The sequence below is a fragment of the Gryllotalpicola reticulitermitis genome, from assembly GCF_042651345.1.
GTDB lineage: Bacteria > Actinomycetota > Actinomycetes > Actinomycetales > Microbacteriaceae > Gryllotalpicola > Gryllotalpicola reticulitermitis.
Window position 1 is genome coordinate 1 of the sequence record NZ_JBHSCN010000003.1, and the last position, 221,266, is coordinate 221,266.

Here is a 221,266-nt window from a genome sequence, read left to right on the forward strand (position 1 = left end):
ATCGTGCGCGATCGGGCCGTTCCTGCGGCTGTTCGACGAGCGGTTCACGCTCGAGGCGCTGCGAGCGGTCGAGGTGGAGCTGACGATCACCGGCGACGACGGCTTTGAACTACACGAGGTGAGCGCGGTCGCTCAGATGAGTCGCACTTTCGAGGAGTTGGTCGAGCACGCGATCGGCGCGCATCACCGGTACCCCGACGGGTTCGTGCTGTTCACCGGCACGATGTTCGCACCGACGCAGGATCGGGACGAGCCTGGCGGCGGCTTCACGCATCATCGAGGGGACCGGGTGACCATTGCGACGCCGAAGCTCGGGTCGCTCGTCAACGAGGTCACCACCGCGGAGGACGCGGAGGACTGGGATTTCGGCATCCGTGCCCTGATGTCNCCTTGCGACGGCACCGGACGGTCACCCAACGTTTTCTTGACTCGATCAAGATTGGCGGCCAGACTGACAACGTGGCAACTGCGGTAGACATCGAGCGGATGCTTCGCGATGCGGGCCTGCGCGTCACGCGCCCGCGTCTCGCCGTCTTCGGCGCCGTGTGCCGGAATCCGCATTCCGACACCGACACCCTCATCAGTGCAGCTCGCGCAGAACTGCCCGAGGTCTCACATCAGGCCGTCTACGACACGCTGCACGCCCTGACGCAGGCGCGTCTCGTCCGGAAGATCCAGCCGCAGGGCTCGCTCGCCCGCTACGAGGCGCGCGTCGGTGACAACCACCATCACGCCGTCTGCCGCTCCTGCGGCGCCGTCGAAGACGTCGACTGCGCAGTCGGCGAGGCGCCCTGTCTCGCGCCGTCCGACTCGCACGGCTTCCAGATCGAGACCGCCGAGGTCGTGTACTGGGGCCTGTGCCCTGCGTGCGCCGCCGCTGAACCGGCCGCCTGACCCTGTCCGTATTTCTCCGCCCATCCATCCCGGAAGGAACCTCATGTCCGACCCTGAACAGCACGGCGTATTCACCACCGACGACGCCGTCCAGCCGACCGGCCCGGCAGCCGAGCGCGAGCAGGCTGCGGCCGAATGCCCGGTGCCGCACGGCCAGCGCGCCCCGCACCCGACCAGCGGCGCGGCCAACCACGGCTGGTGGCCCGACCGGCTCAACCTCAAGATCCTGGCGAAGAACCAGCCGGTCCTGAACCCCTACGGCACCGAGTTCGACTACCGCGAGGCGTTCAAGACGATCGACCTCACCGCCGTCAAGCAGGACATCGCCGAGGCGCTCACCACCTCGCAGCCGTGGTGGCCGGCCGACTTCGGCAACTACGCCCCCCTGATCATCCGCATGGCATGGCACAGCGCCGGCACCTACCGCGTGCAGGACGGCCGCGGTGGCGGCGGCACGGGCCAGCAGCGCTTCGCGCCGCTCAACTCCTGGCCCGACAACGTGAGTCTCGACAAGGCCCGTCGCCTGCTCTGGCCGGTGAAGAAGAAGTACGGCAAGAACATCTCGTGGGGCGACCTGATGATCCTGTCGGGGAACGTCGCGCTCGAGATCATGGGCTTTAAGACCTTCGGCTTCGCCGGCGGCCGGATCGACGCGTGGGAGCCCGACGACGACATCTACTGGGGCCCCGAGACCACCTGGCTCGGTGACGAGCGGCACAACGGTCCGGACCGTGCACTCGACGACCCGCTCGCCGCGGTCGTGATGGGCCTGATCTACGTCGACCCGGAGGGCCCGCACGGCAGCGCGGACCCGCTCGCCTCCGCTCACGACATCCGTGAGACCTTCGGGCGGATGGCGATGAACGACGAAGAGACCGTCGCGCTGATCGCGGGCGGTCACACCTTCGGCAAGACCCACGGCAACGCGCCGGCCGACGCGCCGGGCCCGAACCCCGAGGCCGCGCCGTTCGAGCAGCAGGGTCTCGGCTGGAAGAGCGACTACAAGTCGGGCGTCGGCATCGACGCGATCACCTCGGGCCTCGAGGTCACGTGGACCTACCACCCCATCCGGTGGGACAACGAGTTCCTGCACATCCTGTTCGCGTACGAGTGGGAGCTGTTCGAGTCGCCCGCGGGCGCGAAGCAGTGGCGCCCCAAGGACAACGGCGGCGCCGACATGGTCCCCGAGTCGTTCGGCGACGGCCGGCGCGAGCCGCGCATGCTGACGAGCGACCTCGCGCTGCGTGCTGACCCTGCGTACGAGGCGATCGCGCGGCGCTTCAAGGACGACTTCGACGCCTTCGCGGATGCGTTCGCCCGTGCGTGGTTCAAGCTGACCCACCGCGACATGGGCCCGATCTCGCGCTACCTCGGCCCCGAGGTGCCGAGCGAGGAGCTCATCTGGCAGGACCCGGTCCCCGCGGCGCCCGGCACGCTGAGCGACGCGGACATCGCCTCTCTCAAGAGTGCGATCGAGGCATCCGGCCTCACGATCTCGCAGCTCGTCTCGACGGCGTGGGCCTCCGCGTCCAGCTTCCGAGGCAGCGACAAGCGCGGCGGCGCCAACGGCGCGCGCATCGCGCTCGAGCCGCAGCGCTCATGGGCGGTCAACAACCCCGAGCAGCTGTCGATCGTGCTGGCGAAGCTGCGGGAGATCACGAACGCGTCCAGCGCTCCGGTGTCGCTCGCCGACCTGATCGTGCTGGCCGGAAACGTCGGTGTCGAGCAGGCGGCCAAGGCGGCCGGTGTCGAGATCGAGGTCGGATTCAGCCAGGGCCGTGGCGACGCGACGCAGGAGCAGACGGACGTCGAGTCGTTCGGCTACCTCGAGCCCAAGCAGGACGGATTCCGGAACTACTACGGTGTCCAGTCGGTCCTGCCCGAAGAGCACGTCTTCATCGACCGCGCCAACCTGCTCACCCTCTCGGCGCCCGAGGCGACCGTGCTGGTCGGCGGCCTGCGCGCGCTCGGTGCCAACTGGGACGGCTCGAACCTCGGCGTGTTCGGCGAGGGCACGGGAGCGCTGACGAACGAGTTCTTCGTCACGCTGCTCGACCTCGGCACCACGTGGACACCGCTCGACGAAGGCGGCCACGCCTACCGAGGCACGACCGCCGAGGGCAAGACGATCATCGGCTCGCGCGTCGACCTGCTGTTCGGCGCCAACTCCGAGCTCCGCGCCGTCGCTGAGGTGTACGCGCAGGACGACGCGAAGGAGAAGTTCGTCGCGGACTTCGCCGCCGCGTGGCAGAAGGTCATGGAGCTCGACCGCTTCGACATCCGGTAGTCACGCAGTGAACACAGAAGAGGCCGCCCTACGGGGCGGCCTCTTCTGCTGTAGTGGAAGGCGACTCACACGTACGGGTCGCCGGGACGATCGGTGGTGCTGCGGCGCACGCGCTCGCCGCTCGCCGGGTCGACGTAGTCGTGCTGCACGACGGTCTGCCGACGACGCGTGGTGATCAGGACGATGCCGAGGATGATGCCGACGGCTCCCGCGACCATCAGGATGTAGCCGACGACGGTCAGGCTGACCCATGCGACCTGCACGTGAACAGCGAATGCGAGGATCGCGCCGATCACGAAGAGGACGATTCCGGTACCGAGACTCATGACTATTCCTTTCCTTGACCGCCCGAACGTACCGATCAGAGCACGTGACGGTCAGGGGGTTGACACGAGTCCCGCATGGGGGCGGATGCGGGCGGGCGGCCTACCTACGCGTCGATGCCGACCGGCGCGCTGCCGTCGTACCGGCAGATCGCGTCGACCTTCGCCGCCGACCGCGAGCTCGAGTCGAAGACGTAGCCGAGCCATTCCGTGGCGAGGCGGCGGGCGAGCTCGACGCCGATGACGCGTTGGCCCATGCAGAGCACCTGAGCGTCGTTCGACAGCACCGAACGCTCGACCGAATACGAGTCGTGCGCGGTGGCCGCGCGGATGCCGGGCACCTTGTTCGCCGAGATCGCCATGCCGAGCCCCGTGCCGCAGATGAGGATCGCGCGATCGGCTTCGCCGGCGGCGACCTTGCGGGCGGCGTCGACGGCGATGTGCGGATAGTCGGTGTGGCCATCGGCGTCGACCCCGACATCCACGACACTCGCGACCCGGGGGTCGGCTTCGAGGTCCCTCTTGATGATCTCTTTGTATTCGTAGCCTGCGTCGTCGGACCCGACGACCAGGCGCCAGCTGAGTTCGGTCATGCGTTCGTCCCTTCTGTGGTGGCCGCGATGGATGCTTGATGCGCGGTCAGAGTGTCAGCGATGGTCGTGAGGATCATGCCCATGGATGTCGCGCCGGCGTCGGGAGTGCCCACGCTCTTCTCGGCGAGCGGCCGTGCCCGGCCGACCTTGGGCCGCAGCTCGGCGGTCGCCCGGGCTTCGCGCTCCGCGACCTGCGCTGCGGCGCCCCACGCGACGGCCAGGTCGTCGCCCGCGTCGACACGCTCTCGCAGTGCGTCGACGAAGGGCAGCAGAGCGTCCAGCAGCGTCTTGTCGCCGCGGGCGGCGCCGCCGAGGTGCTGAATCGACTCGGCGAAGGCCGCCGCCGCGTCCACGACGACCTGAGGGCTCACCTGCTCGGCGTCGTCGCCGATGGAGCGGCCGAAGGCCTCGAGTCCGGCGCCCCACAGCACGCCTGAGGTGCCGCCGGCGTACTCGGCCCACGCGGAGCCCGCCCGCCCGAGCAGGAAGGCGATCCCTGCGGCCTCGTCGGCGCGCCCGGCGGCCTTCGCCGCGGCGCCGACGCCCTTGACCATGCCGCGGCCGTGGTCGCCGTCGCCGGCGACCGCGTCGATGCGCCCGAGGGTGTCCTCTTCGCGGCGCAGCAGCTCGTCCATGGCCCGCAGCGCCGCGCGCACCGTGAGCGCGGCGCGCTGTGACGCGGGGGTCGCCGGCGGGGTGGCATCGTCGCGCTCGGCCGCGTCGGCGACGGATGCCGCGGGGACCAGCGCGCTGACCGGGGCGGCCATCTTGCGGTAGCCCGGGGTATAGGCATCCGCTCGCCACAGCCGTTCGAGCTCGTCGTCGAGCCACTGCAGCGTCAGCGAGCAGCCACCCATGTCGAGACTCGTGACGATCTCGCCGACCTCCGGTTCGACGAGGGTCAGCCCGCGCGCCTCCAGGAGCGGCGCGATGCGCCCCCAGAGCAGGAACAGCTCCTCGTACTTCGTGTCGCCGAGCCCGTTGAGCATGGGTGCGACGCGTTCGCCGGCCACGGGGGAGCGGTCGGCGAACAGCTTGTCGACGAGCAGATGGGCCAGCTCGGTGGCGCGCAGCATCGGCACGTCCTCGATGCCCGGCTCGCCGTGGATTCCGAGACCGAGACCGAGGTGGCCGGCGGGAACCGTGAACAGCGGTTCCTGGGCGCCGGGCATCGTGCAGCCGCTGAAGGCGACGCCGATCGTGCGGGTTGCGAGGTTCGAGGCGTTGCCGATGCGTTCGACCTCGTCCAGGTCGGACCCTTCCGCGGCCGCTGCGCCCATCGCCTTGAACACCGAGAAATCCCCGGCTATGCCGCGCCGGTCGGCGACGGCGGTGGCTGAGGCGATGTCGTCGGTGGCGACCACGATGCGCGTGTCGATGCCCTCGGCGCGCAGACGCTCGGCAGCAAGGCCGAAGTTCATGTTGTCGCCCGCGTAGTTGCCGAAGCTCAGCACGACCCCGCGGCCCTGATCGGCGGCCTTGGCGACGGAGTAGACCTGCGCCGCGGAGGGCGACGTGAAGATGTTCCCGACGACGGCCCCGGTCGCGAGGCCCGGGCCGACCGTGCCGCAGAACGCCGGGTAGTGGCCCGACCCGCCGCCGATCACGACGGCGACCTGCGGCGCCGCGCCGGCGGTCGGGAGCGCCACGACCCCGCCGTGCACCCCGCGCACACGGTCGGCGTAGAGGGCGAGCCAACCGGCCAGCTGGTCGTCGGCGAAGTCCTGCGGGTCGTCATAGATCGTGGTCACTCTGCGGACTCCTCGGTGTTCGCCCACGACGGGATGATCGAGACCTTGATGGAAGCGCCGGACGAGTCGCCGACGAGATCGAGAGCCTCCTGGAACTTCTCGAGCGGGAACTGGTGGGTGCAGATCTCCGCCATCGGCAGGGTCTCGGCTTCGAGCAGCTTGATCGCCGCCGGCCAGGTGTGGGGCCCGAGGTGGGCGCCGCGAACGTCGAGCTCCTTGTCGTCGGAGATGATCGACCAGTCGACCGACACCGGGTCCTTGAACACGGAGTATTCGACGAACGTGCCGAGCTTGCGGAGCAGGTTGAGCCCCTGCGGCACGGCCGACGGGTGGCCGGTCGCCTCGATGTAGACGTCGGCGCCGTAGCCGCCCGTGAGCTCCTTGACCCGCGCGACCGCGTCATCGTGGGCGATGTTGATGGCGATGTCGGCGCCGACGCGGCGGGCGAGTTCGAGCTTCGCGTCGACGACGTCGAGCGAGATGATGCGCAGCGGATTCTTCTGCCGGGTGCCCGCGATCGCGGACAGTCCGATCGGCCCGGCGCCCGCGATGACCACGGTGTCGCCGAATTTGATCTCTGCACGCTCCACGGCGTGGAACGCGCACGACAGCGGCTCCGCGAATGCGGCGACCTGGGGTTCGAGGGCGCGGCTCACGGGGTGCACCAGAGCCTGTGTCGGCACGAGCACGTACTCGGCCATCGCGCCGTCGTAGCCCTTGAAGCCGAACATGTCATGGACCTCGCACATCCAGTACGCGCCCTCGAGGCAGTACTTGCACTCCCAGCACGGCACGATCTGCTCGCAGGCGACGCGGTCGCCGAGGCCGATCCCGCGTTTGGCGAGCGCCGCGTCGTCGCCTGCGACGACGGTGCCGACGAACTCGTGGCCGGGAATCCGATCCCGCTCGGCCCAGGCCGGGCGGTTCTCGTCGCCCCAGAACTTCGCGGCGCCGTGGTAGCACTTGAGGTCGCTGGCGCAGATGCCGACGGCGTCGGTGCGCAGCAGCAGCTCGCCGGGCCCGGGCTGCGGCACCGGGCGCGTCTCGAGCCGGTAGTCGCCGGGGCCGTGCACGACTACAGCGCGCATGGTGGGTGGGATCTGGCGCGTAGCGGGCTCGGTGGTGGTGGTCGGCGATGACATGGCTGTCCTCCGTTGGCTCAGCGATTGGGCTACCGTTCGCAACCCTACACGACGGTGAACAGATGTCCAGCACATTATTTCTGCTACTCTCAGCCCATAGAATCAGCCACCACACCGCCGTGGAAGGAACACACATGACCGAGTCGGACTTCACCGATCGTTTGCGCCCCGGTCCGGAGCGCGTCGACCTCAGCCTGTCGCTCGAGGGGCGCATCGCGATCGTGACGGGCGGCGCATCCGGCATCGGCAACGCCATCGCCGTGGCCTTCGCCGAGCGCGGCGCGCGGGTCGTGATCGCCGACCTCCGTGCCGACGCCGTCGAGGCCGCAGCGGCTGCTCTTCCGGGCGGCGGCGAACGGCACCTCGGCGTCGTGTGCGACGTCACGGACGAAGCATCCGTCGAGTCCGCTGTCGCGCGCGTCGAGGCCTCGCTCGGCACGCCGCAGATCCTCGTCAACTGTGCGGGCATCGCTCTGCTCGCGCCCGCCGAGGAACTCTCGAGCCGCGACTGGTCGCGCACGCTCGACGTCAACCTGACCGGCACGTTCCGGGTCGCGCAGGCGGTCGGGCGACGGATGCTCGAGGCCGGCTACGGCCGCATCGTCAACATCGCGTCGCAAGCGGCCCACGTCGGGCTCGCCCAGCACGCCGCGTACTCCGCGTCGAAGGCCGCCGTCACGGGGCTCACCCGCGTGCTTGCGCTCGAGTGGGGCCCGCGCGGCGTGACGACGAACACCGTGTCGCCGACGGTCGTGCTCACGGACCTCGGCCGGGCCGCGTGGGCCAACGAAGCCGGCGTCGCGCACCAGGCGGAGATCCCGACGGGTCGCTTCGCGACGCCGGCCGAGATCGCGGCGGCCGTGCTCTATCTCGCGAGCGACGCCGCGGCGATGGTCAACGGCACCGACCTCAGGGTCGACGGCGGATTCACGATCCGCTGAGCGACGAGACGCTAGCATGGCCGCGGCCGGTGGCGGTGCACGGTCGCGGGGGAGGGACCGGACGATGACGGAGCCACGGGTGCAACCCCAAGCGGCGCCTGCCCACGACCGCAATCCGCTCGAGCTCGTCTACCAGGCTGCGCGCATGTACTACCTCGAGGACGCGACGCAGGCCGAGATCGCGGTCCGGCTCGGTGTCTCGCGCCCGACGGTGAGCAGGCTCGTCGCCGAGGCGCGTCGCGCCGGGCTCGTGCACATCGAGGTGACCGACCCGTTCGAGGAAGAGACCTCGGCGCTCGCGGCCCGGCTCGCCGCCGCGCTCGGTGTCCGCGCCGTGTATCTCGCGGCGGTGACGCATGCCGCAACCCTCGGCTCCGATCTCGCCGCGCCGCTCGCCGCGGCGGTCGAGGCGATGGCCCTCGCGCCCGGCGACGCCCTGCTGATCTCCTCGGGCCGCACGCTGTACGAGATCGCCCGGAACGGCATGCCGCCGCTCGCCGGCGTGCAGCTCGCGCCGACCGTCGGCGGCCAGGCCGACCCGCTGCCGTGGTTTCAGACGAACGAGATCACGCGCACGGCCGCCGAGCGCTCCGGCGCCTTCCCGGCGTTCCTCTTCGCCCAGGCGCTCCCGAGTGCCGCGATGCGCGCGTCGCTCGACGAAGACCCGGCGTTCCAGCACGTGATCGGGCTGTGGGGCCGTGCGAAGGGCGCCATCGTCGGCGTCGGCGCCCCCATCGCCACGCGCGACGCACTGACCAGGGGCATCCCGGTCGAGTCCGACGTGTTCGACACGGCGGCCGGCGACGTCTGTCTCAACTTCTTCGGGCCGACGGGCGACCCGATCGAGTTCCCCGGCAGTGACCGGATGGTGCGCACCCCGCGCGCACTGCTCGCCGCACTGCCGCACGCGGTCGGCGTCGCGGTCGGCGGCGCAAAGGTGCCGAGCATCGTGGGCGCCGCTCGCGGCCGGCTCATCAACGAGCTCGTGACGGATGCTGCGACGGCGCGCGCCCTGCTCGACGCCCTCGCGTGACTCGCCCGGGCTTGCTGAGGCTCCGGTAAGCAACTGGTTACGGCGGGTGCCGGATTGACACCCCCGGGGTTAGCCTGCAGAAATGACGGACTCCAGCGCGGATGCACCGACCACCACCCCCACCATCGCCACTCTCGGCGAACTGCGCGCGAGCGGCCATCAGCAGAAGCCGCTGCGGGCCGAACTGCGCGACAACCTGATCGCCAAGCTGCGCGCGAAGCAGAATCCGTGGCCCGGCTTGCACGGGTTCGAGTCGACGGTCATCCCGCAGCTCGAGCGCGCTCTCATCGCCGGCCACGACGTCGTGCTGCTGGGAGAGCGCGGTCAGGGCAAGACCCGCCTCCTGCGCACCATCGGCGGCCTGCTCGACGAGTGGACGCCGGTGATCGCCGGCAGCGAGCTCGCCGAGCATCCGTACGAGCCGATCACTCACGAGTCGCGCCGCCGCGCCGCGCAACTGGGCGACGAGCTGCCGGTCGAGTGGCGACACCGCTCCGAGCGCTACGTCGAGAAACTGGCCACGCCCGATACGAGCGTGGCCGACCTGATCGGCGACGTCGACCCGATGAAGGTCGCCGAAGGGCGCTCGCTCGGCGATCCGGAGACCATTCACTTCGGTCTGATCCCGCGCAGTCACCGCGGCATCGTGGCGATCAACGAGCTGCCGGACCTCGCCGAGCGCATCCAGGTGTCGATGCTCAACGTGATGGAGGAGCGCGACATCCAGATCCGCGGCTATGTGCTACGGCTGCCGCTCGACGTGCTCGTCGTCGCCTCGGCGAACCCCGAGGACTACACGAACCGCGGCCGCATCATCACGCCGCTGAAGGACCGCTTCGGGGCCGAGATCCGCACGCACTACCCGCGGCGGCTCGAGGCAGAGATGGCCGTCATCCGCCAGGAGGCCGAGTTGGTCGCCGACGTGCCCGACCACCTCATCGAGGTGCTCGCGCGCTTCACGCGGGCGCTGCGCGAGTCGCCGTCGATCGACCAGCGCAGCGGCGTCAGCGCGCGGTTCGCGATCGCCGGCGCCGAGACGATCGCGGCTTCGGCGCTGCATCGCGCCGCCGCGAACGGCGAGGCGGATGCCGTGGCCCGGGTCGTCGACCTGCAGACGGCGGTCGACGTGCTCGGCGGCAAACTCGAGTTCGAAACCGGTGAGGAGGGCCGCGAGGCCGAGGTCCTCACCCACCTGCTGCGCACCGCCACCGCCGACACCGTGCGCGAGCACTTCCGTGGGCTCGACTTCGGCGCACTCGTCGAGGCGATCGAGAACGGTGCGATGGTCGTCACCGGCGAGGACGTCGCCGCGCAGGAGTTCCTCGCGGGGCTCCCGGTGCTCGGGGAATCCGAACTCTACGACGAGACGGCCGCGCGACTCGGCGCCCGGACGGACGGCGAGCGCGCCGCCGCCATCGAGCTCGCCCTCGAGGGCCTCTACCTCGCGCGCAAGGTCGGCAAGGACACCGACGGGAGTGAGACGGTCTATGGCTGAGCGCGAACCCGGCGAGAGCGCGGCGGCGCGGCGCCTGGCGCAGGCGCACGCCGCGCGCTTCCGCCGCTACACCGGTGGCGACCCCCTCGCACCGCCCGTCGACCTCGCCGAGGCGCTCGACAAGATCGGCGAGCAGGTGATGGCCGGTTACTCGGCCGAGCGCGCGATGCGCGAGTACCTGCGCCGGGGCAGCGAGGGGCGGCGGGGTCTCGACGACCTCGGTCGGCGGGTGTCCGAGCGGCGGCGCGAGCTGCTCTCGCGGCACAAGCTCGACGGCACGCTGGAAGAGATCAAGCAGCTGCTCGAGCGGGCCGTGCTCGAGGAGCGCAAGCAGCTCGCTCGCGACGTCGACCTCGACGACATGGAGCGCTCGTTCGCCGAGACCCGGCTCGAGAACCTGCCCGCCTCGACCTCGGCAGCGGTCAACGAGCTGTCGGACTACCAGTGGCGGTCGAGTGAGGCGAAGGCCGACTACGACAAGATCAAAGACCTGCTCGGCCGTGAGCTGCTCGATCAGCGCTTCGGAGGCATGAAGCAGGCGCTCGAGAACGTGACGGATGCCGATCGGCAGGCCGTCAGCGAGATGCTCGCCGACCTCAACGAACTGCTCGAGAAGCACGCCGCCGGGCAGGACACCCCGGAGGACTTCGACGACTTCATGTCGAAGCACGGCGGATTCTTCCCCGAGAACCCGCAGAACGTCGACGAGCTCATCGACGCACTCGCGAAGCGTTCGGCGGCAGCCCAGCGCATGCTCAACTCGATGACGGCGGAACAGCGCGAAGAGCTGTTCAACCTGTCGGCGCAGGCGTTCGGCTCGCCGGAACTCATGCAGCAGCTCGCTCGGCTCGACCAGAGCCTGCAGGCGCTCAGACCGGGTGAGGACTGGGCCGGGTCGGAGCGCTTCGACGGCGACCAGCCCCTCGGCCTCGGTGAGGGTGCCGGCGTGCTTCAGGACCTCGCCGACCTCGATGAGCTCGCCGAGCAGCTGTCGCAGTCTTACGAGGGCGCGCGCATGGACGACGTCGACCTCGACAAGCTCGCGCGCCAGCTGGGGAACGAGGCCGCCGTCGACGCGCGCACTCTGCGCGAGCTCGAGCGCGCGCTGCGTCGCGACGGTACCCTGCGTCGCGACTCGGCGGGGCGGCTGCAGCTGTCGCCGAAGGCGATGCGGCAGCTGGGGAAGACCCTGCTGAAGGACATCGCCCAGCGGATGTCCCAGCGCCAGGGCGAGCGCGAGCTGCGGCAGGCAGGCGCCGCCGGCGACCTGTCCGGCTCGTCTCGGCAGTGGGCTTTCGGTGACACCGAGCCGTGGGATATCCCTCGGACCGTGCTCAACGGCATCCGTCGCCGTTCGGGCGATCCGGCCGGCAGGCTCATCGAGATCGACGACGTCGAGGTGGCCGAGACCGAGTCCCGCACGCAGGCCGCGGTCGCGCTCCTCGCCGACACCTCGTTCTCGATGGAGATCGACGGGCGCTGGGTGCCGATGAAGCGCACGGCCCTCGCCCTGCACACACTGATCTCGAGCCGCTTCCGCGGAGACGACCTGCAGCTGATCGGCTTCGGGCGGCACGCCGAGGTGATGCAGATCGAGGAACTGACGTCGCTCGAGGCCAGCTGGGCGAAGGGCACGAACCTGCACCACGCGCTGCTGCTCGCGAACCGGCATTTCCGCAAGCATCCGAACGCGCAGCCGGTACTGCTCATCGTGACCGACGGCGAGCCGACCTCGCACCTCGAGCCGGACGGCGACGTGCGGTTCTCCTACCCGCCGCACCCCGTGACGATCGCGTTCACGCTGCGCGAGCTCGAGAACTCCATGCGGCTCGGCGCGCAGATCACCTTCTTCCGGCTGGGCGACGACCCGAGCCTGGCGCGTTTCGTCGACAACATGGCGAAGCGGGTCGACGGCAAGGTCGTCGCGCCGGAACTCGACGACCTCGGGGCCGCCGTGGTCGGGTCCTACCTGGGCTCGCGCTCCTGGTCGTCGGACGGCGGCGCCGCGGGCGGCTTCAACGACTGGGGTGGCTGGGGCGGCCGCGGCTACTGGGCGAACGGCTGAGCGAGCCGCTGAGCGGTCGCCGAATACGCAGTAGATGCGCGCCGACGCAGATCGGCACGACAATGAGTGCGGATTCGGCGCGATAGCGTCGGACGCGTGACTCCGCTGCGCACCGCTCTCATCGGGGCGGTGCTGCTCGTGGCCGGCGGCATCGCGTTGGCGACCGGGGCGCTCCCCGTCGGCGACGCCGAAGCGCTGGGCATCCGTGTCTGGCCCGTCCTGCTGTTCGTCGTCGCGATCACGATCGTCGCCGAGCTTGCGACCGCGGCCGGGCTGTTCGATGTGATCGCGGGCCTCGCCGCCCGGTGGGGTCGCAACCGCGCGTGGCTGCTCTGGCTGCTGATCGCGCTCGTCGCGGTCGTGAGCACCGTGTTCCTGTCCCTCGACACGACGGCGGTGCTGCTCACGCCGATCGTCGTCATGCTCGCGCGCCGAATCGGCCTCAATCCGCTGCCGTTCGCACTCACCACGGTCTGGATCGCCAACACGGCGTCGCTCCTGCTACCTGTGTCCAACCTGACGAATCTGCTGGCCGAGCAGCACCTCGGCGGCATCGGTCCCGCCGCATTCGCCGCCGCCTCGTGGCCGGCGCAGCTCGTTGGCGTACTCGCGCCGCTCGCCCTTGTCGCGCTGATCTATCGACGTGAGCTCGCCAAGGGGTATGACGCCCCGGAGATCGAGCCGGTCGCCGACCGACGGCTGACCGTGGTCGCGGCCATCGTCATGCTCGCGCTCGTGATCGCGCTGGTCTCGGGCGCCCCCGTGTGGATCCCCGCCGTGGTCGCGGCCGCCGTGCTCGTCGTGGCCTTCGGGCTGCGGCGTCCGAGTGAGCTCCGCGTCGGGCTGCTGCCGTGGCCGACGATCGTGCTGTGCTGCGGCCTGTTCCTGGCCGTCGCGGCACTCGATGCGATCGGACTGAGACGGATGCTCGAGGCCGTCGTCCCGACCGGCGACAGCATGCTCGCGCTTCTCGGCGTCGCAGCGACCGGCGGGGTCGCGGCCAACCTCGTCAACAACCTGCCGGCGTATCTCGCGATCGAGCCGGCCGTGCGGGGCCTGCTGCCGGGGCTCGCGCTGCTCGTCGGCGTCAACGCGGGGCCCCTCATCACACCGTGGGCGTCCCTCGCGACGTTGCTCTGGCACGAGCGGCTGCAGCGCCTCGGCGTCAGCATCCGGTGGTCGCGCTACATGCTGCTGGGTGCGATTCTGGCGCCCGTGACCGTGGTGCTGGCGACGCTCGCGTTGCGTGTGTCGTCGTCGTGATCGTCCGCGCTACACCTACGGGACGGCGCGACAGCCGCGACAGTCGCGCCCTCCCGCACCTGTAGCGCGACCCGCGTGAGCCGGGAGCCCGGGGACCGGGAGCCAAGGGACCGGGAACCGATTGGCCCGGAGTCAGGGAGAGAGGGGCTACCAGGAACCGCGGTGCTCCGGCACGAGAAGCACGGTCGGCGTCACTGCGATGAGCGTGCCGGCGAGCACCAGGAAGGAGATGCCGAGTGACAGACCCGGATCGCTCGCCCTGGCGATCACGGCGGTGACGACCGAGACGGCCATGATCGAGCCGGCTTGGCGGAACATGCCTCGCAATCCGGAGACCCCCGCGATCTGGCCCTTCGCGAACTGCAGCGTGGCGTTGTTGGCCGCGGGCACCGACAGCCCCATGCCCAGACCGGTGATGGCGGCGGCGATCGACAGCCACAAGTAGGGACTCGCGCCCGGCGGTGTGAAGAACATCATGACGAGGCCGCCGGAGACGAGCAGGAAACCGACCACCATCGGCATGCGGTAGCCGGTGCGCCGCAGAGCGAACACCGCGAGGCCCGCGATGCAGATCATGCCGACGGCGCGGGCGGTGAGAAGCGTTCCGGATTCGAGCGGAGGAATGCCGAAGCGTTCCTGCGCGTACAGCGGTACGAGCGCGCTGAAGCCGATGGCCGCCGCGCCGTAGAGGAAGTTGATCAGGTTCATGATGCCGAAGCCCTTGCCGACGAGCAGCTGCATCGAGATGAACGGATGCGGGGCGCGCCGGGTGTGGCGCACGAAGAGCCACCCGAACGCGATCGCGACGAGCTCGGGCACGAGCACGCCGGGCGAGTACCACTTGGCCCCGTCGCCGAGGGTCGCGATGCCGAGCATCGCCGCGAGGATGGTCGCCGCCATGGTGAGGCTGCCGACGATGTCGAGGCGGCCGCCGCGGCGGCCTTCGGTGGTGGGGAAGAAGATCGAGCCGAGGATGATCAGCGCGACGCCGATCGGCACATTGACGAGGAAGATGCCGCGCCACGACCAGTAGGTGACGAAGATGCCGCCCAGGATCGGTCCGACCACGCCGCCGATGGGGAAGATGCTTGTGAACATGCCGAGGGCGCGGTCCCGGTTTCGTCCGAAGTGGTCGGAGACGATGCCGCTCGCCGCGGGCATGATCGAACCGCCGCCCAGGGCCTGGATCGCACGCAGCACGACGAGCATGTAGATGTTCTGCGACAGCCCGCACAGCAGCGACGTCACGGTGAACAGCACGATCGCCAGCACGAACACTCGCTTGCGGCCATAGATGTCGCTGATCTTGCCAGCGAGCGGCATGACCAGAACCTGGCCGAGCGAATAGATCGTGATCGTCCACGCGCCCCATTGCACGCCCGCGTGCAATTCTCGCTGGATCGAGGTCAGCGCCGTCGCGACGACCGTCTGGTCGACGGAGGCCATGAACAGGCCCATCGACACGATGACGAAGACGAGCTTGCGCCGGGGCAGCGGCTCATCGTCGGCGCGAGCTGCAACAGGAGTGTCGGCCTTCGCAGTCTGTGTCACGAGGCCAGAATACCTTTAGTTGTCGCGTGCTAACTAGTTTCGGCCGACGGCGTGCCTTCGAGGCGACGTCATGACGCGGCGACCGGGTCAGGATGCTACGGACACGCTGACGCTGTCCCAGCCGCTTGCACCGTTGGGGACAGGCTGCGCGTAGGTCGACGTCTGCAGCTCGCCGGTGGCACTCGTCGCGCGCACCGTGAGGTGATGGTTTCCGGCCGACGCTTCCCAGGGCCACCGCCACTGCACCCACGTGTCGGCCGCGAGTTCGCGCGCGAGCTCGGCCTCGTGCCACGGACCGTTGTCGACTTGCACCTCGACCTTCGAGATGCCGACGTGCTGGTCCCACGCGACGCCGGCGACCCAGACCCGGCCCGGCTTCACCCGGCGCCCGGCCCGCGGCACGTCGATGCGCGACTCGATCTTGACGGGGCCCTTCTCTGCCCAGCCCTGTTTCGTCCAGTACGAGGTGCGGTCCGCGAAGCGAGTGACCTCGAGGTCGGTGACCCATTTCGTCGCCGAGACGTAGCCGTACAGCCCCGGAACGACGAGGCGCGCCGGAAAACCGTGCACGAACGGCAGCGGCTCGCCGTTCATGCCGATCGCGAGCAGGGCCGCGCGGCCCGGGTCGTTGAGCGCCGACAGGGGAGTGGCCGCGGTCCACCCGTCGAAGCTCGACGAGAACACCATGTCGGCGTCGCCGGTGACGCCCGCGCGCTCGAGGAGCAGCCGAACGGGGTAGCCGAGCCACTTCGCCGTGCTGATCAGGTCGCCCCCGACCTCGTTCGACACGCAGGCGAGCGTGACGTAGTGCTCCTCCATCGGCAGCGCGGTGAGCTCGCTCCAGTCGAGGGTGAAGGGCCTCTCGACCATGCCGTGCACCTTGAGCGACCACTTCGCGGGGTCGAGCTGCGGGATCGTGAGCTCGGTGTCGGTGCGGTAGAAGTCGCCGTTGGCCGTGATGAGGGGCGTGATGCCGGGCACGTCGAGCGAGGCGGCGGCCGGCGGGGGCGCGATGGCTGTGCGGGGCCGGGGCAGCCGGAACGCCGCGCGCGCGTTCGCCGCTGCGGCCGCGGTGCGCGTGAGCAGCTCGCCGCCGAGCGTTGCGACAACGCCGATCGCGGCCGTGGCCGCGGCCCAGGTGAGAAAGCTGCGTCGCGTCGGCGCGATACCGACGCGCGGGTCGCGCTCGGGGGGCATACGCCGCACGAGGAACGCGAGCACCCACGCGCCCACGATGCCGGTGACGACGGAGGGCACGATCGCGAGGCTCGTCGCGTCGCCCCGCGTGATCGCTGCGGCCACCCCGATTGCGCCGCCGACGAGGATGATCGTGCGCCCGAGCCACGGCCGTCGTAGTTCGAGAACCCCCGCGAGCGCCGCGAGCACGACGACGAGCACGGTGATCAGCGTGAGCAGGAACGTCTTGTCATGCTCGCCGAACACGTGGATGACGGCCTCTTTGAGGCCGCCGGGAGTCAAGTCGATGATTGCCGCACCGACGACCGTCAGGGGGCTGAAGGCCCGCGCCAGAATCCCCGCGACGACGCCACCGGCGCCGAGGCCGAGAAGCACTGCCGCGATGCCGGCGGCTGCTGCGAGCCAGCTCCGAGTCATCCTCACGCGGCTGATCGTACGTCGCTCAGCTACTTGTGGTCTGTGGCTGCTCCTCGCCCGCGAGCTGCCGGTAGACGACGCGCTCGTGGTACGCGTAGCGCATCATGAACCCGGCGACGAGCAGGATGCCTTGGACCAGCACCGTGTGGTGGTGCAGGTGCAGGAAGTGCACGATGAGGAAGAGCACGAAGGTGCGCACCGCGGTCTCGAGCGCGTTGAAGCCGGCGGAGTGCGCGAACCGCCACCAGAGCCGCCGTGCTCCCGCCCGCAGGTCGTGATACAGCGTGAGTTCCTGCGCGGTGAAGTTGCCGAGGATCGTGACGGCGCCTGCGATGACGGCCGCCGACAGATAGTCCATTCCGCCGTGCTGCAGGCCGCCCATGATGAGCAGGTTTGCGATGGCGCCGCAGAATCCGATCAGCGCGAAGCCCGGCAGTCGCCCGATCCGCAGCTCGACGATCTGCGCCGTGAGCCGCCAGACCTGCTTCACGTCGGCCTTCGACTCGCCGCCGCCGCGCGGCGCGAGAGTCGCGGGTATTTCGGTCACCCTCATCTGCTTCCGGCAGAGGATCTCAAGCAGGATCTTGAACCCGCGCGGCTTCAGCAGCGAGAGGTCGAGCGCGTCGAGCCGTACGGCGAAGAAGCCGGACATGGGGTCGGATGCGCCGCGCAGCTTGCGCGGGAAGAGCAGCTTCGTGAGGCGCGTCGAGAAGCCGGTGAGAAACCGGCGCAGACCGTTGGAGAGGCCCTCCGCCGAGCCGCCCTTCAGGAATCGCGAGCCGGCGACCACCTCGGCGTCGCCGCCGAGGGCCTTGTCGATCAGCCCGGGGAGCATCTCGGGCGGGTGCTGGAGGTCGCCGTCCATCACGACGGCCCAGCGGGCGTCCGCCGCGCGGAAGCCTTCCATGACCGCGCCGCCGAGGCCGTCGGCCGGCACGTCGCGGTGGATCAGACGCACCGGAATGGAGTGCCGCGCCGCGGTCCGACGGATCACCGCAGGGGTATCGTCCGTCGAGTCGTCGACGAAGACGATCTCGACCGAACGGCCACCCACCGCCTTCTCGGTGCGGGTGACGAGTTCCTCGACGTTCAACGATTCGTTGAACGTGGGAACGATGACGGTGACATCCATTAGAAGACGACGTTATCCCGACTGCCGCTGAGAATGTGCCAAGGACGAGAATGGGCGTGATGACCACCAACGGAGCGCCGCTCGGCGCGCGCATCGGAACCCCAGGAACCCCTTCAGGCACCACCGCTCTGCTGCTCGGCAGCGGCGAGCTCGGTAAAGAGGTCGTGATCGAACTGCAGCGCCTCGGCATCGAGGTGGTGGCCGTCGATCGCTACCCGGCGGCGCCTGCGATGCAGGTCGCGCACCGTTCGCGCGTGATCGACATGCGCGACGCGGACGCACTGCGCGAGCTGCTGCTCGAGGAGCGCCCGGATGTCGTGATCCCCGAGATCGAGGCCATCGCCACGCAGGTGCTGGCTGAACTCGAGGCGAATGCGTCGCTGCGTGTCGCCCCGAGTGCGCACGCCACGGTCCTCACGATGAACCGCGAGGGCATCCGCCGACTGGCGGCGGAGCAGCTCGGGCTGCCGACGAGCCGGTACCGCTTCGTCGAGTCGCTCGCGGACTTCGAGTCCGCCGCCGCCGAGCTGGGCTGGCCCGCGGTCATCAAGCCCGTGATGTCCTCGTCGGGAAAGGGCCAGTCGGTGGTCCGCGACGCGTCCGAGCTCGAGGCCGCCTGGAAGTATGCGCAGACCGGCGGTCGCGGCAGCGCTGAGTCCTCTGGGGCGGTGCGCTGCATCGTCGAGGGCTTCATCGACTTCGATACCGAGATCACCCAGCTGACCGTGCAGCATGCCGGCGGCACGCTGTTCCTCGATCCGGTCTTCCACCGGCAGGTGGCCGGCGACTATGTCGAGAGCTGGCAGGAGCCGGAGGGCGCCCCGACGTTGCCCGCGGGAGTGCGGGACGAGGCGCAGGCCGTGGCGGGGCGGGTCACCGAGGCACTCGGAGGCTACGGAATCTTCGGCGTGGAGCTGTTCGTGCGCGGCTCGGAGGTCGTCTTCTCCGAGGTGTCACCGCGCCCGCACGACACAGGACTCGTGACCCTCGCGAGCCAGGACATCAGCGAGTTCCAGCTCCACGCGCGCGCCGTGCTGGGGCTCCCCGCTCCCGCCGTGACGCGTTTTCCGGGAGCGGCGGCGAGCGTGCCGATCAAGGTCGAAGGGTCCGGCGTGCCGGTGTTCAGCGGCGTGGGCGACGCGCTCGCGAGCGATTCGAGCGTGCAGGTGCGCCTGTTCGGCAAACCGCGCGTCGACGGCGAGCGGCGGGTCGCCGTCGTGCTCGCGCGGAGCGCGACGACGGAGTCTGCGCGGGCAGTTGCGCAGCGCGCGGCGGCCCTGATCCGGGTCGAGCTGGAGGAGTAGAGCGATGACGGATGCCGGGGCCACGCTGACGTTGCCCGATGGCCGCGAGGCGCACTGGTTCGACACCGGCGCCGTGCAAGCGCCCGTCGTCGTGTGGCACCACGGCACTCCGAGCGACGGGCGCATCTACGGCGTTCTGCGCGAGGCGGCCGTGGCGCGGGGCATCCGCGTCATCTCCGTCGCCCGGCCGGGCTACCCGGGCTCGACGCGCCGCATCGGCCGCACCGTCGCGGACAGTGCGCGCGACGTGCTCGCCGTCCTTGATGCAGCGGGGGTCGAACGCTTCGCGGCGGTCGGCTCGTCAGGGGGCGGCCCGCACGCACTCGCACTCGCGGCGGTCGCCGGCGAGCGGGCCACCGGTGTCGCGACGTTCGCGTCCCTCGCGCCCTACGACGATGATCCTGAGTGGTTCGAGGGCATGGCCGACCCGAGCGCGCTGGAGGCGGCAGTCCGCGGCCTCGAGGCGCGCACCCGCCACGACGACGAGGCCGAGTTCGACCCGGCGGTCTTCAGCGCGGCCGACTGGGCGGCTCTGCAGGGCGACTGGGCTGAGATGGGCGCCGACGCGCAGGCGACCGGGGAGGCCGGGAACGAAGGCGCCGTCGATGACGATCGTGCGTTCGTGACGGACTGGGGAGTCGATGTGCGGCAGATCACCGCATCCGTTCTCATCGTCCACGGCGACGAGGACCGCATGGTGCCCGCCGGGCATGCCACACGGCTGCTGTGCCTGCTGCCGGACGCGACGTCGTGGTGGTTCGCCGACGACGGCCACGTCTCCGGGCTCAGGGCGCTCGGAAGCGCTCTCGACTGGCTGCTCGAGCACGATCTGTCAAGCCCCTCCCGTGGCCCCGTAGCCGGCCCGTAACGTCCTCTGGATGTCCCACCACAGCAGCGCAGACGAAGAAGAGGTACTTTCGGCCGACGAATGCCCGGTGTGTCACGGCGTGTTGACCGAGAAGGACGGCGTTCCCTACTGCCCCTCCTGCGACCTCAAGTTCACGCCGTGAACTGACCGTCTGTGTCATGCTGACAACGTGGGGTATCTGATCTACGGTGCGGGCGCCGAGTACGAATTCGACGACCGGGTACTTGCGCACCTCAAAATCGCGATCGTCGCGAAACTGCGGCTGCAGGAGTCGTTCCTCATCAACTGGACGGTTCCGAGCGGCAGCGGCTCAGGTCGCATCAGCCTGTGGATCTCGGCCGGAATTCCGCTGCAGTTCCGCTTCGCCGGCAGCAAGCCGCCGGAGCTCAACCGCGTGTGGCTCGACGCGCTGGCGCGCTCGTCGCACGGAATCCGCGGCATGGTCGTCATGGGCGAGGAAGAAGCCGTCGAGTACCTGAAGGCCGCCGGGGCGCCGTCGGCTCTCTAGCGCTCGTCCCGCCGACCGCGATCAGTTCGCGGTCTTCAGCACGTCGCCCGTGAAATTGCGCACGCGCTGAAGCAACGCGGCGCCGCGTCGAGCGATCTGCTCGGGAGGGTTGAGGTGCGGCGGCTGACGGCGGATGAGCAGCGAGCACGCGAGGTCCTCGCAGATGTAGGTGCCGATCGTGTTGCCATTGCGGCCCGCCTCACCAGCCCGCGGGGTCGAGAACATGCGCACCTGCGTGGCCGGCTGCGGTGAGTGGCAGAACGAGCACATCGCGGCGATGCCGGCACGCAACGAGCCGCCGGCGGCCCGGACCACGATGCCGACCGGAGTGCTCTCGGCATCGTCCCAGTGCACGAGGTAGCCGAGATGAGAGGCCTGCGCGTCGCGCCAGCCGAGGAACTCGCGCTCGTCCCAGATCGTCTCGTGGAGGCCGGGGAGCGGAAGTCGCTCGAGCTGTTCCGGTGTGGCGTTGACGAATGCGGCGCGAATGTCGTCCTCGGTCAGGGCCCTCATGATGAGCCAGCTTAACCCCGGGGCGTCCGCGTATTCCGGGGCGCATTGAGCCACGGCTTGAGCCAGCCGGTCACGAGCGGCAGCACGAACGGCACCATGATCGGGCAGAGCACGGCCGTCGAGATGAGGCTGCGCAGCCACAGCGGCAGCAGCCCGTAATCGGGCCACAGCCACGCGATCGCGTAGTTGAACGCGGCGTTGACGGGGAAGAAGCCGCACCAGATGGCGATGGTCTGCTTCCACGGCGGCGGGGCGACGGGCGCGGTTTCCGTCGCACTGCGGCCGTCGTCCTGCGGAGCGTCGAACCAGCCCTCGATGCCGGTGCGGCGCTCGGTGCGCTGGTGGGTGACGAGCTCGCGTCCGCGGTCGAGCCAGGCGGCACGTTCGTCGGAGTTCTCCCACGCATCCAGCCGCTCGCGGTCGGCGAAGCGGTAGAGCATGTGCCATTCCTCGCCGTCGGCGGTGCCGCGGACCCAGCCGGAGCCCAAGAATCCGTCGTAGCGGTTCGCGAGGTTCACACCGGCCTGCACCCAGCGCGTCGCCTCGGGGATCTTCTCGGGCTTGACGAGTCGGGTGATGCTGACGGTGATCGGCACGGTGCTTGTCGCGGTGTGCGTGATGGTGTGCGTAGTGGTGTCGCTGAAGCGCTCTTGTGGAGGCATGCCACGAGAGTAGGCGGCGCAGATTTCGAGCATGCAACACCGCCCTAGGCTCGAGACGTGGACTTCCGCATTTTCATCGAGCCCCAGCAGGGCGCCACCTATCAGACCCAGCTCACCGTCGCACAGAAAGCAGAGGCCCTCGGCTTCGACGCGTTCTTCCGCAGCGACCACTTCCTCGCGATGAGCGGGGACGGACTGCCCGGCCCGACCGACTCCTGGGTCACGCTCGGTGCGATCGGGCGAGAGACCTCATCCATCCGCCTCGGCACGCTCGTGACCTCGGCGACGTTCCGCCACCCGGCGCTGACCGCGATCCAGGTCGCCCAGGTCGACGAGATGTCGGGCGGTCGCGTCGAGCTCGGCCTCGGCGCAGGCTGGTTCCAGCGCGAGCACGAGGCCTACGGCATTCCGTTCCCCGCGCGCCGGTTCGGGCCGTTCGAAGAGCAGCTCGCGGTCATCACCGGCCTGTGGAGCACGCCCGCGGGGGAGACCTTCTCCTTCTCGGGCGAGCACTACACCGTCGTCGAGTCGCCGGCGCTGCCGAAGCCTGTGCAGACTCCGGTGCCGCTGATCATCGGCGGCAGCGGCGCGAAGCGCACGCCCGAGCTCGCCGTGAAATACGCCGCCGAGTACAACACCAACTTCACCGGCGACGCCGCTCTCAAGACGAATGTCGACCGGGTGCGGTCCACTGCCGAGGCCGCGGGGCGCGACCCACAGTCGCTCGTGTACTCCGTGGCGCGCACCATCGCACTCGGCGCGACCGAGGCCGAGGCGACCCGACGCGCGGCGACGATCGAGCGCGACCCGCACCAGCTCACCGCCGACGGCTTCTACGGCACCCCGCAGCAGGTCGTCGACCGGATCGGCGCGCTCACCGAGTTCGGCATCAGCCGGGTGTACTTCCAGGTGCTCGACTTGAGCGACCTCGACCACCTCGAGCTCATCGCGCGGGAGGTCATGCCGCACTTCGCGTGAGGCAGCCGGCGTCAGTCGGGGTCGCTCGGGTCGATCGGCGCGTGGTGGTCGAGGCCGGCCGCCCCGTACCGCCAGTACCCGCTCGCCTGCACCTGCTCAGGCGGCAGTTCGAGTTCGCGGCGCAGGTAGCGTCGCAGCGGCGCGAGGGTCGTCGCCTCGCCTGCGAGGAAGAAGAACGTCTGGTCATCGAACGGCGCGAGCGCGCGCAGCGCCGTCATCAGCTCGCTCGGCGCATACGGGGTGACCGCGGCACGCTCGGGCACTCGGGTGCCGAAGTATTCCTCAGGGGCGGAGTCGAGGGGCCACGCGAGCACGTCGACGGGCAGTTGGTCGCCGGCGGCCTCGAGCCAGCGGGCGGCTGCCGGGAACGCCGTCTCGTCGACGACGATGACGAGGCGGTTGACCCCCTGCGGCGCGAGCTGCGAACCGCGGGGTCCGGCGACGACGAGCTCGTCGCCGGGCTGCGCGCCGGTCGCCCACACCGTCGCCGGGCCCTCGTCGCCGTGCAGGACGAAGTCGAGGTCGAGCTCGTCGGGGTGCTCGTCGTTCGCCGGGTGGAACGCAGCCGGGGTGTAATCGCGGGAGTCGCCGTTCGGGAAGAACAGCTTGACGTGATCCGCGGGCCCGGGGGCTGTGAAGCCGTCGAGTTCGGGGCCGGTCAGCGTGATGCGGGTGATCCTTGCGGTGAGCGGTGTCGTTCGCACGACGGTCAGGGTGCGGCGGGTGAGGTCGTGGCGGATGCGTTCGCGCGTGAAGGCCATGACACCACGCTATGCCGACGGGCCGCTTCAGCGGGCCGCGGGGGAGACATCCGTCTGCAGCTCATCGCTGGACGCCGCATCTCGCTGGCCGCGCAGTTCCTCGACCAGCTCGGGACGCGCGCGCATGTAGTTCGTGCCCGACTGCGTGCCCCAGATGTAGAGCCCGGCGGCGAGGACGGCGAGGACGACCGAATCCCACGGGCTCGGAATGAGGCCGAGGCCGCCGAAGCCGCCGATCGCCGACATGCCGTAGACGACCGCGAGGTAGACGACGAGCCAGATCCCGCCGACGACCTCACCGACGCCGTGGTGCTGGATCACGTAGGTGACCGCGTACCAGATCAGACCGACGGCGATGATCGGGATGGTGAGCACCAGCTCTGACCATGGCACCCAATAGATCACCAGGGCGCTCACGATGAAGGCGAACGGCGCGATGAGCGTCATTCCGGGCAGGCGATCGGCGGGGTCGGAGAGGTTCGCGCGGCGGAAGGCGACGAGCGAGACCGAGCCGATCGAGAACGTGAACGCGATCAACGTGCCGGTGACGCCGATGATCGCGTGCCAGCTCGGCAGGGGCAGCAGAAAGAGGATGCCGACGATGAAGTTCGTGAGCAGGGCGCGACGCGGCACGCCCGAGCGCGGGTTCACGCGGGCGAGCCAGGCGGGGAAGAACCGGTTCTTCGCGAGGCCGAACATGTTGCGCGCGTTCGACGCCGTGAACACGATGCCCGAGCCGGAGGGCGAGATCATCGAGTCGGCGATGAGGATCCAGTACAGCCACGTGAAGCCGAGCAGCATCGCGAGCTGGGCGAAGGGCGAGTCGAAGTTGATGCCGCTCCAGCCGTGGCCGAGCAGATGCTGGGGCACGCCGAAGATGAACGCGGTCTGAAGCAGCAGGTACAGCACGATCGCGAGCAGGATCGTCGTCACGAGCGAGGCCGGGATGTTGCGGCGGGGATTGCGCACCTCACCCGACAGCTCGACGATGTTGCGGAAGCCGGTGTAGGCGAACACCATGCCCGCCGTCGCGATAGTGCCGAGCGCCGCGCCCATGCCGTAGGGCGCGAAGCCCCCGCCGGCGCTGAAGTTGCTCGGACCGCCGGCGTGGCCCGTGTGCGTGAAGCCGCTGAGCAGCAGCATGACGATCGTGAGGGTCGGGATGCAGATCTTCACCGCGGTCACGATGTTGTTGCTGCGTGCGAAGAACTGCACGCCGAAGTAGTTCACGACGACGAATACCGCCATCAGCGCGACGGCGATGACGATGCCGAAGCCGGTCAGCTGGCTGTGGCTGAAGAGCCCCGGGATGTACGAGCTCGCGTACTGCACCACGCCCGAGGCCTCGGTGGGCGGGTTGGCGACGTAGGTCACCCACATGCTCCAGCCGACGATGCTCGCCGCGAAGCGCCCGTTCGAGTACAGCGGGTAGCGCACGAGACCGCCCGATTCGGGGTGGACCATGCCGAGCTCGGCGAAGACGAGCGCAACGGCGAGCATCACGGCGCCGCCGATCACCCACGCGACGAGCGAAGCGGGTCCCGCGGTCTGCGCCGCGTACATGGCGGAGAACAGCCAGCCCGAGCCGATCACGCTGCCGATGCCGGTGGCCACGAGCGACCAGTAGCCGAGTCGCTGCTTGAGGTGGCTGTCCTCGCTCGCGGGTGTGGAGGCTCCAGAGGTGCTGTCCATAGTTCTTTCGTACCCCAAATGGGGCACATGAATCTACGGAGCCTGGTCAGCGCTCAATTCTGCTGAGGAGCTCGTCGTGGAGCACCCCGTTGCTCGCAAGCGCGCTGCCGTGCCACGGGCCGGTCTCGCCCGTGGCCGCCGTGAACCGGCCGCCGGCCTCCTCGACGAGGAGTGCGAGCGGAGCGACGTCGTACGCCTTCACGTCGAACTCGCCGACCGCGTCGATGAGGCCTTCGGCGAGCAGCGTGTACGCCCACAGGTCGCCGTAGGCGCGATCGCGCCACACGTCGTCGACCAGCGCGAGCAGCTTGTCGAGGTAGCCGGCGTCACGCCACTGATGGATCGACTGAAAACTGACGGATGCCTCGTCGAGGCGTGCCGTGCTCGACACGTGCAGCCGCTCGGGCTCAGCGCCCGGGGCGCTGCGCTTCCACGCCCCTGCGCCTTTCGCCGCCCACCAGCGCTGACCGCCGAGTGCGGGCATGCTCGCGACGCCTGCGACGACCTCGCCGTCGACGGCGAGAGCGATCAGCGTGCCCCACAGCGGGACCCCGCGAAGATAGTTGGCCGTGCCGTCGATCGGGTCGATGATCCACTGTCGGTTCGAGTCACCCTCGACCCCGAACTCCTCGCCGAAGATCGCGTCACCCGGGTGCTCGGCAGCGATCAGCTCGCGGATCGTGCGCTCGACGGCCTGGTCGGCGTCGGTCACATGTGTGCGGTCGGCCTTCGTTGCAACACGCAAATCGTTGGCACGGAATCGGTCGGTTGAGATGAGGTCGGCCGCATCGGCCAAGTGGTGTGCGAAATCGAGGTCGGCGGTCACCTGGCCAGCGTATCGGCCAGCGCGATCGCGTCGTGCGGGGCTCGGCCGTCGGCGTCATTGTCGAAGTAGATATATGCGTCGCGAGCCGTCTTGCGCTCGCCGCGGGTCGCGAGATCACGAATGACGGATGCCCACTGCCGCAGCTCCTTCGGCGTGTACCCGCCGCGGTAGAGCTCGTGGGCGCCATGGAGGCGCACGTAGACGATGTCGGACGGAGCATCCGCTTTCTCGGCACTGCTCCCGCCGACGAAGACCGGCCACTCGCCAGCGCCGTCCGACGCGACGAGCGCGATGTTGTGCTTGTGCAACAGCCGGGTCGCGAGCGGGTCGGCGAAGCTCTCGTGTCTCGGCTCGATCGCGTGATGCAGACGATGGCCGTCGTGCGTGCGGGGGAGCGCGGCGCAGAACCTCTCGAACAGCTCCGCGTCGAAGGCGCGCGTCTTGGGGAACTGCCACAGCAGAGGGCCGAGGCGGTCTTCGAGCCGGAAGACGCCGGAGTCGAAGAAGCGGTCGACGGCGCTCTGCAGTCGATCGGAACCGATCAGCTGCGTGATGAGTCGGCTGCCCTTGACCGCGAAGCGGAAGCCCGGCGGGGTGGCGTCGCGCCAGCGCTCGTACGATTCGGGGCGCTGCAGCGAGTAGAAGGACCCGTTGAGCTCGACCGAGTTCATGCTGCTCGCGAGGTACTCGAGTTCGCGCCGCTGCACCAGGCCCCTCGGGTAGAAGTCGCCGCGCCAACGGGTGTAGCGCCAGCCGGAGGTGCCGATGAAGAGCCGGCCGCCGGTCTCTCGGTCGCGCAGTGGACCCTCGATTTTGGCGCTCCTTTCGGGTTTGCTAAAGTGTTCTCTTGTGCGGTTCCCGGTTCGGGCTCCCCGCACTACGCGCCTCTAGCTCAATCGGCAGAGCAACTGACTCTTAATCAGTGGGTTCAGGGTTCAAGTCCCTGGGGGCGCACTTCATTTCGACCTCGCGTTGGCGCTGAGGAATCCCCGGCACATCGTTGCGGCGTTCGTTGAGCGCCTACCGGCTGTGCGTGGTGCGCATGGTGAGGAAGCTCCAGCTCGCCCCATCGGCGCGGCCGGTGAAGTCAGAGGCTGGTCGTCGCCACGAGCACAAGGATGAATGCGGCGAGAATGAGGCCCACGCGCACGTGGTTGACGCGGTTCCAGCGCTGCGACTGCTCGCGCCAGTCGGCGGGGTGCTCGGCGGCGGTCCAGCGCATCGCGCGCCGATTGATCGGCACCAGCACGGCGAGCGACATCACGAGGTTGATCAGAAACAGGATCACCGCGATGACGGATGCCTGCGCAGCGGTCGTCCCCCACGTGACGGTCGCGAGCGCCACCGTCAGCACGAGCGACACGATGTACCACGGTGGCATCGCGCGCCCGAGGACGCGCGCCCCGTCGGCCTGCGCCTCGAGGGAAGGGCCGGCCGGCAGGCGCAGGACGATCGGATTGAGGAAGAACGAGACGCAGGACTCGACGCCGACCATCGTTCCGATGATCGCGGCCGTGACGATGGCGAGAGCAGTCTCCATTGCAGGATTCCCTTGAACTTAGCAACGCTAGTATTTCTAGCGGTGCTAACGTAGGCCGCACAGCCGAAATGCGCAACAGGAGGAGCCATGGCGGATTCCACCGCGAGACAGCAGCGTGCCGACGAGCGTCGGCGGCGCATCCTCGACGAGGCACGCGCCCGCGCTGACGCCGATGGCTGGTCGGCGGTCACGACCCGGCACCTCGCGGACGCGATCGGCTACACCCAGCCTGTGCTGTACGGGCACTTCCCCGGCGGCAAGACCGAGATCATGCGCACGGTGGCGCTCGAGGGCTTCGCTGAGCTCACGCAGCTCTTTCACGATGCCATCGGCCGCAAGACCGGGCGGCGCGCCGTCGAGGCGGTTGCTGTCGCGTATCTCGAGTTCGCGGCGGCGCATCCCTCGCTCTACGAGGCGATGTTTCAGCTCCCGATCGACGCCACGTTTGCGAGCGAGGACAGCGAGACCGAACTGCGCGCGGGCTTCGATGCCATTGCCGCGGTCCTCCAGGACGAGCGCGGCGCCACGACCGAGACCTTCTGGGGCGCCTTGCACGGCATCAGCTTGCTGGAGCGCGCGGGCCGCATGCGACCGGAGCACCGCGCTGCTCGGATCGCCGAGATCACCGCGCGCTTCGCGACGCAGCCCAGCAATCCCACGATCCAGCAATAGCGCAGTGCAACGCGGAGCCCACTCATCGCGAGGAGCATGACCGCACACGGAGCGGTGGTGCGATGATCGCTGTCATGACGCCCGACGAGGAGCGTGAGCTGGACCGGTTGCGCGAGCGCGCGTACGGCCCCGGTGGCGACATCCGGCGTGACGTGGTGGCGCTCGGCAGGTTGCGAGAGCTGGAAGACCGCCGTTCTGGGGCGGAACACGAGACTCTGAGCCGACGTGCAACGGGTGAGACCCTGGCACGCCCCGGGAACGCGATAACGACTACCGCGGCGTCGCTCGAGCCGCCCCGGACACCGGGGACGGCAGAAGGCAGGTTTCGGGCCTTGTCTGGCCGACGCCGCGTCCTGTTCGCACTCACGATTCTGGTCGCAATTGCCCTCGGTATCGCTGGGGGTATCGCGCTCGGGTCGCGCCATGGACGCAGCAGCCCGGGCGCCCCTGCCTCCCAAGAGGTCGCGCAGCTCAGCGTAGACGCGAGCTACAAGATTCCAGCCGCATTTCGCGGAGGTGCGGCCGGAAGCGCAACCCGAACCCCCAGCGCTGAGGGCTTTGCCGAGTTCCATGGGCTGCGCGTCGTTCTTATCCCGGCTAACGGATTCTCGCCAGACGGTGGCGACTGCCTGCTCGTCTACCCGAGCGAGTACCTCACGAGCACGAGCGCGACGAAGTACACCGGCCCCCAGTGGAACGGGTGCGCCGCCGGGCCCTTTCCCGCGACGGCTCAGCTCGTCGTGACCGACGCTCTGTCCGCCGAGACGAGATCGGCATTCCCCGGGGAGTCCCTGCGATTCGTGTATGACAAACCCGGCCACAAGGTCGACGTCTTCGCCGCGAAATGAAGCGCACCGATCGCGGCTACCCGCGGTTCCGCGTGGGGCGCAGCGCACCCCACTGACCGTCAGTTCGGCGTGGCGGCGAGGATCGCGTCGATCTCGGCGAGGGCGCTGTGCGGCAGCGGGCCCCGCTCGAGCACCCCTGCATTCTCCTCCGCCTGTGCGACGGTGCGGATGCCGGGAATCGGAACGAACGCGTCGCTGCGCGCGAGCAGCCAGCCGAGCGCACCCTGGGCGAGCGAGCGACCGTCGGCTGTGAGTATCGAGCGGATGTCTGCGAGCCGGTCGAGCTGCTCACCCTGCCGGCCGCTAAAGTCCCAGCCGGAGCGCACGTCCGTCTCGGCGAAGCTCGTCTGCTTCGACATCTTGCCGGTGAGCAGGCCCATGCCGAGCGGGCTGCGCACGATCGACGCGAGGCCGCTGCGCTCTGCGACCTCGAGCGTCGCAACGTCGCCATCGAACAGGTTGAACCGCTGCTGCACCGACGCGCAGTTCGGGCTTTCGGCGAAGAAGGCGGCGCGCTCGGCGTCGTCGGTGCTCCACCCGAAGGCGCGGATCTTGCCCTCGGCGACGAGGGCGTCCAGGGTGTCGCGAACCTCGCCCGCGCGATCGAGCGGGTACTGGTTCAGGTGGAACTGGTACAGGTCGATGACATCCGTCTCGAGCCGCCTGAGGCTCGCCTCGCATGCTTGCCGGATGTACGCGGGCGACGCGTCGGAGCCGGGCGACTCCTTCGTCTGCTCGTCGTAGGTGAAACCGAACTTCGTGGAGACGACGACCCCGTCTCGGTGACCCCGCAGAGCGCGCGCGATCACCCTCTCACTGTGACCGCAGCCGTAGACATCCGCCGTGTCGATATAGGTGATGCCCGCGCCCAGCGCGGCATGGATCGCGCGGACCGACTCGTCGTCGTCGACCTCGCCCCAGCCGATCGGCTTGCCGTCACGGCTGTGCGGGCCGCCGATCGCCCAGGCACCGAGACCGATGGCACTGACAGCGGGGCCGTTTCGGCCGAGAGTTCGAGTGAGTGCAGGCATGTCTGCCACTCTGCCAGTGCGGGCGGTGCGATGGCCAGCGCTGGCGCGCGCCGAGCTGCCTTAGCCTTCTACGGCCAGTCGATCTTGAAGGGCCCGGATCGCTGAACCTAGGACGCCGCGTGCTAACAACCCGCCGGCTGCGAGGGGTCCCGCGGAGTCTTCTCCGAGGACCGGGAGCAGGCGACGGGCATCGCGAACCACGGCAGCGGACGCGGTCGAGGCAGCGGCTCGGCCGGCGATAAAGCGCCGCCGAATCTCGCCCGCAGTATCCAGCTCGCCGCGAGCATAGGCGCGCGCCCTGGCGATAGCGTCTCGCGGGCGATCGTCGTCGGGGGCCTCCGCCTCGAACAGCGGCAATACGCGTTCGGCGCAATCGGCGGCCCCCGCTGAGACGAGGCGACGCTCGCGTTCGCTGAGCGATTGAGGCGAGGCCATAAGTGATGCTTTCATGTGCGTCGTGCCCGACGCGATTTTCGATGATCCGCGTCTCGCCCGAATCTACGACGTGTTCGACGGGCCGCGCGATGATCTCGACGCCTACCTGAGCGCAGTGCGCGAGTGTGGCGCGCGGTCGGTGCTCGATGTGGGGTGCGGGACCGGATCGTTCGCGCTCAGGGCTGCTGCGCTCGGCATCCGCGTGACCGCGGTGGACCCGGCGCAGGCATCCCTCGATGTGGCTCGCGCCAAGCCGGGGAGCACGAAGGTGACCTGGGTGCACGGCGACGCGACGAACCTGCCGGAATTGCGCGTAGACGCGGCCGTGATGACCGGAAACGTGGCCCAGGTATTCCTCACCGATGACTCGTGGAGCGCGACGCTGGACGGTATTCGCGGTGCGCTGAAGCCAGGCGGTTACCTCTTCTTCGAATCGCGGAATCCTGCCGCACGGGTGTGGGAGGAGTGGGCCTCCGACCCAGCCGCGGCGAGCATGCAGGTTCCGTCCATCGGTGTCGTGAACCAGCGGAGAGAACTTCGGGCCGTGGAGACCCCATATGTGTCGTTCCGATGGATTTACAGCTTCCCCGACGGCACCGCGATTCATTCGGATTCCACCTTGCGATTCCGCACGCCAGGCGAAATCGAAGCGACTCTCACCGTCGCGGAGCTGACCCTGCTTGAGATCCGTGACGCGCCCGATCGCCCGGGCCGAGAACACGTCTACATCGCCCAGCGCTCGTGACGTCGGGCTGTTGGGAACTAATTGCCTCGGCATTGTCGCCGACCGCGGCGCCTCGTGGCGAGAGTGCGATACTTGTATCGCGGGGGTGATGGTCATGGCTATCTCGATCAGGTTGTCGCCTGAGGACGAGTCCAGGCTCGAAGAGCTGGCGAGTCGAACAGGGCGGTCGAAGACGTTCTACGTGCGCGAAGCGCTGCATGAGCACCTCGACGACCTGGAGGAGCGCTACTGGGCGAATGAGGTCGTGCGTGAGTGGGAGTCCACCGGCAAGGAGAGCCGTCCGGCATCCGAGCTGTGGGATGAGTTGGGCGTTTGAGTCGCTGGCGCCTTGAGACCGCACAGCAGTTCGAGAAGACAGCTCGGCGCCTAGACAAGGCGGTGCTTCGGCGCATCAAGACGTACCTCGACGAGGTATGCGAGCTCGACGATCCGCGGCAGCGGGGCAAGGCTTTGACCGCCGATCTTGCGGGCTACTGGCGCTATCGCGTTGGCGACTGGCGAGTCATCGTCGAGATTCGCGATTTCGCTCTGGTGATCGTGGCCATCGGGCTGGGCCATCGTTCGGACGTTTATCGGGGGCGTTGACTAAGTCCACACGGTGTGGTCGTGTCGAGAATCGTGGGCACGCGTTCGGCTTACGGCGCCCGTCCCGTTTGCGTCGTCGTCGTGTGCGGTGCAACTCGAGCGGATTCAGGAGTAAAGCTGAGGGCTGCGGCCAGGGGGATTCACCGGCCACAGCCCTCAGGGCTTATCGAGCGTGAGCGTTACTGGGCCTTGCCGTAGGCGCCCAGGTCTTGCCAGGCGCTTCCGGCAGTGCCGGGCGTCTGGTTCCGGCTGTACCACTGGGCCTTGTACAGGTGGCCGTTGTAGGCAACCGTCTCGCCGCCGTTGTAGATCCACGACGCGGTCCAGGCGGCGAAGGTGCCCTGGTCGGTGGCCACGGGGGCTCCGATCTGCTCCCACGCCCCGTCGGGGTCGCCCGGCTTGCTGTCGCGCGTGTACCAGGCCGCTTTGTAGAGCGCCCCGTTGTATGCCACGGTCTCGCCGCCGTTGTAGATCCACGAGGCCGTCCACGCGGCGGCGTTGCCCTGCGTCGTCAGGGTGAGCTCACCCTGCTGCTCCCAGGCGCCGTTGACGTTCGACCCTGGGGTCTCACCCTTGGTGCTCCACGCCGCCTGGTACACGGCGCCCTTGTAGGTGACGGTGGCGCCGGCCTGGTAGGTGGTGCCGGCAGCCCACGGGTTCGGGTTGTCGACGGTGATCTTCTCGGTCACCGTGGTCTTCCCGCCGAGACTGTCCGTCGCGGTTGCCAGGAGGGTGTGGGTGCCGTTGCTCAGCGTGGTCGTGTCCAGCTGGAACGACTGCGCGCCCGATGTGACGGGGTTGGCGTAGGCCAGGCCGCTCGAGTCGACGCGCAGGTTGTACGCGGCGAGGTCCTGGCCGGTCACCTGTACGACCACGGGGATCGTGCCGGACACCCTGGCTCCGTCCGCGGGCGTCGTGAACGTCACCGCCGGCGGGTTGTCGACGGTGATCTTCTCAGTGATCGTCGTCTTGTCGCCGGCGGAGTCCGTCGCCGTTGCGAGCAGCGTATGGATGCCGTTGCTCAGGGTCGTGGTGTCGAGCTGGAAGCTCTGGGCACCGGCCGTGGGCTGGTAGGCGTACTGCAGGCCGCTCGAGTCGATGCGCAGGTTGTACGCCTCGAGCTCGGCTCCGGTGAGGGACACGGTGACGGGCACGGTGCCCGACACCGTTGCGTTGGCAGCCGGTGTCGTGAAGGCGAGCACCGGCGCGTTGAGTGTCCAGTTGGCGGCGAAGCTCAGGTCCCCGGTGGTGCCGGTGGGGATCGTCACCGCCGTGGCGGGGTCCGAGTAGCCGGGCCCGGTCCAGCCGGCGAAGGTGTAGCCGTCGCGGGTCGGGTTGGTCAGCGTGATCGGAGCGGACTCGATGGTGTACGTGCTCGGGTTGCTGCTGCTCCCCGTGCCGCCGTTCAACTGGTAGCTGATCGTGTACGTGATCGGCTTCCACTGTGCGTACAGGGTCACGTTGCCGCCGGCATCCGCTGTCAGGTTCGACACCGTCGCCCCGTCCGCGTAACTCGTACCGCTGCCGTCCTGCGCGGTGTTCCAACCGGCGAAGGTGTAGCCGGTGCGGGTGAAGCCATTGGCCGTGAGCGTGGCGTCCTTGTCGTACGTCGCCGGCGAGTCAGCCGTCGTGCCGGTGCCACCGCCGGCGTCGTAGTGGATCGTGTACGTGTTGGGCGCGAACTGTGCGTACAGCGTTGTGTCGGCGGTCACGCGGTCGTTGTCGAAGTCCCACTGCGTGCCACCGGTGGCCGCGCTGTACCAGCCCTGGAAGGTGTAGCCGGTACGGGTCGGCGGGGCGGGCTCGATGAGCTTGACGCCGTCGAAGACGGTCTGCGGCGCGGGCGCCGGGTCAGAGGTGCCTCCGTTCAGGTCGAACGTCGTCGTGTGCGTCGCCGGCCGGCTCTCGAAGTTGTTCATCAGCGACTGGATCTGCGACTGCGAGTACACGGTGCCCTGAAGCACGAGGTCCTGCGCATCGAAGTCGATCTGCTCACGCGCGTCGGTTCCGGAACCGTTGTAGCCGCCCTCGAAGGTGTAGCTCCACGGGCTCGAACCGAGGAACGTCGAGTTGTTGCCCGTGCCGTCACCGCCGCTGACGCCGATGCCGCCCGACAGGTCGTCGGTCTGCTGGCCGACCTGGTTGCCGTTGACGTACTCGGTCACCAGGTTGTTGGCGGTGTCGAAGGTCGCGGCGACATGCATCCAGTTCGTCGTGCCTGCCGGCGCGTCGAGCCAGTACGCAGACGGGAATGCCTGCGGGTAGGTCGGGTCCGCGACCTGAGTCCAACTGCTGTTGGTGATCGGGGCGAGGTCGACCTGCTTCTCTGTTCCGTTCGGTGGCGTGAAGTCGAACTCCAGCCAGACGGTCCCGTCGCTGTGCTTGTTGGTCCGGAACGCGTATCCGGGCTGGCTGTAGTCGTCTGCGGTCTGATCGGAGAGGATGCCGGGCTGGCCGTCACCGCGCACCGCGGTCACGTTCATCCAGAAGGCCACGGAGAAGCTCTGCGTGTAGTCGATGTTGTCGTTCTGGTCGATCTCGACAAAGTGGTTGTCGTCGAACGCCATCGCCTGGCCCTGGCCGTCCTTGCCGGTCACGTACTGCTGCTGCCCGGTGTCCTGCGGCGCGTTGGTACGGGTGTACATGACGGGGTCGGGCGAGCCGCCCTCGTTGGTGAGGCTCCCGTTGAGCGGCACCGCGTAGTCCATCAGCTTGTGCGGGTTGACCTCTTTCGGCGTCGTCGTGAACGTCGTCGAGATGGTCGACGTGCCGGTGAGGCCGTAGTGGTCCTCGCCCGCGACGGTGATCGTGTACTCGGTCGACTTCGTCAGGCCGCTCAGATCCTCGTCGATGGTCGATGGCATCGGGTTGATCCAGTAGTCCGACCAGTCTCGGAATTGCTGAACGACTTTCCCGGTCGCATCATCGGTCAGCGTGAACAGGTAGTCGTGGATGCCGTCCTGCGCGACGCTGTCGACTGCCGCCTGTGGCTCGGTGGCCTGGTCGAAGTTGATGTGAGCCGTGGTGGCGTCGAGGTCGGATGCCCGAACCTGCTGCCCGCTGTCGAAGACCGGCGCCTGCGCCTGCGGCGTGCGGTTGGCCGAGGTGTACGGCAGCGTCTGGTTGACGTTGAACTTCCAGTCCTGAACCCAGGTGTCCGAAATGAGGTCGCGCGTCTTGATCTCGACGTTGCCGGATGCGTCTGCCGAGACCTCGATGCCCTGCGAACCGTCCTGCGTCGAGGCGGGCTCGCCGCCGGAGCGCGTCAGGCCGTCCTCGAGGTCGAACGAACAGGTCGCCGCGTCGTTGACCTCGGTGTAGCCGCCGTCCTGCCAGATGCTCGTCGGGTCGTTGTTCGGGGAGTGGATGTGGCCGGAGATGTCGACGACGCGGGGGTGTCCGGTGAACCACCCTGACATGTCGGGGACGCCCTGCTGGTCGGAGACATAGACCGTGTTGGAGATCGGGTGGTGCTGGAAGACGAAGATCGGCTTGTCCGGGGACGCGGCTTCCGCGATCGCCACCTGTTGCATGACCCAGTCGTGGAGATAGCTGTACCCGGCGTTGTTCGTGGCGGACGGCACTCCGTTCGCGCCGAGCGTGCCGGCGCCGGGGCTCAGCATGATGAAGTAGTAGCCGTCGATGACCTGCACGTAGTTGGGCTCGTCGCCGGTGGCTCGGGTGAAGTCGGCGTAGTCGCTGTACTCGTGGTTTCCGAGGTTCGCCAGCAGGGGGATGTGCAGGTTGGCGGCCAGTGATGTGCGCACGGCGTCGAACTCGCTCCAGGTGGCGTCGCTCGTCAGGTCGCCGTCCAGGACGAGGGCGTCGTTGTTGAGCGACGGGTCGCTGAAGTAGGAGAACGCCTTGTTCGCGCGGGCGATGTTCTCCGGGCTCGCCTCGTGGACGTCGGAGATCGAGGCGAAGTTGATGTCCCCGTCGGTGCGGGCCGAGTCGACCGTGACGGTCGCGGAGTCGGTGGCCGAGGAGTTGTAATCGGATGCCGCTGTCACGGTGAGCGTCGAGCCGACCGCCTGCGCCGGGTCGACGCTGAGGACGCCGGCCGAGTTGATCGCGGTGCTGCCGGTGCCGCCGGTGACCGACCAGGTGACGTCCTGCTTCGGGGTGCCGGTGCCGGTCGCCTCCGCGGTGAACGGCTGCGTCTCGCCCTGCTCGATTCGCAGGGTCTTCGGGGAGACGTTGAGCGCGGTCACCGTGAACGGGGCCTGGTCGTGGACGTTGTCGTACGAGGTCTTGACGTCGCCGGCGGAGAGCAGCGAGGGCGTCATGACGAAGTCGTCGAGGGAGAGGTTGTTGTCGTTGGTGGCCGAGTTGTACGTGGCCGAGCCGTCATTGGCGTTGTACGCGTTGCCGAGCAGGAAGGGCCCTGCACCGGCGAGGTCGCTCAGCGAGCGGGCGAGGCTGACCGCGTTGCCGCTGGTGTCGGTGGTTACGGGCTGACCGTCGAAGTACAGGTTGATGGTGCCGGAGCTGAAGTCGAACGTCGCCGCGATCTGGTCCCACTGGCCGGTTGTGATCTTGGCGATCGACACATCCGCGCGGCTCGACGACGGGTCCTTGGCGTGGAAGTTGTAGTTGCCGCCAGACGTGTGGAACACGATGCCGGGGTTGTTGCCGCTGCCCCAGTTCTCGTTTCCGAGGAGAGCCGCGTCACTCGTGCCGGTCTTGGAGTTCATCTTCACCCAGAACCACATCGAGAAGCTGTTCTGATAGTCGAACGGCGCCGCGGTGCTGTCGACCTGCACGTAGTCATTGCGGTCCAGCGTGATGGCCTGGCCGTCCGCTCCCGTGGTGTAGCTCGCGGTTCCCGCCCCCATGGTGACCGCAGGCGGGTTGCCCGTCGTGTTGGTCAAGCTCCCGTCGAACGGCAGATTGAAGTCCGGGGAGGCGGCGGCTGCGGCGGGCACGGCCGAGGCGGCCGCAAGTCCGCTGACCGCACCTGTCGCGATCAGTGTCGCGGCGACGGCGGTGGATGCGATCCACCGTCGTACGCGACCACCCGTGCGTGATGTCGGGATCATGGGGGTGTGCTCCTGTTGTCCTGTGTGTCGGTGGTGGGTGCGCACGGGTCGATTCCGGCCGTAAGGGGTACCCAGGTTCGACGATGGCCGGGCCAGGTCAAACATCACGATCGGCTCCGGTGAACGGTTGGCGACGGGAATGAAGCGCGGACCGATCTGGCGGCGTTCCGTTCACACGACGCGATCGAACGATCGCAAACGATCAGTCAGCTCGCGCACCAGTCGGGCTTGTCGCCCGCGAGCGTGCTGACTCTCGCGCCGGTGCGCGCGTCGATGACGACGGTGGTCGGCGCCGCGTTCGCGCGCGTGCCGAGGAGCACGAAAGCGACGTCGTGTCCGTTCGGTGAGGCGCACGCCGTGGTCAGCTGAGTCCCGGCGCCCGGTTTCAGGAGCGTGCGTACGGATGTCCCGTCGATCAGCTCGGCGCGTGGCGCGGTCGTCGTGTGTCCGTCCACGCTGGTGCTCGCATAGACGACCTGCACGCGCTCGCTCGGCCCGAGGATCGTGAGCGGGCCGAGCGCCTCGCCTGGGGTGAGCGCCAGTCGGTTCGACTCGGCGACCGTGGTCTTCGCCCCAGTGCCGAGATCCGTGAGGATGAGCTTGAGGGTGGTCGTGCTCGGACTCAAAGCCGGCTGACTCACCAGGATCGCCCGGCCGGGCACGGCGCCGATGAGCTGCCCCAGCTGGCCGTACGGCATCGGCGCAGTCTTCGCCGCCGGATCGATGATGTAGGTGATGCCGCTGGAATCCATCGCGGCGATCTTGTCGGTGCCGCTGAGGAACGTCCACAGGCTCCAGAGGATCGGCGTGCCGCTGCGCATCCCGACCTGCACGGGCTTCAGGTTCGACGCGCTGGCGAGATACAGCACGTATCGGTCCGAGCTGTCGCCCTGCGCCGGCCGGGTCATGGCGAGGTAGCCGAAGCGCTTGCCGTCGGGGGAGACGCGCAGGTCGCCGTATCCGGCGTTCGCCGGGCCGGGAAGGGCGACGCTCTTCCCGGCCGCGTCGACGACGCGCAACCGGACCCCGTCGCCCTGGTCGGAGATGACGAGCAGACGGTTGCCGAGCCGCGCGAACTCGCCGATCCACTTCGCGCTGTAGACCGTCTTGGCCGGACGATTCGAACCGAGCTGAGTGCGCACGATGCGATCCGGTCGCGCCGGTGTCTTCGTCGACCCTGAGACGAGCGTCAGCAGCGCTCCCGACGATGCGTTCGCCTGCCTCACGTTGGTTACGGCGAAGGCGATCGTGGCCGCGAGCAGAACGGCGAGAACGGATGCCAGCACGATCGTGAACCGGCGACGTCCGCGTGCGCGGCCCGGCGGAGTCGCGTCGTGTTCGACCGGGGCGCCTGCCGGGCTCACCCGGGCCGGGGCCTCAGTGGACATACGGATCCTTCGGCTGGGCGATCTTCTTGACCGACGTCGGGTCGACGACCCAGGCGGCCGTAGACGACGAATCCGTGTTGTGGGCGAACGTGCCGCTCACCTGGACCCACTGCCCGGACTTGAGCTTGGCGCCCCAGTTCGTCATCTGCACTGTCAGGCCGACGGGCTGAGCGTCCACCGCGCAGCACGTGATCACGTAGCGCGTGACCGCGAACGCGTCGGGGCCCTGTGAGACCACGAATCCGTCGACCGATGGCCGGGCATCCTCGATGTATTTGTCCGGCATGCCTCCGGAGATGATGATCGCCCAGTCACGCACGGTGAACGATGCCGGGTCGCCGCCCGGCTGGCCCGAGCCGTCCTGCGAGAGCGCCGCGGCCCCGTTCAGGCTCTGGCCGCCCGCGAGCGATGCCGACAGGGCTTTCGGCGGCAGCGCCAGCAGGGCGATCGCGGCGACGACGATCAGGGTGGCGGCGCCGATGGCAGCGAGCGTCTCGCGGCGTCGCCACCACGGGCGGGAGACTCCTACGGCAACGGAGTGAAGCTCGACTCCATGGTCATCGTGCTCGTGCTCGTGCTCGTGCTCGTCGTGGTCGTGGTCGTGGTCGTGGTCGTGATCGTCGTGCGCGTGGTCATGCTGCCTCGGCAGCACGAGCGCCGAGGCGACGAAGACGGCGGCCACCCCGGCCATGATGGCGGCGAAGACGAAGTACCGCGGGTGAATGTACAGGCCCAGCTGGCCGGTCGCCGCGAGCCAGGCGGTGGTGGCGATGCCGACGGCGGCGAGCACCACGCCGCTCCAATAGTGGGTGAACGCCTCGCGCAGCCGTTCACCCAAGGAAGTTCACCGCGAATCCGAGAAGCAGTACCGCGACGGCCGCGAGTGCGACGATCTGCACGATCGTCATGGCGCGGTAGGTCGTGCGCATGAGCGAGACCATCTTCACGTCGACCATCGCGCCGAACGTGAGAAAGGCTGCGATGGCCCCCGGCAGGAATGTGGAGCCGAACGCGAGCATGAAGAACGCATCCACGTTCGAGCACATCGACAGCACGAATGCGAGCGCCATCAGAGCCAGAACCGACCACAGGGGGTCGGACCCGAGCGCCGCGAGAAGTTCCCGGGGCACGCCGACCTGGATGCCGCCGGCGATCGCACTGCCGACGATGAGCGCGGGCATGAGCGTGCTCATCTCCTGCGCGAATCGGCCGACGGACCGCCCCCACCGGTGTCCGTTCTCGCCGGCGTGCACTGCGCAGCTCGCTGCGAACGCGGGCGTGAGCAGGGCATCCTGCTCCGGATGCATCGAGAACACGGTTCCGATCAGGTTGGCGATGACGAAGCCGCCGACGATCCTGGCCAGCAGAATGCCCTCGTGCCAGCCGAACGCCTGATACGTGGTGATGATCGTCACCGGATTGAGGATCGGCGCGGCGAGCAGGAACGTGATCGAGTCGGAGGGTGTGAGGCCGCGCTCGACCAGCCCGCGTGCCAGCGGCACGTTGCCGCACTGGCACACCGGAAGGAAGACGCCGAGCACGGAGAGCGCCAGGCGGCGAGCCCACGGGATGCGCGGCAGCGCCCGCTCGATCCAGTGCTCGGGCATCCAGATCTGCACCGCGATCGACAGCAGCACACCGAGGACGACGAACGGGAACGACTCCAGGAAGACGCTGATGGCGAGGGTGATGCCGTCCTGCAGAGCGTGCGGCATGGCGGGTGCGCCCTGCACCGCCAGCCTCGCCAGCGCAGCGCAGACGAGCACAGCGACCGTCAGGACCGCCCACGGCCTGCGCCGCGGGCGGCGCCGGAAGCCCGACGCGGTGGGCGTCGGGGCGGTCAGGACAGCGATGGACTCAGGCATCCGCTCCTCGCGTTGAAACGTGGCGGCCGCCACATGCGGCTGAGCGCGAGTTCAGCAACACCGGATGCCGTCATGGTGGTCACGAGATGACGGGCTGGTGACTCCCGGGTGACGGACGCCCCGATTGCGGTCGAGTGCGATCGCTTCGATCACGCTGACGATCGAAGCGATCGCTCCGCGGCCGCTATCGGACCGGTTCGCCAACTATTCACTGACGGCCGATATGAAAGGGACTATGCCCGCACCCCTCAGGTCCTCACGGCCGTGGCCGCCGACCACTCGCCGCGCCCCGCATCGCGCGGAGCGCGTGGCGCTCCTCTTGGAGTTGCTCAACGGGCAGCCGACCGCCTCGCTCGAAGAGATGCAGACCGTGACAGGTGCGAGCCCGGTGACGATTCGCCGGGATCTCACCGAGCTGGAATCCCAGGGGCTCATTCAGCGCACGCACGGCGGGGCCAGCCTGCGCGCGACGGCAAGTCCGATCGACGAGACCTTCGCCTTGCGCCGACGCCGGAACGCGAACGCGAAGAGCGCGATCGCGAGCGCCGCCGCCGATCTGGTGCGTGACCACACCGTGGTGCTGCTCGGCGACGGGACGACGCCCTACGCGCTCGCCGAAGAGCTCTGCAGGCGTGCCCAGCCGCTGATGATCGCCACGCCCGCGATCAATATTGCGGCGCTGCTTGCAGAGGTCAGCCGGTTTGAGGTGATCGTGCTCGGCGGCCAATTGCGCGGCGCATCATTCGGCACCGTCGGCCCGCTGACCTCCGTCGCGCTCAATACCGTCCGGGCCGACATCGCCTTCATCTCACCCGACCGGATCGACGTGCACGGGCCGGTCTTCAACTCCTTCGCCGATGCCGAGGTGGCCCGCGCGATGGCCGATCGTGCTGCCCGTCTCGTCACGCTCGCCGACTCGAGCAAGTTCTCCTCAGGCGGCTCGGCGATGATGGTCGGCTGGGATCGCGTCGACAACCTCATCACCGACGCCGTGGACCCGGTTCTTCTCGAGTACCTTCACGCGGCGGAGGTGCGCGTCGGGGTCGCGGCTCCTCGTCTGTAAGGGCCGCCACAGACCGTCCTTCCCGCTTGTTTCCTGTCGCCGCGAGCGGGTGACGCCCGGGTGATCCGCCGGGTGAAATCGGGCCCCGCGCGATGTCTCGCCCGCCATGCTGAGGCCACACCGGGAGGGCAGCATGACGAGTCCATTCGCCTTGACGCACGCAACAGTCGTGACCGGGGACCGCGACGGTACCGTGCTCCACGATCAGACCGTGACAGTCGGTCGCGATGGTCTGATCGAGGCCGTCGCACCGACTGAGCAGAGCCGTCCGCCCGCCGCGTATCGTGAGCGCGACCTGACGGGCCGCTTCGTCGTCCCCGGTCTGATCAATGCGCACGCCCACCTCTTCTCCGACGGGAAGCCGCTGCCGAGCGTCCTCACCTCGAAGTCCCTCGAGAGCCCGGTGACGCTGTTCTTCCACAGCCCCGCCGGGAAGGCGCTGTTGCGGCGCCGGGCGCGGACCAACGCGCTGACGCAGTTGTACAGCGGCGTCACGACCCTGCGCACCGTCGGCGACGTCCGCTACGAGGTCGTGGCCCTGCGCGACCAGATCGAGGCCGGCCGGCTCATCGGGCCGCGCATCCAGGCATCCGGCCCTCTGCTTGCCGTGAGCGGCGGTCACGGTGCACCGCTGATCGCACTCGTCGGCGACGACCCGTGGACCGCGCGCCGCAACGTGCGGATCAACGTGCGCAAGGGCGTCAACTCCATCAAGATCTCTGCGACGGGCGGAGTGACGGATGCCCGCGCCGTCGGCGAGGCCGGCCGTCCGCAGATGACCTGGGAGGAGCTCGTCGCGATCTGCGAGGAGGCGCACAGCGCCGGCATCGTCGTCGCCGCCCACGCGCAGAGCCGGGAAGGCGTCATGCGCGCGCTGTCGGCGGGTGTCGACACGATCGAGCACGGCTCGGACCTCGACGACGCCATCATCGCCCTGTTCAAGGACAACCCGCGTTCGCTCCGCGGGTGGTCGGCGCTGATTCCGACGTTCCAGGCGGCGATACCTCTTGCCAATCTGAGCCAGGGCGTCACCGGCGTGAACGATATCGTGCGGGCCAACGCGAAGATGGTCGTCGATCGCATGGTGCGCGGGGCGAAGGAAGCGATCGACAACGGCGTCGCGGTCGGTATGGGCTCCGACTCGGCCCTCACCTTCGCCACGCACTACAACGCATGGCGCGAACTCGACTTCGCCGTGCGCCACGCCGGGCTGACACCCGCGCAGGCTCTCCACGCCGCGACCCAGGCGAACGCCGAGATTCTCGGGCTGGCCGACCAGACCGGGTCGATCGCTGCGGGCAAGGCCGCGGACCTGGTGGTGTTGTCGGCCAATCCTCTCGACGGCTTCCGCGCGTTCATGGGCGTCGAACTGGTCGTCGCTCGAGGCGACGTCATCGAGAGGCCCGAGATCAGCCGGTTCCCGGAGATCGAGCAGCATCTCGATCGGCTCTAGTCACTCACCCGACGGCTGCGCGACCGCGTCGCAGCACGACGAACAAGAAAGGAACGCACATGTCCACGACGGCAGCACGTGATCTCTCACGAGGCAATCCCATTCGAGTCGGCTTCGCCATCAGCGGGGCCGTGTCCGCCATCATCGGCATTCTCATTCTCGTGTGGCCCGGTCACACGGCCGTGGTCGTCACCGCTGTGATCGCGGCCTGGGCGATCATCGGCGGCCTCGTCTACATCGCCCTCGGCATCTTCGCGCACCTCGGCGGCTGGAGCCGAATCGGGCACATCATCCTCGGCGCGTTCTTCGTCATCGGCGGCATTCTCGCGTTCACGCGACTCGGAGCGACCACCGCCGCCCTGTTCCTGTTCGTCGGAATCCTCGTCGGCATCCTCTGGATCGTCGAGGGCGTCGCTGCGCTCGGCACCCTCGGGGGCGCCCGGTTCAAGGTGCCGACGCTGATCTTCGCCCTGCTCAGCATCATCGCCGGCATCGTGCTGCTGTTCTCGCCGCTGTATTCGGTCGTGCTCTGGCTGTGGCTCGGCGTCGCGCTGCTGGTGCTCGGCATCGTCCAGCTCTTCCGGGCGATCACCTGGGGCCGCGGCGCTGCCCGGGGCACGGATGCCTGATCCCACCGCACCTCGTGGGTGAGTGACATGCTCGACACGCACACCGCCGCCGTCGAGCAGCGTGTCTCGACCGGCTCGCTTCCCGGCTGGCAGGACGTCGACGCGCTCGTGCGCGATGCCTACGAACGTGAGCGCGACGATCGTGCCGGCGATGTGGCGAGGTACATTCCCTCGCTCGCCACGGCCGTGCCGGACCAGTTCGGCGTCGCGGTCGTCGACGTGATGGGCGGCGCGCACGACGTAGGGGATGCCTGGACGCTGTTCTCCATCCAGTCGATCTCGAAGGCGTTCGTCTACGCCCTGGTAGCGGACGAGGTCGGCCATGACGCGATCGGCGAACGGATCGGGGTGAACAACACCGGGCTCGGATTCAACTCCGTGATGGCGATCGAGCTGAACGAGGGACATCCGATGAACCCGATGGTGAATGCGGGTGCGATCGCGACGACCGCGCTGATCCCCGGCGCCACCGCCGAGGAGAAGTGGAGCCGGCTGGCCGCCGCGCTCTCCGCCTTCGCCGGGCGCCATCTCGCGATCGACGAAGCGGTATATGCGTCGGAGTCGCAGAGCAACGACCGGAATCGGGCCATCGCGCGGCTGCTGCTCAGCTATGGCCGACTCGACGACGACCCCGCTGAGGCTGTCGACCTGTACACCCGGCAGTGCTCACTCCTGGTCAGCGCGCACGACCTGGCGGTCATGGGCGCGACTCTCGCCGACGGCGGGGTGAACCCGGTGAGCGGCGAGCAGGTCGTCTCGGGCCAGGTGAGCCGCGACACCCTCGCGGTGCTCGCGGCCTCCGGCCTTTATGAGCACAGCGGCGAGTGGCTGTTCGAGATCGGCGTTCCGGGCAAGTCCGGCGTCTCGGGCGGCCTGGTGGCGATCGCCCCGGGCAAAGGCGCGATCGGCACCTTCTCACCGCGTCTCGACGCGGCGGGCAACAGCGTGCGCGGCCAGCGCACCGCGGCTCACCTGTCGCGAGTTCTCGGCCTCAACATCTTCGCGTCCCGCAGCGCGGGCGACGCAGCGGTCGAGGATGTCTGACGTCGCGGTGCCGGCAGCCCGGTGGCGAAGCGCGCTGAGCGTGGTGCTGCTCGTGGTCGTCGTCGTGCTGGTGCCCCTCTCGCTCACGGCGCGCTGGGCCCACGCCACCGTTACCAACACCGCCGGGTACCTCGCCGCGGTTCAGCCCGTGGCCTCCGATCCTGAAGTGCAGGCCGCGATCTCCGATCGGATCACCGACACGATCGTCGGCAGGCTCGACGTGCCGGGAGTGCGCGCCCTCGTCCAGGGTCCGGTGGAGCGCTTCGTTCGGAGCGACGCGTTCGCATCGCTCTGGACCGCAGCCAATCGTGAAGCCCACCACCAGTTCGTCGGCGTCGTGACCGGCGAGGGGACGAGCGCGCTCTCGGTTCGCGATGACACCGTCAGCGTCGACGTCGGCGGCGTCGTCGCCAGCATCCGTCAATCGCTCGTCGACCAAGGCGTCACGATCGCTGAGCGCATACCCGACATCGAGATCCAGTTCCCGATCTTCGAGTCCGATCACCTCGTGACGGCGCAGCGGATCTTCGGTGCCCTCGACCGCGGACGCTGGTTGTTCCCGGCAGCGGCGATCGTCTGCGTTGCCGGCGCGATCACCGTGGCTCGCGTGCGGCTGTGCGCCGGCGCGGTCGCGGCCCTCTGCGTCGCCCTTGGCACAGGCCTCCTCGCCCTCGTCATCGTCATCGGACGTGCCCTCTATCTGCGAGCCCTGCCGGCCGCCGTGCCCGCCACCGCGGCGCGTGTGGTGTTCGACTCGCTCGTCGCACCGCTCTGGCACGCGATCGGCGACGTCGTAGCCGTTGCCGTTGCGGTCGCCATCGTCCTCGGATTGACTCGCCTGATCGCGGGCCGTGCCAGATCAGTAGTCGGGCAAGCTGCCCGCTCGCCTAAGTTATGAACTGGTTCACATGAGCAGCACTGGGCGGGCAGGAGGACTCGTGGCTGCACAGAACGGGACGGGCGCCGACGCAGCGCTCGCCGAGGCCGTAGCGTGCAGGGCGCCCGAGCGCGTCGCCGAGATCCTGATGCACAACATGTGGCACTTCTACAACGGGGATTTCGCCGCGGCTCAGGCGGCGATCGCGTCGCTGCCCGGCCCGCTGCTGGACCGCTTTCCCGTGCTGCGGCTCGCGCATCCGATCGGGGTCGTCGAGGCACGCACCGATCGCCCCTTCGCCTCAGCGGACTTCGATGATCTGCTGGCCGCCTCCGACCCGGCGGCCGCGGGGCTGCTCATCATGGCCCAGGTCACGGCGACTCGGGTCAGCGGCGACGTGGCGGGTGCGCTCAGCGCGGCACGGCGGCTCCGCGCGTGGATTCAGCAGAACGATTTCGCCGCGATGTCGCGCGACGACGGGCCGCTCTGGCTGTTCCATCACCAGATCGCTTCGACGTTCCTCCTTGCCGGTGACACGGTGGAAGCTCTGCGCCAGTTCGGGATCGCGCGCCAGATCGGGATCGCGTCGGGGTCCCAGAACGCGGCGCGCAGCGCGACCGGTCGCATCGCGATCGTCCAGGCGATCCGCGGAGCACTGACGGAGGCCGAGTTGGCCCTGCACGAGGCGGCGGCACAGCCCGCACCGAGCGGAGCATATGCCAGCTCCTCGTACGGCAGCGAACGCGCCGCCGCCGCGCTGATCAGTGTGGAGCGACTCGCGGACGACGTGGATGAGCGGATAGCCGGCCTCGCCACCTTCGACAACTCCGAGACGGTGTGGCCGCTTGAGGTGCTCGCCAAAGCGAGACTGGCCATCGCCCGGCACGAACCCGCCGAGGCGATCGAGCAATCGAGCATCGCGGCAGCGACGCATCCGATACAGGCGGGAGCGTTCTCGGCGGACGTCATCGACTCGACAACGATCACCGCGCTTCTCGCGCTCGGCGACCTCGCTGCCGCTGACCGCGCGATCCAATCCGCGCGGTCCCGCGGCCCCATGACGCGGCTCGCTGCGGTCGAGGCGGCCATTCATCACGGCGACTACATGCAGGCTCGAGAAGACCTGCGCTACATCAGCACGCGCGCGGCCCTCCCGCTGATCCAGCGCGCCGAAGTGGACATGCTCACGGCACGGGTCGAAGCTCTCAAGACCGGCCAGATCCCGTCCCGACTCGCTGAGCAGATCGCCGACGCCGTCGCCCGTCGGGGCTATCGCCGTCTGGCCACCACGCTGCCGGCGCCTCTCATCCCGTTGATCCGCGGCCATCTGGCTCCGGCATCGGCGCACGACTTCGACAGCGCGACAGCCGGTCTGCGGTTCGCAAGCTCCGGCAACGGACTTTCGCGGGCGCTCACCGACGGGGAGCGTCGGGTGCTCGACGCCCTGACAGCGCATGAGACGGTCGCCGACATCGCGCGCGCTCTGCACGTCTCGCCGAACACGATCAAGACCCAGCTCAGATCGCTGTACCGCAAGATGGGCGTGAGCAGCCGCGCCGACGCGATCGCGGCCAGCGGCCGGGTGAAACCGACGGATGCCGCGGCGCGCGCGCCCGGTCGCCTCGGCGACTGGTAGCCGGCCCGGTGCCGCGCGTCTCGGGGCGATTCAGCCGTCGCTGGGCTCGGACACTGCCTGTGCCGTCGTGCTCGGTTACTGTCGTGTGGTGAGTGCGACGCTGGATGATGGTCCGTTCTTCCATGGCAGCATTGCGGACCTTCGAGTCGGTGAGCTCCTGACCGCGGGGCGGCGGTCGAACTACCGCCCCGAGGTCGTCATGAACCACATCTACTTCACGGCATTGCCCGACGGGGCGGGGCTGGCCGCCGAGATCGCCGCAGAGCTCGCTGGGGGAGATGCGACGCCGCGGGTGTATCTCGTCGAACCGGTCGGCGAGTTCGAAGACGACCCGAACGTGACCGACAAGAAGTTTCCCGGCAACCCCACCCGGTCGTACCGCAGCCGCGACCCCCTCCGCGTCCTCGGCGAGGTCACCGAGTGGACCCGTCAGACGCCGGAGTCGCTTCGCGCCTGGAAGGAGCGGATCACAGCACTTCGCTCCGATGAGCGGGGACAGATCATCAACTGACCACGCGTCACCGCGGCAGGGCTGGCACGTCCCCGAGGCGGCCGGCGCGCTCTCGGATCGCCTTGAAAGCTGTCGTCGCGTAGCGCGAGAATGGCGCGCCGTCGGCCGCCGCGTCGACCCATTCGCGCAGTCCGACGCTGAATGCCATGATCAGCATCTCGGCCGCGAGACGGGCGGTGAGGTCCTCGATTCCGCGCTCGGTGAGCGCTTCGGTCACGGCCGCGTTTGTCCGGGCTATTTTCAGCAGCCCGCGCTCACGTACCTCGGGGTTCTCGTCGGCGATTCTGCGCCGCAGCACCACCATGGGGCGCTCCGTCGTCGTGAGCCTCTGGTCCGCAGCCTCCAACGCTGTCGTCACGCAGGCCGGAACGTCGGCATCCGGTGCCGCAGCTCGGATCGCCTGCGAGAACAGCGGGGCGAGCTCGTCCTCTCGGCCGAAGAGGATCTCGCGTTTGTCGGCGAAGTGCCGGAAGAAGGTCGCCCGGTTCAGCCCGGCGTGCTCCGCGATCTGCGCCACCGTCGTCGCCTCGTATCCCTGCGTGGAGAACAGCTCGCGCGCGGCATCCTCAAGTCGCCCCCGCGCGTCCGGCGCCCATCTGCTCATCGTCACACGATAAACGACGCGACTCCGTCGCACTCGCTTGACGCGACTGTGTCGCATCACTTACGTTTGATGCAACGCAGTCGCATCATCGTGGGGAGCATCACATGCGTATTTTCGTCACCGGCGCGTCCGGGTGGATCGGGTCCTCCGTCGTTCCAGAACTCATCACCGCGGGCCATGACGTGGTCGGGCTCGCCCGGTCGGACACCGCGGCCGCTGCCATCGAGAGCGCGGGCGCCGAGGCGAGGCGCGGCAGCCTCGAGGACCTCGATGTGCTGCGGCGCGCCGCGCACGAGAGCGATGGCGTCATCCACCTCGCCTACGCCCACGAGCTCGGCCAGATCGGCGGCGCACCGGCGGACGCCGCCGCAATCGATGTCTTCACCAGCGCGCTGGAGGGCACGGACAAGCCGCTGCTCGTCACCGGCGCGACGATCACTGTGCCGGGGCGCCCGGCCACCGAGCGGGACGAACTCGTGGCGGAAGGCCCTATCGCGGCGCGGATCCGGAACATGCAGACGGTCCTTGCGGCTGCCGATCGCGGAGTTCGAGCGGCCCTCGTCATGATCCCGCGATCCGTGCACGGGGAAGGTGAGCATCACGGGTTCATCCCACAGCTCATCTCGCGCGCGAGGGCGAGCGGCGTGTCGGCCTATGTCGGCGACGGCATGAATCGTTGGCCGGCTGTGCACGTGAAGGACGCGGCGAGCCTGTACCGGATCGCTGTCGAGCGGGCTCCCGGCGGCTCGGTGCTGCACGCGGTGGGGGACGAGGGCGTTGCGTTCCGTGACATCGCCGAAGTGATCGGACGCGGTGTCGGAGTGCCCGTGCAGTCACGCTCAGCCGACGAGTTCGGGATGCCTCTTGGAGCCCTTCTCGCCACTGACATGCCCGCCTCGAGCACGCTGACCCAGGAACTCCTCGGGTGGGCGCCGACGCACGTCAGCCTCCTCGACGACATCGAAGCGGGCCACTACTTCGTCTGAGCCGCGGAGTCGGTCGAGCTCGACAGCTCGTGCCATTGCGCGGCGCTGTCCTGCAGTTGGGCCGCGCGCCCCTGGAAGGATGCGAGCGCGTCGCTGCCCGCTGCCCAGCGGACGGGCGGCTGCTCGAGGGATGCGAGTGTCAGGATCGCGGCGGCGAACTTCTGCGGGTCGCCCGGCTGGTCGTGATTTCGGCCGCTGACGAAATCGCGACGCTCAGCATCAAGTGAACGGTAGTCATCGATGCGCAAGTCCGTCATTCCGAGCGAGCTCGGGTCGAGGAAGTCGGTGCTGAACTGGCCGGGGTGCACTGAGGTTACGCGGATGCCGAAGGAGCCCAGTTCCTTGCTGAGCGCTTCGGACCAGCCGGCGACGGCGAACTTGGTCGCGCAGTACACCGACCACCAATCGGTTCCGACGACTCCGAGCAGCGACGAGATGTTGAGGATGTGGCCGGATCGTTGGGCGCGCATCGCGGGAAGCACCGCGCGTGTCACGTTGAACGTGCCGAATACGTTCGTCTGGAACTGCCGGTCGATGAGCTGCGGCGTGAGCTCCTCGAATGCACCGGCCTGACCGTAGCCGGCATTGTTCACGAGCACATCGATCCGACCGAAGCGCTCGAGTCCGGCCTGAGCGGCGTCTGCGGCGGAGACGCTGTCGGTGACATCCAATCGCACGGCAAGCAGGTGATCCTCGTGCCCCGGCAGTGCCGCCTCGATCTGCTCCGGGTTTCGGGCTGTCGCGATCACCTGATCGCCGGCCTCGAGGGCCGCCCGCGCGATCTCGTGGCCGAAGCCCCGTCCCGCACCCGTGATAAGCCACGTCTTCGCTGTCATCTTGTCCTCTTCTCGCAACGCACCCCTTCGCGGGTGCGTTATCAACAGTGCGGGGAAGGCAGCGGAAGTCTGTGGGACAGTTTGTCCTACCCAGACGTCACCGGGGCGCCACGGCCGGCCGGGCGCCGCGCGCCACGCCCCACCCGACGAGCAGGGCCGACAGCACGGTCAACGCGAGGCCGGCATAGGTGACACCGTTACGGAACTCGATCGTCTGGTGCGCCGTCCAGTCGCCGGCAGTGATGGTCCCGCTGAACATCAGCGCGAGGATCGTGCCGGCGATGGCGACGCCGACGCCGGTCGTGACTTCGCTGGCGGTGTCGACGAGGGCGGCTCCGACGGTCGTGCGGTCGGCGGGCAGCCCGCGCATCACGTTGGTCCCTGCGGCCACGCCGACGACGCGCATTCCGGCCGCGACGAGGGCGAGTGCGAGTGCGATCCAGACGTAACCGAACTCGCTGAGGGCCGTGTAGACGGCGAGGCCGCTGACGACGGCAATGGCGCTGAGCCATGCGGCGGTGGTGAGTCCGAGCCTCGTGATGAGCGGACTCACGAGCGACCCTCCCGCGAGCAGGACGACGACCTGAGGCAGCATGCCGAGTGCCGCTTCCACGGGAGTCCACCCGAGATCGAACTGCAGGTGCAGGGTGACGAGATAGCTGAGTCCGGCCGTCGCCAGGCCCGTGGCGGCCTTCAGTGCCAGACCGCTCGATACGAGTGGCCGGGCGATGAGCGGCAGGTCGAGCAGCGGATGCCTGGCGCTCCGCTCTCGCAGGACGAAGCCCGCACCCGCCGCAACCGCCGCCGCGGCGGCGATCCATGGCAGTGCAGCAGGCGCATCGGCATCGACGAAGAGGGTCGGGGAGAGCAGCGCGAGCACGATGGCGGCGGTGCCGAGGAAGGCGCCCGCGAGGTCGATCGGGTCGCGGTGCAGCCCGGCGCGATCGTCGGCCGGCACACCCATGCGGATGCCGATGAACGCCAGTGCGGCGATCGGCACGTTGATGAGCAGCAGCGTCTGCCACGGAGCGAACGAGAGCACGAATCCGCCGACGGTCGGGCCGATCGCGAGCCCCACGACCCCGACCGTGGAAATGAGCGTCATCGCGCGCACGCGCAGCTGATCGCCGGGAAAGAGCCGGAACGCGAGCGCGTTGGAGCCCGGCGTGGTCATCGCGGCGGCAGTGCCCATGAGCGCGCGCACCGCGATCAGTTCCCACACGTTCTGGACGAGCAGCGTCGCGAGGCTCGCGATGCCGAGGAACACGAGCCCCACGAGCATGACTCTGCGCCGCCCCACCCGGTCGGCCAGCGCCGCGAAAGCGAGCATGAGGCCGCCGAACAGCACCGAGTACGCACCGCTGACCCACTGCAGCGAGATCGTGGAGGCGGAGAGATCGCGGCCGATCGTCGGCAGCGCGACGTTCAGTATCGAGTTGTCGAGCATCTCGAACAGGAACACGGCCGACAGCCCGGCGAGCGCAGGCCACGCCTCGCTCAGGGTCTGGGGCGAATCGGATGCTCCGAGCAGGGCGCGTGAGCCCGGGCGCGGGCGAATACGGGATTGCATGGCCACTCCTTCGACGTGAAGAAGTGGCGGATCACTTGATGCCGCGTGTACTCGCGCCTACGACCCGGACCGGGCCGCCGAGGGCGTTTCTACTCCGATGCAGCAATTCTACCTCTGCCCCGATTTCAACCTCCGGCGCGAACATCAGATGGTGGGTTTTCGCGACCTTGGGCTGGCAGCTGCCGATCAGCGCACGGGGAATCTGACTACACGGCCGTTTCGGTGTCCTGCGACAGGTCTACCCAGCCGGCGGCGCCGGTCAGCGACTCGAGCTCGGTGATGTCGACGCCGATCGCAGAGCTGCGGCTGCCGGCCGCCGGGTACACGCGAGCGAAACGACGCAACGATTCGTCGAGCCAGACCGCGGTGCCCTCGGGCACCCCGAACGGGCATACTCCGCCCACGGGGTGGCTGGTCAGTGGTTCGACATCATCGGCCGCCAGGAAGCGCGGCTTGTGCCCGAATCGGCGCTTGAACTTTCCGCTCGAGAGCTTCGCGTCGCCTGCGACGACGATCAGGACCGCGGAGCCGCCGTCGGCCGAGTAGACCGACAGGGTCTTCGCGATCTCCTCCGGCGGAACGCCGATCGCCGCGGCGGCCTCGTCGACGGTCGCGCTCGAGGTCGCGAATTCGAGGATGTCGCCGTCTCGGCCGAACGCTTTCAAGTGCTGTCTGACGCTCTCAAGAGACATGTGTTCAACGCTACGAGACGCGCCCGGCGGTCGTGCGCAATTCGAGCACTGGAACGGCGATCGCGCGCCTCACGCATGCGGATGCCGGCACCGATCAGGTCACAGGCGCAGGCGCACGGTCCCGTCGGCGTCGAGGCCGACGCTGATCGCGCTGAAGTCGCGAACCCGGTCGAGCGGGCGGGTGGCTTCGGAATGCACATCGCCGACGACGATCGTCTGCGCGCCTGAGGCGAGTGCGGCACGGATGCCTGCGTCCGCGTCCTCGAAGACGATGCACCGGTCGGCGGTCACCCCGAGGGCCGAGGCGGCGAGCAGATAACCCGCCGGGTCCGGCTTGCCCGCTGTGACGTCTTCGGCGCAGACGAGCACGTCGGGCACGTCGATGCCGGCTGCCCGCAGTCGGAGCACCGCGAGATCTCGGGGCGCCGAGGTCACGACCGCGACGCGGGCACCTCGGAGCGCACGCACGAGTGCCGCGGCCCCGTGCACTTCGATGATTCCCTCGGTGTGCACGAGTTCCCACTCGTGCAGGTCGGCCGCGGCTTCATCGGGATCGGCGCCCTCGGGGGCGAACGCGCACGCGGTATCCAGGGTCTGGCGGCCATGCGAATAGGCGAGGATCGTTTCGACATTCAGGCCGAACCGGTCAGCGAAGCGGCCCCAGGCGGCCTCGACGATCGCGGTGGAGTCGACGAGCGTGCCATCCATGTCGAAGAGCACGGCGTCTGCCACGTATTCGCCGCGGCCGCCGGCGACGCGTCCGGGCGCCTCGCCGCGCGGGACCGCCTCCGTCAACTCCGCCCGCCGCGCGGCGCGACACGGAAGACGGGGAAGCTTGAGGCGACCGCCGCGATCTCGGCGTCGCTCGACTTCACGCTGAGGCCTTCAAAGAAGGCCCCGACCTCCCACGCCCACGCCTTCAGGTAGGCGCGGATGATCGGGATCTTGTGCTCGTCGGGCACCTCGACCACGTCGATCGCTTGCCGTCCGCCCCTCGTGATCAACGCGGCCTGCCCCGAGACGCGGACGTTGCGGACCCACTCCGTCACACCGCGCGGCGAAAGCAAGTACTGCTCTCCGTTCAGAGGCAGCGGATTGACGGGCGTGGTTCGGGGCTCGCCGGACTTGCGGCCGGTCACTTCGAGGATCACGGCGCCCTTGAGCGGGAGGCCGCGCCGCACCAGCCAGCCCATGAAGGGGTTGAACACGCGATTCGTGAACGCGCCGGGGCGGACGTAACGCGTCGACTGCTCAGCCACGGTGAGCCCCGAACCAGACGATCATGCTCCCGTAGTACCACGGCCCGGTGTGCCGCCGGGAGAGGCAACGCGACGATCCGGCGTGCCGCCGGGAGTGCCGGGCGCCGTCAGTCAGGCCTGGTCGCCCGAATCGTCGGGCGCGCCGCCCGAGGCCGTGTCGGCTTCCTCGGAGTTCGCCTCACCGCTCGGCACGCCCTGAGTGTTCTGCTTCGTCTCGTCGTTGCTCGAGGTGTTGTCGTCGTGCTGCTTGTCGGTCATGATCGTGCGGTACCCGCGATCAGGCATCCGCTCACGCCCGACCCCACCGCATGACTCGCGCCGCCGCCGCAGCCGCCGCTCAGCTGTGACGCGGCGCGCGCGCCTTGCGCCCGCGATCGGGCTTCAGCTCGATCAGCTGGCCGCTGATGCGCGTGCCCCCGAGCCGGTTGAGCGTGTCGCTGCCGAGCTCAGCCGGCAACTCGACGATCGAGAAGTCGGGGAAGATCTTGATGGCACCGAAGTCGTCGCGGCTCAGGCCGCCTTCGTTGGCGAGCGCGCCGACGATCTGGCGCGGCTCGACGTGCTGGCGGCGGCCGACCTCGATGCGGTAGGGCGCCAGGGGGCCGCTGCGGGAGCGCTCGCCGCGCGCACTGCGGCCGCCGGCACCGCCCCGGTCACGCTCGCCTGCGCCGCCGCGCTCCCGCCGGTCGCCCGCCCCGCCGCGGTCGCCGCGACGGTCCTCGCGCTCGCGCGGCAACGCCAGCACGTCGTCAGCGGAGAGCAGGAGCGGCTCGTCGCCCTGAGCGACGAGGGCCAGGGCGGCCGCGACGTCGACCTCGGGCACGTCGTGATGCTCGACGTAGTGCGCGACGATGTCGCGGAAGTCGGAGAGGCGGTCCTGCTGCTCGAGCGCCGCCGTGATGGCGTCGTCGAAGCGGGTGAGGCGCGTCGAGTTGATGTCTTCGACGGTGGGCAGCTGCATCTGCGTGACGGGCTGGCGCGTCGCCTTCTCGATGGCGGAGAGCATCCGTCGCTCGCGCGGGGTGACGAAGCTGATCGCCGCGCCGCTGCGGCCGGCGCGGCCCGTGCGGCCGATGCGGTGCACGTACGACTCGGTGTCGATCGGCAGGTCGTAGTTGACCACGTGGCTGATGCGCTCGACGTCGAGGCCGCGGGCAGCGACATCGGTCGCCACCAGGATGTCGAGCTTCCCCGACTTGAGCTGCTCGACAGTGCGCTCGCGCTGGGCCTGCTGCACGTCGCCGTTGATCGCCGCCGCCGTGTAGCCGCGAGCGCGCAGCTTCTCGGCAAGGGTCTCGGTCTCGTTCTTCGTGCGGACGAACACGATCATGCCCTCGAAGTTCTCGACCTCGAGAATGCGAGTGAGCGCGTCGACCTTCTGCGGGTAGGACACGACGAGGTACCGCTGCGTGGTGTTGGCCGAGGTCGTGGTCTTGGTCTTGACCGTGATCTCTTGCGGGTCGCGCAGGTACTGCTTCGAGATGCGGCGGATGCTTGCCGGCATGGTCGCCGAGAACAGGGCGACCTGCTTCTCGTCGGGCGTCTCGGCGAGGATCGTCTCGACATCTTCGGCGAAGCCCATCTTGAGCATCTCGTCGGCCTCGTCGAGCACGAGGTACTTGAGCTCGGACAGGTCGAGGGTGCCCTTGTCGAGGTGGTCCATGATGCGACCGGGGGTGCCGACGACGACGTGCACGCCCCGGCGCAGCGCCGACAGCTGCACGCCGTAGCCCTGGCCGCCGTAGACGGGCAGCACGTGGACGCCGCGCAGATGCGACGCGTAGCTCTCGAATGCCTCGCAGACCTGCAGGGCGAGCTCGCGTGTGGGGGAGAGCACGAGGGCCTGGGGATTCTTCTGCGAGACGTCGAGGCGGGAGAGCACCGGCAGTGCGAACGCGGCCGTCTTGCCCGTGCCGGTCTGCGCGAGGCCGACGACATCGCGCCCTTCCAGCAGCAGCGGGATCGTCGCCGCCTGAATCGCCGACGGGGTCTCGTAGCCGACGTCTTTCAGCCCCTTGAGCACGGCGTCGCTGAGCCCGAGGTCGCCGAACGTCAGTGTCGCTTCCCGGGTCTCGTGGGCCTCGGTCTGCGGTTCTTCCTCACCAGTCACCCCCTAAAGGTAGCTTTCCCTGAGCGAAAGCGTCTCCGCGGGCGGCGGGCGCGGGCGAGAACCGGCACGGGTTCGTCCTGCAGCGTCCAGAATTCGGCGGCGGCGAAGGCGGCTGCAAGAGCCGCCTGGGTGACGGCGGGGCGACGCAGCCGCTTCGAGGTGAGCGCCACGCCGAGCATGGAGACGGCGTGGAGCCCGTCGACGAGGAATCCGACCACGCGCAGTTCGGGCGCGGCGAGAGTGACCGCTGCCTGCACGACATGGCGCGCGCCGGCGATGCGCAGGCCGCGGCGGGCGATCGGCCGTCGTTCCGGCTGGAAGAGGTTGACGAGGCCCGTCATGGTGCGGGCGAGTTCGAGGGATGTGGGCTCGATGCGAACGCGGCTCATGGGAACTCCTTGCGGTGGGGACTGACTTAGGTGGTTTCCGTCGTCGCCGAAGTTCATTCGGCAACCAGAAGAGGAGAACGAGTTGGCTGCTGCATACGGTTCGAAGGGTGTCGCCGTCGTGACGGGCGGCTCGGCGGGTCTCGGCCGCGCCATTGTGGTCGAACTCGCGAGGCGCGGGTGGGACGTCGCGGTTCTGGCGCGCGGCGAGGACGGCCTGGCGGGTGCGGTGGCCGAGGTGACGGCACTCGGCAGACGAGGGATGTCTGTTCCCACCGACGTGAGCGACCATCGGGCCGTGGAAGCCGCGGCCGACCGCGTCGAGGAGGAGCTCGGCCCGATCGAGCTGTGGGTGAACGACGCGATGACCGGTGTCTTCGGCGAGTTCCTCACTACCGATCCCGACGATTTCGAGCGTGCCACGCGGGTTGACTACCTGGGCTTCGTCAACGGCACCCGCGCGGCGCTGCGCCGCATGGTCCCGCGGGATCGCGGGCACGTGATCCAGGTCGGCTCGGCGCTCGCCCACCGGGGCATCCCGCTGCAGGCCGCGTATTGTGCCTCCAAACACGCGATCAAGGGCTTCACCGAGTCGGTCCTGACGGAGCTCCTTCACAACCACAGCCGGGTTCTGCTCTCCGAGGTCGACATGCCCGCCCTCAACACCATCCAGTTCAACTGGGTCAAGAGCGCGCTGCAGCATCACCCGCAGCCGGTACCGCCCATCTACCAGCCCGAGGTCGGCGCGCGCGCCGTGGCGCACGTCGCCGAGCATCCGCGCCGCCGCACCTGGGTCGGCGAGATGACCGTTGTGACGATCGTCGGGAACCGGCTGTCGACGCGCGTCGCGGACTGGTACCTGGCGAAGACCGGCTATTCGGGTCAGCAGGCCGCCGACAAGCACGAACGGATGCTTCCCGCAAACCTCTACGAGCCCGTCCCTGGCGACCACGGGGCGCACGGCATCTTCGACGACAGGGCGCACGGGACATCGCCTCAGACGTGGGCGATCACGCACCGTGCCACGGCCGCCGCGATCGGGCTGGGACTCGGCGCCGCGGCGATCACCCTGCTCGGCGCGGGAGCCGGAGCGGTGCGCGGGCGGCGATGAGACCGGTCGTCGCGTCGTGTCCCGTCCGGCCGTGGCTGGCCGGGGCGCCCGGCGGCCCGCATGCCGGACTTTCCGACGCCGAATCAAGGGGGTGTCGGCCCTCGTTCCGACAGGGAATGCTGAAGAGGGTTCACGGGGTACTGCGAAACGCGCGGGAAGAACGTGGACAGACCAACGAAGGGAAAGCAGATGGCTACCGCTACGTCGTCGAAGAGCACGGAGTCGAAGGCAAGCAGCACGCGAGCCGCGTCGAGCGTAGGCCCGCACAGTGTGCGTGAGGAGAACGCCGAGAAGGGCTTTCAGGCGTCCGCCCAGCTGATCGGTGACCTGCAGCGCGTTCTGATCGACCTGATCGAGTTGCACCTGCAGGGCAAGCAGGCGCACTGGAACGTGGTGGGGAAGAACTTCCGCGACCTGCACCTGCAGCTCGATGAGATCATCGACGCCGCCCGTGAGTTCAGCGACGATGTCGCCGAGCGCCTGCGGGCCCTGCATGCCTCGCCGGACGGCCGCACTGCGACCGTCGTCAAGGAGACGTCGCTGCCGCCGTACCCGAACGGCGAGATCGACACGGCCGAGACCGTCGACCTCATCACCGCCCGCCTCGACGCCGCCGTCGCCACGGTCCGCGAGGTGCACGACGAAGTCGATGATGAGGACCCGACCAGCGCCGACCTGCTGCACGCGATCATCGCGGGGCTCGAGAAGTTCTCGTGGATGGTCAGCGCCGAGAACCGGACCCCGTCGGCGTGAGCGCTGGCGTTCTCGAGTCCGGCGAGGGCCTGTCGCGCGATGCGCAGCAGGCCCTCGCCCGGCTCTCGGCGGTGCGCGGCGCAGTACGGCCTGCGCTTGAGTGGGCGACGGATGTCGGGCGCTGGGCCCCTGCGCCGGGAACCGGCAGCTCGCTGCAGCTGTGGGAGTTCTTCGTGGAGGCGGCGGCGATCGACGTCGCCGCGGCGCGCGTGATGGAGCCTCATCTCGACGCGCTCGCGATCCTGAGTCAGCTGCCCGCGCCGCTCGACCTCGGTGCGATCGGCGCAGACGCCGACAGCACGTGGGGGGTCTTCGCCGCAGAGGGGAAGGGCTTCGCCCTCGACGCGACCGAGGACGCCGCAGAGAACTGGTGGCTGAACGGAACCAAGCCATGGTGCTCGCTCGCGGGTGAGCTCACCCACGCTCTTGTCACGGCATCCGTGCCCGGCGGCGACCGGCGCCTCTTCGCCGTCGCCCTGCGGGATCCGGGCGTGACCGCCGAGGCGGGCCCCTGGGCGCCGCGCGGCCTCACCCAGGTGGTCAGCGCGCCCGTGCGGTTCGAGGGGGTGCGCGCCGTTCCGGTCGGCGGTGCCGGCTGGTACCTCGCGCGGCCCGGGTTCTTCTGGGGCGGCATCGGAGTGGCCGCGTGCTGGCTCGGGGGCGCCATCGGTGTCGCGCGCGCCTTGATCCGCGCTGCCCGCACCCGTGAGCCCGACCAGCTCGGGCTTGCGCACCTCGGGGCGGTCGACGGCGCGCTGTCCTCGGCGCGGGCGGCGCTCACGACCGCCGCAGAGCTGATCGACCGTCGCGGCCAGGGCACCGAGCCCGACTGGGCGGTGCTGATGCTGCGCACCCGGAACACCGTGGCGTCCGCCGTCGAGCTGGTGCTCGAGCGGGTCGGGCACGCACTCGGCCCCGCGCCCCTCGCGCTCGACGCGGATCATGCGGCCCGCGTGGCCGACCTTCAGCTCTACGTTCGCCAGCATCACGCCGAGCGGGACGAGGCGGCGCTCGGCCGCGCCATCCTCGAGTCAGGGGCTCAGCCGTGGTGACCTTCACCCATCTCGACGACAGCACCTCGGAAGAGGCGTGGCTCGCCGCGCCCGGCTGGGCGGCACTGCCCGAGCTGGAACTCCCCGGCGCGGGGCGCTTGCTTGTTGTCGCAGCGCACCCCGACGACGAGAGTCTCGGTGCCGGGGCGCTGATTGCGCTCGCCGGGCGGCGCGGGTGGTCGATCGACGTCGTGATCGCGACCGACGGCGAGGGCTCGCACCCGCAGTCGCCGACGCACACTCCCGAGCAGCTGCGCGCCCGGCGCCGGGTCGAGGTGCGCGACGCGGTTGCGGCGCTGGCGCCGACGGCACGTTTGCACACGCTGGGGCTCCCCGATGCAGGTCTGGCCGGGGCACGACGCGAGCTGCGAGCACGCCTCGAGGAGATCATCGCCGGCGGCGTGCCCCCGATCCTGGTCACTCCGTGGTGCGCCGACGGCCATGGCGACCACGACGCGGCCGGGGCACTCGGTCACGAGCTCGCCCGCGAGCACGGCCTGCGCCTCATCGAATACCCGATCTGGCTGTGGCACTGGGCGACGCCAGAGTCGCCCGAGGTTCCGTGGTCGCGGTTCAGCGCCCTGCACGCTGACGACGCCCTGCTCGCCCAGAAGCAGGCGGCGATGGACGCGTACCCGAGCCAGACGCAGCCGCTCTCGGAGGCGCCGGGAGACGAAGTGATGCTCGGCCCGGCGATTCAGCAGCACTTCCAACGCAGAGAAGAGGTCTACGTGGAGCACAGCGGCCCGATGTCGGCGGAGTTCTTCGAGGACTTCTACGACGGCAACACGGACCCTTGGGGGTTCGAGACCCGCTGGTACGAAGAGCGCAAGCGCGCGATCACTCTTGCCGCGTTGCCGCGTCTCGCGTTCCGCAGCACGCTCGAGGTCGGGTGCGCGACAGGCATCCTCACCGCCGCGCTCGCGGCCCGCACCGACAGCCTGCTCGCCATCGACATCGCCGAGACGCCGCTCGAGCGGGCCCGCCAGCGCGTGACCGAGCCGAACGTCACGTTCGGCCGGTACGCGACGCCGCGCGCGTGGCCGCCCGGTGAATTCGACCTGATCGTGCTGTCGGAGGTCGGCTACTACTGGGGGGACGAGCTGAATGCGGGCATCGAGCGGATGCTTTCCGCACTCGCTCCCGACGGGGCGCTGCTCGCCTGCCACTGGCGTCATGCGGTCGCCGAGTACCCGCTCTCGGGCGACGAGGTGCACGAGGCGTTGCGGGCACGATCCGAGCTGGTGCGCACTGTGCTGCATGACGAGAAGGACTTCCTGCTGGAGGTGTTCACGCGCACGGGCACCTCCGTCGCCGAGGACACGGGTCTGGCGTGATGCGGAGCTCCCGCTCCGCGGTCATCGAGGCGGTCGCCGTCGTCGTTCCGGTGCGCGATGAGGAGGATCGCCTCGATCGCAGTCTCGCCGCGATCGTCCGCGCGTTGGGCGCGCTGCCGGGCACCATCGAGTCCCACGTCGTCATCGCGTTGGACGGGTGCACGGACGGTTCGGCGCGGATCGCGGCGCGCTGGCCCGTCGGGGTCCTGACGCTGGACTCCGTCGGGGTCGGGCGGGCGCGGGCAAGCGGCGTTGATGCGGCACTGGGGGTGCTCGGCCGCGCGCGGAGCGAGCGTGTGTGGCTTGCGAACACGGACGGCGACTCCGAGGTGCCCGAGAACTGGCTCACCGCGCAGCTGGAGTTCGCGGACGACGGCTGGGACGTCGTGCTCGGAACCGTCGCGCCCGATGAGAGAGACCTTCCCGCGCAGCTGCGGGGCACGCCGCTCGCACACGCAGCGACGAGCGGCGCACCCGTGTACGGCGCGAACATCGGTGTGCGAGCCAGCCGCTACCTGGCCGTCGGCGGCTTCCCGGCGGTGCGGGAGCACGAGGACGCGCGTCTCGTCGAGGCGTTGCGCAGCGACGGTGCGCGGGTGACGAGCGCCTACGACATCCCGGTGCTGACCTCAGGGCGACCGATCGGACGGTCGCCGGGCGGGTACGCCGGATTCCTGCGGGATGCTGCCCAGCGGGCGTCTTTGCCAATTCTTAGCTGAAACTCATAGCGGAGTGGCGCACCATTGTTGATATGCCGCACAAGCCGTCGAAGCTCATGCAGCTGGTTGGCGACGCCGTGCGCTTCGGCATGGTCGGCGGCGTCTGCTACGTGCTCGACGTTGCACTGTTCAACGTGCTGCGGGTCTCGCCCGCCGGATTCTTCAGCGAGCCGCTCGTCGCCAAGACGCTCGGCGTGGCACTCGCGACGGTCGCCGCGTGGCTCGGCACGCGGTACTGGACGTTCCGGCGCAACCTCCGTGCCGACGCCGGCCGTGAGTTCGTCGAGTTCGTGCTGGTCGCGGGCGCCGGGTATGCGGCGAACCTGATCATCCTGTTCGTCTCCCACTACGTGCTCGGCTTCCGCTCACTGCTCGCCGACAACATCTCGGGCAACCTCATCGGCGCTGCGGTAGGCGCCGTGGTGCGCTTCCTGCTGTACCGCGCCTGGGTCTACCACCCGGATCGAGCGCGCGCTGTCGGCGAGGGGACTGCCGCTGAAGGCGCTGGCGGGGAGACATCCGATAGCGCAGACGCTGCCGGCGACCGAACCGCCAACGACGGCGCTAGTTCGTATCCCGAGTCAGATGCCACACGAGGAACTTCGCCCCGGGGTGCTCAACGGTGATCTCGTGGTCGAGGTCGCGGTAGTCGAAGTCGTCGTTGTGGCTCGCCATCTCGACCGAGATGTGGCCGTTCGTCGTCGTGATGCGGTCGATCACCTGCACGTGGTCAGGCCCTGAGTCGTAGCTGCCGTCGGCGTTCTTCCACCAGAACATCACCACATCGCCGACGGCGTACTTCGTGCGGTCGTCCATGCCGAGCTGCTGGAGCCCGAGAGCCGCCTGGTTCGCCTGGAAGTAGTCGAGCATCGCCGGCACGTACGCCCACGCCGGGCTCATCGCGCCCTGTCCGTGGTTGTACCAGGTCGCATTCATCTTCCAGCCGCGCTGGATCAGCGTCTGGCTCACGAAGTTCGCGCAGTCGCCGCCGTTCGGGTTGTCGTTGCCGTAGACCGAGGAGTTGTAGTTCTTCCAGTACGTGAGGGCGTATGTCACCTGGCGCTGCTGGGCTGCCGAGACCGGCGCCGAGGTTGTGGTCGGGGTCGGTGTCGGCGTCGCGGTTGGCGGGGTGGTTGACGGGTTGGGCGACGTCGGAGCGGAAGTCGACGCAGCGGCGGATGCCACAGGTGCCGCGTGTGCCAGCGGCTTCGCCGAACCGGAGCACCCCGCGAGCACGGCCACGCCGAGCGGCACGAGCAGGGCGGCGGCAGCGCGGGCGCCGCGGGATCGGGACCTGGTCACGCAGGGAACTTTACGTGCCCCGCCGGGGGAAAACACTGGGACGCGCGCGAGACGGCCGCCCGGGCGGCCTAGGCTGACCGCGTGTCTGAACGACCTTCTTCGAACCGCCGGGGCCTGCGCGGCGACAGCGTCGATCTGAATCCGCTCTTCGCACGGCCGGGGGAGTCCGCCGAGGTGCCGCTGTTCAGCCTTCCTGACGACGAGATGCTGCCGGAGACGGCGTATCAGATCGTCCACGACGAGGCGATGCTCGACGGCAACGCGCGCCTCAATCTCGCGACGTTCGTCGGCACCTGGATGGAGCCCGAGGCGAACCGGCTGTACGCCGAGACCGTCGACAAGAACATGATCGACAAGGACGAGTACCCGCAGACCGCCGCGATCGAAGAGCGGTGCTGGCGGATGCTCGCCGAGCTGTGGCACGAACCTGACCCGGCACACGCGATCGGCACCTCGACCATCGGGTCGTCGGAGGCGTGCATGCTCGCCGGCCTCGCCTTCAAGCGGCGCTGGCAGCAGGCGCGACGCGCGGCGGGGAAGTCGACCGAGAAGCCGAACCTCGTGATGAGCTCCGCCGTGCAGGTGTGCTGGGAGAAGTTCTGCAATTACTTCGAGGTCGAGGCGCGCTACGTGCCGGTCACGAACGAGCACCGCGTTCTCGACGGGCACCGGCTCGAGGACTACGTCGATGAGAACACGATCGGCGTGGTCGCCATCATGGGAGTGACCTACACCGGCGCCTACGAGCCGGTCGCGCAGATCGCGGCCGCGCTTGACGCGATCGAGGCGAGCACCGGGCTCGACGTGCGGATCCACGTCGACGGCGCATCCGGCGGCATGATCGCCCCGTTCCTGCAGCCCGAGCTGGAGTGGGATTTCCGGCTGCCTCGCGTCTCGTCGATCAACACGTCGGCTCACAAGTACGGGCTCGTGTACCCGGGGCTCGGCTGGGTGCTGTGGCGCACCGCGGCCGAATTGCCCGAGGAACTGGTGTTCCGGGTCAGCTACCTCGGCGGTGACATGCCGACCTTCGCGTTGAACTTCTCGCGGCCCGGCGCCCAAGTGCTGTTGCAGTACTACACGTTCCTCAGGCTCGGGCGCGCCGGCTACACCGCCGTGCAGTCCGCGACGCGCGACGTGGCGATGTACCTTTCCGGCGAGATCGCCAAGATGGGCCCGTTCGAGCTGTGGAGCGACGGCAGCGACATTCCCGTCTTCGCCTGGGCGCTGCGCCCCGATCCGGAGCGCAAGTGGGACCTCGATGACCTTTCCGACCGCTTGCGCGCGCACGGATGGCTCGTGCCGGCCTACCCGATGCCCGCCGATCTCGACACCGTGACGGTCCAGCGCATCGTCGTGCGCAACGGGCTCGGGCGCAACCTCGCGAGGGATCTGCTCGCAGACATCCGCAAGGCGGTCGACTATCTCGACAGTCTCGATGCGCCGCCGCCCGCGCCCGTCGCCAAGGCGGGGTTCCACCACTAAGTGGCGGAGCTTCCACCGCTATGCGGCCGAGCTTCCACCACTAAGTGGCGGAAGGGCCCGGGCTAGCGGGAGAACGCGAGCATGGCGACGAGCCCCAGAATGTACAGCGTCACGAGCCCCGCACCCGCCCAGAGGACGATGCGCAGCTGACGCCGCTTCTGATCCGTGCGCTTCTCGCCCCAGAGCTCGGCGCTCAGGTGCACCCGCCTGGCCTCGTCGACGAGCTCTTGCGTTCCGGGCAGGCTCATGTCGAGGGTGCCCCGGGCGAGCTGCTGCTCGATCTGCAGCGCCTCGTCGAGGGTCATCGGCGTGCGGCGCACGCGCCTGTGCTCGGAATTGCTCTTCATGACGTGGCTTACGCTACGTGCCCGCAAGACCTGTCGCACGGACGGCTCCCGCTGACATGATTCTGGTGTGACGGACCCGGTGCTCGCGCAGCTTGCCGCCGCCTACGGCGTGGCGACCGAATACACGAACTGGCAGGGCAAGCACGTCGACGTGCCCGACGCGACGCTGAGCGCGATCCTCAGCGCGATGGGGGCGGATGCATCGGACCCGGCCGCTGCGATCGAAGACCGCCGACTCGCCCCGTGGCGTCGCATGCTGCCGCCGGTGCGCGTGGTCATCGCGGGGCACAGTGCCCGCATCGACGTTCACGTGCCCGACGGCGCGCCCCTCGAGGCGTGGGTGGAGCTGGAGACCGGCGGCCCCGCGCGCCGGCTCACACAGGTCGACAACTGGAATCCTGCGCAGGAGATCGACGGAGAGCTCGTCGGCGAGGCATCCGTCGAGATCCCCGCCGATCTGCCCCTCGGCTATCACCTCGTGCGCGCCAGCTCGGGTGACCGCGACGCCGACATGCGGCTCGTCGTCACGCCCGCGCAGCTCGAACTGCCCGGCCATCTGCGCGAGACGCCGGGGTGGGGCTTCGCGGTGCAGCTCTACTCGGTGCAGTCGGAAGGGTCGTGGGCGGTCGGTGACCTGAGCGATCTCGCCGATCTCGCCGTCTGGTCCGCCACGGAGCACGGCGCGGACTTCGTGCTCGCGAACCCCATGCACGCCGTCGCGCCGACCGAGCCGATGACACCCTCGCCGTATCTGCCGACCACCCGGCGGTTCACGAATCCGATGTACCTGCGGCCCGAGCGCGTGCCGGAGTTCATCCGCCTCAAGCGCCGCGTGCGCAAGGAGATCGACCAGTGGCACGAGGAGCTCGCCGACGAGGTCGCGGCCGTCGACTCGGTCGAGCGCGACGCGGGGTGGCGCGCCAAGCGCGCCGCGCTCGAGAAGATCTACGCCGTACCGCGGACGCCGGCGCGCAAGGCGTCGTACCGGTGGTTCCAGCGTACCAACGGGCGCAGCCTCGACGATTTCGCGCGCTGGTGCGCGCTCGCCGAGGTGCACGGGCCCGACTGGCGTGAGTGGCCTGCGGAGCTGCGAGACCCGCGCTCGCTCGAGGTCGCCCATTTCGCGCGGGCGAACCGGCGTCGAGTCGACTTCCATCGCTGGCTGCAGTGGCTCGCGAGCGAGCAGCTTGACGAGGCGCAGGCAGCGGCGCGGCGGCATGGCATGGCGCTGGGGGTGCTGAACGACCTCGCGGTGGGTGTGGATCCGGGCGGCGTCGACGCCTGGCGCCTGCAGAGCGTGTACGCGCGCGGCGTCACGGTCGGTGCGCCGCCGGACGCCTACAGCCAGACCGGGCAGAACTGGTCCCAGCCGCCGTGGAACCCCGACGCGCTCGCCGACGCCGCCTACGAGCCGTTCCGCGAGATCGTCGCCGGCGTGCTCGCGCACTCGGGCGGCGTGCGGATCGATCACGTGGCCGGCCTGTTCCGGCTGTGGTGGGTGCCGGCGGGCGGGTCAGCTGCCGACGGCACGTACGTGCGCTACGACCATGAGGCGCTCGTCGGCATCCTGTGCCTCGAGGCCGTGCGAGCGGGTGCGGTGATCGTCGGTGAGGACGTCGGCGTGGTGCAGCAGTCGACGCGGGACTATCTGGCGAGCAGGGGAGTGCTCGGCACCTCGATCCTGTGGTTCGAGCGTGATTACAGCGGCGACGGCGCCCCGCTCCCGGCCGAGGCGTGGCGCACGGGGTGCCTCGGCTCGGTGACGACGCATGACCTGCCGCCGACCCTGAGCTACCTCGCGGGCGATCACGTGGAGCTGCGCGAGCGCCTCGGACTGCTCACCCGCCCCGTCTCCGAAGAACTCGCGGCCGCGCGCGCTGAGCGACAGTCGTGGCTCGACGTGCTCCGTTCCCGCGGCATGCTGGGCGCCGTCGCGTCGGACGACGACATCGTCGACGCGCTGCACCGCTTCCTCGCGCAGACCCCGGCGCGGCTGCGCTGCGTGTCGCTGCCCGATGCCACGGGCGACCGGCGCACCCAGAATCAGCCGGGTTCGGTCGACGAGTATCCCAACTGGCGGGTGCCGCTGACGGATGCGTCGGGCGCCCGCGTCTCGCTCGAGGACGTGTTCTCGTCCGACCACGTCGCCCGAGTCATCGAGGCCGCTCGCGGCGCGTGAGTCTCGTCGTCGAGCAGGTGTGCGATCTGCTCGCGGCTGCGTCGACCGACAGCGGATGTCGAAAGCCACGCCAGGAAGAAGATGACGGCCATCAGGCCGAGCATCGCCCACCACATCCGGTGCGTGTGCTGCGTGAACGCGGAGGTCACCTCCGACTTCGCGCCGATGCCCGTGAGGGTGCCCGCCAGTGCGACGCCGAGGGAGGTTCCGACCTGGCGGGCGGTCGACGTGATGCCTGCCGCCGACCCCGATTGGGAACGCGGCATGCCCGACACCGCGGTCGTCGTGATCGGTGCGTTGAGCAGACCCTGGCCGACGCCGTAGATGAGGAAGACGGCGAGGACGACGAGGACGGGGGTCACGGGTGACAGGCCGGTGAGGATCAGGGCGGCGCCGCCGAGCGCGGTGGAGCTCAGCATCAATGGCAGGCGGGTGCCGCGAGACCCCACCAGGCGGCCCGAGACGTTCGACATGATCACCTGCGCGACGGCCATCGGCAGGGTGTGCAGGCCCGCCTGGAACGCGCTCAGGCCCCGCACGTCCTGCAGGTAGAGCGTGATGAGGAACAGGAACGCGCCGTTGGACGCGTAGCCCGCGAGAGCCGTGAGCACAGCCGACGAGAAGGGAATGCTGCGGAAGAACCGCAGGTCGATCAACGGTTCCGTGCGGCGGGTCTCCCACACGATGAAGCCGACGAGTGAGGCCACGAACAGCGCGAACAGCCCGATGGTGATCGGGTTCGTCCAACCGAGCCCCGGTCCCTCGATGAGAGCGGCGACGAGACCCGCGAGGATCCCGACGATGAGGAACTGGCCGAGCGGGTCGAAGCGGCGCCTGCGCCCCGAGCGCGACTCGGGCACAAACAGGAACGTGAGGACGATCGCGGCGATGCCGATGGGGATGTTGATCCAGAAGATGCCTCGCCACCCGACCGAGTCGGTCAGCGCCCCGCCGACGAGCGGCCCGATCGCCATCGAGACGCCGACGACCGCCGACCACACGCCGACCGCACGGGCGCGCTCGCGAGGGTCGCCGAACGTGGACGTGATGATCGACATCGCGACCGGGTTCAACATGGAGCCGCCGAGCGCCTGCAGAATGCGGAATGCCACCAGCCAGCCCACCCCGGGTGCCACACTGCAGAGCAGTGAGCCGAGGGTGAAGATCGCGAGGCCGAGCTGGAAGGTGCTGCGCCGCCCGATGCGGTCGGCCGTCGAGCCGGACAGGATCAGGAAGCTCGCGAGAACCAGGGTGTACGCGTCGATGGTCCACTGCAGCCCGGACACGGAAGACCCGAAGTCCCGGCGAATCGAAGGCAGCGCCACGTTGACGGCCATCGAGTCCATCGAGACGACGAGCAGGCTCATGCAGCAGATGCCGAGAATCAGGTAGCGGTGGGTATAGCGCGGGTGGAGCGCGCCGACTGATGTGGAAGTCATCTCGCTGTCGATTCTGGGCGTCAATGGGTAAGGAACAGCTCCTGGTAGCGGCGCACGGCCGCGATCGTCGCAGCACGCTCGTCGGCGGTCGGGTTCGCCGGGTCGGCGGCGATCGGCAGCGAGCCGAGCTTCATGAGGCTCGCCATCAGCAGCAGTCGCGCCTTGATCGACGTGAGGTTGGAGCCGGCGATCGTGAACGGCGTCGGGTCGGCGAAACCCTCCGGCGCGCCGCGGCCCACACGGGCGACGGGGATGCCGCTGAACACGGCGCGCTGCAGCAGGGCCTCCGACGCCTTGGAGGGGAGCCGGCCATAGGGTACGAGGCCCTCGATGACGATGCCCGCGAGGCGGCCGAGCCCGAGCTTCTGCTCGATGGTCGCGGTGAGGATCGGCAGGTCGTCGGGCCCGACCCCGTAGTCCTCGTCGAAGTAACCGCCCTCTTTGACGATCGACACCGAGGGGATCGCGTCCTCGGTGATCTTCCCGTCGAAGTCCTTGATCGCCACCTCGACCAGTTCGATGCCGTTCGGGGTGCGCGTCGCGGCTGACACGGCCGCCGGCAGCTTCGACGTGTTGACCTCGGACAGGTAGGTGTGCTTGTAGGCGGGCAGGTACGTCAGCGAGACGGCGCCGGCATGGCTGGTCTGGCCGATGATGCCGCCGTGGCCGCCCGTGGCGCGGTAGTTGCCGGGGCGCGCATCGCTCTTGTAGACCTCGCGCGCCGCGAAGTACTGCTGCTCTTCGATGACGACGACGCCGCAGCGGTTGCGGCCGTCCGCGTCCTCCCACTTCCGCGACTGGATGAACGCGATCGAGTCGACGATGTTCTTGGGCCCGTCGTTGCTGATCATGCCCTGCGGGCGCTGTGCAGCATTGCCGCAGATCGGGTGCGTCGTGTCGATCAGCAGGCTGAACCAATACGCGGTCTCCTCGACCTGGGGGCTGCCCTGAGTCCAGATGAAGCCGTCGTAGTCGCCGCTGTCGGCGATCGCCTGCACGTCGTTCGTGATCTTCGCGAGCGCCGGGCGTGCCGGCACGGTCGACAGGTGCACCGGCTTGTAGCCGTTGAAGTGCACACCGCGCGCCTCGGGCGCGATGTCGCCCTCGCCGACGTCGGTGCGCTCCTGGGCTGAGAGCCCCTTGGTGTACCCGGCCGGCGGTGCGACGCGGTAGAAGTCGACGTCGGCACGCGAGGAGATCGGGCTGGCGGTGCCGCCCTCCTCGATTCCGAGCCGGTCGATCTCCTCGAAGCTGCGCGAGCCGTCGGGGAAGAACCCCTGGCGGGCGGCGCTGGCCGGCCCGAGTGCGACCGCCATCTCCTCCTCCCACGCCGATCCGTCGGCCTGTACCGCCATGTACGGCAGCGGGTACAGGCCGTCTTCCGGTGCGAGCTCGATGGCATAGACCGGCTTGTCGGCCTCAGACGCCGGTGCCGCGCGAAATACGCCATCGGCGCCGACATAGCCGTCGGGCTCCCCGTACAGCTCCGCCGCGTCCTTCTCGAGCGGGTGAGCCGAGAACTGCTCGACGTACACCGTGGCCGGAGCCGCGAGGCGCTGTGCGCGAAGCGCGTCGAACTTCAGCGGGGCGCCCGCGTCGTCGGTGAGCGCGGGCAGGCCGTGCTTCTCGCGCGCCTTGTTCGACGTGACGAGCGGCGGAGTGTTCTGGATGGTCGCCGTGGGGCCGCTCAGATGGGCGATTCGGACGCGCTTCGACTCGGACACGCTGTGCTCCTTCTGCTGGGAGGGGGGTGAGCACCACGGTGGTCGCAGGGGGTTTCACCGGAATCTCGGCAGGGTTGCCCCCGCGTAACTTGTGTCAGCGGCTTAGACAGTTACAGAGCGGATGCCTGGCGCGAGGCATCCGCTCACCTCGACTGCGCGATCGCCTGCCGCAGCCGATACGCGCGCACCTTGTCCCGGTTCTGGCAGCGCGGGGTGCAGAACCGCCGGGTGCCGCTGCGGGTGTCGTCGAAGAAGACACGGTCGCACCGCTCGGCCTGGCACCGCGAGATGTATTGGGTCGCACCGGATGAGATCCACGAGGCGAGGGCGGCGCAGCATCCGATCTGCCAGCCCTCGACGGCGGTCACCGCGTGGTCTTGGTAGTGCAGGGACCACGGCGGCTCGCTGGAGAGGTGCAGGCGGGCCGGGTACTCGGAGAGCAGCTCGTTGATCTTCGGCACGGCGGTGGGCAGGTCGCGACGTGCGAGGTCGAGGAAGACGCCATGCAGGCGGGTCGCGAGAACCGCGAGCCGCTCGACCTCGGTCGGAACGAACTGGACCTGTTTCTGGTAGAAGCGGTCGCACAGCTCGTTGGCGATCGCCACGGCCTCGTCGGGGTCGTCGGGCGGCGCGTACCGCACGCCGTTCGAGAACCCGGGGGCGAGCTGGTTGCTCAGAGCGATCGCCGCCATCACGAGATGATCGCGATGCGACCCGCTCGGCCTCGTCATCATGCCCTTCAGCACCATGGGCACACCTTAGCCGTGATGTAACTGTCTAAGGCCCATGAACAAGTTACCGGTGGGCAATCGAGCCGAGATTCGGGTGAAACGGCTCACCGCGACGGTAGTACCTATCGTCCCGCGCACCATCGGAGGCTCCAATGACCATCGCCCCGCAAGCCCCAGCCCGCACCGGACGCGCCGAACTGACTATCGACGGCGTTTCACGCGAGTTCCCGTCGACCTCAGGCGCTGCCACGGTCGCGCTCGACCGCGCGTCGTTCACGGTGCAGCCGGGGGAGTTCCTGTCGATCATCGGTCCGAGCGGCTGCGGCAAGAGCACCCTGTTCAACATCATCGCCGGCCTCGACCTGCCGAGCTCCGGCTCGGTCAGGATCAACGGCGAGAACATCGTCGGCCAGCAAGGCCACGTCGGCTACCTGCTCCAGAAAGACCTGCTGCTGCCGTGGCGCAGCATCCTGAACAACGTCATCATCGGCATGGAGATCTCCGGTGTGCCGAAGAAGAAGGCGCGCGAGATCGCGATGCCGTTCCTCGAGGCATACGGGCTCAAGGACTTCGCGGGCCACCGCCCCGATCAGCTGTCCGGCGGCATGCGTCAGCGCGCGGCGCTCCTGCGCACGGTGCTGTTCAACCGCGACCTGATCCTGCTCGACGAGCCGTTCGGAAAGCTCGACGCCCAGACCAGGGCGACGATGCAGGAGTGGCTGCTCGATCTCTGGGACGACTTCCAGAAGACCGTCGTCTTCGTCACGCACGACATCGACGAGGCCGTGTACCTGTCCGATCGCGTCATCGTCATGTCGGCCCGGCCGGGCCGGATCATCGCCGACATCCCGATCACGCTCAGCCGGCCGCGCAAGTCGGCCGTCGTCACCAGCGACGAGTTCGTCGCATACAAGACCCGCATCCTGTCGTTGCTGCATGGCGACGGCGGGGCCGAGACCTCCAAGGGCGCTCTCTCATGACCACGATTCCCGGTACCCCTGTCGTCACCTCCACGCCGCGCTCGAAGGCGCTGGACTCGCTCGTCGGACTGCCGCGGCGCACCGCACGCCGGCGCCGCGGTGCCCTCTTCCCGAGCGAGCCGGCGAACTGGAAGATCGCCGTGACGGTCGTCGCGATCGTCGTGGGCATCGTGATCGCCTGGGAGCTGCTCGCCGACGCGGGCATCGTCAAGGTGTTCTTCTGGTCGAAGCCCAGCATGATCTGGCGGTCGTTCGTGACCAACATCACGAAGGGCACGATGATCGCCGACATCCGCTTCACCTTCACATCGACGATCCTCGGGTTCGTGATCGGTGTGGCGGGCGGCGCCGCCATCGGCCTGTCGTTCTGGTGGTCGCGCTTCTACGCGAAGGTCGCCGAGCCGCTGCTCATCGCCCTCGAGGCGATGCCGAAGCTGGCGCTCGCGCCGATGATCGTGCTGGCGCTCGGCATCGGCCTCTCGTCGAAGGTCGCGATGGCGACGGCGATCGTCATCATCATCCAGATCCTCAACGCCCACAGCGCCGTACGGCGCGTCGACCGCGACGAGCAGACGCTGCTGTACTCGCTCGGCGCGAGCCGGTGGCAGGTGTTCGCGAAGGTCGTCGTCCCGGCGACGCTTCCCGCGATCATCGCGAGCTTCTGCGTCTCGATCGGACTCGCCCTGACCGGCGCGATCGTCGGCGAGTACATCGGGTCGCAGAGCGGCCTCGGCCGGATGATCCAGCTCGCCGCCTCCACCTTCGACATGTCGCTCATCTGGGTCGGCGTCTTCACCCTCGCGGTCATGGCCTTGCTGCTCTACGTGGTGGTCGGCATCGTCGAGCGGGTGCTCATCCGCCTGATTCAGGGCTGAGCGCACCGCATCCCTATCCGCACCGCACAAACACCCCTGCACCGCACCAAAACCCCTGCACCGCACTCTTAAGGAGAACCCTGTGAAAAAACAGCTTGTCGCGACCGCCGCACTGCTCGCGGCGGCGGCCGTCGCCCTCTCCGGATGCTCCGGCTCGGCATCCGCATCGTCCTCCGGCGGCACCAAGAAGATCGTCATCGCCGAGCCGGTGCACGGCATCGGGTACCTGCCGCTCTACGCCGCCATCGACGAGGGCTACTTCAAGAAGCAGGGTCTCGACGTGCAGACCACAACGCTGACCGGCGGGGCACACGTGAACGCTGTGCTCAGCGGCAACGCGTGGGGCTTCATCGGCGGCATCGAGTCCGCCGCGATCGCCAACGCCAAGGGCGCGCAGCTCGAGGCCATCGGCGGTGTCGTCGATCGCGCCAATGTGTACTGGGTCGCCCGCAAGGGCGTGAAGATCGACCCGAACAACCTTGCAGCCTCCCTCAAGGGCTTGCGCATCGCGGCGAGCCGGCACGGCGGGTCAGTCGAGATCGACACCCTCTACGAGCTGCAGAAGCTCGGCATGGACCCGAGCAAAGACGTCAAGATCATCAACAACGACGTCAGCGGCTCGGAGCTCTCGCTGCTCAAGTCCGACCAGGCCGACATCGCCGCGACGAGCGACCCGGTGCTGAGCGAGGGCATCTCAGAGGGCATCTGGGGCCAGCCGATCATGAGCCTGCCGGCCACGCTTGGCAAGTTCGCCTACTCCGACATCGTCACCTCCAAGGCGAACGTCAAGAAGGACCCGGCGACGGTCAAGAAGTTCGACGCGGCCCTCGCACAGGGCATGAGCTACGTGCTCGACAACCATGCGGGTGCTCAGAAGATCGCGGAGAAGGAGTTCCCGACCATGTCGCCATCGCTGATCCAGTCGACGCTCACCCGCACTTACGCCGACAAGGACTGGGACGGCATCGGCATCACCGATGCCGCGCTCAAGGTCGACCTGACGGTCGCGCGCCAGTCCGGCCTGCTGCAGGACTCGTCGAACCCGGCCACCGCGGCGAACATCCTCGATCTGTCCTACCTGCCGAAGAACTCGAACTGACCTCCCACCCAACGAAGCATTGAAAGCGAGGAACTTGCGATGACTGACCTTCCCTTCCGCTACGACCCGGCTCACGCGGCCCTGATCGTGGTCGACGTGCAGAACGACTTCTGCAGCCCCGACGGCTCGCTCGGCAAGATCGGCAACGACGTCAGCGCTGCGGTGACCATGGTTCCCCGGCTGCAGGGCCTCATCGACGCGGCGCACGGCGCCGGCCTGCCGGTGATCTTCATCCAAACGCTGCACGACGAGACCAACGACAGCCCGCAGTGGCTCAACCGCCACGGCGAGCCCGGCAAGAACCGCTCGAGCATCACCTGCCGGACCGGCACGTGGGGCGCCGACTTCTATGAGGTCGGCCCGGTCGCCGGCGACCTCGTGGTCAACAAGTACCGCTATTCGGCCTTCGTGGGCACGAACCTCCAGATCGTGCTCACGACGCTCGGCGTCGAGTCGCTCCTGTTCACCGGCGTCGCCACCGAAGTGTGCGTCGAGTCCAGCCTGCGCGACGGCCTCTTCGCCGAGTACTACGTGACGCTGGTCGACGACTGCGCCGCCAGCTACGACCAGGCGGCACACGACGCCTCGGTGCGCGGGGTCGCGAAGAACTTCGGCACCGTGGTCTCGAGCGGCTACCTCGAAGGGCTCTGGGCAGAGGCACCCGCCGAGGCGGCGGAGCAGGTTCTCGCGGCGGCCGTCGCCTAGCGGCGACCGGCACGGAGGCGGCTTACCCGCGCACCGCGAACTCGAGGATGCGGGCCCAGTACGTCACGATCGACAGTGGTCCGGCCTCGATGACCGTCTCCACTTCTGCTCGATCGAGCCGGCGCCGGAACCACCTGGCGTCGGCTGGCCCGATTCGCGGGTCGCGTTCGCCGTGCACCACCAAGGTGCGCGCGCGAACGCGACCCGCGATGTCGTTCCAGTCGCCGCGTCGCTGCGCGCGACGGTCGAACGCGACGCCGGTGAGGCCGCCGCGAGCCGCGTCGGAAAGCATCCGCCCGAGCCGCTCGGGAACACCGGGTTGGCGTAGATCAGGGTCCGCTCGACGCACGCCAAGGACCGACAGCGCCTCGATGTGCGTGCCCCCGTGCAGCGCGGCGAGCGCCATAGTCGGGTCGTTGTGCTGCAGCATCCACGCGCGCGAGCGGCGCGCGACCAGCCCGTTCAGCTTGCTGCGCGGGCGCGGCGCCTGCACGACGGCCACCCGCCGCACGTGCTCGGGGCGCGCCGCGGCGACCCGCAGCGCGATAAGGCCGCCGAAGCCCCAGCCCACCACCCCCGCGATATGGGCGCCGGCCTGCACCGCCTCGTCGAGCGCCGCGAGCTCGGCTGCCTCGGGCACGCCCGCCTCGGCGATCGCCGCGCTCGTCGAGCCGTACCCCGGCCGGTCCGCGCCGACGAGCCGCACATCGCCGGCCCCGGTGACGACGGGGTCAGGGTCGAAGTCAGATGCGCCTGGCGTCGGATGGCACAGCAGCACGACACGTCGTGCGGCGGGGTCTCCGTGTGCGGTGACCCCGACCACCCCGCGTTCCAACTCGATCAACCGCGCAGTCATCGGTTGGTTCGTACCCGGTTCGGGCGATGCTCAGTGCCGCATCGCCTTGCGCGACAGGTAGTTGCCGAAGAACTGTCCCAGCTGCACGAGCACGATGATGACCGCCACGGTGATGTAGATCGCCGGGTAGTTGTACCGCTGCACACCGTACGTCAGCGCGAAGTTGCCGAGGCCGCCGCCGCCGATCGCACCGGCCTGCGCAGACATGTCGACGAGCCCCACGAACACGAAGGTGTAGCCGAGGATGAGCGGGCCGAGGCCTTCGGGGATCAGCACGGTGAAGATGATCCGCATCGGCCCCGCGCCCATTGCGCGCGCCGCCTCGATCACGCCTGGATCGACGCCGACGAGGTTCTGCTCGACGATGCGCGCGACGGCAAAGGCGGCGCCGAGCGAGATCGCGAAGACGGCTCCTCTGACGCCGATGAATGTGCCCATGACCCTGATGGTCAGCGGCACGATGGCCGACACGAAGATGATGAACGGCACCGGGCGCACGATGTTGACGACGACATTGGTGATCGCGTACGCGACGCGGTTCTCGATCAGGTTTCCCGGCCGCGTGCCGTAGAGCACGATGCCGATCAGCAGACCGAGGACGCCCGAGAAGATGAGCGACACGAAGACGATGACGAGCGTCTGCCAGATCGATTGATAGAACGTCGGCAGGTCGCTGATGAACTCGTTCATGCGTTGTCCTCCACTCGCTCTTCGGCGTAGTCGATGCCTTGCGCGGTGAGGGCGGCGAGGGCGCCGTCGACGGATGCCTGAGGCCCCGTGAGCTCATAGGTGAGGGCGCCGATGGACCGCTCCTGGAGTTCGCTGATACCGCCGTACACGATCTGGTTCTCGACGTGGTGCTCGGCGAAGACGCGCGAGAGCAGGCCGGTGAAGCCCTTCTGGTCGAGCACCTTCACCGTGACGAGCCGCCCGGGGTGAGCCGCGCGCAGCCGGCTCAGGGTTTCGGGCGACGGCCGGTCGTGCAGCACGGTCGCGACGAAGCGGGCCACCGTCGGCGTCGAGGGAGCCGAGAACACGTCGTAGACGGAACCGAGCTCGACGATGCGGCCGTTGTCCATGACCGCGACCCGGTCGGCGATCGTACGGATCACGTCCATCTCGTGCGTGATGACGACGATCGTGATGCCGAGTTCCCGGTTGACCCGTTTGAGAAGGGCGAGCACGTCGGCTGTCGTCTCCGGGTCGAGGGCACTGGTCGCCTCGTCCGCGAGCAGCAGCTTCGGATCGGTCGCGAGCGCACGGGCGATGCCGACCCGCTGCTTCTGACCGCCCGAGAGCTGGTCGGGGAAGCTGTGCGCCTTCTCGAGCAGTCCGACGAAGTCGAGCAGCCTGGCGACGCGCTGGTCGCGCTCGGGCTGCCCGACCCCGGCGAGCTTCAGCGGGTACGCGACGTTACCGGCGACGGTGCGGGAGTTGAACAGGTTGAACTGCTGGAAGATCATGCCGATCTCGCGCCTCACCGCCCGAACGCGCCGCTCCGGCAGTGCGGTGAGCTCGTCGTTGCCGACGTGCACCGTGCCATCCGTCGGCTTCTCCAGCGCGTTGATCAAGCGCACCAGAGTGCTCTTGCCGGCACCCGAGTAGCCGATGACGCCGAGGATCTCCCCCTGTTCGACGTCGAGGTCGACGGCGTCGACCGCGGTCACCGTGCCGTTCGGGGTGCGGTATTGCTTCGTGACGTTCTGCAGCCGGACGAGGGCGGCCACTACTTGCCGATTCCCGCCGCTCGAGCATCCGCCTCGGTCTTCTTCAGCTGCGCCTGCAGCTGCGCCGGCGTCAGCTTGCTGAACACCGCGGTGCCGCCGGACTCCTTGAGCGCCGCGGCCTCGACGGCCGGGTTGTGGTACAGCGCGGCGAGCTCCAGGTAGAGCTTGTTGTGGATGTCGGCCTTGCGGGCGGCGAAGAAGTTGACGTAGTTCTGAGCGGCCTCGCTGCTCGGGTCGTCCTTGGCGATCACGTCGCTCGTCGGCAGCTTGGCGAGCACCGCGTAGTTGTTGTTGATGATCGACGCGTCGACCGCGCCGTTCTTCAGCGCGGGGGCCGTCTGTGCGGCGTCGAGGGTCTCGATCGTGACTTTCTTCGAGGTGATGTCGTTCACGGTCGAGAAGGCGGTGCCGCCGTTCTTCAGGGTGACGAGTCCGGCCGACTGCAGCACGAGCAAGCCGCGGGCCTGGTTCACCTGGTCGTTCGGAATCGCGACCTTGGCGCCCGCGGGCAGGTCGGCGACGCTCTTGTACTTGAGTGAGTAGAGCGGCAGCGGCACGGTGACGGTCGCGCCGATGGGCTGGATGTCCTGGTGGTTCGTCACGTTGTAGACGGCGAGGAACTCGATGTGCTGGAACTCGTTCAGGTCGATCTGGTTCTGCGCGAGCGCCGGGTTCGGCTGGCTGTAGTCGCTGAAGTTCACCAGCTTGATGTCGACGTTGTACTTCTCTTTGGCGAGCTTCTTGTAGATCGTCCAGGTCGGGTCGGAGGCGTCGCTCGTGCCGATCGACACCGTCTTGGCACCGCTTGCGCCCGCACCCTTCGACCCGTTCGCGACGACGAGCACCACGACGACGACGATCACGACGATCGCCGCGATGATGCCCCAGATCAGCCCGGTGCGGCGGCGCCTGCGGGCGGGAAGCTGGGGAGGAAGTTGAGGGGCGGCGGTTTCAGACATCGCGAGGCTCCTTGGGTTGGAAACGTGATTGGGGCAGAACCTCACTCTGGGGGCTGCGCGACGCTGACGAAAACGGTGTGTCGCAACGTTGAGAAGTGTGTCGTCACATTCCGGCCGGGCTTGCGGCGCGGGATTCCCCTGTGCTCCAGAAGCCGGCGAGCCCAGTGCTGTTGAGCAGGGCATCGCCCAGAGCGCGGGCTTTGTAGCGGGCCGGGTTGTGCGAGGCGATCGTGCGGGCGTTGCGCCAGTGCCGGTCGAGGCCGCGGGCGGTGTCGGTGGCGGAGGCGCCGCCCACCTCGAACAGCAGAGTCGCGGCGCGCAGCACCGCGGGGAAGACCACGAGCTGGGCGGCGGTCGTCGCCTCGTTCGCGGCTTCGGAGAGCGCCGCAGACGGATGCCCGGCCGCACCGGCCTCGCTCGCGGCCGCGATCGCACCGGCCGCGGTCCGCACCGCCGCCGCAGCCTGATACGACAGGCCCGACAGTTCGCCGATCGTCTCCTGCACGATCGGGTCCTGGCGTGCCGTCTCGCCGCTGCCGTGGCTGTACACCCGCGTGCGGCGCTGCACGAAGTCGACCGCGTCGCGCACGATGGCACGGCCGATGCCGTCAGCGGATGCGAGGAGCACGAGCTGCAGGAACGACGAGTCGTGAGTCTCCTCGGTCACGCCGGTGCCACGACGCTGTACGTCCTCGTCGGCGATCTCGACCTCGTCGAACACCGTTGTGCCGCTTCCGGTGAGGCGCTGGCCGAAGCCCGTCCAGTCGTCGATGCGCCGCGTGCCTGCGGCATCCGTCGGGGCGATCACGCCGAACCGCTCGCCGTCTTCGCCCTGCGCCGACACCGCTACCCAGTCGGCGAACAGTGTTCCCGTGCTGTAGTACTTGGTTCCGGTGAGACGCCAGCCGCCGTCATCACGTGTGAGCCGGGTCGACAGGGAACCGATCTCGGCGGAGCTGCGTTCGTGCGAGGCGTTGCCGAAGATCGCGCCGCCGCCGATGAGGCGCAGCACGCGCTCCCGGCGCGGGTCGGCGGGGGTCGAGACGAGCCGGTCGACGAGCGCGAAGTGGGAGCGGAAGATCTGCGCGACGTTCGAGTCCTCGGTGGCGAGCCGCGCGAGCAGTTCGAACACTTCGGCCGCACTCGCCCCGAGGCCGCCGAACTCGGTGGGAACGGAGACTCGGGTGAGGCCGCTCGCGCGCAGGGTCTCGACGGCGTCGTAGGGCAGCGTCCGGGTGCGCTCGCGTTCCACGGCACCGGCACCGACCTCGGCGAAGCTTGACGTGAAGCGGTCCTCGAACCGTCCGGCCCACCCGTGAGCCCACCCCGCCGTCATCCGGCGGCCCTCGTGCTGCCAGGCTCGGTCGAGGCATCCGCCGTCGTGGGTGTGGCTCGCGCCCGCTGTGGTGCCCGTCCGTTCAACACGTAGTCGCCGATCGCCCGCCTGCGCTGGATCGCCGGGTTGTGGGAGGCGATGGTGCGCACGTTGCGCCAGTGCCGGTCGAGTGCGGCCGAGCGCGAGACGGCTGATGCCCCACCGACCTCGAACAGCTCGCTGGCTTCGGCGACGACGGTGCGCAGCACGACCTGCTGCGCCTTGTAGACGCCGAGCTGCACGTCGACGATCCGCTGCTCGACGTCGTCGCCGGCAGCGCGCGCGGCGAGCACCGCATCGATTTCCGCGGCGCTCGCCAGCACCAGGACGCGAGCCGTGTGGGCGGACGCCGCGAGATCGCCCACGACGGACTGCACGAGCGCGTCGTCGCGGGGGAAGGTCTCACCGGCGTACCCGAAGATGCGTCGGCGCGGGACCACGAAGGCGACGGTGTCGCGCACGATCGCCTGTGCGATGCCCGCCACGACGGCGAGCAGGTAGAGCTGGAAGAGGCTCGACAGGAAGCGGCTGCGGAATCCGTCCTCCGCGCCGAGCACGACGATGTCCTCATCGCCGAGCGGGACGTCGGTGAACACGGTCGTGCCGCTGCCGGTAAGCTGCTGGCCGACCCCGTCCCAGTCATCGATGGACCGCACACCGGGTGCTGTCGCCGAGACCGTGACACCCGAGTGGCCGTCGCCGTCGGCGGCGACGAGGTAGATCCAGTCGGCATAGATGCTGCCGGTCGTGTAGTACTTCGTGCCGTTGAGGCGGGTTCCACCCTCGTCGCGGCTGATCTGCGTCGAGATGTCGGCGGTCGCACCTCGCTCGGCCTGGGCGTTCCCGACAAGCTCGCCGGCGAGGAAGCGCGGTGCCCAGCGGGCGAGCTCGGCGCCGCCGTCTTGAAGCAGTGTCTCGACGTGGGCCACGTGGCCGCGGAAGACGTGCGCGAGGTTCGAATCGGCTTCGGCGAGCTCGATGACGGTCTCGATCACCTGGGTGAACGTGGCGCCCGCGCCGCCGAGTTCGCGCGGCAACCGGAGGGCGCCGAATCCGTATGAGAGCACCTGGCGCACGCGATCGTGCAGCAGCCGGTGATCGCGTTCGCTCGCGACGGCGTCGTCGCGGATGTCTGCGAGCACCTCTCGCAGCCGAGCGCGGAAGTCGTCGAAATCGAGCGGCACAGCGTTTTCGAGGGGCACGGCGTTTTCGAGCGGCACAGCGTTTTCGAGGGGCACGGCGTTCATCACGATCACCCTCGCCGCCGGGCCGTGCGGCGCCAACCGAATCGGTCACAGTGTTGCGTTGTGTTGCTCCGTGTGACGTGGCTGGACCGTGTGATGCGCGCCCTCAGCTGCCATTCCGCCAGTCGTCGCTGGTCAGGTGCGAGCCGGCCTGCGGGCCCATCTGCAGCATGCCGCCGTCGACGGCCCACGACGCGCCGGTGACGTAGCTCGCGTGCGGTGATGCGAGGAACGCGATGACGTCGGCGACCTCGCGCGGGTCACCTGGTCGCCCGAGCGGGATGCCGGGACGGTGCGTGTCGTGCGCATCCTCGGCATCGGCATCATTCATCGGCGTCGCGATCTCACCCGGCGCGACGGCATTGGCTGTGATGCCGAAGGGCGCGAGCTCGAGTGCGATCGTCTTGATGAGGCCGCCGAGGCCGTGCTTGGCGGCGTCGTAGGCAGCGAATCCGACGCGGGGCTGGTGCTCGTGCACGCTCGTCACGGCGATGATGCGGCCGCCACGACCCTGGTCGACCATGTGCCGTGCGGCGCGTTGAATGCACACGAACGCTCCGTCGAGGTCAGCGAGGAGTGTCCTGCGCCAGGTGTCCCAGTCGGTGTCGAAGAAGGCGGGGCCGCCGTTGATGCCGGCGTTGTTGACGAACACGTCGATGCCGCCGAGGCGCCCGACGAGCTCATCGATCACGCCGCCGCAGTCCGGGGCATCCGTCGTATCGAGTCTCGTCACCTCTGCCGTCACGCCGTGCTCGCGCACGAGGCGCGCGGTCTCGTTCGCGCCGTCCTCGTCGCTGTGCCAGCTGATGCCGACGTCAAGCCCGGCTTCGGCCAGCGCGACGGCCGTCTGCCGTCCTATCCCTGAGTCGGAGCCGGTGACGATCGCGGTGCGCTTTGTCGGTGCGGCTGGGGTTGCGGAGTCGCTCATGCCGGTCAGGTGCCCGCGGCCGTGCGATTGCATGCGAGCGGTGTTCGCCTCAGCCGCGCAGCCCTCGGCCCGGCAGCCGCTCAGGCGCGCGGCCCTCGGCCCGGCAGCCGCTCAGGCGCGCGGCCATTCGATGGCGTCGTCGCCCCAGCTGTCCGGCTTCCCGATGCGGCGGATCTCGGGCACGAGTGTCATCGCGACGACACCCGCGGCGAGCCCGATGGCGAAACACCACAGCGTCCCCGCGATCCCGAGGCCGGCGAGGGCGATGCTCGCGACCACGGGAGCGATCGGGGCGACGGCCAGATAGCCGAGCGAGTTGACGGAGCCGACGCGACCCTGCAGAGCGTCCGGCACGATCGCCGTGATGTACCCGCCGATGCCCGAGTTGACCACGGGGATGAGCACGCACGCGACGGCCATGAAGCCGACGTAGCCGCCGTAGCTGTGCGCGACGGCCATGCCGAGGAAGCCCGCGGCGATGGCTCCAAGTCCGACGATGGCGAGCCGGCCTGCGGGGTATCGCTTCATGAGCGCCGGGGCGGCGACCGCGCCGAGCAGCATCACCCCGCCTGCGACGGTGTCGAGCAGCCCGATCAGCAGGGGAGCGGTGTGGGTCTGCACGAGCTCCAGATTGACCGCGACGAGCGCGCCGTTGACCGTCAGGTTGATCAGCATCACGAGCCAGAGCGAGGTGCGCAGCACGGGCACCGCAGTGAAGAAGCGGATGCCCTCGGCGAGCTGCGTGATCGGGTGACCGCGGCGCGCCTCGCTCAGTTCGCCGTTGAGCGGCGCCCGCACGAGCCAGGTGCACGCGACGACCGCCGCGTGCCCGACGGCGGCCGCTGCGAACGGCGCCGCGCGTGCGACGGCGTAGAGCAGGCCGCCGATCGGGCCGGACATCAGCTGCGCGACCGCGCTGCGCCCCTGGATGGCCGCCATTGCCGACGCGAGCTGCTCGGGCCGAGTGACGGCGCGGATGGCGCCGGTCTCGGTCGCGTTGAAGACAGCGGTCACGACGGAGACCCCGAACAGCGCGATCGCGAGCTGCCAGCCCGTCAGCCGTCCGGCAATGGCGAGCGCACCGGTCGACGCCCACAGCAGCGTTCCGAAGACCGAAGCCGCGATGAGCAGGCGGCGCCGGTCCACGCGGTCGGCGATGACCCCCGCTGGAAGCGTTGCGAGCAGACTGCCGCCCTCGCCGACGGCGGCGATGAGGCCCGCCAGCACGACCGAATGGGTGAGCGAATAGGCGACCAGCGGCGCGGCGAACGCGCCCATGCCCTCACCGACGAGCTGGGTCGTCTTGCCGGACATGAGCAGGAGGTAGGGCCGGTTTCGCCACAGGGCGGGTGCGGGCTGCGTGCTGGTCATGGCGACAGCGTAGTTACGCAACAAAGATTGCGCAATTAAGCGTGCGCAATGCGTCGTGCGCGTCGCTGTAGGCTCGGCGCATGGCCGAGGACGACGCCTGGAATCAGCCGGCCCTGCTGGTAAGCGATCCCGAGATGCTGCGAGCATTCGCGCACCCGCTACGGCAGCGCATCATCGTGGAGCTGTCCGTGCGCAATCATGCGCGGGCGGCGGACCTCGCGAAGTGGCTGGGGGAGCCGGCGAACTCAGTGAGCTTCCATCTGCGAGTTCTCGCGAAGGCGGGCCTCATTCGCGAGGTGCCGGAGAAGGCGCGTGACAAGCGCGATCGCGTCTGGGAGGCGGTGACGCATGGCGGCCTGTTCATCGAGGACCTCAGCGCCGACCCCGGGATCGCCGGCTTCGTCGCGGCGCGGCTCGACTGGCTGCGCCGATTGGCCGCGGGCGAGTTCGACGCGGACGATTCGATGCACTCGGCAGCTCACTTCGGCGGTGCGCTGCTCACCAAGGACGAGGCCGTGCAGTTCGAGGCCGAGCTCGACGAGGTGCAGTCGAAGTGGCGAAGGATCGGCGCCGCGAATGCCGAGCGCGAGCCGGATAACGGAGACCGGATTGCGTACTCGACGGTCGTCGCACTCGGCCCGGTGACTCCACCCCGCTGAGGCGGGATTCCTGTGCTGACCCGGGATTCCTGTGCTGAGGCCGGATTCCTGTGCTGAGGCCGGGTGCCGGCGCCGCGCCTGCCTGACGCACCGGCCCGCGCGGCGCCGCCTCGGCTACTCGATGTCGATGAGCACCTTGCCGACAGCGCCCTGCTCGACCGCCTCGTGGGCAGCGGCCGTCTGCTCGAGCGAGAAGTGGTGCAGCGGCAGCCCGGCGTCGTCGCCGACCAGCAGAGCGCCGTCGGCGATGGCCGCGCTCAAGTCCGCGGCGGCGGCCCGCAGGTGCTCGGCCGCCAGCGTGTAGAGCAGCAGACCCTGGTAGCGCAGGTTGAGCGAGAACGTCGGGCGCAGGTCGATGGATACCGTGCCACCACCGTTGTCCGCGTAGAACGCGATCGTCCCGCCGTTCGCGATCACGGACTGGTCGAGCTCATTGTTCGTCGCAAGCGCCACCTCGACGATCTGGTCGACGCCGTCGGGTGCGAGCTCGCGGATCGCGGCCGAGGCATCCGTCTCGCGATAGTTGACGACGTGATGCGCGCCGGCCGCGCGGGCGAGTGCTGCCTTGTCGGCGCTGCTGACGGTGGTGATGACGGATGCTCCGGCCCACCGCGCGAGCTGGATGGCAGCGTTGCCCACGGCGCCCGCGCCACCCTGCACGAGAACGTGACGCCCGGCGAACGCGCCGGGGGACAGCCGTGCGACATCACCCGAGGTGAGCGCCCGATGCGCCGTGACGGCGGGGACGCCGAGCGACGCGCCGAGGTCGAACGAGGCGGAGTCCGCCAGCCGCACGGCCCGTTCGGCCGGCACGACGACGTATTCGGCCGCGGTGCCGTACGCCTGCTGATGCTGCGCGAGGTAGAGCCAGACGCGGTCACCGGCCGACAGGCCATCAACGCCGAGGCCCACGGCGTCGATCGTGCCCGCGCCGTCCTGCCCGGGCGTGATCTCGGCGAAGTCGCCGCGAGCGGTGCCCCCCGAGCGGGCCTTCCAGTCGGTCGGATTCACGCCCGCGCGAGCCAGCTTCACCCGCACCTCGCCGATACGCGGTTCAGGTACTGGCCGCTCGACCGATCGCAGAACGCTCGCAGGGCCTTTTTCCGAGTACACGACAGCACGCATATTTCGACCCTATGCCGGGCGTGCGACACGTCGAGGGTGCGGCGGCCTGGGAGGCTTGCCTGAAACTCGTGTGCCCGGGCGCCGTGTGCTTAGGCGGTCGTCGGACTCAGGCGGACACGTCGGTGTAGCGCACCAGAACCCGGGCGCTCGTGATGTCACCGAGCTCGTTCGCGCCCTCGGGAGTGCTACGGAAAGCACGGTAGGCGTCGTCCGCCGCGAGTGACTCCCACCGCTCGACGATGACGTAGTGCGTCGGGTTCTCGGTGTCGACGGCGACGGTGCAACCGAGGTTTCCGGCGAAGCCGCGGGTCGCGACGAGCGTCTCATCGATGATGCGCTCCGCATCGTTGAGGCGCTCGGGCTTGATGGTCAGTTCCAGCAGGGAGGTGACAGTCACACCGTAAACGTACGCTGCCGATCGCGCCGCGGCCAAGAACGCTAGGCGGCCGGTTCGCGTGAAGCTAGCTTGGCCGCATGGACTTCGCGCCGCGCACTGATCCCGCCCTCATCGAAGACCTGCGCGCACGCCTGCGCGCGACGCGGTGGACGCCGACCGTCGATGACAGCGGGTGGGAGCTGGGAACCGACCATGCGTATCTGCGCGAGCTGCTGGCCTACTGGGCGGACGGGTTCGACTGGACGGCGCAGGAGGAGGAGCTGAACCGGCTGCCGCGCTCCTTCGTCGAGGTCGGCGGTCAAGGCATCCACGTCATTCATGCTGTCGCCGACGGTGACGGCGACGGCGACGGCGACGGCGACCGGGCTGGCAATGGCAACGCCGCCGGCGAGCACGCTGCGCCCGCACTGCTGCTCACCCACGGCTGGCCGGATTCCTTCTGGCGCTACCTCAAGGTCATCCCACTGCTGGCCCGGGATTTCACCGTGGTGGTCCCCGACATCCCCGGTTTCGGGTACTCCGATGCGCCCGTCGGCGCACCGCTCAACTCCCGCGAGGTCGCGGCCCTGTGGGCCGAGCTGATGACGCGCCTCGGCTATCAGCGCTTCTTCGCAGCCGGCGGTGACCTCGGGTCGCACGTGAGCCGCTACCTCGCCCTCGACTTCCCCGAGCGGGTGATCGCAGTGCATCGAACGGATGCCGGGCTGCCGGCACCGGGCGTCGACGTCAGCGCGCTCACCACTGAGGAACGCGACTGGATCGAGGGCGCGCGGGCGTGGAGCGCCGCTGAGGGGGCCTACGCCGCGATCCACCGCACCAAGCCGAATACGGCCGCGGCCGGGCTGAACGACTCGCCCGCCGGCCTCGCCGCATGGATCGTCGAGAAGCTGCACTCGTGGAGCGACCGCGGGCTCGAGCACTACAGCCGCGACGAGATCCTGACGAACCTCTCGATCTACTGGTTCACGGGCACGATCGGCTCGTCGATGCGGATGTATCACGCCAACTCCCTGATCGCGCCGGAGCAGCTCGCGCGCCACGTCGACGTGCCGTCGGGCTTCTCGATCTTCCAGGGCGACGTCGTGCGGCCGCCGCGTGCCTGGCTCGAACGCACCACAAACCTCGCCTACTTCACCGAGCCGGAAGCGGGCGGCCATTTCGCGGCGTTCGAGGTGCCGGAGCTCTACGCGCAGGAGCTGCGGGACTTCTTCACCCCGTTCCGGGACCGCTGATGCGCGTCATCCGCATCATGCCCGACCTTCACGTCGCCGACATTGACGCGGCGAAAGGGTTCTACACCGAGTTCCTCGGGTTGAGCGTCGAGGAGTTCAACCTCGGCTGGGTCGCGCGATACACCTCGCCGGACGTGGACGCCCGCGTGCAGCTCGTGACGACGGATGCTTCGGCCCCGGTCAATCCGGCGATCTCGGTCCACACGCCCGACGTCGACGGCGCCTACGCGGAAGCTCAGGAGCGCGGCTACGAGATCATCGTGCCGCTGCGCACGGAGTCGTGGGGTGTGCGCCGCTTCTACGTGCGCACCCCGGACGGCACGATCGTCAACATCGTCCAGCACGGCTCGTAGCTGCGCACGATTCGTAACCGCGCGACTCGTAGGCTCGCGCGACACGTAACCACGCACGGGCCGTGATTGCGGGGGCCGACATGCTCGGCTGGCGTGCTGGCTAAGCCGGGTCTGGGGCCGGGTCTGGGTCTGGGTCTGGGTGATCGTCTGCATCCGCGGCGACGTCTGCGTGCACCGTCACCCGTGCGTCCGCATCGTCGTCTTCGTCGAGGTCGAATGGCGACCATTCGGGCTCGCCTTCGGGCGGCGCCCATGAGTCGGTCCGCTCCCGCGGTGGGGCAGGCACGTTGACGTCGGGGTGGGTGCGGTACGCCCGGCCCGAGGGTGCGCGCCACTCCAGAACTCCGTCGAGGTAGTGCGTGAGCGACCACCCGGCCTCGTGTTTCAGATGGTGGTGATTCGCACAGAGATGCGCGAGGTTGCCGAGCGCGGTCGTGCCGCCCCGCGCGTATGCGTTCGAATGGTCGATCTCGCAGTTCGACAGCGGAGCCGAGCACCCCGGCGCGCGGCAATGGCCGTCTCGCAAGCGGATGACTCGTTTGAGCTGCGCCGGGACGCGGTAGCTCTTCCGGTCGAAATCGAGAATCGCGCCGTTGATCGGGTCGGTGAGGATGCGCCGCAGGCTCGGCGCCGTCGCGACGAGTTCGCGTGCCCTGCTCGGGTCGATCACCCCGAAGCTCGGAATCAGTGCGGGCTCGCCATCGTGCCCGGCCAGCGTCGATGCGGGAATGAGCACGTCGACCGTCACAGGCGCGCGCTCTTTGACAGTGACGGGGCTCGGCGCCGCCTCTGCGTCGGCGACCTTGCCGATGGTGATCTGGCCGTTGAGCAGCAACTCGACCGCGAAGTCGGCCTCGAGCTGCGCTACGGTCCGCACGTCGCCGGCGGCGCGGGCCTCGCGTGCCGCGTTCTCGAACCCGGTCTGCAGACGGGCGGCGTCGGCCGCGCCGATGTAGGCATCGAGGTGTGCCATTCCATCGCGCCCAGCGCTGAACGTCAGCCGGCGCTTCGCCAGCGCGCGCTCGTGCCTCTTCCGCAACGACTCGGTTTCGAGCGTCTCGAGCACCTGCTTCGCCTTGCGTCGGAATGGCGACACGGCCAGTTCCTTCGCCCACGGCAGCAGCTCGCCCTCGGCCACGCGACGGCCGCTGCTGAGATGCGCCGTCTCAGCGACGATCTCGTGCGCGTGCGCTCGGGAGATCTCGCCGGCCTCGAGCGCGCTGAGCGTGTCGAAGAGTTCGTTCACGAGAGTCCAGGCCTCGCCGAGCCGCTGTTCGGCTGCCCGCAACGAACACGTCAGCGACGCTGCGAGCTCGGTCGCGATCGACCTGACCTTGAGGTCATGCAGTCGCGTCACCTCGGCGGGATCACCCGCGTCGACGCAGTCTTCCGCGGCTGAGCCCTCGGCCTCGAGCAGCAGCCCCGCAAGCATCCGTACCTCTTGGGCTTCGAGCCGCGCGATCTCACGCCGACCCGCGCAGATTCGCTCGAGTTCATCGGCCTGCCAGCCTGCACCGAGCGCCGCCGCCGACATGTCGGCGTCGACCTCGAACGTGATCGCGGGTGGCATGGGAACACTCAATCAGTGACCACCGACATTGGATCGGGTCGCCGGCGTCGACGGCAAAGCTGCGCCGGCCTTGCAGCCAGAGCACCGCGGTCAGAGAACCGCCGCCAGACAACCGCCGCCAGTGCACCGCCGGCAAAGCTGCGCCAGCGCTGCGCACTCAGCTGCAGGCGCGCAGTGAGGTGACGCCCGAGGTCAGAACGGTGGTGCCTCCCAGCGCCTTCGCGGTCGTCGTCTTCCACTTCGTGAACGAATTGAGTGCGGCGCGCGGAACGCATGTGCTCTGGACCATGAACAGTGGCGCGTCGGCCTTGCCTGCCGCGGCGGCGCCTGTGAGTGCGTCCGGGAAGTTCGCGCCGGTTGCGAGATACGCCGTCGGCGCGTTGCCGAACTGGTTGTCGATCAGCTGGCTGGTCGCGTATCGGTCCGTGCCGCCGAAGCGCTCGACGGTGTGCCGCGTAGCCGCGGTGAGTGCTGATTGGATCCCCGGCGAGACCGCGGTGGTGCCGCCGGCGATGCTCACCGAAGTCGTGTGGGCGCTCTTCAGCCACGCCGTGAGGCTTGATGGAACGGTCCTGCTCGTCCCGTTCACGAGAACGACCGGCATGCCCTTCGACCCGGCGTAGGCGCTCGCCGACAGGGCGTCGGGAAAGGCCTGGCCCGTGGCGACGAATGCGGACGGCACCGCACGGCTGCCGAAGGCGTACTTCGCGATGGCGAGCGAGGTGGCGTACCGATCGGCGCCGAAGACGCGGGTGACGGGCGCGAGACGGCCGAGAGAGGCGGCGACGCCGCTGCTGACCGCGCTCGGGCCGCCGACGATGATGATCTGCTGCGGCTTCAGTCGCTTGATCTCTCCGCTGATGACCGACGGCAGTGACGTCGGCTGGGTCAGCAGCAGCGGGCCGCCGAGCTTCACAGCCGCGGGCGCGGCGCCGAGCGCGTCAGGGAAGTTCGCCCCCGACGCGATGACGACGACCTTCGCGTCGCCCTTCGGGTAGGAGTTCTTCGACACGGCGACCGCCGTGGCATAACGGTCGGCGCCGGAAAGCCGGGTGGTTGCCGGCCCCGCGTAGGTCGGAACGGTGACGCTCGCGGACTTGGACGCTGTCGTGTACCCGACGAGCGTGCCCGTGACGGTCAGCGTGACCTTCTGGCCGTACGCGGTGGCGGGCACGGCGAACGTCTTGCCCGACCCGGTCGTGCTGCCGGTCTTCCAGGCGTAGGTGAGGGCGGCTCCCGCGGTCCAGGTTCCGGGCTTCGCCGTCAGGGTCTGCCCGACCTTCGCGGTTCCGGAGATCGCAACCGCGCCCGTGGTCAACGACCCTGCGGCGACAGGTGCCGTTGCCGCGCCGGTCACCGTGGCATCGATGTACCCGGCTGCGGTCGCAGTGACCGATACGGAGATCACGTCGCCCTGCTCGGGCGCGGTGAGCGTGATGGTGCCGTTCGTAGCGCCGTCGACCGGGGCGCCATTCGCGCTCCACTGATACGCGAGCGCCGCGCCCGCCGGGGCATCGATCGGGGACGCCGTCAGCACTCGGCCGACCGCGGGGATCCCGGTGACGCTCACACCGGCGACGGCGGGCTCGGTGCTGATAGCGGCGGTCGGCGCGCTGGTCGCCGTGACGGTGGCGCCGAGCTCGGTCGCGATCACCTCGACCGCGAGCTCATGACCGACGAGCGCGACGGCCGGCGTATACGTCGCCTTGGTCGCACCGCTGATCGGCGCATCGGCCGTGCCGGAGGTACCGAGATCGACCCACTGGTACGCGAGGGTCGCGTGGGCGGAAGCGCCTGGCGCGGTGGCCGTCAGGGTGCGGTTGGCGCCCGCCGTGCCGGTGACGACCGGCGCCCCGGCGCTGAGGGGCGCGTCGAAGGTCCCCGTCGAGCTCGTCGCGGACGGACCAGTGCCGACCGTCACCGTGTAGTTGTGCGCGCCATTCGCGAGTCCGGATAGCGCGAACTGCCAGGTCTGGTTCCCCTCGGTGTCGGCCGAGCTCGTCGTGCTGCCGACGGCGACGCCGTCGATCGACAGGGAAACCGGGGTCCCGGCTGCGCCGGGCGTGCCGTCGGCGAAGGTCAGCACGCCTGACATCCCGGTCGGATTCCCCGACCCGTCGACGAGGAGCGTGCGGCTCGTGGCCGGCTCGGGAACGCCCAGCACGAAGTTCGGCTGCTGCGTCGCAACGGACTTCTCGCCCGGCTGCGAGCCGACCATCGGGTACGGGCTCGTCGTGGCGACGCCGGCGCACGTGTTGGAAGCGGCTCCGCTGTCGCCGGCGGGCGTGTCATCGCCGGAACTCTCGATTCCGACGGCGTAGTCACCTGCCACGAAGGCACCGCCCGAGTCGCCGGGCAGGTCGCAGACATCCGTGTCGATCGTGTCGACGGCCTGGAAATAGCCGCTCGGGCAGTCGCTGTCGGCGTACGCGGTCGTGCTGTGAGGGACCGGCGTGTCGGTGCAGGTGTACGAGACGTCGTACGGGGCCTGCACGGTGCCGCACTGCCACCCGGTGCGGGCGCCGGAGTGACAGATGTCCTCGCCCGCGATGGCTGCGGCGGCGCCCACGACCGGAACGGCGAGGCCCGCCGACTGCGAGCCCTGGCTGGCGACGCTCGCGTCAGTCGCGCCCCAGGTCGTCACTGTGCCCGGCGTGGTCGCGTGGCTGTCGGTGATGGACACCAGGCCGGAGTCATAGCCGCCGCCGGCCTTGAAGCTCGACTGCTGGAGTGTGCCGAGCTGACCCTGCAGTTCGAGCGGTTCGTCGTACCCGACGGGGGTGTTGTCCTCAGCGGCGTACACCTTGCCGTCGATCGACGGGTCGCCGCCCATGTCGACGGTGTCGGCACAGTGCCCGGCGGTCACGAACTCACGCGCATGGCTGATCTTGTCGAAGCCCGTGAAGCCGACGGAGCACTCGGTGCCCGAATCCGCCGATGTCTCGGTGAACCACAGGTCGCCGCCCTGCAGCGGGCTCGACCCGTCGGCCGGGCCGGTCATCGGCTTCGTAAGGACCGTCTTGATCGGCTGCGGCGCGGCGATCGTGGCGTTCGCTCCCGCCGCCGTGACGGCGGCCTCATCCGCGGCGTCCTTGACGGAGACCGTGAGCGCCGTCCCGTGCATCATCGAGCCGGTGACGCCGACGCCCTCGGAGCGGAGGTCAGCCACCACCTTGGCGGCGTCGGCGGCGGCTTGCCCGTCGGCGAGGAACTCGGCCGGTGTGATTCCGAGCTTTGCGCGCAGCTGCGCATCGAGCGATGCGGGCAGCTTGGCTGCTTGGGCCTGGAAGCGAGCGGGTGCGTACGACCCCATCCGAGCGGAGTGGCGGATGCCCGTGACAGTCGGATGCTCGTGACCGGAGCCTGCCGCCTTCGCCGTCTGCGGTGCGGGCGCGGCGGCGATCGCGGGCACAGCGGTGAGCAGTGACGCCGCGATGCCGGCAGCGGCGAGGACGGCGAGGACGCGGTGGCGCACGGGTTCCTTTCGCGGGCCGGTTCATCGTCCGGCTCATCCGACCGCGTGCCCGATTCAAGTGTGGGTGTGCTGGAGTGATGACCCCACCCCCCGAAGTTGGCACAGCCACCGCTCGCGACGCAGAATCCGGATTTATATTGCACGCAATCTAATTGCGTGCAATGATCAAGTCATGCCCACCGCAGCCGAAGCGCTCGATCCGATGCTCTGCTTCGCCGTGTACTCGGTCGAGCGGCAGTTCGGCCAGGTCTACCGTGACCTTCTCGCGCCATGGCAGCTGAGCTACACCCAGTACCTCGCCCTGACCGCGCTGTGGAATGACGAGCACCTGACGGTCGGGCGGCTCGGCGAGCTCCTCGGCCTCGACTCCGGCACGCTCTCACCGCTGCTCAAGCGGCTCGAGGGGCGTGGTCTCGTCACCCGTACGCGTGCGGCCAGTGACGAGCGCGTCGTCGAGTTGACGCTGACAGATGCGGGCAGCGCCCTGCGCGACGAGCTCGCCGACGTGCCCCGCTGCTTCGGCGAACGCACCGGGCTCGACCACGACGAATACGTGCAGCTGCTCGCGCTCGCGAAGAAGCTGAGCGAGCGCATGAGCCGCTCGAACCAAGCCTGACCTCCGACAACCAAGCCTTACGAGACGAAACAAGACGAAGGACGAATCATGGAAACGCTATATACCGCAGAAGCGCTCTCGACCGGCGAGGGCCGCAATGGCCACGTCACCACGATCGACGGCCGACTCGACCTCGACATGGCGATTCCGACCGAGATGGGCGGCTCGGGCAACGGCGCGAACCCCGAGCAGCTGTTCGCCGCCGGCTATGCCGCGTGCTACCACTCGGCACTTCTCGGCGTCGCCCGCGCGCAGAAGGTGAAGCTCGAGGACGAGACGGTCGGATCGCGCGTCCACATCGGCCCGAACGGTCAGGGCGGCTTCCAGCTGGCTGTCGAGCTCGAGATCACGATCCCGAATCTGCCGCACGATGAGGCGCAGGCGCTGGCCGACGCCGCACATCAGGTCTGCCCGTATTCGAACGCCACCCGCGGCAACATCGACGTGACGATCACCGTCACGGACGACTGAGCAGGCTAGCCCCCGAATCGCTGAGTGCCCACCACGCCGAGCAGCTGCAGCTTCTCCCAGCCGTCGCTGCGCGGGGGAGCGGTGAGCACGAGCAGGGCTTGAGACTGGTCCTCGGTGAACAGCACCGTGCAGTCGAGCTCGATCGGCCTCAGCTCGGGGTGGACCAGCACTTTGTGGTCCTCGAAGCGCCGCGCGACCTCGTGCTTCGCCCACAGTGCCGCGAACTCATCGCTCGCGGACTGCAGGGCGCGCAGGAGGTCACCGGCGCGTGACCGCGGGCCCATCGCGCCGTACGCGGCGCGCAGGTTGGCGACGAGCGCGCTGCTCTGTCGGCCGCGATCGGATTCCGGGTAGAGGAGCCGCGCATCCGGCTCCATGAACCAGCGCCACACATCGCTGCGCGCAAAGCCGGTCCGGTTCGTGAAGTCGCCGAAGAGCGCGACCGCCAGGCGGTTCGCGACCAGCGCCTCGCTCAGGTTCGAGAGGATCAGCGCGGGCGAGTCCTCGAGACGATCAAGCACCCGCAGCAGCGCGGGGGCGACATGCGGCAGCGCGCTCGACCGGTCCGGAGCCGAGTGACCGGCGACACGGAACAGATAGTCTCGCTCGTCGTCGCTGAGCCGCAGCGCGCGTGCCAGCGCTGACAGCATCTGCTCGCTGGGCTGGGGCCCGCGCGACTGCTCGAGTCGCGTGTAGTAGTCGACCGACATTCCCGTCAGCGCGGCGACCTCCTCGCGGCGCAGCCCGGGTGCCCGTCGCCGGGCGCCCGCGGTCAGGCCGACGTCGCCCGGCTGCAGCTCGCCTCGGCGGCGGCGCAGGAAGTCGGCGAGAGCGGTGCGGTCCATGAACCCATGATCGCGTCCGCGCGCGCCGGCAACCAGGGATCCGCGATCCCCCGATGACCGAGTCTCTTTTGGCCGGTGACGGATGCCTGCAAGCTGGCCCCATGAACGCACAACCCATCACAAACGGCGGCAACACGATCTTCATCCCGGGCGCCACGAGCGGCATCGGGCTCGCTCTCGCGCTGCGATTGCAGGCGAAGGGCAACACCGTCATCATCGGCGGCCGCCGCGCCGAGCTGCTCGAGGAGCTTGCACGCGAGCACGGCTTCGCCACTGTGGCGATCGACACGACCGATGCGGCAAGCATCCGCTCTGCCGCCACTGAGGTGATCGCACGGCACCCTGACCTGAACGTGCTCGTCGCGATGGCCGGCATCATGCGCATCGAGGACTGGCAGTCGGCCGACGGATTCCTTGCCGATGCAGAGGCCGTCGTCACCACCAACGTGCTCGGTCCGATCCGCCTCATCGCCGCACTCATCGAGCAGCTGCGCAGCCGCCCCGACGCCGCGATCGTCACCGTGTCGAGCGGACTCGCCCACACGCCTCTGCGGCCGACGCCGAGCTACAACGCGTCGAAGGCGGCGATCCACATGCTGTCCGAGTCGATCAGACTTCAGCTCGCCGACACGAGCGTGCGTGTGCTGGAGCTCGTGCCGCCCGCCGTCGCGACCGACCTGCTGCCCGGTCAGGCGCAGAGCCCGTTCGCGATGCCGCTCGACGCATTCGCCGACGAGGTCATCTCCCTCCTCGAGACGCAGCCTGAGGCGCACGAGATCCTCGTAGAGAACGTCAAGTTCCTGCGCTTCGCCGAGGTCCGTGGCGACTACGACCAGGTGGTGGGCACGCTGAACACAAGCGATCCGCACGCGGGCGCGTAAGCGGTTCGCCGGGCGCCGCCCGGCGCGGATAGGCACAGCCCGCACGCTGCCGCGTAAGCGGCTCGCCCTCGGGGCGCGCCTGACTTGAGTGCCGCCTGGGTACCCTGTGGCCCATGGACCTATTCCACAAGAGGCAGGGGCCCAGCGGCGCCGAAGTCACAGCGGCGAGATCAGAGACCGCGGTGCGCTGGGGCGACGGCTTCGGTCGTTTCGCGACGCGCTGCGTGCAGATTATCGCGGTACTGATCGTCGCCGGCGTCGCCATCTTCGCGATCACGCAGGTGAGCCTCGTGTTCATCCCGGTGACGCTTGCGCTGATCCTCTCCAGCGCCATCAGCCCGTTCATGGCGTTCATGCGTCGTCACGGCATCCCCTCGCTGCTTGCGGCGTGGATCGCGCTGTTCTCGATCATCATCGTGATCGGCGCGATCGTGCTGTTCGTCGTTTGGGCGGTGGAGCGCCAGTGGCAGGACCTCGTGGACTCGGCGACGCAGGGCATCACGTCGCTCGAGGGATACCTGAACAATCTGCCCGCCAACTTCATCAGCGCGAAGAACCTGCATGATGCGCAGAACGCGATCATCTCGTTCCTCACCTCGGCGCAGTTCGGACGTGGCGCGCTCGCGGGCGTCGGCGCCGCGGCCGAGGGGGTCACCGGCTTCTTCCTGACGGTGCTCACGCTGTTCTTCTTCATGAAGGACGGTCCGCAGATCTGGCACTTCCTGACGCGGCCGTTCCAGGGTCCGACCTACGAGCGCGCTCAGCGCATCGGCGAAAAGACGGTGCAGGTGCTGGGCGGGTACCTGCGCGGCACCGTGATGGTCGCGGCAGCGGATGCCATCGGCATCGGGGTCGGGCTCGCGATCTGCGGGGTGCCGCTGGCGTTCCCGCTCGCCGTGATCGTGTTCCTCACGGCGTTCATCCCCATCGTCGGGGCGACGGCGGCAGGCGTGCTCGCCGCGCTCGTTGCCCTGGTCACGAACGGCCCGGTCATCGCGATCATCGTCATCGCGATCGTGGTGTTCGTGAACCAGCTCGAGAGCCATCTGCTGCAACCGCAGATCATGGGGCACTCGCTCAAGCTGCACCCGCTGACGATCCTGCTCGCGCTGGCCGCGGGAACGATCATCGATGGCATCGTCGGCGCGATCTTCGCGGTGCCGATCGCCGCGACGGCGTGGGGAATCATCTCGGTGTGGAACGAGGAGACCCCGTCTTCACCGCCGATCGTGAAGGAACGCGCGCCGAACAAGCCCTAGGCGACACTGTGGCACCGCGTCGCGCTACACCTACGGCTCCGGGCGCCACGTGTCCGAGTGGCGCGGCCCCGTAGGTGTAGCGCGCTGCGTCAGCGACGCGAAGGTGAGACGAACCGGCCGCCGGAGGCGTCTTCGAGGGCTTGGTTCTTGAGGATGTAGTGCTGCTTCTTCCCGGTCGCGGTGTAGGGCAGATCATCGACGAACGCGTAACGACGTGGCCTCTTGAAGTCGGCGAGCCCCGGGTGGGCCTTGCAGTGCGCGTCGAGGTCGTTGGCGGCCTGCTGCTCGTCGGCCAGCGCGCCGGGCTTGCGTCGCACGTAGGCGACGACGAGTTCGCCCCATTCCTCGTCGGCGAGGCCGGTCACGATCGAATCGGCGACCCCGGGATGCTCGGCCAGCGCTTCCTCGACCTGCACGGGGTGCACGTTCTCACCGCCGGAGATCAGCATGTCGTCCTTGCGGCCGACGATGGTGACGATCTCGTTCTCGTCCCACGTGGCGAGGTCCCCGGGATACATCCAGCCGTCGCGGAACTTCTCGGCCGTGCGCTCGGCATCCGAATAGGCGTAGCCCGCCTTGATCGTGCGCATGATCACCTCGCCGACCGTGTGGCCGTCCTTGGGTACCGTGTCGCCGGGCTCCGCGAACCGGTCTTCGTAGACGTGCACGACGGCGACGTCGTCGTCGATGCATGCGCGACCGGCGCTGCCCGCGAACTCGGGAAGGTCCTCCGGGCGCAGGAACGTGTTCCAGAATGCCTCGGTCGTGCCGTAGCCGTTCATGAGCCGCGGGTGCAGCGTCTTCTGATAGCGGATCGCGGCGGCCTTCTCGAGTGGTGCGCCCATCGTGACGATGCCGCGCAGCGATGAGATGTCGCGAGGATTCGTCTCCTGCTCGTCTGCGAGCCGCTCGAGATTCGTGGGAGCACCGATGACGTACGTCAGCTTCGAGCCCTCGATGGCGTCGAGCACGACGGCCTCGTCGAAGCGGCGCAGGCAGACGACCTCGGCGCCGACGAACAGCGCGGGGTTCGGCCCTGCGCAGTAGTTGCCGCCCCGGTGGAACCACGGCGACATGTTCATCGTCTTGTCGGTGCTCGCGAGCGGGAACGCCATGATCACGTCGTGCGCCGACAGCGTCTCGTTGAGGCTCGTGAGGGGAACAGCCTTTGGCATACCGGTCGTGCCGCTGGTGAAGAGCCGGCTCGACTCGTCCCACACGCTGCCGTCCTGCGGTGCCCTGAAGCTCGGAGCATCCGTCGCAAGCAGTTCCTCGAAGGCGACCGTGCCGTCGAGCAGCGGGCCGTCACCGACGCCGGCGACGACCGCGGGCGTGTGCGTGGCCAGTTCGAGCGCTTGCGCGACGACGGATGCCTGTTCCCGCTCGTAGACGAACACCACGGGCTTCGTCTCGTCGAGGATGAACGCGGTCTCGCCAGGTGACAGGCGGAAGTTCATCGGCGAACTGACCGCGCGCACACCCTGGGCCGCCACATACAGAAAGGCGAACTCGGGGCGATTCATGAGCTGGTAGGACACCATGTCGCCCACGCCGACGCCGGCCCGCCTCAGGCCCTCGACGAGCTGCCCGGTGACCACGCCGAGTTCGGCGTAGGTCCACGAGCGGCCGGTCTCCGGGTCGCTGATCGCGGCCCGGCGTGCGTAGCGATGGACGTTCCGCTCGAAGGCGGTCGTCCAGGTGAAGTGGTTCTCGAAGACCCCGCGCAACTGACCGATGTCGTAACCGGTGCCGTTGGCCGCCAAGTTCTCGAGTGATGGGGACTGCGTCGATCCCGACTGCACCGTTGCCATACGGGGCAGTCTATGGGCGACCTTTAGTCCTTATCGGCAACCTTGTGGAACGCGTCCTTCAGCGAGTCGCCGGCCTTCTTGACCTTCGCGCCCGCCTGGTCTGCCTGGCCTTCGTGTTCGAGCTTCTCGTCGCCCGTCACCTTGCCGGCGGCCTCCTTGCCCTTGCCGAAAGCCTCTTCCGTGTTGTGGCGTGCCTTGTCAGACATCGACATGATCCGACCTCCCTTTTCCTGCCCGGTAGGTACCCGTGGACGGGGAGAGGGAAACTGGCGGGACCGGCGATTCGGCCCGGACTCAGAAGCGGGGGCGCTCCGCCTGCTCTGCGGCGACCGTCGCGACCACAGCCGCGGCAGCCATGAGGGCTACGACCACGGCCTGCACGGCGACCTGCACGATCGGCAGGAGCGGAAGCCCGGAGAGGATGCACCATGCCGCGGCCAGCACCAGAAGCGCGAGCCAGGACAGCGTGCGCCGCGCGTAGAACGCGACGCCGACGACGAGCATTGCGGCGACCGTGGTCTGGAACAGCGGCGTGCCGAGCGAGGCGTGGCCGATCCAGGTCACGACGAGGCAGTACGCCCAGTACAGGAACGCGAGAACGGCGAGCACTGTGACCAGCAGGCCGCCGAGCGCCGACGGGATCCGTCGCGCCAGACCATTGACGAAGGGGCGATTCTGGATGCCGTCGTCATGGGTGACGGCCGGAGTTGCGTTCACGGTCACTCGACGATCTTATCGGGTCATTCGGGAGTCGGAGAGAGCGTCGACGGCGCGCACGAGCGCCAGATGCGACAGTGCCTGCGGGGTGTTCCCGGCCTGGCGTCGCGCCTGCTCGTCGTACTCCTCCGAGAGCATGCCGACGTCGTTCGCGATGGACAGCACTCGGTCGATGAGCGCGGAAGCGTCGTCGCGCCGCCCTGATCGTGCATACTGCTCCGCGAGCCAGAGGGAGCACGCGAGGAACGGATTCTCGCCCGGCGGCAGGCCGTCGAGCCCGGAATCCGTCACGTATCGATCGATGAAACCGTTGTGCATCAGCTCGGCCTCGATGCGCGAGACCGTCGCGAGCATGCGCGGGTCGTCCGGTGCGCAGAATCCGACCTGCGGCAGCTGCAGCAATGCGGCATCGACGTGCGCCGCCCCTGAGTACTGCACGAACGCGCCGGATGCCTTGTCGACGTGGTTCTCGTCGATCTCGCGCCGGATCTCGTCGCGCAGCTCTCGCCAGCGCCGCGCCGGCCCGTGCAGTCCGTGTTTCTCGACCGCTTCGATGCCGCGATCGAAGGCGGCCCACGACATCGCGCGGGAGTGCGTGAACGGGCGCGGGTCGCCGCGGATCTCCCAGATGCCCTGGTCGGGCAGGCGCCACACCTTCTCCAGGTGGCCGAGAAGTGCGCGCTGCAGCCCCCAGGACACACTGGTCTCGGGAATCCCCGCATCCCGCGCGGCGGAGAAGGCGAGCATGACCTCGCCGATGACATCGGATTGGAACTGTTCGGACGCCGCGTTGCCGACCCGCACGGGCGAGGCGCCCTGGTAGCCGGGCAGGGTGGTCAGCTCGTATTCCTCGAGCCGACGCTCCCCGGCGAGCCCGTACATGATCTGCACGTCAGCGGGGTCGCCCGCGATGGCCCGCAGCACCCACTGACGCCATTTGTCGACCTCGTCGGCGAAGCCGTGACGAGCCACGACGTCGATGGTCAGTGACGCGTCCCGCAGCCAGACGAAGCGATAGTCCCAGTTGCGGTTGCCGCCGAACTGCTCCGGCAATGATGTGGTGGCCGCGGCAGCGATGCCGCCTGTCGACTCGTGGGTGAGCGCCCGAAGCACGAGCAGCGACCGAAGCACGGCGTCCTCATAGCGCGCGTCACCGGAGGGCCGATAGGACTCGAGCCACTTCTTCCACCAGTCGCGAGTTCCGCGCAGCGCGTCGTCGACGTCGAGGGGCGCGGGGGTCGTGCGGTGGCCCGGGAACCAGGTCAGCACGATGTCGACGGTCTCGCCCTCACGCACGGTGAAGCGCCCGACGTGCCGGTGATCGCTGCCGCGGAGTGCCGGACCCCGCAGAACGACGGCGTTCGGCCCGGCGATGGCCACGAGCTCGGGCGGGTCGACCTCGCGGTGCTGGGTGACCCAGGGAATCACCGCGCCGTAATCGAACCGCAGGCGCAACTCATGTTCGAGCTCCACGGAGCCGCGCACGCCGCGGATGCGCCGCACGACGTCGACCCGACCGCGGCCGAGGGGCATGACGTCCTCGACCTCGACCTCACCGCTGGGCGTGGTCCAGTGCGTGATCAGGTCGAAGCCGACGCCGTCGTAGCGGCGGGTGTTCGAGGCGCCTTCTTCTGTCGGCGCGAGCTTCCACCGGCCGGATTCCTCGCTGCCGAGCAACGAGGCGAACACGCTGGGGGAGTCGAAGCGAGGCAGGCACAGCCAATCGATGCTGCCGTCACGGCCGACCAGCGCCGCGGTGAACAAATCGCCAATGAGGGCATAGTCCTCGATCGCAAGCGCCATGAGGCTGAGCCTATGCGGCCTTCTCCTCCGCAGCCGCGGGGTTGACGGTCGCCACCGGGCCCGTCACGGGCCGCTTGAGGTCGGCCCAGCGGGTGATGGGGGCGGGCTCCCAGCTGAGTGCGGCCGGCTCGACCTCGAGCGCGGCGATCTCGCCATCAGCGGGCGCCTGCTGCAGCCACGGGTTCGTGCGGGGCGCCCTCAGCAGCCCGAGAGGGCCGCCGGCGAGCGCGTCGTCCGCGGGCACCGCCGAGACGCCGTCGAGAACGACCCGCGCCGCCGAGACACTCGCCGTGACGGCGGTCGCAAGTGAGTGCACGAGCACCTCGTGGAAGATCTGGTCGGTCTGCTCGTCACTGCGACGCGCGACGGTCCACTCGCCGTCGTCGCCGAAGACGTCGTGAAGGGTGCGCTGCACCGCGGCGAAGATCAGCTCGTCGGTGAGCTCGGGGGTGGCCGGCGCAGGCGCGACCGGTGCGGGGGCGGCGTGCTTGCGACGACCGAAGAACATGCCTTGATTTTCGCGGCTGATCAGCGGCGAGACGTGGAGACACGCCGGGCGGAGTCCTCCCGTACCGTGAGCAGGCTGATCAGGAATCCGATCGCCCAGAGCAGCCACAGCACCCAGGTGCGCTGCCCGAGCCGCGGTTTGCGGCTCTGCCTCGCGACGGGCAGCACCGCGAGCGCCGAGCCGACCACACGGGGCGAGAGCACGTACTTGCGCAGCGTCATACCCTCACGCTATCCGGCGCGTCGGCCGATTGCTCCGTGTGCAGGCGAGCGAATTCGAGCGTTTCGGCGAGCATGGCGAACCGCTCCTCGTCGCTGCGAGCCTTGCGAGTGTTGACCTCGGCGACGATCTGGCCGTCCCACCTCTGCTCGGCGAGCAGCTGCAGCACCTCGGCGACAGGCTGGGTGCCGTGGCCGGGCAGCGCGTGCTCGTCGAAGATGCGGCCCTCGTCGCTCGACGAGCTGCCGTCGCACAGGTGCACGTGCTTCAGCCGGGGCCCGAGCGCGCGAGCGAGTTCGAGGCTGCTCTGGCCGGAGAGCGACGCGTGGGAGAAGTCGAGCGTCACCGCATCGCAGTCGAAGCCGCGCGGATCCCAGCCGGGCATGTACGCCTTCATCGATCGGCCGGCGGCCTTCCAGGGGAACATGTTCTCAACGGCGATCTCGACGCCGGACGTCGTCGCCGTCTCGCGCACGATGTCGAGGAAATCGACGGCGTACTCGGCCTGCCAGCGGAACGGGGGATGCACGACGACGGTCTTCGCGCCGACGGACGCCGCAAGCTCCGCGCTCTTCTCGAGCTTCACCTTCGGGTCGCGGCCCCACACGAAGTGCGTGAGCAGAAGCACCGGGGCATGGATCGAGAGGATCGGCTGCTCGTAGCGCTCGGACATCGTGAGCAGAGCGTCCGCGCTCTGCGTCTTCTCATCGCGCGTCACCATCACCTCGACACCGTCGTACCCGGCTTCGCGGGCAAGCCGGAATCCGTGCTCGGTCGACAGGGGATACACGCAGGACGTGCTCATTCCGATGCGCATCGTGCGTTAACGGTACGCCGCTCACATGAACGCCGCATGACCGCGACCTGGCGCTTCGTGGCTGCCTGATAGCCTCGAAACAGCCGAGCGGAGGTGCCTCATTTCCACGGGAAACGAGCAATACGAACTGGTGATCGTCTCGAATCGCCTGCCTGTCGACCATGTTTCGGGCGAGGGGGGCACGGCGGAATGGCGCACGTCGCCCGGCGGTCTCGTGGCTGCGCTCGAGCCGGTGATGCGCCAGCGCGACGGCGTGTGGATCGGTTGGCCGGGTCTCGCCGACCAGGAGTTCGAGCCGTTCGAGGCCGACGGCATCGATCTGATTCCCGTTCCTCTCTCCGCGGCGGAGGTCGAGGACTATTACGAGGGCTTCAGCAACGACACGCTCTGGCCGCTGTATCACGATGTCATCTCGCCGCCGAGCTTCCACCGCGAGTGGTGGGAGGCCTATCAGCGGGTGAATCGCCGCTTCGCCGACGCCGCGCTCGCGGTCGCCGCACCGAACGCGATCGTGTGGGTGCACGACTATCAGCTGCAACTCGTGCCGAAGATGCTGCGCGACGCGCGCCCCGACCTGATCATCGGCTTCTTCAATCACATTCCGTTCCCGGCATACGGCATCTACTCGCAGCTCCCGTGGCGGCGTCAGATCGTCGACGGGCTCCTCGGCGCCGACGTGGTCGGCTTCCAGCGCGTCGCTGACGGCGGCAATTTCGCGCGCGCCGTGCGTCGCCTGCGCGGCTACGAGACGCGGGGCAACATCATCTCGGTTCCTATCGACGACGCGGCGGCCGCTATTGACGGCGCGGCGGCCGATGCCGACGAGCCGACGGCAGAGGCGCCGATGCGGCACCGCTCGGTCGGTCGCCGCGGGCACGCGATCCGCACCGTGCTCGCGCGGCCCTTCCCGATCTCCATCGACGCGCAGGAATACCAGCGACTCGCCGCCGACCCGAGTATCAGGGCACGCGCCGCCGAGATCCGCGAGGAACTCGGCAACCCGCGCGTCGTGATGCTCGGAGTCGACCGGCTCGACTACACCAAGGGCATCCGCCACCGCATGAAGGCGTTCGGCGAGCTTCTCCACGACGGCGCCGTGAGCGCCGAAGACGTCGTGCTCGTGCAGGTCGCGAGCCCGAGCCGTGAGCGAGTCGACGCCTATGCGCAGCTGCGCGACGAGGTCGAGGTGATGGTGAGCCGCATCAACGGCGACTTCTCGGAACTCGGTCACCCCGCGATCCACTACCTGCACCAGGGGTATCCGCGCGAGGAGATGGTCGCGCTCTACCTCGCGGCGGACATCATGCTCGTGACGGCTCTGCGCGACGGCATGAACCTGGTCGCGAAGGAATACGTCGCGAGTCGCACGGACCAGGACGGAGTGCTGATCCTCTCGGAGTTCGCCGGCGCCTCCGACGAGCTGCGCCAGGCCCTGCTCGTGAACCCGCACGACATCGACGGCTTGAAGGCTGCGATCGTGCAGGCGATGGAGATGCCGCGGCGCGAGCGGATGCGGCGCATGCGGACCCTTCGCAAGCGTGTGCTCACGCATGACGTGCAGCGCTGGAGCGCCACGTTCCTCGACGCGCTGACCCGCGAGGACCATCACGACCCGGCGAACCGCCTCGACATTCCGAAGCGCACCGTCGCGGCGGCGGACTACGGCGAGTGAGCGATATGCCAGCGGGCGAGGTGGCCGTGAGCGAGGGCGTCGACGCGCTCGCTCGGGTTCCGCGACTGCTCGTCGCGCTCGACTTCGACGGCACGGTCGCGCCGCTCGTCGACGACCCGTCGATGTCGCGAGTCGCCCCGGGCGCGCAGGCGGCGATCGACCGGTTGCGCGGGATCGCGGGCACGTGGGTGGCGTTTGTCTCGGGCCGCCCGCTTGCGTCACTCGCCCGCTTGACCGAGTCGGGCACCGACGCCCTGCTCGTCGGCTCGCACGGGGTCGAGGTGTCGATCCGCGGTGAGATCGCCGAGCTTGCGCTCAGCGCGGAAGAGAACGATCGGATGACTCGACTCGAGGCCGCCCTGACCGGGCTTGTGGCATCCGTGCCGCTCGCCCACCTCGAGCACAAGCCCGTCGGGTACGGCGTGCACACGCGCCGTGTCGTCGACCAGTCGCTCGTGCCGCCCCTCCAGGCGGCCGCACGACACGCCGCCGACGGGGTCGGCGGGTTCACGACCCGTGTCGGCAAGGACATCGTCGAGTTCAGCGTGCGCGACGTGAACAAAGGCGACGGGGTGCGAATGCTTCGCGCCCTCCTCGCCGGCGAAGAGGGCGGTCCCGTCGCCGTCCTCTACGCGGGTGACGACGTCACCGACGAAGATGCGTTCGCCGTGCTCGAGCCGGGTGATCTGGGCGTGAAGGTGGGGGAGGGCGCCACGCAGGCCCGCGCGCGCGTCGCCGACATCCCGGCGTTCACGCAGCTGCTCGCCGACCTCGCCGCACGGCGCGAGGCATCCGTCCAGCTTCACTAGTGTTGGATGCATGTCCGAAATCGACGTGAAACCTCGCAGCCGAGTCGTCACCGACGGCATCGAAGCCACCACCAGCCGCGGCATGCTCCGCGCCGTCGGCATGGGTGACGCGGACTGGGACAAGCCGCAGATCGGCATTGCGAGCTCGTGGAACGAGATCACGCCGTGCAATCTCTCGCTCGACCGTCTCGCTCAGGCCGCCAAGGAAGGCGTGCACGGGGGCGGCGGCTACCCGCTGCAGTTCGGTACCGTCTCGGTCTCCGACGGAGTCTCGATGGGCCACGAGGGCATGCACTTCTCGCTCGTGTCGCGCGAGGTCATCGCCGACAGCGTCGAGACCGTCATGATGGCCGAGCGCCTCGACGGGTCGGTGCTGCTGGCCGGGTGCGACAAGTCGATCCCGGGCATGCTGATGGCGGCCGCCCGCCTCGACCTGGCCTCGGTATTCCTCTACGCGGGCTCGATCGCGCCCGGCTGGGTGAAGCTCGAGGACGGCACCGAGAAGAACATCACGATCATCGACTCGTTCGAGGCGGTCGGCGGCGTCAAGGCGGGCACCATGAGCCTCGAGGACGCGCACCGCATCGAGTGCGCCTTCGCGCCGGGCGAGGGCGCCTGTGGCGGCATGTACACCGCTAACACCATGGCGTCGGTCGCTGAGGCCCTCGGCCTGTCGATCCCGGGGTCGGCTGCGCCGCCCTCGGCCGACCGTCGCCGCGACTATTACGCCCACCGTTCGGGTGAGGCCGTCGTCGAGCTGCTGCGCCGCGGCATCACGGCACGCCAGATCCTCACCCGCGAGGCGTTCGAGAATGCCGTCACGGTCGCCATGGCACTCGGCGGCTCGACCAATGTGGTCCTGCACCTGCTGGCGATCGCGCACGAGGCGGAGGTTCCGCTCACGATCGACGACTTCAACCGCATCGGCGACCGCGTTCCGCACCTCGCCGACATGAAGCCGTTCGGCAAGTACGTGATGAACGACGTCGACCGCATGGGCGGCATCCCCGTGCTGATGAAGGCCCTGCTCGACGCGGGTCTGCTGCACGGCGACGCCCTCACCGTCACGGGCAAGACGCTCGCCGAGAACCTCGCCGACATCAACCCGCCGGCGCTCGACGGCGAGGTGATCCACACGCTCGACAACCCGATCCACCCGACCGGCGGCCTCACGATCCTCAAGGGATCGCTGGCGCCCGAGGGCGCCGTCGTCAAGACCGCGGGGTTCGACGCCGCCGAGTTCACCGGCCCTGCTCGCGTGTTCGAGCGTGAGCGGGCGGCGATGGATGCGCTGACCAACGGCGAGATCAACCACGGCGACGTCGTGATCATCCGGTACGAGGGCCCGAAGGGCGGCCCCGGGATGCGCGAGATGCTCGCCATCACCGCCGCCATCAAGGGCGGGGGCCTCGGAAAAGATGTACTACTCTTGACAGACGGGCGATTCTCAGGCGGCACAACCGGCCTGTGCATCGGCCACATTGCACCCGAGGCAGTCGACGCAGGTCCGATCGCCTTTGTGCGCGATGGTGATCTGATTCGGGTCGATATCGCAGCTCGTTCTCTCGACCTACTCGTCGACGAAGCAGAGCTGCAGGGCCGCCGTGAAGGCTGGGCCCCGCTTCCGCCGCGTTACACCCGCGGCGTTCTCGCGAAGTACTCCAAGCTCGTGCACTCTGCCGCGCAGGGCGCCGTCACGGGGTAACGCGACCTTCTGATCATCTTTCGCAGCAAAGGGACGTTCTCTTATGCCCACGGACTCGAGACCCGTGCCCACCCCACCACGTGCCGCTGCGCAGAACGGCCCGGAGACCATCACCGGCTCCGCGGCGATCCTGCGCACCCTTGAGAAGCTCGGCGTCACCGAGGTCTTCGGACTGCCGGGGGGCGCGGTACTTCCGCTTTACGACGAGCTCATGGCTCAGACCGCCGTCCGCCACATCCTGGTCCGCCACGAGCAGGGCGCCGGCCACGCGGCCGAGGGCTACGCCTCGGCGAGCGGAAAGGTCGGCGTGGCGATCGCGACGTCGGGCCCCGGCGCGACGAACCTCGTCACCGCGATCGCGGACGCGTACATGGACTCGGTGCCGCTGCTCGCGATCACCGGCCAGGTGTTCTCCACCCTCATGGGTACGGATGCCTTCCAGGAGGCAGACATCGTCGGCATCACGATGCCGGTGACGAAGCACTCGTTCCTGGTGAAGACGCCCGCGGAGATCCCGGCGGCCATCGCTGCCGCGTACCACATCGCCAGCACGGGACGCCCCGGTCCCGTGCTCGTCGACATCACCAAAGACGCGCAGCAGGATCTGATGGAGTTCAGCTGGCCGCCCAAGGTCGAGTTGCCGGGCTACCGCCCTGTCACCAAGGCGCACGGCCGGCAGATCCAGGCCGCGGCGCAGCTCATCGCCGAAGCGAAGCGGCCCGTGCTGTACGTCGGCGGCGGAGTGATCCGCGCCAAGGCGTCGGCCCAGCTTCGAGAGCTCGTTGAGGCGACCGGTGCCCCCGTCGTGACGACGCTGATGGCGCGGGGCGCGTTCCCCGATTCTCATGAGCAGCACCTCGGCATGCCGGGCATGCACGGCACCGTTCCCGCGGTGCTGGCGCTTCAGGAATCCGATCTCATCGTCGCGCTCGGCGCGCGCTTCGACGACCGCGTGACCGGCAAGGTGAGCGACTTCGCGCCGCACGCCAAGGTGGTGCACGTCGACGTCGACCCGGCCGAGATCTCGAAGATCCGCGTCGCCGACGTGCCGATCGTGGGCGACCTCGCCGAGGTGCTGCCCGACCTCACCATCGCGTTCCGCCAGACGACGAGCGCCGGAGCGCCCGATCTGAGCTCGTGGTGGGCGCGGCTCAACGAGCTCCGCGAGGAGTTCCCCCTCGGCTTCACGCCGCCGACCGACGGCCTGCTCTCGCCGCAGAAGGTGATCTCGCGCATCGGCGAGCTCACCGGCCCGGAAGGCGTGTACGTCGCCGGGGTGGGCCAGCATCAGATGTGGGCGGCGCAGTTCATCGCCTACGAGCGGCCGAACGCCTGGCTCAACTCGGGCGGAGCGGGCACGATGGGCTACTCGGTGCCGGCCGCGATGGGCGCGAAGGTGTCGCAGCCCGATCGCGTGGTGTGGGCGATCGACGGCGACGGGTGCTTCCAGATGACCAACCAGGAGCTCGTCACCTGCGCGATCAACAACATCCCGATCAAGGTGGCGATCATCAACAACTCGTCGCTCGGCATGATCAAGCAGTGGCAGGCGCTGTTCTACGACGGCCGCTTCTCGCAGAGCGAGCTGCATACCGGCCACGGCTCGCGGCACATTCCCGACTTCGTGAAGCTCGCCGACGCGTATGGCGCACTCGGCATCCGCGTCGAGAAAGAGGACGAGGTCGACGCCGCGATCAAGCTCGCGCTCGAGACCAACGACCGGCCGGTCGTCATCGACTTCGTGGTCTCGGCCGACGCGATGGTGTGGCCGATGGTGCCGCAGGGCGTCAGCAACAGCTACGTGCAATACGCCAAAGACCACAGCCCGTCGTGGGAAGAGGGGGAGTAGCAACAGTGAGTACCCATGTGCTTTCCCTCCTCGTCGAGGACAAGCCGGGCCTGCTGACCCGAGTCGCTGGGCTGTTCGCGCGTCGTGGCTTCAACATCAACTCGCTCGCGGTCGGCACGACCGAGGTCGACGGCCTCTCGCGCATCACGGTCGTCGTCGACGTCGAAGAGCTGCCGCTCGAGCAGGTCACGAAGCAGCTCAACAAGCTCATCAACGTGATCAAGATCGTCGAGCTCGACACCGACGCGTCGGTGCAGCGCGAGCACCTGCTCGCCAAGGTGCGCGTCGACAATCAGACCCGCTCGCAGGTGCTCGAGGCGGTGAACCTGTTCCGTGCCCGTGTGGTCGACGTGTCTCCCGATGCGCTGGTCATCGAGGCGACGGGCGACAGCGGCAAGATCCAGGCGCTGCTGCGGGTGCTCGAGCCCTACGGCATCAAAGAGCTCGCACAGTCGGGCCTGCTCGCCATCGGCCGCGGGTCCAAGTCGATCACCGATCGCGTCTTCAAGTCTTAACAACCAAAGGGAAACGAAAGAACATGGCAGAGATCTACTACGACAACGACGCCGACCTCAGCATCATCCAGGGCAAGAAGGTCGCCGTCATCGGCTACGGCTCGCAGGGCCACGCCCACGCGCAGAACCTGCGCGACTCGGGCGTCGAGGTCGTCATCGGCCTGAAGGAGGGCTCGAAGTCGATCCAGAAGGCGAGCGAGGCCGGCTTCGAGGTGAAGAGCAACGCCGAGGCGGCCGAGTGGGCCGACGTGATCGTCATCCTCGCGCCGGACCAGGTGCAGCGACACCTCTACGCCGACGACATCGAGCCGCACCTCGCCGCGGGCAAGGTGCTGCTGTTCGGCCACGGCTTCAACATCCGCTACGGCTACATCAAGGCTCCCGAGAACGTGGACGTCATCATGGTCGCGCCGAAGGGCCCGGGCCACACCGTGCGCCGCGAGTTCGTCGCAGGCCGCGGCATTCCCGACATCATCGCCGTCGAGCAGGACGCGTCGGGCCAGGCGTGGGACATCGCCAAGTCGTACGCCAAGGCGATCGGGGGCACCCGTGCCGGCGTGATCAAGACGACCTTCACGGAAGAGACCGAGACCGACCTGTTCGGTGAGCAGACCGTTCTCTGCGGCGGTGTCTCGCACCTCGTGCAGTACGGTTTCGAAACCCTCAAGGAGGCCGGCTACCAGCCGGAGATCGCCTACTTCGAGGTGCTTCACGAGCTGAAGCTCATCGTCGACCTGATGTGGGAGGGCGGCATCGCCAAGCAGCGCTGGTCGGTCTCCGACACCGCCGAGTACGGCGACTACGTCTCGGGCCCCCGCGTCATCGACCCCTCCGTGAAGGAGCACATGAAGGAGGTCCTCTCGGACATCCAGGACGGCACCTTCGCCAAGCGCTTCATCGCCGACCAGGACGCGGGCGCGCCCGAGTTCCTGCGCCTGCGCGCCGAGGGCGAGCAGCATCCGATCGAGAAGACCGGTCACGAGCTGCGCTCGCTCTTCGCCTGGAACTCGAACACCGACGACGACTACGTCGACGGATCGGTCGCTCGCTAGCCGCAAGCGGCACGGCAGAGCTACTGAGGGGGCCGGGGCAGCACGAGCGAGAACGTCGTGCCCCGGCCCTCTGTGCTGTCCACCTCGAGGCGCCCGCCGTGCGCTGTCGCGATCTGCCGCACGACCGTGAGCCCGAGGCCGACGCCGGGGATCGCCTGCGCGGTCGAGGCGCGGAAGAACCGCTCTGACAGGTGCCCGACCTCGTCGGCGGGAATGCCGACGCCGGTGTCGCTCACGGTGAGCACAGCATCCGTACCGCCCGATGCCGACTGGCGCAGCGCGGTCGTCACGGTCACCGTGCCTCCGGCGGGCGTGAACTTGAGCGCATTCGAGATCAGGTTGTCGGTCGCCTGACCGAGACGGTCGGGGTCGCCGTCGATGACGACGGATGCCGCGAGCTCGGCCGTGAGCGTGACCTCCGCGCTCTCCGCCGCCGGCCGCGCCGACGCGACGGACTGCTCGACGACGTCATTCAGCTCGACGCGGGCGGTCTGCAGGGCGAACGCACCCGCTCCCGCCTGCGCCGTCGCGAGCAGATCGCCGACGAGGTGCTGCAGGCGCTTCGCGTTGCCCTCGGCGATGTCGACGTAGCCGAGCTGCGTCTCCGAGAGCGGCTCGGGCGCGAGCCTCAGCAGCTGCAGGTAGCCGAGCACGCTCGTCAGCGGGTTCCGCAGCTCGTGCGAGACGAGCCCCAGGAACTCGTCCTTCACGCGGTCGCGCTCGTCGGCGGCCTCACGCAGGCGGCGCGACACCTCGTTGATGATGATCGCGGCGACGAGATAGACGAACGGCGTGAGGAAGTCGCGTGCGACGTCGCCGAGGCTGACCGGCTTCTCATCGAGGTACGCGGGAAGGAGCAGGGCGACGCAGGTGCCGAGGCCGGCGATGAGCGGATTCCACGCGCCCGACTCGCTCGCCACCCAGATGGTCGGGATGATCAGAAGCACACCGAACGGGGAATCCGACGCGCCTGTGGCGAGCCGCAGCAGGGCGATCGCGACGAACGACGCGCACGGTATCAGCACGTTCCACGCAGTATCGATGCCGCGCTTCTCGGCGCGCGAGCCGATGCGCCGCCAGGGGAGCGCGAACGAGGCGAGTGTCGCGAGCGCCTCCAGGGCGACGGATGCCAGAAGCAGGCGCCACGAGCTCACAGGCATGCGCGTCGCCAGCAGCACGACGAGCGCCGCCCCGAAGGTGACGACCGTCGGGATCTGCTTCACCCACGGTGTCAGGCGCCCCTCCGTCAGACGGCGGAAGAGCGCTCGGACCAAGTCCATGAGCGTCACTCTGGCAGATTCGGCACCGCTAAAGTTGGAGCAACGCCCACCTGCCCCCGTGAGGAAACTGCGCCTTGACGAAACCGGTCGTGCTGATCGCCGAAGAACTGTCCCCTGCCACCGTCGAGGCGCTCGGCCCCGACTTCGACGTGCGCAACGTCGACGGAACCGACCGATCCGCGCTGTTCGCGGCCCTCGCCGAAGCGAATGCGGTGCTGATCCGCTCGGCGACGAAGATGGACGCCGAGGCGATCGCCGCGGCGCCGAAGCTGCAGGTCATCGCCCGCGCCGGCGTCGGGCTCGACAACGTCGACATCAAGTCGGCGACCTCGGCCGGCGTGATGGTCGTGAACGCTCCGACCTCCAACATCATCTCGGCGGCCGAGCTGACGGTGGGCCACATTCTGAGCCTCGCTCGTCACATCCCGGCCGCACACGCGTCGCTCAACGCCGGCGAGTGGAAGCGCTCGAAGTACACCGGCACCGAGCTGTTCGAGAAGACCGTCGGCATCATCGGCCTCGGCCGCATCGGCACCCTCATCACCCAGCGCCTGCAGGCGTTCGGCGTCAAGGTCGTCGCGTACGACCCGTACGTCACCGCGGCCCGCGCTCAGCAGCTCGGGGTCGAACTGCTCGATCTCGACGAACTGCTGAAGTCATCCGACTTCATCACCATCCACATGCCGAAGACGCCCGAGACGACGGGCATGATCGGCGCGGCGCAGCTCCAGCTCATGAAGCCGACCGCCTACATCGTGAACGTCGCGCGCGGCGGCCTCATCGACGAGGCCGACCTGGCCGAAGCGCTGCGGAACAACGTGATCGCGGGGGCCGGCCTCGACGTCTTCACGAGCGAGCCGCCGAAGGACGACGCGCTCACGTCGCTGCCGAACGTCGTCGTGACGCCGCACCTCGGCGCCTCGACCGACGAGGCGCAGGAGAAGGCGGGCGTGTCGGTCGCCCGCTCGGTGAAGCTCGCGCTCGAGGGCAACCTCGTGCCCGACGCGGTCAACGTCGCCGGCGGCGTCATCGATCCGTTCGTGCGCCCCGGCATCGCGCTCGTCGAGAAGCTCGCGCAGGTCTTCGCCGCTCTCGCCGGCAAAGAGGCGCTGACGAGCCTCGAGGTCGACGTGCGCGGCGAGCTCGCCGCGTACGACGTGAGCGTCTACAAGCTCGCGGCGCTCAAGGGCTACTTCACGAACATCGTGAGCGACAACGTGTCGTACGTGAACGCGCCGCTGCTCGCCGAACAGCGGGGCATCGAGGTGTCGCTCACGACCGGCGCCGAGTCGAAGGACTATCGCAACACGACGACGCTGAAGGGCATCCTCGCCGACGGTGCCGTCGTGACGGTGGCGGGCACGCTCTCGGGCACCAAGATGGTCGAGAAGATCATCGGCCTGAACGGCTACGAGATCGAGGTGCCGATCGACCAGCACCACGTCGTCATGGTCTATCGCGACCGCCCCGGCATCGTCGCGGTCTACGGGCAGGCGTTCGGCGAAGCCGGAATCAACATCGCGAACATGCAAATTGCTCGCGCCGAGCAGGGCGGCTCCGCGCTGTCGGTGCTGACGGTCGATTCGCCGGTTCCGCCTGAGATCCTCTCGTCGGTCGCCGAGGCGATCAAGGCAGACGAGCTCGTCGAGATCGACATCACCGAGTAGCGGCGGCAGAACGGATGCCTGAGAGCCGCCGTTACGCGGAAGTCGACGTCTTCGGCCGCGGGCCGCTCTCGGGCAATCCGGTGGCGGTCGTCATCGACTCCGCGGGGCTCGACGACCTCACGATGCAGCAGTTCGCGACGTGGACGAACCTGTCGGAGACGACGTTCCTGCTCCCGCCGTCGGGCGGCGCACGCGAGCAGGGCGCCGATTACCGCGTGCGCATCTTCACTCCGGGTGGCGAACTGCCTTTCGCGGGTCACCCGACGCTCGGCACGGCGCACGCCTGGCTCGAAGCGGGCGGCGTTCCCGCGCGAGAGGGTGTCGTCGTGCAGGAGTGCGGCATCGGGCTCGTCGAGCTGAGGCGAGACGATCACGGACTGTCGTTCGAGGCGCCGGCGTTCCTGCGCGGCGGCGCCGTCGATGAGGCGACGCTGATCGAGGCATCCGCTGCTCTCGGTATCGACCGCACCGCGATCGTCTCTTCGCAGTGGGTCGACAACGGGCCCGGCTGGTTCGCGGTGGAGCTCGCGAGCGTGGACGAGCTGCTCGCGCTCGAGCCGAATCTCGCCGGGTTCGGTGAGCACGGCATCGGCGCGTTCGCGTTCTATCTGGACCGTGATCCGCGACTCATCGAGGTGCGCGCGTTCATTCCGCAACTCGGCGTCACGGAAGACCCGGTGACCGGGTCGCTCAACGCGGGGATCGCGCGATGGCTGATCGAGTCGGGCCGCGTGCGCGACTCATATCTCGCCGGCCAGGGGCACGCGCTGGGCCGCGACGGACTGGTGCGGGTCACCCTCGCCCGTGACGAGCGGCCCGGCGAACGCATCTGGGTCGGCGGCCAGACGCTCACCGTAGTGCGCGGCAACGTGGAGCTGTAGGCCTGCGCCAGTGCCCCCGATTCCACGCTGCGCCGGAACCGTGCGCCGGCGATTCCGTGGGGTCGGGCGACGCCGCGTGCGTTGTCGGAGCCTCGTGCTTCGATAGCCTGAGATCATGCCCCGTACCGTCTCGCTCGCAGTCATCCCCGGTGACGGCATCGGCCCCGAGGTCGTTGCCGAAGCACTCAAAGTCCTCGACGCGGCGGTCGGCGCCGCCGCCCCCGACGTCGTGTTCGACAAGGTCGAGTACCGCCTCGGCGCCGGGCGCTATCTCGACGACGGCGAGGTTCTTCCCGCAGCGGAGTTCGAGCAGATCAAGTCGGCCGACGCGATTCTGCTCGGCGCGGTCGGCGGCACGCCGAACGACCCGCGGCTGGCCGGCGCCAACATCGAGCGCGGTCTGCTGCTCAAGCTCCGCTTCGAGCTCGACCACTACGTGAACCTGCGCCCGACCGTCGTCTACCCGACCGTCGAGAGCCCGCTGCGCGACCCCGGTGACGTCGACTTCGTCGTCGTGCGCGAGGGCACCGAGGGGCCGTACGTCGGCAATGGCGGGAACATTCGCAGCGGCACGCCCCACGAGATCGCCAACGAGGTCAGCGTCAACACCGCCTACGGGGTCGAGCGCATCGTGCGCTTCGCGTTCGGGCAGGCATCCGCTCGTCGCGGCAAGCTGACCCTCGTGCACAAGACCAACGTGCTCACTTTCGCCGGCGGGCTTTGGAAGCGCACCGTCGACCGCGTGGCCGCCGACTTCCCCGACGTCGCCGTCGACTACCTGCACGTCGACGCGGCGACGATCTTCTTCGTCACGGACCCTGCTAGATTCGACGTGATCGTCACCGACAACCTGTTCGGCGACATCCTGACCGATCTGGCCGGCGCTATCAGCGGCGGCATCGGGCTGGCTGCCTCGGGCAACATCAACCCCGACGGCACGTTCCCCAGCATGTTCGAGCCGGTCCACGGCTCGGCCCCCGACATCGCCGGTCAGCAGAAGGCCGACCCGACGGCGGCCATCCTGTCCGTCGCGTTGCTGCTCGAGCACCTCGGTCTCACGGATGCGTCCGCCAAGGTGTCCGCGGCGGTACGCGACGACATCGCGACCCGCACCGGCGCTCGCCCCACGGCAGAGATCGGCGACGCCATCTCGCGCTTGGTTCTCAACAGTTAAGGTTTCACCATGTCCCTGTCCCTCAATCTCACCGACGTGTCGCCGCTGCAGTTCGCGGTGACGCCGAATCCGGCGCCGAAGTCCGACACCGAACGCGCCGAGATCCTCGCGGCTCCCGGCTTCGGCCAGTTCTTCACGGACCACATGGTTCAGATCCACTGGAGCGAACGGGGCGGCTGGCACCGGGCCGCGGTCGAGCCCTACGGCAAGATCTCGCTCGACCCGGCGGCCGCAGTTCTGCACTACGCGCAGGAGATCTTCGAGGGGCTGAAGGCGTACCGTCACGCGGACGGATCCATCTGGAGCTTCCGTCCCGACCAGAATGCGCTGCGCTTCCAGCGGTCGGCCCGGCGCCTCGCGCTGCCCGAGCTGCCGACGCAGGTGTTCCTCGACTCGCTGACGAAGCTGGTGACGCAGGACGCCGCGTGGGTGCACGAGGGCGGCGAGACGAGCCTGTACCTGCGGCCGTTCATGTTTGCCTCGGAGGCGTTCCTCGGCGTGCGCGCGGCGCGCAAGGTGTACTTCTTCGTGATCGCGAGCCCCGCGGGCTCGTACTTCAAGGGCGGCGTGCAGCCGGTGTCGATCTGGCTGTCGACCGACTACGCGCGTGCCGCGCATGGCGGCACGGGTGCCGCGAAGACCGGCGGCAACTACGCCGCGAGCCTGCTGCCCCAGCAGGAGGCATATGAGCACGGCTGCGACCAGGTGCTCTTCCTGCAGGACGGCCAGCTCGAAGAGCTCGGTGGCATGAACCTCGTGCTCGTGACGAAGGACGGCACGCTCGTGACGCCCGAGTCCGACAGCATCCTCGAGGGCATCACCCGCGACTCGCTGATGCAGCTCGCGGCTGACCGGGGCCACGCGGTCGAACGTCGCGCCGTGTCGCTGGCCGAGTGGCGCGACGGCGCAGCGAGCGGCGACATCGTCGAGGCGTTCGCCTGCGGCACGGCAGCCGTCGTGAACCCGATCGCCCGTTTCAAGTCGAAGGACTTCACGATCGAGCTTCCCGAGATCCCGGCCGAGCAGTCGCTCGCGATGTCGTTGCGTCGCGAGCTCACCGACATTCAGTACGGCCGCGCGGAAGACGCGCACAACTGGCTCTATCGAGTCGACGGGGGAGCACGATGAAGATCGGTCGGTTCAGCCACGAGGGCGTGCTCAGCTACGGCGTGCTCGACCCCGAGGAGCAGGAGTGGGTGCTGCTCAAGGGCGATCCGATGTTCGCCGGGTACGAGCCGACCGGTGAGCGGGTGAAGATCGGGGAGGTCACGCTCGTCGCCCCCGTGATCCCGCGCTCGAAGGTCGTCGGCGTCGGCAAGAACTACCACGATCACGTCGCCGAGATGAAGTCGGTCACCGGCGGCGATGTGCCGGCGGAGCCGCTGCTGTTCCTCAAGCCGAACACGGCCGTCATCGGCCCGAACGAGCCCATCGTGCTGCCCGCGATCTCGAACCGCGTCGAGCACGAGGGCGAGCTCGTGGTCGTGATCGGCAAGGTGGCGAAGAACGTGCCGGCCGAGAAGGCGCTCGAGTACGTGTTCGGCTACACGATCGGCAACGACGTGTCCGCACGCGATCTGCAGGTCAAGGACGGCCAGTGGGCACGGGCGAAGGGGTTCGACACCTTTGCGCCGATCGGCCCGGTCATCGAGACCGAGTTCGAGCTGGCGGATGCCGCGCTCCAGGTGCGCGTGAACGGCGAGATCCGGCAGGACGGGAACGTCAGCGACTTGATCTTCGGGATTCCCGAGATCATCGCGCACGCATCCGGCGCGTTCACCCTTCTGCCCGGTGACGTGATCATGACGGGCACGCCCGCGGGCGTCGGGCCGATCGTGGACGGCGACAGGGTCGAGGTCGAGATCGAGGGCCTCGGGATTCTGCGCAACCCGGTGAAGGCCGGCTGACCTCCTAAAATCGTAGGGATGCCTAGCACCGGATACCCCTTTTCGTCCGCGACCGGCGCCGATCTGCGCGTCCGGTTCTGCCCGTCGCCGACCGGTACGCCGCACGTCGGTCTGATCCGCACCGCGCTGTTCAACTGGGCATATGCCCGGCACAACGGCGGCAAGCTGATCTTCCGCATCGAAGACACCGATGCGGCGCGCGACAGCCAGGAGAGCCTCGACCAGATCGTCGACGGCCTCACGTGGCTCGGCGTCAACTGGGACGAGGGCTACGGCGTCGGCGGTCCCTACGAGCCGTACCGCCAATCGCTGCGCTACGACCTCTACCGCGACGTCGTCGCACGGCTCATCGAGTCGGGGCACGCCTACGAGTCGTTCTCGAACAACGACGAGATCGACGCACGCAACGTCGCGAACGGACGCCCGAAGGAGCAGGGCTACGACAACTACGACCGGAATCTCACCGACGAGCAGAAGGCCGTGTTCCGCGCAGAGGGCCGCGAGCCCGCGATCCGCCTGCGGGTGCCCGACGAGGACATCTCGTTCGACGACCTGATCCGTGGCGAGATCAACTTCCCGGCCGGGTCCTTCGGAGACTTCGTCATCGTGCGCCCGAACGGGCATCCGCTCTACACGCTCGTCAACCCGGTCGACGACGCGACGATGCAGATCACCCACGTGCTGCGCGGCGAGGACCTGCTGCCGTCGACGGGCCGTCAGATCGTGCTCTATCGCGCGTTGATCGACCTCGGGCTCACGACCTTCGTGCCGCGGTTCGGCCACATGCCCTCGGTGCTCGGCAACGGCAACAAGAAGCTCTCGAAGCGCGATCCCGAGTCGAACCTGTTCCTGCACCGCGAGCGCGGCTTCATTCCGGAAGGTCTCGACAACTACCTGGCGCTGCTCGGCTGGGGCTACTCGGCCGACCGCGACGTGTTCTCGCTCGATGAGCTGGTCGAGAAGTTCGACATCGTCGACGTGAACCCGAACCCCGCGCGCTTCGACCAGAAGAAGGCGGAGTCGATCAACGGCGACCACATCCGCCTGCTCGACGTCGAGGACTTCGCCGAGCGGACCATTCCCTACCTGCAGGCGGCCGGCGTGGTCACCGACCCGATCACGGTCGGCGAGCATCAGACGCTGCTCACCGCGGCGCCCCTTGTTCAGGAGCGAGTGCAGCTGCTGGGCGAGACGCCGGGCATGCTCGGCTTCCTCTTCACGACCGCCGAGTCGCTCGCGTATGACGATGACGCACTCGGCACGCTGACGGATGCCTCGGGCGACGTGCTGAAGGCGGCGATCGCGGCGCTCGAGCCCCTCGACGACTGGTCGGCGGCCGCCATCCAGGCCGCTCTCGCCGGCGCTCTGGTGGAGGGGCTCGGGCTCAAGCCGCGCATCGCGTACGGGCCGCTGCGGGTCGCCGCATCCGGGCGCCGGGTTTCGCCGCCTCTGTTCGAGTCGTTCGAGATCCTTGGCAAAGACGAGTCGCTCACTCGCCTGCGGAACCTCGATGAGCGACTCGCGTCCTGACGCCGCCGACGCGGGCGACCCCGACGTCGTCATCGTGGGAGCGGGGCCGGCCGGCCTGAGCGCGGGGCTCAACCTCGTACGCGCCCGGCACTCGGTGCTGCTCGTCGACACGAACCGGCCGCGTCACGCGCCGACGCTGCACTCGCACGGCATGCTCGGCCTCGACGGCATCCCGCCGCTCGAGCTGCGCCGGCTGGGGCGCGAGCAGTTCCTCGCCTACCCGGGGGCGGCGCACCTGACCGGACGTGTCGCATCCGTCTCGGCCGACCTCACCGTGTCGATCACGGGCGTGCGCGGCGGTCCCGACCGTGAACTGCGGCCGCGTGCGGTCCTGGTCGCAACAGGTCTCAGCGAGCGACTGCCGCAGGTCCAGAATCTGCGCGCCTATTACGGCACCGCGCTGCACTCGTGCATCGAATGCGACGGCTACGAGAAGGCCGGGCTGCCGCTCGCACTCATCGGGCAGACGTCGGATCTCGCGGCGCGGGCGCTCGAGATCGCGCACTGGTCGCCCGATCTCGTCGTGTTCACGAACGGCGCGCCGGTCGTCACGGCGGCGGAGGAGCGGATGCTCGCAGATGCGGGCATCCGGATCGAGCGCGATGACATCGACGAGATCGCGGGGGAGCGCGCCGTCATGACGGGGGTGCGGCTGTCGTCCGGGCGCATCGTCACGCGCTCCGCCGGATTCGTGCGACCCGACTGGCTTCCTCAGGTGGATTTTCTTGTCACGACGGATGCTTCGCGAGACAGCACCGGTCGTATCGTCGTCGACCGCGGCTTCCGCACTGACGTGCGCGGGCTCTACGCCGCGGGGGACGTGACGGCTCGTGAACCCATGCAAATCGCGGTCGCCGCGGGGGAGGGCGCGGTCGTTGCGCGGTCGATCCATCTCGACCTGCTCGGTGCCTCGGTGGGTGGCCAACTCGCCGGTCCGCCCGATTTCAGAGACGGCAGTCTCATCGGGTAAAGTGGTCTCTTGTGCCCAGGGCTTCGGTTCGGGCCATTGGGGTATGGTGTAATTGGCAACACGGCTGATTCTGGTTCAGTTGTTCTTGGTTCGAGTCCAGGTACCCCAGCACGCGGCCCCCATTTGGGGGCCTTTTTTCTTGCTCCAACGGGCCCAAAATCCTTGATTCTCCGCGGATTATTGGCCTCGTCGAGAATCGCTCAGGTTGAATGTCACCGCTTGTCATGGCTCTGTCACGGGTTGAATCCCTGCACTAAATCCGCGGTGCAGGGATTGGGGTGATCTGGTGTGCTCTACAACAGAAGCCCCCGGGGATATCCCCGGGGGCTTCTGAATGAGCTGTCTTAGATCAGCGCTTAGTGCGCAGCCGGCTCAGAGAGGTCCTCATGTCGGGAGCCTCGTCCTCGCGCTCGATGTAATGCGCGACTGTAGTCGCGGTGCTCGCGTGGCCGAGCGTGTCTGCCGCGGCCGCGATTCCGAACTCCCGGGCGATGTGTGTGCCGGCAGTACGCCGCAGCGTGTGCGGCGTGAAGAATGCCTCGAACTCGGTGCCCCCGACGACAGCGCGCAGCGTGCGGCGGATGTTGTTGAGGTTGAGAGGGCGCCCGTCGCCTCCCGACCCCTCGACTCGGAGCAGGAGTCCATTGCTGTTTTCGGAGACCAGGCGTCTGAGAGTCTCGGTCGAGACCTCGTCAGCCCAGATCCAGCGGCGTGAGTGGGGCTTGGTGTGGCCCTCGACGAAGAAGAACCCCGGACTGTCGTAGACCGCCTTCTTGCGCCCGTCGGGGATGCGGCGATCTCCGGTCGGCTCCTGGTATTTGACGCCGCGGTTGACGAACACGCGGAGGCCCTTCTCGCCGTGGTCCTCGATGTCCTCAGCGAAGATCGCCGCCGCCTCATCGATTCGGAGGCCACCGAGCCCGAACGCGATGTCGCAAACGTCCCTCGCTTGCTGTACCTGACGCGATGACTTCGGGCCCGGTTTCTGGCGAGCGACGTAGTCGTCGAACGCCTGGAAAAAGACGCCGATCTTGTCCTCGGCGATCGCTTTTGGCCGTTCCTTCGGAGTCGGGTCGCGCAGCTGAATCTCGAACATCGAGTAGTCGGTTGCAGTGATCTCCTCCATGAATGCCCATTTGAAAATGTGCTTGGTGACAACGCGGAGGTTGCGGGCGGAGGAGTGGTGGCGCGAGTTCAGCGCGCTCAACATTTTCATCAGGTCGCCGGGCCCGATCTCGTCGAGGCGCTTGTCGCCGCGGAGCGCCACCAGCACCTTGGCGGACGCGCGATACCGCGGCACGGTCTGCACCGCGAAGTTGTTCTGCTGCGGGTTGTCCAGAATCTGTTCGGTCCACGCGTCGACGAGCATGCGAACGCTGCTCGATTTGTCGAGCTGGACGTCCACGCGGCGCCCGATGAGCTCTTCGATGTGGAGTTCGATCTGTCGGGTTGCTGCTGGCGCGTAGTCCGTGTCGACGTGCTTGCGGGCGATGCTGACCTTGCCCGTGTCGGGGTGCCGCCAGCTGGTCGTCGCGAGCCAGAGGCCGGTCTGACCGGTCGGGTTGATCTTGACATTGCCGTGGCCGCCGAACGGGATGCGAGCCTTCGCCATCACGACACCTTCTCGTTCTTCGCGACGAGGTCGCCGAGCACCTGGACGCCCGCGTGCCGGCGCACCGTGTTCGGGTCGAAGCGCTTCGTCTTTCCGAGGCCGGGCAGCGGACGGGGGAGCTTTCCCTGTGATGCCCAGTTGCGCACCGTGCCGTAGGTGACTTGGTAGAAGTGCGCGATGTCGTCGTAGGTCCAGGTCTGGTCAACCTGCTCGATGGCGATGATTTGCGGGGTGCCTTTCTCGGCTGCGCGGCGCTGCTCGCGTGCGGTGTTCATTGCTGCTGTGGTCTCCGCCCCGGGGATTCCCTGTGGCGCGACGGGGCTGCGTGACAGGCGATGACGCTTTTTTGCCATCGGTAGTCCTGTGCATGCAGGAATGAGGTCGGCTGCGCTGGGTCAACTTCCTTGAGATTGCTGGGATGTGCATCGTCAAAATAACTGAAATCTGATCTCGGTTCGTATTCCGGCGGTGAAACCGGGGCGGACGACCCTCGAACTAGGGTGGGGGAGGAGCTGTCGGGCCGGTGAGCTCACCAAGGTTCCTGCTGGGGTTCTTCCGCGCTTCGAGGGGACAGCGAAGCTGCGCACGGCTCGATGGTGAGGCTTACCGCCTGAGCCGTGTGGTGCCGCATCCGTCCTCACGACGGGGGCTGCCACCGTCATTCACCGAGCGATACCGTCACAGCGTGATGATCGGCCACTTCGGGCTGCGGCTACGCGACAACACGGCGCTCGGACTCCGCCTATCCCGAGACACCTACGCAACGATCAACAAGCGGTCCTCGCTCGTGATCCCACGCGAGTCGCAGTCGCCAACGACGTGGGAGCGCATGAGCCGGTTCTACGCCGACGATGCACACACGATCTACACCGACGCGTGGTGTGAAGAGCATCGCTCCGCTGCATTGCGGAACTTCGATCGCAACATGGCTTTCTTTGACGCCCTCGACGAGGGAGAGTTCAACGTGGCGGTCGACGACCTCGTGGCCACCGAGCGCGGGCTTGTCGAGGTTCATGACCTGAACGACTTCGGCTCAGCGTCCGGCTTCTACATGATGGTGCTTGACGGCTACAAGCAGGCGTATTTCGGGGTGACCGGCAGCGAGCTCGCGAAGCGGATGCGCCAGCACTGGACTCGCAACTTCCCGTTCGACAGGCTGCTCTGGGGGAACGAGTTCACCTCGATCATTGCCGTCGACAGCTTTCGCGCGCTCGACACCACGCGACTGTTCGCCACGCGGTCCGCGGACCCGTTCGCGATCGAGGAGCGCGTCGTCGAGAAGTTCCCCAGCATCTTCCGCCTCAACCGACTCACGGGCGGACGGGTGCCCAACAACGTCTCGTTGCGGCAGGTCGTGTCGATGATGAAGATTCGCGATCTCAGCAACGCCATCGCCGAGGAGTGAGCGCAGCCGCGCATAGTGCGTGGGTGACCAAGCTGTTCCTCGATGGCGAACTGCGTGACGAACCGCAGCGCGACGCGCGAGGCCGGCTGTTCCGTTCGAGCTGCGCGACGTCGAGCGCGAGCGCGTCTACTACGGGACCAGCGAGTCCGATCTTCTCGCCACACAGATCCGCGGATACCCGGCGACCGACTGTCCACTGATTGCGGACCTCGCCGCCCAGCTCGCCGACCGTCGCGCGTTCGCGGTCAACCTCGCGACCACCATGCAGCAGCGTGAGATCTCACGGTTCGAGGACGACCACGGCAGTGGAGCCGCGGACCGGATGCCGGCGTGCGTTGCCCGAATCCTCAACGGCGACAAGCGCCGGCCCGTCAGCGTCCGAGTCTGGCGTCACCCGATTCCGCTGATAGCCGTCAAATCCAGCGCTCTCTTCTCAGCCCGCCCCGCGCTCCCCGCCGGCAACGTCATCGTCATCCGCGACCTCGACGAGCGTTCCCTCCTCGAAACGATCGCCGCCGCCCACGGCCTCGCCCTCGTCGAGCGGGACGAGGCCGCATGACGCGCCGCACCCGCGCCGTAAGCGGCGGCGTCATCGTCGCGCTGGCGATCGTCGTCACGCGCATGCAGGGCCTGCCGCCGCTGGTCGCTGTGGGCGCCGCCGCGGGCGCCGTCGGGGTCTTCCTGCTGCTCTCGCGACGGTCAGCGTGACGCGTCGAGCATCTCCGCAGGCCACTCTGCGATGAGCTGGATGTCTGTGTAGTTGAGCAGCTCCTCGAAACCGCCGAGACCTTCGAGATCGTGAGCGAGCCGGGCGACTCTCACCTCCCACTCGCTGACGAGCAGCTCAACGTGCGCAGGGAGGGGGAGAGGGAGCAGCGCTCGGCCGCCGACGCGGGCCAGGATCACCCGGTCGATGGGGGCACCGCGCCACCACACGTCACAGACCTCCGTGACGATCCGCTCACGCGCCCACGGCACCCACCATCCGGTCTCATCGTGCGGCTCCTCCTGCCGGCCCCACTCGACCGCGATGTCGATTTCGTGGCGGAGGGCAGCGCGGTGGCGCTGCGCGGGGTCTTGGAATGCGGAACGGTCGGTGGTGAGCGCCCAGTGCTCTGGGGACACCAGCGGCAGGAGGCGGAGGCGGACCTGCCTGAGGTCTGGCACTTGCATCGCCCCGGCAGCTCAGCTGCGCGGTTGGAGTCGCGGGAGAAGGTTGTCAGCCTCGTTGGCGCCGGCAGGACCCAACGCGAGCAGCTGCCGCGCCTGCGTCAGGAGCTCCACGGCATCGACATCCTCGGCCCGCTTCGCGGCCACGAACAGGTCGGAGAGGCGCGCGTCGGCATCCTCGCGCTCCTCCGGTCGGCCGGAAGCGGCGTAGCCGCGCAGGCTCCGGCTCGTACGCGATAAGGCGGCTGGATCAACGGTCACATCATCAGAGTAGGCCGCGCATAAGAGTCGCAGCGCAACAGGGCGGCCATAGTCGGCAGAGCGCCCGTGCGGCAGGCGCATAGCGCTCGCTGACGACGCCGCTCATCGGCCCGACGCCGTGCCGCACCCGCGAAGCGTCGCCGGCGCGCACCGCTTCGTCAACGCGGCCGCGCCAGCAATGCCGTCGGCGGTGATGCCACACTGGCGTGGTGGATGACGCGCGGCTCGCAGGGCTCATCAACGCGGCCGGATACGCGGAGTCTGGGCCGGGCGTCGCAGTGGTCATCTCGGCCGGAGAAGGGCTTGTGGCCTCGAAGGCCTCGGGCTGGGCGCGGCCCGGCATCCGATTCTCGACTCGGACAACCACGTACCTCGCGTCGCTCTCGAAACAGATCATCGGCGCATGCGCCGCGACGCTCGTGATGCGCGGTGTCCTCGACGTCAGCGCCCCCGTGAGTGAATGGCTGCCGCAGTTGCCCTCGTGGGCGAAGGGTGTTCGCGTGCGTCACCTGATCCATCACACGAGTGGGCTCCCGACCGACGCGGAACTGTCCGCGCGGTTTGATCGGCTGGATGAGAGCCGGTGGGATAGCGGGTCAGTTCTGGATGCTCTTCGGCGGTCGCCGGAGCTGCGGTTCACACCTGGCACGCGGTTCGAGTATTGCAACGCGGGATACATCGCGTTGGCGGAGATCATCGATCGCGCAGCTGGTGTGCCGGCTGCCGAGTTCGCGCGCACGACCCTCTTTGAGCCGATCGGGATGAGGCGCAGCGCTTTCCACAGCTCGGCGTCGAGCATCCCCTCGGATGCGGCCGATGGTCACCCGACCCCAGCTGTCACCGAACATTGGCCGCTTCCCCTGAGCATCGGCGATGGCGGACTCTGGTCCACTGCACAAGACCTGGATGCATGGAACCGAGCCGTGCTCCCCGGCGGACAGATGGGCGATCCCGTCCGATCACTGATCAGCGTGAGGGGGCAGCTTGATGACCGGACCCCGCTCGACTATGCCTGGGGCATTCGCGTCGCCCGCGAACACGGCGTGCTCGTGCACAGTCACGGAGGCAACTGGCCCGGAGGTTGGACCGCGAGGTCCATCCGGCTACCTGACCTTGACATCGGAATCGCCGCCGTCTCCAATGACGGCGAGGTGGATCGGATGGTCCGGCTCACCGACGAGATCCGACTGTACCTCACGCGGACGCGCGCATGAGCATCGCCGACCTGCTGAATCACTCGGGGCACCTGTGGCTCGCGGCGAACCGACCCGACGGCGCCCCACACGTCACCCCGATGTGGTTCGTCTACATCGACGGGACCGTGTGGTGCTCGATCACGAAGCGGTCCCGGAAAGCGCGACTGCTCGCAGCCGATCCGAGGGTCAGCTTCTCTGCCGAGGGGACTGCTGAGGCCGGAGGTTTGGTCGGCGAAAGCGTCGCGACGCTCGTCGAAGTGGGAGAGCGGCCTGGGGTGATCGCTGCGTTCGGAACAAAGTACGGGTGGGATGCGGCTGACGCGGCTCCTGAGGGTGAGCGAGCCCTCGTGCGCGTCGAGGTCGCCCGATGGTTGCAGGTACCACGAGAGTGAGCCGCCTCGGTTACTTGACAGCGGATGCCGCGCTGGCCGCGGCGGCGGGAATGATTCGCGGGCTCCACGCTCTCGCGTTGTCGACGACGATTGAGGCTCGTTCCCACGGGCGCGCGGTGCGGAAGTAAATCCGCTGACCTTCGACATAACGGCGCATCGACTCGTGCCCTGGGTCGGTGTGCGATCCGTCGCGCACGGCCATGCGTCGCGCTGTTTCAGCGAACGGCACATCAAGGAAGATCGAGAAGTCCCATCGGCCGGCGAGCTCATCACGGTGTAAGAACATGCCCTCGACCAGAACGAGCGATCTCTCGGGCGCGAGCCGCATTTCAGGGCTGATGACGGCATCAGCGTCTGGGTCGAACGATGCTGGCCGATACCAGCCATCTCCTCGCGACCCAAGCGGGGCGAGAGTGTGCTCGATGAGGGCGTCGTAGTTGTAGGAGTCGAGCCAGAAGCCATCCGGTGACTGGCGCCCGCGAGCATGGCGCACCGCGGAAGGGTTCAAGAAATCGTCCGCATGGATGACGATGACGGGGCGCGGGGCGAGTTCATCCACCAACGCCGTCGCGAATGTCGTCTTGCCGCTCCCGTCCGCGCCATCGATCCCGATGAGTGCTCGTCGCGAGTCCGGCACGCTGGCGGCAACGCCGGCGGCGATCTGCGCGATATGAGTGCTCACGAATCGGCGCTCGGGAAGACGAGCCGACCGTGTTTGATCACAGCGTGGATGTCTGCGAAGTCTTCCGGTCCGGGCATGCCGCGCGTCCTTAGGATCGTGAGGTCGGCGCGGTTACCGACGCGGATCGTCCCGCCGTCGCGGCGTCCGAAGAAGCGCTCAGGCGCGGATGTCAACGACCGCAGGATGTCGGCCGCATCCATGCCGCTCGCGTGCATCGCCGCGTACTCACCGCGAGTCTCCGTGTCAGGCATGTAGCCGACGTCCGTCCCGAACAGGACGTGGCCGCCCGCATCGATGAACCCGCGCAGCGCACCGCGGATCGGCGCGAGGTAGCTCTCATCGGTTGTCACGGTCGAGGCGAACATGTGCAGAGTCGGAATGACGTGGATGTCACGACGGGCAGCTTCGCGGAGCAACCCCTCCGTCCCCTCGGTTTCGTCCGGAACGTGGGCCAGCGCATCGACTCCGGCGTTGACTGCGACCGCGGTACCTTCGCGGTTTGAGGGGTGGGCGAAGACTCGCATACCGCGTCTGTGCGCCGCATCGACGGCGGCCTGCGCCACACGCAAGCGCATCGGCTTCACTCGCGTTGGCTCGACGTATGAGCCGCTGAACAGCTTGGTGATCGTCGCCCCGCTGCGCGCTTGCAAGGCGACGACGGCACGAGCGCCCGCTGCGGTAGCGGGGCCCGGCATCAGCCAGCGTAGGAACCAGGGCACATCGTCCCTGACGTAGAACGGGATGCCGCGCCAGGGCCGGATGCCGGAACCGGCGGTCATGATGCCGGGCCCGCGAAGCTCCCCGCTCTCGATGCGACGGATGAGGGGCATGGTCGTCGTCGGATTGGAGGACAGGTCGAGCACAGACGTGAACCCTCGGCTGAGGAACGTGTCGTCGAGCGCCGCCTGCAAGACGGCAGCTGGCCCTCGCCGCGCGGCCTGCCACTTCCCGCCGGTCAAGTGGACGTGGCAGTTCCAGAACCCTGAGCACACGACACGCCCGTCGACGGCCACGACGTTGGCCGGCGCCGGTGCGAGCGCCTGTTCGCCAATGTGCGCGACCACACCGTCGCGGATCAGCACCGTTGTCGGCTCACTTACCGGCTCGGCCGGGCTGGCCCACACGCGCGCATCCGACAACAGGAGGTCCACGCGCCAGAGCGTACCGGCAGTCGCAACGTTCGGCCCTTCAGGCGCTTCATAGCCGCGCGCAGGGTCCTCAGCGCCACCGCGGCGCCCACGACCCCAAGGAGCGCCATGCCCGAGAACAAGCCCGCTAAGCGCACCCGCAGCGAAGTCATCCGTACGATCGTGTGGGTCGCAGCTCTTGTGGCCGCCGGACTCGTCATCATCCTGGTCGCAGGGCGCTGATGCGCGACGGGATCGACCAACTCATCCGCATCCTCGACGACGCGGTGGAGCGCATCGAACGGCTGGCCGAGCAGGCTGTGGCCGAGTCACCCGTCAAGCCGGATTTCGACTCGATGTTCGCGCGAACACCCGAGGCTCGCGCCGGGCAGCAGATCACTCGGCTGCGCAGCGCAGCGCACGACGTCGCGCATGCGATCCGGTCGCTTGAAGATGCTCGACAGCGCGGCATGTAGCTGCCCGGCAGCTATATGTGGCAGCCACGCGTTAGGCCGCACATAGGGCAGGTATGACTGCCTCTGACGCGCCGATCTGCCTCGTCGATCTCGACAACACCGTCGTCGATTTCTTCGGCCACTTGGACGCAGGCCTCGCGCGGCTCCACCCGGACCAGCCGCTTCACGACCGGTCCCGCTTCGTCATCTGGGGCGACGACGTGGACCGTAACGCCGCGATCCGCGACGTGATCACCGAGCAGGATTTTTTCGCCACGATGCCCGTCTACGACGGTGCGCGTGACGCCCTGATCCAGATGCAGCGAGCCGGGATCTCCGTTGTCGTGTGCACGAGTCCGATGACCTCCAACCCGATGTCGTGGAGTGCGAAAGCGGCGTGGGTGCGACGACACCTCGGCCAGCGCTTCGTTGAGGCACTCGCGATCGCCGGAGACAAAACCCTGGTCCGCGGCGACGTCCTCGTCGACGACCGCGTCGGCTTGACCGGGCGGCGCGAGCCGGAGTGGCAGCAGGTGTTCTTCACCCAGCCGTACAACGCGGACATCGACGGGCCGCACCTTGACCGCTGGGCGAACTGGGAGGAAGTCATCTCGCCGCTCATCGGTGGCGGTGATTTCCGATGACCGACGACGACCTGGCCGAGCAGCGCGTCCAGATCGAGCGCCTCCACCCGGGCAGAGGACTGCCTGAGCTCACGGCGGACGAGCTGCGCATCATCCTGATGGCCGCACGCCACGACGCGAGGAAAGGCCGACCTCTCACACGGATCGTCATCGAGCCGTATGACGACCAGTATCTCGGGCGGGTTGGGCGGAGCGTCCGCTTCGAGCGCGAGGACCGTAACCGTGGCTGAGACCCTCGCCAGCGTTCTCCGCGCGGCCGGTGTTTCCGCCGCGTGGCTCGTCGAGGACGGTCTGCTGTCGCTCGACGAGCCGGTGAGCTGCCCGCAACCTGATCTCCTCGCCGTCCGCTGGTGGCCCGGGTCCCATCCGACGCTCGATGAGCTCGGCAGGCTGGTCGACGGCTTCCTACCTCGCGAGACGACCATCATCGATGACTGGGACATCGGCCTCGACCGGGTGATGGTCGGCATCGGGCGCCTCTTCGACGACCGGCTCTGCGACCGATTCCAGCAAGCCTTCGACGAGGTCGACCGGATCGTCCCGCGGCGAACACAGGACACGTGGGTGCCGCGGGAAAGCCGCGACATGCTGAAATCGGTGCGCGCGATCTGCAACCGGCTGGCGGGGGCGATGGATGCGATTCCGGAGCCGCCGAGCGACTGGGGCGACGAGTTCCGGCAGACGCGGCAACAGCTCGCTGCGGTGTGGGCGCGGCTGTGGCCGGAGATCGAGCGGATCGAAGTCGAGGACTGGGCCTGTCGCGTCTTGCGCGTAGGTCGCGGGGTTAGCGCACGTTACGGCTTTAGGTCCGGCAATATCGCAGAACGAAGGTGAACACGGGGTATGCGATATGGCCGTCGTGCACGATCTCGGGGTGACGCTCAAGCACCTCGTGCAGGTATGCGACTCTCGCTCGTTGTTCTTCTTCTCTTGCCACGAGGAACGCACTGACGCTGCACTCGTATGCGATGAACTCTTCGCGGGTCAGTCGCCTGACCCACTCAAAGCCAGCCGCCTCACCTGCGTGGAACCCTTCGATCGGCTCCGCATCGCCATCAGCGGCTGGACGGACACGTGGGGTTTCTTCCGCATCCACGCCGCCGAGTTCGCGTACCCACGGGACACGATCGTCGTCGTTGTTCCACACCAGCGAGAGGATTCCGCCGGGTCTGAGCACTCTGGCGATCTCCGCGGCCGCGCGGGCGCGATCCATCCAGTGCCAGGCCTGCGCGACCGTCACGGCGTCCACCGACATGTCCGGTAGTGGGATATCTTCCCCGCCGCCGACCCGGGCCTCCACGGTCGGCAGCTTCGAGGCGAGCACGCGGAGCATCTCGCTGCTCGGATCGACGGCGAATACCTGACGTCCCGGTGCGACCAACGACTCTGTGAGCTTGCCCGTCCCGGCCCCGAGATCGAGGATGCTGCGCGCCTCGTCCGGAACCATCCACGAGAGCGCAGCCGCGGGATATCCGGGCCGCGCCGCGTCGTAAGCATCCGCCGCACTGTGAAAGCTCGCGGCCCGGCGCGCGTGATGTTGAAGATCGGTCACACGGTCATATTGCCGTGCGAACACCACGGTTGAGCACCTCACGCGCGCCGATCGCGGAAGTATTCGCGGGCCGGCAGACGAGTCGCATTCACGATTCGGGAGCGTGGCGAACGGCGGAAGAGCCGCGGTGCAGCTTGTCACCCTTGGCCCTGGTCATAGAGTCGCCAGCCGTGCGCAGTTCTTGTCCAGCACCAGCCCCACTGGAATGTGGCGGCCATGCCGGGGCCTTGGAAGTGCGGTGCTCGGACGGTGGACTGGACGCATTCTTCGTTCGCGCCGCCCACCGATTTCGGGACGAGCTGCGCGTTGCTGGTCACCCGATATGACTCCAGACGAGGCAGCCCGACGGCGTATGCCAGGAGATCGTTGCACCACGGGTTGGTATGCGCGAGGGTCAGGGCCAGAGTTGCCGGACAGTTGCCCCACCGCGCGTCGCGCAGATAGGTGGTCGTCATCTGCCGCGGTGTGGCGCGCTCGGACTCGTGCACGGCGACGGCGGCATCAGCACCCCAAAACGCAACGCTTCCACCGAGGACGCACACGAGGATTATCGCGGCGATAGCCAGGCGACGATGCTTCTTCCACACCGCGCAAGTCTGTCAGTACGAGTGCTGGCGACAGCGGCGCACGCACTGCGCGACTCACCGCGTGCTCAGAAACCGGCGGCTGATGTGTACGTCTTGGTGGAGTGGTCATTGACGGTGCTCATCCGCCATGCGACCGCGGAGGAAGGGTCTACGAGGGAGATCTTCTGGACGTCGGTCTTGCCGTCCGTGAAACGGATGATGACAAGCGCGTCAGCGCTCACCCCGGTCTGCTGGATGTCGACGTGGGCGAGTCCGGACCGCGCGTCTTTGGAGAACCGGAACGCGGCCCGCGTGGGCTGCTCGGTGGCGTCGGGCATGCCGTAGTTCGAGCGCACGACCGTCTTCATCTGCGGCATGCTGTCGCCGGCGAGCGCTTTCAGGTAGCAGCGGACGGGCCCGGCTTGCCCGGTGATCGCACCACTGATCTTCGCCGGATAGGAGCATGAGAGGCCTTCGGTCCCCGGCTCGATGAACGCCCACGCGTAGACGCCGCCGACGAAGAGCAGGACCGCCGCGAACACGGACAGGATGACGATCAAGGGCGCAAACCGACGACGGGAGCGCGCGGCCGGATTCACGGATGTCATCCTCACACGTCGCGTCGACTCGTCGCGCTCGTGCCCGGCAGGCGCGCCTTAGTGGCGCGCCGCCGCTTCGGCGCTGCGGCTGCCGCCTAAGCCCTTGTGGACCTTGGAGCCGGCGAACCGGCCGCGCGGCGCCGGCGGCCCGGCACGTCGAACGTCGGGGCGCGCGCGGCTACTCGAGCGGCAAGTCTGTAGCTCCCGTGCGGGCCCACTGGACCATTGCAGCGCGCAGATGATCGGGCGTGAGCATGAGCTTAGGCTCGAGCTCCTCCCAGCCACGCTCCTTGACACGGTTGCTGTACTCGACGTGGAGGGCATCGATGGGGATCGACTCGTCGTTGCCGCCGCCGTCCACGCCCATGAGACTGAGGTGGTAAATCCAGGTGGAGCCGTCAGCCTCAGTGGAGCGGAACGTTGCCTCGAATACTTGCCGCTCAGCGGGCAGCCCTTCCTGCATCTCGGGATACCGGTCATTGAGCGTCTTCATCCACTCCTCGAACTCGTCCGCCTTGCCGTCGACGACCCGGGCACGGCTCAGCTCGAGTCGCAGACCCTCAGGAACGGACGACGGCATCGGAAATCCCTCCCAGTCGCGTGGACGCGGGTTGAACGGGATCGTCGGAAAATCCTCAGTGCTCACGGACGTATCCTCCCCCAGCGCCCGATTGACACGCTCTCGCGTCACCGTCGCGCCTTTCGTGGCGGGCGCCGCCTCTATCCGTCCAGGCCCAGACCGACGCGCAGTCTCTCGGCGATCAGCTCGGTCTCGTCGAGCGACAACCTCGGGAGCTCGCCCCAGTGGGTGCCCCCCTCATCGAGCGTTCCGACCACATGGAAGTGCGCGTGTGGGACATGCTGGCTGGCAGGGACGCCATTGTTCTGCCACACCGCGATGCCCGGCCGCGCCCATTCGGCATCGAATGCCCGGGCGGCAGCGCGGACCATCCGAATCACCGCGTCGAGCTCCTCATCGGCAAGATCGAGTACCGTCTCGCGGTGTGCGATCGGGATCACGAGAGCATGCGGGGTCCCGCGCTGTTCGCGCGTCACGAGCATCGCTGCGCGGTCGTCCCGCCTGACGATCGTGTACGGCCGTCGGTCCGCCAGATATTCGCAGAACACGCAGGTCTCGCGCTGAGGAACCTCGATCGACAGCGCCATGGCATGACGGTAGCTGCTGCGAATCGTGATCGGCGTCGGCGCGGGCGAATGTGTTGTCGCTTGGCCTGGCCGCCGCGCATAGTGACGAAGATGCCCGAGATCAGCGACGAGGAGCGTGAACGCCGTGCCCGGTCCGTCCGCGAGGCCGCGCACTCCGGCGCCCTCGAAGGCGCGCCGGCCATTACCCCAGAGGTCCGCGTGCTCTTCGGCCGCTACGTCACCGGCGAGCTGACGAGCAGTCAGCTCGTCGAGGCCGTCGACCGGTGGTGGCAGGTGAGGCAGGCGATCGCCTCCTCGCAGATGGAGAGGGCGGAGCCGGACGAGGAGACGATGGACGACGTCGTGCGCTTCGCTCGCGGCGAGCTGAGCTCGGAGCAGGTGATCGCGCGGACGCGGGCGCGGTACGGGCTGCCCTCGAAGACTGCGTGCGATGATCGACAGAACGGGAGGGCGACGTGAGCGGCACCACAGACGACGAGGCGCGCGGGCGGTTGATCGCGCGGCTTCATCCGGCCGGCGTGGGAATCAGCGGGGTGCCGCCCATCAACGCGGGTTTTCTCTTCCCTCGGCGTTCTGACATCTACGAGCGCGGCCTCGTCGTAAGCGCTCTCGGCTCCGAGCAGTTCATCGCGCGAACCGCCATCACCGGAATCACGCGTACCTGGCCTTTCAACATCACGATCTCGTGGTTTGACGGGGACGCGGTGGTGTCGGCATTCAGACGCAAACGCCTGATCGCGACGCTGGCCAGCGCCGGATACGAAGTCAGGTGACGGCAGCCAGACGACCTTCCGGTCGTCCGCGGCGCTATCGTCGAGGCACCACCACGTCGCGTGAGCGTACCGCCGCGCATCGGGGCGGCCGGCAAAGCCGGCCGTGCGCGGCGTTCGCCGGCTCGCAGCCGCGCCGGCAACGCCCCGCAACGGGCGCGCGACAGCGCGCGTGAGCAGACGCGGACGCGGCTGCGAGAGGGCCGAGACCGCGAAGCGCGGGAGGCCCGGCTCGGCTTGCCCCTCGCTCTGGGGTGTTTGTGAGCTGGCTTCGTGGACCCTGTGACTGCCACAGTCGAGTTGTGAGCGACAACGAAGCACCGCACAATCTGCCGTCTCCCGGCTGGATGGTCGCGCCGGAAGACCCGAGCCTTCAAGCGTGGTGGGATGGGCGTGCGATGACGTCGCTGCGCCGCTCAGCAACTGCGGAAGCGGCGCAGCCGACGCCCACCGCGCCGGTTACAGCTGCGTTGGCGCCGCAACCACCCGCGATGCGCTCCGTCGCCCCGATGCGCGACGCTCCGAAGCGCCGGATGCCGACGTGGGCCAAGGTGACCATCCCTGTCGGCTCGGTCGTTGTCGCGGCGGCCATCGTCTTGGCAGCTCTCACACCAACGATCCAGAAGTCTGAGCACAAGAGTGCAGCTATCGCGGCGTGTGAGAAGTCGGCAGAGGATCAGCTCGACAACCGCAGCGCGCACTTCTCACACCTTTCCATGACGCTGATGGATGCGAAAGCTCTCAACTCGGTGTTCTCGGACGACGGGGAACCGGCCACAGCTCGCAACCCGAAGGACGGCAGCCAGTTCTTCATGGGGAACGGGGCTGTGACGAGCGACGGCGACACTCAGTCACTCGAATGCCTGGTCACGATCGAGAAGAACGGGAAGGTCAAGGGGAGTCTCGACGACGTCGCGCTCCTCGTTCCCGGCAGCTGATCCTCACAGCCCGAGGTCCGCGCTCGTCGTGCGCTCCATTACCCGCAGTTCATCCGCATAGAGCATGAGACTGGACAGCGATTTGTGCCGCGTGGTTTTCGCGACGACGGCCAAGTCACTCCCTGCGAGGATCGCCGTCGACACGTGGCCACGGCGCCCGGAGTGTCCGGTGATCGGAGCGTCGAGGCCGGCAGCCTTGGCACGGCTCTTGATGATCTCCCCGATCGCGTGTCCTGTCATGTGCGACGAGCACAGCGCGCCGGTCCGCGTCACTTTCACGAAGACCGGCTCGGTAGGTCCGACCTTCCCGCGTCCGGCGAGCCAACGGGTGACGAGGCGCACCGGGTCCGTGGCCGCGTGCTTCCCTCGCGCGATGCCCACGGTCTCGCCCACGGCCAGCTGGTCACGCTTCGACCGCCGGACCAGGATGCGGATGCCGTCGGCGCCGACCGTGAACTCACTGCGGTTGAACGCGGCCACCTCGGATCGGCGGAATGCGCCGGCATAGAGAAGTGCCGTGATCGCGGCATCCCGCCTGCCGACGACGGTCTCCTGATCTATGGCGGCGAGGATTCGTGCGAGTTCGGGTGTGGTCATGGGGTGGGCGCGCCTGACGACGTGGTGCTCGGCGACTCGGCGCCGGCTCCCTTCGACAACCTGACGGAGAACAGGGTCCTGTGTCGGATCGGGCGCGCCTGTCTCGAACGCTTCGCGAGCGACTGCCGCGAGCACCTGACCGATCGCGGACGCGCTGCGCCCCGTCTCCGCGAGTTCGGTCACGTATGCCGCGAGGCACGCCGGCGACATCGGTTCGACGAAGCGCTCGCGGCGCGCCCACCGCGCGAGGCGATCGAGGGCTCCCCGGTAGGCGGCTCGCGTCGACGGGGCGAGGGCAGAGTCGAGCGCGTCGGCGATCCTCGCGGCGTGCAACTCGGGCCGGGCGATCCACGGGGTGAGAGAAGTGGCCGCAAGGCGTTCGATGGTCATGCCTCGACTATGCGCGGTGGCTCCGACACGGAGATCTGCTATTCGACACGAATATAAACGGCTACCTACCGCGCGCGTCACCCCACATAAGGATGTGCAGTCGCGGGGACAAGTTGTATCCCGCCCGAGCGACTGGTTCGCTGAGTCGTTGTAGCCCACGTAATACGGAGTCGGGAGTGGTGCCCTCCGGCATGATCCACGTCCGATTAGGCGGTAGACCCGTGATCGCACGCACGGCAGCCACTTCTTCCAGTTCGCGCGGGTCTGTGACGACGAACTTCAGGGCAGATCGGTCGGGTGGGAATGACGCGAGTGCTCGGTGTCTTAGCCTGCGTTTCTCGGGTACGGAGGAGTTGGCGAGTTTTGGGCTGACGACGAACAGGTCGATCGCCTCCGCGAATTGCGGTGTGGGTGGAATCGTCCCATTCGTCTCGATCTCGACCCGCAGATTCGGCGAGTTCACCCGCAAGGCCGTGATGAGTTCCAGGATGCTGGATTGCTGGAGTTGTGGCTCGCCGCCAGTGATGACGAGCAGATTGATTCCATGCAGTTCGGCGATGATCTCAGATGCGAGCTCTGTGGTTCGCGTTTCATGTCGTTCTTTTGCGGGATCGAACAGTGTCCAGTCCCAGCTGAATCGCGTGTCGCACCAGACGCAGGCAAGATTGCAGTTCGCAAGCCGGAGGAAGACCGCTGGCTGCCCTGAGCTGGGTCCTTCGCCCTGGACGGAGCGGAAGACTTCGTTGACGAGGAGAGTCATTCCTGCGCTCTACGGCGGACGGCAGCGAGAGACTTAGCCGTTTCCCAAACTCGAACCGCACTCAGGTTTATTCCAGATGCTTCCGCTTTGCGAAGGATATAAATCGCTAGTCGTTCGGCGGTCGGGTTGTCGAGGTGATCGTTGAGGAGCGTGTGGTCCAGTGGTTCGATGACCTCGCCCCACACCATCGCGGCTAGTTCGTCGAAGTCGACGACGATGCCACGTTCGTCAAGCGCACCTTCGACGTCGACCTGGACGCGATAGGAATGCCCGTGCAGGTTCGCGCATTTCCCGGGATGCCACGGCAGTAAATGGGCTGCGTGGAACTCAAATTCCTGACTGACCGTCACTAGAAGATCGTCGTCTTCACTCATGACGTTGTTCCCCACTCGTAGCCCTCGACGCCGTGCGACGCGAGGACTTGCACTCGCTTCCAGCAGCCGGGGCATTGTCCGCAGGGGAGGTTTGAACGGTGACAGGACGCCGTCCACCCGAGCGTTTCCTCATCAAGCGCCGATTCCTGGAGGAGGGTCTCTGTGGAGCGACCTACCGCGGGCGCGACTACCTTGATTGCGCCCTCCTGGTAGCGGACGAGAGCATCGAGTCGTTCGTAGAACTCGGGTGTGCCATCGAGGTGGCGCTCGCCGTCGGGCGCGACCGAGCCGACTAGTACGGTCGTGAGTTCGTGTTGAAGTGCGACTGCTGCACCGGCGGTTGCGAGGAATTGGTTTCGGTACGGCCACCATTCCGGGCTCGGTGCAGCGCTGGGCTGAGCCCCGCCGTCTTCTCGCAATAGGCCCGAGCCGAAAGCGCGGATTCCCAGTTCCACCTCGGCCAGCGTTAGACCCAGGACACTAGCCACCTGACGCGAAGCGCGTCGTTCGAGGTCGGCCGGACGCTGACCATAGTCGATGAACAACAGAAGGGCCGGACGATAGATCGCAGCGAGCGCCGTACTGTCGAGCCCCCCAGAGAACAAAAGGAGAGAGTCTTCAGGAACGACCGTGTGCTCATGCCCGTCCGACACCGAGCCCCCTCCAGATTGCGCGATACATCGCCGTTGTGTAATCCGCGTGTTGCTCAGCGCCGGTGCCGAGCAACATCGTTGCTCCTTCCGGGTGCCCGATGCCACCGGCGGCGACGACAGGGATGTCGCGCGCAGTCGCCCAACCTGTTTCAAACAGAGTGCCCGGATCCCAGCCGTCGAGGATTGCGAACACAGCATCGCATTTCGCCAAACCGGCGAGATCGGCCCCGGCAACCTCGGGGCCTCCGAGACCAATCTCGTGAATCGGGCTGAACACCTCTGCACCGGCGCCTTCGAGGAAACTCTTGCACTGATCGATGAGCCATCGTTGCTCGATGGTGAAGAACGGCCCAGCAAGATAGATCAGCGGTGAGCGCCCCTCGTTATCCAGCTCTTCGGCGCCGGCATCTGGTAACTCGCCGGCGAGGGCAGCGGGGGAGAGCCGCAGACCATTGCCGTCGCACCACCACGCGGTCGCGGCGCTCGCGAATCTGGCTGCCTCGATTGGCTCAGCGCCTCCGTGCCAGGCTTGGGCGAATGCGGCTGAGAACACATCTCCGCTGCCAAGTTTGTTGACCGTGGCGGTGGCGTGCACGCCTATCCATGTCTGGTTCTTATTAGCTGACTCGGTGACTAAGCAGCCGCGGCCGCCGACCTTAGTGATGACGACGTCCGCCTTCAACTTGTCAGCCACCATCCGGGCTGCGGCGTCGAGATCAGTAACGTCCGCGAATGCGCGAGTCTCGGCGGCGTTGGCGGAGATGGCTAGGCGTTCTGGCGTCCGCCAGGGCGGCGTCTCTTCGGTGAGAAGGATGTCGTCAGTGGACTGCGGGTCATACACGAGTGACGTCGCCGTGATTTGTCGCTCGCCACGTTCAACGATCCCAAATACGAGGGCGTGTTCCCCCTCAATCTCGAACGTTGTTGAGAGCCTGGCCGAGTGGCCGTGAACGATGGGTTCGACGAATGGAGCCCGGTAGTGGAAGCCCACCGAGCGATCTCTGCCGACGTTGCGGCAAGTGATCCCCAGCAAACTACAGGCGCCTTCTAAGAGCGGGGAGAGCTCGTCTTCCACGGCGGACACGAACTGGACACTAGTTCCAGACAGCAGCGAGGCGGCGCGAAATCCACTTCCACCGATGTCTTCGGTGTATTGCGTCGAATCGACCCGTTCGCGGTACGTCCCGCCGCCTATGATCATGCCGCTGCGATCTTGAGCATCACGTGCCCACCGCGGACCGAGACGATTGTTGCCGAATATGCCACGCCTTGCTGGAGGCAGGAGATCAGCAACTCTTCTGGCATAACTGCTCCCGCTTCGCGGCCATCGGTGGTGACCACTGCGATCACAGGAGTGGGATTCTCCTGCAACACGAGGTGGAGGATGTCGCCGACGCTGAGCGTTGGAACGACATCTTCGTTGGGAGCCTGCAGCGGCTTGTCTCGACGGTAGCCGGCGCAATCTGCGACTCCAGAGTCGCCCCCAAATTGTGTGTAGTCGGGACCGCTCGATCCGCTCATGGTCGCGCCCTTCGTCGATGCGTGGTAGCGCCATGTTATTGGGTGCGTGCCGACGGTATTCGGCGGCGCGCGCGAGCGGCGCGCTCCGCCCAGATCGTGGCATCTAGAACGGCTGCGCTCACGCCTCCGTGGCGTGCCCACTCGACAAACACAGCCTCCATTTCCCAATAGTTCCGCGAAGGGTTCCATTCGGCGGCGAACACTCCGCACGCGGTCGCGGCTCGCCACACGTGGATGTCAACTATGGCGACCTCGGTGTCCGGCCAGCGATTCCGCACGATCCAACTTGCGGTCTTCGGGCCGATGCCATCGAAGGAGAGAAGCCATTCTCTGGCCAAGAAAGGATCAGTCGGGGGCGTCTCGCTCTTCAAACGCGAGAGCGCGCCGGCGATCCTCGCCGATTTCTGATTTGGAAATCGGTACCGTGCGGTTCGTCCTGACGTGAGCGTTAAGGGCCGCTGAAGCTAGTCAAGAACCTCGGTGGGATCTGGGCTGACCTCAGCTGAGATGAGGCCGGCGCCCCGGACAGCGTGGAACGCGGCAACGTTCAACTCATATGTGACGCCAAACCCGCCCAGCAGACACGCAACGACCTCCTCGGCTAAGGAATCCCCGAGGCAGTACAGATCGTCTCGTTGCTCGGCAAAAGCCATGTCTTTGGCTCGAGCGATCCAGTACGCGGGGCTCTCGTACATCCACGGCTCGCCCCACTCGACGCTGCGGGAGTCGTAGTTGGCAGGCGTGAGAACAACTTCCGCATGCCGCGTAGCCAGCAGCGAGGCCAAGTAGCCGCCTTCGGTGCTGTGCCCCGCGTCTGGGGCGTGTGCCCACGACTGTGGTGGCGTCACTGTAATTGTGCTCATACGTTCCCACCACCAAACTCCGGCTCGCCCCGGCCGCGAACCGATCGTTGCGATTCAAGCAGTGAATGGCACGGCAACGTGACATTGTGACCAAGGTGGGGCCGTGGACCGGAAGGTCCAGAACCTCGTTTCAGTGCGGCCGGATTCTTAGCGGAACAGCTTTCTCTGCGCTGCCCTGGTCGTTGACAAACGTCTCTCGGTTGTCGGTGCATGCGCCTACGCTTGTCAGTCGAGGGATGCGAGGAAGAGACCATGGACCAAGAGACGTCCGAGGACAAAGTTGACGCTGCGTCCATCGACCCTGACGATGAGCCAAGGGGCAGGCCTGCGGCCCAGGGCGGGCGAGCTCAGTACCCGTTCCCGCGGAAGACTGTGGAGGATGCCCTGCGGATCCCTACCGCGATCCGTACTAACAACGGCGGCGAGCCCTTCGCCCCCCAGGAGATTGCTAAGGCGCTTAACGTTGGCGGCAGGACGGGCAATTTCTTTTACCTCACCACGGCGTCCCGCGACTATGGCTTCACCGAGGGTACGCGGGACTCCTCCGAAATTTCGCTGACCGCGCTGGGCAAGCAGGCCGTGTATCCCTCGTCTGACAACGACGCGTATGCGGCGAAACTGAGGGCGTTCCTGAATGTCGACAAGTTCAGGGGCGTCCTTGAGCACTACAAAGGCAGCAAACTCCCCGCCGACCAGTTCGTGCGCAACGTCCTGGAGACAAAATTCGGGCTGGACCCGCGGACGCACGACACTTTTCTCGACGTTTTCCAGAAGAACTGCCGCCACCTCGGTATCGGGGCCGAGTGGGCGCCCAGCCAGCAGGCTACTGTGCCCGCAACTTCGTCTGCGCCCAACGAGACGCTACAGCCCGCTGTGACTGTCACGCCGCCCGCTTCGCCTGCAGAGTCCTCGGGCGGACCGGCCAACGGCGAGCTGGTCTGCTTTGTCGCGATGCCTTTCGCGGAGAAGACCGAGGAGTACGCGCCGGGCTTCTTCGCTGAGGTCTATGCCTCGCTGTTTGAGCCAGCGATCACGGCGGCAGGTTTCAAGGCCAGAACGGCTCGCGGCCAAGGATCCGACCTCATTCATTCCACGATCGTCAATGGCCTGCTCGACGCTGATCTCGCGCTCGTGGACCTGACCGAGCACAATCCAAACGTCTTGTTTGAACTTGGCCTCCGTATCGCGGAGAAGAAGCCGACTGTCCTCGTGAAGGCGATCGGCACGAACCCGATCTTCGACGTAGACAACCTCATGCGTGTGGTGTCGTACAACCCGAACCTCTGGCCAAGCACGGTGAAGGACGACCTGCCAAAACTGATCGAGTTCATCAAAGGCGCGTGGGCGATGAAGGATACCGAGCGTCCCTACATGGAGATTTTGCGCCAGCACGCGGTGGCTGCAGGCTGAGCTACCGAGCGCGGGCTTCGGACGCTCATGCTCGATCGTCTCTTACTTGGCTTCGAGTGCTACACGGCCGCCATCGGAAACTCACCCCAATCGTCTCCAATGTACCGTGCCTAACCGGGTACACTCGGATCAAGCGAACCGCCCGGTTCCCTGTAAACACAAGGGAATCCGCGAGTTCCTGAGACGATCGGCGGAGACCGGAAATCGACCGGAGCCTCCAAGGGGTCGCAGGTTCAAGGGTCTGCACTGGCTGATTGTTACGAGTCCGCCGGAGGTGACGAGATTGTTGCCGAAAAACCTCCGTCCGACCCCAGACTGGCCGCTTCCGACCGGTGGACTTAAGGCCATGAAAACCGCATTTACCTGCGGTTTCTTGCCAGGTCGTCAGCATGGCGTTACGGACTCCGGAGCCCTCAGTTGTTCTTGGTTCGAGTCCAGGTACCCCAGCCATAAAGTCGGAGAGATTCTGGTGCGCAAGAGCCCGTTTGCGAACCGGCTGGTGCGCATTCCGGCATGTACCCCATTGAGGACTGACGCGTGACCCGTTTCGGGTTGGTGCGATGGGTTCTGATGGGGCGGCGTTAGGCGAAGGTCCGGGCGCCAGCCGCGGGTCCGACGTCAGTCGAAGGTGATGACGTCGCACCACCAGCCCAGAGCGATGCGGGCCTCGGGGGTCACCGTGTGGAGCGCGAGGACGAGGATGCTGTCCACGTGGAGCCTGTGGCGCAGGGTGTGGAGCACGACGGCGCTGGTCTCGGCGTCCAGGCCCGCCGTGGGCTCGTCCACGAGCAGGACGCCGGGGCGCGCGGCGAGCGCGCGGGCGAGGCGGATGCGAGTCTGTTCGCCGCCAGAGAGAGGCCGACCGCCGACGCCGACGGGAGTGCTGAGGGTGATGCCGGCCCTGTCGAGCAAAAGTTCGGACAGGAGCGAAGCGAGCTCGTCATCGGTGGCCGCAGGGCGCCCGAGGCGGAGATTGTCGGCAATGGTGCCGGTGAAGAGGTGGTCGTCGATGCGGCTCGAGATCACGCCGTGGCCGGGCAATGCGGCGCTGAGCGCGTCGAGGAAAGTGGTCTTGCCGCTACCGGATACGCCGGTGACGACCAGCGTCTCGCCGGGGCCGAGCGCGGCGCTGATGGTGCGGTCGGTGGAGCGCAGACTGTCGGCCGGCAACCGGTAGCCCGTGAGCGCCAGCCCTTCGGGACCGACTTCCACCTGGATGGCCGGTAGCGGCGCATCCTCACTCCCCATAGTCGCGGCGAGGCGCTTCTCGGCGCGATGGGCATCCGCGCGCGCATCCAGAGCGGCCGCGAGCCGACCCGGTAGCGCAAGGGTTCCGATGCCGAGGAGGAGCACCAAGGTGAGGTTCGCTGCCCCCGCATGGTCGACGAGTGCTCCTGCGGCTGCGATCACCGCAAGGGTCACGGCAGAGAACAGGGTCAAGGCGAGCGAGCGGCGTTCGTCGTATCGGCTAGTGCGCCGTTCTCGGGACTCAAGCCTGTCGAGGAGGACCGTGGCGCGCTTGGCGAGGTGATCTGCGGCGCCGAGAGAGGCCAGTTCCGGCCAGGCATCCAGGGCGGTGACCAGCTCTCCGGTGATCTGTGCCCTGACGGTGGAATCCGCCACCACGCGGGAGACTCTGGCGCGGGCGAGAAGCGGGGACACCGCCCAGGCGATCCCCAAGACGACCCCGGCGGCGGGACTCGCGATGACCGCGATTGCGGTCGCTGCGGCACCTGTGACGAGGAACACGACGATCGGCGAAGTGACGGTGATGAGCGTTCGGCTGAGTGCCTCGGTGTCGCTCATGGCCCGATCGAGCAGCTCGCCGTCGCGCAGAGGCCGGATACGGCCGGCGGGCCGGCTTGCGGCGTCGGTGAAGAAGCGCAGCCGGAGCGCTCCGAGGCGTTGCAGGACCACGGAGTGCTCGGTGAGCCGTTCGCCGTATCCGGCAGCGATGCGCAGCAGCGCGAAGCTGCGGACGCCGCCACTGGGAGCGATGTACGAGAAGGCGCTGAAGGTTGCGCCTCCGGCGATGGCGCACGAGGAGATGAACCAGCCAGACAGGCCGAGCAGTCCGATCGAGCCGGCTTCCGCAAGGACCGCGAGGCCGAGGCCCGCGAAGGCGAGCAGGGAGGGGCGCACGGTGCGCGCCCCCCGCGTCGCGGTGCGCGTGGCCGGCGCGCTGCGAGTGGTGCCGGTGTCGGTCACGAGAGCATCGCCGTCCCCGACGTCGACGCGACGTAGCCGCCCTCGATCCGCCACGTGGCGGCGCAGTGGTCGACCACGGCTCGGGAGTGCGTGGCGACCAGCACCGTGCACCCCGCCGTCGCCGCCTTCAGATGCGTGAGGACATCACGCTCGGTGCCGGGGTCGAGGTGTGCCGTAGGTTCGTCGAGGATCCAGAGGCGGGAGCGGGAAAGGACGGCGCGGGCGATGGCGACGCGGCGGGCCTGCCCCGCGGAGAGACCGAAGCCGCCGTCGCCGAGCTGTCCGTCCAGGCCGATCCGGTCGAGCACGGACCCGAGGCCGGCGGCCTCCGCCGCCTCGCGCAGTTCCGCATCATCGGCGTCGCGCCGCCCGAGGCGGATGTTCTCGGCGAGCGTCCCGTCGATGATCACCGTGGCCTGACCGATCCAGGCGGTCGTTCCGGCGCGAGGCGGGGTCTGGAATCCGTCGTGTCCGGCCAGTTCGTCGCGCACCCACGCGACTGTGCCCTCGGCCTGGCGGAGACCTGCGATAACGGACAGCAGGGTGGTCTTGCCCGCCCCGGATGCTCCGGTGATGGCGGTCCACACGCCGGGTTCGGCGTGCAGGGTGTCGATGTCCAGCAGCACGTGTTGGTCGGTGCGCACGGTCAGCCCTTCTATGGCGATGCCGACCGGCGCCTCCACCACCGGAGCAGAGATTGGCGCCCGCTCCCAGACCACGAGCTCCGGCATGAGGGCGGAGAGCGCGCGTGCCGCGGTCAGGGCGCGCTCGCGATCGTGGAAGGCGGCGGCAGCCCTGCGCAGAGGCGTGAAGAACATGGGCACGACCAGCAGGATCAGAAGGCCCGCGAACAGGCTCAGCCGCGGGGCATGCGGCACCTGGACGTAATGGAGCAGGGTGAGGCCGATGTAGGTGGCATCCACCGCTACGGAGAAGGTCACGACGGTGTCCATGACCGCGCCCGAGAGGAAGGCGCGCTTGAGGACGTCCACGTTCGCATGCCGCAGGTGCTCGGAGGCGGCCGCGATGTTGTTGCGCCGGTCGGCGATCGCACCGTAGGTGGCTAGCGTGCGTAAGCCGCGGAAGCTGTCCAGCACCACGGCACCCATCCGATTCAGTGCGGACAGGTGCCGGTCGTTGCCGTCTTGGGCGAAGACCCCCGCGAGTCTCATGTTCAGCGGGATGATCGCGCTTGAGACCGCCAGAACGAGTGCGGCGGGCCAGTGCAGTACGGCGATCGCGGCGGCGATGACGATCATGACGACCGGCGCCTGACCGCGGAGGGGCAGTACGGTGGCGTGGTAGTCGGCGACCTGCTCCGGTAGCTCCATGAGCGCGTGCGCGGCCGCCGCGGGTTCCGGCGTGACTGAGCGGGAACCGTCTGGGAGCAGCGTGCGCAGCAGTCGGCGTCGAATCCCGTCGGCGACCCGGGTTCGTCCCGTGCGCGCCCGCCGCCGGGCGGCATGCCCGACCAACCCGGCGGCGATCCCACCGCACAACAACAGAGCAGCCCCGCATATCGTTGGGGCGAGCCGATGGTTGAGCGCGCTTTGGGCGATCAGGGCGAGCCCCGCCCACTGAACGACCTGCAGTACGCTCTCGCCGGCAAGAAGTGCCGCTGCAGCGCGGAACGAGGCCAGACCCGGCCGTGCTACCGCCTTCAGCCACTTCTCAGCGGAGGGCGCCTGGTCAGTCTTCGTCATCGCGGTGACGGCGCTCATCGATGATCCAGACAACCGCGCCGAAGAGGCTCGTCACGATCATCGCAACCCAGCTCCAGAACATCGTGTGGTACTTCGGGAATCCGCCGAACAGGCTGTCGACGACCCAGTAGAGAACAAAGCCGACGATGCCGATTCCGATGCCGCTGAGCACCTTGCCGATTGCGCGCAGCGGATGATGTCCGCCGTGCTCTTCGGTGACGCGACGTGTCATTTCTGGCCTCCGATCAGAGGAACGGTGCGCGGCGGTCGCCCCGAGCCGGTCGAGTCCGCCGGGGGCGTGAACTTTCCGCCGAAGGTGCGATGCGCGAACCAGTGATAGAAGACGACCAGCGGCATGTTGGCCCCGATGCCGATCAGCAGGAAGGTCAGGGAACCGTCGGGCCCGACGGCATTCGTGACGGTGAGCTCGGGCGGTACGAGCACGGGGTAGTGAGCGGCGGTGAACGCCAGCAGCACCGCGATGGCGGTGACCGACAGGCCGCCGAACGGCATCCAATCCGACACGGAGCCCGTCCGGCCGCGCCGGGGGAATGTCACGGCGGCGGCGATCGCGCCGGCGGCGGCGAAGATCAGGAACGCCCAGAACGCCCCCGCGTGCAGCGGGGTGGAGAGATTGAGCGGCGCCGCTGTGCCCTGGATCGACAGAAGGCTCGCGACGCCGAGCGCGACCGCGATGACCGCGAAGACCGTGCCCCGGACCGCCGCGTCGGAACGCATCCGCCCCTCGCTCTTGTGCTTGAGGTAGGCGTACCCGAGGGCGGTGTAGGCGACGACGACGGTGGCGCCCATGATCGCCCCGTACCAGGGGAACCCGCCGGTGGTCATGGCGGTGCCGTCGACGATGCGAGTCGGCGCGGTGAGGCCCCCGAGGGCGAAGCCCTGGAAGAACGCCGCGACCAGGGAGCCGAGACCGAACATCCACCGCCAGATCGCTGCCGGGTTCTCGGTCTGCGAGATCATCTCGATGCTGAAGCCGCGGACGATCAGGCCGAACAGTGCCGCGATCAGTGGCAGATAGAGGTGGGGCAGGATGACGGCGAACGCGAGCGGGAAGCCGCCCCAGAGCGCGACACCGAGGAGGATCAGCCACGTCTCGTTGCCGTCCCAGCCCGTGGCCACGAGCTCGATCATGTGGCGGGCGCGGTGTCGGTCGCCTTCGATGAGGTTTGCGACGCCGATGCCCAGGTCGTAGCCGTCGAAGACGATGTACATGCTCAGACTGAGCAGGACGAGCAGGAACCAGAGAAGCGTCACGAGCGGGCCGCTCCTTCCGTCGGTGCGATTGCCGAGATCTGCGCACTCGAAGCGGTGGTGACGGCCGCTGCGTAGTCCGAACTCGGTGTCAGGTCCGGCGTGTAATCCGGATGGTCTCGTTCCGGTCCGCGCATGACGCTGCGAATGATGAAGACGATGTAAGAGGCCAGCAGCACGGCGTAGATCGTCGAGAATCCGATGACGGAGAACAGCACGCTTCCCGGTGCCAGCTTCGATACTGCCTGGGAGGTGCGCAGCAGCCCGAAGACGACCCAGGGCTGGCGGCCGGTCTCGGAGAGGATCCAGCCGCCGAGGATGGCGACGATCCCGACCGGAGTGGTCCACAGCACCCATTTGTGGAAGCGTCTGGCGGTCCACAGCTTGTTCCGCAGTCGCAGCACGACGCTGAGGAACGCGGTCGCCCACAGGATCCAGGAGGAATAGAACATGGCGCGGAAGCCCCAGAACGGTCCCGCCATCTCAGGGCGGTCCTTTGCCGGGGTCATGTCCAGGCCCGGCAGCGGCGTCTTCCCGGTGAGGTCCCTCTGCAGTGCACTGCCGAGCCAGGGGACACTCACCTGCAGGTAGTTCTTCTGCGCTTTCTGATCCGGAATGGCGAAGACGATCCAGCCGGTGTTGTTCGTCTCCCAGTTGCCCTGCTCGGCCTCGAGCTTGGAGAGCTGGTGCGGGCCGTCGACATGGCTGTCGACGCCGTCGCCGACGATGAGCTGTGCCGGCATCAGCAGCGCCACGATGGCGATCCCGATCGAGAACGAGCGCCGCGCGAATCCCTTCTCGCGACCGGTGATGAGGTAGTAGGCGGAGATGCCGGCGATGAACATCCCGGCCGAGATGAAGACGGCGAGGAGCATGTGCGGCCACCGCCACACGAACGCCGGGTTGAAGATCGCCTTCATCCAGTCGGTCGGGTCGTACTGTCCGTTCTTCGTCGTGTAGCCGGCGGGAGTCTGCATCCACGAGTTGGCGGCCAGGATCCACGTGGACGAGAGCACGGTTCCGATCGAGACCATGACGGTGGACGCGAACATGGTGAAGTGACGCACTCGCCCGTCGCCGTAGAGGAGGATGCCGATGAAGCCGGCCTCGACGAAGAAGGCGGTGACGACCTCCATGCCGATGATCGGCCCGATGATCGGCCCGGTCTTGGCGCCGAAGACGCCCCAGTTCAGGCCCATCTGGAAGGTGATGACGGCCCCGGCGACGACGCCGAGCGCGAAGCCGACGGCGAAGAGCCGTCTCCAGAAGCGGAACATCTGGAGATAGACCGGCTTCGCCGTGCGCCAGTAGACGGCGTAGACGATGCAGAGGAAGACAGAGAGTCCGACGGTGATCGCGGGGAACGTCATGTGGAAGCAGACGGTCAGCGCGAATTGCCAGCGGGACAGAGCGAGAAGACTCAACGATTGCTCCAGGAAGGTGGCGTGCAGGGTGCTGATGATGAGTCGTCGGCGCTCAGGCGGCCTCTCCGCCCTCGATGGCCTCGGCCGCGATGGCGGTGCGCCGGTGCTGGCGCGTGGCGACGGCGATGACCGGTAGGGCGACGAGGGGCGCGATCAGGAAGATGGCGAAGAGCAGCCGGGCGGCGTTGTGTGCGCCGCTGATTCCGCCTGGCGTGGTCAGGCCGCCCAGGTTCGTGATGAGCCCGGCGATGGCGGATCCGGCCGCGGTGGCTACGAGCTGGATCGTACTGATCGAGGAGCCGGCGATCTCTTCGCTGCGCTCGGAGGCGGAGGTCAGGACACCGTTGACGAGGTGGGGCCACACCATTCCGACGCCCCACCCGAGCAGCACCAGGCCGAGAATGACGGCCACGATGATCACGGCCGACTCGGAGTGCTGCGCGGCGAAGATCACGAGCAGGATGAGGCCGACGGCGCTGATCACCGGGCCGAGCTGCATGACGAGTCCGCGGCGAGCCTGGGCGCCGTTGAGGAGCATCGACCCGGCGCTCCAGCCGGCGGCCATCGCAGCGCCGAAGTAGCCGGCCGCGAGCGCACCGAGCATCTGGAGGTGCTGGGCGAAGTAGGGCACGAAGACCTCGACGGTGCTCGCGATGACGAGCAGGACCATGGTCACGTAATACGCGCCCAGCGGGCTGCGCCGCGAGAAGGTCTCGACGGGCAGGATTCGACCTCCCGACAGGCGCTCGTAGACGAGCCAGCCGGCGAAGATGACGATCGCCGCGATGATGCCGGCGACGTTGATCCCGGCCGTGGCGGAGACACTCGCACCGGCGATCACGAACACGCCGACGGCGAGCAGCACGATGCTGATGACCGGGACGCGGCTCGTCGAACTGACTGCCGCCCGGCGGGGGAGGCGGCGGGCGCCGATGGTCAGGAAGTAGAGGGCGACCGGCACCAGCACCCAGAAGGCGATGCGCCAGAGCCCGAACTGCGCGGCGAGGCCGCCGATGGCAGGCCCGACGATGGTCGCGATGCCGTACATCGCGGACAGCATGCCGGATGCCCGAGGCCACAGCGTCGGCGGCAACGTCTCGCGGATGAGTGCGAAGGCCAATGCGTAGACGAGCCCGCTTCCGAAGCCCTGGACGAGCCTCCCGATGAGGAACACGCTCATCGTGGGCGCGACGGCGCAGAGGATCGTGCCGACGATGATCGCGATCATGCCGCTGCGATACGCCCACCGCGGTCCCGCTGCCGACAGCATGACCGCCGCGCAGGTCGAGCCGATCAGTGCCGTGAATACGAAGACCGTGGTCGTCCAGGCGTACAGGGCGACGCCACCGATGTCCGAGACGAGCGACGGTGCGATCGTCGTCGTCAGGTAGACGTTGACGGCGAACAGGAAAGCACCCGCCGCGAGCGCCACCACGACCGACCTGTGACTGGGAGCGAACAGGTCACTCCAGCGGGCGGTTTGTGCTTCCGACACGTCCTTCTCCTCAGGCATCCGCTGCGCTTTCGCTTTGCAATTACGTTACGATGAGTAACGTAATTGTCACGCGAAATGGCATGACGTCGTTCCGCGTGAGCGGCGACGGTTTCAATTACGATCTGGATTGGAACGTAACGCTGTAGTCTGGAGCGTGTCAAGCCGAGCGAGCCGAATGGCCGCGTTGAGAACCGAGGGATGATGACCAGCACAGGGCCCGCAGAACGCCGCGCCGGACGCCCGCGCGACCCGGGGATCGACGCCGCGGTCCTGCGTGCGACGGTGAAGGAGCTGGAGTCGACCGGCTATCAGCACCTCAGTCTGGCCGTCGTCGCCGAGCAGGCTGGAACGACCAAGCCGGCGCTGTACCGGCGCTGGCCGTCGAAGCAGCAGCTCGTTCTCGACGCGCTCTCCGCCAACCTCGGCGAATTGGTCACGCCGCTGACGGAGTGCACGCTCTGCGACTTCGTCGATGGCATCCTCATCTTCCTGGATGCATTCCACCGCATGCCGCCGAACGTGCTCGCGCCGCTGCTTGCGGATTGCGACGGCGACCCCGAGCTCCGCGCGGCCTTCATGCGCACACTCTTCGACCCGCCGAGGGCCGCGGTCGACCGGGTGATCACCCACGCGCTGGCGCAGGGTGATCTGCGCCCCGACGTCGACCGGAGCCTCGTGCTCGACTTCCTCGCCTCGTTCGTCTACTACCGGGTGCTGTTCCAGCACGAGTCGGCGACGATGGACGAGATCGAGAGCGCCGTGTCGGTACTGCTGCGGGGTATGGCGACGGACTTCCAGCGACTGCTGGAGATCGCCGACGTGCGTCGCGGCAACCCTGCGGTTCACGAGCATCACATGCACCTGGCGACCGCGGGAGCCTGAATCGAGCGCTTGAATCGTGCGCTTGAGCCGGGCGCCTGAGCCGGGCGCCTGCCGACTACGCCGGGGCGCCGCCGCCGCCGCCGGCCGACCGCGCGACGAGGGCGCCGATGCCGAGCAGGAGCACATCGAGGTCGAAGGCGAACTGCTCGTCCGGATCCAGCCGCAGATGTGCGGCCGCAGCGCGGCGGAGCGCGGGGAGCCGCTCGTCGCGCTGCGCGAGGATGTCGCGCTCGATCGACGCCGTCGCTTCCCGGCCGCCACTCTCGGCGTTGATGGCGTTCCGGCCGGCTCCGATCGCGAGCTCGAGCAGTGTGTTGACGGCGGCGACAGCCGTGCGCTCGTCGAGGCCGGCGTCGAAGAAGGCCGCCATCACGTTCTCGGCGGGGAGGAACAGCTCAGGGGCTTCGACGGCATTCGGGCGTAGGTGCAACGACAGCATTCCCGTCGCGATCGCCGCAGCCCGCACGCCGGCGGCGAAGGCGCGCGAGGATGCCCGCCAGTCCCGATCGGGCGGCTCCTCGATCAGCGTTCGGGCGCGATCCACTAGCTCGCTCGCGGCGACCAGTCCGAGTAGTTCGTCGCGATCGCGGACGTGGTAGCTGAGGCTCTGCCGTTCGACCCCGAGGACCTGGGCGACGGCCTGCATCGTGATCGCGTCTGCGCTGAGGCCGCGCGCGGCGTCGACGATGCGCTTCCGCGAGATGCGTGCCGGGCGCCCTCTGCGCGGTCGCGTCGATGAGTCATCCACCCTGGCCTCACTCGCCTTTCATTTTTCTGCAATCGCAGAATAGTCTCTTTCCGGGATCCTGCGACGGTGCGGGACCGCATGATGTGGAGGACTCAATGGCAGCAACCGCCCCGCTCACCGCCAGCAGCTCGATCGGCGCTTGGCTGGAGCACCCGGCAGGAGGGCCGCTGATCCGCGGTCTCCTGGCCCAGTCGGGGACCGACGAAGGGACCCTGGCCCCGCTGAGGGCTCTGCCGCTCCAGCAGCTCGTGGCCTTGAGTCAGGGGCAGCTGCCTCAGGCCGTGATCGACGACCTCGTCCTGCAGGCCAACGGCGGCGTCGCCCCCGTGGATGCCGGGGCCGAGGAGGGCGTTTGGGTGGAGCACCCCGTACCGGGCCGCTTCGAGGGGCGCACGGTGATCGTGACGGGAGCCGCGTCCGGCATCGGGCGCGCCACCGCCTCGCGCATCGCGCGGGAGGGCGGTCGCGTCGTGGCGGTGGATGTCTCGGCCGACCGGCTTGCCGAGCTCGCCTCCGCGCTTCCCGAGGCGGGGATCGTGACCGTCACCGGTGACATCACCCGCCAGGAAGACGTCGACGCGATCGTGGCCGCTGCCGGCGAGCGCATCGACGGGCTGGCCAACGTCGCCGGCATCAACGACGACTTCTCGCCGCTGCACGAGACCTCCGACGCGATGTGGGATCGCGTCATCGGCGTGAACCTGACCGGCGCGTTCAAGCTGAGCCGTGCCGTCATCCCGGTCATGCTCGCCGTCGGTCGCGGCTCGATCGTGAACATCGCCTCCGAGGCGGGACTGCGCGGCAACGCCTCCGGCAACGCGTACACCGTGTCCAAGCACGGGGTCATCGGGCTCACGCGCAGCGCTGCGTTCATGTACGGCCCCGGCGGCATCCGCGTCAACGCGGTCGCGCCGGGCGGAGTGGCGACCGGCATCCCCTTCCCGCCGCACGTCTCCGAGGCCGGCCGCGAGCGGCTCACCCCATTCCAGGCGCAGATCCCCACGCTCGCCACCGCCGAGCAGTTGGCCGCGTCGATCACCTTCCTGCTGAGCGACGACGGGGTCAACATCAACGGCGCCGTACTGCCCTCCGATGGCGGCTGGGACGTTCAGTGACGCGGGAGGGTCGACGTGCGCGTCTCGCGTGCACGCGTCGGCCCTCGTTCAGATGTCGTAGTCGAGATCGCGCCAGTCGTTCAGATCGGAGTCACCCGGCACGGGCGTGTCGTCGACGTCGTACTCGTGGAGCACGACCAGCGCATCGTGCGGAACGAGTAGACGAATGCGGCCCCCGGTCACGTCGTGGAAGTCGAGCCAGTCGCCTCGTTCTCGTGCCTCCCTCGCGGCGGCGGCCACCTCATCGGCGTGCTCAGGGGTGAGGTAGAACCGTCGGTCCTCGATCGCGAGGTAGGCGTTCTTCATGGTGGTCCCAACTGGTCGATGCTTCGCAGGTCGCGGAGATGGGGGAGTCGTTCGCGCGTTCAGTCCGGTCTGCTAGGGCGGCGGAGCCTAGAGGACATCGACCGGCGGCAGCGGCTGCACATCGCCCTCGGGCGTGATCTGAAGGCCGTAGTTGGTCGCCGCGGATGCCGCGAGCGCGTCGATCCAGTCGCGGTTGATCGATGGGATGCCCGCAGCTTCGTACTCGCAGAAGATGGGGATGCCGTTGTCGATCCAGACCACGAATCGGCCGCCGTCGGTGTCGGGCTTATCGGTCCAGGCGAGGAAGAAGCTCTCGCTGCGCCGCAGCTTGAGGGCGATCACAACTTGTAAGTGCGCGAGCAGCCGGTCGTCGAGAGTGAAGTCGCGCGTGCCGTAGTGGAGGACTCCCATGGGCCAAAACTATGTGCGCCATTCGACCGTGGCACGACGTTGACCCGTGAGGTCGATGGTGATAATCGACCGCGGCGTCAGGTGTCTGTCGAGCGCGTGTGGTCCGGCCGGAAGCCGTGCTCGATTCCCCAGAGGATGGCACGCGAGCGGTTGCTGACGCCGATCCGCCGGTAGCACGTGCGGATGTAGGACTTGATCGAGTTGAGCGAGAGGTGGGTGCGTTCGGCGATCTGCACGTTGGTCAGCCCCTGGGTGATGAGCGCAAGCATCTCGGACTCGCGCTGAGTGAGGCCCTCATGCCTGCCGGGCCAGTCCCCGACGACGGCCGCAGGAGACCCTGACGGAATGGGGTGCACGCGGCGTTCGCCGTTGTGCACGGCGAGCAGCGCGGCGACGAGCTCGTGCGCCGCCAAGCCCTTGGAGATGTAGCCGTCGGCGCCGTTCGCCAGCGCCTTCTCGATCAGCGGCTCGCCCATGTCCCACGAATAGACGACGACCTTGGACGCGCGCGGCTCTCGCGTCAGCGTCCGCACCTCGTCGCCGTCGCCGGCGGTTGCGGCGAAGGTGTCGTAGAGCGCGATGTCCACCGGCCGCGCGACCGTTGTTCCGGCATCCAGCTCGACAATGTCGAACGTGTCCCGATAGCCGCTCAGCATCGCGGCGAGCCCCTGGACGACGACCTCGTAGTCGTTGATCAGCGCGATGCGAATGAGGGCCATGCAGTCGATCTTACGGGCGCGGGATACACCCTTTGGGGTGAGCCGCCCCGCCCCGTCGCGCCGTATGTTCGTGACTGGGTGACAGCCACTGATCAACGATCGCGCGCGGTGGAGCCGAACCGGATCGGTCTCTGCACGCCGCTCCGGCGCTCACCATGCGCCGCAGCCGCGGGCGCCTCATGGCGACGAGCTGTCAGAGCCGCTCGATCTCCGTGCACGTCATAAAGGGAGAACTTCATGGGCACGCTGACATATGCCGGTACCGACTACCAATTGGACGACCGCCTGCTGGCGCACCTGAAGATCGCGATCGTCGCGAAGCTGAGGGTCGGCGAGTGCTTCCTCATCAACTGGCAGATTCCGGCCGGCGACGGCGCCGGCCGAGTGAGCCTGTGGATCTCGCCAGGCATTCCGCTGAGCTTCCGGTTCGGCGGCTCGAAGGTCCCGGAGCTGAACCGGAGCTGGCTCGATGCCCTGACGCGGTCGTCACACGGCATTCGCGGAATGGTCGTGATGAACGAAGCCGAGGCGGCCGAGTACATCTCCCGCGCAGGCTCCCCGGCAGCGCCGTAGGCGCCCTGGGCCGGAGCTCGGTGCGTCGGACGAGCCAGTCATCGAGGTGCGGAATGGCGAAGGCGTCCCACGCGCAGCCGCCCCACCACAGCACCGAGTCGCTCTTGACCGGGAAGCCGAAATCGCGCGTGCCGAAGGGGTGCGCGAGCTCGATGGCGCCCTGAGCGTCGAGGACGAGCTGGCGGTCGTCATGCAGTGCTCGGAAAGCATCCGCCGCCTCGTCGGGGGTGACGCCGAGCTCGGCCGCGATCTGCGCGCTGCCGGCGACGCGGCCCTCGTCGGCGAGTTGGCGGTACGGGCGCACGCGCAGCGCCTCGACGTCGATCATCGACGCTCCTGCGCCTTTGCGGCGACACGCGCGTTGTGGGTGCGCAGGCGGACGGCGGCAGCGCGCAGCAGTGGCACCTGCAGCTGCCCACGCTCGGCGACGGCGACCAGGTCGCCGAGGATCGGCTCGGACTCCGCCGCCCGGCCCGCGCGGAAATCGCGGTAGAGCGAGGTCGTGAACGGCGAACCCGCCGTGGTGAGCGTCGCCGTGACGCGGTTCACGGCCTCTGGCCTGATCGCGTGACCGGCGGAGGCGGCGGTCGCGGCTGCCTCCGCGATGATGTCGAGCACGACGGATGCTCCGCCCGAGGCATCCGCTATCTCGCCCACGTCGCCGCCGAGCAGCACCGTCGACGCGCCGCCGGTGGCCATGAAGAACCATTTCTCCCACATGTCCTGCTCGATCGTGGTCGAGATCGCGCTGTCGAATGCCGCCGGGGCGAACAGCCGCGCAATCGTCTCGACCCGCGCGGAACGGGTGCCGTCCAGCTCGCCGAAGGTGATGCTCGCAGCAGGGGCCAGCTGCAGGATCGAGCCGTCATCGAGCAGTTCCGTCGCGACGATGCCCACTCCGCCGAGCACGCGGGGGGCTCCGACGAGGCGGGTGAGAGTCGCGAGGTGAGCGATGCCGTTGAGAAGCGGCAGGATCGCGGTGTCAGGGCCGAGGTGAGAGCGGATGTCTGCGATCGCCGGTTCGACGGCCGTGCCCTTCACCGCGAGGATCACGAGGTCGTACGGTCCCTCGAGCTCGGCTGCCGGCACCGCATTCACCGGGGTGGCCGTGCGAGAGGCATCCGTCTGCACGATCTCGACGCCGCTCGCGCGCAGCTGCTCGAGCCGCCGCCCCCTGGCCAGGAACGTCACGTCGGCGCCTGCCTGCGCGAGCGCCGCTCCGAAGAAACCGCCGACCGCGCCGACACCGACTATCAGGACGCGCATCAGTGGGCGGCCGTCGTAGCTGCTGACTTCATGATGTTCAAGTTAGCAGGCTAGGACGGCCTTGGACGGCCGCGAGCACATCGGTCGCGGGGCCGCGTGCCGAGCGCGTCTGACTTCGCCTAGGTGAAGCTCGCCCTCGTAGAGTCAACGCATGGCTGACACTGCTCTGCGGATGACGGGAACGCTCGACCCGCGGTCGGATTGGGACGCGTCGCGGTGTCCGATCGCGGGGACGCTCGACATCGTGGGAAACCGCTCGTCATTCCTGGTGATGCGGGAGGCGTTCTACGGCACGACACGCTTCGACGACTTCGTCGAGCGGGCAGGAATCAGTGAGGCGATCGCCGCCGCGCGCCTCAAATCGTTGGTCGAAGAGGGTCTTCTGGAACGTATCCGGTATCAGGAACCCGGCAGGCGCGGCCGGTTCGAGTACCACCTGACCGAAGCGGGCGTCGACTTCTTCCCCGTTCTCGCGTCGATGATGGTCTGGATGAAGCGCTGGCGCGGTGGCGCGAATGTAGACATTCAGCACCGCGACTGCGGCGCCCCGGTCGAGGCCCAATTGCGCTGCACTGACGGACACGACGTGACCGTCTCCGACATCGACTTGGTCGCGAACGGGTCCATCCCACGGGCGAAGTCGGCGGCCACGGCGCACTGACTGCGGCTTCAGTTCCCAGCGCCCGAGCGGTTCGTAGCGGTTCGGCTTTCTGTGTCGCTTGCGGCTCGGTCACCACGTGATCGGGCCGAAGCGGTCGATGAAGCGGCCGGTGCCGGCCTCGGGTGCCTCGGTGGCGAGGGTGACGATGGCGTCGGTGCCCTCGGTGACGGTCTGCGTGCCGCGGTGTCCGTTGAGGTCGGTGGCGGTGTAGCCAGGGTCCGCGGCGTTGAAGCGGACAACCGGGATCGCTTTGGCGTACTGCGTGGTCAGCATCGTGACCGCGGCCTTCGAGGCCGTGTAGAGCGGCGAGACGATCTTCGACTCCACCCGTTCCGGGTCGTGAGTGAGAGCGAGCGACCCCATGCCGGAGCTCACGTTGACGACCGCCGGCTCCGCGGACTTGCGCAGCAGGGGAAGGAACGCGTTGGTCACGCGCACGACGCTCGCGACGTTGGTGTCGAAGACGAGCTGGGCGTCGGCACCCGTGAGCTGATCGGTCGGCGCGGTCGAGCCGATGATCCCTGCGTTGTTGATCAGCACGTCGACGTGACCCTCGTGCGCTTCCACGTCTGCGACGGCGCCGGCGACGGAGGCGTCACTGGTCACGTCGATCGGGACGTAGCGGATGCCGAGCTTCGCGGCGGCGTCCTCGCCCTGTTGGCGTCCTCGGGCTCCGAGGATGACGGTGTGGCCGAGCTCGGTAAGGCGTCGCGCGGTCTCGAAGCCGAGGCCCTTGTTCGCCCCGGTGATGAAGATGATGTCGTTGCTCATGAATCCAGGTTCATCCGGAGCGGATGAATCAGCCAGGCCGGGCACGACAGTAGGAAACCGCGTACCACCCTCGGCGCGCTGGGGGCGGTCAGAATGACGGGTATGAAGTTGGAGACGAGCCTCGGGGCCACGATCCGCGCCTGGCGGGATCGACTGCCACCCGAGGCGGTCGGCCTCCCGGCGGTACGAGGTCGGCGCGCGACGGGACTGCGGCGAGAAGAGCTGGCCGAGATCGCGCAGATCTCCGTGGACTACGTCGTCAAGCTCGAGCAGGGCAGAGTCGGGACGCCTTCGGCGCAGATCCTGAGCTCACTCGCCCGGGCGCTGCAGCTCACGCGCGAAGAGCGTGATCACCTGTACCTGCTCGCGGGCTTGCAGCCGCCGGCGGACGGTATGCTCACCGAGCACATCCCGCCGGGGATGCAGCGCGTCATCAGCCGCCTCGGCGAGACTCCGGCCGCGGTCTTCGCCGCCGACTGGCGCCTGGTCTGGTGGAACAGGCCATGGGCTGCCGTTCTTGGAGACCCCCGGACTGTCGAGCCCGCGGACCGCAACCTCGTGAAGTCCCGGTTTCCGACTGCGGAGGACCGCGGGCGCATTGCCATCTGGCCCGTGGCGGCGGAGAACGCAGAAGGTTCCGATCGTGCGATCGTCTCCGACCTGCGTCGTGCCTCGGGCCGCTACCCGGCCGACGAGCGGCTTGCCGGCCTGATCGCGCGAACGATCGAGGGAAACCCGCGCTTCGCGCAGCTCTGGGCCGAAGGCGCGGTCGGCGGCCACGCAGAGGACCGCAAGACCGTGACGCGCCCCGGGGTCGGCGAGATCACCCTCGACTGCGACGTACTGAACGACAGCGACACGGACCTGAAGGTCGTGATCTACACGGCGCGACCGGGAAGCGACGACGAGACCAAGCTGCGCCTCGCTCTCGTCGACGGAGCTGCCGCGCTGCAGGAGAGGTGACGGGGTACCTGGGCGACTGCACGCCTCGTGCCTGCTCACGTTCAGTTCAGCCGGTCACCGGTACGATATACGTGTGAGTCAGGAAAGCGAACGGACGAATCTGGGTGCGCCGCGAGTATGTTCGATCGCCGACGCGCTCGACGTGGTCGGGGAGCGCTGGTCGCTGCTGGTGCTTCGCGAGCTGGACTTCGGCGTGGGCCGATTCACCGACATTCAGGTGAACACCGGCGCCCCGCGCGAGACACTCGCGCTGCGTCTGCGGAAGCTGGAGGACCTGGGCGTCATCGACAAGCGTCGCTACAGCGAGCATCCGCCACGAGACGAGTACTTCCTCACCGAGGCGGGTCATGACATCAGCCCTGTGCTGCGCGCCTTGCGCACGTGGGGCGAGCGCCATGTGACGCCGCGGGTGCACGCGGCCGGCTGACGGTCGAGCGACGGGCCGCCGAGCGAGACGGATGCGTGGCCGCTGCGGGCTTACGCGGCGAACCGCACGCCGACCAGTCGCTCGGATTCCTGCCAGAGTCGGTGCGCGTCATCGAGGCTGCGCATCGGGGCCCACAGCTGGCCCAACACGACGGGCGGCCCTGCCATCGTGCGCTTCGGGCCGTAGAACTGATCGCCATGGGCCGCGGGATCGGTTGCGGCCATCACGGCGGGGAGGGCAGCGGACGCCACGCTGCCCGCGATGCCGAGGCGCGAGAGGACCCGGATCAGGCGACGGCCGCCCGTGTCCCTCTGCCGGCCCATTCCGGGCTGCGCGGCGAGCAGATTGGTCGGTGAGACGCCGGGATGGGACAGATTGCTGGAGATGCCCCACCCGCCGGCTCGGCTGCGGTCGTCGAGTTCGCGGGCGAAGAGGGCCACGGCGATCTTCGACTGGCTGTAGGCCTTCATCGCGGTGTAGCTGTCCCGCCAGTTCAGGTCGGCCCAGTTGATCTCGCCGCTGCGCGCCGCGATGCTCGTCTGATGCGTGACCCGCGCTCGGGCCGCCTTGAGCAGAGGTAGCAGACCCAGCGTCAGAGCGAAGTGTCCGAGATGGTTGGTGCCGAACTGGAGCTCGAATCCGTCCTTCGTCTCCTGCCGGCTCGGCGGTGTCATGACGCCCGCGTTGTTGATCAGGATGTCGATCGGACGGCCTTCCGCGTTCAGCTGATCGACCAGCGCGGCCACGGAGTCGAGCGAGGACAGGTCGAGGCCGGCAGTCGTGACCTTCGCCTTCGGCGCCTGAGCGCGGATGCGCGCTGCTGCGCTCTCGCCCTTCGCAGCCGAGCGCACGGGCATGACCACGTCGGCGCCCGCCTGGGCGAGTCGCGTGGCGATCACCTGCCCGATGCCGTCGCTGGCGCCCGTGACGACCGCGAGCTTGCCGGTCAGGTCGGGGATGGAGATGTCGGTGGGTGATGGCATGGGGTGTCCTTCGTGATGTGGCGCCCAACAAGGAGCCGGGGTGTCAGAACCACCTTGCGACAGCATCCGTCGCCGTTCCAGGGCCGGCCAGTCCACTGATCGACGATCAGCGCGCGGAGACGAAGGGTGGATCGGCAAGGCGTGGTTGTCACGCTGCCGCGAAGGTAGAAAGGACGAACCGGCGCGGCCGGGACGAGGAGCGGGACATGGAGATCGATCGGCCGGGGCTCGCAGCGTTCCTCCGGCGACGGCGTGAGTCGCTTCAACCCGAGGACGTCGGGTTGCAGCGAGGCCCACGGCGACGAACCACAGGGCTGCGCCGCGAGGAGGTCGCAGCGCTCTGCCATATGTCGACCGACTACTACGCGCGTCTGGAGCGGGGGAGTGGCCCCACGCCCTCGGAGCAGATGGTCGCCTCGATCGCGCAGGGCCTTCACCTGTCCCTGGACGAACGGGATCACGTGTTCCGGCTGGCGGGCCATAACCCGCCGGCGCGCGGTTCGAGCAGTGACCACATCAGTCCGGGTCTGCTGCGCATCCTCGACCGGCTGCAGGACACGCCGGCCGAGATCGTCAACGAACTCGGCGAGACGCTCCGGCAGAGTCCGATGGGGATCGCCGTCACGGGTGACGCCACGCGGTTCACAGGGCTGGAGCGCTGCCTGCCGTATCGGTGGTTCACCGATCCGGCAGCCCGGGAAGTGTATCCGCCCTCGGACCGCGCGCGCCTCTCGCGGGTCTACGCGGCGGGTCTTCGGGAGATCGCCACGGTGCGCGGCGCAGGATCACGAGCCCAGCAGCTCGCCGACATCATTCGCGAGCGCAGCGCGGAGTTCCGCGAGCTATGGGATGCCCACGAGGTCGGCATCCGGCCGACGGAGGTCAAGCGGTTCACGCACCCGGAAGTCGGGGCGCTGGAGCTCCACTGCCAGACGCTCCTCGACCCGGAACAGTCCCACCGTCTGCTCGTCTACACGGCGGAGCCCGGCAGCGAGAGTTACGAGAAGCTGCAACTGCTGTCGGTCATCGGCGCACAGACGCTGCCCTGACGGCATCCGTGACGCGGGAAGAGGCACGTGCTCCAACGCGGCTCGCCGAAGTCACCTATCGGGGGATGCCGTCGCCGTTGATGTCGCCGGGCACGCCGCTCGGGCCGGTGAACGGGGGCACCGCCGGGGCGCCCTGCTGACTGAGGAGTTGTTGCTGCTGCATCAGCAGCAGCTGGTTCTGCAGCAGCTGCGCTCGCTGCGTGTCCCCGGCCCTGGTCGCCTTGAGGATCTCGCCGGGCAGCTCATACATCGCCTCACGGTACGACGCGATCTTCTTCCTGTCCCTGATGAGCCGGTAGATCACGGTGGCGAAGACAGCGACGACGCCGAGTGCCACGATCACCCCGACGACGGGAAAGAGAAGTGACAACATGCCGTCGCCGGGTCCGTTCAGGTCAGTGCCGTCAGGCATCGCAGGGCCCTTCGCTCCAGGGTGGTGCGGGCCACAGCGGCGTCGCACCTGCGACGAGCATAAGGCCCCACTAGACGACCGTCGAGGGCCACGGTTCATCAACGGTTGGCATATTCCACCGGATGTAATACTCTCGCGGCATGGCAGCGAAAGAACTGCGCGATCCCGCGCTCTCGATCCTCGCGGTGTTGGCCGGCGGCCGGCGTCACGGCTACGCGATCCTCAAGGAGGCCGAGCAGCTCAGCGGCGGCCGCGTGGTCCTGAAAGTGAGTTCTCTGTATGCCGCGCTCGATCGGCTCGAGAAAGACGGTCTTGTAGAGCGTGCCGGCGATGAGATCGCTGACGGGCGCCTGCGTCGCTTCTTCACACTGACCGACGTCGGCGCGGATGCGCTACGCCGCGAGGCGGAGCACATGGAGGCGCAGGCGAAGGTCACGCGGGAGCGCCTGGCGTTGCGTCGCACGGCAGCGCTCGCGGGAGGCGCGGCGTGAGCCGGCGGCTGAGCGCTCAGTTCAGGCGCTGGGCCCGGTGGTACCCGGCGAGCTGGCGCGCCGACAGCGGAGCGGCGATGCTCGGCACCTATCTTGACGTGGCGGAGGAGGAGGGGCGTGACCGGTTGACCGTTCCGGAGAAGGCCGCGCTCGTGACGGGCGGTCTCGCCGCCCGTCTCGACACGGTCATCCCCAGCCGGGTGCGCGAGGCCGTCGCGCTGATCATGGTTCCGCTCCTCGGGGTCTACGGACTTGTCGTCGGCTTGGTGTTCGAGTGGGCGCCGTGGGCCGCAACGGCGCGGTCCAACTGGCTCGCGCCAGTCGCCGGCCGCGCCGGCCAAGAGGTACTCTCCTTCGGGCCATTCCTGAGCCCGACGATCATCGTCGCGGGCCTCTGCGTCCTGGCCTGGCTGGCTTCGCTCGCGGGGCCCGAGTGGCTCTACCGGGGCGCGCTCGGCGCGACGGTCGTCGTCGGGTTGGTACTGGCCGTGACCGCGCATCTCGGCCACGTCGAGATCGGCGGCTGGGAGGGACTGCACGTGGACTTCGGAGGCTTCACGTATCTGCGCGCGCTGCCCGTGCTCTTCCCGGCGGTGCTCGCGCTCCTCGCGCTGCCCGGCGCCCGGCCGCGGCCGGCCCGGGTTCTGATCGGCGCGGTGCTGTGGGCGGCCTCCCTCTACCCGGCAGCCAAGCTGTCCGGCGGCTGGTCGATCCACGATTTTCTGTCCGGAGCAGCGCCCGTGACCGATTCGCTGTTCTTTCTCGTCGTCGTCGGCTCGAACGTGGCGTGGGGCGCCGCCGTCCTCGGCCTGTTCGCCGGGCTGGTCCTCACGTTCGCCCGGCGACGCGGGCTCGCGGCCGTCATCGTGCTCGCGACGCTCCCGTGGGCGGTGTACGCGCCGGGCCCCATTCCATGGCGGGACGATGCACTGGCCTTGGGGCCGCTTGTTCTCGGCTACGGGGCCGCGATCGGTGTCGCGATCGTGGGCTCCAGCCGCAGATGGAAGGCGCCGGCGAGCGCGAGGTCCGACGAGGCCGTCGGCCCCTAGGGCGGGGCGTGCGAGGCACGCGGACGGGATTCGTTTGGAAGCGCAGAGCTCTGATCCTGCAATACCGGTCGTGAACAGCGACAGCGAGATCGTTCTGCGATCTCTAAGCGAACCGGCCGTGTTCGGCGCTCTCTACGAGCGGTACGCCGACCTGGTCTATCGCTACACGACGAGCCGGGTCGGGCAGACCTTCGCTGACGACGTGACGTCGGAGACCTTCCTGGTGGCGTTCCAGCGTCGTCGCGCGTTCGATCCCGAGCGCGGCCAGGTCAGCGCGTGGCTGATGGGCATCGCGACGACGCTCATGAAGAAGCATGCGCGAGAAGAGGCAAGGACGATCCGATCGGCGGCGGCCGAACTGGCGGCAGCGAGCGTCCCAACGGATGTCTTCGAGCAGCTCGGCACGCGCCTGGACGCTGCAGCGTTGGTCGGGCGCATCGCGGACGCGCTGGCGCGCCTGCCCGCGAAGTATCGGGATGTGCTTCTGCTGCATGCGTGGGCGGACCTGGACTATCCGGGCATCGCGCAGGCGCTCGACATTCCGGTCGGAACTGTCGCGTCACGACTGAACAGGGCGCGCACCACGTTGCGCGCCGTCGCCGAGGCGGGCTCGCCCCGCGATGCGGAGGTGGAACATGGACGAGTTGACGCTCGTGCGCAGCATGCGCAGTGAGACCCGAATTCCGGAGGAATCGTTCGAACGCGGGCGCGCCTCTCTTGCCGGCGTGATGGCGGCGGAGGCAGCGCCGGAGATGCGGCGTCCTCGGCACCGCCGGCGGTGGGGGTTCGGCGTCGCCGCGGCCGCGACGCTCGCGATAGGGGCGGTCGTTGCGAGCGGGATCGGCTGGGGCGGCCACCCTCAGGCAGCGTCGGCTGCGCCACTGCTGAGGCAGGCGGCGGCCGCGGTGCAGCATGACTCCGATCCGATCGTCGGCCCGGGTCAATACCTGGAGATCATCGGCGACTGGTACGCCGCGGGCACCGTCGCGGATTCCGGCGGCCGCGTGATCACCGCGATGTCGACCTACACGCGAACGCTGTATGTGCCCGCCGATCGTTCGGGGGTGTGGGTGTACCAGGGCAGCGCCGATACGCCGGTCAAGTACCTCGGAGATGCGAAAGCGAATTGGAAGCCGGAGTACAACGGCAAGGCGTGGACCGAAACCGGGCCCGGTGGTCGCTTCTCCGGCGGGAGCATGCTCGATCTCGAGCTTGCCGACGTGCCTGCGAACTCGACGGCGGCGCTGGCTTACCTGCGGAAGAAGTTCCCTGGGGAGGCGGGTGGCCTGTCAACCGACGAGATGGTCTGGCAGGAGGTGACCGGCGCGCTCGTCACCGGGCTCGTGCCGGCGGCGGTGCGCAGCACGCTGTACGGCGCACTCGCCGAGTTGCCGGGCGTCACCGTCGCAGACAAGAGCGCGACGATCGCGGGCAGGACCGGGACTGCCATCACCCTTGCCGATCCGAACGCGGACCAGGACGACCAGCTGGTCATCGATCCGGCCACGGGGCTGCTGATCGGTGAGCAGTGGATCCAAGTGAAGGCGGCTCCAACGTTCCCGGCCGGCTCCGTCGCCGAGTCTGTGGCGATCACGACCAGAGTCACCGACAGGGCGCCCGCCCAGTGAGCCCCCGTGCCCGAGTCGCAACCCGGATCGACGTCGCTCGGGCTGAGGGTGATCGTGAGGAACGCGAAGCCGTCACGAAGCGATCATCGGGCCGTCGGCGACCTTATCGCTGCAGCACGGGGACCGTGGTGACGGTGAAATCGTCGACGTTCCTCAGCTCGGCCCGCACGTGCTCGGTCGCGTGCGCGGCAAGCTGCGCGGCCGAGCGGAGGTCGATCGCATCCGTCTCGATTGTGGCCGCTCCCGTGAGGCGGTGACCGATCCACCGCAGCTGAACAGAGCGGATGCCTGCCACGCCATCCACGTGTTCGAGGGCGTGCTCGACGCGATGGACGAGTTGAGGGTCTACGGCGTCCATGAGTCGCGCGCCGACGGACTTCACGGTGCCCCAGAGCAGCAGCAGGATCGAGATCGCAATGAGAAGCCCGATGATGGGGTCGGCGAGAGGGAAGCCGAGGAGGACGCCGATCGCGCCGATGACCACAGAGAGCGATGTGAACCCGTCGAGTCGCGCGTGCACGCCGTCCGCAACGAGCGCGGAGGACCCGATTCTTCGCCCCACGCGGATTCGATACACCGCAACGATCTCGTTGCCCAGGAATCCGATGAAGCCGGCAGCGACGAGCCACCCGGCGTTCTCGACGGGGTGCGGGTGGATCAACCGGTCGACGGCCTGCCAGCCGGCGACGACGGCGGAGAGCGCGACCACGAACACGATGAAGAGCCCGGCAAGGTCTTCGGCCCGCCCGTAGCCGTACGTGTAGCGCCGGGTTGCAGCGCGGCGGCTCAGGACGAACGCGATCCACAACGGGATAGCGGTCAAGGCGTCCGCGAAGTTGTGCACCGTATCCGCGAGTAGGGCGACCGACCCCGTGAACAGCACGAACACAAACTGCAGAATCGTCGTGCCGAGCAGAGCGAACATCGAAATCTTGACCGCGTTGACGCCAGCGTGGCTCGCCTCGAGCGCATCGTCCACCGCGTCGGCGGCGTCGTGCGTGTGCGGCACGAACAGGTCGTAGAGGAAACCACGCACGCCGCCGTGGGGATGGCCGTGGCCGTGCGAGTGGTCGTGGTCGTGGTCGTGCGAGTCGTGGTGGTGGTGGTCGTGGTCGTCGGTGCTCACGGCTTCTCTTCCAGCTTCGCGTGGTGGTGGCGGGGAAGCGAGCCGTTCGACACGGAATGCTCGGCCTGCTTGATCGCGTCGCTGACGAGATCCGACGCGTGCTCGTCAGCGAGGCCATAGAAGATGCGCGTGCCGTCCTGCCGGGTGGTCACCATCCTCGCGAGGCGGAGCTTCGCGAGGTGCTGAGAGACGGCCGCGGAGCTCTTGCCGACCACGTCGGCAAGGTGGTTCACACTCATCTCGCCGCTGTGGCGGAGGGCAAGGATGATGCGGACCCGCGTCGCGTCGGCGAGCATTCCGAAGACCTCGACGGCCAGTTCGACGTATTCCGAGTCCGGGTCCATTCCGCACACCCGCGTATCTGCATCCATACGCAGATACTCTCACGATGAACGGCTCACCTCAGCCGAAGCGCCCCGGCCAGGACGAGCGCGCAGACCGCCGTTGTGCCGATGAGCACGAGCACGGATACGGTGCGAGTGGAAGCGGTGCGGGTGGATTGGGTGCCGGTGGATTCGCTACCGGTCGATGCCGTGCCGATGGCTGCTCTCGTGGCAGCCGAACTGCCGGTGACGCAGCGGGTGAGCACGTAGGTGAACAGTGCGACGCCGACGATCCCGATGCCGACCCAGTAGGTCACGCCCGTGGTGTCGGAGACCGTTGTCAGTCCGTAGAGGGCATCTCCGAATCCGATCCCGGCGAGCACTCCGCCGCCGAGAGCAGCGCGCAGGCCAGCGTGCCGCAACCACGACGCGGAGATGCCGACGAACGGACCAACCACGATGCCGATGGCTCCCCACGTCACGGGCGAGTACGGAAATCCGCGGCCAGTCGACACGATCGCGTACCCCACGACCAGAAGAACGACGCTCGCCGCCCCGATGATCGCGGCCACCGTGACCCTCGGACGCGCCCAGAAGACGAGGAGCGCCGTCACGAGTACCCACCCGCTCGCCGAGTTCGACACGGGAGCGAATGCCGCCGGGAGCAGCCCCTGCGCCCAGGATTCAAGGCATCCCACCACGAAGCTCGCACCCAGCGCCACGCACATCCGGCCGACCTGGCGAGTGGCGCGCGCGGCCGCCGCACCGTCCGTGACCATGCGGAGACCGTACCAGCGCCTACGCCACAGAACGCCGATCCCATCAACGTGGGCGTCGCATGCCGCCTCGGGGCTGTCAATGGCTGCGACGGAGTGCGACGCTACGGCTAGGTTCGGGGGATGAATGATGACGACCCGCGACCTCCGACGGCGCGGCGCATCGCGATCGTGTTCAACCCGTCCAAGGTGGATGTCGCGCGGCTCCGTGAGATTGTTCGAAATGCGGAGTCGCGACATGGATCAAGTGGCGCGGTGTGGTTCGAGACGGGCCGCGACGACGATGGCGCACAGGCGGCCATGGATGCTGCAGCCGCCGGCGCCTCGTGCGTCGTGGTCGTCGGGGGTGACGGCACGGTCCGCGTCGTCGCTGAACAGCTCGCGGGGACGAAGGTCCCGCTCGTGATCGCGGCCGTCGGTACCGGAAACCTCTTCGCGCGCGCGCTTAAGCTGCCAATCAACGACCCCAAGACCGCCGTGGAGTCCGCGTTCACCGGTTCGGCGCGCCCTATCGATGTCGGCCACGCAACCCTGCAGCGCACCGACGGCGGCGTGACCTCCAACGCGTTCCTCGTGATGGCCGGAATCGGCCTGGATGCGCGTATGGCGGCGGGCACGAATGCTCGGCTGAAGAAGCACGTCGGGTGGCTCGCCTACGCGGAGCCGATCGGGCACTCGGTCATGGAGAATGCCGACTTCGCGGTCCACTACCGGCTGGACGCACGTCGTCGCCGCTCCACGCGTGCCCACACCATCATCGTCGGCAATTGCGGCACACTCACCGGAGGCGTCCTCCTCATTCCGGACGCTCAGCCGGACGACGGCATCCTCGACACCGTCATCTTGCGCCCAGGCGGGGCGCGCGGCTGGATGCAGATCGGTGTCCGTCTTCTGCTCGCGAGGTTCCTGCACCGCACCCGGACGGGTGGGTTCGTCCGGCGCGTCACTCGCCGCCCGTATGCGCTGCGATTCGACAGCGCGCGTCAGATCAGCGTCGAGTTCAACTCGCCACAGGAAGTCGAACTCGACGGGGACAGCTTCGGCACTATCACGGGTGCGCAGATCACGGTCCAGCCGGGCGCGCTGCAGCTGTTGGTCTGAGGTCGAGCGGCGAGGTCAGTCCTCGGACGGTTTCTCGAAGGCCACCTCATCGACCGGGCACCAGTACCCATCGCCCCGATCGGTGAGTGGGTTATTGCAGATCGGGCAGGTCGGGGGAGAGACATCATCGGGCATCTGGCGACCGTAACCCTCGCATACGAGGAGCGGCAGGCGTTGACACCCCATCGAGTGCGTGTGATGTAGTCGCGGGCTGCGGTGCACACCGGGGCTTCGAATGCGGCTGAGGCCGGTCGGCATGGGGCTGTCTCGGTTACCGCAGGGAGGCGACGGGTACCAGCCTGCGCGAAGGAGGGCCACAGATGCTCGCACTCACCCTGACGCTCGGCCCGAACCACTACGCGCTGCGCTCCGGTACCAGCGCGCGGAGACTTGAGAAGCGGATCATGACCGCTTTGCGGCGCGGCGCGGGGGTGCTCAGGCTGCCGCTCGCCAACGGCGACCATGTGGACGCGGTGGTCAGCCCGGGGCTGCCGGTGTTCATCGAACGCAGGCACGTCACGCGTGGAGCGACCATCGTCGAGGAACCGCCCGTCGACTGGCCGAGCTTCGGCCTCGACCAATAGCGACGGCTATGGTGCGGTTGACCGACCCGCTTCGTCAACGTAATTCCGGGCCTCGTCCTCGCTCATGACGACCATTCCCCGAATCCCATGAGACGAGCGCGCGAGAGCATCGAGCCAGAGGCGGTTGAGCTCGGGCGGTCGAGAACCTCCGAAGCGGAATGCGAGCGGGATGTCGGGCGCGAGCCAGATGCTCGCGCGGCCGGAGCCACGGTCGGTCGGGATCTGCCAGTTCAGCAGGAATCCCTCCTTGAGGCGCAACTTCGTGGTGATCGCGATTTTCAGGTGCGCGAGAAGTCGATCTTCGAACTCATAGTCCGCGCCCGCGTAGCTCAGAGTGCCCATCGTGATTTCAGATAATAGGCGCTGATTGCCAACGACACTCTCGCATGGCCTGGGACTCCAGCGTCGGGGGCTACGGGGCGGTCGATGCGCCGGCCGCCGCGAGGTACTCAATGGCGTCGGCCTCGCTCATCGCCATCATGCCGCGAATTCCGTGCGCGGATCGCACCAGAGCATCGAGCCAGACACGGTTGAGTTCCGGCGGCTTCGACCCGGCAAAGCGATACGCGACGGGGATCTCCGGAGACATCCAGAGGCTGATGCGACCCGAACCGCGATCAGACGGGGTGACCCAGCTGAGCAGAAAGCCTTCCTTCTGACGCAGCTTGCTCGTAATCGCGACCTTGAGGTGCGTGAGCAGCCGGTCATCGAGCTCATAGTCGGTGTACGCATAGCTGAGAGTGCCCACGTGGGGGCTCCGATCGTCGACGACTAGCGCGGCGCCAGATGCCGCGCGGGTCCGTCGCACCAGGGTAATGCACCGACGGCTCAGAATCCGTGAAGGACATTCGATCCGCACTGCTCGCCGAGTGCACTGCACTCGAATACAGTCTCGGCCGCCAGGCGCGCGACGACCACGGGGGCGTTGGGCCGGACGCGTCAGCGAACGAGGCGCTCGAGGCCGATGCGCACGGCTTCCTCATAGCTGACGGGCTCCGATCGCGAGTCCGTCTCGCCGGGACCCGAGAGGATGTAATGACCGTTGGGCTGCGGGTGAATGGTGACGGTGCGGTGATCCTCGGCGATGAGGTGGAGGCCGCTCTCGGTGCGGGTGACGGTCACGGAACGGCCTTCGAAGTCGAAGTCGCGGGAGTGCCCGAAGGGGACGGCGATAAGGGAGTGAATTGCTGTGGTGGTCATCGAGAGCCTTTCGCTCATCGGGCAGCCCGCCTTCGACGAGGAAATGGCGCGTGTGCCTAGTACGGCTGAAGCTACCCTGCTTGGCCGAGTGCGCTCACATGTTGTGCGCGCTGATCGGAATCGGGGGCGGCCGGCGCGTGACTCGAGCCGGCTCGTTTCCAGGCAGATGGCGCTGCGCTTCAGCGATGTGCCGTAGACTGAAGCGGCAGCCTCACCGGCCGACGTTCTCGCCGGTCGTAACCACGCTGCATTGCTGGCGCTTCTCGCGTCGACCGGCATCGTGCCGTGACCGGCCTGCCCGGCATCCCGATCTTCCCTTAGCCCTACGACGTCGTCGTCCGGGCTGAGGTTCACGACGAAACGACTTCCTGATCTCTCTCCCTGCTCTACTTCCGCTCTCCGACGTACCCCGATTCGACTGGCGCCAAGCTGACCGCGACGTTCACGTCGCGACGCTGAACGGCGACTTCGCCGGCTACGTCGTCGACACCGGCGGGTGCTTCCTCTTGTACGACGCCCACGCCGTCTCCGGCGGCCTGTTCCCGACGCTGGACGAGGCTCAGCTTGCGCTGTCCTCTCCGACGACGAACACGTGGCGTCGCATCACACGTCCGCGACGGCATCGCCGCCACGGCGCCTCGGTCCGCGTCCGCGGCCCGAAAACACGAAAGAAAGACAACGACATGTCTACTGGCACCGTCAAATGGTTCAACTCCGAAAAGGGCTACGGCTTCATCGCCCCCGACGACGGCACCGCCGACGTCTTCGCCCACTTCTCTGCCATCGCGAGCAGCGGGTACCGCAACCTCGAAGAGGGACAGAAGGTCGAGTTCGACACCGAGAGCGGCCAGAAGGGCCCTCAGGCTGCGAACATCCGCCCCGTCGCCTGACCGCGAACCGCCGCCCGCCTGCGACCGCATGAAACTGTGAGCGGTCGCATGTTGGGCGCGTACGGTCCGGTTATGGAGCACACAACACGATCGTCGACGATGTCTCCGTCGGCTGGATCGGGTACTGCCTTGGGACTCAGCCACATCCTCACCAGCCTTCTGCCCGCGACCGTCCACACGACGGGCGGGCCGCAGCGCTACACCGTCAACGCGGTGTTCACGCGTCGGCCGTCCGCCGGGGAGACCCAGGGGCTGAATGGGGCGGAGGCCCGGGCATGGCTCGATCGTGCTGGGTTCCCCACGGTCACGACGAAGGTCAGCGACCGGCGACTGGAGATCGCGAACACGAGCCTGGAGGAGCTGCAAGCGGGGCTCGGTTCGGTCCTCGCGAGCCTGCTGCAGCAGCTCAGCGCCGCTGATCTCGAGCGCACGAACGCGCTGACCGCCAGCCTTGCCGGCATCGACAAGGACGAGGCCCAGCGGTGGGACGCGGTGCGCGCACGCGCAACGGCGATCCGATTCCCCGTCGCGCCCAGGCAGCCGGGCGCCGCGCTCGATGGCGAGCCGCTCGCGCTCACGGGTGTGGTCGCGAGCTTGCTGCCGGCGACCGTCGGTACATATTCGGGCCCTGAGCGGTACACCGTGACGGCCGAGTTCACGCGTGCCCCCACACACACTGAGCGTGCGCTGATGGCTGACCCCCTGTCATGGGAGCGCCGCGATGCCAGCGGCTACCCGACGAGGGCCCTGAGCGTTCGCGACCGACTGTTGGAGATCCACGACACCTCGCTCGAGGAGCTCGAGGACGGGCTTGCCGAGGTGGTGGCGCACACCCTCGCCGAGATCGGCGACACAGCCCGCGCCGAAGACGCTGAGCGCACCGCACACGCGGCAGAGCTCGCAGCGGCGGAACGCGAGCGCGCCCGCTATGTGGCGGACACGGCCGCGGCGATCACCTTCGACGCCGTGGCGGACGTGGCGCCGGCTGCACGGTAGCCCCATAGCTTTCGCTGCGCCCCCACGGTCACGTGGGGGCGCAGTTCTTTGCGTGCCGCGAGGGCGATGCACCAGCTGTCGGACGCGGTGAACTGAACATCGCATAGATGGCCCAGGCGATGAGTCCCGGCCGGATCGATGGGGTCATCCATGTGGTTCAGCCGACCGGTGTTGCGGTCAGCCGGCCGACGATCATCGGGCATTCGAACGGGTCCTGGTGTCCAAGTCCGACGCCGTCGATGTACGCGGTGACGCTGCGGAAGGCTTCACGGACGCCGGTCTCGGTGTACGGGACGCCGCGTTCCAGGCAGAACGCCTGGACGAGGGGCGCGGCGTGGCGCAGTTGCGGGCGGGCCATGGAGGGGAACAGGTGGTGTTCGATCTGGTAGTTCAGGCCGCCCATGGTGAACGCGGTGAAGTGCCCGCCACGGATGTTGCGGCCGGTCAGGACCTGGCGACGGAAGAAGTCCAGTTTCTGATTCTTGGAGACGAGCGGCATGCCCATGTGATTGATCGCGAAAACGGCGCCGAGGTAGAAGCCGAACACGGCGAACTCGATGCCGAGGAACGTGCCGGCGCGCCCGGGCGAGAGCACAAGGAAGGTCAAGCCGATGAAGCCGCCCAGACGGAGGAGCATCAGGCTGATCTCTACCGCGCGATGCGGGACGCTCCCGCGCCCGAAGACGCGTTCAAAGCTCGAGATGTGCAGGATGACCCCCTGGAAGAACAGGAAGGGGAAGAATCCGACGCTCTGGTGGTCGAGCGTCCACCGGACGAGGCGACTGCGGTCTCGCAACTCCATGAGCGCGCCGGGCTCGACGACGGGAATGTTGAGATCAGGGTCGAAGCCGACACGGTTGGGGTTGGCGTGGTGACGGTTGTGCTTGCTGTTCCACCAACCGACGCTCATCCCGACGAAGAGATTGCCGACGACGAGGCTCGCCCAGTTGTTCCACCGCCCGGACTGGAAGACCTGGCGGTGCGCCGCGTCATGGCCGAGGAACGCCGCCCGCGTGAACGCGACGGCGAACACCGCTGCGAGCGGCATCTGCCACCACGTGTCACCGCCTCGAATGAACAGTGCCACGAGCGCGGCAAGGGCGAGCGTGATCAGCCAGAACTTCGACCAGTAGTAGACCCGTCGCCGACGTAGGAGCCCGGCTTGCCGGATCTGCTCGGAAAGGTCGGCGAAGTCCGTGCTCTGCCGTCCGGCCCGGTCGACGCCTGAGGCGCCGTGCGCGGTGCGCCGGATGGATCCGGCCCCGTGCGGGCTGCCCGTGACGGACTCGCCGGTCGTGATGCTCGTGATGTTTGAGATGGCCATCTTGGCCTCCAATGGGTTCGTCGGTTGGAACGTCGCAGGGTGACGGCCGCGGCGTAGGGCAGGTCTCTGTGCTCTCTGGCGTGGCTCATGCGACTGCTTACGCATGCGGTTGCTTCGGTGTCTCGTCGGTTCGGATTCGGGAAGACGCGCTGCGGGCCCTGGGTGACAGTCGCGCGCGGAAACCGCCGCTGACCTGGATCAGGGCCGGGAGCTGGCGGCCGAGGAGGGTGTCCAGGGCGCTCAGCGTGTCCTCGACCACGTGCGCGGCCAGGCGAGGGGATACTCCACGCCGGCACGTCACCGAGACCTTCAGCACTGAAGCCCGACGCACCCGGCAGGCGAATACGTGAGAGGCGAGGATTTCCGGACGGCCGTCGAGGTCATGCTGGATCGCCTGCTGTGCGACTGCGGCGCTGATCACGGTGGCTCCATGCGCTGTGGTCTCTTCACGCAGCAGCGTGTCGTGGCGACCACGCCCTTGACGTGCGACGAGGGTCACGAGAAGCACAACGACCACCGCCAGAGCGGCGAGGACGAGGATCCAGCCCCAACTTGTGTTCGTATCGAACAGGGGGACGCTCCGGAACCACGTGGTGAAATCGTCGTGGAGCGTCGGCGCGCTCACGCGGTAGCCGTCACGGATCGCGGGAATGGTGGCGATCGCGACGAGCGCGGCACCAGCGAGAAGTGTGAGCAGTCCGACCACGAGGACCACGGCGCGGTTCAGCGCGCGGTTGGTGCTGTTCATGTTCCGACCTTGCCGTTCGCGGCGATCACTACGGATGCGCGCACCGGCGGGTACAGCTCGAATGCCGCCAATTGGTCCCGCACCGCCTGTTCGACTGACGCACGTCGTACCCGCGTTCCGCTGGCCGGGGTGAGGTGAACGGTGGCGCGGTGCGCGGACACGCTCACGGCGGTGTTGTCGGGGCTCATGTTCCCCGCATGGGCAGCGGATCGAGCGAGTGCCGAGGCGATCACTTCGTTGTCCACAACGACCGCGGCGCGGCGGGAGGGCATTTGGTGGCGGGCGAGACGGCCGGGTGTGAGCGCGCCGATGAGAAGCAGCAGCCCAAGGACGGCGAGGAGGATGCCGACGATCATCGGCATTGCGGTCGGGGTGACCCCGAGTTCGCTGAGGGCGATGAGCATGTCCTGTGGTGCCGCTAGAAGGGCGGTGTGGCTGACCATCATCAGGATGATCTCGGTGGCGACGTACAGGCACAGCAGGATGACTGCGATCGCGATGGCAGTCGCCAGCACGGCGCGTGACGAATGCGTCTCGCGACGCAGGATCCGCCGGTAGGGGTATGGATCCTCGGTGCTCATGCGGCTCTCCTCCGGTCACGGATCTCGACGCCGGTCAGTTCGACGGTCACGTGCGCGATCTCGGCTCCGGTGAGCGCGGTCACCCGCTCGCGGATAGCGCTCTGACCGTCGGCGGCGTGCCGAAGCAGAGTGCCCCCTGTCGCTGAGACGAACGTCGGCATTTGCGTCACCTGTTCGAGCGAGATGACCCGGATGGGTGTGCGGACCCGGACCGCGAGTAGGCCAGCACGGTCCGACAGCTCAACGTGCACGGCCCGTGCTGTCACACCGAAGGTGTCCGCGGTGACGGCCGAGACCACTCGGTCCAGCGCTCGGGGTACGACGGTGGTGCGCCCCGGCGCGGGCCCTGCGCCCGCGTCCGGCGACTCGGCCGGCCTCGGGGCGGTGCGGCTCATGATGAGGTGCGCTTGCCGCGGAAGGTGTCCACCAGCGAGTGCATGTCGAGCTTGGTGGCGGTGATCACTGGACCCGCGCCTCGGTACCGCTGTCGCTGTCAGCGGTGTCGTCGTCGGAGGGGATGTGCACGTCGTTGACAGTGATGTTGACCTCTGTCACGTCCATGCCCACCAGCGTCTGGATCGCCGTGGTCACGGCGGCGCGGACCCGGTCCGCCACGTCCTGCAGGGCCACCGGATACTCGGCGACGAGGGTCACGTCGACGGCGACCTGAGTCTCGCCCACTTCGACGCTGATGCCCTGGCCGAGGTCGGTGGTGTTGATAGCGGTGCGGATCGCACCGAATGCACGAGCGGCTCCGCCACCGAGCGCATATACGCCGGGGACTTCGCGTGCGGCGATGCCGGCGACCTTGGCGATCACGCCATCGTTGATGACGGTCTTTCCCGCGCCGGTGTCGGCGAGGGTGGCGGTGGAGGGAAGAACGGTTGTGGCTGCCATGAGATGCTTTCCTGAGCTACTGAGGTGAAGCGTTGTGGCTTCTACTGATAGGACGAGTCGGTGCGACGATTCGTCACGGAAGTCAGGAAGAAACATCCGAAAGCCTGAAGCATGGTGAATGACCACACTCCGCCGTCGGCCAAGGGTCCCCGGTACGACCCCCGGCTGATCGACTCGGACGACCGTGTTGTCGCTGGGCGTGCCGCAGACGGCGACCCACAGGCGTTCGAAGTACTGGTGCGCAGATACAGCACGTTGATGCGCGTGTACGCGCGCAGCATCCTGGGCATGAACGACGAAGCCGACGACGTGGTGCAGGAAGCGTTCGTGACCGCATGGCAGCAACTCGATTCGCTCGAGGACCTGGCAGCGGTCAAGAGCTGGCTGATGCGCATCGTCAGCCGACGCAGCATCGACCGGGTCCGTGCCCGCCACGACCACGACGACATCATCGATTACGACCCGCCGGCCGAGGCCGAGGCCTCTCCCGCGCAGGCGGCTCAGACGCGGTCCCTCGCGTCTGCGGTCGGAACAGCGCTCGCGTCCCTTCCCGCGGGGCAGCGACGCTGCTGGCTGCTGAAGGAAGTGGCCGAGTACAGTTACCGGGAGATCGCGGCGGACCTGGAACTGCCGGAAAGCACCGTTCGCGGATTGATCTCCCGGGCGCGAGTGAACATGGCACGAGAAATGCAGGCCTGGCGATGACAGATCCGCGCTCCCCAGAAGGGTCCGCTGACTTCGACGCGCTGGATCCGGCGAACCTCGACGGTCACACGATCGAGGAGCTCAGCACCTACCTCGACGCCGAACGCACTCCCACCAACTTCTCCATCGAGTCGTCGCCGGGCTGCCAGATCGCCTTGACCGCGCTCGAACGACTGCGTGACCTGACGGCGCACGTGCTCGAGCTGCAAGCTGCGGCGGAGCCCGCCCCTCCGGATGGCTGGGTGCACGGCATCATGAACCGCATCGCGGTGGAGGCCCGTGCCGGCCGCGACATCCCCATCACGCATCCCGCGCCCAGCGCGCATCTCACAATGACCGAAGGCGCTGTTCGGGGTATGGTGCGCGCAGCTGGAGACAGCGTTCCGGAAGTCATCGTGGGGCGCTGTCAGCTCGATGGTGACGTCACCGTACCCGGCGAACCGATTACCGTCACCGTCGACATCAGTGTCGCCTGGGGCGAGAGCATCCCGCTTGCTGCCGACCGCGCGCGGGAAGCCATCCGGCAGCAGCTCGGCAAACACACCGAACTGAACATCTTGGCAGTCCACGTCAATATCCAGGACGTGCGGTTCACCCGCGCCACGCCCGGCTGAGTCGCCCGCCGCTCGGCTGTGAGCGCACACATCGCCGGCGCGTACGTTCCGGTCATGAGTCAAACAGCAGGGCCGCCTGCGGCGCCCCGGCACGCCGATCCCGAATCCTCGGGGTTGCGCAGCATCCTGACAGGCCTCCCGTCCCGCGTCGTGCACACGCCGCGTGGACCGGAGCGATACACCGTCCGTGTTCGCCAGGAATAAGCTTCGCCGCTATCGGCTGCTGCAGGTCATACCGTTCCTGATGCTCATCGGGATCGTGTTCCTGCTCCTGACGAACAGGGCGGGCAGCAAGGACGTCAGCACCCGTGACGGCCTCGCGCTTCTGAGCGACGGAAAAGCAACCAGTGCGACGATCAACAGCGGAGACCAGACCGTCGCCCTGACTTTGGGGAAGGCCGACGGAAACCTCGGGACCGCTGTCCAGTTCTCCTACGTCGGTCCCCGCGGTCCTGCAGTCGTCGCAGCGATCGATCACGCCCACCTCGCGAGCTACAACGATGTGGTTCCCCAACGGAGCTGGTGGGCGAGCCTCGCCGGACTCGCGCTTCCCGCCCTCCTCGTGGGCGGCCTGATCTGGTTCGTCATCGCCAGGGGGCGCAGCGGCAGCAATACGCTCATGCAGTTCGGCAAGTCACGTGCCAAGATCGTCTCCGCACAGACCCCGAAGGTCGTCTTCGCCGATGTCGCGGGCGCCGACGAGGCGATCGAGGAACTCGAGGAGATCAAAGACTTCCTGCAGACTCCCGCGAGATTCGTCGCCGTCGGCGCGCGCATCCCGCGCGGCGTCCTGCTGCTCGGGCCGCCGGGCACCGGCAAGACTCTGCTGGCCCGCGCGGTTGCGGGCGAAGCCGGCGTGCCGTTCTACGCCCTCTCCGGCTCGGACTTCGTGGAGATGTTCGTCGGCGTCGGCGCGAGTCGGGTCCGCGACCTGTTCAAACAAGCGAAAGAGAATGCGCCGGCGATCATCTTCATCGACGAACTCGACGCGGTGGGGCGGATGCGCGGCGCCGGCATCGGCGGCGGCAACGACGAGCGCGAGCAGACGCTGAACCAGCTGCTCGTCGAGATGGACGGATTCGACAGCACCACGAATGTGATCCTGATCGCTGCGACGAACCGCCCTGACGTTCTCGATTCCGCACTGCTGCGCCCTGGTCGCTTCGATCGGCAGGTCCGTGTCGATGTGCCCGACCTGCGCGGGCGTAGGAAGATCCTCGAGGTGCACAGTCGAGGCAAGCCCTTCGCCGCGAGCGTCGACCTCGACCTCGTCGCGCGAAAGACGCCCGGCTTCACGGGTGCCGACCTCGCGAACCTTCTCAACGAGGCCGCCCTGATCACGGCGCGCTCCAATGCGCAACGAATCGACAATCGCGCCCTCGACGGGGCCGTGGACCGTGTCATCGGGGGCCCACGGCGCCGCAGCCGCCTTATCCGCGACCAGGAGCGACTGATCACGGCCTACCACGAGGGCGGCCATGCCGTGACCGCAGCCGCAATGCGACAGGCCGACCCGGTCGCTCGGGTGACGATCGTCCCGCGCGGTCGCACGCTCGGACACACGACGATCCTGCCGGTCGACGACCGATACTCGATCACCCGCGACCAGTTGCGCGATCAGCTCGCCACTCTGATGGGAGGGCGGGCAGCCGAGGAGATCGTGCTGCACGACCCCACCACGAGCGCATCCGATGACATCGAGGCGGCGACCGCGATCGCGCGCACGATGGTCACGGAGTACGGCATGAGCGCTGACGTCGGCCCGGTGGCGCTCCGACACGCGTCCGGCGAGATGTTTCTCGGGCACCCGACGGGGAACGAGCGCGGCTATTCTGAGCAGCTCGCGAGGCAGGTCGACGCCGCAGTACGGATGCTTCTCGAGACCGCACACGACGAGGCCTGGCGGGTGCTCAACGACAACCGCGGCATCCTCGACAGATTGGCGTCGGAGCTGCTCCGCACCGAGACGCTCGACCATCAGCAGCTCGACGAGATGTTCGCGACCGTCACGAAGCTCGCCGAGCGCTCCGACAATGATCAGCCGCCGCCCGCACGTGCCCCGGCGGTGCTGCCTGCGGGGTCCGGGCTCTATGTCTGAGCGGGGCCTCGGCCTCGAGACGGCGGCGGCCGGCCGGGCGGCGCGGCTTTGGATCTGATGGGATTCCACCGCCGCGCACCATTCGGCGTTACTGTCCACCCAACGGCCGTCGCCTCCGCGACCTGCCGATCGAAGAGAGAATCCTCATGGCAACAGTGACTTTTGATGACGCTACCCGCGTCTACCCGGGATCGACCGCACCGGCGGTCGATCGATTGAACATCGAGGTCGCCGATGGCGAGTTCCTGGTTCTCGTCGGGCCGTCCGGGTGCGGAAAGACGACGTCGCTGCGCATGCTTGCTGGTCTTGAAGAGGTCAACAGCGGCAATATCTTGATCGGCGACCGGAATGTCACGGATGTTCCGCCGAAGGATCGTGACATTGCGATGGTGTTCCAGAACTATGCGCTGTACCCGCATATGACGGTCGCGGAGAACATGGGCTTCGCGTTGCGCATCGCGGGGGTGAACAAGGAGGAGCGCAACCAGCGGGTGCGTGAGGCGGCGAAGATGCTGGACCTGGAGCCGTATCTGGACCGTAAGCCGAAGGCGCTCTCCGGTGGTCAGCGTCAGCGTGTGGCGATGGGCCGGGCGATCGTGCGCAGCCCGCAGGTGTTCCTCATGGACGAGCCGTTGTCGAACCTGGACGCGAAGCTGCGGGTGCAGACCCGCACGCAGATCGCGTCGCTGACGCGGCGTCTGGGGGTGACCACGGTGTATGTCACCCACGACCAGACCGAGGCGCTGACGATGGGGGACCGCATCGCGGTGCTGAAGGACGGGGTGCTGCAGCAGGTCGGTACGCCGCGTGAGCTGTACGCACACCCGAACAACATCTTCGTGGCCGGGTTCATCGGCTCGCCCGCGATGAACCTGTTCGCCGCCGACGTCACCGAAGGCGGCGTCAAATTCGGCACCACCGTCGTCCCCGTGCCGCGCGAGCTGCTGGCCGATGCCGGAAAGCAGGTCACGATCGGGGTGCGCCCCGAAGACGTCGTCGTTTCGACGGCGGAGAGCTCCGGACTGCCGGTCATGGTCGACCTCGTCGAGGAGCTCGGCGCCGACGGGTACCTCTACGGCCACGCCGCCAGCCAGACGGCCGAGATGGACATCTTGACGGACATCGTCGTGCGTGTCGACGGCCGCCACCACCCGACCCTCGGCGACACGGTCTACATCACGCCCAAGCCCACCCACGTGCACGTCTTCAACACCGAGACCGGCGAACGACTCAGCGCCGCCATCGGCGACTGAGGGCGAGTCGCGGGAATGCTGCGGACAACGGCGGGGAACCGCTATCGAGTGAACATTCCTGCCGAGGCGCCAGATCTGTGGGTTGCGGATGCATCGTGAGGTCTCCGCGGAGCTGGAGCTTGAGGCCGACGGTCCTGCCCGGCTGGCTCTCGCGATCGCGCCCGCTGCCAACTACCACCCTGAGGACGAAGCGCTCACGGTGACGCAGGGCGGCCGAGAGCTGCCATGGCGAGTCGTCCGCGACCTCCACGGAACGCGGCTGCATGTGGCCGAGATCTCCGCCGGCCGCGCGCGGGTCGCGTACTCGGCGACGATCGGCGATGCCGTGGACGAGGTGGAGGGCGATGATGCGGATGACTTCCGGTACCTGCGTCCGAGCCGCTACTGCGAGTCGGACGCGCTGACTCCGACGGCCGTGGCCGAGTTCGGGGGACTCGACGGGGCTCAACTGCTCTCGGCCGTCTCGTCCTGGGTGGGCGTGCAGCTGTCCTACGTGCCGGGGTCGAGTTCACCGACCGACGGGGCGGTGCGCACACTTCTGTCGCGCACCGGGGTGTGCCGTGATTACGCGCACCTCGTGGTGGCGTTGCTGCGCGCACTGGAGGTGCCCGCGCGGGTCGTATCGGTCTACGCGCCGGGGCTCAGGCCGATGGACTTCCACGCTGTAGCGGAGGCGCGGATCGACGGCAGCTGGCGCGCCGTCGACGCGACCACGCTGGCGCCGCGCAGTTCCCTCGTGCGTATCGCGACCGGTCGGGATGCGGCGGATACGGCGTTCCTCAGCATGCGCGGCGGTGGCGTACGACTTCTGGAGCTCAACGTCGCGGCCGTCGCGGACGTGCTGCCGGACGACGACGTGCGCGAGCTCGTCAGCATCCGCTAGGCGATTGCCGCGCAGTACCCGAAAGGATACGCCGTTACACGGCCCCGGTCGTGCCGAGCAGCGCACCGATGCCGAAGGTCACGGCCAGTGCGACCGCGCCGCCTGCCACGATTCGCAGCGTGCCGAGCCGTTTCGAGCTGCCTCCGATCCGCGCGCTGATCGTGCCGGTGAGCACGAGCGCAGCGAGGACCGCGAGGAATGTGACGGGAACCTTCCACGGGGCCGGAACGAGCAGCACGAAGAGGAACGGCAGGATCCCGCCGCACAGGAACGACAGCGCTGACGCGAAGGCTGCGGCCCAGGGGCTCACGACGTCATCAGGGTCGATGCCGAGTTCAGCCGAGAGGTGGGCGCGGAGTGCGTCGTGTTCGGTGAGCTCGACCGCGACCTGTCGTGCGGTCGCGTGCGAGATGCCCTGCGCCTCGTACAGCGCGGTGGGTTCGTCGAGCTCCTCGCTCGGCATGGTGTCGAGCTCCTGCCGCTCCTTCTCGATCAGCGCTTTCTGGCTGTCGCTCTGACTGCTGACCGACACGTATTCGCCGACGGCCATGGAGAGCGCGCCACCCACGAGGGCCGCGATTCCGGACGCGAGGATCGGGGCAGTGGCTGTGCTCGCGCCGGCGACACCGACGACCACGGCGGCGACCGAGATGATGCCGTCGTTGGCGCCGAGCACTCCGGCGCGCAGCCAGTTGAGGCGCTGTGCGAGGCCACCCTGATGAGGCTCGTCGGGGTGGTGAAGCGCAGCTGCGTCGTTCATGGGGACAGCGAATCAGATGCGTTCCAGGACTGTCCAATCACGCGTGGCGCGAGTGAGCCGGGCGGCCGCGCCCGGCTCACTCGCTCGGCGTGAGCACGATTCGGCCGTCGAGGCTGCGGCTTTCCATGCGCTCGTGCGCACGTTGGGCCTGCGAGAAGGGGAGGACATCGATCGCGATGTCGCCGAGACCCGCGACGGCGGAGTCACGGGCGGCCTCGAGCGCCGGGCGCATGAATTCGGCGTGCGTCGGGAGGAAGGCGCCGGCGTTGAATCCGGCGACGGTGATGCTCGCGCCCCAGATCTCGTTGCTCGCGAGCTGGTGGCCCCAGTCGCCGCTCGCATTCCCTGCGACGACGAGGCGGCTGCCGGGCCGCATCAGCCCCAGGCTGCGCGTGCGGACGTCGCCGCCGACGGGATCGATGATCACGTCGAACTTCTCGTCGCCGAGCACGTCGGGCAGTCGCTCGGAGTCGACGATCTCGTCGTACGGCAGTCTCGTCGCGTGCGCCGCCTCGAGCCTGCCGGCGCGTACGCTGCCGACGACGCGCGACGCCCCGAGCCGGGTGGCGATGCCAGGGAACGCAGCGGCGAAGCCGCCGAGCGCGCCGTGGACGAGAACGCTCTCGCCCGAGACGAGGTGGGCGACGCGGGTCAGCGCCACGTGCGCCATCGCCGCGTTGGGAATGACCGAGACTGCGAGCGCGGGGTCGACGTCGTAGCCCTCGATCGAGATGACGCCGCGCACCGGGGCGACGTAGACGGATGCGTAGCCGCCGGTGCCGCTGCCGGCGGACATCGAGACGACTTTCTCGCCCACGGTGAAGCCGGTCACCCCTGGACCCAGTTCGCGTACCGTGCCCGCAACCTCGAGCCCCAGCGTGAAGGGGGGCTGAGGCATGCCGGGCCGATCCCGGTAGGCGCCCTGGCGCAGGTAGACGTCGATCAATCCGACCGCCGAGTGCGTGACGTCGATCGCGATTTCGCCCAGCCCGGGGGTGGGGTCCGGCAATTCGACGACGGTGAGAACGGCGGGGGCGCCGAAGGCGCCGGCCTGAACAGCTCGCATGGAATCCTCTTCTCAGTTAACGCACGCTGTGATGCGTTAAGGCCGAAACTATCACGTCGTCCCGGTTAGCGCACTCAGCGATGCGTTAGACTGGCTCTCGTGCGCGAGAGGGCCAGGTCGACGGAGGACAAGACGCTCCGCTCTGCCGCGCTGCTCGACGCTGCCGAGGCGCTCGCCCTGGAACTCGGGGGAGTGCGGCACCTCACCGTCGCCGCGGTCACGGAACGCGCGGGGCTCCATCGCACGGGCGCACGGCGCTACTACGCGAGCAAGGAAGACCTGCTGCTCGAGCTCGCCGAGCGCGGCTGGGCGCAGTGGCGCGCGGCGCTCGTGGCCGAGGTTGACGGTCGGTCCGGGTTGCGGGCGACCGAGGTGGCAGAGATCGTCAGCCGGACGATCACCCGCCTTCCGGTGTTCTGCGATCTGCTCGCGCATGTGCCGATGCGGCTCGAGGGCGATGTCGACATCGAGCGTGCGCGCCGGTTCAAGACCAATTCCTTCGCGGAGCACGATGCCATGGTCGGGGCGCTGGCCGAGGCATCCGATCTCTCGGTCCCGCAGGTGCAGGCGCTGATCGCGGCGGCGGGCGCCCTCGCGGCCGGGTTCTGGCAGGTCGCGCACCCCATGCCGACTCTCGCCGAGCTCTACCGGCAGGTTCCCGAGTGGGGCCACGTGGCGCTCGACTTCGAGCCGCGGCTGACGATGCTGTTGCGTGCCACAGCACTCGGACTGACGGATGCCGTGCCGCCGCGCGACTCTGGCGACAAGATCGCCGGATAGGATCGGCTCGTGCCGACCAAGCCCGTCTCAGCGGAGAAGACGCCGAGTTCGAAGTGGCTGGTGCTGGTCTACCGCATTCCCTCTGAGCCGACGCGCCTGCGCGCGACAGTGTGGCGGCGGCTCAAGGCGCTCGGCGCGGTGTATCTGCAGAACTCGGCCGCGACGCTCCCGCACGACACCGCTTCGGAGCGTGCCTTGCGGAAGCTGCAGCACGAGATCCTGCAGATGAACGGCACCGCGGTACTGCTCGAGTCGGCCGTCCTCGCGGGTGAGCAGAGCGTGCTGTCGGTGTTCCAGTCGGCCCGCACCGACGAGTACGAGGAGATCGTCGACCGCTGCGAGGGGTTCCTCGGCGAGGTCGAGAAGGAGTACGGCAAGAAGCACTTCACGTATGCCGAGCTCGAAGAGAACGAAGTGGACTTCAACAAGCTGGTCAGCTGGCTCGACAAGGTGAAGTCGCGCGACCGTTTCGGCGCCCCGGGCCGAGAGGCGGCGGAGGCGGCCATCTCACGCTGCGAGCAGGTGCTAGAGGACTACGCCGCGCGGGTCTACGCAGAGGAGCCGGAGGGCCACTGAACCTCGGCGGCGCGCACGCCTCGACTCAGCCGCGCGCCGCTCGGGCGGTGCCGAAGGGGATCAGCGCCAGTACGAACACACCGGCGATCACCCACGCGCCCGTCCACACGTGGGCGACCGCGACCAGCGCGAGCATCACGACGACACCGAGGGTCACGAGCCAGTCGTCACCGACGATGAAGTCGTACCAGAACAGTCCGAACCGGGCCAGCGCGCCGGGCTTCTTCGTCGGCACCTCGGCCGCAGGCTGCTCGACCGCAGGCTGCTCGCGTCGGGGTTCCTCTGTCACTGACGAGGAGCCGCCCGCCGCGGCTGCGACAGGCACGCGAGCGAGGGTCGCAGCGGCGCGCCGGCGGCGGGTGAAGACCAGGACGAGCAGCAGGCAGTAGACCGCGACAGCGGGCGCGATCACGAGGAGCGCGGCATCGGATCCGGGCCAGAGTGCGCCGGCGCCCTCGGCGCCCCAGAAGGTGCCGAAGCTCGCCAGCATGATTCCGACGACGAACTTGAGCGTGTTCTCCGGCACGCGGGAGAGCGGCCCGCGCACGATCGCACCGGCCACGATCACGACGACGATCGCGGCGAGGGCCGCGACGACCGCGACCGGCAGATTGCCCTCGTTGGTCGCAAAGGTCAGCACGATGAAGACGACCTCGAGGCCCTCGAGCAGCACGCCCTTGAATGAGACCGTGAACGCGTACCAGTCGGACACGCCGAACCGGCGATCAGCCTGGGCGGCCTCCGCAGCGGCGACCTGCTTGCGGAAGATCGCGTCCTCGTCATGCAGCGACTTCACGCCGCTCGCACGCAGCACCGCCTTGCGCAGCCACTGCAGCCCGAAGACGAGAAGCAGGCCACCGACCACGACGCGCAGCACGGCGAGCGGAAGCAGCAGGATCGTCGGGCCGAAGATGGCGACCGCCGCCGCGAGCACGACGATTGCGGCGATCGAGCCGATGAGGGCGGACCCCCAATGGCGGGTGGCCCCCATCGCGACCACGATGGTGGTCGCCTCGACCGCCTCGACGATGCAGGCGAGGAAGACAGCGGCGAAGAGTGCGACGTCGGTCATCGAACATGCTCCAGAAGTTTTGTACGTTTGATAGAAATACTAACGGCTGTTAGATGGTGCTGGGGACCCGGCGCGGAAACGCGAAGCAGCCCGCCGGATCGATCACAACGCGGCACTCCGTACCGCGCGACCACGCCTGGGGCGCGAAGATTCCGCTCAGCGCGCCGTGCGCGGTCGCGACGACGTGCTCGTAGCCGCGGCCCCGGTACGCGACATCCGTCACCCGTCCGGGAACACCGCCACCCGATGTTCCCGTTGCGGCGTCAGCCGCGGGCTCGTCGAGTCGCAACGCGGCGCCTCGGATGAGCACATCGACATCATCGCCCGTGTCGAGAACCGCGTCGGCCGGAATGCCGGCCGCCAGCCGGTGGTCGCCGACGCCGACGGCGACGGTGCCCACGTCGAATCTGCCGACAACGGTGCCGGCGAACGCCCCGGCGAGGCCCGTGAACCGGGCGACGAACGGGGTCGCCGGGCGCGTGTAGATGCTCTCGGGCGCACCCAGCTGCTCGAGCCGACCATCACGCAGGACCCCGACCACATCGGCGAGCGCGAATGCCTCGGCCTGATCATGCGTGATGTAGACGGCAGTGGCACCCGACTCGCGCGTGATGGTCGCGATCTCGACGCGCAGGTGCTCGCGCAGGTCGGCGTCGAGGTTCGACAGGGGCTCGTCGAAGAGCAGCAGAGCCGGGCTCCCGACGATCGCGCGCGCCAGCGCGACACGCTGCTGCTGTCCGCCGGAGAGCTCCTGCGGGTAGGCGTCCGCCTTCGCCGAGATGCCGACCCGGTCGAGCGTGTCGAGCACCCGCCGCGCCGCCTCGTGCCGGTCGAGGTGGTGGCGTTTGAGCGCGTATGCGACGTTCTGCCGCACGGTGAGGTGCGGCCAGAGGGCGTAGTCCTGAAACACCATCGCAAGACCGCGCCGCTCGGTCGGCACGTGCGTGCGGCCGTCGTCGATGACCGTCGAGCCGAAGCGCACGGCGCCCGTGTCGAAGCGCTCGATGCCGGCGAGGCCGCGCAGCAGCGTCGTCTTGCCCGAGCCCGACGGCCCCAGCATCACGAGGAAGGTGCCCGGCTCGACGGAAAGGGTGACGTCGTCGAGCGCGGTCGCCGTCCCGAAGCGCTTGCCGACCTTGTTCAGGTGCAGGCTGCGCCCGCTGGTGCGGCTGCTCGAGGCATCCGTCGTCATCATCGTTGCGGTCATCGTGACGCCCTTCCGATTCGCCGCCAGCCCGCGGGCGCGAAGAGGCGGAATGCCCCGAAACCGACGCAGACGACGATCAGGGCGAAAGCGATGGCGAGAACCTGCATGGCGGTCCCGCCGCCATAGTCGTACTTGCTGAGCGCAGTCTCGATCCCGACCGAGATCGGCTCTTTGCCGGCCGGCGAGAGCAGCTGGGAGACCGGCAGCTCGAGCAGGGTGGCTGCGTAGGTGAGCAGCCACGCGCTGAGCAGCGGCCGCGCGATCAGCGGGATCACGATCGACAGCCACGCACGACCCGACGTACGACCGTGCACGCGGCTCGCCTCGATCATCGACTCCTGCACCTGGCTCATCGTGCCCATCAGCACGCGTGTCGTCGACGGCAGCGCAGTGGCGAGGTACGCGATCGCGAGGAGTGTGGTCGTGCCGTAGAGCTGAACATGCAGCGTGCCCCAGAACGGCAGGTTGTAGGCGAAGATGTAGCCGGCCGCGAACACGATGCCTGGCAGCGCGACGGCCGCGAGCAGAACGAAGTCGAGCAACCGGCCGGACAGCTTCGCGCCGCTGGTGGCGAGCATCCGCGCGCACACCACTGCGAGCACGATCGCGACCGTGGCGGTGACTGCGGCGAGCCACGCCGAGTACATGAGCGGATGCCCGAGCGACGGGCTCGTGAGCACCCGCCGGTAGTTGCTGAAGTCCCAGTGGTGCGAACCGGCGAGGGAGCCGAGGCCGTCGATGAGCGATGCCGACACGGCGCCGAAGGCCGGGACGCCGAGGGCGATGGCGAGGAACACCACGAGGGCGAGCAGCAGCCCGGCGCCCCTCAGCGGTCCCACATGCTCCAGCCGAGCGGGGCGGCTGCGACCGGACAGGACGCGGAAGCTGCGGCCGCGCAGCGCGCGCGACTGGGCGATGAGGGCGAGCACGATGAGCACGAGCAGCACCCAGCTGATCGCCGATGCGACCGGGAACTGCACCGGGAACGAGTCGACGGCCATGTACAGCGAGTACGTGGCGACCAGGAAGTGCGAGTCATTGGCCAGAGTGCTGGCGACGCCGAAGTCGCTGATCGACTCGGCGAACACGATGGCGAGGGCGGCCCACACGCCCGGGCTGAGCAGCGCGACGACGACGCGGATGCGGGCGACCGGTCCGCCGCCGTGCACGCGCACCGCATCCTCGAACTCGTGCCCGAGGCCGCGCAGGGCGTTGCTGATCGCCAGGTAGGCGAAGGGAATGCCCTTGACCGTGAGGACCACGACGATGCCGACCGGGCCGTACATGACGTCGCGCGGCCAGGTCGCGGTCACGCCGAGCAGCTGCAGCACCCCGTTGGGCTCGAGCAGGCGCATCCAGCCGAGGGCGATGAGATAGCTCGGGGTGAGCAGCAGGGCGAAGACGACACCTGTCCAGAGCCGGCGCCCCGGCAGGTCGGTGCGCTGTACGACCCAGGCGAGCCAGAATGCGACGGCCGTGCCGACCACGGCCGTGACGACGCCGATCACGGTCGAGTTGATGAATGCGGTCAGCAGCTGGCCGTTGAGGGCCTGCTGGAATGCGCTGAGGGTGAACCACTGGGGCCCCTGGTCGAGCAGCGCCGGACTGAACGCCACTGCGAGGAACAGCAGGATCGGGACAACGAGGATCGCGATGATGAGGAGCCAGAAGGCACTGAACGCCAGGCCGCGGCCGGGGCGCAGAGCCCCTGCCGCGACCGCGAGGATCGAGTGACGGATGCCGCGGGCAGCCGGCTCGGCCGGGACCAGGGCGCGTGCTCCCTGTTCGGCCGGCGAAGGCTGGCGCGCAGCATCCGTCACGATCGTCACTTGATCGTCGAGTCGAACCACGAGTTCACTTGGCCCTCGAGCGGGCCCCAGTAATACGGGTCGAGCGTCTGGTAGCTCGTCGGGAACGCCGGCAGCTGCTTGAGGGCGGTGACATTGCTCACGATCGGCCAGAACAGCGAGTCGCCGCTGGGGTCACCGGTCTGCATCACGGCCTGACCGGCGGGGGACAGGGCGAAGTCGACGAACTCCTTCGCCTCTTTGGCGACGACGGGGTTGTCGGCCTTGTCGATGCCGATGGCGCTCGGAAGCAACGTCGACTGGGGCAGATACACGATCTCGGGCTTGTAGTTCGCGCTGGCCTTCACCTTGATGGTCTCGCCGGTGGCCGCCGAGCTCTGGATGAGGCCGTAGTCGATCTGCCCGGTCTCCAGCGCGTGAAGCGTGTCGCCGTTGGTCGGGTAGATGTGCAGGCCGTTGCTCTTGAGCTTTGAGAAATAGCTCTCACCGGCGGCGACGCCGTTCTTCTCACCCCCGAGCTGGTTCATGACGCCGGCGATGAAGGGGAACGTCGGACCCGACTGCGACGGGTCGTTCATGCCGATCTTGCCCTTGTACGCGGCACCGGTGAGATCCGCGTAGGTCTTCGGAACGGCGGTCACCTTGGCGGCGTTGTAGATGAGCGCGGCCATGACGGTCGTCGCGGTGGGCGAGTAGCTCTTGTCCTTGGGCTCGAGCGAGGTGCCGAGCGAGTTGAGGCTCGCAGACGAGGACTGGTACGGCAGCAGCAGTCCTTCCTTGTCGAGCGCTGCGAACGCGGTGTCTCCGTCGACCCACAGCATGGACCACTGCGGGTTGTTCTTCTCAGCGGTGATCTTGGTGAGCAGCGGGCCGGTGCTGTCGTCGTCGACCTTGACGGGAATGCCGGTCTTCTGGGTGAACGCCTTGGCCATGACGGCGTCGTAGCCTTCGGCGGCGTAGAGGGTGAGCGGCTGCGCGGGTGCCGACTTGGGCGCCGAACTGTGAGAGGTGGTCGAGGCCGCCGACGAGGTGCAGGCGGCGAGCGCGCCGATGGCGGCGACGGCGGTCAGGGCCGCGAGAACGCGGCGCGAGTATCTGGGCATCGGTGTGATCCTCCGAGGACAGGATTCGTTGTGCGGTGCAGGTAACGGTCGTTAGGAACCGTATGAAACGACCCTTCCGTGCGAGTGACCGCGAGGCGACGTGAGGGTGAACGGCTTCATGGAGGTTTCTTAGAGCCGATGCGCTATGCGCGTCGCCGGCATACGACACCGTGTCGACGCCACCGCGGCTCGTCCGACGGCTTCTGACGGCTGCCACTCTCGAAGTACTTCACCAGCGGCGGTGCGCGCGGCCGGCTGCAGCCGGGCGTTCAGGTGACGTGGGATTTCCTGGACTTCCCCGGCGCGTTTCCGGTCACCGTCATCGAAGCCGAACCGCCGCGCCGCAGCGTGATCGAGTGGGCGGGCGTCGCGACGACCGGGGACAGCGGCACGAGTCGCACGACCTGCGAGGGCTGGACCGGCATGCTCGCCGCGCTCAAGGCGTGGCTCGAGCACGGCATCAACCTTCGCGAGGGCTTCTATCGGTAGGCAGCAGCAGGTCCAGCTGGAATCCGGCGTCGGTCCGGCGCGCCTGGACCGTGCCCCCGTGTGCTTCGGCGATTCCGCGGACGATCGCAAGACCCAGCCCGGCTCCGGCGGGCGCCCCGCCGTCGGGGTCGCTCGAGCGAGCCGCGTCCGCACGCCAGCCGACGTCGAACATGCGGCCGAGGTTCTCGGCGGCGACCCCGGGCCCCTGGTCGATGACACTGAGGACGAGCTGGGCGTCATCGACGGTGTCGGCCCTGATCAGCACGGTGCTGTCGCCCGGCGCGTGCCGGAGGCTGTTCGCGAGCAGGTTGCCGATCGCGCGCGTGAGCTCCCGCGGGTCGGCCCAGATGACGCGCCCATCGATGCCGTCTTGCGCGATGGCGACACGGCGCGCCGCGGCGATCGGCTGCACATCGGCGACGGCGTCGCTGACGAGATCGAGCAGAACGACCGGCTCGGGGTGCAGTTCGAGGGTGCCCGTCTGCAGCTTGGACAGCTCGAACAGGTCGCCGACCATCTGATTGACGGTGTGGACCTTGGAGCGGATGACTCGCACATACGCGTCTGGATCGGGAGCGGTTCCCGCTTCCAGCGCCTCGGCCATCGCGCCCATGCCGGCCAGCGGCGTGCGCAGGTCGTGCGAGATCCAGGCGAAGAATTGGCGGCGGGCCGCATCCAGCTCGGCGATCTGAGCGCGCGCTTCCGCCAGCCTCCGGGAGCTCTCGGCGAGCTGGGCCGAGACGTCGTCGAATTCGCGCCACCCGGTCGCGGTCGGGCCGACGACATCGCCCGCGCCGACGCGTCGCGTGTCGTCGATGAGAGCGGCGACGGATGCCCGAGCGGTTCGGCCCGTCACGATCCAGGTCGCCGCCATGCTCAGCATCGCCGAGACCCCGATGACCCACGCGAGCACGACGACGTCGTGGGCCGCCAGGTACATCTCCGTGGCGACCGCGATCGTCGAGACGATCACCGACAGCAGTGCCCCCGTGAGGACGATCGCGGCACGTGCGCCGGCACCGCGCCGACGCCCGAGGCGCAGCGCGAGCACCGTGAGCGCGGTCACCACCGCGGTCGCGGCGAGCGTCGTGGCGCCGATCTGCAGCAGCTGGGGCAGCCCTAGCACGGCGCGCCCGCGTTGATCGTGAACCGGTAACCGGCTCCCCACTCCGTGTGCAGGAAACACGGCGTGCGGGGGTCGGGCTCGATCTTCTCGCGCAGTCGCCGCACGTGCACCGTGACGGTCGACGCGTCGCCGAAGCCCCACTGCCACACCTCGCGCAGGATCTCCTCGCGGCTGACGACGCGCTCGGGGTTGCGCACGAGATAGAGGAAGAGCTCGTACTCGCGAGCGGTCAGGGCGACCTCTCTATCGTCTGCCCACACGCGGCGGTGCGCCGGGTCGACGCGGAAGCGTCCGGCCGTGAACATCAACGGGGCGGCGGCGCTGCTGCTGCGGCGCAGCTGCGCGTTCACCCGCAGCTGCAGTTCCCGCAGCGAGAACGGCTTGCCGAGGTAGTCGTCGGCGCCGTGCTCCAGGCCCTCGATGCGGTGCTCGAGGCCGTCGAGTGCGGTGAGCATGATGATGGGTGCGCTCGAGATCGCGCGGACACGGCGGCAGAGCTCGTCACCGTCGATGCCCGGGAGCATCCGATCGAGGATCAGCAGTTCAGGCATCCGTCTCTCGATCGCCTGCCACGCAGTTGCACCGTCGCCGAACTGCTCGATCTCGCACCCGGCCGCACGGAGGTGATCGGCGACCACGGTGCGCACCGCGGGGTCGTCCTCGACGACGGTCACCCGTGCTCCTGCCTGCATGCGTTCGAGCGTAAGCGTGATCGCGCGGGTGCCCGGCCGGCGAATTCTTACGGCTCTGAAATGTGCGATTACGGGGCTGCAAGCTTCGGCCGGGAGGCCGTCTGCGATTGCTTCACTGACCGCAGCAGCTCGCCTCTTCTCGCGGGCTCCACCTCAGCAAGGAGCAACAGATGAAGACCATCGCTCGTCTCGGAATCGCCACCGCCACGATCGCCGCGACCGCCGCATTCGTCGGCTTCGGCGCGGGCGCCGCCGATGCGGCTCCGGCACGGCACCCGGCCCCGGTCGGCACCGTGTTCGTGCAGAACGACGCCACGACCGGCAACCAGGTCGTCGGCTACGACCGCTTCGCCGACGGCACGCTTCGCCAGTCGGGCGTCTTCGCCACCGGCGGCAAGGGCGTCGCCCTCGGCGGCTCGGTCGTCGATCACCTCGCGTCCGAGAGCTCGCTCGCCCGGGCGGGGCGGAACGTGTTCGCGGTCAACGCCGGCAGCGACACGATCACGTCCTTCGCGGTGAGAGGCGACAGGCTCGAGAGTCGCCAGGTCGTCGGCTCGGGCGGCGACGCACCCGTCTCCATCGCCGCCCACGGTGACCTCGTCTACGTGCTGAACGCTCGCGGCGGGGGGTCGATCCAGGGCTATCTCGACCTCGGCGGCCGGCTCGTCGCCGTGCCCGGCTGGCATCGCGACCTCGGCTTCAACCCGAACGCGACGCCCGAGTTCACGAGCACACCGGCTCAGATCGCGTTCACGCCCGACGGCTCGAAGGTCGTCGTGTCGACGAAGGGGGACAGCAGCTCCTTCGACGTGTTCCCGCTCGGCGTGCGCGGCCCCGCGGCGACGCCCGTCGTGAGCACGTTCGCCGGTGACGTTCCGTTCGGCTTCCAGTTCGACGCCACCGGGCAGCTCATCGCGAGCGAAGCCGGCCCCAACGCCGTCGCGAGCTTCACCGTTCACCAGAACGGAGCGGTGACGAAGGACGCCGAGCAGGCGACGGGTCAGCAGGCGACCTGCTGGATCGTCGTCGACGGGACGCGCGTCTACGCCTCGAACGCGGGCAGCGGGACCCTGAGCGGCTACACGGCCGGACGCACTGGCGCGCTCACCCCGATCGGCACGACCGCAACGGACGCGGGCACGACCGACGCCGCCGTGAGTGCGGACGGCCGCTATCTGTACGTGCAGACCGGCGCCGCCGGAATCGTCGACGAGTACCAGGTCGCGGCGACCGGTGCACTGCACGAGATCGGCTCCGTCACGGTGCCCAACGGCGTCGGCGGCGAAGGCATCGTCGCGAACTGATGTCGAATGACGATGCCCGCGCCTGCACCGGCGCGGGCATCGTCCGGTGATCGGGGCGGCCGGTGACGTGACAGGCTGGCGCCATGAGCACCCTGCGAGACCGCCTGCGCGCAACACCGTCAGTGATCGGGACCGCGCCCGCCTTCGATCCGGCCGCAGCGCCCGAGGACCCGCGCAAGTTGTTCCTCGAGTGGCTGAACGTCGCGCTCGACGCGAACGTGCCTGAACCGCACGTGACCACCCTGTCGACGGTGGATGCCGACGGGCAGCCGGATGCCCGCGTCCTCGTGCTCAAAGACGTGACCGACGACGGCGCGTTCGAGATCGCGACGAGCGACGAGTCCGCGAAGGGGCAGCAGCTGGCGACGAATCCGCGGGTCGCGCTCAGCTTCTACTGGACACCGCTCGCGCGGTCCGTCCGTCTTCGCGGCACCGCCACTCGGGCCACCCCTGCTGAGTCGGCCGCTGATTTCCTGGCTCGCCACCCCGCCTCCCGGGCGATCGCCCTGGTCGGCCGCCAGAGCGCGCCGCTCGCCGACGACGTCGAGCGCGAGCGCCTGATCGCGGCGAACCTCGCGCGGGTCGAGGCCGATCCGGAGCTCGTCTCCGAAGCGTGGACGGTCTGGCGCATCGTGCCCATCGAGATCCAGTTCTGGCAGGGGGACTCGAGCCGCAACCACCTGCGCCTGCGCTACGACCGTACGGGCGACGGCTGGCAGCGTCAGCGCCTCTGGGCGTGATGCGGGTCGCGCACCCTATTCGACGGCGAGCGCGGTCACCGGCGAGATCCGCGTGGCTCTCCGCGAGGGCGTGAACGCGGCGACGAGCGTGAGCGCGGCCGCCGCGACGACGACGATGAGCACCGTCGTCCACGGGATCTGAGGCAGCACGAGCCCCGGGTGACCCTTGACCCCGCCGAGCATCGACTGCGCCCCGATCCACCCGTACACGAAGCCGAGGACCAGCCCGACCACGGTCGCCGTGATCGTGAGCGCGGCGGCCTCGGCGAGGATCATGGCGCCGAGCTGCCTGCGGGTGAAGCCCAGTGCGCGCATGAGCCCGAGCTCGCGAGTGCGCTGCAGGACGCTGAGGCTGAGGGTGTTGACCAATCCGACGGCGGCGATGAGCGCACTGAACCCGATCAGGACGCTGAAGACGGTCACGACGCCGCTGATGATCGGGCCGAGCCCGTTGTACTGCTGCGGGTCATTGCGTGCGCCGATCGCAAGCATCGTCTCGAAGGTGCGCATGGTCACCGCGAACGTCGTGACCAGGGTCACGCCGATGACGAGGCCGACCGTCATGCGGCTGGAGCGTTCGGGGTAGCGCAACGCGTTCTCCGCCGCGATCCGCGCCGGGTGCGAGGTGCCGATGACCCGCCCGACGACCTTGAGGACCGGCGGGATGACGCGGTCCGCCGCGAAGACGATGCCAGTGAACGAGAGCAGGCCGCCGATGAGGCCGAGGAGAACGGCAGGGGGGAACTTGAGGCCGGCGACGACGCCGAGCGCGAGGAAGACGACGCCGGCGATGACGAGCCCCATGGCCAGCTTGTGCCGCCCGCGCTTCTGCGCGATCTCGGGCATGTTGCGCTCGGTGCTGTTGCTGAGGGCCTCGATCGGTCGGACGTCGAGGACCCGGCGCGATCCGACCCATGCGGCCAGCCAGGTCGTGAGGGCGACGGCGACGACGGGGACGACGATGATCGGGGCCGCGAACGAATACGAGTACGGGTGGAAGAGGCCCGCGGCAACCGCGATTCGGCCGACGAGGGCCGCGGCCGCGGTGCCGATGACGGCACCGGCGAGCGCACCGAGGATTCCGACGAGCAGCCCCTCGCGGGCGATCCGCGTGCGCTCCGCTCCCGCTGAGGAGCCGATGAGGCGCAGGAGCGCGATCTGCCGCGTGCGGCCGGCGACGACCGTCGCGACCGTGTTCGAGGTCACCACACCGCTGACGTACAACGCGAGCACGATGAAGGAGATCGCGGCGAGGTCGAGCAGCATCGGAACCGTGTGCGGGCTCGCACCGGCCACCGGATCGGCGCGGATGGCCGCGGACAGCAGGCCGGTGAACTGCAGCAGCGCGACTCCGAAGGTTCCGGCGATGACGGAGACGGTCAGTGTCGAAGCCTGACCACGCAGCCCTGGCCTCATCGCTGCGCCTCGATGGACAGCATGAAGGTCGCGATCTCTTCAGGCCGCAGTCGCGTGCTGTCGCGCACGATCCGACCGTCGGCGAGAAACAGGATGCGATCGGCGTAGCTCGCCGCGACCGGATCGTGCGTGACCATCGCGATCGACTGTCCGTGCTGCGTGCTCGCGTCCGCGAGCAGTCCGAGGACCTCGCGCCCGGTGCGCGAGTCGAGGTTGCCCGTCGGCTCGTCGGCGAACACGACCTCGGGCCGGGTGGCGAGCGCGCGGGCGATCGCGACGCGCTGCTGCTGACCGCCCGACAGCTGACCCGGGCGGTGATCGAGCCGATTGGACAGGCCGAGCTGGTCGATCAGTCGGTCGATCCACGCCCTCTCTTCGCCGGTCGGGCGTCGTCCGTCGAGCTCGAAGGGCAGGAGCACGTTCCCGAGCCCATCGAGGGTGGGCAGCAGGTTGAACGACTGGAACACGAAGCCGACCCGTCGACGCCGCAGCTCGGTTAGGCCCGCGTCGTCGAGCCCGGTGATGTCGACGCCCCCGAGGCGCACGACGCCAGAACTCGCGGCATCCAGTCCGGCCATGATGTGCATCAGCGTGGACTTGCCCGACCCTGAGGGGCCCATGATCGCCGCGAATTCGCCGCGTCGCAGGGCGAGCGAGACGCCGTCAAGGGCGGTGACCGCGGTGCTGCCGCCCCCGTAGCGCTTGACCAGATCGGAGACGGATGCGACGTCGCCGTCGCTCGGATGATGCTCTGCCATGAGCATGACGCTACGAAGGCGTCTCGAAGAAACGGAGCAGAAAGCCTCGGGGATCTCATCAGCTGCATGCGGCGCATGCATAGCCGCGAGGTGCAGTGCCTCCTGCCGCTGCTCACCTCGGCTGTTTGCCGGGTGCGGTCCGCCGGGTACCGCCAGCAATGACGCGGACGGAGGAATGACATGAACTCAGTGACAGTAACGCTCGCCGACCGCAGCTACACACTGCGACGGGGCACGAGCGTCCGGTGGTTGAAGAGGCGGCTCGTCGCCGCTGCTCGTCGCGGCGCGGGCTTCGTCCGGCTCCCGCTTGCGTCCGGTCCGGAGGTGCACGCCCTCGTGAATCGGTCGATGCCCGTGACGATCGAGTTCAGGAACACGGCACGCGTGGCTGCGCCCAGCGAGTGGGTGCCCGAGCCGGATCTGGATCTGCTGGACCTCGAGCGCGGCCCGGCGCTCGTGTTCTGACACGCGCCGACGCGCCCGATCGAGAACGTCTCCCACGGCCGCGGCTTCGCGCATTAGCGTGAGCGGACAGCGACGTTCGACTGACAGCACCGCGAGGGGAGGGGATCACGGTTCCCTCCCCTCGCGCCTATCTCGGCAGTTCCAGCCTGCGCCGCTTCGGCGACGCCGTCGTCGCGTCGGATCCCGGTCTCGGCAGGCTGCGGCTCGGCATCAACGGCGCACTCGGCGTCGCAGTGTGCATGCTGGTGGGTTATCTCCTGTCCCTCGCGCTGCACGCGGGTGCCCAGGGCACCGTCGTGTTCATGATGCTGAGCAGCGTGGTCGCGATGAACGGCTCGAACGCGCTCGGCGACCACCGGCGCCGCGCGAACGCCCGCACAGCCGCGTTCTTCCCCGTGGCGATCGGCGCAGGGCTCACGATGGGAACCCTGCTCTCCGTCAACCACTACGCGTCGCTCGCGGGATTCATCGTGGTGATGTTCCTCGCGGTGTGGGTGCGCCGATTCGGCGGTCCGTTCTTCTTCTACGGCTTCATGGGGTGGATGGGGTACTTCTTCGCCTCGTTCCTCGGCACCTCGTTCGCGGCGCTCCCCGGCATGCTCGTCGCGGTGATCGCAGCGTCGGCGGTCATGCTGCTCCTCAGCATCACGATCGCGAGACCTGATCCGCGCAAGACGCTCGCCTCCGTCTTCCGGGCCATGAGCGCGCGACAGCGCGGCCTGGCGCGCGCGTGCATCGCGCTGATCGAAGCGGATGCCGGCAGCCCGGCGTCCGATCGCGCCTCGCTCGCCGTCTTCCGCGCACGGGCACGTCTCACCGACACGGCCCTCATGAGCGACGGCTGGGCAGCGCACGCTCCCGCGCTGCCCGCGGGGTGGACGGCGTCAGCGCTGCGCTCCCGGCTGCTCAACGTGCAGCTCGGTCTCGACCGCCTCACGATCGGAGCGCGCGAGCTTGCGGCATCCGTCGCATCGCCCGCGCTGCGCCACGCGGTGGTCGACGCGTTCCGCGCGCTCGCCGACGCCAATCTCGGTCGCGCGCGCGACGCCGCCGCACGGCTCAGCGAGCTGTCGGACGACTCACCGCGGGCCGTCCGCGCCGCGGTGCGGAACCTCGAGCGCGGGTTCGGCGTGATCACGGCCGTGCCCAACCGGCCCGTGCTGAGCCGCGAGGTCGCGAAGAACGAGGATTCGTTCGTGCCCGCGGTCGAGCTCATGCTCGGGCAGCTGCCCGGGTCGCCGAGCGTCGCGTCCGGCATCGAGGCACGCGGTGGCGCGTGGAATCCCATCGTGCGCCTGCCGTTCGCGACGCGGCAGGCCGTGCAGGCCGCCGTCGCCGGCATTCTCGCGATCATCGTCGGCAGCCTGATCAGCGGGCAGCGCTACTACTGGGCCGTCATCGCGGCCTTCGTCGCGTTCGCGGGCACGGGCACCCGCTTCGACACGACCCGCAAGGCCGTGCTGCGCGTCGCCGGAACTCTGGCCGGCCTCGGCGCGGGCATCCTCATCGCGCACGCGACGAGCGGTCACACCTTCGCTGCGCTCGTCGTCATCGTCGTGAGCATCTTCTGCGGCAACTACCTGATGCGCGTCTCGTACGGCTACATGATCTTCTTCATCACGATCATGCTGAGTGAGCTGTACTCGATCCTCGGCGAGTTCTCCGACTCGCTGCTTCTGCTGCGCCTCGCCGAGACGGCCGCCGGCGCGGCGATCGGGATCCTCGTCGCGCTGGTCGTGAGTCCGGTGAGCACGCGGGACGCGCTCGATCAGACGGAAGGCGCGGTCGTCGAGGCCGTCGCCAAGGCCCTCGACCGGGTGCGGGCCCGCGCGCTGAACCCGGCGAGCGTGAGTGCGACTGCTCTCGACGGCGACATCATCGCCGTCGACAACCAGCTCCGCCGGCTCGTGCTCATCGGTGAACCGCTCACGCGCTACCAGGCGTGGGAGAACCGGCCGCGCGCGATCCGTCGTCGGCTCACGGTCGTCGGCAACCTGCTCGCGACGCTGCGCACCGTCGACTACGCGGTGCGCAGACTCACGGTGGGCGACGCCGAGCTCGCGGGCGAGGTCGGGAAGGTGGCCGACTACGCGCGCGCGGTCGCGGCGGCGCGAGGCGATGCAGTCGTCGTGCGCAACCCGCCGGTGCTTGCTCGCGAGATCCTCGACACCCGCACCCTGGACATCGCGCAGGGGCGGCCGGCCGAGGCGTACACCGCTGTGGCGCGTTTGCAGGCCCTGCTTGAGGACCTGGCCTGACGGGTACAGCGCGAGCATGAGCAGGATCTATGACGAGACGGCGATCCCGGTCGGCACGGGCTATCAGTTCGCGGTCGGACCGCGGGTCCTCAACATCATGCGCACGCCGAGCGGCGAGTGGAACTTCGACGCGGGCGGCACCGACGTGGTGAACGTGCGCGAGGCTCAGGGCGGCGGGTACTTCGTCACCGCCGGTGCGGCGCCCGCCTACCGCAGCGCGTTCGCCTCGGCGGCGCAGCTGGCCCTCAGACGGCTCGAGCTCTAGGGGCGGCGCTTCACAGGGCCGTGATCGCCCGGATGACCGGCGCCCAGCGCGCCACGTACTCCGCGAGCTTCGGGTCGTCGACGTACGCGGAGTCGAGCTGATACAGGCCCGGCGCCGGGGTGGTTGCCCCGAGCTCGACGAGCACCGGCTTGAGCAGCAGTTCGGGCGCGAGCGCATGCCCGGGGCCGGCACCCAGCATGAGCGGCACGGCGACGACTCCTTCGAGGCCGGTGCCGGTCGCGAACTGGTCGAGGAACAGCTTCAGCAGGCCGGTGTAGCTCGCCTTGAACGTGGGCGAGGCGAAGATCGCGAGATCGGATGCCTGTACCCGCGCGACAGCGGCCGCAACGTCCGGGTCGCCCCAGCCGATCAGCTTCCCGCCGAGCTCGATGAGGTCGATCACCTCGAGATCGTCTGCTCCGAGTGCACGGGCGAGGCGCTGCGCGGCGTCTGCGGTGCGTGAGGCGGGCTTCGGGTTGCCGACGACGGCGACTGCTCTCATGCCGCCAGTTTCGCGGGGCATCCGCTCGGGCGTCCAGCGGCGTTGCCGCCGGTTACGCCAGGCCGCCGGTTATGCCAGAACGCCGGTTATGCCCGGCCGTCGGTTACGCCGGGCCGCCAGACGCCTAGACCGCGGTGATGACCAGTTCGACGGCGATGCCGATCATCATGGCGGCGGTGACGCCGTCGAGAATGCGCCACGCGATGGGCTTGGCGAACAGCGGGCGCAGGAACCGGGTGCCGAAGCCGAGCGCGGCGAACCAGAGGAAGCTCGCGAAGATCGCGCCGCCGACCCACCACCAGCGCGCGGCGGGCGCCTGCTGGCTCGCGAGCGAGCCGAGGAAGACGACGGTGTCGAGGTAGGCGTGCGGGTTGAGCCAGGTGAACGCGGCGATCGTGGCGATCGCAGTGCCGAAGCGGATGCCGGAGCCCTCGCCGTCCTCGGGCAGCTCCATTGCTTTGGCTCCCGGCCGCAACGCCCGCTTCGCTGCCAGCGCGCCGTACGTGAGCAGGAATACGGCCCCGACCACGCGCACGATCTCCATGGCGTCGGGAGCGCGCTGGATGATGGCACCGACTCCGAGGGTTCCCGCGGTGATCAGCACCGCGTCGGAGAGGGCGCACAGGAGCAGCGCCGAGAGCACGACGCGTCGGGCCGCGACGACGCCGAGGCGCAGCAGATAGGTGTTCTGCGCGCCGATGGCGACGATCAGCGAGAGTCCTGTGCCAAGACCGAGGAGGGCAGGGAGAAGTGTGAAATTCAGTGGCACCATGCAACGCTAAGCATCGACTCCGGGTTAGTCCAGCTAAAGAATCTGACGGGACATAAGCTGTGCTTATGGTCGAGTTGAACCACGAGCAGCTGCGCACACTCATCGCCGTCATCGACGAGGGCACCTTCGACGCCGCGGCGGCGAGGTTGCATGTCACACCGTCCGCCGTGTCGCAGCGCATGAAGGCGCTCGAGCAGGCGGCCGGCCAGGTTCTGGTGCGGCGCACCACGCCGGTCGAGGCGACCGTCGCCGGGCTCGTGGTGCTGCGGCACGCCCGCAAGCTGCAGCTGCTCGACGTCGACCTCGCGCGTGAGCTCGGCTCAGCGGGCGGCGACGAGAACAGTCCCGTCTCCGTGCCCATCGCCGTGAACGCCGACTCTCTCGCCACCTGGTTCCTCGACGCGCTGCTCATGCTGGCCCCGCGCGACGACCTCGTCTTCGACGTACGCCGCGACGACCAGGAGCACACCATCGAACTGCTCCGCTCCGGCGAAGTCGCGGCGGCCGTCACCAGCGTCGCCGAGCCGGTGCAGGGCGCGCTCAGCATTCCGCTCGGGGCGATGCGGTACCAGGCGGTGTGCAGTCCGGGCTACGTCGACGCGCATCTCGGGGGAGTGGCCCACGTCTCGCGCATCGAAACAGCGCCGTTCGTCGACTTCGACCGGAAGGACATGCTGCAGCACCGCCTGTACAGCGATGTCGTCGGCCGCGAGGTGAACGCGCGGCGCCATTACGTGCCGACCTCCGCCGACTTCGCCCGCGCAGTCGCCGGCGGCTTGGGCTGGGGGCTCCTGCCCGACCAGCAGTGTGCGGCCGAGCTCGAGCGCGGCGAGCTCGTGCGGCTCGCCGGAACGAAGGACGTCAGGGTGCGGCTCTACTGGCAGCGCTGGTCGATCACCTCGACCGTGCTCGACGAGGTCACTGACGCGGTGCGGGCCGCAGCGCGCTCGAGCCTGCTCGGCTGACCGCGTCGCGTCGCGTCGCAGCTCTCCGCGGAGCAGCACGGGGTTAGCCTGGCGGCATGACGCCAGAGGCCCTTCTGCTCGACTTCGACGGCACTCTGGTCGACTGGCGCTCCGGCCTCGTGGCAGGCATCCGTGCCGCCGCGACCGAGTTCGCTCGCCTGCACGGTTTCGACGCCGACGAGGTGGCCGCCCGCACGCTCGCCTTCGAGGCAGAGGTCTTCGAGGCGCACCTCGATGCGTGGACCCTCGGTGGCATGGACGCCTTCGCTCTGCACGGAGCGGTGTGGCGGCGGGCGCACGCCGAGTACGGCGTCGACGACCACGCGGCCCCGGCGTTCGCCGAGGCGCACTGGCAGGCGGAGCTCGCCGGCATGCGACGCTACGACGACGTGACGCCGCTGCTCGCGGCGGCGCGGAGCGCAGGCATCCGCACCGCCATCATCACCAACGGCCCCGGCGCGGTGCAGCGCGGCAAACTCGAAGCCGTCGGACTCGCGGACGCCTTCGACGCGGTGCTGATCTCCGCCGAGGTGGGCTCGGCCAAACCCGACGTGCGCATCTTCGAACTGGCCCTCGCCGAACTCGGCGTCGCTCCCGAGCGGGCCTGGCACATCGGCGACACGCTCGCCTTCGACATCGCAGGCGCGCGCGCCGCGGGCGTCGAAGGCGTGTGGATCAACCGCGACGGCGTGAGTCGCGACGCGGCCGAGGCCCTGCCCCACCGCGAGATCGCGACGCTCGCCGAGCTCGTGCCGCTGCTCGCCCGTGCGGCCTGACCGATGGCAGCCTCGGGGGGTGTCGACGGCATCGAGCTGCGCGGCCTCCGCAAGGAGTTCGCCGTCGGCAGCGGTCGGCTGCGGGCGCTCGACGGCGTCGACCTCCGGGTCGAGCTCGGGTCCTTCGTCTCGCTGATCGGCCCGTCGGGCTGCGGCAAGTCGACGATCGTGCGGATCCTCGCCGGCCTCGAGCGGCCCGACGCGGGAACAGCGACCATCGGCGGCGAGCCGGCCGACGCGGTGCGGCGGCGCCACGGGCTCGGTGTCGCGTTCCAGGACGCGGGGCTGCTGCCCTGGCGGACCGTCGCCGCCAACATCCGCCTGCCCCTCGAGCTCGCCCGGCGCAGCCCTGAGCCGGGCCTCGTCGACGGGCTCATCGACCTGGTCGGCCTCACCGGTTTCGCCGAGCTGAAGCCCGCCCAGCTCTCCGGCGGAATGCGACAGCGCGTGTCCATCGCGCGCGCCCTCGCGCTGCGGCCGAGCGTGATGCTGCTCGACGAGCCGTTCGGCGCCCTCGACGACATGACCCGGCGGCGCATGAACATCGAGTTGCAGCGCATCGTCGCCGAACGCCCGGTGACGACGCTGATGGTGACGCACGGCATCAGCGAGGCGGTCTTCCTCTCCGACGCCGTCGCGGTGATGAGCCCGCGCCCGGGCCGGATCGTCGAGCTCGTGCCGATCGATCTGCCGCGGCCGCGCACGCCGGACCTGCTTCAGGCTCCTGAGTTTCACCACTACTGCGACCGCATCGCGGAACTGCTCTTCGCCGCACACCCACAAGAGCCCTGAAGCGTTCGCTCCCTGGCCGCTAGGGTGGGCCGGGTGACGACCTCCTGTGTGCTGCTGTTCGACTTCGACGGCACCGTGAGCATCGGCGACGAACCCGTCATCGCCTACGCGCGGCACCTCGACGAAGAGGCCGGCAGCGAGACCGGCCTCATCACGCGCATCGTCTCGCGGTTCCTGCAGAGCGACGGTCGGGTCGCCCAGGCGCTCGACGGCGTCACCGACGCCGACCCGCTGTTTCTCGGCGAGCACGTGATCGACGGCAGCATCGACGGCTACGCCGCGGCGCAACGACTGGCAACGCTCGTCGGCATGCCGCCCGAGCGTATCGATGCGGCGTACACGGCGAGCCGGGCCGACCTCGCCGACGGGCTCATCTCGACGCATGCGCCGGAGGGGTTCGGGTCGTTCCTCGCGGCGTTTCCGGCATCCGCGCATCGCGTTCTCGTGTCCAACTCGCCCGCGAACGGGCTCATGGAGCAGATCGACAAGCTCGGCCTCGCGCGGTCGTTCGACGAGGTGGTCACTGACGCGAACAAGCCGGCCGGGCTGCCCGCGATCGCTCAGCGGATCCTCGGCGAGCACGGCGTCGCGGCCGACCGACTGCTGTCCGTCGGCGACATCTGGGTGAACGACCTCGCGCCCGTCGCGGCGCTCGGCGCGGCGACCGCGCTGATCGATCGGATGCCGGTTCCCGCCGACGCGCACCCCACCGTGCGATCTCCGCATATCGAAGATCTGTATCCCTGGTTGCTGGAGTGGGCTACCTCATAGAGTGAGGCGCATGAGCCTTCGGCACGATGACGTCATCTCGAAACTGAGCCTCGAGCAGAAGGCGGCACTCACTTCAGGCGCCGACTTCTGGAGCAGCACCGAGGTCCCCGGCATCCGCCGCATCACGATGAACGACGGCCCGCACGGCCTGCGCGTCGTCGACGACATCGGAATCCACGGTGCGAAGCCGGCGACCTGCTTTCCGCCGGCGGTCGGGCTCGGCTCGACCTGGAACCCCGCGCTGCAGCGCGAGGTGGGCCAGGCCATCGGCCGTGAGGCGCGCGCGCTCGGCGTCGATGTCGTGCTCGGTCCGGGCATCAACATCAAGCGCAGCCCGCTCTGCGGCCGCAACTTCGAGTACGTCAGCGAAGACCCCCTGGTCGCGGGCGCATTCGGGCAGGCGCTCGTCGAGGGCATCCAGTCCGAGGGCGTCGGTGCGTCGGTGAAGCACTTCGCGGCCAACAACCAGGAGACCGACCGCATGCACGTCTCGGTGCAGGTCGACGAGCGCACGCTCCGCGAGATCTACCTGCCCGCGTTCGAGCGGGTCGTGAAGAACGCCGCGCCCGCGACCGTGATGTGCTCGTACAACCGCATCAACGGGGTGTACTCGGCGCAGAACGAGTGGCTGCTGGGCGATGTGCTGCGCACCGACTGGGGCTTCGACGGCGTCGTCGTCAGCGACTGGGGCGCGGTCGTCGACCGGGTCGCGTCGGTGCAGGCGGGGCTCGACCTCAAGATGCCGACGTCGTCGGGCGACGAGGCCGTGCTCGCGGCGGCGCAGTCGGGCGAACTGCCGGAGGCGGTGCTCGATCAGGTCGCGGACCGGATTGCGACGCTGGCGGAGAGGGCGGATGCCTCGGCCCGCGGCCCCGTCGAGATCGACGTCGATGCGCACCACGAGCTGGCGCTGCGCGCCGCGCTCGAAGGGCCTGTGCTGCTCAAGAACGAGAACGGCGCGCTGCCACTGCCCGAGCGCAGCTCGATGCGCATCGCCGTGGTGGGCGAGTTCGCGCGCACTCCGCGCTTCCAGGGCGCCGGCAGCTCACAGGTCAACCCGACCCGCGTCGACACCCCGCTTGACGCGCTCACGGGCATCATCGGCGATCGCCTCTCCTTCGCGCCCGGCTTCACCTTCGACGGAGACGCGGCGGCCGATGCCGAACTGGCCGCCGAGGCGCGGACGCTCGCGCAGGCATCCGATTGGACGGTGCTCTTCCTCGGCCTGCCCGAGAGTTACGAGTCCGAGGGCTTCGACCGCACGAGCATCGAACTGCCGCAGAACCAGCTGGCGCTCCTCGAATCCGTGTCGACCGTCACTCGGCGCATCGTCGTCGTGCTGTCCAACGGCAGCGTCGTCGAAACGGAGAGCTGGGCATCCCGTGCGCGAGCGATCCTCGAGGGGTGGCTCCTCGGGCAGGCAGGCGGCGAGGCGATCGCTCGGCTGCTGTTCGGCCGCGCCAACCCGAGCGGGCGGCTCACCGAGTCGATCCCGCTCAAGCTGGAGTCGACGCCCTCGTACATCAACTTCCCGGGCGGCGAGGGCGAGGTGGTCTACGGCGAGCGGATCTACGTCGGCTACCGCTACTACGACACTCGCGGCGTGGCCGTGTCGTTCCCGTTCGGCCACGGGCTGAGCTACACCGAGTTCGAGTATTCGGGCCTCTCAGTCGAGCCGCGCGAGGTCGGCGCATCCGTCACCTTCACCGTCACCAATGTCGGCGACGTCGCGGGTGCGGAGGTCGCCCAGCTCTACCGCAGCGACCGGCACAGCGCGGCCGATCGGCCGGCCCACGAACTGGTCGCGTTCCGCAAGGTGTTCCTCGAGCCGGGGCAGTCGGAGACCGTGACGGTCGAGCTCGACGAGCGAGCCTTCGCGTACTGGTCGATCCTGCGCCACGGGTGGGTCGTCGATGCCGGACTCTTCACCATCGAGGTCGGCAGCTCGAGTCGCGACCTACGGCTTGCGGGCGAGGTGCAGCTCGGCGCCCTGGGGCCGGCGCTCAAGCTCACGGTGTTCTCATCGATCGGCGAATGGCTGGCGGACCCGGTGGGCGGTCAGGTCCTTCAGGGTGCGCTCGCGCAGCTGCCTGACGCGCACACCTTCCAGCTCGACCCGGCGACCAACGAGGGGCGCATGTTCGCGGCGATTCCGCTCGGGCACCTGCTCACCATGGTGCCGGGCGCGCCCGCTGGCGTCGCCGAGCAGCTCGTCGGCGCCTACGAGCGTGCGCTGGCGACACAGCGCTAGGGCACGGCGGCGCTGACCTGCTGGTCGGCGCCTACGAGCGTGCCGCGGCGATGCATCAGCCGGGTACGCGGGGTGTCGCCGCGATCAGCCCGCGACCGGGACTAGTTCGAAGACCGGAATCAGACGATCCGTCTTGGTCTGGTACTCGGCGTAGTCGGGCCACGCCGCGACCGCGGTCTGCCACCAGGCGTCGCGCTCGGGGCCGGGTTGGAGCTCGCGGGCGGTGTAGTCCTTCTTCACTGCGCCGTCCTGCAGCTCGACGTGCGGGTTGGCCTTGAGATTCCAGTACCACGTCGGGTGCGACGCGGCGCCGCCCTTGGAGGCGACGACCGCGTAGTGTCCGTCGCGCTCGACGCGCATCAGGGCGGTCTTGCGCAGCTTTCCGGACTTGGCGCCCTTGTTGGTCAGAACGATGATCGGCTTGCCGCGCAGCTCATTCGCGTCGACGCCGTCGGATGATTCGAACTTCTCGGCCTGCTCGCGCGCCCACTCGGCGACGCCCGGCTCGTACTCTCCTTCAAGTGGCATGCCTCGAGCATAGGCAGGCCGCGTCGTACTGCCGTGTTGTACAGCGTGCGAACTCTCCGTTGCGTGGTGCGCATGCGGATCCGCCGCTGTGAATCGAATCGATTCGGCAATAGGCTCGGCACTATGGAATACCGTCAGCTCGGAAGCTCTGGACTTCGCATCTCATCCCTCACTCTCGGCACCATGGGCTACGGCGGCACCGGCTGGGCCACGCCCGTCGGCACGCTCGATGTGAGCGACGCCCGTCGTCAGCTCGACCTCGCCAAGGACGCCGGCGTCAACATCCTCGACACGGCCGATGTCTACTCCAACGGCCTGTCCGAGCAGATCATCGGCGAGGCGCTCGCGGCCGATCGCGATGACTGGATCGTCGCGACGAAGGTGCGCATGACCATGGGCGACGGCCCGAACGAGGCGGGCGCGAGCAGGCACCACATCATCCGCGGCGCCGAGGACAGCCTTCGCCGTCTGCGCACGGACCACATCGACCTCTACCAGCTTCACGAGTGGGACGGCCAGACGCCGCTCGAGGAGACGTGGGCGGCGCTCGACCACCTCGTGCAGTCGGGCAAGGTGCGCTACCTCGGCATCTCGAACTACACCGGCTGGCAGACCATCAAGGCGCTGTGGGCGGCCGACAAGGGCGGGTTCACGAAGCCCGTCGCGACGCAGGTGCACTACTCGCCGCAGACCCGTGACATCGAGAACGAGGTGATTCCGGCGTCGATCGATCAGGGCCTTGGCATTCTCGTGTGGAGCCCGCTCGCGGGCGGTCTGCTCTCCGGAAAGTACCGGCGCGGTCAGGCCGACCCTGAGGGTTCGCGCCGCTTCCTCGGCTGGACCGAGCCGCCTGTTTACGACGAGGACCTGCTCTACAACCTCATCGATCTACTCGTCGAGATCGGCGACGGTCACGGGGTGTCGGCTGCTCAGGTCGCGCTGGCGTGGACGCTGGGTCGTCCGCAGGTGAGCTCGCTCATCGTCGCCGGGCGTACCGACGAGCAGCTCAGCGACAACCTCGCTGCGGCGTCGCTGGTGCTCACCGACCAGGAGCGCAAGAGTATCGATGACCTGACCAAGCCGGACCTGCACTACCCGTACTGGCACCAGCGCAACACGTCGACCGACCGTCTTTCGCCGGCTGACTGGTCACTGATCTCGCAGTACGTGTAGCGCAGAACCCGTAACGCAGAACCTGTAGGCGCAAGTACCTGCAGCGCAGCACGCCGAGCACAGAACGCGTAGCGCACCGCGGTCGGTGCACGCCTCGCGCGGGCTCCGGGCGTGCGGCGGCGCTCAGGGCGTGCGCGGCGTACTTCGGCCGGCTCACTAGAGTCGAGGCATGTTGCCTGTGGGGCTGTCGATGCTGTGGGAGTCCGCCGCACCGGTCGAGGCGCTCGCGGACAGGTTCGGCTTCGACGGCATCGACGAGGCCGCGGCGTGGTGCGTCGAGACCCTGTCAGCGTCCTGGGGCATCCAGGTGCGCGAGGTCGGCCGGGTGGTGATCAGTGATCACAATGCGATCCTCTGGGCGGCCACGGACCATGGAGACGTGGTGGTGAAGTGGTCGCGTGCGCTCGACCAGTTCCACCGTCTCGATGCGTCGACCAGGCTGCTGGGGCTGCTCGCCGAGCGTGGCTTTCCGGTGGCACGACCTCTTCTGTCTGCGAGCGGTAGCGCCCGTGTCGTGACCGACGGGCCGGTGGGCAAGCTGTCCCTCGCGGTGCTGCCCGAGCTCGCGGGCGAGTGGCTGAACGTGGGCGATGAAGCGGCCGTGCGTGCCGCGGGTGCGGTTCTTGCCGAGTTGCATGCTGCGCTGGCGACGATCCGCCCTGACGCTGCTCTGGCGAACGAGCCTGTCGACTGGCGTTCGCGCATCGCGGGATGGCTCGACGACGAGAGCGGTGTCGGCGACGGCGTCGGCACGAGTGGTACAGCCAGTCGCGGTACAGCCAGTCGCGGTGCGGGCAGTCGCGGTGCGGGCAGTCGCGGTGCGGGCAGCGGCGGTGTCGGCAGCGGCGGTGTCGGCGCCGGTGGTGTCGGCGCCGGTGGTACAGCCGGTCGCGGCGTCAGCAGCCCGTGCGCTGGCGGTCACGTCGCCGGGGGCGAGTCACCCGAGGGGAATGCCGTCAGTGACAGTCGCGATGGGGTAGCGCACGAGGCCGCGCGCAGGCTGGCGCAGGCTCTCAGCGCGGCACCGCGGCTCGATGATGCGGTTCAGCTCGTGCACAACGACTTTCGGGCGGCGAACATCCTCACGAGGGGTTCGCGGATCGTCGGGGTGCTGGACTTCGACGACGTGGTCGTCACGCATCGGGTCTACGACCTTGCGAAGGCGAGCCTGTACCTCGGGACCCTCTTCACCGACTGGGGGCCGACAGCGCCAGACATTCGGCGAGCATTCCGTGAGGGCTACGAAGCGGTGCGCCCGCTGTCCGATGCCGAGCGGGGTTGGCTGGAGATCCTGACGCTCTGGCTGGGGTTGCGCGCGGCGCAGAGTCAGCCCGAGCCGGCCCGCTGGCTTGCCGCGCTCTGAGTCGGCTACGGAGGTTCGTATTGCGGCGTCTCAGTGATGAGCCCGCGCCGTGAGTCGGCTACGGAGCTTCGTATTGCGGCGTCTCAGTGACGAACCGGCGCTGTGAGTCGGCACCGGCTGTTCGCAATGCGGCGTCTCAGGGACACGACCGCGGACGGCCGCGGAGCGATGTCGAGCTGACAAGTCGCGGCTCCCGCTTCAGTTCTGCGCAGCGGGCGCGATCACAAGCAGGTCGCCGAACTCGCAGCCGAGAACATCGCAAATGGCCGCGGCGGTGCTGAAGCGCACGGCTTTGGCGCGGTCGTTCTTGAGGACCGAGAGGTTGGCGGTGCTGATGCCGGCCCGCTCGGACAGTTCGACGAGCGTCATACCGCGCTCGGCGAGCAGGTCGTCGAGCCGGCAGTGAATCCGCCCTACTAGACGAGACCCTCGCTCCACTAGACGAGACCGTCGCTGTCGTCGCGATACGCGGCCCCGGCTCGGAACACGGCGGCGAGGGCGAGCAGTCCCACGGAGACATAGATCGGCAAGAGAGAGAACCCCGGCCCCTCGCTGATCGGTGGCGACCACTGGCCGTCGGGCTCCTGCGGGCTCGCGATCAGAACGTTCTCGGCAAGGTTCGAGCCGACGGCGTGCAGCACCTGTGCGCCCTCGAAGCCGAAGAACACGATCGCCGCGAGAGCGACGAGCGCCCTGGCCGATGCCCGTACGAACGGCGCGCCCGCGGCCATGCGCTGAGCGAGTACGAAGATACAGACTGCGATGCCGGCACCACACAGCACGCTGACGATGTCACCGAGACCGGTGACGACGATGGACGCCACGGGAACGTCGCGAACCGTGCCGGTCATCTGCGTGAAGTACGCGGTGCTGCCCTGTGCAACGTAGGGCGCGCCGGACATCTCGTAGTGCGTGGGCTGCGGTGCCGGGAAGCCGGGGTTCCACGTCATGATGATTCCGCTCGAACGCTGTCCGAGACGTGTGCTGAGCTGAACGACCGCATCGACGAGCTCGATCGCCGCGAGCACGAGATACGCGAGCGACGTCCAGTAGATGAACCGAACCGCGTGCGATCGCGTAAGTGGGCGACCTGCTTCATCGACAGTGGACACGCGATAGAACATATCGATATTCGTTGGGCCTGTCACCGGCTTTGTCGCCTGGTGCCGGTGCCGGTGCCGGTGCCAGTGCCAGTGCCGGTGCCAGTGCTACTGCCGCTGCCGACACCGCTGCCGACACCGGTGCCAGTGCGGGTGTCGGTGCGAGTGCTACGTCCCGGATCGTCTGTCAGGACCCCCGAGTCTGCCCTCGCACCCACTTCACCCTCAGTGCGCAGCTGCATCATGAGCGCACTCTTCGACACGAGACGCGTCGGTTCCTTGCCTGGCCAGTGCAGCCAGTAGTTCGTGCCGCGCCTCTCGATATGGGCGCGGTGGTTGTGCAGGTTGAGGTGGTGGAAGCGGCACAGCAAGACTCCGTCGCGGGTTTCAGTTCGCCGGTTGGCGGGCCCTTCGCCCCACGGATTGATGTGGTGACCCTCGCAGGCAACCGCCGGCATGGCACAGCCGGGCTGGAGGCAGCCGCGATCGCGCAGGGCCATGGCCCGACGCTGTCGACCAGAGAACGTGCGCTCGTGCTTGGTGATGTCGAGCGCCTGCCCGGTCTCGTCGAACAGGATCGCGCCGAGCCGCCCGTCGCAGATCGCTGCGAGCAGCTGCGGCCCGGTGGCCGGCTCGCTCGACCCCTCCGCCCACGCGATTCCGGTCTCGGGCACAAGGCACGCTCCGTCATCGGCCCGGGGGCAGCGGCTGTGATCGTCCTGCTGGTGGCGGCGCGCCAGGTTCTCGGCGGCGACAGCCTGGTGCAACTCGTTTGTAGTGACCGCGATGGTCACACTCGACCCCGTACCGGCCGGGGCCGCAGCCCGCGCCGCGTCGCCGGCACCCGCACTGATCGCGGAGAGTCCGGTGGTGAGGGCGTTCACGAGCGTGTCGGCGAGAAGCTGCTCGTTGCTGCGCGCGTCTCGCTCGAGTTCGGAAGCTCGTGCACGCTCGTCGTCGGTCATGAACCGCGGGCCGCCGAGGCGAGGCGCGAGCTGGCGATACAGCGGTGCCCAGATCTGCCGGTCTGTGAGCGGATCGACAAGCAGGTGGTAGGCGACCATACCGTCGGTGCGGGTGATGCGTTTGAGTGACCGCTGCTCATGCAGCCGCTGCGCGTTGTGCGCGGCCCACTCTCGATCGAGGCAGGCGCGCATCGCGGTCGCAGCACGCTTCAGGTCTTCCGGTGTCAGACCCCCGTCCCAGCAATCGACGATCAGGCCGAGGGCCGCCTGCCGCCACCGCGAAGCCGCGTCAGCACAGCGAGGCTCACCGAGCCCGGCCTTGAGCCGGTCGGCCTGGTCGACGGTCAGCCACCCGTTGCGTACCGCGACAGCGACCGGCGCGTCCCACGCACCGGGCAACCCTGTCAGGTCGTCGACGGACCTGGCCGCGCATTCAGTGAGTACGGGCGCGCCCGGCTCGGTTTCCGAGTTGTCATCGGCCGCTGAGCCGTCGCCCGTCGGCGCTGGCGGCAACGGGGCCACGGCGTGCGCAGTCTCGAGCATGCCGCCGATGCGGACGGCCTTGATCGCGTCGCCGCGCGTGCTGCCGGTGATCTTCTGCACCAGTTCGGCCCCGGTGCGCACGCCCGCCCGCCGGGCCAGCGACGCCGGGCCGAGGTCACGGGCCGATTTCCTCTCGATGTCTGCCGCCAGCACCGCGATCGCGGCGTCGACGTGACGGCGCAATCTCGACAATTCACCCAGCAGCGCGGTCGCCGACGCATCCGCCAGCGCGGAGAGCTCATCGACGCCGGGCAGCGCTCCCACTGCCGTGGCGGTCAGCTCGCGCACCCGCTGGACGATTTCGGTCATGGAATAAAGCTACGAGAAACCACTGACATTCGGGCCGAGTGAGCCAGCCTGTGGATAACTCGATCACACCCGAACAACGCCGACTCCGAGACATCCGCTCGATCACGTATTCTATTCTCGGCATTCGAGATTCGCCCGCGAGCCTTACCCGCGCATCACCCGCTCTGCGCCGCGAGCCACTCCCGAATCGTCGGCAGCGCGTCGGGGTGGCGCGGCGTGCGCCCGTGGGTCGCGCCGTCCAGAAGCCGCACGGGTGTCGTCGGCCGGTACGACTGCATGCGCGCCGCCGCCCGCACGCGGATGTGGTCCTCGGTGCCCGCGACCATGAGCAGCGGCATGGGCAGGGTCGAGAGGGCGTGGGCGGGCACTCCGGGGTCTTCTTCGGTCTTGCGCATATAAGCCGCGAGCGCCTGCGGATCGTTCGCGAGCAGTGCGAGCGCGGTCGCACTGTCGAGCGGGTGCCCAAGGTGCTCGGCCCAGCGGTCGACGAACGCCTGCATGCCGCGCGCCACGATCGTGTCGATGACGCCGGGGAAGAAGGTCGCGTCGAAGATTCCCTGGCCGCCGGTGCGGGGAGATCCGCCGAGCGTGACGAGGCTCGCGAGCCGCCCCGGGTGCGAGTATCCGATCTCGAACCCGACGCGAGCGCCGAGTGAGTATCCGATGTAGTGCGCACGCTCGACGCCGACGGCCTCCATGACGGTGAGCACGTCGCCGACGAACAGTGCCTGGTCGTAGGAATCCTCGTCATAGGGCTTGTCACTGCGGCCGTGCCCCCGCAGATCGAGCGTGATGACCCGGTGCGTCGCCTGCAGCTCGCGTACCCAGCCGAATCCGCGCCAGATCGCCTGCGTGAGTGCGGTGCCGTGCACCAGCACGACGGCCGGCGCATCGGGGCGGGCGCCTTCGCCGAACACGCGGTAAGAGATACGGGTGCCGTCGAGCGGGTTCTCGACCAGGTCCACAAGATCCACGCGATCACGGTAGCGGCTCGCGCGCAGCACGGTTCGCGCTCAGCACAGGGCACGCGCCGAAGCATGCGCGACTCTCACACCGGGGCGCCCGCGGCGCGGGACGCACTGCGCACCCAGGTAGCCTGGACTCTGTGGCGCGCGCAGTCATCCTCGGCGGAACCGGCCTGATCGGCCGCGCGGTCGCGACCCGGCTGCTCGATGCGGGCTGGCAGGTCGACGTGACGGGTCGAGACGCGTCCCACCTGCCTGAGCGGCTGGCGGTTGCGCCCGGGCTGACCTTCACAGCGGTCGATCGAGCGGATGCCCGCGCGCTCCGCTCCGTCGTCGCCGAGGGCGCCGAACTCATCGTCGATTGCCTGTGCTTCACGGAATCCGATGCTCTTCTCATTGCGCCGTTCCTCGCTGACGCCGACGCTTCGGTGATGCTCTCGACCAAGGCCGTGTACGTCGACGAGTTCGGCAATCACGGCAACTCGCTCGCGAAGCCGGTTTTCCCGCTGCCGATCGGTGAGAGCGATCCGACTGTCGCGCCCGGCCGCGGCGATCCCACGAGCCGGGACGGCTACGGCCAGAACAAGGTGGCGGCTGAGAATGCGCTGCTCGACTCGGGGCTGCCGGTGACGGTGCTGCGCGCGGGGAAGGTGCACGGCGAGGGCGCGAAGCGCCCGCGTGAGTGGGTGTTCGCGAAGCGCGCACTCGATGGGCGCGGGCAGCTCGCGCTCGCGCATCGGGGTCGCGGAGGAGATCACACCACGGCGGCCGCGAACATCGCCTCACTCGTCGAGGTGGTAGCGGCGCAACCCGCAACCCGGGTGCTCAACGTCGGCGATGCGGATGCCCCGACAGGGCTGCAGATCGCCGAGACCGTCGCCGGGCGCCTCGGGCACAGCTTCGAGCCTGAGCTGCTCGATGACGACACCGACCCGGTCTACGGCGCTCACCCGTGGGACGTCGTGCCGCCGGTCGTGCTCGATCTCGCCGCGGCCGAGCGACTCGGCTGGCGGGGCGAGACGTTCCCCGCGACCGTCGGCGCCGAGCTGGACTGGCTGCTGCGCGAGCACGAGCTGGGGCGAACGGATGCTTTAGCCGACGACCCGTATTTCGCCCCGTTCCTCGACTACCGCCTCGAGGACGCCTATCTGCTGCTCCGCAGCCTCGAGAGAAAGCTCATATGACCCCGACTCAGCGCCTCGCCGTCTCGTCGACTCCCCCCGGGGAGCCGATGTCGGAGCACGGCCATGCGAACAAGAGCCACCTGGTGCTTGTGCGGCATGGCCAGACTGAGTGGAGCCTGTCCGGTCGTCACACGAGTGTGACCGATCTGCCGCTGACGCCCGCGGGGGAGCGGGAAGCGTCTGCGATCGCGGACCTGCTGAACGGGCATCCGTTCGGACTCGTGATGTCGAGTCCGCGCACTCGCGCGATTCACACCGCTCAGCTCGCGGGTTACGGTGACCAGCTGGTGGTCGATGACGACCTGGCCGAGTTCGATTACGGCGCCTACGAGGGGCTCACGACACCGCAGATCACGGAGCAGCGTGGGCTGAGCTGGAATCTGTGGCGAAACGGCGTGCCGGCCGGCGCGACTCCGGGGGAGTCGGCAGCCGACGTGCAGAAGCGGGCGAAGCGCGTCATTGCGCGGGCGCTCGACGTGATGTGGCAGGGCGAGGACGTCATCGCGTTCGCCCACGGCCACTTCCTACGTGCGATGGCCGCAGCGTGGCTCGGTCTTCGGCCGGTCGACGCGCAGGCCTTTCAGTTGTCGACGGCGACGGTGAGCGTGCTCGGGTTCGAGCACGCCCAACCTGTCGTCGTCAGGTGGAACACGCCAGGCGTGTTCCGGTTGTCGGATTCCTGACCGCCGGTTTCCGGGCAGCCGGGCTCCGACGCGCGCGGGTTACAGGTCGACGGTGTCGCCGGCGACGATGTCGAGCAGCTCGCCGCCGTTCTGCTGCGCGGCCCAGCCGATGCGATCCTTCGCCATGGCCTGTCCGGGGGCGGAGTTGATCGCCTCGTGCGTCGGGAAGGCGCGGCGCGGCTTCACGTCGAGAACGAAGTCGATCGTCTCGCCGAACTTGAGCCACGGGGCGCTCGACGGGGTCGCGAGCACATCGACCTCGACGCCGTCGGGCACGGTGAACGCGTCACCGGGGTAGTAGACGGCGCCGCCATCGACGGAGACGGCGACGTTGTCGACCACGGGGATGGACGAGTGGATGACGGCGTGCTTGCCGCCGAAGAACTCGAGTGAGAAGGGGCCGGCCGTGATCGTGTCGCCGGGGTTCACGGCCGTGACGTCGAAGCTCTTCACGGCGTCCTTGACGCCCTGCGGTCCGTAGATGGGAACTCCAGGGTTCGCGGCGCGGATCGCCTCGAGGTGCGGGTCGTCCCAGTGGTCGGCGTGCTCGTGGGTGATGACGACGGCGGCGACGTTCTCGACGTCGGGCAGGGGGCGGGCGAAGTTGCCCGGGTCGACGACGAGCTTCTCGCCGTCCTTCTCGAGGATGAACGCGGCATGTTCCAGCTTCGTGATGCGCATGTTTCCAGGCTATTCGGTTCGCCTATGCCGCCAACCCATGGATACCCCTAGATTGTGAGCCATGCCGCCGCTCCCGTCGACGCCGATGCCGATGCCGACGTCGAGACCGACGCGAGTGGTCGTCGCCGTCAGTCCGGCTGCCGCGTTCGGCCGCCATCACGGCGCCGGCGACTCCGTGTGCGAGGTGCTCGAGGCAGCCGGGCACGCGGTCGTGCCGGTTGTGGAGCAGAACTTCGAGCTCCTGCGTCGCGAGGTGGAACGAGAGCTGGAGAACGCGGCCGAGAGCGGCGCGCTGGTCGTCGTCGGCGGCGATGGCATGGTGAGCCTCGGCGTCAACGCCGTCGCGCAGACGGGCATCCCGCTCGGAGTGGTCCCCATCGGCACCGGCAACGACACGGCGCGGAACATCGGCATGCCGATCGGCGAGCCGGCCGCCGCCGGCCGACTGATCGCGGCGGCTCTCGAACGGCCACCGCATGCGGTCGACGCGGCGCTCGTCACCCACGGGGTGCACTCGACCTGGGTTGTCGGTGTGGTCTCCGCGGGATTCGACGCGGCAGTCAATGAGCGCGCGAACGTGATGACCTGGCCGAAGAGCCAGCGCAGATACACGATCGCGGTGGTCAGCGAGCTGTTCACGTTCCGAGCGCCCCGCTACCGGCTCACGGTCGACGGCGAGTCGCGCGAGTTCGACGCCATGCTGGTGGCGGTCGCGAACCATTCGTCGATCGGCGGCGGCATGCGCATCGCACCCGCCGCGACGATGGACGACGGCCTGCTCGACCTGGTCGTCGTCGAACGGATGTCTAAGCCACGGTTCCTGCGGGTGTTTCCCAAGGTGTTCCGCGGCGAGCACACGGAACTGCCGGAAGTGCGGATCGAGCGAGTGCAGCACGTGCGCATCGAGGCCGACGGGGTTGTCGCATACGGGGACGGCGAGCGGATCGGGCCGCCGCCTCTCGAGCTGTCCGTCGTGCCCGGCGCAGTCCTCCTGTTGCACTGAGCACCGCGATTTGAACCCGGGGTGACCGGCATGTAAACTCGTCTTTGTTGCGCTCACGGGCGCAGCAAGTCCGGCCCCATCGTTTAGCGGCCTAGGACGTCGCCCTCTCACGGCGGTAACGCGGGTTCAAATCCCGCTGGGGTCACAACAGCCCGCTTCCCTTGTTTTCCGGGGAAGCGGGCTTTTGCTTTGTGCCCGGTGCACCGCGCTGGAGCGCGCGATGATTGCCGCCGACTTGGCCGAGGTCGAGCCGGCGCTTCGGGCGGAGTGCACTCACGAGGTCGACGCCGCCCGTCCCCTCGACGATCTCGTCACTGGCCTGATCGCGATCGCGTCGGGTCAGTGAGCGTGAGGTTCATTCCCGTCCTTGACCGTCCGTACGCTTCGGCGCGCGAGCGCGGCCAGTGTGACGAGCACGGTGGCGACGGATGCTCCCACCATCACTTCCCGCGCGCCGAACGCCGCCGCGAGGGGTCCGGCCACGATCTGGCCGATGGGGATCGCGGCGAACGAGCCGAGGGCGTCGTAGGAGTACACCCGCGCGAGGCGGTCGGGAGGAACGTGGTGCTGGAGCGCAGCGTCCCACGCGACCTCGAACTGCTCGGTCGCGGCGCCCGCGATGAAGAACAGTGCGACGAGAAGCGGTACTTCCGGGCTGAGCCCGAGGACGGCGAGCGGTGCCGCCCAGAGGACCAGCACGGCCACGCCCGCGCCGATGGCATGTCGTGGGCGCCAGCGCATCGCGACAAATCCACCCACGACGAGGCCGAGAGCCTCGGCTCCGATGATGAGCCCCCATTGCGCTCGCCCGAAGGTCGCGTCGGCGATCACCGGGCCCAGGACCGAGAGGATGCCGGAGAAACACGCATTGAGCACGAGGAACTGGGCGACGATGACCCAGATCCACTCCCGCGAGGCGACCTCGCGCCATCCTTCCGCGAGGTCCCGCAACGGATGCTGTCTCTCGGGGGGATGCGCGGCCGTGCCGCCCGGGGGATCGGCCGCGGCACCCCGCAGGGCGAGTTCCATCGCGGCGAAGCATCCGCCCGCTACCGCGAACGACACGGCGTCGACCGCGATGCCCCATCCCGAGCCGATCCACGCGACCAGCCCCGCACCCGCAGCGGCACCCACGGCCGCGGCGAGGTTCACGCCCAGCCGGAGCAGCACGATCGCCGGCCGCAGCCGCTCTGCAGGAACGGTATAGCGCGTGATCGCTGATGACGCGGGGCGAGCGAGCGCCGCCAGCGCCCCGTTGGCCGCCGAGAGTGCGATCAGCCAGCCGAGCCCGTGCACGCGCTCCAGCACCAGGACGGCGACGGCCGCCTGAGTGAGAAACGACAGCGCTGAGGATCCGATCAGGACGACGGGGCGAGACATCCGGTCCGCGATGACCCCGCCGACCAGAAGAAAGACCACGTTCGGGATCGACCGCGCGGCGACGACCACGCCGAGCTGCGCCGTCGAGAAGCCGAGGTCGAGCACGGCGAAGGCCAGCGCGATGGGCGCTACCGCGTTGCCGAGCTGATTGACCGCGCGCGCCGCGGCCAGCCACCGGAACGGCGCGTGCCGTAAGGGAGCAAGCGCGGCCGTCGACACAACTGACGAGGCTATCAACGCCCACAGCGTGGACCGACGGCCCGTCGACCCGTCGGGGCATGCCGCGGGTGTGACGGTTCGCTACGACAGGGCCGCTCGGCGACGTTGTGGCGAAGGCGGCGAGCAGTGCCGTGCCGCATCCGTGACGGCATGATGGGAGCATGAGCGGACCCGAGCTGCACGCCACCTGCTGGACTCACGCAGGGAATGTCCGCCCCGGCCGAACGGCTGCTGAGAGCCCCGTGCCAATCGACGAACGGGTGCGGGCGGTGGCTGCATCGGGTTTCACCGGAATCGGCATCGGGCTGCCCGATCTGCTCGCCGCGCGCAAGACGATCGGCTACGGCGGTCTGCGCGAGCTCATCGCCGAGGCGGGCCTGACTCGCACCGAAGTCGAGTTCCTCGGCGACTGGTTCGCACCGGCCGGCCCCGCGCGAAGCGATTCGGACCGGGACCGAGCCGCGCTGCTCGATGCGGCCGAGTCGCTCGGGGCGCACCACATCAAGCTCGGCGGCGGTGCAGCGGACGCGCCGGCTGACACGGATACGGTTCTGACCGAACTGCAGCGACTCGGCGACGAGGCATCCGCTTGCGGCACTCGCATCGCGCTGGAACCGGGAGCCGACTCGGCTCTTGCCGATTATCCGCGCACCTTCGGCCTGGTCGCCGAACTCGATCACCCGGCAGTCGGCATGATGCTCGACATCTGGCACCTGTTCCGGGTGGGGCTCGATTACACGACGTTGCCCGAGCTGGTGCGGCCGCAGGACATTGTCGCCGTGGAGCTCAGCGATGGGCTGCCTGTTCCGATCGGTTCGATCTTTGAGGACACCTTCGACCACCGCCTGCTGCCGGGCAAGGGCGCGTTCGACGTGCGCAGCTTCGTCGCCGAGGTGCGCAAGCTCGGCTTCGACGGCCCGTGGGGGCTCGAGCTGATGAGCGACGAACTGCGACGGATGCCCGTACCTCAGGTGCTCGACGAGGCGCGTGACGCGGCGCTGGCCGTGCTCTGAGACGTGGGCTCGTATCGGTCGAGATCGAAGCCGCCCCGCCGCAGGATCGCGCTCGCGCTCACGATGGCGGAATGAAGCCGTCACCCTCACCGTCGCCGTCGCCTTGGCCGGTGCGGAGCGAGCGGATCATGCTCTGCAAAGCGGTGTAGGCGACGGACTGCTCGTCCGGGGTCATGCCGCTCAGCATCCTGATCTCGACGGCGCGGACGGCCACCGTCGCTTCCTCCAGGCTGCGGCGCCCTCGTGGCGTGAGGCGCGCGGGCAGCACCTTGCCGACGCGCTCCTCGGCCGGTCGGGTGACGTAGCCGTCGCGCTCGAGGGCCTGCAGCAGCACGTTCATCGATTGACGGGTGACGAAGGTGCCCCGCGCGAGCTCGGAGTTGGAGAGGCCGGGTCGCTGTGCGAGCAGCTCGAGGCACGAGTAGTGCGTGATCGTCATCCCGAGCGGGCGCAGCACGGCTTCCATTGCCGCGTGAAGGGTGCTCGACGCCTCCTTGAGCAGGTACCCCAGTGAGCTGTCGAGGTGAACTCCGTCTTGACGCATGTCAGGATTCTGACATACGGTGAGCTATGTCAGAGAACTGACACGACAGAAAGAGGCGCCATCATGCCCGTCACCGGCCCTGACTTCATCTCACTGCAAGTACGCGATCTCGACGCATCTCAGGCGTTCTACGAGCACTACCTCGGCCTCGTCCGGTCGCAGGCCGGCCCGCCGCACGCCGTCGTCTTCGAGACGAAGCCGATCGCCTTCGCGTTGCGCGACATCGTTCCCGGCACCGACCTCGCGTCCGTATCGCAACCCGGCATCGGAGCGGCGATCTGGCTTCACGCCACCGACGTACAGGCCATTCACGACGCGCTCGTCGCCGACGGCCACACCATCGTCGCGGCGCCGATCGACGGCCCGTTCGGGCGCACCTTCACCTTCGCGGACCCCGACGGCTACCAGATCACTCTGCACGACCGCGCCTGAGGCGCAGGGCGGGGCAGCTCAGGAGCGCAGCAGCCCCATCAAGATGATGTCCTCGTAGTGGCCGCGAACCCAGGCGTGTTCACGCAGGCGCCCTTCGACCACGAATCCGGCCTTCTCGTACGCGCGCACGGCACCGACGTTCGACGAGATCACCTCGAGATGCACGCGCCGCAGATTGCAGCGCACGAACGCGAAGTCGACGATCTGGGAGAGCGCTGTCGTGCCGATCCCTCGGCCGCGCGCGTCGGCGACCAGCGCGATCCCGACCTCGGCATGGCGAGCCAGGTGGTCGACATTGAAGAGACCGGCGCTGCCCACGGGAGCGCCGTCGACCTCGATGACGAAACGGATGCTTGGCCCTGCCGTCTCCGATTCGGCGGCGAGCCGCGCGTCGTAGGCGGCGCGCGTCAGCGGAGCCGGAAAGTCCGGGCCGCGCTCCTCCCACGTCGTGAGGTCGGCGGCGAGAGAGAACAGCACGTCCGCGTCGGAGTCACTGCGGGCGCGAAGGGTCACCACCGGGGAATCAGGCACGGCCAGCACACTACCGATCACGCCGCGCAAGCGGCACTCGCCGGCTCACCGGAGCGGGGCCCTCGATGGATCAGGCGAGTGCCGCGACGATAGCATCGCCGAGCTCGCGAGGTCGGGTGAACTGTGGCCAGTGACCCGTGTCGATGTCGACCCACGAGATTTCTCGGAACTGCTCGAGCTCCGACACCCACGGGTGGTGCTGCTCGATGAACCCCTTCGCCACGCTCGACGGCATCGAGGTGCAGATCATGGTGATCGGAACCTCGTGCCGACGCGCGTCGTGGAGCTCGATCGGCGCGGTGACCACGCCGAGCGGCTCGGGTGCGGCGAGTGAGCGGAAGCGTTCGAACTGCTCGGGCGTCAGGTCTTTCAGCTCACGTTCGTCGAAGAGGCCGAAGTCGGGCAGCGGCACTGCGTCGCCGTCGGCGGGATATTCCGACTCGCTCACGCCCCGCTCGGGCATCGGCAGCGTGTCGACATAGACGACCCGGCTCACTTTGTCGGGCCGCGCGTCGACTGCACCGTTCGCAGCGACGCTCGCGCCCGAATGGGCCACCAGCACGACTGGCTTGGCGAAGCCGTCGATCGCCGCGACCACCGCATCGATCTGAGTCTGCAGGCTCGTGTCGGCGACCTTCGCGTCAGGGTCGAGCCCCGGAAGGGTCAACGGATGCGGAACGTGGCCCGCGGTTGCGATGATCGGCTCGACCTCGTCCCACGAAGTGCCACGAAGCCAGTACCCCGGAAGCATGATGACGTCCATGCGCCAACGGTAGATCTCACCACCGACATCCGAGCGGGCCTCACGGCGCGATAGTCTGAGCGGGTCGAAGGGGAGTATCCCACGACGTCGCGATCGTCATCACGGGTCGGTGCCCACGCGGGCAGCCACTCCGGGCGCGGCGGCACCATCGGTGCGGGAGAGACTTTCGGAGCCGTTTCAACGACCCCGAAAGGCGACCGTGAGTCCCGACATCCCGCTCTGGTTCGAGTTCACCTCGTACGGCGTGCTCATCCTGATCCTCGCCGGCGATCTCACGCTCGCCTATCTGCGCCCGCATGTGCCGAGCCCGCGCGAGAGCGGCCTGTGGATCGCGTTCTACGTGGTCCTCGCCCTGCTCTTCGCCGCCGCGCTGCACTTCGTCGGCGGGGGAGACCCGGCCGGCCAATTCATCGCCGGATGGCTGACCGAGTACTCGCTGTCGATCGACAATCTCTTCGTCTTCGTGCTGATCATGGGGCGGTTCGCGGTTCCGCCCAAGTACCAGCAGGAAGCCCTGATGGTCGGCATCATCCTCGCGCTGATCTTCCGCGGCGTCTTCATCGTGCTCGGCGCAGGACTCATCGCCACCTTCAGCTGGATCTTCTACCTCTTCGGCGCCTTCCTGCTCTACACGGCGATCCGGCAAGCGCTCAATAAAGAGGAGGGAGGCAGCGCGGGGAGCGGCGATGAATCGGATGCCGGCGGCCCCGTCATCCGCTACCTCAAGCACCGCCTGCGAATCGGCAACGTCTACGAGCGCAACAAGCTGCGCACTACCGTCGACGGCCGCCGCGTGTTCACTCCGATGCTCCTCGTGTTCGTGTCGCTCGGAACAACCGATCTGCTCTTCGCCCTCGACTCGATCCCCGCGATCTTCGGCATCACACGCAGCCCGTTCCTCGTGTTCTCGGCCAACGTGTTCGCGCTCATGGGTCTTCGGCAGCTCTACTTCCTGCTCGGTCACCTGCTTGAGAAGCTCGAATACCTCAAGTACGGCATCGCCGTGATCCTCGCGTTCATCGGCATCAAACTGGTGGCCGAGGCACTGCATCAGAACGAGGTGCCGTTCATCAACGGCGGCCACGCCGTCGAGTGGGCGCCGGAGTTCTCAACGCTGACCTCGCTCGCCGTCATCGTCGTGACGATGGCTCTCGCCACGGTCGCGAGCCTCGTCCGCCTGCGGCTGACGCGCGAACGAGGGTGATAGCCTCACAACATGTCGGCTGCTCAGACTCTTGAGCGCCGCCCCTTCGGCGGCGCACGAGCAGGCGCGTGCGAGCGCCTCCTCCTTACCTGCCGCGACGGGGCCTAGTTTCTTCTCTGGCCTTCCCCGTCGCGGAGTCTCGTGTTGGGCTGAACCCGCAGGAATCAAGGAGTAAAGAGCAATGACCGACACCCTCCAGCACGCATCGGCGCGCACGCTGGCTGAGAAGGTCTGGAACGATCACCTCGTCGTCAAGGGCGAGGACGGTCAGCCCGACCTGATCTACATCGACCTGCACCTCGTGCACGAGGTCACGAGCCCCCAGGCGTTCGACGGCCTGCGCCAGGCGGGGCGACCCGTGCGCCGCCCCGACCTCACGATCGCGACCGAAGATCACAACACCCCGACCATCGGCATCGACCAGCCGATCGCCGATCTCACGAGCCGCACTCAGATCGAGACCCTCCGCAAGAACGCGGAAGAGTTCGGCATTCGCCTGCACTCGCTCGGCGATCTCGAGCAGGGCATCGTGCACGTCGTCGGCCCGCAGCTCGGCCTCACGATGCCGGGCGTCACCGTGGTCTGCGGTGACAGCCACACATCGACCCATGGTGCGTTCGGCGCGATGGCCTTCGGAATCGGCACGAGCGAGGTCGAGCACGTGCTCGCGACGCAGACTCTGCCGCTCAAGCCGTTCAAGACCATGGCGATCAACGTCGAGGGCGCACTGCGCCCCGGTGTCACGGCGAAAGACATCATCCTCGCGGTGATCGCGAAGATCGGTACCGGCGGCGGCCAGGGCTACGTGCTGGAATACCGCGGCAGCGCAATCCGCTCCCTCTCCATGGAGGGGCGCATGACCATCTGCAACATGTCGATCGAGGCGGGCGCGCGCGCCGGTATGGTCGCGCCCGACGAGACGACGTTCGCGTACCTCGAAGGGCGCCCGCACGCGCCGCGAGGCGCTGAGTGGGACGCGGCGGTCGAGTACTGGAAGACGCTGCCCACCGACGACGGCGCCGTCTTCGACGCCGAGGTGGACATCGACGCCGATGCGCTCGAGCCGTTCGTCACGTGGGGCACGAACCCGGGGCAGGGTGTTTCGCTGTCCGGGTCGGTTCCGGATCCCACGACGATCGCCGACCCGAACGCACGGGCCAACGCCGAGCGTGCGCTCGAGTACATGGATCTCGCTGCGGGAACCCCGCTGAAAGACATCCGGGTCGACGCTGTCTTCATGGGCTCGTGCACCAACAGCCGGATCGAGGACCTGCGCGCCTTCGCGTCGGTCGTCAAGGGCAAGAAGAAGGCCGACGGCGTGCGCGTCATGGTCGTGCCCGGCTCGGCCCGCGTGCGTATCGAGGCCGAGGCCGAGGGCCTCGACAAGGTCTTCGAGGAGTTCGGCGCCGAGTGGCGCTTCGCCGGCTGTTCGATGTGCCTCGGAATGAACCCGGACCAGCTCGCCCCCGGCGAGCGGTGCGCCTCGACGAGCAACCGCAACTTCGAGGGCAGGCAGGGCAAGGGCGGCCGCACACACCTGGTCTCGCCTGTCGTCGCGGCGGCGACCGCGATTCGCGGCACGTTGTCGAGTCCGTGGGATCTCGACCAGACGGATGCCGGCAGCCCGGTTTCCGACGACGCGACGGTGGGTGCCTGAGCCATGGACAAGTTCGCAACTCTGACCGCCGTCGCGGCGCCGCTCAAGCGCTCCAACGTCGACACCGACCAGATCATCCCCGCGGTCTTCCTCAAGCGAGTCACCAAGACCGGTTTCGACGACGCGCTGTTCTACGCGTGGCGTCAGAACCCCGACTTCGTGATCAACCAGCCTCAGTACCAGAACGCTCAGATCCTGGTCGCCGGCCCCGATTTCGGCACGGGCTCCTCGCGCGAGCACGCCGTCTGGGCGTTGCGCGACTGGGGCTTCAAGGTCGTGCTCGCCCCTCGCTTCGGTGACATCTTCCGCGGCAACTCGGGCAAGCAGGGGCTGCTGACGGGCGTCGTCGCCGAGTCCGACATCGAAAAGCTGTGGGCGTACATCGAGGCGAACGAGGGCGCCGAGCTGACGGTGAATCTCGAGACACGCGAGGTGCTCGCGGGCGACCTGACCGTCGCCTTCGACATCGACGATTACACTCGCTGG

At 68.5% G+C, this 221,266-nt stretch carries 234 protein-coding genes, 3 tRNA genes and 1 pseudogene (1 of these 238 cut by a window edge); 117 read left to right on the forward strand and 121 right to left on the reverse strand.

All coding sequences use genetic code 11. From position 1 onward, the window contains the following. The first annotated feature begins 58 nt into the window (after positions 1-58). Genes ACFOYW_RS03925 through katG form a run of 3 tightly spaced genes read left to right on the forward strand, consistent with a single transcriptional unit; the run spans position 59 to position 3,181 of the window. Positions 59-475: a hypothetical protein gene (locus ACFOYW_RS03925; RefSeq protein WP_449267381.1), complete on the forward strand. Its 417-nt coding sequence runs from the start codon at positions 59-61 to the stop codon at positions 473-475. Between the two features lie 11 nt (positions 476-486). Then, positions 487-894, forward strand: a complete 408-nt coding sequence (locus ACFOYW_RS03930) for a Fur family transcriptional regulator (RefSeq protein ID WP_449267382.1) — start codon at positions 487-489, stop codon at positions 892-894. A gap of 43 nt (positions 895-937) precedes the next feature. Further along, positions 938-3,181 carry a catalase/peroxidase HPI gene (katG, locus tag ACFOYW_RS03935; RefSeq protein WP_390227377.1) on the forward strand — a complete coding sequence of 748 codons (2,244 nt, stop codon included), beginning with the start codon at positions 938-940 and terminating at the stop codon, positions 3,179-3,181. 65 nt (positions 3,182-3,246) lie between these two features. Here katG and ACFOYW_RS03940 read toward each other — a convergent pair whose 3' ends face one another. From ACFOYW_RS03940 to ACFOYW_RS03955, 4 genes are all read right to left on the reverse strand, one after another. Continuing rightward, a complete protein-coding gene (locus tag ACFOYW_RS03940; RefSeq protein ID WP_390227378.1) occupies positions 3,247-3,507 on the reverse strand; it encodes a DUF6458 family protein in 261 nt (86 codons plus the stop codon). A 104-nt stretch (positions 3,508-3,611) separates the two neighbouring features. Continuing rightward, positions 3,612-4,097, reverse strand: coding sequence for a ribose-5-phosphate isomerase (locus ACFOYW_RS03945; protein ID WP_390227379.1), 486 nt, complete (start codon positions 4,095-4,097; stop codon positions 3,612-3,614). After that, on the reverse strand, positions 4,094-5,848 hold the full coding sequence (locus ACFOYW_RS03950) for a dihydroxyacetone kinase family protein (protein WP_390227380.1): 1,755 nt from the start codon (positions 5,846-5,848) through the stop codon (positions 4,094-4,096). The genes ACFOYW_RS03945 and ACFOYW_RS03950 overlap by 4 nt, the downstream gene beginning before the upstream one ends. Continuing rightward, complete coding sequence (locus ACFOYW_RS03955; RefSeq protein ID WP_390227381.1) at positions 5,845-6,990, reverse strand: zinc-binding dehydrogenase; 1,146 nt, start codon at positions 6,988-6,990, stop codon at positions 5,845-5,847. Before ACFOYW_RS03955 ends, ACFOYW_RS03950 begins: the two co-directional genes overlap by 4 nt. Positions 6,991-7,124: 134 nt before the next feature. Between ACFOYW_RS03955 and ACFOYW_RS03960 the strand changes: the two genes are divergently transcribed. The 5 genes from ACFOYW_RS03960 to ACFOYW_RS03980 all read left to right on the forward strand — a co-directional run bounded on the left by ACFOYW_RS03960 (position 7,125) and on the right by ACFOYW_RS03980 (position 13,787). Next, positions 7,125-7,931 carry a GolD/DthD family dehydrogenase gene (locus tag ACFOYW_RS03960; RefSeq protein ID WP_390227382.1) on the forward strand — a complete coding sequence of 269 codons (807 nt, stop codon included), beginning with the start codon at positions 7,125-7,127 and terminating at the stop codon, positions 7,929-7,931. 64 nt (positions 7,932-7,995) lie between these two features. Then, entirely contained in the window at positions 7,996-8,964 is a 969-nt protein-coding gene (locus ACFOYW_RS03965; RefSeq protein WP_390227383.1) for a sugar-binding transcriptional regulator, read from the forward strand. Between the two features lie 82 nt (positions 8,965-9,046). Next, positions 9,047-10,459 (forward strand): magnesium chelatase, encoded by a 1,413-nt coding sequence (locus ACFOYW_RS03970; protein ID WP_390227384.1) that lies wholly within the window; start codon positions 9,047-9,049, stop codon positions 10,457-10,459. Beyond that, positions 10,452-12,524 (forward strand): hypothetical protein, encoded by a 2,073-nt coding sequence (locus ACFOYW_RS03975; protein WP_390227385.1) that lies wholly within the window; start codon positions 10,452-10,454, stop codon positions 12,522-12,524. Before ACFOYW_RS03970 ends, ACFOYW_RS03975 begins: the two co-directional genes overlap by 8 nt. A gap of 105 nt (positions 12,525-12,629) precedes the next feature. Further along, a complete protein-coding gene (locus ACFOYW_RS03980; protein ID WP_390227894.1) occupies positions 12,630-13,787 on the forward strand; it encodes an ArsB/NhaD family transporter in 1,158 nt (385 codons plus the stop codon). Positions 13,788-13,934: 147 nt separating this feature from the next. On the opposite strand, the gene ACFOYW_RS03985 is transcribed toward ACFOYW_RS03980, so the two are convergent. From ACFOYW_RS03985 to ACFOYW_RS03995, 3 genes are all read right to left on the reverse strand, one after another. Further along, on the reverse strand, positions 13,935-15,338 hold the full coding sequence (locus tag ACFOYW_RS03985; protein WP_390227386.1) for an MFS transporter: 1,404 nt from the start codon (positions 15,336-15,338) through the stop codon (positions 13,935-13,937). 87 nt (positions 15,339-15,425) lie between these two features. Next, entirely contained in the window at positions 15,426-16,952 is a 1,527-nt protein-coding gene (locus ACFOYW_RS03990; protein WP_390227895.1) for a molybdopterin-dependent oxidoreductase, read from the reverse strand. 25 nt (positions 16,953-16,977) lie between these two features. Next, entirely contained in the window at positions 16,978-18,084 is a 1,107-nt protein-coding gene (locus ACFOYW_RS03995) for a glycosyltransferase (protein WP_390227387.1), read from the reverse strand. 59 nt (positions 18,085-18,143) lie between these two features. On the opposite strand from ACFOYW_RS03995, the gene purT reads away from it, so the two are divergent. The 3 genes from purT to ACFOYW_RS04010 all read left to right on the forward strand — a co-directional run bounded on the left by purT (position 18,144) and on the right by ACFOYW_RS04010 (position 20,764). Continuing rightward, positions 18,144-19,388 (forward strand): formate-dependent phosphoribosylglycinamide formyltransferase, encoded by a 1,245-nt coding sequence (gene purT / locus ACFOYW_RS04000; RefSeq protein WP_390227388.1) that lies wholly within the window; start codon positions 18,144-18,146, stop codon positions 19,386-19,388. A 4-nt stretch (positions 19,389-19,392) separates the two neighbouring features. After that, positions 19,393-20,256, forward strand: coding sequence for an alpha/beta fold hydrolase (locus ACFOYW_RS04005; RefSeq protein WP_390227389.1), 864 nt, complete (start codon positions 19,393-19,395; stop codon positions 20,254-20,256). A gap of 169 nt (positions 20,257-20,425) precedes the next feature. Beyond that, entirely contained in the window at positions 20,426-20,764 is a 339-nt protein-coding gene (locus tag ACFOYW_RS04010) for a DUF7882 family protein (protein WP_390227391.1), read from the forward strand. Between the two features lie 21 nt (positions 20,765-20,785). Here ACFOYW_RS04010 and ACFOYW_RS04015 read toward each other — a convergent pair whose 3' ends face one another. Both ACFOYW_RS04015 and ACFOYW_RS04020 read right to left on the reverse strand, forming a co-directional pair. Then, positions 20,786-21,277: an FBP domain-containing protein gene (locus tag ACFOYW_RS04015; protein WP_390227393.1), complete on the reverse strand. Its 492-nt coding sequence runs from the start codon at positions 21,275-21,277 to the stop codon at positions 20,786-20,788. A gap of 11 nt (positions 21,278-21,288) precedes the next feature. Further along, the gene (locus ACFOYW_RS04020) at positions 21,289-21,939 is read right to left on the reverse strand and encodes an antibiotic biosynthesis monooxygenase (RefSeq protein ID WP_390227394.1); all 651 of its coding nucleotides are present in this window, start codon (positions 21,937-21,939) and stop codon (positions 21,289-21,291) included. 57 nt (positions 21,940-21,996) lie between these two features. Here ACFOYW_RS04020 and ACFOYW_RS04025 point away from each other — a divergent pair, with 57 nt between their 5' ends. After that, positions 21,997-22,917, forward strand: coding sequence for an LLM class F420-dependent oxidoreductase (locus tag ACFOYW_RS04025; protein WP_390227395.1), 921 nt, complete (start codon positions 21,997-21,999; stop codon positions 22,915-22,917). 11 nt (positions 22,918-22,928) lie between these two features. On the opposite strand, the gene ACFOYW_RS04030 is transcribed toward ACFOYW_RS04025, so the two are convergent. Genes ACFOYW_RS04030 through ACFOYW_RS04045 form a run of 4 tightly spaced genes read right to left on the reverse strand, consistent with a single transcriptional unit; the run spans position 22,929 to position 26,903 of the window. Next, positions 22,929-23,678: a siderophore-interacting protein gene (locus tag ACFOYW_RS04030; protein ID WP_390227396.1), complete on the reverse strand. Its 750-nt coding sequence runs from the start codon at positions 23,676-23,678 to the stop codon at positions 22,929-22,931. Positions 23,679-23,705: 27 nt separating this feature from the next. After that, positions 23,706-25,370: an APC family permease gene (locus ACFOYW_RS04035; protein WP_390227397.1), complete on the reverse strand. Its 1,665-nt coding sequence runs from the start codon at positions 25,368-25,370 to the stop codon at positions 23,706-23,708. A gap of 46 nt (positions 25,371-25,416) precedes the next feature. Next, positions 25,417-26,196 carry an inositol monophosphatase family protein gene (locus ACFOYW_RS04040; protein ID WP_390227398.1) on the reverse strand — a complete coding sequence of 260 codons (780 nt, stop codon included), beginning with the start codon at positions 26,194-26,196 and terminating at the stop codon, positions 25,417-25,419. Beyond that, positions 26,193-26,903, reverse strand: a complete 711-nt coding sequence (locus ACFOYW_RS04045) for a DUF72 domain-containing protein (protein WP_390227399.1) — start codon at positions 26,901-26,903, stop codon at positions 26,193-26,195. The genes ACFOYW_RS04040 and ACFOYW_RS04045 overlap by 4 nt, the downstream gene beginning before the upstream one ends. Positions 26,904-27,077: 174 nt before the next feature. Between ACFOYW_RS04045 and ACFOYW_RS04050 the strand changes: the two genes are divergently transcribed. Next, a tRNA-Lys gene (locus ACFOYW_RS04050) sits at positions 27,078-27,150 on the forward strand. Between the two features lie 133 nt (positions 27,151-27,283). Here ACFOYW_RS04050 and ACFOYW_RS04055 read toward each other — a convergent pair. Further along, the gene (locus ACFOYW_RS04055) at positions 27,284-27,736 is read right to left on the reverse strand and encodes an anthrone oxygenase family protein (RefSeq protein WP_390227400.1); all 453 of its coding nucleotides are present in this window, start codon (positions 27,734-27,736) and stop codon (positions 27,284-27,286) included. An 87-nt stretch (positions 27,737-27,823) separates the two neighbouring features. On the opposite strand from ACFOYW_RS04055, the gene ACFOYW_RS04060 reads away from it, so the two are divergent. Both ACFOYW_RS04060 and ACFOYW_RS04065 read left to right on the forward strand, forming a co-directional pair. Then, positions 27,824-28,408, forward strand: coding sequence for a TetR/AcrR family transcriptional regulator (locus tag ACFOYW_RS04060; RefSeq protein ID WP_390227401.1), 585 nt, complete (start codon positions 27,824-27,826; stop codon positions 28,406-28,408). A 74-nt stretch (positions 28,409-28,482) separates the two neighbouring features. After that, positions 28,483-29,256: a hypothetical protein gene (locus ACFOYW_RS04065; RefSeq protein WP_390227402.1), complete on the forward strand. Its 774-nt coding sequence runs from the start codon at positions 28,483-28,485 to the stop codon at positions 29,254-29,256. 59 nt (positions 29,257-29,315) lie between these two features. On the opposite strand, the gene ACFOYW_RS04070 is transcribed toward ACFOYW_RS04065, so the two are convergent. Next, entirely contained in the window at positions 29,316-30,287 is a 972-nt protein-coding gene (locus tag ACFOYW_RS04070) for an aldo/keto reductase (protein WP_390227403.1), read from the reverse strand. A 60-nt stretch (positions 30,288-30,347) separates the two neighbouring features. Next, a complete protein-coding gene (locus tag ACFOYW_RS04075) occupies positions 30,348-30,737 on the reverse strand; it encodes a putative immunity protein (protein ID WP_390227404.1) in 390 nt (129 codons plus the stop codon). On the opposite strand from ACFOYW_RS04075, the gene ACFOYW_RS04080 reads away from it, so the two are divergent. The 3 genes from ACFOYW_RS04080 to ACFOYW_RS04090 all read left to right on the forward strand — a co-directional run bounded on the left by ACFOYW_RS04080 (position 30,736) and on the right by ACFOYW_RS04090 (position 32,052). Next, on the forward strand, positions 30,736-31,467 hold the full coding sequence (locus ACFOYW_RS04080) for a class I SAM-dependent methyltransferase (RefSeq protein ID WP_449267380.1): 732 nt from the start codon (positions 30,736-30,738) through the stop codon (positions 31,465-31,467). The two genes, ACFOYW_RS04075 and ACFOYW_RS04080, sit on opposite strands and share 2 nt — an antisense overlap. 94 nt (positions 31,468-31,561) lie before the next feature. Beyond that, positions 31,562-31,783 (forward strand): type II toxin-antitoxin system RelB family antitoxin, encoded by a 222-nt coding sequence (relB, locus tag ACFOYW_RS04085; RefSeq protein WP_390227406.1) that lies wholly within the window; start codon positions 31,562-31,564, stop codon positions 31,781-31,783. After that, positions 31,780-32,052 (forward strand): type II toxin-antitoxin system RelE family toxin, encoded by a 273-nt coding sequence (locus ACFOYW_RS04090; protein WP_390227407.1) that lies wholly within the window; start codon positions 31,780-31,782, stop codon positions 32,050-32,052. Before relB ends, ACFOYW_RS04090 begins: the two co-directional genes overlap by 4 nt. Before the next feature lie 179 nt (positions 32,053-32,231). Here the strand turns inward: ACFOYW_RS04090 and ACFOYW_RS04095 are convergent, their stop codons facing one another. From ACFOYW_RS04095 to ACFOYW_RS04110, 4 genes are all read right to left on the reverse strand, one after another. After that, on the reverse strand, positions 32,232-37,091 hold the full coding sequence (locus ACFOYW_RS04095) for an InlB B-repeat-containing protein (RefSeq protein WP_390227408.1): 4,860 nt from the start codon (positions 37,089-37,091) through the stop codon (positions 32,232-32,234). Positions 37,092-37,297: 206 nt separating this feature from the next. Then, complete coding sequence (locus ACFOYW_RS04100) at positions 37,298-38,479, reverse strand: hypothetical protein (protein ID WP_390227409.1); 1,182 nt, start codon at positions 38,477-38,479, stop codon at positions 37,298-37,300. Beyond that, positions 38,469-39,317 (reverse strand): TIGR03943 family putative permease subunit, encoded by an 849-nt coding sequence (locus ACFOYW_RS04105; protein ID WP_390227410.1) that lies wholly within the window; start codon positions 39,315-39,317, stop codon positions 38,469-38,471. Before ACFOYW_RS04105 ends, ACFOYW_RS04100 begins: the two co-directional genes overlap by 11 nt. Then, positions 39,310-40,344, reverse strand: a complete 1,035-nt coding sequence (locus ACFOYW_RS04110) for a permease (protein WP_390227411.1) — start codon at positions 40,342-40,344, stop codon at positions 39,310-39,312. Before ACFOYW_RS04110 ends, ACFOYW_RS04105 begins: the two co-directional genes overlap by 8 nt. Before the next feature lie 235 nt (positions 40,345-40,579). Between ACFOYW_RS04110 and ACFOYW_RS04115 the strand changes: the two genes are divergently transcribed. The 7 genes from ACFOYW_RS04115 (at position 40,580) to arr (ending at position 47,557) form a co-directional block, all read left to right on the forward strand. After that, positions 40,580-41,407, forward strand: a complete 828-nt coding sequence (locus ACFOYW_RS04115; protein WP_390227412.1) for a DeoR/GlpR family DNA-binding transcription regulator — start codon at positions 40,580-40,582, stop codon at positions 41,405-41,407. A gap of 211 nt (positions 41,408-41,618) precedes the next feature. Further along, positions 41,619-42,860: a metal-dependent hydrolase family protein gene (locus ACFOYW_RS04120; RefSeq protein ID WP_390227413.1), complete on the forward strand. Its 1,242-nt coding sequence runs from the start codon at positions 41,619-41,621 to the stop codon at positions 42,858-42,860. 59 nt (positions 42,861-42,919) lie between these two features. Next, positions 42,920-43,489 carry an HdeD family acid-resistance protein gene (locus tag ACFOYW_RS04125; protein WP_390227414.1) on the forward strand — a complete coding sequence of 190 codons (570 nt, stop codon included), beginning with the start codon at positions 42,920-42,922 and terminating at the stop codon, positions 43,487-43,489. A gap of 27 nt (positions 43,490-43,516) precedes the next feature. After that, positions 43,517-44,533: a glutaminase A gene (glsA, locus tag ACFOYW_RS04130; RefSeq protein ID WP_390227415.1), complete on the forward strand. Its 1,017-nt coding sequence runs from the start codon at positions 43,517-43,519 to the stop codon at positions 44,531-44,533. Then, complete coding sequence (locus ACFOYW_RS04135; protein WP_390227417.1) at positions 44,526-45,431, forward strand: hypothetical protein; 906 nt, start codon at positions 44,526-44,528, stop codon at positions 45,429-45,431. Before glsA ends, ACFOYW_RS04135 begins: the two co-directional genes overlap by 8 nt. 40 nt (positions 45,432-45,471) lie before the next feature. Next, positions 45,472-47,046, forward strand: a complete 1,575-nt coding sequence (locus ACFOYW_RS04140) for a helix-turn-helix transcriptional regulator (protein ID WP_390227418.1) — start codon at positions 45,472-45,474, stop codon at positions 47,044-47,046. A gap of 88 nt (positions 47,047-47,134) precedes the next feature. Beyond that, a complete protein-coding gene (arr, locus tag ACFOYW_RS04145; protein WP_390227419.1) occupies positions 47,135-47,557 on the forward strand; it encodes an NAD(+)--rifampin ADP-ribosyltransferase in 423 nt (140 codons plus the stop codon). A 7-nt stretch (positions 47,558-47,564) separates the two neighbouring features. On the opposite strand, the gene ACFOYW_RS04150 is transcribed toward arr, so the two are convergent. Continuing rightward, complete coding sequence (locus ACFOYW_RS04150) at positions 47,565-48,161, reverse strand: TetR/AcrR family transcriptional regulator (protein ID WP_390227420.1); 597 nt, start codon at positions 48,159-48,161, stop codon at positions 47,565-47,567. A gap of 104 nt (positions 48,162-48,265) precedes the next feature. On the opposite strand from ACFOYW_RS04150, the gene ACFOYW_RS04155 reads away from it, so the two are divergent. Continuing rightward, a complete protein-coding gene (locus ACFOYW_RS04155) occupies positions 48,266-49,147 on the forward strand; it encodes an SDR family oxidoreductase (RefSeq protein ID WP_390227421.1) in 882 nt (293 codons plus the stop codon). Here the strand turns inward: ACFOYW_RS04155 and ACFOYW_RS04160 are convergent. The 8 genes from ACFOYW_RS04160 to ACFOYW_RS04195 all read right to left on the reverse strand — a co-directional run bounded on the left by ACFOYW_RS04160 (position 49,135) and on the right by ACFOYW_RS04195 (position 56,003). Then, positions 49,135-49,983 carry an SDR family NAD(P)-dependent oxidoreductase gene (locus ACFOYW_RS04160; protein WP_390227422.1) on the reverse strand — a complete coding sequence of 283 codons (849 nt, stop codon included), beginning with the start codon at positions 49,981-49,983 and terminating at the stop codon, positions 49,135-49,137. The genes ACFOYW_RS04155 and ACFOYW_RS04160 overlap by 13 nt on opposite strands. A 97-nt stretch (positions 49,984-50,080) precedes the next feature. Further along, a complete protein-coding gene (locus tag ACFOYW_RS04165) occupies positions 50,081-51,553 on the reverse strand; it encodes an MFS transporter (RefSeq protein WP_390227423.1) in 1,473 nt (490 codons plus the stop codon). A 206-nt stretch (positions 51,554-51,759) separates the two neighbouring features. After that, entirely contained in the window at positions 51,760-52,245 is a 486-nt protein-coding gene (locus ACFOYW_RS04170; protein WP_390227424.1) for a YbaK/EbsC family protein, read from the reverse strand. A gap of 99 nt (positions 52,246-52,344) precedes the next feature. Continuing rightward, the gene (locus ACFOYW_RS04175; protein WP_390227425.1) at positions 52,345-53,040 is read right to left on the reverse strand and encodes an HAD-IA family hydrolase; all 696 of its coding nucleotides are present in this window, start codon (positions 53,038-53,040) and stop codon (positions 52,345-52,347) included. Further along, a complete protein-coding gene (locus ACFOYW_RS04180) occupies positions 53,037-53,504 on the reverse strand; it encodes a nitroreductase/quinone reductase family protein (protein ID WP_390227427.1) in 468 nt (155 codons plus the stop codon). Before ACFOYW_RS04180 ends, ACFOYW_RS04175 begins: the two co-directional genes overlap by 4 nt. 111 nt (positions 53,505-53,615) lie before the next feature. Continuing rightward, positions 53,616-53,762, reverse strand: a complete 147-nt coding sequence (locus tag ACFOYW_RS04185) for a hypothetical protein (protein ID WP_390227428.1) — start codon at positions 53,760-53,762, stop codon at positions 53,616-53,618. 79 nt (positions 53,763-53,841) lie between these two features. Continuing rightward, on the reverse strand, positions 53,842-55,614 hold the full coding sequence (locus tag ACFOYW_RS04190) for a DEAD/DEAH box helicase (RefSeq protein ID WP_390227429.1): 1,773 nt from the start codon (positions 55,612-55,614) through the stop codon (positions 53,842-53,844). Further along, entirely contained in the window at positions 55,611-56,003 is a 393-nt protein-coding gene (locus ACFOYW_RS04195) for a hypothetical protein (protein WP_390227430.1), read from the reverse strand. Before ACFOYW_RS04195 ends, ACFOYW_RS04190 begins: the two co-directional genes overlap by 4 nt. Positions 56,004-56,085: 82 nt before the next feature. On the opposite strand from ACFOYW_RS04195, the gene ACFOYW_RS04200 reads away from it, so the two are divergent. From ACFOYW_RS04200 to ACFOYW_RS04225, 6 genes are all read left to right on the forward strand, one after another. Next, a complete protein-coding gene (locus tag ACFOYW_RS04200) occupies positions 56,086-57,111 on the forward strand; it encodes an SDR family oxidoreductase (protein WP_390227431.1) in 1,026 nt (341 codons plus the stop codon). A gap of 189 nt (positions 57,112-57,300) precedes the next feature. Then, a complete protein-coding gene (locus ACFOYW_RS04205) occupies positions 57,301-57,864 on the forward strand; it encodes a Dps family protein (protein WP_390227432.1) in 564 nt (187 codons plus the stop codon). After that, entirely contained in the window at positions 57,861-58,916 is a 1,056-nt protein-coding gene (locus ACFOYW_RS04210) for an acyl-CoA dehydrogenase (protein WP_390227434.1), read from the forward strand. The genes ACFOYW_RS04205 and ACFOYW_RS04210 overlap by 4 nt, the downstream gene beginning before the upstream one ends. Further along, positions 58,910-60,253, forward strand: coding sequence for a PIG-L family deacetylase (locus ACFOYW_RS04215; protein WP_390227435.1), 1,344 nt, complete (start codon positions 58,910-58,912; stop codon positions 60,251-60,253). Before ACFOYW_RS04210 ends, ACFOYW_RS04215 begins: the two co-directional genes overlap by 7 nt. Beyond that, entirely contained in the window at positions 60,253-60,972 is a 720-nt protein-coding gene (locus ACFOYW_RS04220; RefSeq protein ID WP_390227436.1) for a glycosyltransferase, read from the forward strand. The genes ACFOYW_RS04215 and ACFOYW_RS04220 overlap by 1 nt, the downstream gene beginning before the upstream one ends. Positions 60,973-61,004: 32 nt before the next feature. After that, on the forward strand, positions 61,005-61,598 hold the full coding sequence (locus ACFOYW_RS04225) for a GtrA family protein (protein ID WP_390227437.1): 594 nt from the start codon (positions 61,005-61,007) through the stop codon (positions 61,596-61,598). On the opposite strand, the gene ACFOYW_RS04230 is transcribed toward ACFOYW_RS04225, so the two are convergent. Further along, positions 61,537-62,274, reverse strand: coding sequence for an amidase domain-containing protein (locus tag ACFOYW_RS04230; RefSeq protein ID WP_390227438.1), 738 nt, complete (start codon positions 62,272-62,274; stop codon positions 61,537-61,539). The genes ACFOYW_RS04225 and ACFOYW_RS04230 overlap by 62 nt on opposite strands. Positions 62,275-62,355: 81 nt before the next feature. Here ACFOYW_RS04230 and ACFOYW_RS04235 point away from each other — a divergent pair, with 81 nt between their 5' ends. After that, on the forward strand, positions 62,356-63,759 hold the full coding sequence (locus tag ACFOYW_RS04235; RefSeq protein WP_390227439.1) for a glutamate decarboxylase: 1,404 nt from the start codon (positions 62,356-62,358) through the stop codon (positions 63,757-63,759). Positions 63,760-63,821: 62 nt separating this feature from the next. Here the strand turns inward: ACFOYW_RS04235 and ACFOYW_RS04240 are convergent, their stop codons facing one another. Beyond that, positions 63,822-64,106: a hypothetical protein gene (locus ACFOYW_RS04240; RefSeq protein ID WP_390227440.1), complete on the reverse strand. Its 285-nt coding sequence runs from the start codon at positions 64,104-64,106 to the stop codon at positions 63,822-63,824. Between the two features lie 67 nt (positions 64,107-64,173). Between ACFOYW_RS04240 and malQ the strand changes: the two genes are divergently transcribed. Further along, positions 64,174-66,285 carry a 4-alpha-glucanotransferase gene (malQ, locus tag ACFOYW_RS04245; protein WP_390227441.1) on the forward strand — a complete coding sequence of 704 codons (2,112 nt, stop codon included), beginning with the start codon at positions 64,174-64,176 and terminating at the stop codon, positions 66,283-66,285. Positions 66,286-66,467: 182 nt separating this feature from the next. On the opposite strand, the pseudogene ACFOYW_RS04250 reads toward malQ, so the two are convergent. The 3 genes and pseudogenes from ACFOYW_RS04250 to ACFOYW_RS04260 all read right to left on the reverse strand — a co-directional run. Then, positions 66,468-67,724 (reverse strand): annotated as a pseudogene (locus ACFOYW_RS04250) (DHA2 family efflux MFS transporter permease subunit); the annotation flags it as partial. A 20-nt stretch (positions 67,725-67,744) separates the two neighbouring features. Next, positions 67,745-69,448, reverse strand: a complete 1,704-nt coding sequence (locus ACFOYW_RS04255) for an asparaginase domain-containing protein (RefSeq protein WP_390227442.1) — start codon at positions 69,446-69,448, stop codon at positions 67,745-67,747. A gap of 143 nt (positions 69,449-69,591) precedes the next feature. Continuing rightward, positions 69,592-70,197, reverse strand: a complete 606-nt coding sequence (locus tag ACFOYW_RS04260; protein ID WP_390227443.1) for a CGNR zinc finger domain-containing protein — start codon at positions 70,195-70,197, stop codon at positions 69,592-69,594. A 134-nt stretch (positions 70,198-70,331) separates the two neighbouring features. Here ACFOYW_RS04260 and ACFOYW_RS04265 point away from each other — a divergent pair, with 134 nt between their 5' ends. The 4 genes from ACFOYW_RS04265 to ACFOYW_RS04280 all read left to right on the forward strand — a co-directional run bounded on the left by ACFOYW_RS04265 (position 70,332) and on the right by ACFOYW_RS04280 (position 73,838). After that, positions 70,332-71,159 carry an ABC transporter ATP-binding protein gene (locus ACFOYW_RS04265; protein WP_390227444.1) on the forward strand — a complete coding sequence of 276 codons (828 nt, stop codon included), beginning with the start codon at positions 70,332-70,334 and terminating at the stop codon, positions 71,157-71,159. Continuing rightward, positions 71,156-72,034: an ABC transporter permease gene (locus tag ACFOYW_RS04270; protein WP_390227445.1), complete on the forward strand. Its 879-nt coding sequence runs from the start codon at positions 71,156-71,158 to the stop codon at positions 72,032-72,034. Before ACFOYW_RS04265 ends, ACFOYW_RS04270 begins: the two co-directional genes overlap by 4 nt. A gap of 82 nt (positions 72,035-72,116) precedes the next feature. After that, on the forward strand, positions 72,117-73,133 hold the full coding sequence (locus ACFOYW_RS04275) for an ABC transporter substrate-binding protein (RefSeq protein WP_390227446.1): 1,017 nt from the start codon (positions 72,117-72,119) through the stop codon (positions 73,131-73,133). Positions 73,134-73,172: 39 nt separating this feature from the next. Next, positions 73,173-73,838, forward strand: coding sequence for a cysteine hydrolase family protein (locus ACFOYW_RS04280; protein ID WP_390227447.1), 666 nt, complete (start codon positions 73,173-73,175; stop codon positions 73,836-73,838). A 22-nt stretch (positions 73,839-73,860) separates the two neighbouring features. On the opposite strand, the gene ACFOYW_RS04285 is transcribed toward ACFOYW_RS04280, so the two are convergent. From ACFOYW_RS04285 to ACFOYW_RS04320, 8 genes are all read right to left on the reverse strand, one after another. Then, the gene (locus ACFOYW_RS04285; protein ID WP_390227448.1) at positions 73,861-74,694 is read right to left on the reverse strand and encodes an alpha/beta fold hydrolase; all 834 of its coding nucleotides are present in this window, start codon (positions 74,692-74,694) and stop codon (positions 73,861-73,863) included. A 30-nt stretch (positions 74,695-74,724) separates the two neighbouring features. Next, positions 74,725-75,384, reverse strand: coding sequence for a methionine ABC transporter permease (locus ACFOYW_RS04290; RefSeq protein ID WP_390227449.1), 660 nt, complete (start codon positions 75,382-75,384; stop codon positions 74,725-74,727). Further along, positions 75,381-76,421 carry a methionine ABC transporter ATP-binding protein gene (locus ACFOYW_RS04295; RefSeq protein ID WP_390227450.1) on the reverse strand — a complete coding sequence of 347 codons (1,041 nt, stop codon included), beginning with the start codon at positions 76,419-76,421 and terminating at the stop codon, positions 75,381-75,383. The genes ACFOYW_RS04290 and ACFOYW_RS04295 overlap by 4 nt, the downstream gene beginning before the upstream one ends. Next, positions 76,421-77,380, reverse strand: a complete 960-nt coding sequence (locus tag ACFOYW_RS04300; protein WP_390227451.1) for a MetQ/NlpA family ABC transporter substrate-binding protein — start codon at positions 77,378-77,380, stop codon at positions 76,421-76,423. Before ACFOYW_RS04300 ends, ACFOYW_RS04295 begins: the two co-directional genes overlap by 1 nt. A 103-nt stretch (positions 77,381-77,483) precedes the next feature. Then, positions 77,484-78,716 (reverse strand): hypothetical protein, encoded by a 1,233-nt coding sequence (locus ACFOYW_RS04305; protein WP_390227452.1) that lies wholly within the window; start codon positions 78,714-78,716, stop codon positions 77,484-77,486. Further along, positions 78,713-80,002, reverse strand: a complete 1,290-nt coding sequence (locus ACFOYW_RS04310; RefSeq protein WP_390227453.1) for an acyl-CoA dehydrogenase family protein — start codon at positions 80,000-80,002, stop codon at positions 78,713-78,715. Before ACFOYW_RS04310 ends, ACFOYW_RS04305 begins: the two co-directional genes overlap by 4 nt. Before the next feature lie 103 nt (positions 80,003-80,105). Continuing rightward, the gene (locus ACFOYW_RS04315; protein ID WP_390227454.1) at positions 80,106-80,927 is read right to left on the reverse strand and encodes an SDR family oxidoreductase; all 822 of its coding nucleotides are present in this window, start codon (positions 80,925-80,927) and stop codon (positions 80,106-80,108) included. 111 nt (positions 80,928-81,038) lie between these two features. Beyond that, positions 81,039-82,298, reverse strand: coding sequence for an MFS transporter (locus ACFOYW_RS04320; protein ID WP_390227455.1), 1,260 nt, complete (start codon positions 82,296-82,298; stop codon positions 81,039-81,041). 80 nt (positions 82,299-82,378) lie between these two features. Here ACFOYW_RS04320 and ACFOYW_RS04325 point away from each other — a divergent pair, with 80 nt between their 5' ends. After that, positions 82,379-82,957, forward strand: coding sequence for a helix-turn-helix domain-containing protein (locus ACFOYW_RS04325; protein WP_390227456.1), 579 nt, complete (start codon positions 82,379-82,381; stop codon positions 82,955-82,957). Between the two features lie 114 nt (positions 82,958-83,071). Here ACFOYW_RS04325 and ACFOYW_RS04330 read toward each other — a convergent pair whose 3' ends face one another. Both ACFOYW_RS04330 and ACFOYW_RS04335 read right to left on the reverse strand, forming a co-directional pair. Continuing rightward, positions 83,072-84,082 (reverse strand): NADPH:quinone reductase, encoded by a 1,011-nt coding sequence (locus tag ACFOYW_RS04330; protein ID WP_390227457.1) that lies wholly within the window; start codon positions 84,080-84,082, stop codon positions 83,072-83,074. A 106-nt stretch (positions 84,083-84,188) separates the two neighbouring features. Further along, entirely contained in the window at positions 84,189-84,479 is a 291-nt protein-coding gene (locus ACFOYW_RS04335; RefSeq protein WP_390227458.1) for a putative quinol monooxygenase, read from the reverse strand. A gap of 77 nt (positions 84,480-84,556) precedes the next feature. Between ACFOYW_RS04335 and ACFOYW_RS04340 the strand changes: the two genes are divergently transcribed. Together ACFOYW_RS04340 and ACFOYW_RS04345 are read left to right on the forward strand one after the other, a co-directional pair. Further along, entirely contained in the window at positions 84,557-85,711 is a 1,155-nt protein-coding gene (locus tag ACFOYW_RS04340; protein WP_390227459.1) for an epoxide hydrolase family protein, read from the forward strand. A 17-nt stretch (positions 85,712-85,728) separates the two neighbouring features. After that, positions 85,729-86,064 (forward strand): VOC family protein, encoded by a 336-nt coding sequence (locus ACFOYW_RS04345; RefSeq protein ID WP_390227460.1) that lies wholly within the window; start codon positions 85,729-85,731, stop codon positions 86,062-86,064. A 100-nt stretch (positions 86,065-86,164) separates the two neighbouring features. Here the strand turns inward: ACFOYW_RS04345 and ACFOYW_RS04350 are convergent, their stop codons facing one another. Beyond that, a complete protein-coding gene (locus tag ACFOYW_RS04350) occupies positions 86,165-87,634 on the reverse strand; it encodes an HNH endonuclease signature motif containing protein (RefSeq protein WP_390227462.1) in 1,470 nt (489 codons plus the stop codon). Between the two features lie 157 nt (positions 87,635-87,791). Beyond that, positions 87,792-91,109, reverse strand: a complete 3,318-nt coding sequence (locus tag ACFOYW_RS04355) for a cell wall-binding repeat-containing protein (RefSeq protein WP_390227464.1) — start codon at positions 91,107-91,109, stop codon at positions 87,792-87,794. A gap of 172 nt (positions 91,110-91,281) precedes the next feature. Here ACFOYW_RS04355 and ACFOYW_RS04360 point away from each other — a divergent pair, with 172 nt between their 5' ends. Together ACFOYW_RS04360 and ACFOYW_RS04365 are read left to right on the forward strand one after the other, a co-directional pair. Beyond that, a complete protein-coding gene (locus tag ACFOYW_RS04360) occupies positions 91,282-91,725 on the forward strand; it encodes a MarR family winged helix-turn-helix transcriptional regulator (protein WP_390227465.1) in 444 nt (147 codons plus the stop codon). A 48-nt stretch (positions 91,726-91,773) separates the two neighbouring features. After that, positions 91,774-92,196 (forward strand): organic hydroperoxide resistance protein, encoded by a 423-nt coding sequence (locus tag ACFOYW_RS04365; RefSeq protein WP_390227467.1) that lies wholly within the window; start codon positions 91,774-91,776, stop codon positions 92,194-92,196. A 5-nt stretch (positions 92,197-92,201) separates the two neighbouring features. On the opposite strand, the gene ACFOYW_RS04370 is transcribed toward ACFOYW_RS04365, so the two are convergent. Next, a complete protein-coding gene (locus ACFOYW_RS04370) occupies positions 92,202-93,041 on the reverse strand; it encodes a helix-turn-helix transcriptional regulator (RefSeq protein ID WP_390227468.1) in 840 nt (279 codons plus the stop codon). A gap of 101 nt (positions 93,042-93,142) precedes the next feature. Between ACFOYW_RS04370 and ACFOYW_RS04375 the strand changes: the two genes are divergently transcribed. After that, positions 93,143-93,922, forward strand: a complete 780-nt coding sequence (locus ACFOYW_RS04375; RefSeq protein WP_390227469.1) for an SDR family oxidoreductase — start codon at positions 93,143-93,145, stop codon at positions 93,920-93,922. A gap of 113 nt (positions 93,923-94,035) precedes the next feature. Continuing rightward, the gene (locus ACFOYW_RS04380) at positions 94,036-95,181 is read left to right on the forward strand and encodes an AI-2E family transporter (RefSeq protein ID WP_390227470.1); all 1,146 of its coding nucleotides are present in this window, start codon (positions 94,036-94,038) and stop codon (positions 95,179-95,181) included. 89 nt (positions 95,182-95,270) lie between these two features. Here ACFOYW_RS04380 and ACFOYW_RS04385 read toward each other — a convergent pair whose 3' ends face one another. The 7 genes from ACFOYW_RS04385 to ACFOYW_RS04415 all read right to left on the reverse strand — a co-directional run bounded on the left by ACFOYW_RS04385 (position 95,271) and on the right by ACFOYW_RS04415 (position 101,044). Further along, positions 95,271-96,992, reverse strand: coding sequence for a class I adenylate-forming enzyme family protein (locus ACFOYW_RS04385; protein ID WP_390227471.1), 1,722 nt, complete (start codon positions 96,990-96,992; stop codon positions 95,271-95,273). A 23-nt stretch (positions 96,993-97,015) separates the two neighbouring features. Continuing rightward, positions 97,016-97,198 carry a CsbD family protein gene (locus ACFOYW_RS04390; protein WP_390227472.1) on the reverse strand — a complete coding sequence of 61 codons (183 nt, stop codon included), beginning with the start codon at positions 97,196-97,198 and terminating at the stop codon, positions 97,016-97,018. A gap of 88 nt (positions 97,199-97,286) precedes the next feature. Next, positions 97,287-97,715, reverse strand: a complete 429-nt coding sequence (locus ACFOYW_RS04395; RefSeq protein WP_390227473.1) for a hypothetical protein — start codon at positions 97,713-97,715, stop codon at positions 97,287-97,289. Between the two features lie 9 nt (positions 97,716-97,724). After that, entirely contained in the window at positions 97,725-99,512 is a 1,788-nt protein-coding gene (locus ACFOYW_RS04400; protein WP_390227474.1) for a glycoside hydrolase family 15 protein, read from the reverse strand. Between the two features lie 10 nt (positions 99,513-99,522). Then, positions 99,523-100,020 (reverse strand): hypothetical protein, encoded by a 498-nt coding sequence (locus ACFOYW_RS04405; protein WP_390227475.1) that lies wholly within the window; start codon positions 100,018-100,020, stop codon positions 99,523-99,525. 20 nt (positions 100,021-100,040) lie between these two features. Then, positions 100,041-100,241 carry a hypothetical protein gene (locus ACFOYW_RS04410; protein WP_390227476.1) on the reverse strand — a complete coding sequence of 67 codons (201 nt, stop codon included), beginning with the start codon at positions 100,239-100,241 and terminating at the stop codon, positions 100,041-100,043. After that, positions 100,238-101,044 carry a sugar phosphate isomerase/epimerase family protein gene (locus ACFOYW_RS04415; RefSeq protein WP_390227477.1) on the reverse strand — a complete coding sequence of 269 codons (807 nt, stop codon included), beginning with the start codon at positions 101,042-101,044 and terminating at the stop codon, positions 100,238-100,240. Before ACFOYW_RS04415 ends, ACFOYW_RS04410 begins: the two co-directional genes overlap by 4 nt. Before the next feature lie 142 nt (positions 101,045-101,186). Here ACFOYW_RS04415 and otsA point away from each other — a divergent pair, with 142 nt between their 5' ends. The 6 genes from otsA to ilvC are packed head-to-tail and all read left to right on the forward strand — an operon-like array spanning position 101,187 to position 108,658. Beyond that, positions 101,187-102,728, forward strand: a complete 1,542-nt coding sequence (gene otsA / locus ACFOYW_RS04420) for an alpha,alpha-trehalose-phosphate synthase (UDP-forming) (RefSeq protein ID WP_390227478.1) — start codon at positions 101,187-101,189, stop codon at positions 102,726-102,728. A gap of 5 nt (positions 102,729-102,733) precedes the next feature. Further along, positions 102,734-103,537, forward strand: a complete 804-nt coding sequence (gene otsB, locus ACFOYW_RS04425; protein WP_390227897.1) for a trehalose-phosphatase — start codon at positions 102,734-102,736, stop codon at positions 103,535-103,537. A 10-nt stretch (positions 103,538-103,547) separates the two neighbouring features. Further along, entirely contained in the window at positions 103,548-105,242 is a 1,695-nt protein-coding gene (gene ilvD, locus ACFOYW_RS04430) for a dihydroxy-acid dehydratase (RefSeq protein ID WP_390227479.1), read from the forward strand. 43 nt (positions 105,243-105,285) lie between these two features. Next, positions 105,286-107,091: an acetolactate synthase large subunit gene (locus ACFOYW_RS04435; RefSeq protein ID WP_390227480.1), complete on the forward strand. Its 1,806-nt coding sequence runs from the start codon at positions 105,286-105,288 to the stop codon at positions 107,089-107,091. Positions 107,092-107,096: 5 nt separating this feature from the next. Then, positions 107,097-107,606: an acetolactate synthase small subunit gene (gene ilvN, locus ACFOYW_RS04440; RefSeq protein ID WP_390227481.1), complete on the forward strand. Its 510-nt coding sequence runs from the start codon at positions 107,097-107,099 to the stop codon at positions 107,604-107,606. A gap of 23 nt (positions 107,607-107,629) precedes the next feature. After that, positions 107,630-108,658, forward strand: coding sequence for a ketol-acid reductoisomerase (gene ilvC, locus ACFOYW_RS04445; protein WP_390227482.1), 1,029 nt, complete (start codon positions 107,630-107,632; stop codon positions 108,656-108,658). Between the two features lie 20 nt (positions 108,659-108,678). Here the strand turns inward: ilvC and ACFOYW_RS04450 are convergent, their stop codons facing one another. Continuing rightward, entirely contained in the window at positions 108,679-109,938 is a 1,260-nt protein-coding gene (locus ACFOYW_RS04450; protein ID WP_390227483.1) for a sensor histidine kinase, read from the reverse strand. A gap of 74 nt (positions 109,939-110,012) precedes the next feature. Here ACFOYW_RS04450 and serA point away from each other — a divergent pair, with 74 nt between their 5' ends. The 8 genes from serA to ACFOYW_RS04490 all read left to right on the forward strand — a co-directional run bounded on the left by serA (position 110,013) and on the right by ACFOYW_RS04490 (position 118,176). Beyond that, entirely contained in the window at positions 110,013-111,605 is a 1,593-nt protein-coding gene (gene serA / locus ACFOYW_RS04455) for a phosphoglycerate dehydrogenase (protein WP_390227484.1), read from the forward strand. A gap of 14 nt (positions 111,606-111,619) precedes the next feature. After that, positions 111,620-112,486 (forward strand): PhzF family phenazine biosynthesis protein, encoded by an 867-nt coding sequence (locus ACFOYW_RS04460; protein ID WP_390227485.1) that lies wholly within the window; start codon positions 111,620-111,622, stop codon positions 112,484-112,486. Positions 112,487-112,601: 115 nt separating this feature from the next. Continuing rightward, positions 112,602-113,660, forward strand: coding sequence for a 3-isopropylmalate dehydrogenase (locus ACFOYW_RS04465; RefSeq protein WP_390227486.1), 1,059 nt, complete (start codon positions 112,602-112,604; stop codon positions 113,658-113,660). A 9-nt stretch (positions 113,661-113,669) separates the two neighbouring features. After that, a complete protein-coding gene (locus ACFOYW_RS04470) occupies positions 113,670-114,788 on the forward strand; it encodes a branched-chain amino acid aminotransferase (protein WP_390227487.1) in 1,119 nt (372 codons plus the stop codon). Beyond that, on the forward strand, positions 114,785-115,567 hold the full coding sequence (locus ACFOYW_RS04475; protein ID WP_390227488.1) for a fumarylacetoacetate hydrolase family protein: 783 nt from the start codon (positions 114,785-114,787) through the stop codon (positions 115,565-115,567). The genes ACFOYW_RS04470 and ACFOYW_RS04475 overlap by 4 nt, the downstream gene beginning before the upstream one ends. 18 nt (positions 115,568-115,585) lie before the next feature. Then, on the forward strand, positions 115,586-117,097 hold the full coding sequence (gene gltX / locus ACFOYW_RS04480) for a glutamate--tRNA ligase (protein WP_390227489.1): 1,512 nt from the start codon (positions 115,586-115,588) through the stop codon (positions 117,095-117,097). Next, positions 117,078-118,067, forward strand: coding sequence for an NAD(P)/FAD-dependent oxidoreductase (locus tag ACFOYW_RS04485; protein WP_390227490.1), 990 nt, complete (start codon positions 117,078-117,080; stop codon positions 118,065-118,067). The genes gltX and ACFOYW_RS04485 overlap by 20 nt, the downstream gene beginning before the upstream one ends. Before the next feature lie 37 nt (positions 118,068-118,104). Next, positions 118,105-118,176: transfer RNA gene (locus ACFOYW_RS04490), tRNA-Gln, on the forward strand. A 240-nt stretch (positions 118,177-118,416) separates the two neighbouring features. On the opposite strand, the gene ACFOYW_RS04495 is transcribed toward ACFOYW_RS04490, so the two are convergent. Beyond that, positions 118,417-119,679: a tyrosine-type recombinase/integrase gene (locus ACFOYW_RS04495; protein ID WP_390227491.1), complete on the reverse strand. Its 1,263-nt coding sequence runs from the start codon at positions 119,677-119,679 to the stop codon at positions 118,417-118,419. Beyond that, complete coding sequence (locus ACFOYW_RS04500; RefSeq protein ID WP_390227492.1) at positions 119,679-119,954, reverse strand: hypothetical protein; 276 nt, start codon at positions 119,952-119,954, stop codon at positions 119,679-119,681. Before ACFOYW_RS04500 ends, ACFOYW_RS04495 begins: the two co-directional genes overlap by 1 nt. A 410-nt stretch (positions 119,955-120,364) precedes the next feature. On the opposite strand from ACFOYW_RS04500, the gene ACFOYW_RS04505 reads away from it, so the two are divergent. From ACFOYW_RS04505 to ACFOYW_RS04515, 3 genes are all read left to right on the forward strand, one after another. After that, on the forward strand, positions 120,365-121,084 hold the full coding sequence (locus tag ACFOYW_RS04505) for a hypothetical protein (protein WP_390227493.1): 720 nt from the start codon (positions 120,365-120,367) through the stop codon (positions 121,082-121,084). A gap of 262 nt (positions 121,085-121,346) precedes the next feature. After that, entirely contained in the window at positions 121,347-121,643 is a 297-nt protein-coding gene (locus tag ACFOYW_RS04510; protein ID WP_390227494.1) for a hypothetical protein, read from the forward strand. Next, the gene (locus ACFOYW_RS04515) at positions 121,640-121,792 is read left to right on the forward strand and encodes a hypothetical protein (RefSeq protein ID WP_390227495.1); all 153 of its coding nucleotides are present in this window, start codon (positions 121,640-121,642) and stop codon (positions 121,790-121,792) included. Before ACFOYW_RS04510 ends, ACFOYW_RS04515 begins: the two co-directional genes overlap by 4 nt. Here the strand turns inward: ACFOYW_RS04515 and ACFOYW_RS04520 are convergent. Continuing rightward, positions 121,784-122,209 (reverse strand): hypothetical protein, encoded by a 426-nt coding sequence (locus tag ACFOYW_RS04520; RefSeq protein WP_390227496.1) that lies wholly within the window; start codon positions 122,207-122,209, stop codon positions 121,784-121,786. The genes ACFOYW_RS04515 and ACFOYW_RS04520 overlap by 9 nt on opposite strands. 60 nt (positions 122,210-122,269) lie before the next feature. After that, positions 122,270-122,515 carry a hypothetical protein gene (locus ACFOYW_RS04525; RefSeq protein WP_390227497.1) on the reverse strand — a complete coding sequence of 82 codons (246 nt, stop codon included), beginning with the start codon at positions 122,513-122,515 and terminating at the stop codon, positions 122,270-122,272. A gap of 209 nt (positions 122,516-122,724) precedes the next feature. Between ACFOYW_RS04525 and ACFOYW_RS04530 the strand changes: the two genes are divergently transcribed. Further along, positions 122,725-123,729 carry a serine hydrolase domain-containing protein gene (locus tag ACFOYW_RS04530; RefSeq protein ID WP_390227498.1) on the forward strand — a complete coding sequence of 335 codons (1,005 nt, stop codon included), beginning with the start codon at positions 122,725-122,727 and terminating at the stop codon, positions 123,727-123,729. After that, positions 123,726-124,103, forward strand: coding sequence for a pyridoxamine 5'-phosphate oxidase family protein (locus ACFOYW_RS04535; protein ID WP_390227499.1), 378 nt, complete (start codon positions 123,726-123,728; stop codon positions 124,101-124,103). Before ACFOYW_RS04530 ends, ACFOYW_RS04535 begins: the two co-directional genes overlap by 4 nt. A gap of 10 nt (positions 124,104-124,113) precedes the next feature. Here the strand turns inward: ACFOYW_RS04535 and ACFOYW_RS04540 are convergent, their stop codons facing one another. After that, the gene (locus tag ACFOYW_RS04540; protein WP_390227500.1) at positions 124,114-124,785 is read right to left on the reverse strand and encodes a uridine kinase; all 672 of its coding nucleotides are present in this window, start codon (positions 124,783-124,785) and stop codon (positions 124,114-124,116) included. Then, positions 124,782-125,936 carry an amidohydrolase family protein gene (locus ACFOYW_RS04545; protein WP_390227501.1) on the reverse strand — a complete coding sequence of 385 codons (1,155 nt, stop codon included), beginning with the start codon at positions 125,934-125,936 and terminating at the stop codon, positions 124,782-124,784. The genes ACFOYW_RS04540 and ACFOYW_RS04545 overlap by 4 nt, the downstream gene beginning before the upstream one ends. Before the next feature lie 218 nt (positions 125,937-126,154). Here ACFOYW_RS04545 and ACFOYW_RS04550 point away from each other — a divergent pair, with 218 nt between their 5' ends. Genes ACFOYW_RS04550 through ACFOYW_RS04565 form a run of 4 tightly spaced genes read left to right on the forward strand, consistent with a single transcriptional unit; the run spans position 126,155 to position 127,845 of the window. Continuing rightward, positions 126,155-126,388: a hypothetical protein gene (locus ACFOYW_RS04550; RefSeq protein ID WP_390227502.1), complete on the forward strand. Its 234-nt coding sequence runs from the start codon at positions 126,155-126,157 to the stop codon at positions 126,386-126,388. A 53-nt stretch (positions 126,389-126,441) separates the two neighbouring features. Then, positions 126,442-127,011, forward strand: a complete 570-nt coding sequence (locus ACFOYW_RS04555) for a 5' nucleotidase, NT5C type (RefSeq protein WP_390227503.1) — start codon at positions 126,442-126,444, stop codon at positions 127,009-127,011. Further along, the gene (locus ACFOYW_RS04560) at positions 127,008-127,241 is read left to right on the forward strand and encodes a hypothetical protein (protein WP_390227505.1); all 234 of its coding nucleotides are present in this window, start codon (positions 127,008-127,010) and stop codon (positions 127,239-127,241) included. The genes ACFOYW_RS04555 and ACFOYW_RS04560 overlap by 4 nt, the downstream gene beginning before the upstream one ends. Further along, positions 127,234-127,845: a hypothetical protein gene (locus ACFOYW_RS04565; RefSeq protein ID WP_390227506.1), complete on the forward strand. Its 612-nt coding sequence runs from the start codon at positions 127,234-127,236 to the stop codon at positions 127,843-127,845. The genes ACFOYW_RS04560 and ACFOYW_RS04565 overlap by 8 nt, the downstream gene beginning before the upstream one ends. Here the strand turns inward: ACFOYW_RS04565 and ACFOYW_RS04570 are convergent. From ACFOYW_RS04570 to ACFOYW_RS04590, 5 genes are all read right to left on the reverse strand, one after another. Next, positions 127,814-128,590 carry a class I SAM-dependent methyltransferase gene (locus ACFOYW_RS04570; RefSeq protein WP_390227507.1) on the reverse strand — a complete coding sequence of 259 codons (777 nt, stop codon included), beginning with the start codon at positions 128,588-128,590 and terminating at the stop codon, positions 127,814-127,816. The genes ACFOYW_RS04565 and ACFOYW_RS04570 overlap by 32 nt on opposite strands. 110 nt (positions 128,591-128,700) lie before the next feature. Then, complete coding sequence (locus tag ACFOYW_RS04575; protein WP_390227508.1) at positions 128,701-129,150, reverse strand: hypothetical protein; 450 nt, start codon at positions 129,148-129,150, stop codon at positions 128,701-128,703. A gap of 65 nt (positions 129,151-129,215) precedes the next feature. Then, positions 129,216-129,728: a hypothetical protein gene (locus ACFOYW_RS04580; protein ID WP_390227509.1), complete on the reverse strand. Its 513-nt coding sequence runs from the start codon at positions 129,726-129,728 to the stop codon at positions 129,216-129,218. 178 nt (positions 129,729-129,906) lie between these two features. After that, positions 129,907-130,374: a DUF6176 family protein gene (locus ACFOYW_RS04585; RefSeq protein WP_390227510.1), complete on the reverse strand. Its 468-nt coding sequence runs from the start codon at positions 130,372-130,374 to the stop codon at positions 129,907-129,909. 74 nt (positions 130,375-130,448) lie between these two features. Further along, a complete protein-coding gene (locus ACFOYW_RS04590) occupies positions 130,449-130,895 on the reverse strand; it encodes an HIT family protein (protein ID WP_390227511.1) in 447 nt (148 codons plus the stop codon). Between the two features lie 90 nt (positions 130,896-130,985). Between ACFOYW_RS04590 and ACFOYW_RS04595 the strand changes: the two genes are divergently transcribed. The 3 genes from ACFOYW_RS04595 to ACFOYW_RS04605 all read left to right on the forward strand — a co-directional run bounded on the left by ACFOYW_RS04595 (position 130,986) and on the right by ACFOYW_RS04605 (position 132,603). After that, positions 130,986-131,354: an antitoxin VbhA family protein gene (locus tag ACFOYW_RS04595; protein ID WP_390227513.1), complete on the forward strand. Its 369-nt coding sequence runs from the start codon at positions 130,986-130,988 to the stop codon at positions 131,352-131,354. Then, the gene (locus ACFOYW_RS04600) at positions 131,351-131,668 is read left to right on the forward strand and encodes a hypothetical protein (RefSeq protein ID WP_390227514.1); all 318 of its coding nucleotides are present in this window, start codon (positions 131,351-131,353) and stop codon (positions 131,666-131,668) included. Before ACFOYW_RS04595 ends, ACFOYW_RS04600 begins: the two co-directional genes overlap by 4 nt. Positions 131,669-131,967: 299 nt before the next feature. Continuing rightward, positions 131,968-132,603 carry a hypothetical protein gene (locus ACFOYW_RS04605; RefSeq protein WP_390227515.1) on the forward strand — a complete coding sequence of 212 codons (636 nt, stop codon included), beginning with the start codon at positions 131,968-131,970 and terminating at the stop codon, positions 132,601-132,603. A gap of 3 nt (positions 132,604-132,606) precedes the next feature. Here the strand turns inward: ACFOYW_RS04605 and ACFOYW_RS04610 are convergent, their stop codons facing one another. The 8 genes from ACFOYW_RS04610 to ACFOYW_RS04645 all read right to left on the reverse strand — a co-directional run bounded on the left by ACFOYW_RS04610 (position 132,607) and on the right by ACFOYW_RS04645 (position 137,683). Continuing rightward, positions 132,607-133,590 carry a tyrosine-type recombinase/integrase gene (locus ACFOYW_RS04610; protein WP_390227516.1) on the reverse strand — a complete coding sequence of 328 codons (984 nt, stop codon included), beginning with the start codon at positions 133,588-133,590 and terminating at the stop codon, positions 132,607-132,609. Positions 133,591-133,651: 61 nt separating this feature from the next. Further along, a complete protein-coding gene (locus ACFOYW_RS04615; RefSeq protein WP_390227517.1) occupies positions 133,652-134,350 on the reverse strand; it encodes a 7-carboxy-7-deazaguanine synthase QueE in 699 nt (232 codons plus the stop codon). Beyond that, positions 134,347-134,724, reverse strand: coding sequence for a 6-carboxytetrahydropterin synthase QueD (gene queD / locus ACFOYW_RS04620; protein WP_390227518.1), 378 nt, complete (start codon positions 134,722-134,724; stop codon positions 134,347-134,349). Before queD ends, ACFOYW_RS04615 begins: the two co-directional genes overlap by 4 nt. Beyond that, entirely contained in the window at positions 134,721-135,377 is a 657-nt protein-coding gene (locus tag ACFOYW_RS04625) for a 7-cyano-7-deazaguanine synthase (protein ID WP_390227519.1), read from the reverse strand. The genes queD and ACFOYW_RS04625 overlap by 4 nt, the downstream gene beginning before the upstream one ends. Beyond that, positions 135,361-136,578, reverse strand: a complete 1,218-nt coding sequence (locus tag ACFOYW_RS04630; protein WP_390227520.1) for a PfkB family carbohydrate kinase — start codon at positions 136,576-136,578, stop codon at positions 135,361-135,363. Before ACFOYW_RS04630 ends, ACFOYW_RS04625 begins: the two co-directional genes overlap by 17 nt. After that, positions 136,575-136,898 (reverse strand): hypothetical protein, encoded by a 324-nt coding sequence (locus ACFOYW_RS04635; protein ID WP_390227521.1) that lies wholly within the window; start codon positions 136,896-136,898, stop codon positions 136,575-136,577. Before ACFOYW_RS04635 ends, ACFOYW_RS04630 begins: the two co-directional genes overlap by 4 nt. A gap of 35 nt (positions 136,899-136,933) precedes the next feature. Next, complete coding sequence (locus ACFOYW_RS04640) at positions 136,934-137,269, reverse strand: 8-oxoguanine DNA glycosylase (RefSeq protein ID WP_390227522.1); 336 nt, start codon at positions 137,267-137,269, stop codon at positions 136,934-136,936. Positions 137,270-137,362: 93 nt separating this feature from the next. Continuing rightward, positions 137,363-137,683 carry a hypothetical protein gene (locus ACFOYW_RS04645; protein ID WP_390227523.1) on the reverse strand — a complete coding sequence of 107 codons (321 nt, stop codon included), beginning with the start codon at positions 137,681-137,683 and terminating at the stop codon, positions 137,363-137,365. A gap of 330 nt (positions 137,684-138,013) precedes the next feature. Here ACFOYW_RS04645 and ACFOYW_RS04650 point away from each other — a divergent pair, with 330 nt between their 5' ends. Then, positions 138,014-139,171, forward strand: a complete 1,158-nt coding sequence (locus ACFOYW_RS04650; RefSeq protein ID WP_390227524.1) for a hypothetical protein — start codon at positions 138,014-138,016, stop codon at positions 139,169-139,171. 618 nt (positions 139,172-139,789) lie between these two features. On the opposite strand, the gene ACFOYW_RS04655 is transcribed toward ACFOYW_RS04650, so the two are convergent. The 6 genes from ACFOYW_RS04655 to ACFOYW_RS04680 are packed head-to-tail and all read right to left on the reverse strand — an operon-like array spanning position 139,790 to position 147,273. Beyond that, complete coding sequence (locus ACFOYW_RS04655) at positions 139,790-141,379, reverse strand: ATP-binding cassette domain-containing protein (protein ID WP_390227525.1); 1,590 nt, start codon at positions 141,377-141,379, stop codon at positions 139,790-139,792. Beyond that, positions 141,376-143,100 (reverse strand): ATP-binding cassette domain-containing protein, encoded by a 1,725-nt coding sequence (locus ACFOYW_RS04660; protein ID WP_390227526.1) that lies wholly within the window; start codon positions 143,098-143,100, stop codon positions 141,376-141,378. Before ACFOYW_RS04660 ends, ACFOYW_RS04655 begins: the two co-directional genes overlap by 4 nt. Then, a complete protein-coding gene (locus ACFOYW_RS04665) occupies positions 143,069-143,314 on the reverse strand; it encodes a hypothetical protein (RefSeq protein ID WP_390227527.1) in 246 nt (81 codons plus the stop codon). Before ACFOYW_RS04665 ends, ACFOYW_RS04660 begins: the two co-directional genes overlap by 32 nt. Beyond that, complete coding sequence (locus ACFOYW_RS04670; RefSeq protein ID WP_390227528.1) at positions 143,311-144,357, reverse strand: cytochrome d ubiquinol oxidase subunit II; 1,047 nt, start codon at positions 144,355-144,357, stop codon at positions 143,311-143,313. Before ACFOYW_RS04670 ends, ACFOYW_RS04665 begins: the two co-directional genes overlap by 4 nt. Continuing rightward, positions 144,354-145,778 carry a cytochrome ubiquinol oxidase subunit I gene (locus ACFOYW_RS04675; protein ID WP_390227529.1) on the reverse strand — a complete coding sequence of 475 codons (1,425 nt, stop codon included), beginning with the start codon at positions 145,776-145,778 and terminating at the stop codon, positions 144,354-144,356. Before ACFOYW_RS04675 ends, ACFOYW_RS04670 begins: the two co-directional genes overlap by 4 nt. Positions 145,779-145,830: 52 nt before the next feature. Continuing rightward, positions 145,831-147,273 carry an MFS transporter gene (locus tag ACFOYW_RS04680; protein WP_390227530.1) on the reverse strand — a complete coding sequence of 481 codons (1,443 nt, stop codon included), beginning with the start codon at positions 147,271-147,273 and terminating at the stop codon, positions 145,831-145,833. Between the two features lie 198 nt (positions 147,274-147,471). Here ACFOYW_RS04680 and ACFOYW_RS04685 point away from each other — a divergent pair, with 198 nt between their 5' ends. Beyond that, positions 147,472-148,155 carry a TetR/AcrR family transcriptional regulator gene (locus ACFOYW_RS04685; RefSeq protein WP_390227532.1) on the forward strand — a complete coding sequence of 228 codons (684 nt, stop codon included), beginning with the start codon at positions 147,472-147,474 and terminating at the stop codon, positions 148,153-148,155. Positions 148,156-148,210: 55 nt separating this feature from the next. On the opposite strand, the gene ACFOYW_RS04690 is transcribed toward ACFOYW_RS04685, so the two are convergent. Beyond that, positions 148,211-148,903, reverse strand: coding sequence for a TetR/AcrR family transcriptional regulator C-terminal domain-containing protein (locus ACFOYW_RS04690; RefSeq protein WP_390227534.1), 693 nt, complete (start codon positions 148,901-148,903; stop codon positions 148,211-148,213). A 95-nt stretch (positions 148,904-148,998) separates the two neighbouring features. Between ACFOYW_RS04690 and ACFOYW_RS04695 the strand changes: the two genes are divergently transcribed. After that, positions 148,999-150,018, forward strand: a complete 1,020-nt coding sequence (locus ACFOYW_RS04695; RefSeq protein WP_390227535.1) for an SDR family NAD(P)-dependent oxidoreductase — start codon at positions 148,999-149,001, stop codon at positions 150,016-150,018. A 48-nt stretch (positions 150,019-150,066) separates the two neighbouring features. Here the strand turns inward: ACFOYW_RS04695 and ACFOYW_RS04700 are convergent, their stop codons facing one another. From ACFOYW_RS04700 to ACFOYW_RS04710, 3 genes are all read right to left on the reverse strand, one after another. After that, positions 150,067-150,324, reverse strand: a complete 258-nt coding sequence (locus tag ACFOYW_RS04700; RefSeq protein ID WP_390227536.1) for a hypothetical protein — start codon at positions 150,322-150,324, stop codon at positions 150,067-150,069. An 87-nt stretch (positions 150,325-150,411) separates the two neighbouring features. Then, positions 150,412-150,735: a DUF7882 family protein gene (locus ACFOYW_RS04705; RefSeq protein ID WP_390227537.1), complete on the reverse strand. Its 324-nt coding sequence runs from the start codon at positions 150,733-150,735 to the stop codon at positions 150,412-150,414. A gap of 77 nt (positions 150,736-150,812) precedes the next feature. Continuing rightward, positions 150,813-151,454, reverse strand: a complete 642-nt coding sequence (locus ACFOYW_RS04710) for a response regulator transcription factor (protein ID WP_390227539.1) — start codon at positions 151,452-151,454, stop codon at positions 150,813-150,815. Positions 151,455-151,691: 237 nt separating this feature from the next. On the opposite strand from ACFOYW_RS04710, the gene ACFOYW_RS04715 reads away from it, so the two are divergent. Beyond that, on the forward strand, positions 151,692-152,027 hold the full coding sequence (locus ACFOYW_RS04715) for a DUF7882 family protein (protein WP_390227540.1): 336 nt from the start codon (positions 151,692-151,694) through the stop codon (positions 152,025-152,027). A gap of 324 nt (positions 152,028-152,351) precedes the next feature. On the opposite strand, the gene ACFOYW_RS04720 is transcribed toward ACFOYW_RS04715, so the two are convergent. Then, positions 152,352-153,293, reverse strand: coding sequence for a 2-dehydropantoate 2-reductase (locus ACFOYW_RS04720; RefSeq protein WP_390227541.1), 942 nt, complete (start codon positions 153,291-153,293; stop codon positions 152,352-152,354). Between the two features lie 151 nt (positions 153,294-153,444). Here ACFOYW_RS04720 and ACFOYW_RS04725 point away from each other — a divergent pair, with 151 nt between their 5' ends. Then, complete coding sequence (locus tag ACFOYW_RS04725) at positions 153,445-153,954, forward strand: winged helix-turn-helix transcriptional regulator (RefSeq protein ID WP_390227543.1); 510 nt, start codon at positions 153,445-153,447, stop codon at positions 153,952-153,954. A gap of 69 nt (positions 153,955-154,023) precedes the next feature. On the opposite strand, the gene ACFOYW_RS04730 is transcribed toward ACFOYW_RS04725, so the two are convergent. Continuing rightward, complete coding sequence (locus tag ACFOYW_RS04730) at positions 154,024-154,725, reverse strand: SDR family NAD(P)-dependent oxidoreductase (protein WP_390227544.1); 702 nt, start codon at positions 154,723-154,725, stop codon at positions 154,024-154,026. Between the two features lie 102 nt (positions 154,726-154,827). Between ACFOYW_RS04730 and ACFOYW_RS04735 the strand changes: the two genes are divergently transcribed. Together ACFOYW_RS04735 and ACFOYW_RS04740 are read left to right on the forward strand one after the other, a co-directional pair. Next, positions 154,828-155,688: a helix-turn-helix transcriptional regulator gene (locus ACFOYW_RS04735; RefSeq protein ID WP_390227547.1), complete on the forward strand. Its 861-nt coding sequence runs from the start codon at positions 154,828-154,830 to the stop codon at positions 155,686-155,688. Positions 155,689-155,761: 73 nt separating this feature from the next. After that, positions 155,762-156,115 carry a winged helix-turn-helix transcriptional regulator gene (locus ACFOYW_RS04740; RefSeq protein ID WP_390227549.1) on the forward strand — a complete coding sequence of 118 codons (354 nt, stop codon included), beginning with the start codon at positions 155,762-155,764 and terminating at the stop codon, positions 156,113-156,115. Positions 156,116-156,165: 50 nt separating this feature from the next. On the opposite strand, the gene ACFOYW_RS04745 is transcribed toward ACFOYW_RS04740, so the two are convergent. Next, positions 156,166-157,098 carry an SDR family oxidoreductase gene (locus ACFOYW_RS04745; RefSeq protein WP_390227550.1) on the reverse strand — a complete coding sequence of 311 codons (933 nt, stop codon included), beginning with the start codon at positions 157,096-157,098 and terminating at the stop codon, positions 156,166-156,168. A 206-nt stretch (positions 157,099-157,304) separates the two neighbouring features. Here ACFOYW_RS04745 and ACFOYW_RS04750 point away from each other — a divergent pair, with 206 nt between their 5' ends. Beyond that, the gene (locus tag ACFOYW_RS04750; RefSeq protein ID WP_390227552.1) at positions 157,305-158,147 is read left to right on the forward strand and encodes a helix-turn-helix transcriptional regulator; all 843 of its coding nucleotides are present in this window, start codon (positions 157,305-157,307) and stop codon (positions 158,145-158,147) included. Positions 158,148-158,202: 55 nt separating this feature from the next. On the opposite strand, the gene ACFOYW_RS04755 is transcribed toward ACFOYW_RS04750, so the two are convergent. Beyond that, positions 158,203-158,559 carry a hypothetical protein gene (locus ACFOYW_RS04755; protein ID WP_390227553.1) on the reverse strand — a complete coding sequence of 119 codons (357 nt, stop codon included), beginning with the start codon at positions 158,557-158,559 and terminating at the stop codon, positions 158,203-158,205. Between the two features lie 140 nt (positions 158,560-158,699). On the opposite strand from ACFOYW_RS04755, the gene ACFOYW_RS04760 reads away from it, so the two are divergent. The 4 genes from ACFOYW_RS04760 to ACFOYW_RS04775 all read left to right on the forward strand — a co-directional run bounded on the left by ACFOYW_RS04760 (position 158,700) and on the right by ACFOYW_RS04775 (position 161,727). Further along, entirely contained in the window at positions 158,700-159,050 is a 351-nt protein-coding gene (locus tag ACFOYW_RS04760; protein WP_390227555.1) for a PadR family transcriptional regulator, read from the forward strand. Continuing rightward, a complete protein-coding gene (locus ACFOYW_RS04765) occupies positions 159,047-160,099 on the forward strand; it encodes a hypothetical protein (protein ID WP_390227557.1) in 1,053 nt (350 codons plus the stop codon). The genes ACFOYW_RS04760 and ACFOYW_RS04765 overlap by 4 nt, the downstream gene beginning before the upstream one ends. Positions 160,100-160,169: 70 nt before the next feature. Further along, a complete protein-coding gene (locus tag ACFOYW_RS04770) occupies positions 160,170-160,772 on the forward strand; it encodes an RNA polymerase sigma factor (protein ID WP_390227559.1) in 603 nt (200 codons plus the stop codon). Continuing rightward, positions 160,735-161,727 carry a CU044_5270 family protein gene (locus tag ACFOYW_RS04775; protein ID WP_390227560.1) on the forward strand — a complete coding sequence of 331 codons (993 nt, stop codon included), beginning with the start codon at positions 160,735-160,737 and terminating at the stop codon, positions 161,725-161,727. The genes ACFOYW_RS04770 and ACFOYW_RS04775 overlap by 38 nt, the downstream gene beginning before the upstream one ends. Before the next feature lie 103 nt (positions 161,728-161,830). Here the strand turns inward: ACFOYW_RS04775 and ACFOYW_RS04780 are convergent, their stop codons facing one another. The 3 genes from ACFOYW_RS04780 to ACFOYW_RS04790 are packed head-to-tail and all read right to left on the reverse strand — an operon-like array spanning position 161,831 to position 163,955. Continuing rightward, on the reverse strand, positions 161,831-162,853 hold the full coding sequence (locus ACFOYW_RS04780) for a cation diffusion facilitator family transporter (protein WP_390227562.1): 1,023 nt from the start codon (positions 162,851-162,853) through the stop codon (positions 161,831-161,833). After that, positions 162,850-163,224 carry an ArsR/SmtB family transcription factor gene (locus ACFOYW_RS04785; RefSeq protein WP_390227564.1) on the reverse strand — a complete coding sequence of 125 codons (375 nt, stop codon included), beginning with the start codon at positions 163,222-163,224 and terminating at the stop codon, positions 162,850-162,852. The genes ACFOYW_RS04780 and ACFOYW_RS04785 overlap by 4 nt, the downstream gene beginning before the upstream one ends. A 26-nt stretch (positions 163,225-163,250) precedes the next feature. Beyond that, positions 163,251-163,955 (reverse strand): DUF6518 family protein, encoded by a 705-nt coding sequence (locus tag ACFOYW_RS04790; RefSeq protein ID WP_390227565.1) that lies wholly within the window; start codon positions 163,953-163,955, stop codon positions 163,251-163,253. A 120-nt stretch (positions 163,956-164,075) separates the two neighbouring features. Here ACFOYW_RS04790 and ACFOYW_RS04795 point away from each other — a divergent pair, with 120 nt between their 5' ends. Both ACFOYW_RS04795 and ACFOYW_RS04800 read left to right on the forward strand, forming a co-directional pair. After that, complete coding sequence (locus ACFOYW_RS04795) at positions 164,076-165,053, forward strand: diacylglycerol/lipid kinase family protein (protein WP_390227567.1); 978 nt, start codon at positions 164,076-164,078, stop codon at positions 165,051-165,053. Positions 165,054-165,373: 320 nt separating this feature from the next. Next, a complete protein-coding gene (locus ACFOYW_RS04800; RefSeq protein ID WP_390227568.1) occupies positions 165,374-165,637 on the forward strand; it encodes a hypothetical protein in 264 nt (87 codons plus the stop codon). 6 nt (positions 165,638-165,643) lie between these two features. Here the strand turns inward: ACFOYW_RS04800 and ACFOYW_RS04805 are convergent, their stop codons facing one another. From ACFOYW_RS04805 to ACFOYW_RS04815, 3 genes are all read right to left on the reverse strand, one after another. After that, entirely contained in the window at positions 165,644-165,979 is a 336-nt protein-coding gene (locus tag ACFOYW_RS04805; RefSeq protein WP_390227570.1) for a DUF7882 family protein, read from the reverse strand. A gap of 70 nt (positions 165,980-166,049) precedes the next feature. After that, positions 166,050-166,385 carry a DUF7882 family protein gene (locus tag ACFOYW_RS04810; protein WP_390227572.1) on the reverse strand — a complete coding sequence of 112 codons (336 nt, stop codon included), beginning with the start codon at positions 166,383-166,385 and terminating at the stop codon, positions 166,050-166,052. Positions 166,386-166,576: 191 nt separating this feature from the next. Continuing rightward, entirely contained in the window at positions 166,577-166,837 is a 261-nt protein-coding gene (locus ACFOYW_RS04815) for a hypothetical protein (RefSeq protein ID WP_390227573.1), read from the reverse strand. A 683-nt stretch (positions 166,838-167,520) separates the two neighbouring features. Between ACFOYW_RS04815 and ACFOYW_RS04820 the strand changes: the two genes are divergently transcribed. Together ACFOYW_RS04820 and ACFOYW_RS04825 are read left to right on the forward strand one after the other, a co-directional pair. After that, the gene (locus ACFOYW_RS04820; protein ID WP_390227898.1) at positions 167,521-167,727 is read left to right on the forward strand and encodes a cold-shock protein; all 207 of its coding nucleotides are present in this window, start codon (positions 167,521-167,523) and stop codon (positions 167,725-167,727) included. 72 nt (positions 167,728-167,799) lie between these two features. Further along, positions 167,800-168,723: a hypothetical protein gene (locus ACFOYW_RS04825; protein WP_390227574.1), complete on the forward strand. Its 924-nt coding sequence runs from the start codon at positions 167,800-167,802 to the stop codon at positions 168,721-168,723. 157 nt (positions 168,724-168,880) lie between these two features. On the opposite strand, the gene ACFOYW_RS04830 is transcribed toward ACFOYW_RS04825, so the two are convergent. From ACFOYW_RS04830 to ACFOYW_RS04850, 5 genes are all read right to left on the reverse strand, one after another. Further along, the gene (locus ACFOYW_RS04830; protein WP_390227575.1) at positions 168,881-170,047 is read right to left on the reverse strand and encodes a fatty acid desaturase family protein; all 1,167 of its coding nucleotides are present in this window, start codon (positions 170,045-170,047) and stop codon (positions 168,881-168,883) included. Between the two features lie 97 nt (positions 170,048-170,144). After that, on the reverse strand, positions 170,145-170,795 hold the full coding sequence (locus tag ACFOYW_RS04835) for a hypothetical protein (RefSeq protein WP_390227577.1): 651 nt from the start codon (positions 170,793-170,795) through the stop codon (positions 170,145-170,147). Then, positions 170,792-171,376 (reverse strand): hypothetical protein, encoded by a 585-nt coding sequence (locus ACFOYW_RS04840; RefSeq protein WP_390227578.1) that lies wholly within the window; start codon positions 171,374-171,376, stop codon positions 170,792-170,794. Before ACFOYW_RS04840 ends, ACFOYW_RS04835 begins: the two co-directional genes overlap by 4 nt. Next, entirely contained in the window at positions 171,373-171,771 is a 399-nt protein-coding gene (locus tag ACFOYW_RS04845) for a hypothetical protein (RefSeq protein WP_390227580.1), read from the reverse strand. Before ACFOYW_RS04845 ends, ACFOYW_RS04840 begins: the two co-directional genes overlap by 4 nt. A 64-nt stretch (positions 171,772-171,835) precedes the next feature. Then, on the reverse strand, positions 171,836-172,273 hold the full coding sequence (locus tag ACFOYW_RS04850) for an Asp23/Gls24 family envelope stress response protein (protein WP_390227582.1): 438 nt from the start codon (positions 172,271-172,273) through the stop codon (positions 171,836-171,838). 168 nt (positions 172,274-172,441) lie between these two features. Here ACFOYW_RS04850 and ACFOYW_RS04855 point away from each other — a divergent pair, with 168 nt between their 5' ends. The 5 genes from ACFOYW_RS04855 (at position 172,442) to ACFOYW_RS04875 (ending at position 177,826) form a co-directional block, all read left to right on the forward strand. Beyond that, entirely contained in the window at positions 172,442-172,978 is a 537-nt protein-coding gene (locus ACFOYW_RS04855; protein ID WP_390227899.1) for an RNA polymerase sigma factor, read from the forward strand. Next, positions 172,975-173,592 (forward strand): Asp23/Gls24 family envelope stress response protein, encoded by a 618-nt coding sequence (locus ACFOYW_RS04860; RefSeq protein ID WP_390227584.1) that lies wholly within the window; start codon positions 172,975-172,977, stop codon positions 173,590-173,592. The genes ACFOYW_RS04855 and ACFOYW_RS04860 overlap by 4 nt, the downstream gene beginning before the upstream one ends. A gap of 244 nt (positions 173,593-173,836) precedes the next feature. Beyond that, on the forward strand, positions 173,837-175,690 hold the full coding sequence (gene ftsH / locus ACFOYW_RS04865) for an ATP-dependent zinc metalloprotease FtsH (protein ID WP_390227900.1): 1,854 nt from the start codon (positions 173,837-173,839) through the stop codon (positions 175,688-175,690). Between the two features lie 146 nt (positions 175,691-175,836). Next, positions 175,837-176,943 (forward strand): ABC transporter ATP-binding protein, encoded by a 1,107-nt coding sequence (locus tag ACFOYW_RS04870; RefSeq protein ID WP_390227586.1) that lies wholly within the window; start codon positions 175,837-175,839, stop codon positions 176,941-176,943. An 88-nt stretch (positions 176,944-177,031) separates the two neighbouring features. Beyond that, positions 177,032-177,826, forward strand: a complete 795-nt coding sequence (locus tag ACFOYW_RS04875; protein WP_390227588.1) for a transglutaminase-like domain-containing protein — start codon at positions 177,032-177,034, stop codon at positions 177,824-177,826. 34 nt (positions 177,827-177,860) lie between these two features. On the opposite strand, the gene ACFOYW_RS04880 is transcribed toward ACFOYW_RS04875, so the two are convergent. Together ACFOYW_RS04880 and ACFOYW_RS04885 are read right to left on the reverse strand one after the other, a co-directional pair. Continuing rightward, positions 177,861-178,586, reverse strand: a complete 726-nt coding sequence (locus tag ACFOYW_RS04880) for a VIT1/CCC1 transporter family protein (protein WP_390227590.1) — start codon at positions 178,584-178,586, stop codon at positions 177,861-177,863. Positions 178,587-178,662: 76 nt separating this feature from the next. Next, positions 178,663-179,652 (reverse strand): quinone oxidoreductase family protein, encoded by a 990-nt coding sequence (locus tag ACFOYW_RS04885; protein WP_390227592.1) that lies wholly within the window; start codon positions 179,650-179,652, stop codon positions 178,663-178,665. Positions 179,653-179,751: 99 nt separating this feature from the next. On the opposite strand from ACFOYW_RS04885, the gene ACFOYW_RS04890 reads away from it, so the two are divergent. Together ACFOYW_RS04890 and ACFOYW_RS04895 are read left to right on the forward strand one after the other, a co-directional pair. Further along, positions 179,752-180,432: a hypothetical protein gene (locus tag ACFOYW_RS04890; protein WP_390227593.1), complete on the forward strand. Its 681-nt coding sequence runs from the start codon at positions 179,752-179,754 to the stop codon at positions 180,430-180,432. Positions 180,433-180,441: 9 nt separating this feature from the next. Beyond that, positions 180,442-181,008, forward strand: a complete 567-nt coding sequence (locus ACFOYW_RS04895; RefSeq protein WP_390227595.1) for a Chromate resistance protein ChrB — start codon at positions 180,442-180,444, stop codon at positions 181,006-181,008. Positions 181,009-181,033: 25 nt separating this feature from the next. On the opposite strand, the gene ACFOYW_RS04900 is transcribed toward ACFOYW_RS04895, so the two are convergent. From ACFOYW_RS04900 to ACFOYW_RS04915, 4 genes are read right to left on the reverse strand one after another with little or no spacing between them, the layout of a single operon-like run. Then, positions 181,034-182,080 carry a COG4280 domain-containing protein gene (locus ACFOYW_RS04900; RefSeq protein ID WP_390227596.1) on the reverse strand — a complete coding sequence of 349 codons (1,047 nt, stop codon included), beginning with the start codon at positions 182,078-182,080 and terminating at the stop codon, positions 181,034-181,036. A 49-nt stretch (positions 182,081-182,129) separates the two neighbouring features. Beyond that, positions 182,130-183,287, reverse strand: a complete 1,158-nt coding sequence (locus ACFOYW_RS04905) for an ABC transporter ATP-binding protein (protein WP_390227597.1) — start codon at positions 183,285-183,287, stop codon at positions 182,130-182,132. After that, positions 183,284-185,137, reverse strand: a complete 1,854-nt coding sequence (locus ACFOYW_RS04910; RefSeq protein ID WP_390227599.1) for an ABC transporter permease — start codon at positions 185,135-185,137, stop codon at positions 183,284-183,286. Before ACFOYW_RS04910 ends, ACFOYW_RS04905 begins: the two co-directional genes overlap by 4 nt. Then, complete coding sequence (locus ACFOYW_RS04915; protein ID WP_390227600.1) at positions 185,113-186,198, reverse strand: ABC transporter substrate-binding protein; 1,086 nt, start codon at positions 186,196-186,198, stop codon at positions 185,113-185,115. The genes ACFOYW_RS04910 and ACFOYW_RS04915 overlap by 25 nt, the downstream gene beginning before the upstream one ends. A 273-nt stretch (positions 186,199-186,471) precedes the next feature. Here ACFOYW_RS04915 and ACFOYW_RS04920 point away from each other — a divergent pair, with 273 nt between their 5' ends. After that, positions 186,472-186,687: a hypothetical protein gene (locus ACFOYW_RS04920; RefSeq protein WP_390227602.1), complete on the forward strand. Its 216-nt coding sequence runs from the start codon at positions 186,472-186,474 to the stop codon at positions 186,685-186,687. Here ACFOYW_RS04920 and ACFOYW_RS04925 read toward each other — a convergent pair. Both ACFOYW_RS04925 and ACFOYW_RS04930 read right to left on the reverse strand, forming a co-directional pair. Then, the gene (locus ACFOYW_RS04925; RefSeq protein ID WP_390227603.1) at positions 186,659-187,813 is read right to left on the reverse strand and encodes a sensor histidine kinase; all 1,155 of its coding nucleotides are present in this window, start codon (positions 187,811-187,813) and stop codon (positions 186,659-186,661) included. The genes ACFOYW_RS04920 and ACFOYW_RS04925 overlap by 29 nt on opposite strands. After that, positions 187,807-188,505, reverse strand: coding sequence for a response regulator transcription factor (locus ACFOYW_RS04930; RefSeq protein WP_390227605.1), 699 nt, complete (start codon positions 188,503-188,505; stop codon positions 187,807-187,809). The genes ACFOYW_RS04925 and ACFOYW_RS04930 overlap by 7 nt, the downstream gene beginning before the upstream one ends. Positions 188,506-188,675: 170 nt before the next feature. Here ACFOYW_RS04930 and ACFOYW_RS04935 point away from each other — a divergent pair, with 170 nt between their 5' ends. Together ACFOYW_RS04935 and ACFOYW_RS04940 are read left to right on the forward strand one after the other, a co-directional pair. Next, positions 188,676-189,809 carry a lactonase family protein gene (locus ACFOYW_RS04935; protein ID WP_390227607.1) on the forward strand — a complete coding sequence of 378 codons (1,134 nt, stop codon included), beginning with the start codon at positions 188,676-188,678 and terminating at the stop codon, positions 189,807-189,809. Positions 189,810-189,892: 83 nt separating this feature from the next. After that, complete coding sequence (locus ACFOYW_RS04940; protein ID WP_390227609.1) at positions 189,893-190,549, forward strand: pyridoxine/pyridoxamine 5'-phosphate oxidase; 657 nt, start codon at positions 189,893-189,895, stop codon at positions 190,547-190,549. A gap of 15 nt (positions 190,550-190,564) precedes the next feature. Here the strand turns inward: ACFOYW_RS04940 and ACFOYW_RS04945 are convergent, their stop codons facing one another. After that, positions 190,565-191,965 (reverse strand): ABC transporter permease, encoded by a 1,401-nt coding sequence (locus ACFOYW_RS04945; RefSeq protein ID WP_390227611.1) that lies wholly within the window; start codon positions 191,963-191,965, stop codon positions 190,565-190,567. Then, positions 191,962-192,723 carry an ABC transporter ATP-binding protein gene (locus tag ACFOYW_RS04950; protein ID WP_390227613.1) on the reverse strand — a complete coding sequence of 254 codons (762 nt, stop codon included), beginning with the start codon at positions 192,721-192,723 and terminating at the stop codon, positions 191,962-191,964. The genes ACFOYW_RS04945 and ACFOYW_RS04950 overlap by 4 nt, the downstream gene beginning before the upstream one ends. Positions 192,724-192,903: 180 nt before the next feature. Between ACFOYW_RS04950 and ACFOYW_RS04955 the strand changes: the two genes are divergently transcribed. From ACFOYW_RS04955 to ACFOYW_RS04965, 3 genes are all read left to right on the forward strand, one after another. After that, positions 192,904-193,188, forward strand: coding sequence for a hypothetical protein (locus tag ACFOYW_RS04955; RefSeq protein ID WP_390227615.1), 285 nt, complete (start codon positions 192,904-192,906; stop codon positions 193,186-193,188). Between the two features lie 239 nt (positions 193,189-193,427). Then, entirely contained in the window at positions 193,428-195,446 is a 2,019-nt protein-coding gene (locus ACFOYW_RS04960; protein ID WP_390227617.1) for an FUSC family protein, read from the forward strand. A 16-nt stretch (positions 195,447-195,462) separates the two neighbouring features. Then, the gene (locus tag ACFOYW_RS04965) at positions 195,463-195,711 is read left to right on the forward strand and encodes a hypothetical protein (RefSeq protein ID WP_390227619.1); all 249 of its coding nucleotides are present in this window, start codon (positions 195,463-195,465) and stop codon (positions 195,709-195,711) included. Positions 195,712-195,721: 10 nt separating this feature from the next. Here the strand turns inward: ACFOYW_RS04965 and ACFOYW_RS04970 are convergent, their stop codons facing one another. Continuing rightward, complete coding sequence (locus ACFOYW_RS04970) at positions 195,722-196,213, reverse strand: NADPH-dependent FMN reductase (RefSeq protein WP_390227621.1); 492 nt, start codon at positions 196,211-196,213, stop codon at positions 195,722-195,724. A gap of 124 nt (positions 196,214-196,337) precedes the next feature. Then, entirely contained in the window at positions 196,338-196,985 is a 648-nt protein-coding gene (locus ACFOYW_RS04975; protein WP_390227623.1) for a LysE/ArgO family amino acid transporter, read from the reverse strand. Positions 196,986-197,050: 65 nt separating this feature from the next. On the opposite strand from ACFOYW_RS04975, the gene ACFOYW_RS04980 reads away from it, so the two are divergent. The 5 genes from ACFOYW_RS04980 to ACFOYW_RS05000 are packed head-to-tail and all read left to right on the forward strand — an operon-like array spanning position 197,051 to position 202,540. Further along, positions 197,051-197,950, forward strand: coding sequence for a LysR family transcriptional regulator ArgP (locus ACFOYW_RS04980; protein ID WP_390227625.1), 900 nt, complete (start codon positions 197,051-197,053; stop codon positions 197,948-197,950). 56 nt (positions 197,951-198,006) lie between these two features. Next, entirely contained in the window at positions 198,007-198,726 is a 720-nt protein-coding gene (locus ACFOYW_RS04985; RefSeq protein ID WP_390227627.1) for an HAD family hydrolase, read from the forward strand. Between the two features lie 3 nt (positions 198,727-198,729). Further along, complete coding sequence (locus ACFOYW_RS04990) at positions 198,730-199,518, forward strand: ABC transporter ATP-binding protein (protein WP_390227629.1); 789 nt, start codon at positions 198,730-198,732, stop codon at positions 199,516-199,518. Positions 199,519-199,551: 33 nt separating this feature from the next. After that, on the forward strand, positions 199,552-200,289 hold the full coding sequence (locus ACFOYW_RS04995) for an HAD family hydrolase (RefSeq protein ID WP_390227630.1): 738 nt from the start codon (positions 199,552-199,554) through the stop codon (positions 200,287-200,289). Between the two features lie 10 nt (positions 200,290-200,299). Next, positions 200,300-202,540 (forward strand): glycoside hydrolase family 3 C-terminal domain-containing protein, encoded by a 2,241-nt coding sequence (locus ACFOYW_RS05000; protein ID WP_390227631.1) that lies wholly within the window; start codon positions 200,300-200,302, stop codon positions 202,538-202,540. 84 nt (positions 202,541-202,624) lie between these two features. Here ACFOYW_RS05000 and ACFOYW_RS05005 read toward each other — a convergent pair whose 3' ends face one another. Continuing rightward, the gene (locus tag ACFOYW_RS05005) at positions 202,625-203,068 is read right to left on the reverse strand and encodes a nitroreductase family deazaflavin-dependent oxidoreductase (protein WP_390227632.1); all 444 of its coding nucleotides are present in this window, start codon (positions 203,066-203,068) and stop codon (positions 202,625-202,627) included. Between the two features lie 123 nt (positions 203,069-203,191). Between ACFOYW_RS05005 and ACFOYW_RS05010 the strand changes: the two genes are divergently transcribed. Together ACFOYW_RS05010 and ACFOYW_RS05015 are read left to right on the forward strand one after the other, a co-directional pair. Further along, the gene (locus ACFOYW_RS05010; RefSeq protein WP_390227633.1) at positions 203,192-204,241 is read left to right on the forward strand and encodes an aldo/keto reductase; all 1,050 of its coding nucleotides are present in this window, start codon (positions 203,192-203,194) and stop codon (positions 204,239-204,241) included. A 169-nt stretch (positions 204,242-204,410) separates the two neighbouring features. Then, positions 204,411-205,604, forward strand: coding sequence for a phosphotransferase enzyme family protein (locus ACFOYW_RS05015; RefSeq protein WP_390227634.1), 1,194 nt, complete (start codon positions 204,411-204,413; stop codon positions 205,602-205,604). A 198-nt stretch (positions 205,605-205,802) separates the two neighbouring features. On the opposite strand, the gene ACFOYW_RS05020 is transcribed toward ACFOYW_RS05015, so the two are convergent. From ACFOYW_RS05020 to ACFOYW_RS05035, 4 genes are all read right to left on the reverse strand, one after another. After that, entirely contained in the window at positions 205,803-206,042 is a 240-nt protein-coding gene (locus ACFOYW_RS05020) for a helix-turn-helix domain-containing protein (protein ID WP_390227635.1), read from the reverse strand. Then, the gene (locus ACFOYW_RS05025; protein WP_390227636.1) at positions 206,042-206,716 is read right to left on the reverse strand and encodes a hypothetical protein; all 675 of its coding nucleotides are present in this window, start codon (positions 206,714-206,716) and stop codon (positions 206,042-206,044) included. The genes ACFOYW_RS05020 and ACFOYW_RS05025 overlap by 1 nt, the downstream gene beginning before the upstream one ends. 32 nt (positions 206,717-206,748) lie before the next feature. Then, positions 206,749-208,521 carry an HNH endonuclease signature motif containing protein gene (locus tag ACFOYW_RS05030; protein ID WP_390227637.1) on the reverse strand — a complete coding sequence of 591 codons (1,773 nt, stop codon included), beginning with the start codon at positions 208,519-208,521 and terminating at the stop codon, positions 206,749-206,751. Positions 208,522-208,676: 155 nt separating this feature from the next. Next, on the reverse strand, positions 208,677-209,495 hold the full coding sequence (locus tag ACFOYW_RS05035) for an alpha/beta fold hydrolase (RefSeq protein ID WP_390227638.1): 819 nt from the start codon (positions 209,493-209,495) through the stop codon (positions 208,677-208,679). Between the two features lie 131 nt (positions 209,496-209,626). Between ACFOYW_RS05035 and ACFOYW_RS05040 the strand changes: the two genes are divergently transcribed. Together ACFOYW_RS05040 and ACFOYW_RS05045 are read left to right on the forward strand one after the other, a co-directional pair. Continuing rightward, complete coding sequence (locus ACFOYW_RS05040) at positions 209,627-210,670, forward strand: NAD-dependent epimerase/dehydratase family protein (RefSeq protein WP_390227639.1); 1,044 nt, start codon at positions 209,627-209,629, stop codon at positions 210,668-210,670. Beyond that, entirely contained in the window at positions 210,667-211,353 is a 687-nt protein-coding gene (locus tag ACFOYW_RS05045) for a histidine phosphatase family protein (RefSeq protein WP_390227640.1), read from the forward strand. Before ACFOYW_RS05040 ends, ACFOYW_RS05045 begins: the two co-directional genes overlap by 4 nt. Before the next feature lie 39 nt (positions 211,354-211,392). On the opposite strand, the gene ACFOYW_RS05050 is transcribed toward ACFOYW_RS05045, so the two are convergent. Then, positions 211,393-212,034, reverse strand: coding sequence for an MBL fold metallo-hydrolase (locus ACFOYW_RS05050; protein ID WP_390227641.1), 642 nt, complete (start codon positions 212,032-212,034; stop codon positions 211,393-211,395). A gap of 61 nt (positions 212,035-212,095) precedes the next feature. On the opposite strand from ACFOYW_RS05050, the gene ACFOYW_RS05055 reads away from it, so the two are divergent. From ACFOYW_RS05055 to ACFOYW_RS05065, 3 genes are all read left to right on the forward strand, one after another. Next, positions 212,096-213,037, forward strand: coding sequence for a diacylglycerol/lipid kinase family protein (locus ACFOYW_RS05055; RefSeq protein WP_390227642.1), 942 nt, complete (start codon positions 212,096-212,098; stop codon positions 213,035-213,037). A gap of 72 nt (positions 213,038-213,109) precedes the next feature. Next, a tRNA-Glu gene (locus ACFOYW_RS05060) sits at positions 213,110-213,182 on the forward strand. A 75-nt stretch (positions 213,183-213,257) separates the two neighbouring features. Beyond that, complete coding sequence (locus ACFOYW_RS05065) at positions 213,258-213,383, forward strand: hypothetical protein (protein WP_390227644.1); 126 nt, start codon at positions 213,258-213,260, stop codon at positions 213,381-213,383. Here the strand turns inward: ACFOYW_RS05065 and ACFOYW_RS05070 are convergent. After that, positions 213,377-214,636 carry an MFS transporter gene (locus ACFOYW_RS05070; RefSeq protein WP_390227646.1) on the reverse strand — a complete coding sequence of 420 codons (1,260 nt, stop codon included), beginning with the start codon at positions 214,634-214,636 and terminating at the stop codon, positions 213,377-213,379. The two genes, ACFOYW_RS05065 and ACFOYW_RS05070, sit on opposite strands and share 7 nt — an antisense overlap. Before the next feature lie 269 nt (positions 214,637-214,905). Here ACFOYW_RS05070 and ACFOYW_RS05075 point away from each other — a divergent pair, with 269 nt between their 5' ends. After that, positions 214,906-215,649, forward strand: a complete 744-nt coding sequence (locus tag ACFOYW_RS05075; protein WP_390227647.1) for a sugar phosphate isomerase/epimerase family protein — start codon at positions 214,906-214,908, stop codon at positions 215,647-215,649. 58 nt (positions 215,650-215,707) lie between these two features. On the opposite strand, the gene ACFOYW_RS05080 is transcribed toward ACFOYW_RS05075, so the two are convergent. Further along, positions 215,708-216,193 (reverse strand): MarR family winged helix-turn-helix transcriptional regulator, encoded by a 486-nt coding sequence (locus tag ACFOYW_RS05080; protein ID WP_390227648.1) that lies wholly within the window; start codon positions 216,191-216,193, stop codon positions 215,708-215,710. 63 nt (positions 216,194-216,256) lie between these two features. Between ACFOYW_RS05080 and ACFOYW_RS05085 the strand changes: the two genes are divergently transcribed. After that, on the forward strand, positions 216,257-216,625 hold the full coding sequence (locus tag ACFOYW_RS05085) for a VOC family protein (RefSeq protein ID WP_390227650.1): 369 nt from the start codon (positions 216,257-216,259) through the stop codon (positions 216,623-216,625). Positions 216,626-216,643: 18 nt separating this feature from the next. Here the strand turns inward: ACFOYW_RS05085 and ACFOYW_RS05090 are convergent, their stop codons facing one another. Together ACFOYW_RS05090 and ACFOYW_RS05095 are read right to left on the reverse strand one after the other, a co-directional pair. Beyond that, complete coding sequence (locus ACFOYW_RS05090) at positions 216,644-217,156, reverse strand: GNAT family N-acetyltransferase (protein ID WP_390227651.1); 513 nt, start codon at positions 217,154-217,156, stop codon at positions 216,644-216,646. Positions 217,157-217,226: 70 nt separating this feature from the next. Continuing rightward, positions 217,227-217,919 (reverse strand): alpha/beta fold hydrolase, encoded by a 693-nt coding sequence (locus ACFOYW_RS05095; protein ID WP_390227652.1) that lies wholly within the window; start codon positions 217,917-217,919, stop codon positions 217,227-217,229. A 199-nt stretch (positions 217,920-218,118) separates the two neighbouring features. Between ACFOYW_RS05095 and ACFOYW_RS05100 the strand changes: the two genes are divergently transcribed. The 3 genes from ACFOYW_RS05100 to leuD all read left to right on the forward strand — a co-directional run. After that, the gene (locus tag ACFOYW_RS05100) at positions 218,119-219,123 is read left to right on the forward strand and encodes a TerC/Alx family metal homeostasis membrane protein (RefSeq protein ID WP_390227653.1); all 1,005 of its coding nucleotides are present in this window, start codon (positions 218,119-218,121) and stop codon (positions 219,121-219,123) included. A 181-nt stretch (positions 219,124-219,304) separates the two neighbouring features. Further along, positions 219,305-220,780 carry a 3-isopropylmalate dehydratase large subunit gene (leuC, locus tag ACFOYW_RS05105; protein WP_390227654.1) on the forward strand — a complete coding sequence of 492 codons (1,476 nt, stop codon included), beginning with the start codon at positions 219,305-219,307 and terminating at the stop codon, positions 220,778-220,780. Positions 220,781-220,783: 3 nt separating this feature from the next. Beyond that, positions 220,784-221,266, forward strand: the 5' portion of a protein-coding gene (leuD, locus tag ACFOYW_RS05110) for a 3-isopropylmalate dehydratase small subunit (protein WP_390227655.1). 120 nt of this gene lie beyond the right edge of the window; the window shows 483 of its 603 coding nt (coding positions 1-483); it begins with the start codon at positions 220,784-220,786; its stop codon lies beyond the right edge, outside the window.

Bases quoted from the DNA above. Each gene is read 5' to 3' on its own strand.
- ACFOYW_RS04795 (WP_390227567.1), top strand. From the start codon at position 164,076: ATGAATGATGACGACCCGCGACCTCCGACGGCGCGGCGCATCGCGATC.
- ilvD (WP_390227479.1), top strand. From the start codon at position 103,548: ATGTCCGAAATCGACGTGAAACCTCGCAGCCGAGTCGTCACCGACGGC.
- ACFOYW_RS04615 (WP_390227517.1), bottom strand. From the start codon at position 134,350: ATGACTCTCCTCGTCAACGAAGTCTTCCGCTCCGTCCAGGGCGAAGGA.
- ACFOYW_RS04820 (WP_390227898.1), top strand. From the start codon at position 167,521: ATGTCTACTGGCACCGTCAAATGGTTCAACTCCGAAAAGGGCTACGGC.
- ACFOYW_RS04300 (WP_390227451.1), bottom strand. From the start codon at position 77,380: ATGTCTGAAACCGCCGCCCCTCAACTTCCTCCCCAGCTTCCCGCCCGC.
- ACFOYW_RS04635 (WP_390227521.1), bottom strand. From the start codon at position 136,898: ATGAGCGGATCGAGCGGTCCCGACTACACACAATTTGGGGGCGACTCT.
- ACFOYW_RS04590 (WP_390227511.1), bottom strand. From the start codon at position 130,895: ATGGCGCTGTCGATCGAGGTTCCTCAGCGCGAGACCTGCGTGTTCTGC.
- ACFOYW_RS04885 (WP_390227592.1), bottom strand. From the start codon at position 179,652: ATGCGAGCTGTTCAGGCCGGCGCCTTCGGCGCCCCCGCCGTTCTCACC.
- ACFOYW_RS04500 (WP_390227492.1), bottom strand. From the start codon at position 119,954: ATGAACACCGCACGCGAGCAGCGCCGCGCAGCCGAGAAAGGCACCCCG.
- ACFOYW_RS04470 (WP_390227487.1), top strand. From the start codon at position 113,670: ATGTCCCTGTCCCTCAATCTCACCGACGTGTCGCCGCTGCAGTTCGCG.
- ACFOYW_RS04320 (WP_390227455.1), bottom strand. From the start codon at position 82,298: ATGACCAGCACGCAGCCCGCACCCGCCCTGTGGCGAAACCGGCCCTAC.
- ACFOYW_RS04225 (WP_390227437.1), top strand. From the start codon at position 61,005: ATGCCGCACAAGCCGTCGAAGCTCATGCAGCTGGTTGGCGACGCCGTG.
- ACFOYW_RS03960 (WP_390227382.1), top strand. From the start codon at position 7,125: ATGACCGAGTCGGACTTCACCGATCGTTTGCGCCCCGGTCCGGAGCGC.
- ACFOYW_RS04055 (WP_390227400.1), bottom strand. From the start codon at position 27,736: ATGGAGACTGCTCTCGCCATCGTCACGGCCGCGATCATCGGAACGATG.
- ACFOYW_RS04160 (WP_390227422.1), bottom strand. From the start codon at position 49,983: ATGACAGCGAAGACGTGGCTTATCACGGGTGCGGGACGGGGCTTCGGC.
- ACFOYW_RS04075 (WP_390227404.1), bottom strand. From the start codon at position 30,737: ATGAAAGCATCACTTATGGCCTCGCCTCAATCGCTCAGCGAACGCGAG.
- ACFOYW_RS04970 (WP_390227621.1), bottom strand. From the start codon at position 196,213: ATGAGAGCAGTCGCCGTCGTCGGCAACCCGAAGCCCGCCTCACGCACC.
- ACFOYW_RS04315 (WP_390227454.1), bottom strand. From the start codon at position 80,927: ATGAGCGACTCCGCAACCCCAGCCGCACCGACAAAGCGCACCGCGATC.
- ACFOYW_RS04790 (WP_390227565.1), bottom strand. From the start codon at position 163,955: ATGGTCACGGACGGTGCGGCGGCCGCGCGCGCCACTCGCCAGGTCGGC.
- ACFOYW_RS04510 (WP_390227494.1), top strand. From the start codon at position 121,347: ATGCAGCAGCGTGAGATCTCACGGTTCGAGGACGACCACGGCAGTGGA.
- ACFOYW_RS04495 (WP_390227491.1), bottom strand. From the start codon at position 119,679: ATGGCGAAGGCTCGCATCCCGTTCGGCGGCCACGGCAATGTCAAGATC.
- ACFOYW_RS04475 (WP_390227488.1), top strand. From the start codon at position 114,785: ATGAAGATCGGTCGGTTCAGCCACGAGGGCGTGCTCAGCTACGGCGTG.
- ftsH (WP_390227900.1), top strand. From the start codon at position 173,837: ATGCTCATCGGGATCGTGTTCCTGCTCCTGACGAACAGGGCGGGCAGC.
- ACFOYW_RS03995 (WP_390227387.1), bottom strand. From the start codon at position 18,084: ATGGATGTCACCGTCATCGTTCCCACGTTCAACGAATCGTTGAACGTC.
- ACFOYW_RS04990 (WP_390227629.1), top strand. From the start codon at position 198,730: ATGGCAGCCTCGGGGGGTGTCGACGGCATCGAGCTGCGCGGCCTCCGC.
- ACFOYW_RS04095 (WP_390227408.1), bottom strand. From the start codon at position 37,091: ATGATCCCGACATCACGCACGGGTGGTCGCGTACGACGGTGGATCGCA.
- ACFOYW_RS04555 (WP_390227503.1), top strand. From the start codon at position 126,442: ATGACTGCCTCTGACGCGCCGATCTGCCTCGTCGATCTCGACAACACC.
- ACFOYW_RS04730 (WP_390227544.1), bottom strand. From the start codon at position 154,725: ATGAGCAACGACATCATCTTCATCACCGGGGCGAACAAGGGCCTCGGC.
- ACFOYW_RS04760 (WP_390227555.1), top strand. From the start codon at position 158,700: ATGGCAGCGAAAGAACTGCGCGATCCCGCGCTCTCGATCCTCGCGGTG.
- ACFOYW_RS04035 (WP_390227397.1), bottom strand. From the start codon at position 25,370: ATGGACAGCACCTCTGGAGCCTCCACACCCGCGAGCGAGGACAGCCAC.
- ACFOYW_RS04285 (WP_390227448.1), bottom strand. From the start codon at position 74,694: ATGACTGCGCGGTTGATCGAGTTGGAACGCGGGGTGGTCGGGGTCACC.
- ACFOYW_RS04705 (WP_390227537.1), bottom strand. From the start codon at position 150,735: ATGGGAGTCCTCCACTACGGCACGCGCGACTTCACTCTCGACGACCGG.
- ACFOYW_RS04265 (WP_390227444.1), top strand. From the start codon at position 70,332: ATGACCATCGCCCCGCAAGCCCCAGCCCGCACCGGACGCGCCGAACTG.
- ACFOYW_RS04270 (WP_390227445.1), top strand. From the start codon at position 71,156: ATGACCACGATTCCCGGTACCCCTGTCGTCACCTCCACGCCGCGCTCG.
- ACFOYW_RS03975 (WP_390227385.1), top strand. From the start codon at position 10,452: ATGGCTGAGCGCGAACCCGGCGAGAGCGCGGCGGCGCGGCGCCTGGCG.
- ACFOYW_RS04060 (WP_390227401.1), top strand. From the start codon at position 27,824: ATGGCGGATTCCACCGCGAGACAGCAGCGTGCCGACGAGCGTCGGCGG.
- ACFOYW_RS04560 (WP_390227505.1), top strand. From the start codon at position 127,008: ATGACCGACGACGACCTGGCCGAGCAGCGCGTCCAGATCGAGCGCCTC.
- ACFOYW_RS04345 (WP_390227460.1), top strand. From the start codon at position 85,729: ATGCCCGACCTTCACGTCGCCGACATTGACGCGGCGAAAGGGTTCTAC.
- ACFOYW_RS04220 (WP_390227436.1), top strand. From the start codon at position 60,253: ATGCGGAGCTCCCGCTCCGCGGTCATCGAGGCGGTCGCCGTCGTCGTT.
- ACFOYW_RS04985 (WP_390227627.1), top strand. From the start codon at position 198,007: ATGACGCCAGAGGCCCTTCTGCTCGACTTCGACGGCACTCTGGTCGAC.
- ACFOYW_RS04660 (WP_390227526.1), bottom strand. From the start codon at position 143,100: ATGAGCGCCGTCACCGCGATGACGAAGACTGACCAGGCGCCCTCCGCT.
- ACFOYW_RS04595 (WP_390227513.1), top strand. From the start codon at position 130,986: ATGCCCGAGATCAGCGACGAGGAGCGTGAACGCCGTGCCCGGTCCGTC.
- ACFOYW_RS04945 (WP_390227611.1), bottom strand. From the start codon at position 191,965: ATGAGGCCAGGGCTGCGTGGTCAGGCTTCGACACTGACCGTCTCCGTC.
- ACFOYW_RS04860 (WP_390227584.1), top strand. From the start codon at position 172,975: ATGACAGATCCGCGCTCCCCAGAAGGGTCCGCTGACTTCGACGCGCTG.
- ACFOYW_RS04800 (WP_390227568.1), top strand. From the start codon at position 165,374: ATGCTCGCACTCACCCTGACGCTCGGCCCGAACCACTACGCGCTGCGC.
- ACFOYW_RS04330 (WP_390227457.1), bottom strand. From the start codon at position 84,082: ATGCGTGCTGTCGTGTACTCGGAAAAAGGCCCTGCGAGCGTTCTGCGA.
- ACFOYW_RS04485 (WP_390227490.1), top strand. From the start codon at position 117,078: ATGAGCGACTCGCGTCCTGACGCCGCCGACGCGGGCGACCCCGACGTC.
- ACFOYW_RS04735 (WP_390227547.1), top strand. From the start codon at position 154,828: ATGAAGTTGGAGACGAGCCTCGGGGCCACGATCCGCGCCTGGCGGGAT.
- ACFOYW_RS04835 (WP_390227577.1), bottom strand. From the start codon at position 170,795: ATGAACAGCACCAACCGCGCGCTGAACCGCGCCGTGGTCCTCGTGGTC.
- ACFOYW_RS04950 (WP_390227613.1), bottom strand. From the start codon at position 192,723: ATGGCAGAGCATCATCCGAGCGACGGCGACGTCGCATCCGTCTCCGAT.
- ACFOYW_RS04515 (WP_390227495.1), top strand. From the start codon at position 121,640: ATGACGCGCCGCACCCGCGCCGTAAGCGGCGGCGTCATCGTCGCGCTG.
- ACFOYW_RS04155 (WP_390227421.1), top strand. From the start codon at position 48,266: ATGCGTATTTTCGTCACCGGCGCGTCCGGGTGGATCGGGTCCTCCGTC.
- ACFOYW_RS04325 (WP_390227456.1), top strand. From the start codon at position 82,379: ATGGCCGAGGACGACGCCTGGAATCAGCCGGCCCTGCTGGTAAGCGAT.
- ACFOYW_RS05095 (WP_390227652.1), bottom strand. From the start codon at position 217,919: ATGGACGTCATCATGCTTCCGGGGTACTGGCTTCGTGGCACTTCGTGG.
- gltX (WP_390227489.1), top strand. From the start codon at position 115,586: ATGCCTAGCACCGGATACCCCTTTTCGTCCGCGACCGGCGCCGATCTG.
- ACFOYW_RS04005 (WP_390227389.1), top strand. From the start codon at position 19,393: ATGACGGATGCCGGGGCCACGCTGACGTTGCCCGATGGCCGCGAGGCG.
- ACFOYW_RS04340 (WP_390227459.1), top strand. From the start codon at position 84,557: ATGGACTTCGCGCCGCGCACTGATCCCGCCCTCATCGAAGACCTGCGC.
- ACFOYW_RS04875 (WP_390227588.1), top strand. From the start codon at position 177,032: ATGCATCGTGAGGTCTCCGCGGAGCTGGAGCTTGAGGCCGACGGTCCT.
- ACFOYW_RS04400 (WP_390227474.1), bottom strand. From the start codon at position 99,512: ATGGCGCTTGCGATCGAGGACTATGCCCTCATTGGCGATTTGTTCACC.
- ACFOYW_RS04535 (WP_390227499.1), top strand. From the start codon at position 123,726: ATGAGCATCGCCGACCTGCTGAATCACTCGGGGCACCTGTGGCTCGCG.
- katG (WP_390227377.1), top strand. From the start codon at position 938: ATGTCCGACCCTGAACAGCACGGCGTATTCACCACCGACGACGCCGTC.
- ACFOYW_RS04305 (WP_390227452.1), bottom strand. From the start codon at position 78,716: ATGACGGCGGGGTGGGCTCACGGGTGGGCCGGACGGTTCGAGGACCGC.
- ACFOYW_RS05015 (WP_390227634.1), top strand. From the start codon at position 204,411: ATGTTGCCTGTGGGGCTGTCGATGCTGTGGGAGTCCGCCGCACCGGTC.
- ACFOYW_RS04880 (WP_390227590.1), bottom strand. From the start codon at position 178,586: ATGAACGACGCAGCTGCGCTTCACCACCCCGACGAGCCTCATCAGGGT.
- ACFOYW_RS04110 (WP_390227411.1), bottom strand. From the start codon at position 40,344: ATGCCTGAGTCCATCGCTGTCCTGACCGCCCCGACGCCCACCGCGTCG.
- ACFOYW_RS04135 (WP_390227417.1), top strand. From the start codon at position 44,526: ATGTCTGACGTCGCGGTGCCGGCAGCCCGGTGGCGAAGCGCGCTGAGC.
- ACFOYW_RS05085 (WP_390227650.1), top strand. From the start codon at position 216,257: ATGCCCGTCACCGGCCCTGACTTCATCTCACTGCAAGTACGCGATCTC.
- ACFOYW_RS04725 (WP_390227543.1), top strand. From the start codon at position 153,445: ATGGCTGACACTGCTCTGCGGATGACGGGAACGCTCGACCCGCGGTCG.
- ACFOYW_RS04845 (WP_390227580.1), bottom strand. From the start codon at position 171,771: ATGAGCCGCACCGCCCCGAGGCCGGCCGAGTCGCCGGACGCGGGCGCA.
- ACFOYW_RS05080 (WP_390227648.1), bottom strand. From the start codon at position 216,193: ATGCGTCAAGACGGAGTTCACCTCGACAGCTCACTGGGGTACCTGCTC.
- ACFOYW_RS04410 (WP_390227476.1), bottom strand. From the start codon at position 100,241: ATGACGCTGCGCAAGTACGTGCTCTCGCCCCGTGTGGTCGGCTCGGCG.
- ACFOYW_RS05055 (WP_390227642.1), top strand. From the start codon at position 212,096: ATGCCGCCGCTCCCGTCGACGCCGATGCCGATGCCGACGTCGAGACCG.
- ACFOYW_RS04975 (WP_390227623.1), bottom strand. From the start codon at position 196,985: ATGGTGCCACTGAATTTCACACTTCTCCCTGCCCTCCTCGGTCTTGGC.
- ACFOYW_RS04915 (WP_390227600.1), bottom strand. From the start codon at position 186,198: ATGCCCAGATACTCGCGCCGCGTTCTCGCGGCCCTGACCGCCGTCGCC.
- ACFOYW_RS04290 (WP_390227449.1), bottom strand. From the start codon at position 75,384: ATGAACGAGTTCATCAGCGACCTGCCGACGTTCTATCAATCGATCTGG.
- ACFOYW_RS04390 (WP_390227472.1), bottom strand. From the start codon at position 97,198: ATGTCTGACAAGGCACGCCACAACACGGAAGAGGCTTTCGGCAAGGGC.
- ACFOYW_RS04720 (WP_390227541.1), bottom strand. From the start codon at position 153,293: ATGCGCGTCCTGATAGTCGGTGTCGGCGCGGTCGGCGGTTTCTTCGGA.
- ACFOYW_RS04980 (WP_390227625.1), top strand. From the start codon at position 197,051: ATGGTCGAGTTGAACCACGAGCAGCTGCGCACACTCATCGCCGTCATC.
- ACFOYW_RS04965 (WP_390227619.1), top strand. From the start codon at position 195,463: ATGAGCAGGATCTATGACGAGACGGCGATCCCGGTCGGCACGGGCTAT.
- ACFOYW_RS04070 (WP_390227403.1), bottom strand. From the start codon at position 30,287: ATGCCTGCACTCACTCGAACTCTCGGCCGAAACGGCCCCGCTGTCAGT.
- ACFOYW_RS04310 (WP_390227453.1), bottom strand. From the start codon at position 80,002: ATGAACGCCGTGCCCCTCGAAAACGCTGTGCCGCTCGAAAACGCCGTG.
- ACFOYW_RS04935 (WP_390227607.1), top strand. From the start codon at position 188,676: ATGAAGACCATCGCTCGTCTCGGAATCGCCACCGCCACGATCGCCGCG.
- ACFOYW_RS03955 (WP_390227381.1), bottom strand. From the start codon at position 6,990: ATGTCATCGCCGACCACCACCACCGAGCCCGCTACGCGCCAGATCCCA.
- ACFOYW_RS04100 (WP_390227409.1), bottom strand. From the start codon at position 38,479: ATGTCCACTGAGGCCCCGGCCCGGGTGAGCCCGGCAGGCGCCCCGGTC.
- ACFOYW_RS04830 (WP_390227575.1), bottom strand. From the start codon at position 170,047: ATGGCCATCTCAAACATCACGAGCATCACGACCGGCGAGTCCGTCACG.
- ACFOYW_RS04185 (WP_390227428.1), bottom strand. From the start codon at position 53,762: ATGACCGACAAGCAGCACGACGACAACACCTCGAGCAACGACGAGACG.
- ACFOYW_RS05030 (WP_390227637.1), bottom strand. From the start codon at position 208,521: ATGACCGAAATCGTCCAGCGGGTGCGCGAGCTGACCGCCACGGCAGTG.
- purT (WP_390227388.1), top strand. From the start codon at position 18,144: ATGACCACCAACGGAGCGCCGCTCGGCGCGCGCATCGGAACCCCAGGA.
- ACFOYW_RS03945 (WP_390227379.1), bottom strand. From the start codon at position 4,097: ATGACCGAACTCAGCTGGCGCCTGGTCGTCGGGTCCGACGACGCAGGC.
- ACFOYW_RS04365 (WP_390227467.1), top strand. From the start codon at position 91,774: ATGGAAACGCTATATACCGCAGAAGCGCTCTCGACCGGCGAGGGCCGC.
- ACFOYW_RS04930 (WP_390227605.1), bottom strand. From the start codon at position 188,505: ATGCAGGCAGGAGCACGGGTGACCGTCGTCGAGGACGACCCCGCGGTG.
- ACFOYW_RS05010 (WP_390227633.1), top strand. From the start codon at position 203,192: ATGGAATACCGTCAGCTCGGAAGCTCTGGACTTCGCATCTCATCCCTC.
- ACFOYW_RS04350 (WP_390227462.1), bottom strand. From the start codon at position 87,634: ATGCCACCCGCGATCACGTTCGAGGTCGACGCCGACATGTCGGCGGCG.
- ACFOYW_RS04745 (WP_390227550.1), bottom strand. From the start codon at position 157,098: ATGCCATCACCCACCGACATCTCCATCCCCGACCTGACCGGCAAGCTC.
- ACFOYW_RS04165 (WP_390227423.1), bottom strand. From the start codon at position 51,553: ATGCAATCCCGTATTCGCCCGCGCCCGGGCTCACGCGCCCTGCTCGGA.
- ACFOYW_RS04015 (WP_390227393.1), bottom strand. From the start codon at position 21,277: ATGAGGGCCCTGACCGAGGACGACATTCGCGCCGCATTCGTCAACGCC.
- ACFOYW_RS04695 (WP_390227535.1), top strand. From the start codon at position 148,999: ATGGCAGCAACCGCCCCGCTCACCGCCAGCAGCTCGATCGGCGCTTGG.
- ilvC (WP_390227482.1), top strand. From the start codon at position 107,630: ATGGCAGAGATCTACTACGACAACGACGCCGACCTCAGCATCATCCAG.
- ACFOYW_RS04815 (WP_390227573.1), bottom strand. From the start codon at position 166,837: ATGACCACCACAGCAATTCACTCCCTTATCGCCGTCCCCTTCGGGCAC.
- ACFOYW_RS04465 (WP_390227486.1), top strand. From the start codon at position 112,602: ATGCCCCGTACCGTCTCGCTCGCAGTCATCCCCGGTGACGGCATCGGC.
- ACFOYW_RS05000 (WP_390227631.1), top strand. From the start codon at position 200,300: ATGAGCCTTCGGCACGATGACGTCATCTCGAAACTGAGCCTCGAGCAG.
- ACFOYW_RS04825 (WP_390227574.1), top strand. From the start codon at position 167,800: ATGGAGCACACAACACGATCGTCGACGATGTCTCCGTCGGCTGGATCG.
- ACFOYW_RS05050 (WP_390227641.1), bottom strand. From the start codon at position 212,034: ATGCGCATCACGAAGCTGGAACATGCCGCGTTCATCCTCGAGAAGGAC.
- ACFOYW_RS04715 (WP_390227540.1), top strand. From the start codon at position 151,692: ATGGGCACGCTGACATATGCCGGTACCGACTACCAATTGGACGACCGC.
- ACFOYW_RS04750 (WP_390227552.1), top strand. From the start codon at position 157,305: ATGGAGATCGATCGGCCGGGGCTCGCAGCGTTCCTCCGGCGACGGCGT.
- ACFOYW_RS04360 (WP_390227465.1), top strand. From the start codon at position 91,282: ATGCCCACCGCAGCCGAAGCGCTCGATCCGATGCTCTGCTTCGCCGTG.
- ACFOYW_RS04240 (WP_390227440.1), bottom strand. From the start codon at position 64,106: ATGAAGAGCAATTCCGAGCACAGGCGCGTGCGCCGCACGCCGATGACC.
- glsA (WP_390227415.1), top strand. From the start codon at position 43,517: ATGCTCGACACGCACACCGCCGCCGTCGAGCAGCGTGTCTCGACCGGC.
- ACFOYW_RS04380 (WP_390227470.1), top strand. From the start codon at position 94,036: ATGGACCTATTCCACAAGAGGCAGGGGCCCAGCGGCGCCGAAGTCACA.
- ACFOYW_RS04115 (WP_390227412.1), top strand. From the start codon at position 40,580: ATGCCCGCACCCCTCAGGTCCTCACGGCCGTGGCCGCCGACCACTCGC.
- ACFOYW_RS04630 (WP_390227520.1), bottom strand. From the start codon at position 136,578: ATGATCATAGGCGGCGGGACGTACCGCGAACGGGTCGATTCGACGCAA.
- ACFOYW_RS04955 (WP_390227615.1), top strand. From the start codon at position 192,904: ATGAACTCAGTGACAGTAACGCTCGCCGACCGCAGCTACACACTGCGA.
- ACFOYW_RS04375 (WP_390227469.1), top strand. From the start codon at position 93,143: ATGAACGCACAACCCATCACAAACGGCGGCAACACGATCTTCATCCCG.
- ACFOYW_RS04205 (WP_390227432.1), top strand. From the start codon at position 57,301: ATGGCTACCGCTACGTCGTCGAAGAGCACGGAGTCGAAGGCAAGCAGC.
- ACFOYW_RS03965 (WP_390227383.1), top strand. From the start codon at position 7,996: ATGACGGAGCCACGGGTGCAACCCCAAGCGGCGCCTGCCCACGACCGC.
- ACFOYW_RS04755 (WP_390227553.1), bottom strand. From the start codon at position 158,559: ATGCCTGACGGCACTGACCTGAACGGACCCGGCGACGGCATGTTGTCA.
- leuC (WP_390227654.1), top strand. From the start codon at position 219,305: ATGACCGACACCCTCCAGCACGCATCGGCGCGCACGCTGGCTGAGAAG.
- ACFOYW_RS03940 (WP_390227378.1), bottom strand. From the start codon at position 3,507: ATGAGTCTCGGTACCGGAATCGTCCTCTTCGTGATCGGCGCGATCCTC.
- ACFOYW_RS04805 (WP_390227570.1), bottom strand. From the start codon at position 165,979: ATGGGCACTCTGAGCTACGCGGGCGCGGACTATGAGTTCGAAGATCGA.
- ACFOYW_RS04850 (WP_390227582.1), bottom strand. From the start codon at position 172,273: ATGGCAGCCACAACCGTTCTTCCCTCCACCGCCACCCTCGCCGACACC.
- ACFOYW_RS04700 (WP_390227536.1), bottom strand. From the start codon at position 150,324: ATGAAGAACGCCTACCTCGCGATCGAGGACCGACGGTTCTACCTCACC.
- ACFOYW_RS04710 (WP_390227539.1), bottom strand. From the start codon at position 151,454: ATGGCCCTCATTCGCATCGCGCTGATCAACGACTACGAGGTCGTCGTC.
- ACFOYW_RS04260 (WP_390227443.1), bottom strand. From the start codon at position 70,197: ATGGTGCTGAAGGGCATGATGACGAGGCCGAGCGGGTCGCATCGCGAT.
- ACFOYW_RS05065 (WP_390227644.1), top strand. From the start codon at position 213,258: ATGATTGCCGCCGACTTGGCCGAGGTCGAGCCGGCGCTTCGGGCGGAG.
- ACFOYW_RS04785 (WP_390227564.1), bottom strand. From the start codon at position 163,224: ATGGATGCAGATACGCGGGTGTGCGGAATGGACCCGGACTCGGAATAC.
- ACFOYW_RS03990 (WP_390227895.1), bottom strand. From the start codon at position 16,952: ATGACTCGGAGCTGGCTCGCAGCAGCCGCCGGCATCGCGGCAGTGCTT.
- ACFOYW_RS04450 (WP_390227483.1), bottom strand. From the start codon at position 109,938: ATGGACTTGGTCCGAGCGCTCTTCCGCCGTCTGACGGAGGGGCGCCTG.
- ACFOYW_RS04610 (WP_390227516.1), bottom strand. From the start codon at position 133,590: ATGACCATCGAACGCCTTGCGGCCACTTCTCTCACCCCGTGGATCGCC.
- ACFOYW_RS04960 (WP_390227617.1), top strand. From the start codon at position 193,428: ATGCTGGTGGGTTATCTCCTGTCCCTCGCGCTGCACGCGGGTGCCCAG.
- ACFOYW_RS04065 (WP_390227402.1), top strand. From the start codon at position 28,483: ATGACGCCCGACGAGGAGCGTGAGCTGGACCGGTTGCGCGAGCGCGCG.
- ACFOYW_RS04685 (WP_390227532.1), top strand. From the start codon at position 147,472: ATGATGACCAGCACAGGGCCCGCAGAACGCCGCGCCGGACGCCCGCGC.
- ACFOYW_RS04940 (WP_390227609.1), top strand. From the start codon at position 189,893: ATGAGCACCCTGCGAGACCGCCTGCGCGCAACACCGTCAGTGATCGGG.
- ACFOYW_RS04775 (WP_390227560.1), top strand. From the start codon at position 160,735: ATGGACGAGTTGACGCTCGTGCGCAGCATGCGCAGTGAGACCCGAATT.
- ACFOYW_RS04020 (WP_390227394.1), bottom strand. From the start codon at position 21,939: ATGCCTCCACAAGAGCGCTTCAGCGACACCACTACGCACACCATCACG.
- ACFOYW_RS04550 (WP_390227502.1), top strand. From the start codon at position 126,155: ATGCGCGACGGGATCGACCAACTCATCCGCATCCTCGACGACGCGGTG.
- ACFOYW_RS04415 (WP_390227477.1), bottom strand. From the start codon at position 101,044: ATGAGCACGTCCTGCGTGTATCCCCTGTCGACCGAGCACGGATTCCGG.
- ACFOYW_RS04080 (WP_449267380.1), top strand. From the start codon at position 30,736: ATGTGCGTCGTGCCCGACGCGATTTTCGATGATCCGCGTCTCGCCCGA.
- otsB (WP_390227897.1), top strand. From the start codon at position 102,734: ATGCCAGCGGGCGAGGTGGCCGTGAGCGAGGGCGTCGACGCGCTCGCT.
- ACFOYW_RS04195 (WP_390227430.1), bottom strand. From the start codon at position 56,003: ATGAGCCGCGTTCGCATCGAGCCCACATCCCTCGAACTCGCCCGCACC.
- relB (WP_390227406.1), top strand. From the start codon at position 31,562: ATGGCTATCTCGATCAGGTTGTCGCCTGAGGACGAGTCCAGGCTCGAA.
- ACFOYW_RS04125 (WP_390227414.1), top strand. From the start codon at position 42,920: ATGTCCACGACGGCAGCACGTGATCTCTCACGAGGCAATCCCATTCGA.
- ACFOYW_RS04405 (WP_390227475.1), bottom strand. From the start codon at position 100,020: ATGTTCTTCGGTCGTCGCAAGCACGCCGCCCCCGCACCGGTCGCGCCT.
- ACFOYW_RS04650 (WP_390227524.1), top strand. From the start codon at position 138,014: ATGGACCAAGAGACGTCCGAGGACAAAGTTGACGCTGCGTCCATCGAC.
- ACFOYW_RS04435 (WP_390227480.1), top strand. From the start codon at position 105,286: ATGCCCACGGACTCGAGACCCGTGCCCACCCCACCACGTGCCGCTGCG.
- ACFOYW_RS04905 (WP_390227597.1), bottom strand. From the start codon at position 183,287: ATGACCGCAACGATGATGACGACGGATGCCTCGAGCAGCCGCACCAGC.
- ACFOYW_RS04170 (WP_390227424.1), bottom strand. From the start codon at position 52,245: ATGTCTCTTGAGAGCGTCAGACAGCACTTGAAAGCGTTCGGCCGAGAC.
- ACFOYW_RS04280 (WP_390227447.1), top strand. From the start codon at position 73,173: ATGACTGACCTTCCCTTCCGCTACGACCCGGCTCACGCGGCCCTGATC.
- ACFOYW_RS04870 (WP_390227586.1), top strand. From the start codon at position 175,837: ATGGCAACAGTGACTTTTGATGACGCTACCCGCGTCTACCCGGGATCG.
- ACFOYW_RS04370 (WP_390227468.1), bottom strand. From the start codon at position 93,041: ATGGACCGCACCGCTCTCGCCGACTTCCTGCGCCGCCGCCGAGGCGAG.
- ACFOYW_RS04150 (WP_390227420.1), bottom strand. From the start codon at position 48,161: ATGAGCAGATGGGCGCCGGACGCGCGGGGGCGACTTGAGGATGCCGCG.
- ACFOYW_RS05045 (WP_390227640.1), top strand. From the start codon at position 210,667: ATGACCCCGACTCAGCGCCTCGCCGTCTCGTCGACTCCCCCCGGGGAG.
- ACFOYW_RS04030 (WP_390227396.1), bottom strand. From the start codon at position 23,678: ATGGCCTTCACGCGCGAACGCATCCGCCACGACCTCACCCGCCGCACC.
- ACFOYW_RS05005 (WP_390227632.1), bottom strand. From the start codon at position 203,068: ATGCCACTTGAAGGAGAGTACGAGCCGGGCGTCGCCGAGTGGGCGCGC.
- ACFOYW_RS04665 (WP_390227527.1), bottom strand. From the start codon at position 143,314: ATGACACGTCGCGTCACCGAAGAGCACGGCGGACATCATCCGCTGCGC.
- ACFOYW_RS03970 (WP_390227384.1), top strand. From the start codon at position 9,047: ATGACGGACTCCAGCGCGGATGCACCGACCACCACCCCCACCATCGCC.
- ACFOYW_RS04460 (WP_390227485.1), top strand. From the start codon at position 111,620: ATGCCTGAGAGCCGCCGTTACGCGGAAGTCGACGTCTTCGGCCGCGGG.
- ACFOYW_RS04900 (WP_390227596.1), bottom strand. From the start codon at position 182,080: ATGACCGACGTCGCACTCTTCGCCGCTGTCTTCCTCGCCTGCATCGTC.
- ACFOYW_RS03930 (WP_449267382.1), top strand. From the start codon at position 487: ATGCTTCGCGATGCGGGCCTGCGCGTCACGCGCCCGCGTCTCGCCGTC.
- ACFOYW_RS04385 (WP_390227471.1), bottom strand. From the start codon at position 96,992: ATGGCAACGGTGCAGTCGGGATCGACGCAGTCCCCATCACTCGAGAAC.
- queD (WP_390227518.1), bottom strand. From the start codon at position 134,724: ATGAGTGAAGACGACGATCTTCTAGTGACGGTCAGTCAGGAATTTGAG.
- ACFOYW_RS04840 (WP_390227578.1), bottom strand. From the start codon at position 171,376: ATGAGCACCGAGGATCCATACCCCTACCGGCGGATCCTGCGTCGCGAG.